The organism is Orrella marina (assembly GCF_003058465.1).
Lineage (GTDB): Bacteria > Pseudomonadota > Gammaproteobacteria > Burkholderiales > Burkholderiaceae_B > Algicoccus > Algicoccus marinus.
Genome location: NZ_CP028901.1, coordinates 3,975,201 through 4,205,886, shown reverse-complemented (window position 1 = coordinate 4,205,886; position 230,686 = coordinate 3,975,201). Strand labels below are relative to the sequence as shown.

Here is a 230,686-nt window from a genome sequence, read left to right as displayed (position 1 = left end):
GTCATGGCAATCACGGCAAATGCAATTTCTCGAGATCCCTGAAACGCAGCCTGTACGGGCTTCATTCCCTCTTCGATGTGACGGTAGACGTTTTCCAGCACCACGATAGCGTCATCGACCACCAGCCCAATGGCCAGCACCATGGCCAGCAGGGTCAGCGTATTGATCGAGAACCCGAACGCGTACATAAGGGTGAAAGCCCCGATCAATGACACCGGAATTGTCACGATCGGAATGAGACTCGCCCTGAAACTCCTCAAGAAAAAGAAAATCACCAGGATTACAAGCACAACCGCTTCAGCGATCGTCACATACACCGACTGAATCGACTTTTCAATAAAGACCGATGTGTCGTACGAGACAATCAACTCCATGCCCGAGGGCAGAGTCTCGTTGATCCGGGCCACTTCTTCGCGCACCGCCGCAGAAAGGTCCAGCGGATTGGCCGTCGACTGTTTGACAACACCCACGTTCAACGCCGTCTGGCCGTTGTATCGAGCAGTAATCCGTTCATTCAAAGGCAGGATGCTGACGTCGGCCACGTCACCCAGACGCACCGGATACCCCTGGGAAGAGGCAACAACCACCTCGCGAAACTGGTCAGCAGAAGACAGGTCGGTCGAGGACACAACCGAGAATTCCCTGGCATCAGACTCGATCCTTCCCGCCGGAATCTCGACGTTCTGCGAACGCAGCGCTGACTCGACGTCCTGCACCGTCAATCCGTACGCGGCAAGCCGGTCCCGATCGACATTTATCCGCATCGACGGCTCGCGCGCCCCAAAAATCCTGACCTCGGCCGCACCGGGCAAGACAGACAGCCTTGAGGTCACATACTTGTTCAGATAATCGGTCGCCTCCATGGCTGACATGTCGCCTGCATTGACCGCCATGTAGATGACAGGCCTGGAATCGGCTTCAACCTTGGCGATGATCGGCTCGTCAATTTCTTCAGGCAACGTTCGCCTTGCCCGGGAAACTTTGTCACGCACTTCTGCCGCGGCAGCATCCGGATCACGACTCAGGTCAAACGTGATGTTGATCTGGCTGCGTTCAGCCCGGCTGCGCGACGTCATCAGCCGGACGCCTTCAATGCCGGAGATCTGGTCTTCCAGGGGTTTGGTCACCCTCGACTCGATCACCTCGGGCGAGGCCCCCTTGTAGGTGGTATCAACCGAGACAACCGGCTCGTCAATATTCGGATACTCGCGAACCGTCAGGCGCGAATAGGACATCAGGCCGATCAAAACCACCGCAAGCGAGAGCACACTCGCAAAAACCGGACGCCGGATACAGATGTCAGACAGGATCATGATGCAGTCCCGCCCACAGACGCGGCTTTCTCTGCAGCATCTGTCGCGACTTGCGAGGCCGTTCGGGGTTCGCCAAGAATATTCACTGTGGCACCATCACGTATACGCTGCAACCCTGAGACAGTCACCTGATCGCCAGCCTGCAAGCCCGCGACAATCTCAACCAGTCCGCCACGACGCTCACCGATTTCCACCGGCACCTGCTCGGCAATACTGTCGGTGACTCTGTACACGAACTGTCTCTGCCCTGATGGAGACAGTGCGGTTTCCGGAACGACGATTGCGTCACCGGCCTGGGTAATCAATTGCACCCGGGCAAACATGCCGGGAAACAGCAATCCATCCTGATTGTCCACGTTGGCACGCACCATGACCGAGCGACCACCGGCTTCGACCAAGGGACTGACTGCATACACCTCCCCCAGGAACTGCCTCTGCGGGAGCGCGTCGACATTGATCTCCAGCGTCTGACCGACCTGAATATCAGAAACATAGCGCTCCGGCAGACGGAAGTCTGCCTTGAGCACTTCGATCGACTCCAGCGGTGCAATGTCCTGCCCAGGGCTCAGGTACTCACCGATTGAAACCTTGCGCAGACCGACCACTCCGTCAAATGGCGCAACGATCCGTGTTTTATCCAGTCGAGCCTTGGCAAGCTCGATGGCTGCCTGCTGGAGTTGCAAGGCAATGCTGGCGTCCTCTCTGGCCTCCTTGCTGACAAATCCGGCTGTCTGCAGGCGCTGGGAACGATCAAAGCGCGATTGTGCAAGCGCCAGATTGGCTTCGGCCTGGGCCAGCTCGGCGCGCGGAACCGAATCATCGAGCTCCACCAGCACGTCACCCTGACTCACCGGCTGACCTTCCTCAAAATTGATCTTCGCGATTCGCCCGGAAATTTCCGCACTGATGACAATCGACTCGGCCGATCGCAAATTCCCGATCGCACTCAGTCCTCGCGGGAAACTGACCTCTTCAACCACCGCGATTTCGACTGGCACGGCGGGCGCAGCGCGCGCTGGCGCGGCCGGCGCGGGTGAAGAGGCGGCAACACCTGACGTGGCTGCAGGACCACTCAGCCCAATCATCGGCAACCAGACAGGGGAATAATAGCCAGCTGCAAGGCCAGCACCAAGCAACACCACGGATGCAAGGATTCGATTTGAAGTTTTCATGGGAGGGGATTCTTTACAGACAGACGTGAGCCGGGGGACGGCACCCAGCGTTTTCTTATAGCACTAATACCCGGTTTGTTGATCAGCAATCCCGCACCCTCCACCTCCCCAACATTCTGTACACCCAGGAGATACTGCGCATCGGCCACACTATTTTGATGAACGGCAACACCAATTTGACACGCGTTAAAGACGGCGAGCCTTCTCGACGCCCTGATTGGCGAGTTCGTCAGCCCGCTCATTGCCAGGGTCGCCGTCGTGACCCCGCACCCATCGCCAGTCGATCGAATGCTGACCCGCCAGCACATCGAGCTCCTGCCAGAGGTCTGCGTTCTTGACCGGTTGCTTGCTGGCGGTTCGCCACTGACGCGCCTTCCATCCTGATATCCATTCGGTCATTCCTTTCTGGACATACTGAGAGTCCGTATGCAAGACGACCTGACATGGGCGCTTGAGCACTTTTAGAGCCTCGATGACCGCCTGAAGTTCCATCCGGTTGTTGGTTGTGTCACGTGCACCGCCAGACAACGTCTTTTCTTTCCCGCCACTTCGCAACAGCACCCCCCAGCCGCCAAGGCCCGGATTACCCTTGCAGGCACCGTCAGTCCAGATTTCTACTTTCGCCATAAATCAATATCAAAGGAATGAATGAGGAACAACCTGAGCGCCGACCAACCAGAAAAGAGAATGAGCGTCGTGAATCTCAGGATCGCAATGAAGGAGCACCAACATGGAACAGCCGGTCCTGAACCCATCGCAGGACGTGTTGTGGACGCGGGCAGTGAGCATAACCGCAATGTCTGGCGCGAGTCACTGGGCCGGCAAAACACATGGCACATGGCACATGGCACGTAGCACGTGGCACGTCGCACGTCGCCGTTCAGCCTTTGCGGGAGACGACGCCTGCTGCTGCACGTGCGGTCCGGCGCTGGGACTTGCGCTTCCATGCTGGCGTGATGAGTCGCATACCGGCAACCCGCTTGACTGCCGACACGAGGTAAACTGAACCGAAGATTGGCCACCACCGGTCACCCGCTTTTTCCATGAACGCAAACCGGTCCAGCCATTTCTGACTCCCGACTGCAGGCGCGTAGCATCCGAAGTGCCCTCGATCGATCTCGAACGACAGTAACCGCAACCAGTCCTTCAGTCGCGCAGGTGAAACGCCCCCCGCCTCCCCTGACGGAAACCAGGGTGAAAGTCCAGGCAGACAGTTTCTCAGCCCCCAGAGACTCCACGGATTGAATCCCACAATGACCAGTCGGCCTTCTGGCACGAGCACCCGCTGCGCCTCACGCAAGACCATGTGCTGATCCTCGGCACTGCTGAGTGTATGGGCCAGTACCAGCAGATCGATACTATTTCCGTCAAAGGGCAGCTGCTCGGCCTCGCACAACACACTGGCCTGCCAGCGATCGCTGACCTCCTTTCTCAATCGTGCCGGTCCGGCATAGACTTTGAAAGGCATCCGGTTGGCAGCCAGGTAGTCAAACTCGGGCAGTCCGTACTGGACCGCCCTGAACCCGAATACATCTGCAACCAGGTTGTCGATCCGTGCCTGCTCCCAATTCCGGACATAATGACCAACATCACTGTCAAACCAGCGCTGCAGTTCTACAATTGGAGGCTTGACTTCTGATTCCATGGATATCCTGACGTGACACGATCAAACGACACAATGGTTAACATCCGGCCTGTCCGCGCCTTCACCGACAACTACATCTGGCTTGTTGAAGACGGCAAGCACGCAGTCGTTGTCGACCCTGGACAAGCCGAACCGGTGCTTCATGCGCTCAGGCAGGACAATCTGATACTGACCGCCATTCTACTCACCCATCACCACCAGGATCATGTCGGCGGGGTTCTGGAACTCATCGAGCACACTCGTGTCCCAGTCTATGGTCCTGCCATGGAACAGCTCCCGGCCTGTGACGTGCCGTTATCCGAGGGCGACCGGATCGAGCTGACCGAGCCGGCGCTCTCGCTAGAGGTCATTGACGTACCCGGCCACACTGCCGGACACATCGCACTTTATGGTGACAGTGTCGGCGGCAAACCGGTCCTCTTCTGTGGTGACACCCTGTTTGTTGCGGGCTGTGGCCGACTGTTCGAGGGAACCCCCGAGCAGATGCTATCCTCGCTCGACAAACTGTGTGCCCTGCCCGGGGACACTCAGGTCTTCTGTGCGCACGAGTACACCCAATCCAATCTCAAATGGGCTCGCACCGTCGACCCTGACAACGAGTCGCTCATGGAAATGGAGCAACTGGTGCGGGCTGTGCGCGAGATCAACCAGCCATCGGTGCCTTCAAGGATCAGTGTTGAAAAACGCTGCAATCCATTCCTGCGCAGTCGTGATGCAACCATCGCGCAGGCAGCCCAGACATGGGCCGGGCAGGCACTGACCACACCTGTGGACGTCTTTGCCGCCCTCAGAGAATGGAAAAACAGGTTCTAATTGGACTGATGAACGTAATCAAACACACACTGCAAACACTACTGAAGTTGTCCCGCTGGGCTGGTCTGGTCATGGTGATCGCCGTCGCAGGATGCTCAACGATCGATCAACGCGAACCTGGTGCTGAACTGACCACCCGCAGCATCGACCTGACGCGCGAGCCGATTGATGTCTGGGATCGCATCAGACGAGGCTTCGCCGTTCCAAATCTCAACTCGGATCTGGTTGACAAGTGGACCGCATACTATGCCGCGCATCCCAAATCCCTCCAGCGCATGGCGGACCGCTCTGGGAAGTACCTCTATTACATCGTCGATGAAATCAACCGGCGTGGACTGCCGACCGAACTGGCGCTATTGCCGTTTGTAGAAAGCGCCTACAACCCGAATGCCTATTCAAGAGCCCACGCGTCGGGGCTGTGGCAATTCATCCCAAGCACCGGAACCGCATTCGAACTTGAGCAAACCTGGTGGCGCGACCAGCGACGTGACCCGGTCGCTTCCACCAACTCTGCACTGGACTACCTGGAGTATCTGTTCGAATACCAGGGCGACTGGTTCCTTGCTTTCGCGTCTTACAACTGGGGCGAAGGCTCAGTCAAACGCGCGATTGCCAAGAACGAAGCAGCCGGAAAACCCACTGACTACCTGTCTTTGAGAATGCCAAGCGAAACGGCCAACTACGTGCCCAAGCTGCAGGCAATCAAAAACATCATTGCAGACCCGGAAAGATACGCCGTCATTCTGCCTATTGTGGATAACGAACCCTATTTCGTAACACTCAAGAAGGATCAGGACATCGATGTAGTGATTGCCGCCCAGCTGGCCGAGATGCCACTCGAAGAGTTCAAGGAACTCAACCCATCGTACAACCAGGGGGTGATTCTCGCTGATTTGCAACCGGAAATCCTCCTGCCACGAGAAAAGTTAGCCACTTACCTGGCCAATCTGGCCCAGTATCAAGGCGATCTGAGCAGCTGGGAAAAGTACCTTGCCAGCGATGGCGAAAGTCTCTCTGCGATTGCCAGTCAGTTTAATGTGCCCCTCGAGACGCTTCGACGCGCCAACGATCTCAAACGTAACCAGTCCAGCATCGCGGGCACGCAGCTGCTCATCATTCCTGGTCCGACCGTGATCGAGTCGATTGCTGCGGCCGATGTACGCTCACCGGTACGCGTATATCGAGTCAAGCGAGGCGACACCCTGTCATCGATTGCGCGACGCAATCAGACAAGCGTCGCTTCGCTTCAGTCTTTCAATAACTTAAAATCTACCCGGTTGCGCGTTGGTCAGCGTCTGCGGATTCCAGGCTAGTGCCAGACCACACTTGTAATCAAGGCAGACATTCATCCAGGACTTCATCCGGGCCTTTCATGAGGCCCGGTCAGATACTCATCACTTTAACGGCAGCCGGTTGACGCCATTCATGCTTTGACCGGCTGCTCGCACCGACATTCAATCAGGAACAGAACATGGGATTTTTAAAAGGCAAACGAATTCTGGTAACCGGCGTACTATCTGACCGGTCAATCGCCTATGGCATTGCGCAGGCCTGCCATGCTCAGGGAGCGGAACTTGCCTTCACATACGTCGGCGATCGCTTCAAGGAACGCGTTCAGGGCTACGCCAGTCAGTTCAACAGTTCCATCGTCCTGCCTTGTGATGTATCCGAGGACGCCCAGATCGAAAGTACGTTTGAAACGCTTGGCCAGCAATGGGATGGTCTGGACGGACTGGTGCATTCGATCGGATTTGCACCGCGCGAGTCCATCGCTGGCGAATTCCTGGATGGTCTGTCACGCGAAGCGTTTCGTGTTGCCCATGACATTTCTGCCTACAGCTTTCCGGCGATGGCCAAGGCTGCACTACCCATGATGAAAGACCGCCGGGGTGCACTGCTGACCCTGACCTATCTGGGCGCCGAGCGGGTAGTCACCAACTACAACACCATGGGTCTGGCCAAAGCCTCGCTCGAAGCCAGTGTGCGTTACCTGGCCAGCAACCTCGGCCCGATCGGTATTCGTGTGAATGGCATCTCGGCTGGTCCCATCAAGACGCTTGCGGCCAGCGGCATCAAGGACTTCTCGTCAATTCTGAAGTTTGTTGAAAGCAATGCGCCGCTGCGTCGCAATGTGACCATTGAAGACGTGGGCAATGTGGCGGCTTTCCTGCTGTCAGATCTGGCAGGGGGTGTCACGGGCGAGATCACTCACGTTGATGCCGGGTTCTCCACGGTCGTGCCTGGCGGCTGACCTGCTTTGTGACGTAGTCTGTCTGGCTGGTTGCCAGGCAGACTACTCTCAAGACGCCAGCGCTGTGCACACAGTTGTTTGCGTCAGGCCGTCGATTTTCTGGACGGCCACACGTTTATCCCGACTGGTCTGCCCGGAAACCAGCGTCACCGTCGTACGTGGCACGTCAAGCTGCTCACCGAGCCAGTGCAGCAGTGCCTCATTTGCCTTTCCATCCACGGCGGGCGCGCGAACTGCAATCTTGAGTCGGTCACCGTGCTCGCCCACGACCCCGCTTCGTCGTGCACCGGGCTGTAGTCGAATTCTCAACAACCATGCCTGCGCGGACTCATCAAGCCAGACTGGCTTTTCCAATACCCCTGCTCCCCTTAAACACTCGCACCGGTCGGCCCGGCCTGCCAGTTACCAATCGTTTGCGTGCACATCCCGGACACCTCAGGACAGCCAGACGTTGAACAGGGCACCGGCACCGCCCACCCCTAGAATCACATAGACCGGATTCACGCGTGTCAGCAAAATGATCAGAAACGACACCACCGCCAGTGTGATGGTCAACGGACCCGAGATGGCCGCCTTGGCCACCGCATAGACGCCAGAACACATCAAACCGATCGAGATCGGCTCGAGCGCGCTTTGCACCGCGCGTCGCCATGGCGTGTCGCCAATTCGGGTCCAGATCCGGCCAACCCAGAAACACAAAAAACTCGACGGAAAGAAAAACGACAGACCAACAATCGCTGCTCCAAACAACCCGGCGATCTGGTAACCGAACACCAGCACCATGGTCATGTTGGGCCCAGGAGCGAGTTGTCCGACGCTATAGACGTGGACAAACATGTCCGAGCTGATCTGGTAACGCTGCAGCAGCACTTCCTGCATCTCGTGCAGGACGGCCGTGCCGCCCCCGACCGCGAGCACCGACAACATGCCGAAGGTCAGAGCAAGGTGAATCAAAGCTGCCATGATGACTATCCCTTGCGTGGGCGGTAAACAAAGATCGCGACCGGCGCCATGATCAGCAACACCATCGGCAGCGAGAGATTGACGATACTCATCAGTACAAAGGTAGCAATCACGATGATCAATGGCTTGACATGTGTGAGCTGGTTCTTGCCGATTCGGTAGGTGATCGCCGAAAGCAGGCCTGTGGCGGCAGCAGCAACCGCTGTCAGCAGCAGGTTCGCCATCGGGTGGTCGGCGTTTTTAATGTAGACCAGTCCGACCACCAGTACGAAGGTACAACCGGGCAGCAGCAAGCCCAGTACGGCAATCACAGAACCGATTACCCCGCGCAGTTTGTCACCGGCCAGCACCGCCAGGTTGACCGCATTCAGACCCGGCATGGTCTGGCTGATCGCCAGTGCTGCCATGAACTCGTCATCCGTGAGCCAGCGTTTTTTTTCAGTCAGGAGGATTTTTTCGTAGGCGATAATGCCACCCCCGAAGCTGACTGCACCGATAATCAGAAACTGCAGGAAGATCTCCCACAAGCCCGGACGGTTACGTTGATCCGGGTTTCTCGTTTCCTGGGCATCTGTCTTGCGGCCACCGGGTCCCGGTGGTGCCACTTGCGCCGATTGTTCTGGAGATGTCATCAGCTGATTCACTCAGGTTTGCCATAGACCATCGCGGTCTTGGTGGTTCCTGGCGCGAGCCAGTGGTGGATGGCCAGTTGCAGATCCCGAAAAAAGACGTTGGCACGCTTGTGAGCTTTCTTGTCCTCACGGTTCTGATCATTCACACGGTACGCAAACGCAAGCTCACCAATAATGGGTTCGCCCACTGAACGCATCCAGATCGCGAGATCACAGTGCGCCTGCACCCGGTCTCCGAATACCAGATTACCCAGCGGCAGGCTGGCCTCGAGAATCTTGTTGGCGGCCCCACCGACAATCCGTACCGGCAAGTTCTTGTCTAGCCCCACCCGTGCCAGATCCGGATAGATCTTGATGACACCTTCCCAGGTTCGCTCAAAAATACTCTCGATCGGAATCGAATCCAGAATCGAGTTATTGGAATAGATGCAGCGAGTGGTACCCAGCCCATCCCCGCGCAAGATCTCCTCCTTGAGCCGCAGGCGATGCTTGTGCGGGGTGTCCGGAACTGGCTGGAAGGACTGAGACGCCTTGAGCGTAGGTGCACGACACTTCAGTGTCACTTCACACCAGTCGTCAACCCATACATTCTGCCGCGATTCGCGCACCCGCAAGATCAGATGATTGTGTCGAAGCTCTTCGCCGGGCGTGTCAAAAAAGTAAACGTTACGCAGACCCGTGTCGGCGTTGTCCAGATGAAAGAACTCAACCCCTTCCTTGTCGCAGAAGGCGCGAACAAGCCCGATCAACTGATTGACCTTGCTGCGCCTGTCCAGACCTTCGGGATCGAGCAATAGCTTGAATTCCCGGTTGGTGATGCGTTTATCAAATTCGGTCGGCAGTTTATGCTCTTCAGACTGGCTCATGCTTGTTGGCTCTGTTAGCTTTGTTGTTTTGCAGGTGTCCATTATGCGGTATCACGGGACTTCTCAACAGTGTCTGAATTGCAATTTCAATGCATGCGCTGCCGATGCAAACGCCCATGGCCCATGGCCTGTCAGCAGCCATTGCAGACAGTACCGTGCCCATGGCGAACGAGTGCAGGTCAACATGAGAACCCATACCCATGATTTACGATAGCGAAAATCTTTCCAGTCAGGAATTGCCCAGAGAGAGTTGAGTATGAGCGAGACCCTTTTGTATAACGCCCGTCTGCCAGACGGCCGACAACAGATGTCGATCCTGATCAAGGATGGTCGGATCAAAGCCATTGAGCCGGACGCCACGCTGGCAGACACCATTGTCGCTTCGCGTGAGGATCTGCGAGGATATCTGGTGAGTCCTTCATTTGTGGATGCTCACTTTCACATGGACTCGACACTGCGATACGGGCAACCCAGAGTCAATCAGAGCGGCACCTTGTTCGAAGGTATCGAGATCTGGCGCGAACTCAAGCCTGCACTTGCCCGCGACCAGATTATCCAGACAGCGACCCGCTACTGCCAGTGGGCGGTTGCCAACGGATTGCTGGCCATCCGCAGCCACGTTGACATCAGCGATCCAAAACTGCTGGCAGTCGAGGCCCTGCTCGAAGTCCAGCAAGCCGTACGGCCCTATCTGGACCTTCAGCTTGTCGCATTTCCGCAAGACGGTCTGTTACGTCGGCCCGGGTCGCTTGAACAACTTGAGCGTGCACTCGACCTGGGCGTCAATGTGGTTGGTGGCATTCCACATTATGAGAGAACGAGCCAGGAAGGTGCACGCAGCATCGAGATCCTGTGCGAGCTCGCCGCCAGACGCGCCCTCATGATAGACATGCACTGCGACGAAACCGATGACCCATGGTCACGCCACATCGAGACACTTACCTTTCAGACCCAGCGCTTTGGCCTTCAGGGGCGTGTCACCGGTTCCCATCTGTGCTCCATGCACAGTATGGACAATGACTACGCACACAAATTAATCAGTCTCATGGCCGAGTCCAGGATGCGTGTGGTCTCCAACCCCCTGATCAACATGACCCTGCAGGGTCGCCGCGATACTTATCCCAAGCGACGCGGACTCACCCGGGTCCCCGAACTGCTTGGCGCCGGTGTGGAGGTCGCATTCGGTCAGGACTGTGTGATGGATCCCTGGTATGGCATGGGTTCGGCAGACATGCTCGAAGTCGCTCACATGGGGCTGCACGCCACTCAAATGACCAGTCGGGCTGCCATCGAGCAGTGCTTCGCGGCGGTGACCACTCGGGCCGCGACCGTGATTGGCATTCACGATCACGGTCTGGAACCGGGATGCAGAGCCAACCTGGTCGTCCTACAGGCCCATGATGTCGTCGATGCCATCCGGCTCAGAGCAACTCGCCTGGCGGTTTACCGTGACGGTCGCTGTGTCAGCCGGACACCGGCAAGACAGGCCACACTCGAGTGGGACGAGAAACCCGTTTTGATTGACTGGCTGAGAGATGCGGGTGAAGGCTGAAACCGAGCGCAGTGACAGCCGCTACCAGGCGGGCCCACCCTTCACCTCCCGAATCTGTGCGGCCTTGATCTTTGGATCAAGGCTACTGAGCTTGCTCAGATAACCACCGTCCCCAAGGGTTCTGAGGGTGCCATGCAGACGCAGTTTCTGCAGCACAATTTCATTGGCCTCTGCCAGAACCAGACGACACTGGCGCTCACGCAGTTCATCAATCACATCGTCAAGTGCCTGCAAGGCGGTTTCGTCCACAAACGGAACCCGGGACAGATCCAGCACCCATACACGTACCGGTTTCGGCAGGGTGCGCGAGGCATGCTCGATCATGCCCACCGCGGCAAAGAAAAGCGGACCTTCGACCCGGCTGACCCGGTAGCCATCTTCCTCGCGGATAGTCTGCATGCGAACGGTCTGCGCCATGCGTCGCATGAAGTGCAGAATGGCGAGAATCACACCGACATTGACAGCCACAACCAGATCGACGAACACCGTCAACAACAAGGTGACCAGCAGGATCACCCGGTCAGCGACTGGCGCACGCGCAAGCATCATCCGGATCCGATGCACCTCGCTCATGTTCCAGGCCACCACAAACAGAATGGCAGACAGGCAAGACAGCGGGATGTTGTATGCCAGCGGGGCGAGTGCGATCAACACGCCCACCAGCGTCAGTACATGAAACACACCAGCAACTGGACTGTTCCCACCGTTGCGGATGTTGGTCGCAGTGCGGGCAATCGCACCGGTTGCCGCAAATCCGCCAAAAAACGGGACCACCATGTTGGCAATCCCCTGCCCGATCAGCTCCTGGTTGGCATCGTGACGTGTGCTGGTCATCCGGTCCGCAACGACTGCCGACAGCAGTGACTCGATGGCGCCCAGCATGGCGATCGTGAACGCGGGCGCCACCAGCAGTGTCACCTTGTCAAAGCTCAGATCAGGAAGCCCGAAAGCAGGAAGCCCCTGCGGGATACCACCAAAAGCCGATCCGATTGTTGCCACGCCATCAAACTTCAGGCCTGACTGGATCAGGGTTGCCAGAACCAGCACGATCAGTGGACCGGGCACTCGTTTGAGCACATGAATTCGAGGGGTGACATACAGCAGTACCAGACTGAGCACACCAATGGCGAGTGTTGGCCAGTGCGTCAGGTGAACGCGTTGCAACACGTGCCAGATCTTCTGGTGAAACTGGCCCACTGGCGGGTGTGGAATCCCCAGGAAGTCCGCCCACTGACCCGTGAAAATGATGATCCCGATACCCGCGGTGAAACCAATAATGACCGGTGCCGGGATGAATCGGATGACGCCCCCCATGCGAAACAAGCCCATCGCCAGCAACATGGCACCCGCCAGCAAGGTGGCGATTTGCAGCCCCTCGATTCCGTACTGTGACGTGATGCCCGCGAGCACCGCGATGAAGGCACCTGTGGGCCCGGCGATCTGCAGACGACTGCCGCCAAAGAGTGTGACGAGCAGTCCGGCAATGATGGCAGTGTAAAGTCCTTGCTCGGGCCGGGCACCCGACGCAATCGCAAAAGCCATCGACAGCGGCAGGGCCACGACACCCACAACCAGACCAGCGATGATGTTGCGTGTCCAGTTCGAAGCCTTGTACAGCCCGGCTCGCCGAGCCTCCAGTAGGGCGATCATTCACGCCTCCAATCAAAAGCAAACGAAAGCAAAAGCCCGTCAGCTCATGTCCAGCCGATATCCTGGCTGCAGACTGGACCACGCAACTGGCGCCATGACAGAAAAAACTGTCTGCAAAACACCCGCTGGCCTGGCCACCCGGTCGGGCCAGCGCTAACCCTCTGATTCACCAGGATTGCCAGCAGTGACAGCAGACCAGACCAGAACCCTTCACGCACAAACACTCAAAAACCCGCAATGCAAGGCAGAAATCAAGCTGCGCAGATGCCATAATCAGAAAATCTTGGCATGGAGACCATCGAATCGCGCTCTGTCCTGGAGAGTGATTTCCAGATGTTTGATTGCCTGATGTGTGACTGAGTGTAACGCTGCCAGACACCTTCGCGTCAAGGTTAGCTTGTGCAGCCATCACCCTACCGGAGAAAAACATGAAACAAGCACTGGTATCGCTGAGTGCAACCGAGCAGCGTCAGCTGATTGGACGCAAGGACATATCCCCTGTGGAGCTAGTCAAAGCCCACATCGCCCATATCGAATCCTGCAACCCCGGGGTCAACGCCATTTGCGCCACTGACTTCGACCGGGCGTTAACCACTGCACAGGCAGCCGAGCAAGCCGTCATGAACGGCGAGCGACTTGGCCCTCTGCATGGACTGCCGGTCGGTATCAAGGATCTGACCGAAACAGCGGGTCTGCTCACAACTTATGGCAACACCGGTTACACCGCCAACGTCCCAACCCATGACAACTCGATGGTCGCAAGACTGAGAAATGCCGGTGCCATCATTCTGGCTAAAACCAATACGCCTGACATGGGAGCCGGCGCCAACACCCGAAATGCTGTCTGGGGAGCAACCGGCAACCCGTTCAATCCCAAACTGAATGCGGGTGGCTCGTCTGGTGGCTCCGCAGCCGCGCTTGCTACCGACATGTTGCCACTGGCTTCTGGCACAGATGTCGGGGGCTCGCTACGCATTCCAGCTGCCCTGTGTGGTGTGGTCGGCATGCGCCCGACACCGGGCATGATCGGGCAGGACGGTCGCAAGCTTGGCTGGGCCGTTCTCAACACCATAGGCCCCATGGCACGCAACGTGCGCGACACGGCACTGTTGTATGCGGCGAGCATGGGAGAGGATCGCCTTGATCCACTGGCATTTCCGGCGGATCCCTCCACGGTCTGGCCGGTCCAGCCAGTCGACCTGTCCACGCTCAGGGTCGGATATACCGAAGATTTCGGGTGCTGCGCAGTCGATCCGATGATCCGGCGCGTGTTCGGACACCGCATCAACGCCATCGCTCATCATGTGAAGTCATGCGAACCTGTCAGCCTGGATCTCGGGGACGTTCACCGTGCCTTCGACATTCTGCGCGCAGAAGGGTTTCTTGCACAAATGGCCGAGACCTATCAGAACAACCCTGATGCACTCAGTCCCAATGTACGCGCCAACATGGATATCGCCAGCAAGCTGACGCTGGCCGATCGCGCCTGGGCGCATATCGAGCAGACCAATCTGATGCAGCGCTTTGCCCGCGCGTTTCGCGAGTACGACATCATCATCTCGCCCACCACACCGGTCACCCCCTTCCCGTGGAGCCAGTTGTATGCCGACAGTATCGACGGCCAGACCATGGGCAACTATTACCAGTGGCTGGCACTGACCTACGTCGTGACCTTGAGCACCCATCCTGCGCTGTCGCTTCCGGTGGGACTGGACGAGGCAGGCATGCCATTCGGCATGCAGCTCATCGGACCGATGTACCAGGACGGACGTCTGCTGGCGAGCGCTCACGCGCTGGAGATGGCGTTTGGCCGCGATCCGAAACTCGCGCGTCCGCTTCCGGTCCTGAGTAGTCTCACCCAGGACCGGGCCAGCCTGAAATCAATTGTCACCCATCCTCCTGCAGTCTGACGAAAACGCGTCTGACCAGCGCTTGCCAGCGCTTGTCCAGCCTGGTCAGACGCTTGCCTCTTTGATCAGGACTCGCCTGCCCCCGTCTCCCAAACCCCGGGCCCGGTCACAATGTGACTTTTTCGATCCTCACGAAACTCAGCAGTCCCCGGTGGTTACGTGACCATTACGTGACCATCACGTGACCATCACGTGACCACCACATGAGCATCACGACACCCTGCGTGCGACTCTGTCATTCCCGTGTTGTCTGCGATCATCCGGTCAAACCCGAGGTTGAAAATGACAGAGCTTGTGTGTCACCCTTGCACAATGTTGTCTGTCGACTGACACCCGTCGGCACACAGAAAATCGCTCCTGATTCCTTGAAACTAAGTTTATTTTAGATTAAAATTCCGGCTTGCTTTTCTGAGCCTCTGGTTTCAAGCGAATTGATGGACTTCGTGCGAACTGATGGATGTCATGAGAAGCAATACGCAGCCAGGGCGTCCCCGACAAGGCAAGTGCGTGACCAGATATCAGGAAGGCCGGTCCCTCAAAGCCCGATCTTCAGATTTACAGTCAATCAGTCAAGCCCGGGAACACGGGTTCAGGTCTGCACATTGCTAATGCCGAGGATGCCTTTTTTTCATTCGCTTTGGTAGATCTTTGGTAGACATATGAGTCATACAAAACCCGCGCACTCCAGACCTCTGATGACAACTCTGGCCCTTGTGGCCATCGGAATAACCTCCTCCGCCCATGCCTTTTCTCCGCTGGCGACTGATGACACCGGCACCCAGGGAAAAGGCAACAATCAGGTCGAACTCGGGTACGTCTTCGAGCGAAGTACCAATCTGGACATGGAACTTGACGACCGTGTCGACATGAACGCTTACTCAGCAACGATTCCGTTCACCTACACCTATGGCGTGACGGATGAAATTGACGTCTCGCTCGGGCTCTCCCGTCAGTTGCGCAGCCCGACAGGATGGCAAAACTCCGAACTGGGTCTCAAATGGAACGTCTATGGTGACCAGACAAAAGGCTTCAGTGCTGCCATCAAACCGACCATTCTGATCCCTGTCTCAAAAAACATGCAGTCCAACGGCCTCGGAACTGCCCGGACAAACTGGGGACTGGCCATGATCGGGTCTTACCTCGCCGATAACTACGAGTTGCACGCCAACCTCAAGTACAACAGCAACTATCAATCGAACATGCCTGACTGGGAGTTCGAACGTAATCACATCTGGACGGCATCGGTCGCACCGGTGTGGATCATCAACGATCAATGGAAGGCAGGCCTGGATCTTGGCGTACAGACCAATCCTGGCTACAACAGCAGCTATGAAGCGTTCACGCAGCTCGCGTTTTCATATGCACCCGTGGACAACCTGCAGATCGGCTTCGGTGTTGGTACCAGCCATGCGCTGGGCTCAGAGGACAAGAGTCGGGGCCTGAACGTCACCACTACATTGTCTTACCAGTTTTAAAAGCTCGTAGCTTTATAAGTGCGTGATTGAAGCCTGTACCCGGTTGCATTGCCTGAGCACAGGCTTCAACCGGGATTTCCCATTAAAGAGTTGGAACAGGGCTGAAGATAGCTTTGACGGGCCACGGGATCTCAAAGGTTCTGGTCGCATCCCATAGGCCGGTGATCCACTCACGTCGTTGTCGGGTCGGGTCGAGTCGGGGCCAGTTTGAGCGTTCTGAGTCGGCCCGTCCTGGTGATGAATCCGGCATGAGTTAGCAGTTGCAATGCTTGCCCCGGAAAAGGTTTAACCTTCTTCGAGCCTACGCAGCAAACCCGCCATTTGTCCCCGCCGAGAACAGCAATCGCTGGCAATGGTGCTTGCCAGTTAATCCTGCTGGCAGCTACGCCGTCAGATACTGGTCGAGTAGATGACTGGGACGAAATGCAAGCCGTCGGGGCTGAGCTTTGACGTCTGGCCGTGGGGATATTGTGCACTTGCAGTTTGACCCGGCGACCGGCAAAGAAATGATCGGTAATCACTATTGCTTGATGGTGTCACCAAAGTCATTTAACGCGAAGTTCAAGCTTGCCATGGTGTGTCGAGTCTCTGGTGGCGCCGTGCCATGTGGCTAGAGAAGCCGGTTTTCTGGTTTCACTGACGGGTCAGAGGTTGCGCACCGATGGCTCAGTTCATGTGCATCAATTGAAAAGTCTGGATTGGGCGGCTCGTAAAACCAGGTTCGTGGAAAAAAGCGCCAGTGCCAGTTATGCAAGAGGTTCTGGACTGCCTGGTGGCTGTATTTGAAGATGACTGAAAGCCAGTAGGCATAGCTCTAGCCGCGAGTATTACAACTGAACCAGCCCATGGCTAAAGTCAGGTGCTTGCGCTCACAGTTGGTCAGTAGTAATCGTACGGGGGATCGAAACCGTCTGGCGTACGTTCGACCGGCGGATTCAGCCCACATCCACCAAGCGCGGTCACAATCGCAAGCAACGACAGCCACTTTAATGGTTTGAAAATCGCCTTGTTCACAATCGATCTGCCTCCGGGTCATGTCGAGATTTGGAATCTGTTCTCTTACATATGTTCCAGCGAAAGTATTATGGCACGTCCCGCTGGGTCCAGAACCGGGTATCACGCAAACGCAAACGCATCACGATCACCCCACCCGTTTACTGATGGGGCACGCGTCACCATCTGCGCTGTTCTTCAGGTGACAGGGCTGAAACCACCGTCCACGTTGATCGCAACACCTGTGACATAAGAAGCCTGATCCGAAACAAGGAAGCAGGCGACGTTTGCAAACTCTTCAGCCTCCCCGATCCGACCCATCGGAATCGGCTTGCCTCGCATGGCGATGTAGTCTTCAAATGACATGTCAGGATTGTCTTTCTTGTAATAGCCTACCCACTGTTCCGACATGATCTGACCCACGCACAACGCATTCACCAGAATGTTGTGCGGTGCGAACTCTTTGGACATGACCTTCGTCATGGCGATCCCTGACGCACGGTTCATGGTCGTCGGTGCTGTACCGCCTGCGGGTGCCTTTGCGCCAATGTTGACTACGTTGATGATACGGCCCCAGCGCTGCGCTTTCATGCCTGACGAGGCCAACTGGGCCAGTCGCAAAGCAGGCTTGACCTTCAGATCAAAGTCGGTCTGAAGCTTGTCCAGGCTCAGCGTATCAATCGGATGTCTTGCAGACGAACCAGCGTTGTTGATCAGAATGTCCACCTTCCCGAAATCTTTCTCCACCTGTTGCCATACCGCCTCGAGCTGATCGATCTGGCTGACGTCGCAGGAATATCCCTTGACTCGCTGTCCAGTTTCCTTTGCGATCTCACCCGACACCTCGTCAAGCAGTTCCTGCCGACGGGCAAGCATCACGACATCCGCACCGGAGGCCGCCAGCCGGTGTGCCATTGCGCGCCCGAGCCCCTGGCTTGCACCCGTGATCAACGCGACACGATTCTTTAACGAAATAAGCATAAGTATTCCCGAGTTGTTCTTTCTGAATCTTACAAAAAAAGCTTTTTAGTCATAGACTTAAAAAACACATCCACGACATTTACAGCATCTGCTGCGCGGCCTTTGCAGACTGAGCGCCCGCGATTATTCTGTCACACATGCAGAACCTTATCGCGCGCGATGGCTCGCGACAAGCCTGCTTCGCAAACCACCAGACTTTACTTAGAGAAAGGACGCAGACCGCCCATGACTCAGACCACTTACACCGGACGCGATGCCTTCATGGAATTGCTGGTCCAGGAAGGCGTAACCCACATGTTTGGCAACCCCGGCACCACAGAGCTTGCTCTGATGGAGGTCGTTCCCAACTATCCCCAGGTTCAGTACGTTCTGGGTCTTCAGGAAAGCATTGTGCTGGCGATGGCGGATGGCTACGGTCGTGCCAGTGGCCGACTCAGCGCTGTGAATCTGCACTGCACACCAGGACTCGGCCATGCGATGGGTGCACTCTATACCGCAAAGTTCTCCGGCTCACCCATCATCGTGACTGCCGGGCAATACGAAGCAGGCTACGGACTGACCGAACCCCTGCTGTACGAACCGCTTGTTCGCATCGCCGAACCGCTGGTCAAGTGGGCTGTCGAGGTCGAACGTGCAGAGGATCTGCCTCGCATCGTTCACCGTGCTGCCAAGATCGCCATGACACCCCAACGGGTCCTGTCTTCATCAGTCTGCCTGGCAGTATTCTGGACGAGTCTGCAGAGATGGTTCTGGGGCATCCCACCCGCGTACAAGGCACCGTGCAACCCGACACCCAGACCCTGCAAGCACTGATCAACCGGATCAGGCAGGCGAAACGTCCAGTCATTCTGGCCGGTCATGAACTGGCACGCCATGACTGTTTCAAGGAAGCCGGCGAGTTCGCCACCCGGATTGGCGCCGCCGTCTATCAAGAGTCGGTCCCATACAACAGCCGGTTTCCGACAGAGCACCCTGCCAACATGGGCGAAATCACCCGAAATCAGCACAAAGTACTCGAAACCTTATCGCAGCACGACCTCATGATCTGCCTGGGCGGCGACCTGCTTCGTATGTCTCCGAAGGCCGATGTCGAACCCCTGCCCGTGGGCATGCCGGTCATTCACATCAGTGAAAGGGACTGGGAACTCGGCAAGAACTACCCGACCGAAATGGCGATCCAGGCCAATGTAGCAAGCACGCTGCGCGCAATGCTACCCATGCTCGACACCATGCTGGATGATTCTGAGCGCACTGCTGCCAAAGCAAGAATCGATGAACTCAAACCCACCAACTGGCAAAGCCGCCGCGCCTCGCTGGTTGAGTCACTGGCGCAGCATGCCAACTCGGCTCCCGCACAGGCAGACTACGCGGTCCTGCAAGTGGTTGAGGCACTCACACCCGACACCATCGTGGTTGACGAGAATCCGACCTACAGTGCCATGCTGTTCAAGCTGATGCATGCCAACAGCCCAAGTTCTTACTACGGACTCACAAGTGGCGGTCTCGGGTTCGGGATGGCGGGTGCAATCGGTGCCAGTCTGGCTCACCCCGGGCGCCCAGTGGTCGCGACGATCGGTGATGGCAGCTCGCTCTACAGCATCCAGGCCATCTGGACAGCGGCGCACCTGAAGCTGCCCGTGACTTATGTCATTTTGAACAACCAGAGCTACCAGATCATCAAGGACCGTCTGATCGCAATGCGTGGCTCGAACCAGTTTGTCGGCATGGACATGAGCGATCCTGAGATTGATTTTCTTTCTGTCGCAAAGGGATTTGGCCTGAACGCTGTTCGCGTTGAGAAAGCATCAGACATCCAGGCTGCTGTCAGAGAGGCGATTGCCAGTGGCAAACCCTCTCTGGTGGACATTGCCATCGAACCGTCGGTTAAGTAAGGAAAGGATACCGGGTCGAGTCGAGAACTTGACCCGGCCCCAGCGATCACGCCATCGGTTTTGATCCTGAGTTTCTCTGGATCAAACGGGCAGTCCGACAGATATCAACGAACGGGCCAGGAGACCCGTCTACTCTATAAATACCCGGCACCATCAAGATAGGCCTTGCGCCACCGGACAATCCGGATGTCGGCAAACAGTTGCGCCTGATAGAAGGGGTCCTGTTCAATGAAAGCCTGAGCTTGCTCACGGGTTTCAACATCGACGATGTAGACTCCCCCGCCCAGATCTGTCCCGTCATCGTTGAGCTTGGCCCCGCAAGCCAGCAGTAGTGACTTGTGCGCATCAAGAAAAGCGAGGTGTGCCTCACGCGCATGCTTTCGTAGTGCCAGACTGTCTGGTTTGTCGGTCGTTTCGATCAAGTAAGGCATGGAATGCTACTCTCAACAAAGTGCGCGAAGGTGCGCACGGTTCTTTTCCTGCCCCGACGTGTCTTGCTGACCACCGTCGTATCTGACAGGCGTGACTTTCCCGGCTACGGCAGAGACGGTCTCTGCCGTAGCGCCGCCATTGCTGGACGGACTCGCCACGGGTAGGGCAGTTGCGGTTGCCAGCCGTTTCAGCTTGAGTCCCATTCTTTTTATACAGTCGCCACTGGGGTCGCTGGCGAGCCCGCAACACCTGGAGTGACCCACCTGGGTGAGCCACCTGGTTGAGAAGCTTTTCCAGAGGCAACGATCCTCGACACAAAGAACTATTGCCCCCGAGATTTTCTGAATGCTTCGCAAGGATCAGGACGATCGTGCGGCTGCACGAAACGGATGCGGTCAAACAAAGTCGCATCCAGTGCACCGGGCTCGACGTAGCCAGAGACCACAACCCGGCTGGCAATCTCGGGTGACAGCCATTGCAGCACACCTATGTCGCGTCGTACGTGCCCATTGCCAGCCACCAGCACCACGCCCTGTGGTGCATATTGCTCGATCAGTCGGGCAAAGTTGACATCACGTGCGATCTGCCCGCGCACCATGGCCTGGGTGGTTTGAGCGTCCAGCATGTTGCAGTGGCCTTCATCGATCGCCTGTGCCTGACCGGACAACAACTGTGCTGGCAAAGGACGATTCAGGCCAAACTTCTGGATCGTCTGCTCGTCAAACACCGAGCCATAACCCGTCTTCATGACTTCTCTGACCTGCTCACGCGAGAGATTCGCAGCCACGAGCGGCAGACGATACTCAAGTGCCAGGTTGATGAGAGGCTTGTACAAATCCCAGTTCCAGTTGGCGCCACCACCTGCGTCCCGGATAACACAGTCTGCATCCTTGCAGGTCTGCCAGGCCTGAGTCAGTGCATCCTGTCGATCAGTATCAAACTGCTCCATCAGAAGAGCGGGACGCCAGGTTCCACCCAGTGCACGCGAGAGATCCTGCAACCGGAAAAAATGCGCTTCCGGATTGTCATGCACTTCACCCATCATCCAGATGGCGTGATTCGCGTTCGGCGCTGCAGGGGTCGACGCAGATGCGTGCCCCGCCAGTCCCGCTCCAACTGCCAGTGCAGTCGCACCGGCTACGAACCAGTGTTTCAGTGATTTACCCAATTCAAGACTCCTTCATGCACTGCCATTGTTCCACGCCCTGGTGCGATCGACCATCCGGGGTGCACTGCCAAGATAGTTTGCCGGATCACACAGGGACTCGATCTGCTGAACAGTTAATTTAGCAGATACAGTTGCGTTTTCCTTTAGGACGGCAGCCAGGAGCCGTCGCTCCTGCGCGGCGACTCGGCACGCGTCATAAACAACGTCGTGTGCAACCTGCCTGCCAAGATGCGGCGCCATACCCATCATCACTGCTTCGGCCACGATCAGGCCACCGGACATGTCCAGATTGTGCGCCATTCTTGCAGTGTCGACTTCCAGTCCGGCCAGCATGAACTTCGCCTGATTCAGGGCACCCGCGGTCAGGATGAATGATTCCGGTATGGCACTCCATTCCAGATGCCACGGACCTGTTGCCCGCTCGAAGTCCTGGATGAGGGCATCCAGCATGAGGCCGCAGTGCTGGCGCACAGCACGAGCCGAATAGGTGATGAGCTCGCACGAGATTGGATTGCGCTTCTGTGGCATCGTGCTCGAGGCACCGCGACCTTTGACAAATGGCTCGAATGCTTCGCCAAGCTCATTGGTCATCATCAACATGATGTCGTAGGCAATCTTGCCCAGACTGCCGGTCACCAGCCCGAGAAACTGCACCGCCTCGGCGAGTCCGTCGCGCGCGACATGCCAGGTCACTGGTGACGACTCCAGTCCCAGATCTTCCATGAGCGCCTGATGAACAGCAAGCCCCTGCTCACCCAGTGAGGCGAGCGTGCCAGCCGCACCACCGAACTGTCCGACTTCAACCCGTGGTCGCAACTGCGCCAGACGCTCCCGATGACGTCTGACCATCAGTAGCCAGACTGCAGCCTTGTAGCCGAATGTCACGGGCAACGCATGTTGCAGATGGGTACGGCCTGCCATCGGTGTGTCACGATACTGAGCGGCCATCTGGTCAAGAATCGAATCGAGCTCAGCCAGATCGGCATCGACCAGAGCCAGGGCCTGCCTGACCTGCAGCACCGTCGCCATGTCCATGATGTCCTGGGTGGTCGCCCCCCAGTGCAGATAGCCACCGGCTTCACCACACATATCCGAGATCTGGTGCACGAGTGGCAAAATGGGATAACCGACGTTTTCGGTGTCGTGCTTGATGCGCTCCATGTCGAGCTTGCGCGCATCGGCCAGCTGCTCGATTTGTCGGGCAGCCTCGTGCGGGATGATGCCCAGTCTGGCCTGCACCCGCGCAAGCGCGACCTCCACTTCGACATACCTGGCCAGCGTGGCCTGGTCGTCAAAGACCGAGCGCATGGCACCCGTCCCGAACATATCCCTGAAAAGTGCTGAATCCAGCAATGAAACCGGCATGTCTCTCCCCCTGTCATCTGATCGAATGTTCGACTTATCTATGAAACACCAGGGCAGAGCGGGTAGCTCCGATAGACATGATAGGCCCGATAGACCCGATAGATCTGTCCGGACCACTGCGGCCCTGATGTTCTCTCGCATCAAATCGTATCTGAAAACCCCACTGACCGACAGTTCTGCACCCAGTGTGAATGACTGGATGACAGAAAAACAGACCGACTCCAGGGGGAGTCGGGATCAGGAAAGCTTTTGGAGTGCAGCCTGCAAAGCCCCCTCCCCGACCTGGATGTTCAGCTCCCGGAATGACCCTTCGACAGCCGCCAGACATCCGAGCACCATCGGTGCGCTCAGGTCGCCCAGGTGACCGATCCGAAAGACTCGGCCCGCGAAAGGCCCGAGTCCGCCAGCAATCGACACGTTGAACGTCTCCCGGGCCACTCGCCGGATCTCGTCCGGAACAACGCCTGGTGCAGTGTGGATCGCTGTCACTGACACCGAACGGGCCGCGGGCACCTGACACACAAAGCTCACAGCACCGGTACTGGCCCAGCACTCCACCGCTGCCTGCACAGCGCCCGACAGACGTATGTGGCGCGCCAGAACATTTTCATATCCTTCGCGCTGGATCAACCCCAGTGCAGCCCGCAGTCCCATCAGGTGATTCTGCGGAGCTGTGCCACAGAACTTGCGATAGACCGGCGCGTCCTGGCGCCGGACCCAGTCCCAGTAATATCGGTGCGAAGGATTACGACGCGCAATCTCCATGGCCCGCGCATCCGCAGCGCAGAATCCCACTCCAGGTGGAGACATCAGCCCTTTCTGGGAAGCCCCCATGGTGACGTTCACACCCCAGGCATCCATCTCGAACCGGGTGGCTCCGAGCGAAGCCACCACATCAACGACCAGCAGAGCCGGGTGTCCGGTACGGTCCATCGCCTGCCGGATCGCCGGCACGTCGCTGGTAATACTGCTCGCCGTATCGGTATGCACCACGAACACCGCCACGATTTCCTGCGCAGCATCGGCATTCAAAGCAGCTTCGATACTTGCCGGGTCAATGGGATAACCCTCCTGATACGGGGTGCGAACCACTTCCACGCCCATCGCTTCAGTCATTTCTGCCCACGAGTTAGAAAAGTGACCCGTGCTGGCAACCAGGACTTTCTGACCCGGGCTGGCCAGATTGACAATGACAGCCTCCCAGGCACCGTGTCCGTTGGTGGCGTACAGGAAAACGTCGGATTTCTCTGAGCCGAGCAGATTTCTCAAACCGGCCTCACAATCCGTCACAAGTTCTTCGAGCCGTGGATCACCCATATCCAGAGGTTGATCAGACATGGCGTCCATGACGTCTTTGGGGACATGGGTCGGGCCCGGTGCGTGCAACAGACGCAGTCCGGCGAAGTACTCGGTAGATGTTTGCATGCCAGCCTCAGGATCAAGCAACAGAAGAAAAAGAGATTCGCATCAAAGTGATCCGGGAATCACTTTGACGGGCAAATCCAAGAATCACTTTATCTTAGGACAGTCCACCCCTGAGCGGTCAAGCATGCCATAGATTTCCCGCAAAGTTCTGTTGCGACTGTTGCAGCGAGTCAACCAGACTAAGCAACCGGACTGAGACCATGCATGCAAACCGGGAGCCGGCGTCGCGCAAAACAGGGTCAATGCGTCTGCGCATACTCTCGCGCCATCTGTCGCAGCAGGAACTTCTGCACCTTGCCGGTTGATGTCTTGGGTAACTCAGCAAAAATGATCGTGTGCGGTACTTTGAAGCCTGCCAGACGCTTCCTGCAAAAAGCCACCAGATCTTCTTCTGTCGTGCTGCGACCAGGCTTGATGGTCACAAATGCGCAAGGCGTCTCACCCCACTTGTCATGGGGCATGGCCACCACAGCTGCCTCAAGCACCGCCTCGTGATGGTATAGCACACCCTCAACCTCGACTGTCGAGACATTCTCACCGCCTGAAATCACAATATCTTTCAGGCGATCTTTAACCTCGAAATATCCGTCGGGGTGCACGACAACGAGGTCCCCACTGTGGAACCACCCTCCCCTGAACGCCTGCCCGGTCGCTTCCGGGTTGTTGAGATACCCCTTCATGACCGTATTGCCGCGCATGACCAGTTCCCCTATCGTCTGCCCATCGTGCGGGACAGGCTCCATGGTCTGGGGGTCAACGACCTGTGCACCTTCAAGCGTGTGTTTGCGCACGCCAATCCGGCTCTTGATTCTTGCCTGCTCCTGCAAAGAATGTTCATTCCACTCATCGTGCCAGGAGCAGACAACCGAGGGTCCGAGTGTTTCCGTCAGGCCATACTGGTGATCCACTTCGATGTTCAGGTCTGCCATGGTTGCAATCAGCGCGGCTGGAGGTGCCGCCCCTCCGGTGATGGCCCGGACAGGCCAGTCCGGCTTGAAACGATCGGTTTCGGGTGCATTGGCCATCATGTTCAGGACCACGGGGGCGCCACAGAAATGCTGCACTCTGTACTGACCAATCGCCTCGAATATCGCCTTGGGCTCCACCTTGCGCAGACAGACATTGGTACCGGCTATCAGCGCCACCGTCCACGGAAAGCACCAGCCGTTGCAATGAAACATAGGTAGCGTCCAGAGATAGACCGCGTTCAGCCCGATACCCGAGGACACCATGTTGCCCATGGCATTCAGGTAGGCACTGCGATGAGAGTACAGGACACCTTTTGGGCGCCCGGTCGTGCCAGAGGTGTAGTTCAGGCTGATGCTGTCCCACTCGTCCAGAGGCTCCAGCGGTTCAAATGCAGGATCCGCTTGCTCCAGTAACGCTTCGTAGTGCAGTTCAGACACAGGCGCTTCGGATCCGTCGTACATCGGGTCATCAATGTCCACAACCACCAGCCCGGTCTTCACCTGCTCCAGCACCTCGCGCACCAGAGGCGCAAACGCCCGATCGCACAACAACACCCTGGCCTGGCTATGCTCAAGAATGTAAGCGGTGGAATCGACATCCAGACGAGTATTGAGTGTGAGCAAGACGCCACCCGCCATTGGCACGCCGAAGTGTGACTCATACAGCGCAGGAATGTTGGGCGCCATGATCGCTACCACATCACCTCGAGCGACACCGAGCCGGTTCAGCGCGCTGGCCAGCCGGTGGCAACGCTGCGCTGTCTCGCGCCAGCTGCGACGGATACTGCCGTGGATCATGGAGACGTGGTCTGGATAGACCGATGAAGCACGCTCCAGAAACCCGAGCGGAGTCAGCGGGACATGATTGGCAGAATCTTTGTACCCCTGATTGCGGGACTCGGGACTCGTGTCGGGTCTGGATGCCATGTAAATTACCTCTGAGCGTCGTACTGTTGAGCAAACTGCCAGCCAAGCGCGGCCAGTGGCTGAGCCCTGGCTGCCATCTCCATTGCGTCATCACTCGCCGCATTTCCTTTACGCGCACGCTGTCCGATGCCATGCAGGATGGCCGCGATCCTGAAAAAGTTATAGGCCAGATAGAAATCCCAGTGTTCTCTCGCCTGCGTCAGTCCGGTCGCTTTCACGTACAGGTCGATGTACTCGTCCTGTTCAGGAATGCCAAGCGCCTGGAGATCGAGGCCACCGATTCCTCGCCACAGTGAAGGCGGAATATGCCAGCTCATGCAGTGATAAGAAAAGTCCGCCAGGGGATGGCCAAGCGTAGAGAGTTCCCAGTCCAGCACGGCAATCACCCTGGGCGCGGCTGGATCCAGCATCACGTTGTCCAGCCGGTAGTCACCGTGCACGATGCGAGCGTCTTCACCTGCTGGAATACGCGAGCCCAGCCAGTCGATCAGCAACTCGATCTCCGGTATCCGGTCACCTGGATCTTCCTGGTACTGACGCGACCAGCGGCCGATCTGCCTTGCGAAATAGTTGCCAGCCTTGCCGTAATCCGCCAGCCCGATGGCGGCGGGGTCAACGCGATGCAATGCAGCCATGACGCGATTCATGTCAAGATAGAACGCCCTGCGGTCTGCCGGCGAGAGATCAGGAAGCGTCTGGTCAAAGTACACCCGCCCGTCGAGAAACGGCATCAGGTAGAAGGCCGTGCCAAGCACCGACTCGTCCTCACAGTAGGCGAGCATTTCTGGCACCGGAACCTCTGTGCCGGCGAGCGCCTTCATCACACGGTACTCCCGGTCGATCGCGTGTGCACCTGGCAGTAGCTTGCCAGGTGGTTTTTTACGCAAGACATAGGTATCGGATCCAGCCACGACCCGATACGTCGGATTGGACTGTCCTCCTGAGAGCACTGTGACCTGCAGTGGTCCATTCGTGGCCAGGCCCAGATCACCAAGGTAGGCAGCGAGTCGCTGCACGGCAGCGTCATTCATAATCCGCTCACCAGGTGTCCATGATCGACCTCGACCGTTGCACCTGTCATGGCGCGTCCGGCATCACTGGCCAGCAAGAGCAGCGGACCACCAAGTTCATCCAGTGTGCAGAAGGTTCGCTCTGGAACACGGCTACGAAGCTTTTCACCAGCCGGGCTGTCCAGAAACCCGGCGTTTAGCGGCGTGTGGACATATCCGGGCAGCAAGGCGTTGACCCGGATGCCATGACGAGCCCACTCCAGCGCGAGCGCCTTGGTCGCCTGGATCACCCCTGCCTTGGAGATAGCGTACGGTCCAACGGCTGCTGCAACACGTGCGCCCAGAATCGAGGCGATATTGATGATGCTGCCGCGTTTGCCGGCCGCAACCATCTGCCGCGCAGCCTCGGTATCAACCAGCCAGCACCCTTTGAGATTGGCGTCGATGACATCGTCCCAGTCCTGCTCTGTCTGATTCATCGCAGGTTTGGCAACCGTCACACCAGCGTTACTCACCACGATATCGGGCACTCCGGGTGACTGCGCCACGCCTCCAAAGCAGTCGGCAACGCTTTGCGGCCGGGTCACATCCAGTTCCGCTGCCGTGGCATTGAACCCTTGCTCCTGCAGTCGGGCCACCAACGCGTGCAGCCTGTCCAGACGCCTGGCAGCCACCACCACATGGGCCCCTGCCTGAGCCAGCACCCAGGCAAAGTGTTCACCCAGACCACTGGAGGCACCCGTCACGAGTGCGACTTTGCCCGTGAGATCAAACGAGGGCATGGCAATCGCCGTTGCATTTGAGTGCGTCATCAATGTGCCCCTTCTGCGCTCAGAAGCTTGCGCGCCAGGCTCCAGCGATGCACTTCGCTTGGACCGTCATAGATCCGGAAAGACCGCATATCCATAAAGATCTGCATGACTTCCTTCTCGGCAGTGACCCCCTGTCCACCCAGAATCTGCACACACCGATCCACCACGCGCCACTCGGCTTCCGAGCAAACGACCTTGGCCCGGCTCGACTCAAAGTTGCAGGGGTTGCCCTGATCGAGCAACCAGGCGGTGTGCCAGATGTGCAGGCGGGCAGTCTGCATGTCCATGTCATTGTCTGCCAGCATGAAGCCAACACCCTCGTGCTTGCCCAGTGCGCGTCCGAAGGCCTCGCGGGTACGCGCATAGTCAGTTGCCACATCATGCGCGCGCCGGGCCTGGCCCAGCCAGCGCATGCAGTGTGTCAGTCGGGCTGGCGCCAGACGCACCTGCGCGTAACGAAATCCTTTGCTGGCCTCGCCCAGGATCTGATTGCCGGGCACACGAAGATTCTCGAAACGCATCACAGCATGCCCACCCGTAAAGCAACTGTCCAGCGAATCCATGGCCCTTTCAAGTTTGATGCCAGGAGCATCCATATCCGAGAGAAACATCGTGGCTGACCCGTCTTCAAGCTTGGCCATGATGATCACGTACGATGCACCGAACGCGCCCGTAATGAACCATTTCTGACCGTTGATGACATAGTCATCACCGTCACGTACAGCTGTCGTCTGCAGCATCGAGGGATCCGCGCCGGCGCCCGGAGACGGTTCGGTCATGGCAAAGCAGGACCGTATCCTGCCCTGCACCTGCGGTCGCAGCCAGCGCTCTTTCTGTTCCTCGGTGGCCACTAGTTCCATCAGATGGATGTTGCCTTCGTCAGGGGCATGAATGTTCAGCGCGGTCGGCCCCAGTCTGGAATAGCCCGCCTCCTCAAAGACAATGGCCTTGTCCACGTGAGAGAGTCCCAGTCCACCCATTTCCTCTGAGGCATGAGGCGTGAGCAATCCCGCCTCCCGGGCCTTGCCAACCAACTCGTCACGCAAGGACTCGTCCGGACCGTGCGGCGTCTGTCTGGGGTCTTTTTCAAGGGGGATAATCTGTTCACGGATGAACTCGCGTGTGCGTTGCTGGAGCTGCGCCTGGCGCTCGCTCAGATTGAAATCCATGATTGTCCTTGTTGTCTCGAATACCGTTTCTTGATTCTTGTGTCGCTGGGTGGCATTGCAATCCCAAGAGGATTATCACTGCAAGCGGTCCTCTGTCCGGGGTACCCCCGCAGCAACTCAGCATCGACCGGGGCCTCGTGCAGCAGCCGGGAATCTCCCTCGGTCAAGCCTCTGGGAGAAGCCCTTTCGCTGGAAGTTTGCCCGACTCCAGCCTGTTTGTGCAACAGGTCACACCAACACATTGCTGAAACCTCGGGCAAACACCATGTTTGACTCTGTCCCGACCCGATCACCCGAATCGCGTATGCCAGGCTATTCTGGTTGCTCATTCTCTAGTTCGGCGAACACCTGCTGGGCCATCTTGAATGAGTCGATTGCCGCTGGTGCGCCGCAGTAGGCGCCGCAATGCAGAAAGACCTCGCGGATCTCTTCCCTGGTCACTCCGTTGTTCAAGGCGCCACGGATGTGCAACTTGAGCTCGTTCGGGCGGTTGCTTGCGGTCAGAATTGCAAGATTGAGCATGCTGCGGGTCTTGTGCGACAGACCGTCCCGAACCCAGACTGCGCCCCAGGCGTGCTCGACAATGTATTGCTGCAATGGCTCTGTGAATTCATCCACGTTGTTGATCGAGCGATTGACATGCTCTTCACCCAGCACTTTCTTGCGGACAGCCAGCCCCGCCTTGTAGGTTTCATTTTCGTTCATCGTTTCTGCTCCAAAAAACTTGCTCGAACTCGAGCATGAGACTTATCCGCACCTCGCGCACGCAGTTTGCGCCGCGAGGAACGCGACAGCAACCATAGCACCGCAATCAGGTACACCTGAACCACCCCATGACTAAAGTCCGGGCTTGCGCCCACAACTGGCCAAGTCAAGACGCCAGGTTCGCCAGAAGACAATAATGACGGATTGACTGCTCACTATTGACGAGGTCTGAAACACCATGTCCACAAGCCAGCCATCCCGCTCCAGGCAGTTTGCCCCCCGGAAAAGATTTACGACCCCACGCTCGAGGGTCCTCTGGCAGATATCAGAGTATTAGACTTGTCCAGACTGGTTGCCGGCAACATGCTGTCGGCCTGCCTGGCAGACTTCGGGGCGGACGTCATCAAGGTCGAGAGGCCGGGCCACGGCGACGATTTGCGCAACTGGCGCGAAGCCGGACACGATATTTACTGGAAGGTCTACGGGCGTAACAAGCGTTCCGTCGCCCTGGACCTGAAAGCCGGTGAGGACCTGCAGGCACTCAAGGACCTGGTGAAGCACACCCAGATCCTGGTGGAGAACTTCGTGCCCGGCGCCCTGGAAAAAATGGGACTGGGTCCCGATGTCCTGCACGCCATCAATCCGGCACTCGTGATTGTGCGGATATCCGGCTGGGGGCAGACTGGCCCCATGAGCCAGCACCCGGGTTTTGGGACACTGGTCGAGGGCATGTCGGGATTCGCGGAACTGAACGGATTCCCCGACAAGCCGCCTGCGCTGCCTCCTCTGGCGCTCGCCGACATGATTGCCGGCATGCAGGGTGCTGCCGGCACGCTCACTGCACTGCGAGTGGCCGAGCGCACGGGTCGCGGTCAGGTGGTCGACCTGTCCCTGTTCGAGCCCATTTTTTCGACCATCGCCTCCCAGGCCACCAAATACATGGCAACCGGTGAACTCACGAGCCGCACTGGCAATGAGTCTTCACACACTGCGCCACGCAATCTCTATCGTTGCAGTGACGGAAAATTTGTCTCGATGTCGGGATCGATGCAGGTGATGGCGATGCGCATTTTTGACACCATCGGCCGTCCAGAACTCAAAACGGACCCGAAGTTTGCCGACAACGATGCGCGGGTGCAGAACCGGGCTGAACTAGACGGGATTATCGGCAGCTTTATCGGTCAGCGCACACAGGATGAGAACCTCGCGATATTCGAGGCTGCCCAGGTAACAGTCGGCCCGGTGCTCACGGTCGCCGATCTGCTCGATCACCCGTATAGCACGGGCAGGGAGGTCATCGTCACGCTGCCCGATGACGCACTGGGTCGCGTTGCGATGCACAACATTTCGCCACGGCTTGACCAGACCCCGGGCCGGTTCAGACGCCCGGCACCCAGGCTCGGTGAACACACCCAGGAAGTACTTGACGAGCTGCGGGACAGACCCTCGGAGTGACTGACATCGCAGCGATACCACAGTGATACCGTGCTGAAATCACACTGACGACAGTACACCGGACCACATCTCACAGGAATCCCGTGTCCTGAGAGGCCTGTATCCTGTGATCTGAGCGACTTCACGCGCCAGCAGCCAGCCAAACCCTCAGGTACCGACTTTAAGACCTGCCTTCATTTTCTTGAGCATCGCGATCACGCTTTGGGCCACGATCCGTCCAGTCTTGGGATTCTCCGACGGAATGTTCTCGATTGTCATGGTGAACCGGGCTGAATCGGAATCAACATTGATGGAGTGCGTGTTGCGTGTGACGGTCGGATCAGCCCAGATCTCGAGCAGGGTTTTTTCCGGGCCTACACCGGCAAGCGCCAGCGCAACCACCACATTGAGGTTGGCCGGAAAGCCCTTGGCGGCGTCACGGGCATTGCCCTCAAACACCTTTAACGGCTCAGTAAGCCCATCCAGAGTGATCTGGTTCGCCTCCAGATGCGGGGCGCCTGCAAGCCCCTGAGGCGGCTTGCGGGTGATCATGCGCACCGAATGAATGTCGCCTTGTGCAGCAGCGATGACGGCATCCAGGCCAATCAGCGCGCCCGTTGGCACGTAGATGGACCCACCCGACCTGTTGGCCAGCTCTCGCAAGTGATCATTAAAGAGCAAGGCTCCAACGGACAGGACAATCGCCGACTTGCCAGCATTCAGAAACGGCGAAACGATGTCAGACAGCAAGGCAGCCGGGGCACACTCGATCACCATGTCGCAGACGGGTTCAAGCTCTTCAATTGTGAGTACAGGAACCTGGGTCTTGAGTGTCGATACAAACTCGCGCGCCTTGTCGTGATTACGTGCACTGACGGCTGTCAGGATCATGCCCGGCACCTCGCCCGCCGCAATGGTACGAGCGAGTGATTGCCCGATGGCTCCCAGACCCGCGATGGCAACCCGGGTGACTTCTGTTTGACTTTGCTGCTGCATGCTCATTCCTCACTGATGTTCTGATCTGATGCACTCTCATGCCTGCACTCTCATTCCATATCTTACGTTGATCGAACACCACAACACCAGTTAGATCCAGTTTTCTGACTGACACCGGGATTACCGAGCATTGGCTCAAAAGCAAGCCAGACTGTCATGTTGAGCGAATGGTGGACAAATGCTCAATGAACAGCACGCACACGCACATACAGAACGCACCAGACAGGTGCATGGACTACCCTTCGGCATGCGCCAGTGCTTTCACCGCCATCAAAACTAAAATAAATTATGCAACGTCGGCCAGAATCCACACAACCCTAGGGAATGCCCCACATCAAGTCCCTTGATCATGGACGTTCCGTCATCGACAATCAATCCGGTACGCACTGCAACATACGCTGATCAGATGCTGAGCTCAAAGAACAGAGATATCACAGTTACTGATGGCATGCGTTTTGCTTGCAGTCAGACCACCCTGGCCAGTCACCTTGCCGGACGCATCCAGAAACACAGCCGGCCGAAGCAATCCGGTCTTGCACAGAACCATGAACGGCGTGATGATGGTCCAGTCTGGTGCACAGGGAAAGCTTGAGCGGCCATCCGTAAAAAGCGCCCGAACAGATGATGACCGTTTGTACCCGTCTTGTACTCGTCTTATCCCCATCTGTTTCCTGCCTGCTTGCCTCGCAGATAGATGGATCTCTGACTGATTGCAGTATTCATCACAAACAAGGAGCCATACATGTTCAAAGCCCGACTCAAAGCAGCCGCCGCAGCAACCGCTGCGAGCCTGACTCTTCTGGCTGCACCTATTTCGGCCCAGGCGGCCGCCCCCTCTTGCTCGACCGCACAGCTCATCGTGCCCTGGGGCGCAGGCGGCGACACGGACATCGTGTTTCGCCAGTACGTCGACACCATCAACAAAAGTGGAATCAAGCCACAGTTGCAGGTCGTCAACGTTGGAGGCCAGGGCGGTATCCGTGGTGCGACACAGGTCAAGGATGCCAAGCCTGACGGCTGCATGATGATTGCCCTGCATGAAAGCGTGATCACCAGTTATCTGACGGGGCGCGCCGACTTTACGCACGACGCTTTTGAACCAGTCTCTCTGGTCAGCTACACCCCTTCCATCATCGCATCATCAAGCAAGGCGCCTTTCAAAGACCTGAAGTCGATGATCGAAATGTCAAAGAAGGACCCACGCTCGGTCACGGTCGGTGTGACGCTCGGCTCGACCAGCCACTTCATCTTCCTGCTCATTGAAGACGCAGCAGACATCCAGTTGCGTTATGTTTCCTATGACGGAACTCGCGAACGGAATACGGCGCTGCTCGCGGGCAATGTGATGATGGGCGAGAGCAACGTGCTGTCTGCCAAGCAGTATATTGCCGAGGGTTCACTGATCGGTCTGGGTATTGCCATGCCGGAACGTGATCCGATTGTCCCCGAGATCCCAACCCTCAAGGAAGAGGGCTATAACATCGAATACGGTCTGGCCCGTGGTGTGGCGCTTCCGAAAGGCACACCGGCAGAATATATCAAGTTCTGGGAAGATGCATTTGCCAAAGCTGCCAAGGATCCTGCTCTGGTCAAATCCATCGAGACCGTTGGCTCCATGGTGCTTTACAAGGACGCAGCCGGCTACAAGGCCTTCCTCGAAGAGGGCTACAAAGAGCATGAGCGTCTTGCCATCAAGATCGGTATGTTCAAAAAGCAGTGAGTGAGCAACACAAGGGGGGACCGGCTGACAGGTTTTTGTGTCAGTCTCTCCCCAGTCTTTGTGTGAACGGCCCGGGCCTTGCCCGGCGCAGTCCTGACCAGTCTGACGATCCAGGACTGCAGCCTTAGTGGCTGCCAACCCTCTCCCCAAGAGCACCAACCCGACGGTCACAACCGTTTTAAAACAGAGCAGGCCAAACCGCACCATGAAGCGCCTTCATCGAGACTCAGTCATCGCTGTTTTACTGCTGCTGCTATGCGGCATTTTTTTCTGGCAGACCTTCTACATCCGTGAAGTTCCGTTTTCCGAGATGGGATCGGAAGTCTGGCCAAGATTCGTACTGATCCTGCTCTTTGTCCTGAGCATCATCTACTTGCTCCAGTCGCTGGCCAATCCGCCTCCTGAGAGCGGGCCATTCAGTCTGGCCGCCTGGCTCAGAGCCTATCGCAACCCGATCATCTGCTTCGTGATGTTCGCGGTATTCCTGTTCACCCTGCCCTACCTGGGCATGCTGGCCGCTGGCATTCTGTTCGTGTTCGTCACCCAGACACTAATAGGAGGAGCGTCGCCTCGACGACTCGCCATGCATGCGGTCATTTCGGTCGTCTCTGTGGGCGGCATGTGGGCAATCTTCACCTTTGCACTTGGAGTCGTGCTTCCAAGAGGCGAGTTCTTTGGCTGAACACGAGGCATCTGGATCATGATTCTGAGCAATCTCGCAAGTGCATTTATAGAAGTCTTCGCGCTGAACAATCTGCTTCTGATGGCCCTGGGCGTGGCCGCAGGACTTATCGCAGGCTCCATTCCCGGCTTCACCATCACTATGGCAGTGGTGCTGGCACTGCCTTTCACCTTCGGCATGAACCCGATCGAAGGACTCTCGACCATGCTGGGTGTTTATGTCGGCGGCTTGACCGGGGGCATGTTCGCCTCGATCCTGATCGGCATCCCTGGCACACCGTCAGCCATTTCCACCACCTTTGACGGTTTTCCGATGGCCCGCAATGGGCGACCCGGACTGGCTCTGGGCCTGGGACTATGGGCTTCTTTTTTCGGGGGAATGATTTCAGCGGTCATCCTCGTGTTTCTGGCACCCACGCTCGCGGCAATCGGACTGGAGTTTGGCCCCTGGGATTACTTCATGCTGGTCTGCTTCGCCCTGACAATCGCAGCCAGCCTGTCTGAAGGTGCCATGATCAAGGGCCTGATTGCGGGCGCAGTCGGCCTGTTGATTGCATCGGTGGGCGAGGACCACATCAACGGCGCGGCGCGCTTTACCTTTGGTTTCGGCTCGCTCGGTGCCGGATTTGCGTTCCTGCCGGTTTTGATCGGTCTGTTCGCGTTCAGCCAGCTTCTGAGTGATCTGAGCGACAGCGACAGTGCGCGCAAGCCCATGATTTCCGGTCGCCACAAGGCGGTAAAACTGGAGCATCGAGAGGCCATCCGACTTAACTTCATGCACTGGGTAGTTGGTCTGCGTTCCTCGTTGATAGGTCTGTTTATCGGATTACTTCCCGCTGCTGGCAGTTCGATCTCGAACATCCTGGCCTACGACCAGAGCAAGAAGGCGTCCAGACACCCGGAGAAATTCGGCCAAGGCATTCCGGAAGGTGTCATCGCGTCGGAGACATCCAACAACGCCACCGCGGGTGGCGCGCTCATCATGATGATGGCACTGGGGATTCCAGGCGATGCCGTCACCGCGGTCATGCTCGGGGCCCTGACGATTCACAACATTGCACCAAGCCCGACTTTCATCAGTACCCAGGCGGTACTGGCCTACGGCATCATGGTGGCGTACTTCCTGGCAAACTTCATGACGCTTGCCATGACCTCGGGTGCACTGCGCGTCTTTTTGCTGGTGACACGGGTGCCGCTTTACATTCTCGGTGTCATCATTCTGGTTTACTGCGCGATCGGGGTCTTCACGCTTAACAACACCACGTTTGATATCTGGACCTTGCTGGGTTTCGGCGTCCTGGGCTTTATCATGGTCAAGAACGGGTTTCCGCTCACACCCATGGTGCTTGGTGTCGTGCTCGGTCCACTAGCCGAACTGAACCTTTCACGCGCCTTGTCCACGAGTGATGACATCAGCCTGTTCTTTGTGCGGCCGTGGGCGATGTTCTTTATCGTGTTAGCACTGTTCTCCGCTTTCTTCCCGCTCTTTCAGCGTGCAAGCAGGCTCGGCCACGGATGGGCAAAGTATTATGGCGCCGCCTTCTTTGCCTGTGCCGGCATCCCGATGTTCCTCATGGAAGGATGGGTCCGCTCGGTGCTTGGTGCAGCCTTGCTGCTACTGGCATTGCTGATTGCGATCAAGCGCATGCGCTCACCTGTAAAAGACGCAACCTCATAGTCACAGTATCGGCGGCGGATCAATAGGGCCATGCAGGTCAGGCACCAGCTGCCTGGCCTGCATGGCCCTATTGACGACGGATTACCCTCAAGGCGAACATCCTTGCACAGAAGAACCTGGTTAATTAACGTACACTGGACAAATGAGCCCTGTCTTGTCCCGAATCCGCCTGCTGATTCCGATCCTGCTGCTGCTTGTACTGGCAGCAGGTCATTTATCGGCCTGGTCAAGCGCACGTCAACCGCTGGTTTATGTTGCGCAAGTTGATGGCACCATTGATCTGGGACTCGCTCCGTACATCGAAAGGGTCCTGAGCGAAGCTCAGAACAATCAGGCCACGGCCGTGGTACTCCAGATCAATACGTTTGGAGGCCGGGTAGACGCCGCGGTGCAGATTCGTGACGCTCTGATTAAAAGTCCGGTCAATTCGATTGCCTTCATCGACAGCCGGGCGATCTCGGCTGGCGCCCTGATCAGTCTGGCCACCAACGCCATTGTCATGACACCTGGCGCCACGATTGGCGCCGCCACCCCGGTTCAAAGTAGCGGAACGCAAACCCAGCCCGTGTCCGAGAAGACGGTCTCCTACGTACGCAAGGAGTTTGGTGCCACTGCCGAAGCCCGAGACAGAGATCCACTGATCGCACAGGCGATGGTCGACTCCGATGTCGAGATACCGGGTCTGATCGAGAAAGGCAAGCTGCTCACGCTCACCACCCGCGAAGCACTCGAGGTCGGTCTGGCTGATGCGCAGGCCTCAACACTCACCGAGGCACTCGATGAACTGGGTATCCGCAATGCAGACATTGTTCAGACCCAGACCAACTGGGCCGAGGAGGTAGTCCGGTTTCTGACAGACCCCGTTGTCAGCTCACTGCTGGTGACCGTGGCCATGCTGGGCATCATCGTTGAGATTCGCACACCCGGATTTGGCGTTCCGGGCGCCCTCGGACTGAGCGCACTAGGACTCTTCATGTGGGGTCACTGGCTGGTCAGTCTGGCGGGCTGGGAAGAGCTGCTGCTAGCGGCGGCCGGTATCCTGCTTTTACTGGTCGAGGCTTTTGTGCTCCCGGGATTCGGGATCGCCGGCATACTCGGAATACTCGCATTTCTTGCGGCCATCATGCTCAGCACCGTCGGCGACGGGGCTTCTTTCGAAGCGCTGCTCAGCGCGGCCACCCGCCTGGGTATTTCGATGGTCGTTGCCATTCTGGCGAGCCTGCTACTGATCAGACTTCTGCCTCGCACCCGTTTTGGGCGTCACCTGATTCTACAAACCGAGCTGGAGGCAGGTAGCGGGTTCACCTCTGAGCCGGTCCGGGAACACGAGCTGGTCGGGCAGACCGGCATCACCACCACGACACTGCGTCCGGCCGGTATCGCCAGCATTCAGGGACAACGTATTGATGTTGTATCGGATGGTGAGTACATTGAGGCTGGCAGCGCGGTCCGTGTCGATCATGTTGACGGCAACCGTGTGGTTGTCAGACGAATTACAGTAGTGCAATCACCCACAGGAGAAGCTTGATGCTCGAATCGGTATTTGGTCTGTTTGGAGCCTTTGGCTTGCTGGTACCCGTGGTGGTCCTGCTGGCCATCGTGCTGTACCTCGTACCTATCCCGCTGTGGATTGCAGCCTGGGCATCGGGCGCCTATGTCGGACTGTTCACGCTGGTGGCCATGCGGCTGCGGCGAGTGCCACCTTCAGTCATCATCACGGCCCGCATCAGTGCCGTGAAGGCCGGACTCCAGATCCCGCTGGATGATCTCGAAGCCCACTTTCTGGCCGGAGGCGATGTTGTCAGGGTCGTTAACGCCATGATCTCGGCCGACAAGGCCAACATTCCGCTGACCTTCAAACGTGCTGCAGCTATCGATCTGGCCGGCCGGGATGTACTCGAAGCAGTCCAGATGTCTGTTCTTCCCAAGGTAATCGAAACCCCGAGAGTTGCCGCGGTTGCACGCGATGGCATCCAGCTGGTCGGGGTTGCGCGGGTCACTGTACGTACCAACATCGACCGCCTGGTTGGTGGCGCCGGGGCGGAGACCATCATGGCCCGGGTTGGTGAAGGGATGGTCAGCACCATCGGTTCGGCCGACAGCCACAAGACCGTACTCGAGAACCCGGACCACATTTCAAAACACATTCTGGCCAAGGGCCTGGACGCAGGCACCGCCTACGAGATTCTCTCGATCGATATTGCCGACGTGGATGTGGGCGAAAACATTGGCGCCAAACTCCAGATCGATCAAGCGAACGCCGACAAGCAGATTGCGCAGGCCAAGGCCGAAGAGCGACGCGCCATGGCGGTCGCCAAGGAACAGGAAATGCGAGCCAAGGTGGTCGAAGCCGAATCCGAGGTGCCACTGGCCATGGCCGAGGCCTTCCGCAGCGGAAAGCTCGGCATCATGGACTACTACCGTATGCGCAATCTCCAGGCAGATACAGACATGCGTGACAACATTGCCGGCAATCCGAATGACACAAGCACCCCGAGGGTCTGAAGGCGATGACGCAGTCTGCTGAGACCCCCCCGAAAAAGAAGAAATCCAAAGGACAGCCCTCTCCATACAGCCTGTTTTTTGCGGCATTTCTGGCGTATGTTTTCGGGGCTCCGTCCGGAATTGTCCTGTTTCTTATCGGACTGGGCATTATCTTCTGGCGCGTTCAGGCGGCTGCCAAGAATATGGCAAAGCTACCCCCTTTGCCTCCAAAAGAGACGGGGCCACCCGATCTTGCCAGCGCACAGGGCAGTCTGAATGCAGAGGACCGAAACGATCGGGACGTCAGCAGCGCACGAGAAGAATCCATCTGGCAAAAGACCGGCACTTCCAGCAACCCGTCACTGGAAGACACCGCCTGGGGAAGAAACCACGAGGATACGGACAGTTTCTCGCAAAGTGATCGGGATCGCTACACGTCTGACGACAGCCTGGCACGGCCCGAACAGTCCCGGGACATTTTTCAGTCAGATCTGCCTCAGACTCCGCCCCCGGTGCCACACCCGTTCACGGCACCTGAACCGGTCGCGCAGACCAGTCGGGTCATTTCGTCCACAACGCAGCCTCTGCCCCCCCCCAGCGACAGGCGGGCCTGGGCGTGAATCTCGCCACACAAGCCGGACTGCGTCAGGCCATTGTTGCGATGACGATTCTCGGCCCATGCCGTGCACTGGACGCTTACCAGGACCAGCCACTTGCCACCGGATTGCCGGACCGCTCAAGCGAGCCTTCCAAATACTCATCAACGCAGCCACCCGAACCTCGCCCGGATTCACGTCAACCTCCTCCCGCAACCTGATCGAGATGGCCAGAAACAGGACCAGATGAGTGACTTCATGATCAGTCCCTGCCATGACAAAAGCCCCTTCAAGGGGCTTTTGTCATGGCAGGATTGCGCCGTCAACTTGCGCCGTTAACTGACGCCGTTCTGTGACCGCTCAGTTCTTGGGTTTGTACCACTTGGGCTTGCGCTTTTCCAGGAACGACATGGTGCCCTCTGCCGCTTCATCTGAACGACGCGTATCGGCGTGCTTTTGCACCAGAAAATCAAAGTCTTCGTCCGACAGGAAAGCCTCGGCCACTTTCATCGTCAACTGTTTGGTGGTCGACACTGCGTTCGGCGCATTCATCACCAGCGCGTCCACGATTTTCTCTGCTGTCGCCTCAAGCTGGTCAAGCGGACAGATCTCGTGCACAAACCCTACGCGCTGGGCGACGTCTGCCCCAAATCGTTCGCAGGTCAGTGCATAGCGACGTACATTGCGCAGACCGATTGCCTGGACCAGTTGCGGAAAAATGATGCTGGCCATCAGGCCCCAGCGTGCCTCAGTGATCGCAAAGAACGCATCATCTGCAGCAACGACCACATCGCATGCCGCAATCACACCCGTGCCACCACCAAAGCAGCCACCCTGCACCATTGCAACGGTGGGGACTGGCAGCTCGTTGAGCCTGCGCACGGCTTCGCCTGTTGCTCGTGAAGCGTCGACGTTTGCCTGCGGTCCGAGCTTGCCCTGTGCGTTGATCCAGGCCAGGTCAGCGCCTGCCTGAAAATGTTTACCATTGCCGCACAAAACCACCACGCGCAGCCCTTCCATCCCGCCAAGCAGATCCATGGCCTCATGCAGTCCACCGATCATGTCGCCGTTGTAAGCGTTATTCACCTCTGGCCGGTTGAGTGTGACCGTCGAAACACCGCGATGATCAAATTCCCACAAGACAGTACCGTTACCCACTGCGCCTGACTTCGTTTCCATAAAAATGCTCCCGTCTAATCGTTGTTATATACGTTGCTGATTTGCGTTATTCAATCGCGCCGAAATTCGCGTGGCTGGGTGTTCAGGACATCTCGTGTTGCTCGATTGCACCATTGACCCATTGACCCATCTGCTTCGGGCAACATTCGCACCATCCACAATGCACACGCCTGACGCGTGCCAACCTTCTGCACGCAACCAGAAAGTTGGCCTAGTGTATCGAAGAAGATGACTGTCCGCGCTAGCAGATCAGTTATCCATCCCGACACACTGGTGGGTCAGATGGTCGAATCTGCAACCCGCCCTTATCGGGTAAATCGGCCGTCACCGTGAAACGGCCCGAAGATCATGTCCGGCGCGCTCAGGTTATGCCGCGATGGCACGCTTCTGCCCGCCCAGAGCTCGACCGCACGGCCTCCCTGAAATGCCATCACAGGCGACTCCTGCCAGCCAGCAGAATGCGGGGCACGCCAGGCGATCTCTGACACGTCTGCGTTGGTCCTGGTGACATACATGGAGCGCAGGGCCGCAAACGGTACGGACGTGTCAACCCCCTGGAGTTCAACATCCATCCTGAAATGTTGTCGATCAAGCTGGGCCATGCTGAGCGATCCCGCACCTCCCGCGGCGAATGCCATCGCAAAAGTTCGCGTCTTCGGATCAAACGTCACCGACTCAAGCACAGCCACAGGTCTACCCTTGTCCTGAACAGGCCCAACCAGAAATGAGGAGCCGTAGGCCGTCCATCGCATCTGCGCATATGACAACGGTCTGGCACGCCAGTAGCCGTCAGGCGGATACAGGACCAGCACCTCCTCTGGCCTCACACCATCACGGACCCAGACCTGCAGCATGTGCAGGCCCTCAAATGTGTTCACCTTGCCTGATCCGTCGTCTGACTGGACATGCACTGGCACGGAGGCGGGGCGCCAGAACGATTCGAAGGTGAACCCAGTGATCCAGAGATCCGGCGACTCATAGATCGTGTGCTGAGCCGGACCGCCGGATGCAAACACCGGATCCTGACTCATGTCACAACTGGTGAAGTCAGGAGCATCACTATCAACCGCAATCATGCCGATATACGCGGGATGCACTGCTTGTATCGCGAACGACCTGACGGACTGTTCCTGACCTGCATCCGAGAGCATCAATGCGACATTGTCCTTCTCCGCGCACAGGACCGGCTCACTCAGGTTGCTCACATCGACTGCGAGCAGCGACTCGGCCGACGCAGCATTGACCGGTAAAGTGAGCCCCGAAAACACGGTCATCACCAATATCCAGAGTCCTCGCCCCTTGTTGCGCCTTGTCCTGGCAGACGCTGACTGGTTCGCCATGGCGCCACGCTGTACCGGCCCTGGTCGCTTTGGGAAATGTTCGACAACACTTTTGAACCGCGGAAAGAACATCCGTAAACCAGACCAGCGCTGTCGTCGGGGCGGATGTTTGCAAGCCGCAGAAGACGAGTTGCTCAGGACGCACACAGTACTCTGCACCCCACTTTGCACCGGATTCTGATGTGATGTTTGGCGCCAGATGAGGGCCGATACCATATCGCGCATGATCTCGAATCTTGAAAGGGTTGTAATGACTGAAAGGCACGAACTGGAGCACAGGCATGCAAAGGTGCCTGCATGCTCGCCAGGACACTTAATGTCCCTGTGCACCGAAGGCTTCAGCCATTTCGTTACCTCCATGACTGCTCCGATTGCTACCGGCCAGAGCAATAGTTGCCGGGTGGAATTCGTGCCCACCAGAAAAGCACCGCCTTTGCACGGCGCACGCCGAACTCGGGTGCACCCACAACAACTGCACCATAGACTGCCGCTCAGTTTGGTGCAAGTGCCTCTCCGAATTAAGAGAAATCGACCAGATCGCCCTGGCCATCCAGAATGCCTGAGCAGGATATCCAAGATTTGAGACAGAAAGCCTCACAACAGGTTACACACAGAGTTCAGGAAAAACAGGGAAACCACAAAGCCCTGGCTACCATGGAAACAAGCGTGGACCTGGAAGGTCGGCTGACAAGACTGGCATCCCGGCTAAAGTTCATTTGTACATCCGTAGACCCTTTCCTGAGGTTCTTACACACTGTCATGGCGACCATGAAACAACACACCTGCAAACCAGGCTGGGCAGCGTCCCCGACCAGGCATACTCGGGCAAGACACTCACGAGGCTACACCGTGGCTCGTCTGCTCGCAGTCCGGCTGCTGCTGCCCTTTGTTCTGGCTTTAGTCATGGTATTTTTCACTGGAATCAGTGGACCTTCTGCCAGCACCGCGTGGGCGCAGGACACGCTGGGGCAATGCAACCGTCTGGCCGAGTCGGAACTGGACCCGTGGCGCACGGGTCAGGGCGTACCAGATCGTGCGCTTGATGCCGGTGCCGTCATGATGACTTGCGAGGCCGCGCTCGATGAGGCACCGCATGACGGAAAGCTCTGGTACCAGTATGGTCGAGGACTCCTGGCTGCCGATGAAACAGCAGCAGCGGCCGGGGCGTTTCAGCGCGCACAGAAGCTTAACTATCCGATGGGTGCTTTCGCACTGGGGCAACTCTACGCCAAAGGGCATGATGTGGTTCCCCAGAGTGGCGTCAAGGCGGTGGACTATTTTCTGCAGGCCGCCAGGACTGGTGTCCCCGCGGCCGCCTACGAGATGGGTATGGTTTTCTACGATGGCAAAGGTGTCGAGCGTGACTTTGCCGTCGCGGCTTACTGGATGGCACTGGGTGCCCAGTCCGGTTACACACCCGCCATGCGAATGCTTGGAGTTCTCTACTTCAATGGAGAAGGCGTCGAACGTGACCGTATCCAGGGCCAGCAATGGGTCAAGCAGGCTGCCATCATGGGTGATCCGCAGGCCCCGGACACCCTGGAGCAGATGTTGTCGGTTACCATGACAAAACAGCCTGTCTCGTCAGGTTCTGCTGATTTGACGATGATTGACGATTTCTCTGGAGAATTGATGGAACTGACCGAACTTGTTGCCAGCACCGGTGTGCTTGGGATCTTCCTGATCGTCGTCGTTCTGGTGGCCATCATTGCTTACCTGGTCCCTTTACGTCTGTGGATAACGGCCTGGGCCTCGGGGGCCTATGTCGGATTGCTGACGCTGGTTGCCATGCGGCTGCGACGAGTGCCTCCGCACAGCATCATCAAAGCACGCATCAGTGCGGTAAAAGCCGGACTGCAAATTCCTCTGGACGAACTGGAAAGCCACTTTCTGGCCGGTGGCAACGTCGTGAATGTGGTCAACGCCATCATCTCCGCCGACAAGGCCAACATCGAACTGACGTTCAAACGCGCCGCAGCCATTGATCTGGCAGGTCGAGACGTACTTGACGCGGTGCAGATGTCGGTCCTGCCCAAAGTCATCCAGACGCCGCGCAACGCCGCAGTTGCACAGGACGGCATCCAGCTCATCGCCATCGCACGCGTGACCGTGCGCACCAACCTGGATCGTCTGGTCGGTGGCGCCGGTGAAGACACGGTGCTCGCACGGGTCGGTGAAGGAATGGTCAGTGCGATCGGTTCTGCCGTCAATCACAAAGATGTTCTGGAAAAGCCTGACAGCATCTCCAAGCGGATTCTGAGTAATGGACTGGACTCAGGGACTGCTTACGAGATCCTGTCCATCGATATCGCCGATATCGATGTCGGCAAAAACATTGGCGCCGCGCTGCAGATTGAACAAGCCAACGCTGACAAGCAAATCGCTCAGGCCAAGGCCGAGGAACGGCGCGCCATGGCAGTTGCGCTCGAGCAGGAGATGCGTGCACGAGTCGTCGAATCCGAGGCGCAGGTTCCCAAAGCCATGGCCGACGCTTTCAGGGCTGGCATGATCTGACACCCCGGCACAGCTGACTGACACGCGTGACACCCGCATGCGGAACATCGCCCGGCAAGCAATGTCAGTCAGCTTGCACTCGTCCTGGCGACTTGCCTGGTGTTCCCCCCTGTCATCCCTGTCAGTAGAATCCAGTCAGAATACCCTGACAACACCGGAGACACACAACACATGACAACCAACCAGCAGATCCTTCTTGATCACCGTCCCCAGGGAGCAGTCACTGCAGACTGTTTCCGCATGATTGAAACCCCTATCGGGCAACCTGAGTCCGCAGAAATTCTGGTACGCAACCACTGGTTGTCACTTGACCCCTACATGCGAGGTCGCATCTCCGGTGAGAAGTCCTACGCTCAGGGCGTCGATCCTGGTCAGCTGATGGTCGGTGGCACAGTCGGGCAGGTTATTGCGAGCGCATCCGGGCGGTTCAAAGAAGGCGACTGGGTACTCAGCGCCTCGGGATGGCAGACCCATGCCCTGCTCCCGGAAAAGCAGGCACTCAAGCTCGATCCCGATGGCGGTGTACCGTTGAGCGCTTATCTGGGCGTGATTGGCATGCCTGGCATCACCGCCTGGGTCGGACTGATGACTATCTGTGAGCCCAAAGCCGGCGAAACGGTGGTTGTGGATGCCGCATCAGGTGCAGTCGGTTCGGTCGTGGGCCAACTCGCCAAAGGTGAAGGCTGCCGGGTTGTCGGAATCGCCGGAGGACCCGACAAATGTCGCTATGTGGTCGACGAACTCGGCTTCGACCTCTGCCTGGATCACCGGGCAGCAGATTTTGTGGAGCAACTCGATCGAGCAGTGCCTCAAGGAGTCGATTGCGTGTTCGAGAACGTAGGCGGCGCCATCTTCGAGGAGCTGCTTGCGCGCATGAATCCGTTTGGCCGGATCGCTCTCTGTGGCATGGTCTCGGAAATCAACGGCTCACTGCATACCTACACGCGCATGCGTTCGATTCTGGTCAACCGGCTCAAACTGCAGGGCTTCATCGTATCGGATCACATGAAGCTGTGGCCCGAGATTCGTGAACAGCTACGCACCCGGGTAGCCAGTGGTCAGATCCGGTACCGCGAATCAATCGTTGAAGGACTGACAAACGCCCCCCAGGCACTGGTGGGACTTTTTGAAGGCCGCAATTTCGGTAAACAGCTGGTCAAGCTTGTCTGAAGCATCCTGCATCGACACTAGAAGACAGCACACAGTACTACCCCACTACTACCCCACCACCGGGCCAGCATCGGGCACTAAAACGGAAACACCCACGGCACGATCAGCACGGTGGTGATCATCACCAGCAAAGTCAGCGGGACACCGACTCTGACGAAGTCCACAAACCGATAGCTCCCAGGCACGACCACCAGCGTGTTCACTGGCGAAGAAACCGGTGTCATGAAAGCGCTTGAAGCGGCAATCGCAACCGTCATGGCAAAAGGATAGACCGACATGCCCAGTGCGGTCGCCACAGCGACCGTGACTGGCGCCATCAGAACGGCCGTAGCCGTGTTCGAGATGAACAGCCCCAGCACGGCTGTCACCACAAACAGCACAGCCAGCACAACCATCGGGTGCGCCTCCCCGACCACGCCCAACAGCAGTTGCGCCGCCAGATCGATACCGCCCGTATTCTGCAATGCAACAGCAAATGGCAGCATCCCGACAATCAGGACCAGGCTCTGCCAGTGAATCGAGCGATATGCCGAAGGCATGTCAATACAGCCGAACAGTCCCAGTAACAGCGCGCCGATCAGGGCCGCCTGGACATTCGGCACGACCCCGGTGACCATGAGTGCCACGACCACGCCCAGGCTGGCCAGTGCAAAGGGTGCCTTGTCGGGGGCAGGCACTACGTCCTCGAGTTCTGCCGGCATGTTCAGCAGGATCAGGTCCGCTGTCTGCGACTGCAGGCGCCGGATCGCTCGCCACGGACCGGATACCAGCAGGGTGTCACCAAATCGCAAAGGCTCGTTCAGCACATCACCATCCATGGGCTTGCTGCCTCGTTTCAGGCCAATAACAGCCAGCTCATAGATCGTTCGAAACTTCAAGTCCAGCACGGTCTTTCCAATGAGCCTGGACCCCACCGGGACCATGATCTCGGCCATGCCGATTGCCTGAGTCTGATCAGAGAAGTAGTTCTTTGAAATCGGCAGCAGCACCAGTCTGAACTGATCACACATCCTGCGAACATCCGGGTCAGAGCTATGCACATCCAGAAACAGGACATCATCACGCCGCAGACGCGTGTTCGCATCGGGCGCAATAATCACACTGCCCAGCCCACGTCTGCGTTCGACCGCAATGACGTTGATGGCGTGCCTGGCACGCAAGGACAGTTCTTCGAGGCGACATCCCGCCCAAGGGGATTCGGCCTGCAGGCGAATCCGGTACTCCCGTCTGGACAACCCGTACTGCTCGATCCACTGTGCCAGTCGAGGGCGGTGCAGACCCTGAGTACCCGTACTGGTCTTGTCGATCAGCCAGCGCCTGGCTACCAGCATGTATAGCGTAGCGACAATCAGAACAGGTATTCCAAGCGGAGTGAAATCAAAAAACGAGAAGCTGGCATATCCCTGCCGGACGATCTCGGCGTTAATCACCAGATTGGGCGCGGTTGCCACCAGGGTCATCATCCCGCTGATCAACGCCGCCACGCTCAGCGGCATCATCAGTCGACTGGCTGCGATCCCGGCGTTTCTGGCTACGCGCAGTACAACCGGAATGAAGATGGCAACCACCCCGGTCGAGCTCATGAACGCACCGATACCAGCCACGATCGTCATCAGGAACGGAATCAGGCGCTTCTCCGAGCGTCCCGCCTTGCGAACGAGCAGATCACCAAGCCGCTGAGCCACCCCTGTTCTGACCAACCCTTCGCCCACCACAAACAGCGCTGCAATCAGAACGATATTCGGGTCGCTGAAACCTGCCAGCGCATCGTCCAGTGTGATGACCCCCGTCAACGGCAGCACGGTCACCATGATGATCGCAACCGCGTCCATTCTTGGACGATTCACAACAAAAAGCACCATGGTGATGCCCAGCAGGAGCAACACCAGCATCAGTTCGGAGTTCATCTCGGGTCTAATTCAGGCTGGAAACCGAAATGGTAACCCCTGAAACGGGCCTGGCACGCGGTCCGGTGCAAACCACCATGATCCTCAAGACAAACAAACCGGACTGAAAAATCCTGGGTGAGGGCGAGTACAGTGATTCACGTGTCAGACAGTGGTCCCGGTTGCTAAGATCGGTCACACTGATCAATCCAAAACAACTGCAGGTGACACTTGAACAGACTACAAGACAAGGTCGCGCTCATCATGGGCGCAGGGTCCGTCGGCACGGGCTGGGGCAACGGCCGCGCTATGGCCGTTCGGTTCGCACAGGAAGGCGCCAAAGTCTACGGCACCGATATCGACGCTGAGCGACTGAAAGAAACGATTGAACGTGTGCAGGCCGATGGCGGCATCATCGAGACCGGTTACTGCGATGTCATGAGCGCCGACAGTATCAAGGCCGCTGTTGATGCCTGCATGCAGACCTTCGGCCGCATCGACATTCTGGTCAACAACGTCGGCGGCTCTGCCGCCGGTGGCCCGGTCGAAATGAGCGAGGACGTATTCGACAGTCAGGTTGACTACAACCTCAAAAGTGTATTTCTGAGTTGTAAACATGTGCTGCCGATCATGGTGGAGCAAGGCAGCGGCGCCATTATCAACATGGCGTCCACCTCCGGTATCCGCTGGACCGGTGCAGCCCAGGTTGCGTATGCCGCGACCAAGGCAGGCGTGATCCAGCTCTCGCGTGTAGTCGCCATCCAGTATGCCAAACAGGGGATACGCGTAAACACCATCATCCCGGGACAGTTGCATACGCCCATGGTCGAGACCCGACTGGCAGGCCAGCGATCCGGAGGCGATGTCGATGCCCTGCTGGCCCAGCGCCAGGCAAGGATTCCGCTTCCGTTCATGGGCGATGGTCGCGATACGGCCAACGCTGCCGTATTCCTGGCATCTGATGAAGCCCGTTTCATCACCGGCACCGAGATTGTGGTCGATGGCGGCATGTCGGTACGCTGCGGCTAGCAAGCGGCTTGTTCCTGGTTTCGGTCTCGCGTGTATCGCCCGGTCATCCAGGCCGTGCACGCGCCCCCTGAAAACGTATCAGGGGATGTGCTTGCGCAAGACCGATCCCGTCGCAGCAATTGCGTGTGCGACGGGATCTGAAGGCAGGTCTTGAGATATCACCCAGTATAGTTTGTGCAGTGTGCGATTAACAGGGTGAAACCATTTTTTAGTGAGAAGGATTATCATTACAAATTCTGCTGTTTGACTCGCACTGATCTGCGACTCCCGGATGATGCCTTCACCTGTATCAATCGCGCCATTCATGAAACGTCACTGCCAGAGCTGGTTGCAACGGCTTGCGACTGGCCCCCGGTATGTGACGATTGAAGATCGGGCAATGAGTCGCATCCCGTCAGACTGGTCACGCCAGAGAGGTCGACGCGAGTTCGACCACCTGTGCGTACTATCCAGCGTCCGCGTGAGCGATCCACCAGCCACAACATCCTTGCCCTCCTTTCCTGATTCAGATGAGTCCATTGCAACCCCACCAGCCCCAGACGACCCATCGCGCCTATCGCGCCGACTGGCAGATCATACGCGACCTGCTTCCTTACTTGCTTGCCTACAAATGGCGGGTTGGCATTGCGCTCCTGTGCATGGTCGCCGGCAAGTTTGCGAATCTGGGCGTCCCGGTCGTTCTGAAAAACCTGATTAACTCACTTGACATCAACACCGTCGGTGCTGCTGCACTGGCCGTGCCCACTGGTCTGATACTCGGTTACGGGTTACTGCGCTTGTCCACATCGCTCTTCAATGAACTGCGCGAAGCGTTGTTTGCCAGAGTGACACAACACGCCGTGCGGCAGATTGCCCTCAATGTGTTTCAGCATCTGCACACCCTTTCCTTGCGATTTCATCTGGCCCGTCAGACCGGCGGAGTCAGTCGCGACATCGAACGCGGTACCCGGGCAATTCAGACCCTGGTGTCGTTCTCCCTGTACAGCATCTTTCCGACATTGATCGAGTTCCTGCTGGTGCTGGGCTACTTCGCCTATTTCTACGACATCTGGTACTCGCTCATCACACTCGGGGCACTCACGCTTTACATGGTCTACACCATTGTGGTGACCGAGTGGAGAACCGCCTTGCGGCGACGCATGAACGAACTCGACACACGCGCCAATCAGAAGGCAATCGACTCGTTACTGAACTTTGAGACTGTCAAATATTTTGGCAATGAGGCATTTGAAAGTCGTCGCTACGACGAGAACCTGCAGCATTACCAGAAGGCCGCCATCGTGTCGCAAAAGTCACTGGCTGCCCTGAACCTGGGCCAGCAGGTGATCATCTCGATCGGCCTGGTGCTGATCATCTGGCGGGCAGCCAGCGGTGTCGCCGCAGGCGAGATGTCGCTGGGCGACCTGGTCCTGATCAACACACTGATGATCCAGCTTTACATGCCACTGAATTTTCTGGGGGTCGTCTACCGGGAGCTCAAGCAATCCACGGCCGATATCGACCGGATGTTCTCCATCATGGATCAGAACCGGGAAATCCAGGACGCACCGGATGCGCGCACACTGCAAATTCTGGATCCCCGTGTCGGTCCGGCAGTTCACTTTGACCATGTGCGATTCGGATATGAACCCAACCGGATTATCTTGCATGATCTGAGCTTTACGATCCCTGCTGGCACAACCACCGCGATTGTCGGACGCAGTGGCGCCGGCAAGAGCACACTGTCGCGCCTGCTATTTCGTTTCTATGATGTGCAGTCCGGCCGGATCACGCTCGATGGCCAGGATGTTCGCGACGTCACCCAGGCGAGCCTGCGTCAGGCCATCGGCATCGTTCCGCAAGACACGGTGCTGTTTAACGACACGATCGCTTATAACATTCGCTATGGAAGACCAGACGCCAGTGACGAGGAGATCATGCAGGCGGCCCGGGCAGCCCAGATGGACGCATTCATTGAACAACTCCCGGAAGGCCTTGCGACCCAGGTGGGCGAGCGAGGGCTCAAGCTCTCAGGTGGCGAGAAGCAGCGACTGGCCATTGCAAGAACCTTGCTCAAGCGACCCGGCTTGCTGATCTTCGACGAAGCCACTTCAGCCCTGGACACCCGCACCGAAAGAGCATTGCAGCGCGAGATCTGGCAACTGGCACGCAACCGGACCACGCTCATCATTGCACACAGGCTATCCACCATTACCCATGCGGATCAGATTCTGGTCATGGATCATGGACGGATCGCTGAACAGGGAACTCACGCACAGTTACTCGCCGCAGGCGGTGTCTATGCATCGATGTGGGACATGCAAAAACGAGAAGTACCCGCACCCGATTTATCCGAGCCGTTAGCCTGATACCGGGAACATCTCCCGGAAACAGACGCGCAATCCGCCCGGGCATCATCGGGGTCTCCAAACTACCCGCATCCGATGGTCAGGCGATTGCCGCACCCCAGAAAAACAGGCGAGACGGTCCGATCGACCTGGCTCGCCTGTCCACAGGATGGAACCTGAGTCCCGCCCTTCAAATCTAGCCGCTTTCAATCCTTGGGATGAAGAACACTTCACACCCCGGTCGCAAGGGCTGGGTGTAAATGATGTCGTGAATGACCCCGTCAATCGCCACAGCCGTATCTTCTTCAAGCACATGACCAAGCCCCGGATAAAGACGATCAAGCTCACGCAGCACACCCCGGAGTGTGCCAACCTTGAACTCGAACGTCTCACCCCCTCGGTCCAGGGGCGTATCGCCCACCGAGGGTGACCTTGACGGGCAAGGTGTCCTCAGACACTGACCGACTCCGAGTCCAGTGCCTCGAGCACCACCGGAGGTGACATCGGCAGACTGGTCAGACGAACACCCGTGGCAGAACGAATCGCATTCGAGACAGCCGACATCACCGGCACAATATTGACCTCGCCAACGCCCTTGACCCCAAATGGATGGTTGGGGTTAGGGACTTCCACGATCAACGCCTCGATCATGGGCAGGTCAGAAGCCACCGGAATCCGGTAGTCGAGGAATCCTGCGTTCTCCAGATGCCCTTTATCGTTGTAGATATAGGCTTCGTTGAGTGCCCAGCCAATACCCTGGACCACACCACCCTGGATCTGTCCTTCAACGTAGCTCGGATGAATCGCCTTGCCAACATCCTGCGCGGCCACATAGCGAAGCACCTTGACTGCACCCGTTTCCGGATCGACTTCCACATCACAGAACTGTGTGGAGAAACCTGGTGCCTGACCACCCGCATTGATGGCCACTTCAGCGGCGATCGGACCACCAGTCACCGCACGCTTGGCCGCAATCTCGGCCAGTGTCAGAGGCTTGAAGTCACCAACGTCTGCATTCAGAGGCTTGGCACAACCGTCCTCCCAGATCACGCCCTCGACGTCAACATCCCATATCATGGCTGCGCGGGCACGCATGTCATCGACGATCTTGTTACAAGCCTGCACGACGGCCATGCCGGTGGCGTAGGTCACACGCGATCCGCCGGTCACGTGGTTATAGCCAATCGAGGCTGTATCCGTAACAGTCGAGCGCACACGCTCGTAGGGCACGCCCAGTGTTTCGGCCGCCATGATGGCCATCGATGCACGTGAACCGCCTACGTCCATGCTGCCCGACGCGATCGAGACCGACCCGTCCTCTGCAACGTGCACCGTAACAGCTGACTCACCGCCACCGTTGAACCAGAAACCGGAGGCGACGCCACGACCCTGATTCGGACCGAGCGGCTTCTTGTAGTCGGGGTGCTGCATCAGCGCCTCGATCGTTTCACGGAATCCGTCATGCCCGTGCCTGGGCCCCCAGATCGTGGGCGAACCAGCCTTGACCGCGTTTTTCAGGCGCAACTCCAGAGGATCCATGCCGATGCGACGTGCCAGTTCGTCAACCACGCATTCAACCGCAAATGCGGCGATTGGAGAGCCTGGCGCGCGGTAAGCAACCGACTTGGGTCGATTGCTGACAACGTCATACCCCACTGCCCGGGCGTTCTCAAGGTCATAGACCGAAAAAGCACACATGGCAGCGTTGATGACAGGCGATCCGGGGAAGGCACCGCCCTGAAGCTTGAACACGCCGTCGGCAGCGACGATCCTGCCGTCACGTGTCACGCCCATACGCACCGTCATGGACGAGCCGGAAGTCGGGCCGGTTGCCTTGAAGACGTCCTCACGAGACATGACGATCTTCACCGGATGTCCTGACTTTCTGGACAGCACAGCAGCGACCGGTTCCACGTAAACCACGGTCTTGCCACCAAATCCGCCACCAATCTCGGCAGGATGCACCGTCAAATCGTTGATCGGCAGGCCAAGCAGTTTGGATGTGTAAGCCCGGACCATGAAGTGCCCCTGGCTTGAGGACCAGATCTCGACCTGACCGTCAGATCCGTAACGCACCAGGCAGGCGTGCGGCTCGATGTAGCCTTGATGAACCGGCGCGGTCTTGAAATTCATCTCGACGATTTCATCAGCCTGCGCAAAACCTGCGTCCAGGTCACCCGCCTTGAATTCGGTGCGGCGTGCGACGTTCGATGGCCTGGTTGGTGCGGGATCGACGCCACGCGTAATCATGTCCTCAAAAAGCAAGGGCGCGTCATCGGCCATCGCCTCGTCGACGTCGATCACGTGAGGAAGGACCTCGTAATCGACTTCAATCAGCCCTGCCGCCTGCTCGGCGATCGCCTGGGTGGTCGCGGCCACTGCTGCAACCGGGTGTCCTTCAAACAGGACTTTCTCCCGCGCCATGACGTTACGGGTCATGTGCCAGAAGTTGACCTGTACGCGATCCGGCCCCTGATAACTGAACGGATGGTCCGGCATGTCCTCGCCGACCATGACCGCCTTGACACCTGGCAATGCGAGCGCTTTGGACGTATCGATCGAACGAATTCGGGCGTGTGCATGCGGAGAACGGACAATCTTGCCCCACAGCATGCCTGGCAAGGAGTAGTCAGCACCGTACTGGGCCAGGCCCGTCACCTTGGGCACGCCATCCGGGCGAACCGGCCGCGTCCCGACGACATGGAGATCTTTCTGAGGTGCTTCGGTCTTTTTAAGCATGGGAGGCTCCTCTCATTTCGCGGGCTGCGTCCAGCACAGCCTCGACAATCTTGTTGTAACCGGTGCAACGGCACAGGTTGCCCGCCAGCCAGTAGCGAACCTCCTCTTCGGTCGGATCCGGGTTGCGCTCCAGCAAGGCCTTGGCGGCAACCAGCACGCCCGGCGTACAGATACCGCACTGCAGGGCTGCGTGCTCCAGAAACTTTTGTTGCAAAGGGTGCAGGTGGTCGCCCTGCGCCATACCTTCGATTGTCTCGATCGACTTGCCTTGTGCTTCCACGCCCAGTACCAGACAGGAACACACCACGGCTCCATCGAGATTGACTGTACAAGCCCCACAATCACCCGTCGCACAACCTTCCTTGGTGCCGGTCATGTCGAGTTCGTTTCTCAGCACATCGAGCAGACTCTGGTTGGTGTCACACAGAAACTCGACTGCTTCGCCATTGATCTTGGTCGTTACATGATGCTTTGCCATCTTCTTACTGCTCCTTTGCGCGCGCCAATGCCTTGAGCGCAGCCCGGCGTGCGATCACGCCGGCAAGTTTGATCCGAAATACCTTGGTGCCACGTTTGTCGTCGATGGGCCGGGCGGCCTGACTGGCAGCTGCTGCGAGCTTGTCAAGCGCAGCCTCGTCAACAGGTGTGCCGACCAGAGCCTGCGCGGCTTCAGGCACCACCAGGACCCGCTCGGCCACGGCGCCCAGACTGACTTTTGCGTCGGTGCAGATACCCTTTTCATCGAGGGTCAGACAGACCCCTGCACCCACGACGGCGATGTCCATCTCTGTCCGTGGTGTGAATCGCAAATAAGCGGTACCGCTGCGGGCTGGAAGATTCGGAAAGAAAAAAGATACCAGTAATTCACCTGGCTTGAGCGAGGTCTTGCCCGGTCCGGCCGGAACCTCTTCGACCGGCACTTCACGTCGACCTTCAGGCCCTTCGATAGCCGCCAGCGCACCCGCCGCAATCATGGCAGGCACACTATCAGCGGCCGGCGACGCGTTGCAGAGGTTTCCACCCATGCTGGCACGGCCACGCACCTGGACTGATCCGACCAGGTTGGCGCCATCGATCACACCAGGAAATGCACTGGAAAACGCTTCGTGGTTAACCAGAGACATACAGGGGACAGCAGCCCCTACCCTGAAGCCGTCGGGCTCCTGCCGGACAGTCATGATCTCGTCAATCCCCTTGACGTTGACAATCAACTCTGGCTGCAATCTGCCAGAACGCATCTGAACCAGCAAGTCTGTCCCACCGGCGAGTATGCGCGCGCCACCCTGGGCTTGCGCCAGCAGTTTGGCGGCTTCCTGCGCCGTACCCGGCGACTCAAACCTCACACCCGTTGTCATTCATTTCCCCTTGGAGTTCACTCTCTTGAACAGCCGCTTTGTCCAGACAAAGCTGACTCTTGATTCTATGTCAGCGACTCACCCTGTGGTGACAAATCCCCGACAAGACTCACAGAAAATTCAAGATTTTTTTGATTTTGCTGCACAATTTAAGCACAATAGACCGCTGTTACTATGAAACATCTGATGTCTTCTCGCAACCCTTTCTTAACCTTTCATTTACTGGAGTATTCATAATGAGTCTCAAAGACAAAGTCGCCATGGTGACTGGTGCGGCCAGCGGAATTGGTCGTGAATGCGCCCTGCACATGGCCAAGGAAGGAGCGGCGATCGTGATCGCCGATCTGAATCTTGACGGTGCCAACTCTGTCGCCAGAGAAATTGAAGCGATGGGTGGCAAAGCCATCGGTGTCAGCATGGACGTGACCAACGAAGATCAGGTCAATGCAGGGATTGAAGAAGCCGTTGCCAAACTTGGCAGCATCGACGTTCTGGTCTCGAACGCCGGCATACAGATCGTGCACCCGATTGAAGAGTTCCCGTTTGCTGACTGGAAAAAAATGCTCTCCATCCACCTGGACGGCGCATTCCTGACCACACAGGCTGCGATCAAGCATATGTACGCAAGCGGTCGGGGCGGCTCGATCATCTACATGGGTTCGGTTCACTCTCACGAAGCATCCAAACTCAAGTCGGCATACGTGACCGCCAAGCACGGACTGCTGGGCCTGGCGCGCGTCGTGGCCAAGGAAGGTGCCGAGAGAAATGTGCGTTCGTACGTCGTATGCCCGGGTTTTGTCAAGACACCGCTCGTCGAGAAGCAGATTCCGGAACAAGCCAAGTCGCTCGGCATCAGCGAAGAGGAAGTGGTCAAGAATGTCATGCTGGGGCAAACGGCCGACGGCATCTTCACCACCACAGATGACGTCGCCTCTGTTGTAACCTTTCTCGCTGGGTTCCCGACGGCTGCCCTGACAGGCCAGTCCTTCATCGTCAGCCACGGGTGGTACATGCAGTAAATACAATGGGTCGGGCGCCAGGCCCGATATGCGATGGCTGATTATCACTGTTTCAAACCCGAGTCCCTGACCACTGCCATCAAGGCGCTGGTCAAGGGCTACGGAAGCGACCCGACCGAGGTCGATCTTGTCACGAACAATCTGATCCGGGCCAATCTGACTGGCCACGATTCACACGGTATCGGCATGCTGCCTAGATACACCGAGTCGTATCTCGAAGGCGGGCTTGTTGCGAATGCCCATGTCAGCAAACGACTGGATCAGGGGCCACTGGTTGCACTTGATGGCTGCAGCGGTTTCGGGCAAGTCGTGGGACACGAAGCCATGCTGGTTGCCATCGACCGAGCCAAGGAACAAGGCAGTTGCATCATGGCTCTGTCTAACGCCCACCATCTATGCCGAATCGGAGCGTGGGCAGAAATGGCAGTCGCACAGCAACTGATTTCCATTCACTTTGTGAATGTGCTGTCAGATCCTGCTGTTGCCGCATGGGATGGTAGCGATGCCCGCTTCGGCACCAACCCGTTCTGCGTCGGCATTCCGCTCAAGGACCGGGACCCGGTTGTGCTGGACTTTGCCACGAGCGTGATCGCCAAGGGCAAAGCCCGTGTGGCCTACAACAAGGGTGAGCAACTCAAGCCCGGTCAGCTTATCGACCATCATGGCAACCCGACCACCGACCCGGTTCATTCGATCAAGCCTCCGTTCGGTGCATTGCGTGCCTTTGGCGAACACAAGGGCTTCGGTCTGGCGCTGGTTTGTGAACTGCTCGGTGGTGCGCTTGCCGGCGGCATGACGCTGCACGAACATCCCAAAGGACGTCGCGTTGGCAATGGCATGCTGACCATTGTGATTGACCCCGCCCGCCTCTCCCCTGGCGATGCCTTCGCACGCGAAGCACTTGCGTTTGTCGACTGGGTCAGGCAGTCCCCGGCCGCACCTGGAACAGACGGTGTCAAGATCGCCGGTGAGCCTGAACGCAAGACGATGGCAGAACGCATGTCCCAGGGCATTCCGGTTGATGACACCACGTGGAAGGAAGTCCTGCATGCAGCCAGTCTGCTCAAGGTCGACCCCGAACTCGTGGACAAACTGGCCAGGCAATAGAAGCGTCAGTCTGCGCAGGGCTGCAGCAAGCCGGCTGCCCAATGCCTGCAACGCCTGCCTCTCGCAATCGCGCTACAAGGCAGCATCGCAACCACCCAGTCAAATGACCGCTATCGCCTCACACGGCAATGCGGTCATTTGACTGGTCACTCCACGGTCACTCTCTTGCTGCTTTTGCTACGCTTTTGTGCTCCCGCCTGGCAAGCCAGCGGGAGCACAGTGATCTGCCTGGTTTATCAGACCCGTCACTGAACAGCCTGAATTGCGCGGATATTGTCTGCGCCAAATTCCTTGGCGTAATCTGCATAGGCTGGCGTGATGGCCTGACGGAAGCTCTCACCGTCGACCTGCTCAACCACCTGCATGCCGTCCTTTCTCAGGATCGCAATACCATTGGCCTCATCGTCATTGACCTTCTTGCGTTGCGCAGTCGCTGCCTTCTGCGCAGCGGCCTTGAAGACTTTCTTGTCCGCATCGGACAGCTCATTCCAGACCTGTGGTGAAAGGATCAGGATGGCAGGCGAATACACGTGATTGGTCAGTGAAAGGTGGTCCTGCACCTGCGAGAACTTGGACGCCAGAATGACCGGGATCGGGTTCTCCTGACCATCAACTGTGCCTTGCTGCAAGGCTGTAAACAGCTCCGGGAACGCCATCGGGGTCGGCAAAATACCAAAGGTCTTGTAACCGTCCATGTGAACCTTGTTCTCCATGGTGCGCATCTTCAGGCCTTTGGCGTCATCGGCCTTGACGATCGGCCGTACGCTGTTAGTCATGTGACGAAAGCCATTCTCGGTCCAGGCCAGCCCGACCAACCCCCTTTCCTGCATATCATCCAGCAGTTTCTCCCCGATGTCGCCGTCCATCACCTTGCGAGCGTGATCGTAGTCACGAAACAGGAATGGAATATCCACGATCTTGACCGATGGAACAAAGTTGCCCAGCGGCCCGGTCGAGGTGTTCACCAGGTCCAGGGTGCCCAGTTGAACCGATTCAATCATCTCGCGCTCACCACCGAGTGCACTGTTCGGAAACTCTTCGCACACATAGCGACCTTCGGTACCACTCTTGATCTCTTCACAAAAAGTGCTCGAACCAACGCCGTAATGCGACTGTGGCGAGGTCGGATAGCCGATTTTGAGGACGGTCTGGGCCTGGACACCCATGGCCACTGCACTAAGCGTGGCGGCAGCCACGGGAACCATCATGCGACGCAAGGAACTCATATCATTTGTCTCCTGAAACCGGCACGGGTCTGACCCCGTGCATAAAGGTGGTCGTCCGGTCAGACCGTTCTGCGCCGATCTGTCACGGGCTATTATTATGAAACCAGGGTTGATTGTCTGTGGTGCAACTTCCCTGCTAAACATTACCGCAAATCTGTCCCGTACGGGCAGTCACCATGCATGGGGAATACCCGATGGGACCGACAGACCAGCTTCAGGAACTGACCGCCTTGAGACGGGCGATCTCGGCCTTGGCCTGATCCGCCTCCTGTCGAAGCCGTGCCAGCTCATTGGCCGGTGTGCGATCGGGATTGGAGTAATCAAGCTTCCAGTCAAAATCATCAGACCAGCGCTGCGGGGACTGCACCGTCGTTCTTGAGCCCGGCGCAGATTCAAGCACCCTGAGCGCGAGGGCCATCGTCTGGCGCTGCGAGGCCGGATCATGGGGTTTGCCAGCCGCATTGCCAAGCGGGAAGTCACTGAACAGAAACCGGGGAACACCGCAGTGTTCCGGTATGTCTTTGGCGCACCCAAGAAGAACCGTCGCGATACCGTTGGCTTCCAGGTAACGTGCTACCAGACTCAGTGTCTGATGACAGACCGGGCAATTTGCCACCAGGACCGCCACATCGGTGCCATCCTCCCGGCATCTCGCCAGGATCTCCGGGCAGTCTTTCTCAATGGTCTGACGCTGACTCCGGTTGGTTGGCGCACCGTGAAATCGCGGACCTAGACGAAACCGGCCCTCAGAGGCCAGGTCTCTGAGCAATGGCAAGGGAAACCAGCTGTTGGGATCGGTCATGGGCGAGTGCTTGCGATCGATCGCAACGTGCACGATCCGGACATCATGGTCCTGGTCACTCGAACCTGAGTAGACGTCATAGAACTTGGCCGCAGCGTTATACGGTGCCCGGGGCGCCTGATCGCCCTTGGCCGGATCAAACGGTGCTGCGGTCGTGATCAGCGTCAAGGTCAGATCGGACAGCTTGCATGCCAGCGGTTGAAACGGAACATCCAGATAATGCGCCCATCGATAGGGGTTGTCATATCCGAGCGCAAGATACCATGCACGTGTACGTGCCATGTAACCGACCGGCTGGTCCAGCTCTGGCGCAAAATCCATCGTATCCATCACTGCTCCACAGGATCGCTGTAGCCGGAGACAAATGCTTTGGCCGGCCCCCCTTCGGGCGGAAAGACATGACGATTCACCTTGCCGATGTTGGCTCCATACGCGTGAATGCTGATCGACACTCTGTCGTCGTACGCATTGGCGACCTTGTGAACGTCGCCAATGGTCGGCGAGACATACGCAATATCGCCCGGCTCCAGACGCTCGATCTCACCGTAGGGCTCAGGCGGGTTCTCGCCGTCAGCCCGATAACCTTGCCCGGTTTCCGCGCCACGAAGCTGACCGATGACACCCCAGACTGTGTGATCGTGAATAGGCGTTTGCTGGCCCGGACCCCACACAAAGCTCACCACGGAAAACCGGTCCTGTGGATCGACGTACAAACAGTACTGCTGGTAGAACTGCGGATGAGGGACAGCGACGCTGTCAGGAAGCCAGTCATCCTTTGCGACGAGCTCGCGCATCGCTTCACCCAGCCTTGGCATGAAGTCCGGCTCCTGCTCGGTACTGCTCTGAACGAGTTGCTCGACCTGCGCGACAAACTTCTTCAGTGCTGGAATATCCTGTTTAAGACCTGCCATGAAAATCTCCTCTCTACTTGTTTTACGGGCTGTGCATCCGCCTGGGAATCGCACCACCCGTCAGATCAACTCAACTGGACGCCTGATGGGGCATGAACATGCTCCGGTACGCCTCAATCTTCCAAAACCCAGTCCGAATACACGAACGACCTTGATCTTCAGGCACCTGCCCGGTAGGACTCAATACGCCGCTTCAAGCCTGGCCGCATGACCGAGCGCACCAGACTGGCCAGATCCCGGTCCGCGTCCCGGTCGTTCAGCACCTGGTACAAAGTGCCACGCACGTCCGCATCCAGTGCCAGCGCCGCTTCTCGCAACCTCTCTGTTGCCGCGTCCAGCTCATCTGGTGCAACGATGGCTGTGATCAGCATCTTCTCCAGGGCCTCAGTGGCACTCAAGGTCGCGGCGACCTCCTGCACGGTCCGGGCCGCATCGGCGCCGATTCTGGCTGCCAGGCGCCGGGTCCCCAGCACCAGCCCGAACTTCAGGCCTGGCATTCTGAAACTCGCGTCCTCGCTCGCCAGTCGTCGCTGACACGACACCAGCAAGTCGACACCCGCACCAAAATTCTTTCCATGTGCGTAGGCCAGGGTTGCCATCGGACTGGCATAGAGCTTGTCGAGCAGCTGCTCGATGCGTACAAAACGCCATAGCAAGTCGCCTTCACTGGCTGCCTCAAACCCGGCAAAATCAAAGCCAGCACAAAAGCTCCTGCCCTCACCCCGCAGTGTCAGGGAGTGCCCCTGACTCGCATGGGCTCGGTCAAGGGCATCATGAAGCGCTTCAACCAGTTCGGCGCTGAGCGCATTGCGCTTGTCCGGACGGTTCAGCACCAGCGTCCAGTGGCCACCCGAAACCGACTCCAGCAGCACTTCACTCATTTCCAGCATCCTTGGCGTTCAATCCGGAAAACACCTCGTCATTGTGCTCACCCAGCGCTGGCGGACGGCGACGAATGGGCGCAGCCTCTCCATCAAAACGTACCGGAGAGGCAAAGGTCCTGGTTTTGACACCATTGGGCAGTTCAATGGGTTGAACCCATTGCATGTGCTCGACCTGCTCGTCTGCGAGTACTTCGGAGTATGAATTGATTGGCGCGCAGGGCACGCCGGCTTCGCGGAATCGCCCCAGCCACACTTCAGCCGCTTCCTTGAGAAACTTCTCCTCCAGCAGTTCACGCAAGGCATCCTGATTCGCTGCGCGCAGTGACGTGGTCTCAAACCGCGGGTCCTGCGCGAGCGCCGGCATATCGACCACGCGGCAGACGGACAGCCACAGTGCGTTGTTACCGGCAGCCATGCCAAAGTAGCCATCCTTGCACTGAAACGCCTGATAGGGAGCGTTACGCGGATGGGCCGATCCCAGCGGCACCGGATCCTTTCCGCTACCAAAGAACTCGGATGTCTGCAACGCAGCGATGCCCAGCGTCGCACCCAGCATCGGGACATCGATGTGTGTGCCCTGTCCGGACCGTTCGACTTCGCGCAACGCACAGACAACCGAGTAAGCGGCGTAGAGTCCAGCCGAGAAGTCGGCTAAAGGCACCCCGCACTTGACTGGCGGACGACCGGGCTCTCCGGTAATGCTCATGATGCCGCTCATCGCCTGTACGGTGAGGTCAAACCCACCTTCGCGTGCACGCGGCCCTGTCTGCCCGTAAGCCGAGATCGACGCCATGACCAGCCTGGGGTTAATGCTTTTGAGAGTATCGAACCCGACGCCCAGGCGCTTCATCACACCAGGACGATTGTTCTCGATCAGCACATCGGCCGTGCGGACCAGTGAACGGAACTTCTCGACATCGTCAGGGTTTTTAAGATCCAGCGTCACGGAACGCTTGTTTCGGTTCAGCGAGGCAAAGTTCTCGCTGAACCCCTCGGAGATAGGCGGCCAGCTACGCAAGGTATCCCCCCCGGCGGGATTCTCCACCTTGATGACGTCAGCCCCCATGTCAGCAAGCAGCATCCCGCAAAATGGACCCGCTGCCACATTACATAATTCAATGACCCGAACGCCCTCCAGGGCCAGCTTGTTTGGCATAACGATTTTTCCTGTTACCAGACTTGAATTCACATGTTGTAGACCATTCTAGCAACTGGCGAACCCGACAAGAGAATCGCTATCCTGACGTCAGTTACGCCGGACCTGGGTCACCAGCCATACACCGGTCACAGTCACCGCCGTGCCTAAAACGACCCAGAAGGTGAGCGCCTCACCAAACAGAAACCAGGCCATGATGGCTGTGGTTGGCGGAGTCAGATACATGAGACTGCTCACGCGAGTCGCCTCGCCCCGGCGCAGCAGAACGAACCAGAGGCTCATGGCGCCAATCGATAGCGGGAGCACACTCCAGGCCCAGGCAGCAACAAGTTCAACATTCCAGTCCACCTGCATCGGCTCGAACAGGACCATCAGCAATCCGGTCACCAGCCCGCTCGCTCCGTACTGGATCATGCTGCCCGCCCGAAGGTCAAACATCGGACAAAAGCGTTTCTGGTACAGGGTGCCGGCTGTCATCGAAAGTAACGCCACAAAACAATAGAACGTGCTCAACCAGGTCACCCCGTCGAGCACAATCTTGTCCGACAGCACAATGGCAACGCCTGCGAGCCCGAACATCAAGCCCAGCCATTGACGTCTTGAGACATGCTCGGAGAGTCTGGCAGCGAGAATCGCCGTCAGAACAGGTTGCAATCCAACAATCAAGGCGGACAGGCCGGCAGGCATCCCCATCTTGATGGCTGTCCAGACACCCCCCAGGTAGCCGACATGCATGAGCAGCCCCGATACCGCGATGTGCCCAATCTGTCTTCTTGCAGGCCATTGCACCTTCCACCACATCGCAAGTGGAATCATGATGGCCAGCACGCCAGCAAACCGCATGGTCAGAAACGTCATCGGGTCGGTGTAGGGCATTCCGTAGCGGGCCACGATAAACCCGGTACTCCAGACCAGCACGAACACCGGGCCTGCCCAGACGATCATTGGTATCTGTCTGGCCGTTTTAGACCAGGAATGATTCTCACTCAATACAAAATTCCAGATATTACAAGTTAACTGACAGGGATGTCAGAAGATTATTTGACGTCCACTTGATGAACATCAAATCTTCAGACGCTTAAGCACAAAATAGAGTGTTTCAACGCCATCGGACTGGCCTAGAATGCACTGTGAGTCACGACATGGGTCTGATAACCGATTCGTGTGAATCTTTCAGGAGAAGTGCAAATGACAACCAACCGCCGCCAGTTCATGAAAGTCTCCGTTGCGAGTGTAGCTGCTCTGGCAACTGCCAAAGTGGCCTACGCCCAGCCAATGCTCGAGGAATCAAACCCTCAGGCCAAGGCACTGGGATACGTCGACGACGTCAATAAGGTAGACACCGGCAAGTTCCCCAAATACAAACAAGGCCAGCTCTGCAGTAACTGTCAGCTCTACACAGCCAAGAGCGACAACGCTGGCACCTGTACCGCCTTTCCAGGCAAACTCGTTGCAGGCAATGGATGGTGCAATCTGTGGGTCAAGAAGCCAGGCTAAGGTTTACCATCAAAGGGTAACTTTAAAACTTGCCTGAGTCCATTTTGCTTCCGATGTTCCTGCTGTTTTCGCAATCATGGCAACGCAGGTACCGCGATGACAGCCTGAAACAGGGCCGTTCAAGTTGCGTTTAGAAAGCCAGACATGATCCATGTCTGGCTTTCTGCTTCTTGTTCTCCGGAGTACCGGTTCACAACGTTGTCTGATCATCATCCAGTACCACACGCCATAGGCAAGTCCCTTCTGGCACCCCAAGAGTGCTTGTCTGTGCAAGCTCAGCCTTCTGTGCCCCATTTTCGCGTTCGATACATTTCTGAGGACCAGCCCTCTTCTTCAGAACGAAGAAAAGCCTGCACTCGCTGCCAGCACAAAGAAACCTGCACCGACACTGAAGTGGGACCCATACGCTCGATGCGTCCGGTGTAGACGAGTTTGAAATGGCAGCATGGCCGGGCTTTGTGGGTCCGGCAGAGATCCCGAAGCAATAGCGCCCAGCCAACATACACTGAGTCAAGGCCGATTCACCGCTGCGTGTCTGTTAGCCCGTTATTGTGCTATTACTGGAAACGCACTTAAGTCCCTTGACACGTCCCTTAATACTGTTGAAATTGCGGGAGAGCTCACATGTTGGCAGTTACATACGATCAAGCCGTCCAGAGCCGGTTTGCGCGCACGACCACAGACGGCAAGAACATTTGGCGTAGCGTTTACTTTGGCCCGCCTCCGTCACCGCCCAGTTCATCCTCTCTTCTGCCTGACCGATCCGACGTAACTTACATCGATCCGGCTCCCGGCGAAAAGCGTGCGCCGCAGGCGTTCCTGATCCAGCAGGAAGCCGGCGCAACCGTGCACCCACATTTTCACTTTGTCGATCAGTTTCAGGTCGTGGCAGCGGGAAGTGGTCTGCTGGGCCGACACGCGCTCGCCCCCTTGAGTGTCCATTTTTCTGCTGCCTGTACCGGGTACGGTCCAATTGAGCCCGGCGACCAGGGCCTGTCATACTTCACGTTTCGAGCCAGTGCGGACGAGACAGGCGCGCAGTATCTCCCGGCAGCCAAGGACCAGATGCGTCCTGGCAAGCGCCGTAATGTGATCGTCGATCAGATCGCAATCAGCGATGAAGACGAGCTGGCCAACCGCACTGAAACAAACAGTGAAACGTATCGCGATGACCCGGATGGGCTCGCTGTGATCCTCTACCGGATCGCTCCGGGTGGATCAGCACAATGCATGGATCCGGCTGCCGGAAAAGGCGTCACTCTGCTGGTCACTGCAGGCAGCATCGAAATCAATGACAAGGTGCTTCCCGGATGGTCCTGTTGCTTCCTGGATGCAGAGCAAGACCGTCCCGGGCTGACAGCTGGCAGTTCCGGTGCCGAGGTGCTCGCGCTGAGATACCCGCAAACGCCCGCGACAGTCTGACACGGTCAAACCGATTTCAAAGCACGTCTTGCCCTACGGCAGTCTACTTGCGAAAAGAAGGCATGAGGCGCCTGGATGTCAGGTTTGATGAGCATGATCATGTGATTCAAAAATGTTCTTCGCATCCAGATTGGATCTGTATAGAATCAGGAACGTCCACTTTGGAGACCCACATGAAGACTGCACTGATTGCTGCAAGCCTGGCCGCCTTGGCCATGAGCACTGTGAACGCACAAACAACGCCGACCGTGATCACGACAAAGGCCCTGGTTTCTGCTTGCCAGAATTCCGCCAGCACGGCAGACCAGGCTTTTTGTCATGGCTTTGCTCAAGGTGTCTTTGACACGTATTCCATGAGCCGCCACCCTTCACGCAATCCGGAGTTCATCTGTTTCAAAGGCCAGAGCCCATCTCGCAAACAGACCATGACAGACTTTCTGGCATGGACAGAAAAGCATCCCCAGTACGCAGACAGGTCTGCAGCTGACACTTTGCTGCGCTACCTCGCTAGTGCGTTTCCCTGCAAATCCTGAACCGGCCACGACTGAATCACATACGGACAGACATCATGACTACTCTTAAAAGATCTTTGATCGCGCTTTCTGTCGTTGCAGCAGTCGCCGTCAGCGGTTGCTCGAACATGACAACAGCCCAGCAGCGAGAGCTCTCTGGCGGTGCAATTGGTGCCGCAGCCGGCGCAGGTATCACAGCACTGGCAGGCGGTGATGCCATCTGGGGTGCTGTCGGCGGTGCCGCAGTGGGCGCACTAGGTGGATTTCTTTACAACAAGCACGAGCAGAACAACAGCAACTGAAGCCGCGCAATTAACAGTGTGACACCGTAGCGAAACGTACTTGCCGGATCCGGTGCAGCGCCATACAGGTATTCAGACTGCAGGCGCGTTCTTCCAGCGACGGTGCACCCACCACCATTGCTCGGGCTTGTACAGAATCATTCGCTCGAGCTCGCGGTTGTACATCTCTGTGTTTCGAGAGATTTCCTTACCCACGTCTTCGTCCTGAACAGGCTCGAGCGCCCCCCAGAACTTGAGTACATGCGAACCATCTGGCTCACGCCAGGAGGATCCGGATATCACCGGTGCGCCAGTAGCCATCGCCAGCACGGCCATACTCTTGTAGGTCCCGGTCGGCACACCAAAAAGTGGAACACTGATGCCATCTGGCTTGTGAGCGTACTGATCAAACGGAAAGACGATCGCTTCGCCTGACTCCAACCGGTTCACGATTTCTTCAAGCGACCCTCGCCTGCCAATCACTCCGAACCCGGCCCTGTTAAAGCGACGCGTCAGAAAGTCACTCAACCACCTGGGTTTGATTGGTCGACGCAAAAAATGAATCCTACCTTTCGCCAGAGGGAAATGCTCGATGCCTGATACCGTCGAGACCTCGAAATTACCGAAATGACCCGTCAGGATCAGCATGCCCTTGCCGGCCTCAAAGGCCTCGATGATCATCTGTTCGCCTTGCACGCGGACCTTGGCCGCACGCTCATCAACAGACTTGAACCGGAAAACCAGCAGCTCCCATAAAAGCGTTGCAAGATGGCTGTAATGGGCCAGCATGAGCTGATGCAGACGCTCAGAACTGACGCGTTCGCCATACACACGTCGCATGCCCTGCTCGATCACCTTTCTGCGGTACGGCAGGAATCGTCCAATGAATCGCCCTGCACGAGTGACCGGCAACGACATTTCTACGGGCACGACCACCAAAGTTTGGCCATCCTCCTCGATGCGAGCAGAAATACTCTCTAGAAGGTGATGATTTAAAGCTCGCCGCGCCCGACCGCTCAATCTCAGGTTGATCTGGTTACTTTGTAGCGATTCGACCAGAAAATCTGACTCACAGATACGCTCTGCGCGAGCGTCCGTTGCCATTACTTCCAGACAAAGCTTTTGCAGCGCAAGCTCGGCAGCAAGAAAACCCGCCGGGTCAGACGAATTGTTTGCCCTTGATCTCCGGTCAGCCCTGTCAGACTCACTGGAATCCAGGTACCTCAAGGCTTCTTCACGGTCCAATGGCAGCCTGTACTCGTTCTCAATCCCGGAGCAGGTTTGACGAGATGATATGAACTCTCCCACCGCTAAACTCCTTGCGTCGTTGACATGAGTCAACATACCAGCCCGTCACATCTACCATCGCAGGCGTACCATCCGGGTGAATCGAGGTGCCCTGAATCAGACAGCTCGTAACAGGACCGCCGAATTGGTACCCCCAAAACCGCGGGAAATCACCAGCACGATCCCGGACGCAGCTGAACGCGAAGCCGCACTGACATTGATTCCCTCGCACCCCGGCGCTATCTGCTCAAGGTTACCAATACCCGGCACTACTTGTCTGCGAGCACACTCCAGTCCGACTGCCAGGTCAAGCAATGCAGCCGCCCCAAAAAGGTGTCCGGCAGACCATTTGACTGATGTCACCGGGGGCATGGCATCCCCAAATATCGATCTCAATGCGACCGCCTCTGAACGATCTGACGCGGGCGTGCCATTACCGTGCGAAACGATGAGTCCAATGTCCTCAAACGCAACGCCAGCGTCATGGAGGGCACTCACTATGCTTCGACGCACACCGTCACCGTCTTCGCGCACATCAAAGAGACTCTCACCCTCAGTGCAGTCACCACCGCCCAGATACTCACCCAGGATCGTAGCCCCCGCTCAAGCGCAGAGGTTTCGGTTTCCAGCACCATCGATCCCGCACCCTCGCCGAGCAAACATCCCGCATGGCGACGATCAAACGGCGTGGCATGCTCACTGGCCAGCAAACCGACCCGGTGAAGATAGAGGAGTGTCTGGGGTTCGACCGGGGCATCGTGAGCAATCGCCACTACCCGCTCGGCCTCACCCTCGCGCAAGGCCCACGCAGACTCGATCAGCGCAAGCATGCCGCTGGTTGTGTGATTGGTGATACAACCGTTGACACCTTTGAGTTGGTGTCGAATGCTGATGTGACACAACACATTGTTAGGCAACGAGCGCAGAAGCCACATCGGATTGACCATACTGGACAGTTCCTGACCAAACGCCTGCATGTCCGCGCCAGTCTCTGCCATCAACGGAAAGTAATCGTAATTCACTTCGAATGCACCACCACCCGATCCGACGTAGCAACCAGTCGAATCGGCAAACTCCAGTGCTGCACGCTCCTCAAGCGTCTGGCGATACTCGCTCAGCCCGGCCTGGGAAATGGCCTGATCGCCCGCATAGATCCCAAATACGTCCGAGCGCCGCACGAGCTTCACAAGCTTGCGGTCACCGAGCAGCTTTCCGCCGTTGTAATGGTGTACCGTCGAGGCCACTGTGCATGGCCACCCCGCGGTGTCCCACGACTCAATCGGCGCAATCGCAGGTTTTCCTGTCAACAAGGAGTCGACAATCTCCGCAGGTGTCTGGCCTGCGCCACAAATGGCGGCCGATCCCGTAATCACTAGTCTGGTCATGTTTACAACCCCCGTGCGATCAAGGCCGCTGTCTCTTCAGGATGTCTGAAAGCAAGCGAACTGTTACTTCCACCGAAACCAAGAGAGTTGGACATCGCCATCCGTATTCTCGCGTGTCGGGGCTCATCACGAACGATGTTCACATCACAATCCGGATCAACTTGCTGAAGGTTCGCGTTGGGCGGCATGCACCCTTGCCTGATTGCCATGGCGCAAATGGCAGCCTCGACCGCGCCGGCCGCCGCGATCAGGTGCCCCATCACACTTTTGGTGGAACTGACAGAAATCTGGTCAGCGTAATCGCCAAACACAGCCCTGACCGCTGCGCATTCGCTGCGATCATTCATCGGTGTTGAAGTCCCGTGTGCATTCAGATAATCAAAATCCTCGATACTGGCACCGGCATCAGCCATCGCTCGCTGCATGGACTGGATCGGTCCATCCCCGGAAGGATGGGAGTCCGTGATCCGGTAGGACGACAGGGAGTTGCCATCCCCCGCAAGCTCGGCATAAATGGTTGCGCCACGCGCAACAGCACGCTCCCACGACTCCAGCACCAGAAAGCCGGCCCCCTCTCCAAGCACGAAACCGTTGCGTGTCACATCAAACGGCCGACTGGCTCGTTGCGGATTGTCATTGTCTGGCGAAACAGCTGACAGCAAGCAAAATCCGGACAGGCCAACCGGAGAAATCATCGAGTCAAATCCGCCTGTCAGCACACAATCCGCCACGCCTCTGCGGATCAGTCTCAACGCCGTGCCGACGGCCTGTCCACCGGACGCACATGCGGTATGAACGGTCGACGCGTAACCACGGATGCCGTAGCGACGCAGCAGCAGACTGATGCCAGCAGTCGACAGACTGCGACTGAACGCCATGACGTCGTTGGCCACCGGGACCTGAAGCAAGGCACTCGCATTGAGTTCTCCGTCAACGGCAGCATCTCGCTGAACCGCTGCGATCTCGTCGTGTGCCACCGACATCATGCCCGCACCCACCACACACCCCCAGCGACCGGCATCACCGGATGAGGGCCGGATACCGGCATCTGCCAGCGCCTGATCTGCAGCAGCCAGTGCAAAACGGTGCGCACGGCTCGCGTATTTGAGAAGCTTGCGGTCATCGATATCGGGCAGTTTGTCGATATCCGGGACCTCAGCTGCGATACGTGTCGAGAAGCCCGACGCGTCAAAGATGCTGATCGGTGCAGCGCAACTGCGAGCAGCCTTGAGCCGGCTCCAGGTCGATTGCACATCGTGTCCTGCAGGCGTCACCAGACCAATCCCGGTGATCGCTACCCTGGTTTTTGCTGTCATGGCAGACGGCCTCGGTAGTGGTTAAAGAGTCGATTGAAGTGTGGGTTGATCTGACGATCACGGTGAAGGCGATTTGGTCGCTGCCTTCGAAGCGGATCTGAAAAATATGCGTGCACCCGCGATCGTACGTCCAGCGTTGACTGCACCAACTTTGAATACCCACAGACCTGAATCATCATCGACAGCCTTCGGAGACTCTGCAAACAGCGTCAACTGTGTGCCCGGCTCCGTAAACGCGCGCACCTTGACATGGGTGATGCGTTGCACCTGCAAAGAGCCAGCCATCACATCTGCGGCAAGCAGACTGGCCTGCTGCATCATGGCGTTGAGCAGCAGGGTCGCAGGGTAGACAGGTTTGCGCGGAAAGTGATCTTCAAAAAAGTCCGCATGGTCCGGAACGCGAAGCTCGGACTCCACACGCACTCCCGGCTCGTGCACCGTTGTCTGCAAGGCTGGTGGCTCCACACCCTTGAACCGTCCGGACGCACACCCCTGGTCTGTCAGGACATCGAAGTCTGCAGCAAGCCTGGCAGGATCATCAAACTGATCGGTATCGAGCATCGATCCGAGCGTGTCGGACAGCGTGAGGACCGGCGTACCATCCACACTGGCACGACCTCGATAGACGATAGCATCCTCGTCGCAACTGTCGATGTCGACCTCAAGGTCAAGCCTTTGGCCTGCAACAGGAAGCGAATGCACTTCAGTCGCTCCGGCCAGTGCGGCGACAGGACGACGGGTGAAAGCCACGTGCGACATGGCCACCCAGGCAGCCAACTGGCCGATGGCTTCCGCCACCAGGCTGACGGGAAACACAGTCACATCCGCGGGGATCGTATATGTTCCCGTCACCCGCCTGAGACCATCGATCAGCGTAATGCGATCAACAAAAGAGAACGCGGCGAAGCGGCTCGGACCAGCACTGGCAGATTGCGTCATTCAACCTCTCAACATGAGCAAATCGGCAAATGCACCCACACGGGTGCCAGCCGAATTACCTGGCAGCCGCACGTTGTGCGCGGATGATCATCTTGCAGAATGTTTCTGGTGTGTACAGACGGGCGATCTGGTCGACGCGCATGGGCGAAGAGAATCGATCGTCCGGGATCTCGGAGAGATACTCTTTCAGACGAATCAGACCCTTTTCGGTCAGCACACCATTTTGCTCAAACTCTTCAACGGGCATGTCACCGCGGACATCCTCGATAATCTTGCCGCGCGGGACCTTGACCTTGAACGCGCGCTCAAGGCGAAACACCATATCCAGAAAATCGATGGATTCGGCATCCAGACCTTCGATGAGCGACACGTCAAGCTCAATGTCTTCCTCATCACAACCGAGGGCATCCGCCATGGTTTTCTGGACGGTCGGGAACACCGCCATGATTTCTTCTTTGGTAATGACTTCTTCAGCCATGAGCTACTCCATATCGGCGTGCGCGACGGCACGCTGGTTCCGTAATTAACGTCAAACCCGTGAGTTTACTCCAGAGAGCTCGCACTCAGGGGTTGGCTTCGGAATTCTAAGCCATCTTGAAGCCACCATCCACGTACAGGACCTGGCCTGTAATGTAGCTGGCAAGGTCACTGGCCAGAAACGTCACGGCCTGCGCAATTTCCTCAGGCTGCCCGTACCGTTTGAGCAGAATCCGGGATTTGACCTCGTCACCCGCGAGATCCCTGACCTGCTGCGACATGGCGGTTTCGATCACACCTGGTGCAACCGCATTCACACGAATCTTTCTGGGGGCAAGCTCGACCGCCAGTGCGCGCGTCACGGCCTCGACTGCGCCTTTACTGGCGGCATAGTTGGCCTGCCCACGCCCACCTTTGGTGGCAGCGACCGAGGACAGATTGACAATTTGTCCGCTGCGCTGCGACATCATGAAAGGAACCACAGCCCGGGTCACATGAAACACACTGAAGAGATTGGTCTGCAAGACCGATGTGATCTCTTCGTCTTCCATTGCGGCAAGCAGATTGTCACGAACGATCCCTGCGTTGTTCACCAGCACATCGATTCGCTCAGATTGATCCGCGATCTGCTCCACGGCCTGCTGGCAGGCCTGGGAATCGGTCACATCGACCATCCATGCCGTTGCCTGCCCACCTGCGGCGCTCACTGCGTCCACCACTTCCCTGGCTGCGTCAGCTTCCGATCGATAGAAAAAATGCACCTTCGCACCTTCTGCTGCGAGCGTCTGCACGATCGTGCGTCCGATCCCGCGCGAACCACCCGTCACGATCGCTACCTTTCCTGCCAGTCCTGTGTCCAAAGCCATCAAATCACCCTAAAAATTCCGAGAAACCTGCCCGTCAACCTGAAATTGCGAAGCCGCCATCGACCAGCAAAGTATGACCGTTGATCCACTGTGCTTCCGGCAAGCACAGCAGATACACTGCGTCAGCCACATCCTGCGGTGTGAGTCTGGGGCCTGCTGGCGTTCGCGCCGCAAACTCTTCCAGTACTTGTTCGCGGTTCGGGAAATGGCTCAAGGCATCTGTATCGACCACACCCGCCGACACGGTATTGACCCGGATACCTTGTGGCCCAAGCTCCTGGGCCAGCGTCCTGACCAGGGATTCCAGCGCAGCCTTGGATGCCCCCACAAAACCGTAGTGAGGCATGGCACGCTGCGAGCCCAGGCTCGACAGTGCAACAATTCGCCCACCCTGCTTCATCATGGGAGCAGCATGCTGCGCGAGTGTTACGAGTGCAAACGCGTTGGTCTCCATACACCATCTGAAATGTTTGAGCTTCATGTCCATCGCTGGTTTGAGGACCCCCGAGGCAGCGTTACTCACCAGGATATCAATCCGGTCAAACTCCTCCCTGATCGCATCAAACATTTCCTGAACACTGTCGGCCATGCCGACACTACCTTGAACCGGCAGCGCTTTACGGCCCATGCCGCGGATCTCTTCACAAAGTGACTGGGCCTCGTCATGGCTGTTGTAATAATTCACGATCACATCGCAACCGGCGCCTGCAAGCTTGAGTGCGCTCGCGCGCCCGATACCGCGGGCAGCTCCGGTGACAAGCGCAACCTTTCCGGAAAGAGTCTGAGTCATTGATTTTTGCCCCAACTGAATTGAATGAGTAAGAGTTTAGCGGCATGGGACCGCATTGGTCATCCGCAAGATACGCCTTCGAGCGCGCCAGGGCCTGTCTGAACGCGGCAGACAGGCCGGGATCAGTAACTTTTACCCCTCAAAACCCACTGCAAGGATGCGAAATCCCCAATCCTTCTTTAATATGAGAGGATCACGTCAGCGGTTCGAATTGCCAGGTCCGGTTTTTGTACGAGTGCTGTGTGCCTGGCTCGCCGGACAAAACGGCTGGACGATCCGACAACGACCCGGACCATGCAGGCGCAAGAAAGACTGCTGGCAGAATGCGCAGTACGAGACACGAATGCCTGGTCGAGAAGGCAGAGTTGCAAGTAAAAACCAGCGACTCACATGAGCTGACTTGCAGGCACGGCTGGCTTTTAACGACAGGTTTCTGAATACTACATCCCATTGGAGTCCACCCATGACAGCCCCATACACACTTGAAAACACCATCAGCCACTGGATCGGTGGCGAGATTTACCGGGACAGCGGCGGTCGCACCCAGGACGTATTCAATCCTGCAACAGGCGCCGTTGCTCGCAAGGTGGAGCTCGCAAGTGTGCAAACCGTCCAGAAGGCCATTGCCGCTGCGCGACAGGCGTTTCCAGCCTGGGCCAGCACACCCGCGATCCGTCGTGCACGCGTGCTCGACAAGTATCTGCAACTCCTGATCGAGCATCGTGATGCGCTGGCCGCCATCATCACACAAGAGCATGGCAAGGTGTTCTCGGATGCGCAGGGTGAGGTCACGCGAGGTATCGAGATTGTCGAGTTTGCCTGCGGCGCACCACAGCTTCTCAAAGGTGATTACACAGAGCAGGTCTCGACAGACATTGACAACTGGACCGTACGCCAGCCGCTCGGCGTGGTCGCGGGCATCACACCGTTTAACTTCCCCTGCATGGTCCCGATGTGGATGTTCCCGGTTGCACTGGCATGTGGCAACACCTTTATTCTCAAGCCCAGCGAGCGCGATCCATCAGCATCGCTCTTTCTGGCGACACTTCTCAAGGAAGCGGGACTGCCAGACGGGGTCTTTAACGTCGTCCAGGGCGACAAGCTTGCCGTTGACACCCTGCTGGAAGATCCTGAGGTCCGTGCTGTCAGTTTTGTGGGTTCGACCCCGATCGCCCAATATATCTATGAGCGTGGTGCTGCCAACGGCAAGCGCGTTCAGGCACTTGGCGGTGCAAAGAACCACATGGTCGTCATGCCTGACGCCAACCTTGACACCACCGTTGACGGCCTGATTGGCGCGGCCTATGGATCCGCCGGCGAGCGCTGCATGGCGATTTCCGTCGCTGTACTGATTGGCGATATTGGTGACAAGGTGGTGGAACGGCTTGAACAACGTGCCAAGGCGCTGGTAATTGGCGACGGCATGAAGCCTGACAGCGAGATGGGACCGGTCATCACGGCCGATGCTCTCAAGCGCATCGAAGGCTACATCGCAGTGGGTGTCGAGCAGGGTGCGAAGCTCGTGGTCGATGGACGCGACCTGAAAGTACCTGGCAACGAAGGCGGGTTCTTCGTGGGCGGCACACTCTTCGATCACGTCACCCCGGACATGACGATCTATCAGGAAGAAATATTCGGACCAGTGCTCGTTTGCGTACGTTGTGCATCGCTCGACGAAGCGATCGAGCTCGTCAACAACCACGCCTTTGGCAATGGCGTCTCGCTCTACACCAGCGACGGTCACGCTGCGCGCGAGTTTGGACGCCGGATCCAGGTCGGCATGGTCGGCATCAATGTGCCCATCCCGGTCCCGATGGCATGGCATGGATTTGGTGGCTGGAAGAAAAGTCTCTTTGGCGATATGCACGCCTATGGCGAGGAAGGCGTTCGCTTCTATACCAAACAGAAGTCAATCATGCAGCGCTGGCCCCAGACCATTGCAGCGGGTGCAGAGTTTTCAATGCCGGTCGCCAAGTAAGGACTGGACGGTGCCGGCCGGCATGAACAGTCGGCCCGCTCACGCACGCGCCAGGTGATTGCTGACGCGTGCTGTCGTGCCGCCGTGGTGTCGCTGTGGTGTCGCTGTGGTGTCGTTTAGCACGGGTGTTTCACCCAGTGGAGAGGTTGCATATGCAAAACCAGGATCTGATCGTTCTGAAGCGGCTCGCCGGCTGGCGTGCGGCCGGTGAGAAAGCCGTGCTGGTAACCGTGACACGTACCTGGGGATCATCACCCAGACCGATAGGCTCGATCATGGCCATGTCCGAAACCGGCCAGGTTGTCGGGTCGGTTTCCGGTGGTTGTATCGAGGACGACCTGATTGCGTCCTTCACCCGGCCGGATCCCGCGACCGGCCAGTGTGCCATGCAGCTGGAGGGTCTCCCGAAGAAGCTCCGTTATGGCATCACCGCCGATGAAGCGCACCGCTTCGGCCTGCCCTGTGGCGGCACCCTTGAGCTCATGCTCGAATTCAATCCACAGGCAGATCTGTTGCAGGAGCTGATCACATCCCTGGACGCAGGCAACCTGATGTTGCGCAGACTCGACCTCTCGAGCGGACAGGCTAGCCTGGAGTCCACTGAAAGTGTGAGCGTGCTCAAGATCAATGACACTGAACTTGTGAACTGCTTCGGACCGTCTTACAGGATGTTGCTGATCGGTGCTGGCCAGCTCGGCGAGTACATTGCAACCATGGCAATTTTCAATGGTTTCACGGTCACTGTCTGCGATCCGCGCCAGGAATACGCTGCCGGCTGGACCACCACCAATGTGCATCACATGACCGAATGGCCAGATGACGCGGTCCGTGCGTTCAAGCCCGATCGGCGCACCTGTGTTCTGGCACTGACCCACGATCCCAAACTCGACGATCTGGCCTTGCTTGAAGCCATCGAAACCGAAGCGTTCTACATCGGAGCCATTGGGTCACGTGCCAATTCGCAAGCCCGACGCAAACGCATGATGGAGCATTTTGACCAGACCCCGGAATCACTGGCACGCCTTCGCGGACCGATCGGGGTTTACATCGGTAGCAAAACGCCTGCCGAGATCGCTGTGAGTGTGATGGCCGAAGTACTTGCCGTCAAGAACGGCGTCGAGCTTCCACGCGACATGGAGGTCGCGCGAGCCAAGGCCCAGCAGGAGCAAGAAAGGCAGCAGGCCTGAGAACTAGCGACCTGACCACATCAACCTGAGCACGCGAAAGGTCATCCAGCACCACCCACCGGTCATTCACGCAGAATGATTTCACAGACTCAACACACACCAGACGCAGCAAGGGCGACCGCGAAGTCGCCCTTGCTGCGTCTGGTGTCACGTCACCTGGAAATCACATATTCATCATCTTCGGCAGCCAGGTGATGATCTCGGGGAAAGCAATCAGGACGGCAATCGTTGCCACGTCGGCAATAAAGAACGGGCCAACTCCCTTGAACACCTGGTTTAGCGGTATATCCGGCCTGACGCCATTAACCACAAAACAGTTCAGTCCAATTGGCGGTGTGATCAGGCAGATTTCCGCCATCTTCACCACGATGATGCCAAACCAGATCGGGTCGTATCCCAGACCGATCACAGCCGGATAGACAACCGGCAAGGTAAGCAGCAACATTCCGATGGCATCCATGAACATGCCCAGAATCGCATAAAACAGCAGGATTCCGATCAGGATGTAAAGTGGCTCGAATGGTAGCGAGACAACCCAGCGCGCAAATGCGTCAGGCAGCCCAGCGAAACCCAGAAACCTGACAAACACCAGCACACCCCAGATGATCGAGAAGATCATCACGGTCAGCTTTGCCGTTTCCATGAGCGCGTCGCGCAGCGTGCCGAGCTTCATGCCTTTGGCCATAGCCATCACGAACACAACGGATGCACCCAGTGCGCCAGCTTCTGTCGGAGTTGCCCATCCCTCGTACATGGCAGTGAAGATGATCGCCACCACGACAATGATCGGAAAGGTGCCCGGAACCGACTTGACCCGCTGGCTCCAGGTGAACCCCTTGAGCGGAGGCCCCATCTCCGGGCGAACCATCGAAATGCCGACAATCAGCAAAACGTAGATCAGTGCTGAGACGATACCTGGCAGAAACCCTGCCACCAGCAATGCACCAACCGATTGTTCGACGATGATCGCGTAAATCACCAGAATCGCACTCGGCGGAATCAGCGTTGCGAGGGTTCCGCCCGCGGCCACCACACCCGCGGCAAGCTGCCGGTTATAGCCATACTTGAGCATGTCAGGGATGGCTGTTCGGGCAAACACTGCTGCAGTGGCAGTACTGGCGCCTGAGACCGCTGCAAACCCGGTGGCAGCAACCACAGTTGCCACCGCCAGACCACCCGGTAACCAGCCAAGCCACTTTCTGCCGGCATCAAACAAGGCCTCGGTGATTCCGGCATGAAATGCCAGAAACCCGATCAGAATAAACATGGGCAACACACTTAGTGTGTAACTCACCGATTTGGAGTGAGGGATGGTGCCTGCCATACCCAGCCCCGATTCCCAGCCGATGATCGAAACCAGCCCCAGCGTACCGACCAGCGCTGCAGCCAGAAAGACACGCATGCCCATGAACACCATAAAAATCAGGGCGATCACACCGATAATGCCAATTGTGAAGCTATCCATTTACGCGCCCCCTTTCGAGTCTTCGATTTCTTTTCTGGCGATTTCTTCCTCGGTAAGGATCTGTGGCACGGCCACAGGTGTTGCATCCGGATGAAGAATCAGTCGCCAGTAGCCGAATGTCTCGATCAGCAGGCGAAGGAACAAGAGCGAGAATGACAGCGGCACGAGCAGTTTGGAAGGCCAGACAGGATATTCCATGTCAATGGTGCTGTCACCACTGTCGTACGCACGTACGAAGTGTTCCCAGCTGTAGTAAATCAGCACAGCAATGAGCAACAGCGGCAGCACGGTGGTGATGAGTTCCATCACCCAGCGAAGGCGACCTTTGGCCATTCGCACAAACAGATCCATACGGACATGTCCGCCCAGACGCTGGCAGTAGGCCACCGCCATGAAAGCGAAGGTTGCCATGGATAGCTCGACCAGGTCGATATAACCGGATATCGGGGCATTGAACAACTGGCGCCCGAGCACCTGCCAGATGCCCAGTATCATGAGCGCAAAAATGCAGAGGGAAGCCAGTAGCGCAAAGAAGTCTTCGAGCTTGCTAAGCCAGCGGTCTGCACCCACTAGCGCGGGTGGGCCATCAGACGACTGGGTGACGTGATGAGTTTGCATAGGACGCCTGAGAAATCGGATTTACAACCCCAATGTGACATTCGACACATTGAGTCTCTCCAGGCAGAGAGAGCCAGCACGGACCGTGCGTGGAAACGAACCGGGTGTGACGTGATGGGCCACACCCGGCATATGCTGCCTGTCTTTTGATTGTTATGAACGTGCCTGATTACTTTTTAGGTGCAGAATTAGCAATCTCCACAATCATGTCAATCAGTTCCTGGCCATCGAAGCGATCCTTGTTAGCTTCGACCCACTCATCCCAGACCGGTTTTGCGGCAATCTTGCGAAGCTCTTCAAGCTGCTCCGGGGTGTAGACAACTTCGAACAGTTTCTCTCTGAACTCCGGGAGGTTCTTGGCATCGATGTCCTTGTATGCCTGCACCTGAACCTCATAAACTTCCGGTCGGAGATCTTCCAGCAATTGCTTGTACTGAGGAGGCAACTTCTCGTAGGAAGTCTTGCTGAACACCGTCGGGCAGGCCGACGTGCCGGGTGACATGTTGGACGTAAACCAGGCGGAAACTTCCGGAATCTTGTAAGCAGCGTGCGAGTAGGTGTACGGGAAGGAAGCTGCATCCATACTGCCGCGCTGAAGCGATGTATACACTTCGGTTGCCGTTGTAGTGGTCTTTCTTGCGCCAAGCTTCTCCATGGCGTCACCAATTCCACCACCTGCTCTCACGCGCTTGCCTTTCCAGTCTTCAAGGTTTTTCGGTGGTTCACCATTGCCCATGAATTCATATTGCGGCATGACTGCACCGGCATACACAAAAGCGTTCCACTGGTCCATGTCCTTTTGCAGGGCAGGGTGAGCATACAGTTTCTGACGCGCAGCCACGTTCACGTCCCAGTCACCAAGCGGCAGAAACGGCAGAGAGAAAACCATGAAAGCCGGATTCTTGCCTGGATGGTAGAAGTTGCAGAATGAGGCACCGTCAATCGCACCGAGCTTGATGCTGTCCAGATTCTCCCGGTCCCTGGAAAACTGTTCACCATATCCGATATTGAAGGTGAATTTTCCGCCAGTTTTCTCTTTAAGTTGAGCCGCCAGATGCTCGATTCCAGCTGTAAAGGCACGGGGGTTACCCCATACTGAGTAACGCCAGTTGACTTCCGGGCCATCCACTTCTGCTGCGTGCGCTGGAATTGAGGCAAAAGCAAATCCCGCAGCCAGAATACCTGCCAGGAATTTGGGTGTGTGTTTCATCGTTCGTCTCCTACTTTGTTGTAGTGTCGTCAATCTGATTGATCAGCAAACAGATTCAGGTCAGGGAATCGATCAGGCTGCTGACGTTCCATTCGTGGTATCAGAAACAATCATCGCAGCAAAGCAAATTTGAGCGCTGGCATTTCTGTTGATACAGGCGAATCCTAGCACCCTCGATGGGTCGTTTTTAGTGGGGTATTCCCCTGTCCCTGCATCAAGTAACCTCGATGAATAAAGGCATCCGCAGGAAACATTGAATTAAAGATGCTTAATGTGCCGATCGCGTAACGATGAGCAGGCCATTCAGATCCGCCCGACTCCTGTCAAACCGGTCCAGGCACGCCTCGGGGTTACAAACAAACCATTATTCATCACTAGAACTGATGGATATATGCACAAAATCAGATAACAATCGCTTCACTCAAGACTACCTCACTCGCATTCAGATGCCAGAGAAGCAAAGAACGAGAGAAGCGCAGAACAAATCGCGTGTCAGACCGAACGCTGCCTCACCCCTGCGCCTTGCGCATGACTCGTTCAAACAGCGCGCTGTCCAGCCAGCCTTGTAACCAGGACTGAACGGACTGCGGCACGGATTTTTGAAACCATGCTGGTTCGACTCCGGAGAACTGGCGAACAAATGGAAAGATGGCAACATCCTCCAGGCACGGCGCCCCCCTCCTAACCAGCGCTCACTTTGCAAGGCATGTGAAAGCGGCCAAATCAGTGCCTGCATTGCCATCGCTCTGGCATGTGCCACATCAATACCCTCATCCGGATATCGGACAGGGTACTTGTACCGGTCAAGCCAGTGCTTGAAATCTGTGTCGTTTGCCTTGAGCAAAATGGCGGGCGGGTCTGATTCGCTCGTCTGTGCCAGATCCGACTGCAACTGCGATTGCCTGAGCCAGTTTTGCGGATCGGATTGCCCGAGCGCCCATCGCATAATGTCCAGACTTTCGTCGATCACCTTATCGCCGGGCAGAACGAGCACAGGTACGGTTGCCTTGGGAGACAACTCGATCAGTCGGGCTGGTTTGTTTCTGAGACTGACTTCGACCGTCTCGAAAGGGACTCCGGATGCGTACAAAGCCATGCGTGCCCTGATCGCATAAGGACAACGCCTGAAGGAATACAGAATCGGCAGCATGTGCGCATCACCGGGCGTACCGGACTGCACCTGGACTGTCGGATCACAGTAACTGTTCAAAGCTGCAAGCCTCCTGAATAGAAATCAGAACAAAAAATGGCAATCCTCATATCTGCTTGCCAGGCGTATCTCGAGGATTTCGGAAAAGGGTTTGCGGAAAGTATCCCCAGACAACCAGTCATGACATTTCCCGCTATTGCCTGACCCTTCCCGACGTACACCCACCACAGTCACCCCACAAACGTTTTTTGAGACTCCGTGGAAGACGATCCATTAATCGACCCAAGACACCCGAGCATCTCCGAACCCTCTTACATAACAGAAGAGGAAGAAGGAATCAATGTTTGCCCGGATTTCTCAATATAAAGAAATGTGGTTATTCTCTAGACTGTCAACGGCCACTTTGAAACCGTATTTTTCTCCGGTTCTGGCCGAGCGGGAGGACAACGTGGCGTGTCTGGAGCGACCATCGTCCGCCCTTTTGATAACTGCTCCTGCATGTTGCAGGGGTTTTCAAGCTGCTCATCGAGCAACTCATTGTCCCTGTACAGGGGCCTCGCGTCGTCGACTGCCGGCGGCTTTGATTCATGAGAGTCCGTGCACAACCCGCACTGGCTTGTCGGAACAGCCCGTAATCTGGAATTCTTTCCTTTTGTCCGGGCCCGACTCACGAAGGAGCCATACATGAGATCACTCAAGCATATCCAGACCGCAGCGCTTGCTGCAACACTTAGTACCATTGGCACAAGCGCTTTCGCTGCTGAATGCGGCAACGTTACTATTGCCGAGATGAACTGGGCCAGCGCCCAGGTCGCAGCCCGGGTGGACGAATTCATCCTTAAGAACGGTTATGGCTGTGACGCTGAAATCATTCCTGGCGACACCATGCCAACCGCCACCTCTATGTCGGAGAAAGGCCGGCCAGACATTGCTCCCGAACTCTGGATGAACAACGTCAAGGAGCCAATCAATCGTGCCGTCGGCGAAGGTCGCCTGGTCATCGTCGGCGACGTACTGGAGAATCCAGCCGAGAATGCAGGTGAAGGATGGTGGATCCCGCGTTACATGCTCGAGAAGAACCCCGAACTTGCCACGATCGACGGCATCAAGAAGCATCCCGAGTTGTTTAAAGATCCCGAAGACCCAAGCAAAGGACGTGTCCTTGGCTGCCCGTCTGGCTGGGCTTGCCAGATCACCACGGACAACCTGTACCGTGCTTATGATCTGGAAGATGCCGGATTCAACCTGGTTGATCCGGGATCAGGTGCCGCCATGGCGGGAGCCATCGGTCGCGCCTACAACCGTGGCGAAGGTCTCCTGACCTACTACTGGGCACCGACTTCTGTCCTTGCGCGCTATGACATGGTTCGAGTGGGACTGGAAGACTTCAACCAGGAAGAGTTTGATGCCTGTATCGCCATTGCAGACTGCCCGGACCCCAAGCCCAACAACTTCCCTGTGACTGAAATCAAGACCGTTGTTGCCACCACATTTGCCGAGAAAAATCCCGAGCCCATGGAGTACCTGAAGAACCGGCTCTGGACAGGCAAGGACTACGACGACATGCTCATCTACATGGATGAGAATCAGGCTGACGGCCAGACCGCAGCCGAACATTTCCTCAAGAACTACGAGAGCTCCTGGAGAGAGTGGGTTCCAGCGGATGTCGCCGAGAAAGTCAAGGCGGCACTCTGATTTCGTCTGATCATGACCACGCCGGGCAGGACAACTGGCCGGCGTGGTGACCCTTCCTCTTTTTCGGTAAACCATCATGTTCTGGTCCAACGAATTCCCACAACTCGACAACACCACCCTGCGTGAGCTCTCACGGGCCATTGACCGCGGTTACCTTTCGTTCTCCAGAGAATTCGGTCCGATGATCGAGACCGCATTCGAACCGCTACTCCATTTCCTGATCTGGTTTGAGCGACTGCTCCTTGAAAGCCCTTGGTGGCTGGTCATCCTCGCGACCGGTCTGATCAGTTTTCTGGCATCAAGAAGCTGGAAACTGATGACAGGCGTCGTGCTCGCACTGTGCGGGATCGGCATCCTTGGCATGTGGGAAGACACCATGCGGACCATGGCCATGATTCTGGTCTGTACCCTGCTATCTGTCATCGTCGGCATCCCGATTGGCATTCTGATGGCCCGCTCCGAACGCGCCAAGAACACCATTCTGCCTGTACTGGATGTCATGCAGACCATGCCCAGTTTCGTATATCTGATTCCGGTGGTCATGCTGCTGGGCATCGGACGCGTACCCGGCCTGATCGCCGTGGTGATCTATGCCATTTCACCCGTCATTCGACTGACCAACCTCGGCATACGACTGGTTGAGAAAGAAGCCCTTGAGGCGGCTGACGCCTTTGGCGCGAGTCGGATGCAGAAGCTTCTCAAGGTTCAGCTGCCCTTGGCGCTGCCAAACATCATGGCAGGAATCAACCAGACCATTATGATGGCGCTGGCCATGGTGGTGATAGCCTCGATGATTGGTGTACGAGGGCTAGGACAACCGGTTTTACAAGCGGTTACAAACCAGTATTTTGCGCTTGGCCTGTTCAACGGGGCTGCAGTCGTGATTCTGGCCATCATTTTTGACCGGATCACCCAGAGCTTCGGGATGCGTCTGCAGAAACACCAGCAAGGAGGACGCTGATGTCCACCGATATCGCAATCTCGATTCGCAATCTGTACAAAGTGTTCGGACGCAATCCTGCCAAGGCCATGGAAAAGGTGCACCAGGGCATGGGCAAGGATGAGCTACTGGAAAAAACCGGACATGTCATCGGTCTGAACAACGTCAACCTCGATATGGAACGGCATCGCATCCAGGTAGTAATGGGTCTTTCAGGCTCTGGCAAGTCAACACTGATCCGTCATATCAACCGGCTGATCGCACCAACCGAAGGAGAGATCCTGGTCGATGGTGAAGACGTCATCAAGCTCGACCAGCAGGCGTTGCGCGACCTCAGACGCTTCAAGATCTCGATGGTGTTCCAGAAGTTCGCCCTGTTTCCTCACCGCACGATTCTCGAGAACGTCGGCTACGGTCTTGAGAATCAAGGTATGGCCAGGGAAAAGATTCTCGAAACATCCAGACAGTGGATCGAGCGGGTCGGGCTAAACGGCTTCGAAGATCATTATCCGCAACAGCTCTCGGGCGGCATGCAGCAACGCGTCGGGCTCGCACGGGCATTGGCAACCGACGCCGAAATCCTGCTCATGGACGAAGCTTTTTCTGCACTCGATCCGCTGATCCGGACCGAGATGCAGAACGTGATGCTCGAACTTCAGAATGAACTGCAAAAGACCATCGTCTTCATCACCCATGATCTGGACGAAGCCCTGCGCATCGGCGACACCATCGCCATCTTGCGCGATGGTGTGATCGTGCAAAATGATGACCCGCAAAACATCCTGATGAGCCCGGCAGACACTTATGTTGCAAGCTTCATGAAAGACATCAACCGTGCACGGGTACTCCGGGTACGAGCGATCATGAACAAGCCTCAAGAAACTGACAGCGGGCCGGTCATCAAACCCAACACCACCATTGAAACGGCGTTGCAGATTTTTGCGGAAAGCAGCAGCGATCACCTCATCGTGGCTGACCGTTCAGGCACACGCGTTGGACGCCTGACCGTAGAGGACCTGATCAGAGGTATGAGAAGGCCTTCACAATCCGAAATTCAGGCGCAGCAGGCGGTCACCTGACGCCTGGAACAAGGACGCACGACAATAGCGCCAAGGGGCTGGTTCACCTGACGGTACGCCCCTGCTCTTCACACCTTCCCGCAAAAACGTCCGGATTGACTCACGTCAAATCAGGGAGAACCTTGTGAAGTTAATATTAGTTCTTGCAAATACAAATGCGAGACTGATGTGAACCGGATGAAATGGCTTTGGGGCGTCACACTCCTTGCTGTCACGCTGGCCTACTGGGTGAGTCTGACCCCATCCGAGCAAACCCTTGCGCCATGGGCACTGCGAAAGTCACTGCTCTACTATGCCGGCGTGATGGCCATGGTCATGATGTCAGTTGGCATGGTGCTGTCACTGAGAACACCCTGGCTTGAAAATCTCACCGGTGGACTCGATCGTAACTACCGCCTGCACAAATGGGTGGGTATCAGTGGCATGGTGTTTGCCCTGCTGCACTGGTTCATCAAGGTCGAGCCCAAGTCACTGGTTCAGCAGGGATGGGTGAGTGCACAGATATTCGAGACGCCCAGTGGTATCGCGGATTTTTTCGCGGACCCCAACCCGTTCGTTGCACTGAAGTCCGTTGCCAAGACAGCTGGCGAATGGTCAATCTACATCCTGGCAGCACTGGTGCTGATTGCCTTGCTCAAATGGATCCCCTACCGCCGGTTTTTCAAGACCCACCGGATCATGCCTGTTGTTTATCTGGTCCTGGTATTTCACAGCGTCGTCCTCTTTGGCAAGCTCGGCTGGGCAAGTCCGGTCGGGGTTTTGACGGGACTGCTTATGGCCATCGGCTCGGTGGCAGCCATCCTGTCTCTGACACGGCGCATCGGCGCCAGACGCCGCTTTCAGGGCGAGGTCGTCCAGCACGTCGAGCACCAGAGCGACGGCGTCACGCAAATCGATATCAAGATGCACGATGACTGGCCAGGACACCTGCCGGGCCAGTTTGCCTTTCTCACGCTTGACCCGAAAGAAGGCGGGCACCCATTCTCGATCGCATCCGAGCATTCACTGGGGGAGAACGTCGTACGGTTTTACATCAAACACCTCGGCGACTACACCAACACCCTGGCTCAAGCCGTACATACTGGCCAACTAGCAATCATCGAAGGACCGTATGGCAGGTTCTCCTTCAAGCCTGCCCAGGCACGACAGATCTGGATTGCAGGTGGTGTCGGCGTTACTCCGTTCATCAGTGAGCTCGAACACCTGGTTAATCAAAACGACGCTGTTCCAGAAATTGACCTTTATCTGTGCGTGCGCGATGACAGTGCATCCCTGACAAAACGCGCGCTGCAACTCGCAGCCAAAGTGGGCGTACGAGCGCATGTGATCGCTTCTGGCAGCGGCAATACATTGAATGCGCAACGCATTCTGGAGGCTCACCCAGACTGGAAGGACGCACACTTCTGGTTCTGCGGTCCATCAGGACTGGGGCAGGCAATACGACAACCACTGGTGAAGTTAGGTCTACCTGCCAGTCACTTTCATCAGGAACTCTTCGAGATGCGTTGAGCACCGGACTGTGCGTCCCCCTCACCTTTTCCACTCTCCTGCGCTGCGGAATAACTATCTGACGACATCAGCTCTCGTATACAGTGCGCAAGGTCAGTCAGCAAAATACATTCAACAAAATTCGGAGGGGCATCGGTCATGTTCAGTCTTGAAGGCAAGGTCGCACTCGTGACAGGTTGCGGCACACAGGAAGAGGGTTGGGGAAACGGAAAAGCCATAGCTGTCCTGCTAGCCAGGCAGGGCGCAAAGGTTTTTGGGGTGGATCTGCACCTCGGTGCGGCCGAAGTCACCCGTTCCATCATAGAAAACGAAGGTGGCGAGGCCGAAGTCATGGCCTGTGATGTGACGGATTCTGTACAGGTCCAGGAAATGGTCCAAGCCTGTATCCGGCGATTCGGCAGAATCGACATCCTTGTGAACAACGTCGGTCGTTCTGAACCAGGCGGACCAGTAGAGCTCAGCGAACAAGCCTGGCAAGACCAGCTCGATGTAAACGTCACGTCGGCCTATCTCACCTGCAAGTATGTATTGCCCATCATGGAAGAGCACAAACGTGGTGCAGTCGTCAACATTTCATCAGTCGCGGGATTGCGTTATATCGGCAAGCCGCAAGTCGGCTACGCAGCGGGAAAGGCCGCCCTGATGCAGTTCACCAAGACAACCGCTGTCATTTATGCGCAACGTGGCGTGCGTCTGAACTGCGTTGCACCCGGACTCATGTTTACGCCGCTTGTCGAACGACTGGCGAACAAGTACGCTAAGGGAAATTTTAAAGAATTTGTCGAACATCGACACCAGCAAGTTCCAATGGGTCACATGGGTGATGCTTGGGATGTTGCCCATGCAACGCTGTTTCTGGCCAGCGATGAAAGTCGCTACATCACGGGCCAGACTCTGGTTGTCGACGGCGGCATCGTAAGCGCAACACGCTAGGATTGCAGGCGTTCTGGATGTTCGGCGCAACACTGGCGAGAAAGAGATAGGCAATGACATCCAGAAAAATGACGCAGTTCATCATCGGCGCGATGATTCTTGGCATCATTGTGGGACACTTTGTATACGTGTGGGGAGGCGCTGACGGACTTGCCCAGAGTTACTCCAGGAACATCTCCCTTCTCACAGACATCTTCCTGCGACTGATCAAGATGATCATCGCGCCACTGGTCTTCACGACACTTGTCGTCGGCATGGCGCGAATTGGCGACGGTGGAACGATCGGGCGCATCACCGCCAAGACATTCGGCTGGTTTGTCATGATGTCCGTGATCTCACTGATCCTCGGGTTGATCACGGTCCAGATTCTGCAACCGGGTGAAGGGCTCAACTTGCCTCTGCCCCCGAAAATGCCAGTCATGGACTCAAAGTCGAGGGCGGTGGGTTGACTGGCTTCATCCAGCACATCTTTCCGACGAGCGTTATCGATGCCATGGCCAGGAACGAGATCCTCCAGATCGTCGTGTTTGCGTTGTTTTTCGGGGTAGCTGCGAGCTCCTTTGGAGAGCGAGCCAAAGCGTTCATTGAAGATCTGGACATGATCTCGCACATCATGCTCAAGGTCACCACAGCCGTCATGACGGTGGCCCCGATTGCTGTGTTTGCCGCAGTCTCATCTGAAATCGCGCTAAATGGCATCGGGATCATGAAAACCTATGCCTATTTCATGCTGTCGTTCTACCTTGGAATTTTTGTGCTGATCGGTGTGATCTTCGGGCTGGGATACCTGATCATCGGAAAGCGGATTGTGCATCTGTTCAAACTGTTACGCGAGCCCGCCCTGCTGGCATTCACGACCGCCAGCTCGGAAGCCGCCTACCCCAAGACACTGGAACAGATCGAGCGCTTTGGCTGCAGTAACCGGGTTGCGTCGTTTGTGCTGCCCATGGGCTACTCCTTCAACCTCGACGGTTCAATGATGTACTGCACTTTCGCGGCACTCTTCATTGCGCAGATCTATGGCATCGACCTGTCAATTGGTGAACAAATCGTAATGCTGGGCATGCTCCTTGTCACATCCAAAGGCATGGCCGGCGTACCGCGTGCGTCCCTGGTGGTACTGGCAGCGATTCTGCCATCGTTCAACATCCCGCCAGAAGGCATTTTATTAATTCTCGCAGTCGACCACTTCCTGGACATGGCTCGTTCGGCAACCAACGTGCTGGGCAACGGTGTCGCAGCGGCGGTCATCGCCAAGAGCGAGGGGCAGTTAAGTACACACCACCATCATACTTCCTGATTGAATAATCATAACCAAAAGTTATTTTGACGAGGTTCTATATCCCGATATAGTAGAGCCTTTCAAAATGACAAACGCGGGGACACCACATGAAAATTGAAACACTCGCCATACACGCGGGCTACTCACCCGAGCCGACGACCAAGGCAGTGGCCGTACCGCTCTACCAGACGGTTGCCTACTCATTTGACAGCGCCCAGCACGGTGCTGACCTCTTTGACCTCAAGGTTCCTGGCAACATCTACAGCCGGATCATGAACCCCACCAACGACGTGCTGGAAAAGCGCGTTGCAGCCCTGGAAGGAGGTATTGCCGCACTCGCCGTGTCTTCAGGCATGTCCGCCATTACTTACGCGATCCAGACAATTGCCGAGGCCGGTGACAACATCGTGTCGGCCAGCACCCTGTACGGCGGCACCTACAACCTCTTTGCACACACATTCCCGCAGCAAGGCATCGAAGTGCGCTTTGCCGATCCCAGAGATCCGGCCAGTTTTGCAAAGCACATCGACAGCCGGACCAAGGCGGTGTTCTGCGAGTCCATCGGTAACCCACTGGGCAACGTGACCGACATTGCAGCCCTGGCCAAGGTGGCACATGAGCATGGCATACCGCTAATCGTTGACAACACCGTTCCCAGCCCATACTTGCTGCGTCCGATCGAACACGGCGCAGACATCGTGGTGCACTCGCTGACCAAATACATGGGTGGACACGGCACAACCGTTGCAGGCATCATTGTTGACAGCGGCAACTTCCCCTGGGCCGAGCACAAGGAACGCTTCAAGCGTCTTAATGAACCCGACGTCAGTTACCACGGCGTGGTGTACACCGAGGCTCTGGGGCCTGCAGCGTTTATCGGTCGTGCGCGTGTGGTTCCCCTGCGCAACACCGGCGCTGCTCTGTCGCCTTTTAACGCCTTCATGATTCTGCAAGGCATCGAGACACTCGCACTGCGCATGGACCGCATCTGCGACAACACACTGACACTGGCCAAATTCCTGCAATCACACCCGAAGGTCGAGTGGGTTCGTTACGCCGGCCTGCCTGATCACCCCGACCACGAGATCGTCAAGCGCCAGATGAACGGCAAGGCGTCCGGCATTCTGGCATTTGGCCTCAAGAGTGATGGAGGTGACCCTCGCGCTGCAGGCGCACGTTTCCTGGACGCCTTGAACCTGTTCACTCGTCTGGTCAACATTGGGGACGCAAAATCGCTGGCCACCCACCCAGCTTCAACCACACACCGTCAACTCAATCCAGAAGAACTGGAACAAGCCGGTGTCTCGGAAGGCATGGTCAGACTGTCGATTGGTATCGAACACATCTCTGATCTGCAAGACGACCTGACCCAGGCACTCGATCAGGTCTGAGTCCTTCAGCGCCGGTGATCACGGGCCTGCAACACTGTTGCGGGCCCGTTGCCTTTACCTGATCAGGATTGCAGCCTCTCGCAGACCGCCGCGCTCACCATCTCGGTCGTGGCCTGACCTCCCAGATCGCGGGTGTGCAAGGCAGGATCAGCTGTGACCGACTCAATGGCATTCATGAGGCGACTGGCCATCGCTGGTTGTCCGAGATGCTCCAGCATCATGACAATTGACCAGAACGTCCCGATCGGATTCGCCAGTCCCTTGCCCATGATGTCAAAGGCGGAGCCATGAATCGGTTCGAACATGGACGGATAGCGACGTTCAGGATCCAGATTTGCAGTGGGTGCGATGCCCAGACTGCCCGCCAGCGCCGCTGCCAGGTCGCTGAGGATGTCAGCATGCAGGTTGCTTGCAACGATGGTGTCGAGAGAGTCTGGTCGCATGACCATGCGGGCGGTAGCCGCATCAACCAGTTCCTTGTCCCAGGTAACATCCGGATAGGATTGCGCCACTTCGGCTGCGATCTCGTCCCACATCACCATGGCATGACGTTGCGCATTGGACTTGGTGACCACGGTGAGCCGCTTTCTGGGGCGGGAGAGGGCCAGCTCGAATGCATATTTCAGAATCCGAGTGACCCCCGCCCGTGTCATCATGCTGACGTCAGTCGCCACTTCAATGGGTTGGCCCTGGTGTACGCGTCCACCCACACCGGCATATTCCCCTTCTGTATTCTCGCGTACGATCACCCAGTCCAGATCCTCGGGACGGCAGCGTTTGAGCGGTGCATCGATGCCGGGCAGGATACGAGCCGGACGAACGTTGGCGTACTGATCCAGTCCCTGGCAGATCTTGAGGCGCAGCCCCCACAATGTAATGTGATCAGGCACCTCAGGATCACCTGCTGATCCGAAAAGAATGGCGTCCTTGTGCCGGATCTGCTCCAGCCCGTCTTCGGGCATCATGATGCCGTGCTTTCGATAAAAGTCTGCGCCCCAGTCAAATGTCTCAAACTCAAAACTGACATCACGCTGGTCCCGCTTTCCCGCCAGCGCCTCAATCACTCGCCGGCCTTGCGGAATCACTTCCTTGCCGATTCCGTCACCTGGAATCAATGCAATCTGATACGTCTTGCTCATCTGGTCTGCCCCTTTCTGTGCTCATTTCGCAACAATTTTCCCTGACCCTCGCTCCGTTGATCACTACCCGATAACCAGGCCTGCCTCTATGAGGTGCCGCACAAGTGGCGCACAAGTGGCACACACGCGCCGCACTTGCAGCGCATACAGCACGTGCACATGACCAGTCATGGCGTAGAAAATCGGTAAAAATCGGGTCACCAACTTTACGTGATGCTCTATGATACGCATCGTCGTGACGTCAGAATACTTCTCTCCAACAACAATCAGAATTCGAATCGCGTGTGCGAGAATCTGCCCTCACCGTTCGTACGGTCCTTAGCAGCGCATCTCCAGTCGCTCCTTCCACTACCCACCGACCGACCCCAATGTCCACTCGAACTGCTCTCAGAAGTGTCGACCGCGCCCGGCGCAAGCACACCCGCGCCCTGACGAAATGGATTTTCAACCGGATCGGACACAGCCCATATCTGGAACCCGCCCGGCTTCCGGCAAGCGAGGTCAAGCGCATCCTGGTTGTTCGCAACAACAAGCGGATCGGCAACATGTATTTCATGTTGCCTTTTGTGCGCGAAGTACAGGCCACCTATCCCGACGCTCAGGTTGACCTGATGGTGCTCAGTGAAGGCCAGGCCAGTGTCTTTCAACATCTCGGGTTAAATAACGTACTGGTGTCGAAGTTTGCGTTCGCCAGCGCCTGGTCATTCCTCAGAACACTCTTCAGGACCAGGCAACAGGTCTACGACCTTCTGTACATGCCCCACAGTTCTTCCAGTGACACGCTGATCTGTGCATTCCTGAACGCGCGTAACAAAGTCGCCTTCTGGGGAGAAGAAACCGAGAGCGTCTTTCCTCATGCCGTGCGGGCCGAGCCAGAATCGCCGCACGCCGCACTGTCAGCCCTCACATTGCTGAGAGATCGGGGCCGCAACGCCCACCACGCCCACCACGTTGATCACACGATGGTGTTCAGTGAGGCAGAGATCCGGGCGGGTATGGAAGTTGTCCGCTCGCTGCGTGGTGACGCCAGGCGCTGCCTTGCTTACTTTCGAGGTGCTCGAGGAGCTAAAGTCATTAGCAACCCCGACTGGATAGAAATTCGCAGTCGTTTTGACGAGGCAGTGAAAGAGTCGGGTGAAGGACCTGTTCGCTGGGTCGAGATCCTGAGCCCGGACATCAGCGCGCCCCTGGTCGAAGGAACGCAGACCTATCAGAGTGCCGATCTGCGTCAACTCGGCACCGTGCTCAGATCCATGGATCTCTTCATTTGTGCCGACACCGGCCCCCTGCACTTGGCCGATGCAGCCAACGCGCGATGCGTTGGCCTATATAACATCACAAATCCCTTGCACTATGGTTGTCTTAACGCGCACAGTATCAATGTGACTGACATCGATAGCCTCGATGCATCAGCCATTGTTTCTGGACTCCTTATCGATTAACCACCCAACAATACTGTGCAATGAAGATTTTTTATGGCTGGAAAATGGTCGGTGCAGCCGCGACCCTGCAAATCCTGCAGGCAATGCTGCTTCATCAGGCTTTTGGTGCATACGTTGCTGTTCTGACAGTCGAACAAGGCTGGAGCAAAACATCCCTTTCCGCTGCGTCAGCGATGCTCTCGGTTGAAGCGGCCATCCTGGGGCCAGTTCTCGGTTACTTTCTGGACAAGTTCGGTTCACGAGGCGTAATCAAGACGGGAGTGACCATGTTTGGCGTCGGGTTCATGTTCCTGAGTCAAATCGACACCCTGCCGCAGTTCTACATGTCAATTGCGGTCATTGCCGTGGGCGCATCCATGGCGGGGTACTTCCCGCTAAACGTTGCCGTGATCCAGTGGTTCGAGAAGAAACGCGCCCGGGCGCTTTCCATGGTTGGACTGGGCTTTGCGCTTGGGGGGGTGTTCGTTCCAATCGTCGCTGGTGCGATCGAGATGTTCGGATGGCGCACGACCGCATTCGGCAGTGGTCTGAGCGTCATTCTGATCGGATTTCCGCTTGCCTGCATGTTCAGACGCAGACCGGAAGACTATGGAGAGGTGGTCGATGGTCACGCGTTTCACCGTACCCAGCCAGCATCCGACCCTGACAAACCACTCAAACCTGAACCGAACTTCACAGCCAGACAAGCCTTGCGTACCAAAGCGTTCTGGCTGCTCGCAGCAGGGCATGGTATCGCGCTGATCGTAGTGATGGCAGTTAATACGCACGCCATCAATCACATGCGAATTGAACTGGACTACAGCATCGCCACCGCATCGTATTTCATCATGCTCATGACGTTCTGTCAGGTTCTGGGAGTCCTGCTAGGAGGCTACCTCGGCGACAAGTACGAGAAGCGACTAGTAGCGGCAGCGTGCATGGTGCTGCACTCCTCGGCCATGTTCGCGCTGACCTTTGCAACAGGCGTCATTGAACTGGTGTACTTCGCGGTGGCACACGGACTGGCCTGGGGCTTGCGAGGTCCGTTCATGCAGGCGATCCGCGCTGACTATTTCGGGCGTAAAGCGATCGGTATGATTCTCGGACTGTCTGCGATGATCACCGCACTTGGTCAGTCGATTGGGCCGCTGCTGGCGGGTGTACTCGGAGACGCCACCGGAGACTACAAGCTGGGTTTCTCGGTTCTGGCGAGCATCGCGCTCGTTGGTGCCGTGGTGTTCTGGGCTGCCAAACGTCCACCGGACCCGAATGCGCCACCAGCTTCTGTGCCAGCCGCAGGAGAATCGACTTAACCCGCCTGCTGCCCACGCTGTGCCGTCTGATGGATTCCGTGGCGACCAGTCGCAACCCGGACAGTCATACTCTGTTGGAACAGGTTGTCTTTTGCTGTACAAAAAGCATGTTCAATCTCAGACAGGTGAGTCATGTCCCAAGACGATACCGCGGTAGCTGGCTGGAAAGATGCCATCTTCAACGCCCTCAAGGCTGCTGACATACAGCAGCTTTATTACGTACCCGACGCGGGTCACGCGCACGTGATTGAACGTGCGCACCAGGACCCTGACATGAAAGCCGTGGTACTGACCACGGAAGAGGAAGGCGTGGCGATGAGCTGCGGCGCCTGGCTCGGCGGCCAGCGCAGCGTCCTGCTGATGCAAAGTAGTGGCGTGGGAAACTGCGTCAACATGTTCTCGCTGTTGCAAAGCTGCCGTATTCCGTTTCTGACGTTCATCACGATGCGCGGTGAGTATGCGGAGTTCAACCCCTGGCAGGGCCCCATGAGCAAGGCAACTCAACCTGTGCTGGAAGCCATGGGTATCCGGGTGCTGCGCGTCACCGATCCAGACGAAGTGCAGGATGTTGTCGAAGCGGCGCTTGATGCGGCATTTGGTGCCGGTGAGCAGATCGCCGTGCTGATTTCGCAGCGGCTGATCGGACGCAAGAAATGGTCCCGCTAAGCCTGAACACGAACAACCGATACGGAGCAAACAACCCATGACGGACGTCAACAAAACCGACGCAGGCATCGACCGGCGCGCATTTGTGAAATCTCTGGTTCAAGCCTGCCCGGATGCATTGATTGTGGCCGGGCTTGGTTCTTCAACCTACGATCTCTATGCAGCGGGTGACCGGCCAAACAACTTCTACTTATGGGGCGCAATGGGTGGTGCAGCCGCCATCGGACTGGGCCTGGCGCTGGCACAACCAGAGCGCGACATCATTGTTCTGACCGGTGACGGTGAACAGCTGATGGGTCTGGGCATGCTTGCCACGACAGGCGCCCAGCAACCCGCCAACCTGACCATCGTAGTGCTGGATAACGGTCACTTCGGAGAGACCGGCATGCAGCATAGCCATACCAGTCTTGGCACCGATCTGGTTGCGCTTGCCAAGGCTACGTCGTTCAAACAGGCCTTGCTGATTGACAATGCTGCCGGGGTCAACCAGATCCAGAGCGCGGTTTCAGGCCGCACTGGACCTGCCCTGTTTCAAGTCAAGGTCAGGGCCGAGGAACTACCGCGAGCACTCCCCATGCGCGACGGCGTGCAGATCAAGAACCGGTTTCGTGCTGAACTGGGTTTTGAGCCAATCTGAACGAAAACAGAACGTCTGCATCAGTTTTGGTCCCGTCGCGGCACAAAGTGCCGGGCCGGGACTCGAGACACCCAACATACCGGGTCAGGATGGTTTCGGTTTACCCAGCATCGCCACAATCAGTGTCACGACAGTCAGTGGCAAGACGAAGCTGAACATGATGCTGGAAAACGCTGGCAGCGCACTGTGAGACTGTGCCGCCAGGATCAGATAGGCCACGTACACCACGTAATAGGCCAGAAACACAAACCCTTCCCAGCGCGCGATTTCCCGGCCGGAGAGAAACACTGGCAGACATGCCAGAAATGCTGCCAGCATCACCCACAAATCAAAGTTGACCAGTGATGGAGCCAGACTCAGGCCAGCCGTCCCGGATACGATCGCACCGAGCCCCACGCATCCCAGCGTATTGAAAACGCAGCTTCCCACCACATTGCCAACGGCCATGTCCCGTTCACCCTTGATCGCAGCGGTAACCGACGCGGCGACCTCAGGTAGCGATGTTCCCGCCGCAACAATCGTCAGACCAATGATCAGATCACTGACACCGAGCGATTTTGCGAAAGTGACTGCAGAGTCGACAAGCCAGTCAGAACCAGTCACCAGCAGTCCCAGCCCCACCGCTATCAGGAGAAGTTGCACAAACCAGTGACTGTCCCACTGCCCTTTACCGGCCGGCTTGATCTCCTCGTCATAATCTGCCGATGCCGCTCCACCAGCCTGAGACCTGGACTGGACGATCAGGAATATGGTGTACAAAACCAGCAAACCGAGTAACAGAGCGCCCTCATACCAGTCAATGCTGCCATCAATTCCCAGCAACATAAGCAAGACGGCGCCACCCAGCATGATCGGAATCTCCTGACGAATAACCTGAGTGTGCACACTCAGCGGCAAAATGACTGCGCTCATGCCCAGGATAAACAGCACGTTAAAGATGTTGCTGCCGACCACGTTGCCAACTGCAACGTCATTCTGACCAGACAGTACCGCGCCGGTCGAAACAGCCATCTCGGGCGCGCTGGTTCCGAACGCCACGACTGTCAGACCGACCACAAGTGGGGAAATGGAAAACGACAGAGCCAGTTTGGAAGCGCCATGCACCAGTGCGTTGGCACCAAAAACCAGCGCAACCAGACCCGCAACAAACATCAGTGCCGTCATCATCTCAGTGCAAACTCCAAGAAAGGGAACACATTGTCCATTCGACCTCCTGCAACCTGCTAAAAAACCCCACACTGCGGCCAGCATTGCCATCGAGCTTCACATCCGGTGACAGTGAGAAACCTGAAATCAACTGAAACATCTTATGCATGATACGAAACACTCTGGAAACAGCCTTGGCACCACAATACACCTGTCAACTGAGAAAGGAGTCCGACAAATGAAACGCTCTAACTACGTACGTCCCCTGATTGCTGGTCTGACACTCGCCATCGCTTCCAGCGCCGCATTTGCCCAGGCAAACCCGGGCCAAGGTAAAGGGCAAGGACAAGGAGATGGTCAACGCCAACAGTACAGCGAATGTGACCACTCAGGCAAAGGACAGCACGAACACGGCAAAGGTGGCAAACAGGGAAAGCACGGCAATCGCGCAATGTCCATGCAGCTTCCTGACCAGGTACTCAGCCAGCTGAATCTGAATGCAGTCCAGCAAGCCAAGTATGCGCAAGCCCAGAAAACAACCGAAACGATGAAGCAGTCCATGCGCGGCGGCAAAGAGCGTGGCAAAGGTAGCGCAAGATCCGGCGCAGAGTTTGACCCGCGCGCCATGTTTGAACGCCAGAACGAGCGTTTCGAGCAAATGCAGGCTGCACGCAAATCGGTTCAGCAAGAATGGCTAGGCTTCTGGGACAGCCTGAACAAAGAGCAACAATCCGTGCTGCAGGAGTTTGTCCAGTCCAGAGGCAAACAGGCAGGCATGTCGAGACACGGTCGCGGCTGATCCAGCGATCCTGCTCCTGAGGCCATGAACGTCACTGAAAGTCACTGAACGTCACTGAGCATCCAAAAAGCTACTACCCTGATGGGCCAGCAACATTGCTGGCCCATCCTTCTTGCGTCAGACGGATGTCGGGAATTGACCAGAAACGACACCTGGCCTGCTCCAGAAAACTCTTCTCACAACGGCGAAGCAAAGCAACAAGACAGCAACGCGGGGTCTGATTCAAGCGTGGCGTCAATGCAGTTTCAGGACCGTGGGGCGGCCGGGCTGCGGGACCATGAGGACAATGAGGACCGGAAGGACGGCGTCAAGGACCAGGCATCCCGGCGTTCCGGATACTACCTCGCCACAGGCAGGGTCACATCCACTCTCAGCCCCCCCTTGTTTCCTGTTTCAAGCACGACGCGCCCACCGTGGGCGATCACTATCGACTGCACCACGTTCAGACCCAGTCCGGCATTACCCGTGCGGGTTCGGGCCTGATCAAGCCGCGCGAACGGCTCCAGTGCTCGCTGTCTGTCAGCGGGTTCAATACCCTCTCCATGGTCTTGCACACTCAGCGTGACCCACTGCCCCTGCTTGTGCAAAGAGATCTCGACAGGTGGCCGGCCGTGCTCAAACGCGTTGTCGATCAGGTTCGCCAGCACACGATCCAGCGCGTCCGTGTCAGCCATGACATTGACGGGCTCCAGACTGCCTGAAACGTTCACCTGCTGGCGCAGTCGTTGCCGGTCCTGCACCTGATCGTCAAGCCACGTATCAAGCCGCAAGGGTGCCAGAGCCAGAGACCCGGTGTCCTGCCCTCGGATATAAGCCAGAAACTGTTCGACCATACGCTGCATGTCATCCAGATCCCGCTTCAATCCCGCCTTGAGTTCCGGATCGTCTGTCATCTCGATTCGAAGCGACATGCGCGACAACGGTCCTTTCAGGTCATGCGGCAATCCGGCAAGCAGCGTGCGCTGGGTGTTCTCGGCCTGGGCAAGCGAGGCAAGCATCGCGTTAAAGCCCTCTCCGAGGCGACGCGTTTCAACCGGTCCGGACGGTTTTACAGGTTCAGGATGCCCGGCCGCCAGCCCTTCGGTCGCCCGCAACAGTGCCGTCATGGGGCGCGTGATGTGCCAGGAAAACCACGCCGCCACCAGGAGCAGTGCGCCCAGGCTCGCCAGCCAGCCAATCAGCGTCGCCTGGGTGAGAGGAGGATCCACGCGATCCAGCGGAATCTGCAACCAGTCGACAGAGGCACGACTGCGTCCGCTGCGCGCACGGTCGGCCCGGCTTGCTCGCGGTGCACTCATCTCGCCCACGGCCTTCGCATCTTGCTGCGCGCGAGGAATCGACACATAGAGATAGGGCTGTTCACCGGCAGTCACCGCCACACGCGCATCCCGGCTGAGTGAGCGGTTAACCTCACGTGCCAGCATACGCAGGCTTCTGCGCAAGCCCGGGTCGTCCGCCGTGCGGGACTCTAGCCCTCTGTCGGACTGAAAACGCGCCTGTCCTGGAAGATCCTGCGTCAACAGTCGCCACTGCCCCTGCGACACCTGTTCAACCCACTGCGCCCGTCCTCCGGGCTCGACCGTTTCGATCGCTGCCTGCAAAGTCCGGATACTGGTGACCAGCAGATTCACCGCCGCGGTCTGTGCCTGACTATGCTGGTGCAATGCAATTGCGTAAAGCGTCAATGCCTGTGCAAGCAACACCGACCCCAGCACCAGCCAAAGCAGACGTGCCCGCAACGAACGCGGCCAGACAAAGGTCAACCACTTCACGGCGAGAACCTGTAGCCGACGCCCCAGACTGTCTGAATCCAGCGCGGACTCTTTGGGTCATCCTCAATGGCACGCCGTAACCGCAAGACTGCTATATCAATCGCCCGATCATTGCGCTCACCAGCATCGTCGTCCCTGGCCAGCGCCAGCAGGCGATCCCGGGATAACGGCTTGCCCGGGTTCTGAACCAGTGCTTCCAGCAAGTTGATCTCACCACCGGTGAGCCGGATGACTTCTCCATCTTTCAGAAGCTGCCGCATCACCGGATCAAACTCGAACGCACCAAATCTGACCGCGTGGGCGGTCTTGAACGATGAGGGTCCTGATTTTCTGCGCAGCACCGCCTGAATCCGGGCCAGCAACTCACGCGGGTCAAATGGCTTGCCCACGTAGTCATCCGCCCCCGTCTCAAGGCCCACGATGCGGTCGACAGACTCGTCCTTGGCTGTCAGCATGATGACGGGAACATCCTCCCCCTGGCTACGCAATGCCCGACACGCTTCCAGCCCGTCGCGTCCGGGCATCATGCGGTCAAGCACAACCAGATCCGGCTCATATCGCGCAATTCGGGACTCCAGGTCAGTTGCATCACCCGCCAGCACCGTGTCATAGCCATGCTTGTTCAGGTAGGTCGCTAGCAACTGTCTCAACTCCAGATCATCATCGACAACGAGAATCTTGCCCGCCTTGATAGCCGGGTTCGATCCCTGACCCATTGCGGCATTACCATCACGCATGCTGTTTCTCCCTCAGGAATAAGGTGTGTCTGCGCTTTACCGCACGCGGGGGCCCACCTCCCGCTCGACGTACTCGATTGTCTGCTGCGCATAGTCCGCAGCGTATGAGAACTTCTCGCTATCGTTGATCGCAACGACGTTGATGAAGACCAGAAATGCGGCCACAGCAAGAACAGGACGGGCCTCGCGCTGCGCTGACCGACCGAGATAACGCGTCACCCAGAAAATCACCGGAAACAGTGCAAATGGAAAAATCAGGGTCAGATGCCAGTAGTTGAACACAATCGGAGCCAGTCCCGCACTGATCAGCGCTGCGATGAACGCCGCGGTTGAGTACAGCAGCATCCAGTCCAGTGGCTCGACCGGTGTCCCCGCTGATCGCTTCAGGCGTGGGCGAATGTGACTAAGCGCAGTCAGATTCGCAACGGCCGCAATGATCACTGTTACCGCACCGATCAGCCCCATGAAAATCTTCCAGAGGTTCTCGAGAATCACCGGCAGAAACTGCACCCCCACCCACAGAAACTCCGTGTCATTGACGAGCTTGCTGGGAAACGCCCACGAACCGTAACGCAACCAGTACAGAACGGCCTTCAGAACCGGGTAAACATTCAGGGCTCCCCAGCCGATGAAGCGCTTGCGCGCATCCGGGTCCGGGTTATGAGCGAGGGACGGATCAGCCCATAACTGCATCAGGTAGGGCACCAGACTCACGACAATCAGTGCCGTCGCAATCAACACCCCGACCCAGCTGACCTTGAGTACGCCGCGATAAAACATCAGGGCTGACAGGAACACCAGCACCGGCCAGGAGAAGTGCAGCTGCATGGCGAGTCCGATCGACAGCACATGCAGCACCGTCATGAGCAAGCGCCTCTCGTGTTGCATGTGCCAGGCAGTCCAGCAATGCAATCCGGCGCAGAAGATCAGGTAGGCCGGGTTATACAGCAAGCTGTCGAACAGAAACCAGGGATTGAGCCAGCACAGCAGCAAGAAGCTCAATCTGGCCAGCCCCGACCCGGGAAACACACGCCGCACCACGGCATCGAGCATCAAAAACCCTGCCAGACGCAACAGCAGCAGAAATAACATCGGCGCATACGGTGAGTCCCAGACAAACAAGGGACCACCCACGACCCAGGCCAGCACAGATCCGGGCACATTCCCGACAACGCTCGCCGCGTTGCCAAAGCTCATCCAGACACCCTGGTAAGCACCCAGATAACCTTTGTGGATCATCTGGGTCTGATCCCCTTCCACTATCTGGTTTGTGGCATACCACCAGGACAGCCCGAGCCCGAGCACCAGTCCCGCCCAGAAGATACGGTCCGATTGTTCCCAGAACTTGCGAGTCCACTCTGTTGAATTCATCACCGGCCTTGGCTCCCTGCCATGTCCATTAATTGCTCATCCACTTGCATGGACAGCCTCGACAGTCGTGTCGTGGTGATCGCCTGACCAGAGATGTCTGTACGCGCCCGGATGCTTGCCACATTGTACGATCTGACCTGAACCGAACAATGTTACCGAAGGATGCTGATCATGACTGAAGTGGTTTCCCTGCCGCACGCGAGTGCAACCGTTGACAACAAGGGCGTTGCCTGCCTCTGGATTGTCTCAAACAATCATCTGAACATTCTCGGTACGCCTGTCATCAAGGACCTGATCACTGCGCTTGAGCATCTGGCCAGTCGCAAGGAGATCCGGGTGCTGGTGCTGCGCGGCCAGGGAGACAAAGCATTTGTTGCCGGCGCAAACATCAAGGAGATGGCCCATCTGGATCGCCAGTCAGCTGAGCGATTCATCTCCGGTCTGAGAGATCTTTGCGAAGCTGTCAGACAATTTCCGGCCCCCGTGATCGCGCGGATTCCCGGGTGGTGTCTGGGTGGCGGGCTGGAGCTAGCCATGGCATGCGACATTCGACTGGCCGCAGCCGGGGCGCAGTTCGGTATGCCGGAGGTCAAGGTGGGCATACCCTCGGTCATTCATGCCGTCCTGATGCCCGCATTGATTGGTCCCACCCAGGCAACATGGATGCTACTCAGTGGTGAACTAGTCGGGACCGAGCAGGCCCTGGCCTGGGGACTGGTCACCGAAGTCGTGCAGCCCGAAGCGCTCGATGACAGACTTGCGCAGATGTCTGAACTATTTGCGGGTCTGGCACCTGCAGCCCTGACCCAGCAAAAGCGGCTGCTGCGTCGCTGGGAGAAACTCTCCACAACGGACGCCATCAATGACACGGTCGCCGAGTTTGGCAAAGCTTTTGAAACGGGGGAACCCAGGCACTACATGGGGCAGTGGATGAAGGACAACACTTGATCTGGCCAGCGCTGAAACACGTATCAGCAGGTACCGGAGGCCTTGATGTGGAGTCGGCATCATCTACCTGACTCCACATCAACCGATACCGCAACAACCGACACCGCCTGCATCAACCCGATCGTTCAGCTTGTCAAGAACGTCGGAACGCGCGGGCATCTGCTGCCATGAACTGACCATCGACCAGCATGAGTGGATTGATGTCCATTTCTTCAAGCGCTTCATCCTGGCATGCAAGCTGACTTGTCGCGACAATCAACTCGGCCAGCGCTGCCAGATCGGCTGGCCGTGATCCGCGCCAGCCTTTGAGCAACGGAAAACACTTGAGCTGCTCGATCATGGCAAGCGCCTGAACAGCATGTACCGGCGCAGGCATCATCTGCACATCATGCAGCAGTTCCACTAGCGTTCCTCCTGCACCAATCACCACCATCGGTCCAAAATCCGGATCACGCTTGATTCCAAGAATCAGTTCGGCGTCAGCCTTCACCATCCTGGTCACCAGGTAGCCATCAAGCGAGTGCTGTGCACTGCCAAGTGCCTGTGCAATCTCGCGACATGCCTGACGTGCTGAATGACCATCCTGGATATTGAGCTTGACCGCACCGATATCACTCTTGTGAATCAGTGTTGGACTGACGGCCTTGATCACCCAGGCACCACCCTGCCGTTCAACATGCTCAACTACCTCCTCGATCTCCTTGAGCATCACCCAGGGTGTGGTCGGAATCGAGGCAGCTTCCAGCATCCGCCTGGCATCTGGTTCACTCAGGAATCCGCCCGCAAGCCGGGGCAGCTCGAAAGTCACTGGCGTGGCGGTCACGCCTGATGGCATCCGTGTCTGCTGCCATAGTGCATCAAAGACCTTCAGTGCATCGTTCTGACTCTCGACAAAGCCGTAGCCTTGCTCGCGCATCACCTGCCTTGCCGAATCACCAATCGAGCCGGCGACGTGAACATACAGCAAGGGCTTGTCAGTTTTGCGACCGACCTTCTGCGTGGCATAGGCAACCTTGTGCATGGTTGGCTGGCTGGTCAGCAGCACGATGCCAGCACCAACATTCTCATCGGCCATGGTTTCACCCAACGCGTACTCAAACGGATCCTCATAGAGCGGATGCGCATCACCCATTGGCTTGAGCGTCCCGAAATCAATTGGCGACTGCAGATTGGACTCCGGCAAAACCCGTCGCAATGACGCTTTGGTGGACTCGGTCAGCTCGGCGATCGTAAAGCCTTGTGCGGACAACGCATCGACCAGCAGCGCACCTGCACCGCCCGAGCCGGAGAATACGGCAATGCTGGGTTTTATGAGTCGTGCACCGTGAGACAGCAACATCGCCGCATCGAGCATGTCAGACACGTTCTCGAAGAGAAACGCGCCCTCTGCCCGACAGACTGCCTCAAATGTCGCATACGCACCGGTCATACTGGCAGTGTGCGACTGGATTGCCTTTTCTCCGGCCTCGCTGCGTCCGGACTTGCACACCAGAACAGGTTTTCCTGCTTCACGGGCTCGAGCAAGAAGAGATCGAAACGTTGCCGGACCTCGCAGTGCTTCCACGTACAGGCATATCGTCCTGGTCTGCGGATCTTCGATCAGATATTCGAACGTTTCGTTGATATCAATGTCGCACTGGTTGCCAAGCGAAATGAGTGAGCTGAAGCCTGCACCGACGTCAAACCCGCGCGCGAGCATCGATCCCATGAGCGCACCACTTTGTGAGGTGAAACCAATGGTCCCGCCTGGTGCACGATCAATCTCGACCAGTGCAACGGCTGTGCTGGCCAGCATGTTGGAATACGCATTCAGAATGCCGATACAGTTGGGCCCGATCACCCGCATACCACCTGATCGCGCAATCTCACGCATCCTGGCCTCAATCTCGTGGCCATCTCCTCCTACTTCGGCGAACCCGGACGTGATGACAATGGCACAACCAACGCCAGCCTTCGCACACTGTTCCAAAGTGTCCAGGATCATCGCCTGAGGTACCAGCACCATGGCAATATCCACTGGCCTGGGACAATCTGCGATCGACTTGTAAGCAGGCAACCCCATGAGCTCGCTTGCCTTGGGGTTGACCGGATAGACCTCGGAGCTCACGGTGTGGCGACGCAGGATTGCCAGCGCACGCCCACCCCACTTGGATTCGTCCTCAGACGCACCGATCACAGCAACACTTCGCGCGTGCATGATCTCGCGTATCGTCAGTCGGGGCTCTGGATAAGTCATCTGCTGCATATCACTTCCCCGCAAAAACGGGAGCACGTTTTTGCTCGTAAGCCTTGAGGCCCTCCTGAAAATCTTCGCTGTCAGCAACAATCTCGAGCTGACGTTTGGCGCGCGCCATCTGCTCGGACGGGCTGATCGGCAAAACAGTGTCAATCACAAACCGCTTGAGCGTCTTGAGTACAAGGGGTGCGGACCGGGCGAGTTCACGCGCCATCTCGAGCGCAGCTTCAACTTGCTGGCCCTGTGGAACCACACGGTTGACCAGGCCAATCTCGTAAGCACGCTGTGCCTCGATGGTCGTGCCAAGCAGAATGATCTCCATGGCGATCTTGTGTGGCAGACGCCCCGCGAGGGTCGCAATCATGCCGTGTGTGAGCCCCAGGCGCGCTTCGGGATAGGAGAACCTGGCGTTCTCAGCAGCGACCATGAGGTCACACATGGCGGCCAGTACCACCCCGCCCCCGACACACCAGCCACCGACCGCCGCAATGATCGGCTTCTCGGTTGAAATTCCTGCAGTCGGAATGCAGCGCCAGAGCTCAGGCACATCGTTGACGTCTGCGCCAGACGTGAAGGCTTTGTCACCGCGTCCGGTGATGACGGCCACCCGTTGCTCTGACGCATCAAACTCGGCAAAGGCGCGCTGCAGTTCAATGGCTGTTTTAGAGCAGATGGCATTTCGTCGTGCCTCTCGCTCGATCGTGAATAGCGATACACCGTCTGGGAAATGCTCAACACTGATATTACTCACTCAAAGTCTCCTCGTTCTATGTGTGTTTTTTGATGTGGTTCTTGATATGGGTCTTGCATTAGCCTCCTGACTATAGGCCCTGGCATGACTGCACACAACTTGAGGAGACTCCGGATACGCCACACACGTTTTCTGTGGGTCACACATCACAATCCGGACGTGTCGAATGGCCGCCCTTCAACCACAGCAAGAGGACAAGGAACGGCAAAAAGAGAGGAAGAAAGAATGAGAAAAACAAGAAGCTGGGAGATGGCCAGGCGCAAAGTACGAGACACAAAGGACCAGGCCTACAGGGGGGATCCGAGCAGGCACAATTCCGAAAGTGCCGCGGAACATATCAAGCCCGCGCGAGCGCCGTGCGCATCTGTCAGGTAAACGTACCCATCTTGACGCGATGACTGAGCCACCATAGCACCACACAGAGCACCACTGCAGAGATCAATCCAATGCGCAGACCAGTCTCGATCGACAGTTCTGCGATCAGGGCACCAACGAGTGCTGTTCCCACCGCACTGCCCAGTGCGCGTGTAGTCTGGATCAGGGCCGACGCGATGCCGACATCCTCGCGCCTGGCGATCATCTGCATGAACAGCGTGAAGTTCGGAATCAGAAAACCCAGTCCGAACCCTGCGATGCCCATAACCACCAACGAAAACCATACTGGTGAGTGCTCGGAAAGTGTCAGGGTCAGAACGCATCCTACCCCCAGCATGATGCTGCCAAACTTCATCAGGCGTTGCGGATTGGGTTCACGCTGAAACAGCTTGCCATTGAGCACGCTGCCCACCGGTAATCCGGCCACCAGTGGCGATATCATGAGACCGGCCAGAGTCGGTGAATACCCGAAAACATCCTGCGCCTGCAGCGGGATGTAATAAATCAGCATGAACATGATGGCGCCCGCAATCAGGGCGGCAATATTGAGCAGCCTGGCCTGCGTCGTCTGGAGAATTCTCAATGGGAATATTGGTGTTCTGACACGCCCCTCCAGCTTGAGCAGCAAGTAGCCACAGACCAACGCTGCCAGAACCAGCGCGCCACCCACCCATAAGGGCACATCCATGTGACTAGAAACCAGTAACTCCAATGCCACCAGGGGTGCTGCCACTGTGACAGCCAGCAGCAAGGTTCCCATCCAGTCGAAAGAGAATCTCGCGGTATGCCTGGGCTTCATCTTCGGGAAAAACTTCCAGATGATGGGCATGGCAATACACCCGATCAGCGGAATCAGAAAGAATGATGCACGCCACCCAAATGCCTGTGTCACAGCACCACCTAATATCGGACCCACGCCACTGGAAACCGCAAATGTCGAGGACATCAAGACCATCCAGCGAACCCGCTCCTTGGGGTCCGGAAACAGGTCAGCCGGTGCGGCGAACGCCGTCGCAATCATCATCCCGCCGCCCATACCCTGCAGGACTCTGAATCCGATGAGCTGCTCCATAGTCTGGGATAGTCCGGAGAACGCCGAACCGAGAGAAACCAGCACCAGCGACAACAGCAGTAGTGGCTTTCTGCCAAACAGATCGCCCAGGCGACCAAATATCAGGATGCTGAGCGAGCACGCCAGAAAATACCCGGTCCCCACCCATGCATAGAGGGCCATGCCGTCAAGTGCCTGTGCCACCTGCGGAAGAATGGTACTGATGATCGTCGCGTCAAACGCAGCAATCACTGCAGCGAACGCAATACCGGACAGCGCCAGCAACAGCTCCTTCTTGCTGGGTCTGCTCTGTGCATCCGCAGCAACCGGCTTTCTGGCTTCTTTTCTGGCCTGGTCTGGTTTAGGAGAAGGTGACACCAATCACTCTTGTTGTTTAAAAAACCCGGCGCGCATGCTGGAAACGAGTCACATGAAGCACCTCTTGTAAAAGATCGAATCACATGACCTGCCACATATACTGCAATAGGGCACCGACATCGAACCGAGTATAAACCCTAGGACAACCTTGAAACCAAGGGCCCCGGCCCGACGGGCCAATTACACCTGCGGACCACTCATTCTGGCTTTGATCGGCCGGGAGCCGGCTCAAAGCACCGGTCGCGCATTATCCGCGCAGAAACGCACCATCTCATTGAAACTCGCTGTCTGCTTTCTGACGTCGGGCAGCATGCGCAGCAGCAACTCGGCGGTCGCAAACATGTCAGCGCTGGCCTGATGACGCTCAAAGCATTCCAGTCCGAACTCACGCAACCGATCGTCCAGTGACACCGACACCGTATCGCGCCGGATCCAGGACGCCATCGCCGCGACATCCACCCAGGTATTGCGCATCGCAGGCAAATCCTGGGACTTGAACGCCCTGGCAATCATGGCCCGATCGAAGGGCGCGTGAAACGCAAACACTGGCGCATCCCCCATCCAGACCGCGAACCGGCCCAGCGATTCGACGGGATCCTGTCCCGTACGCTGGGCATCTACACCAATGTGATGAATCAGAATGTTGTCCTTGCGACGAGTGGGTCTGGCCTGATGGAGAATGACCTCAAAGCGGTCAGCCAGCACAATCCTTGCTCGCCGAAACCCGGGCTCACTAACCACCGCAACCGCCGCAATCGAGATGAGATGATCCTTCCACAGACTCAAGCCCGATGTTTCAGTATCCAGCACAATCCACCGTAGCGGCGCCGGGACAGGCTGCGCGCTGACCTTTCGACCATGAAGCACTTCCAGCAACTTATCGAACATAATCCAGACTCAGTCTCTGTTGCATGCTTCGCGTCACGTTCAGACTCGCTTTGAGAATGACCTTGTCGACTTTGGTGAGCGTGCCGACATCCAGCGCATTGCGATTCCCGCCAGGCGGACTGGCCTGCAGCTGCGCCCGCAGTCGCAATGTCTGCAGAAACTCCAGACTACCGACCCAGTCAGCCAGTTTCTGGTCATCGTAGCCAAGCGCGCGCGCAACAGCCTCGAGTCGCAATGCCGTATTCCGTACTTCAATGTGGTGCGCCAGAGCATATATCCGCGCAAAATCCACAATCAGTGCAATACCGTTCTTCTTGAGGTCGATCACCTCGCGCCCATCGACTTTCTCTGTGTCGAGACCCCCGAACAGGGTAAGCGGGACTTTCCAGTTCATAGCGTTGACGGCCATCTGGCTGATGAACCGCGACGTCGCACTCGCTTCACGCAGAAAGTCCGCCAGGGGAGTGACAAGCGCCTGATTTCCGTAGAGGGCCCGGAAATCAAAGAAAATGCTTGACTGCAGCAACGCCTGCGCAGAGCCGGTATCGATCCATCTGTCTGCCTGCTGCACCCAGTCGCTCTGTGTGCGGCAATACGCTGGATTGCTGGCCATGACGTTACCTTTGCACAGCGGAAATCCGCAGGAAGCGAGGGCCTCGTTCACCGCCCTGGCAAATTTGAGATAGTTCTCCTTTCGGGCATCATCGACACCATCAACGAGCACCAGTGCATTGTCCTGATCGGTTGCAACCGTCTGCTCTTCGCGCCCTTCGGATCCCAGGGCTAGCCAGCAATAGTCCTTGCTGTTGACGTCATGATGATGTGCAACCAGCTCAATGATCCGCTGCGTTAGCAGGTCGTTGAGATAGCTCACCAGACTGGTAAATCGACGCCCGGTGACACCCTGCCCCAACAGGCTGCGAGAATAAGCCTCGATATGCATGGCAACGTTGCGCAAGTCCGGCATGTCATGCGCGGCTTTGATGGCAGCACTGATGTTACCCACCGAGAAACGCTGAAGCGTAAACAGATCCCGCTCAGACACCAGTCCAGCCACCTTGCCGTGATCCGTCACCGGAATGTGGCGGATGCCAGCGTGCACCATCAGTTGCGCAGCCTCCTCGACCGAACTTTGCGCGTCCAGTGTTTTTGGGTCCGGTGTCATCACTGCGTGCATCGGCGTGTCTAGCGGCGTCTGAGGCAAGACTACCCGCTTGAGCAGATCGTGACGGGTCAGGATGCCTCGCAAACGATCATCCTGATCAACGATCAGAATCGACCCGACACCGAGCTCGTCCATTTGTCTGAGCGCCTCGCCGAGCGCAGTGTCAGGTGACACCGTGAAGGGTTTGCGTTGCACCAGATTGCCAATCTGCTTCTGGTGCATTTGCGCTTCGGCTGCACGTGCCGCGAAATGCTGCTGCAGGTCCTTGTGGGACTGCTCCAGAATGGCGCGAAAGTGGTTTTGCAGAAAAGACATGAACGAGGGTGACCGTATGCCGAACTCATGCAGACGGTCCGCCGGGAACTGCAGGCAGAAACAATCGCCCAGCGCACGATAAGTCGTACTGACCGCGCGCCGGGTCAGCACTGCGCCCACCGAGAACATGTCGCCCGCCTCGAGTTCAAAGTGAACCACCTCCCCACTCTGCCCGACCCGTTCGCCCGCAACAATGCCCTGTCGAATCAGAAAAAGAAAGCGTGGCACACCCGAGTCCGGATCCAGAATCACCTCGTCTGGCTCGTAGTAGTACTCCTCGGACAAATCCAGGAACTGCTGCACATCGGCTACGGGCATCTCTGAGAAGGGCAGCACTGTCATCAGCTGCCGGGCCAGCCCGGTCACCAGACTGTCCGATACAACACGGCCCGACTCCTGAAAATCATCCTGACCCCGATTCTCCGGCGTGCCTTGTTCAGTCATTTTTATCTCCAGGACGTATTTTAATTTTTACCCAGATAATAACCGTAAGTTTCAAGAAAGATAATATCTTTTAATTTGTAAGATTCATGAAAGAAATTGTAAGCAACAGGTCAGAAAACACCTTCAAATCAGTAAGTTCCAAGTCAGAAACAATAAAAAGTTGATCAATCTAGTTATTACCCTAATACGATTCGAAATTGATTCTGATTAAATAACTTTCGTAGTTGAAAACCAACCTGGTTACATATTAAAAATGATGAGGAGGCTGTATGTCAGACCAACATGACTCGCATGCCTATTGGCGGGCAACCCTGGGTCTGCTGACCAAGGTGCTGATCATCTGGGCCGTGGTGTCCTACGGTGCAGGGATCCTGTTCGCTGATTGGCTTAACACAATCCATCTTGGCGGATATCCGCTCGGGTTCTGGTTCGCCCAGCAAGGCTCCATCTACGTGTTCATCGCACTGATCTTCTGGTATCGCAAGAAGATGGGTGAGATCGACCGTCGCTTTAACGTTCACGAAGAATAAGGGGCACGGAATGGAACTTCAAACAACCATCTACCTTGTCGTGGGTGCCACCTTCGCGCTGTATATCGGAATCGCGATCTGGGCACGTGCCGGATCAACTAGCGAGTTTTATGTGGCGGGCAGCGGAGTATCTCCCGTGATGAACGGCATGGCAACGGCTGCCGACTGGATGTCAGCGGCCTCGTTCATTTCCATGGCTGGTCTGATTGCCTACATGGGATACGGCGGCAGCCTGTTTCTGATGGGCTGGACCGGCGGCTATGTGTTGCTGGCGTGTCTGCTTGCCCCGTACCTCAGAAAGTTCGGCAAGTTCACCGTACCGCAGTTCATTGGCGATCGCTACTATTCCAAGAGTGCATCCACCATCGCCGTGATCTGCCTGCTGGTCGCGTCTATCACCTACATCATCGGACAGATGACAGGTGTAGGCGTGGCATTCTCGCGGTTTCTGGGCGTCAGCAACGACACCGGGATCTACGTTGGTATGGCGATCGTGTTCGCCTACGCAGTATTCGGTGGCATGAAAGGCATCACCTACACGCAGGTCGCTCAGTACATCGTGCTGATCCTCGCCTACATCGTGCCGGCCGTCTTCATCTCGCTGGCTTTGACAGGCAATGCCATTCCACAGCTGGGTCTGGGCTCGGACATGCGCGGCACGGACACGACCCTGTTGAACAAGCTCAACGAAGTGGTGACCGAACTCGGATTTTCCGAGTACACCACCTCGTTGCCGGGCAGCAAGCTCAACATGTTCATGTACACGCTCTCCCTGATGATCGGTACGGCGGGTCTGCCACATGTGATCGTGCGTTTTTTCACCGTCAAAACCGTCGCTGACGCGCGAACGTCTGCTGGCTGGTCGCTGGTGTTCATTGCACTGCTGTACACCACGGCACCCGCTGTGGGCGCCATGGCTCGCATGAACCTGCACGCCACGATCACCCCGTCGGTCATGACCACCGGCAACGTGTTCCAGGAAGATGGCTCGCTTGTTTATGCCGATCGTCCCGACTGGATGAAACGCTGGGAAACCACCGGGCTGCTCAAGTGGGAAGACAAGAACGGTGACGGCCGCATCCAGTACTACAACGACAAGTCAGGTGACAAGGAATTCCTGCAAAACGCCGACGCAGCCGGCTGGAAAGGTAACGAGCTATCCGTGAACCAGGACATCATCGTGATGGCCAACCCGGAGATTGCCTTGCTGCCAAACTGGGTGATTGCACTGGTTGCTGCAGGGGGTCTGGCGGCTGCGCTGTCAACTGCAGCGGGTCTGCTGATGGCAATTTCCTCAGCCATCTCGCACGATCTGGTCAAGAACGTCTTCGTACCAGACATCAGTGAGAAGGGGGAACTGCTAACCGGCAAGATCGCGATGGCACTGTCCATTGTGCTGGCAGGTTATCTGGGGCTCAATCCACCCGGATTCGCTGCGGGAACAGTGGCGCTCGCGTTCGGTATTGCGGCATCGTCACTATTCCCGGCCATCATGATGGGCATCTTCTCCAAGAAGATGAACCGTGAAGGCGCGATGGCGGGTATGGTTTCGGGTCTGTTGATCACGCTCTTCTACGTGTTCGCACACAAGGGCATCTTCTTCATCCCGGGCACCGCGTACGTCAACCTGATCGGTGGACCAAACAGCTTCTTCGGCATCACCCCGGAGGCCTTTGGTGCGGTCGGTGCAATGGTCAACTTTGCTGTCGCATTTCTGGTTGATCGTGTGACCAAGGCGCCACCAGAGCACATCCAGGCCATGGTCGAAAGTGTGCGGATTCCACGCGGATCCAAGGCTGTATCAGGTGGTCATCACTAAGCAGCAAACTCAGTGATCGCTAAACGTATGATCACTGAGCGTAGCAACCAAGTAGTCACAGTGGATCATCAGGCTTGTCGCCTGGTGATCCCAAAGAAAAGCCGGACCTGCGTCGGCTCTCGCGGGCGCAGGATACCGACAAAGCTTCAGTCAACAGTACGGTCAGCCGGGCAAATATCCGTCCGCTGACGCAATTTTTCTGATCGACCTACTTCACAACCTCGCGCACCCTGGCGTAAGCTCGTTCAGGAGCGTTCATTCATAAGGAGCCGGTTACATGGTGTTCGATACAAGTGTTGCCCTGACCTGGATCCTCTTCATTGCGATGTTTCCCATTTCGTTCATCTGGCTTCGCAGAGCCTGGCGAATATTTGTCAACAAGGATTACAGTGAGGTCGCGATCTCGCGCGGCATCACGCCCCCCAATGCAGCCCGCTACGCGCCGTTTACTGGTGCACTGAATTTCGTGGCTGGGCTGATCATGGTCTATACGATTGGTTCAATCATCATTGGCGGGATGGCCTATGAAACCTGGTCGGCGATGGCCGGCTCCACCATCTGGATGAAGATTATTCTGGATTTCGTCATCGGCCGTCAGGCCAGGCTGAGCGCAGAATTCGCCAGCAAGGCAAAGGCGAAAGAACAAGCCAAAGCTCAGACCAGTGCCCAGGCGCAGACCTGAGACGGCGCAACTCCCTATGCATCCATGGCTGCTGCTGGTTCTGGCAATTATCGGGGAGGTGGTTGCCACCACTGCCCTGAAGCTCTCCGATGGTTTTACGCGTCCCTTACCCTCCTTCACGGTGGTTGCCGGATACGGCATCGCCTTTTATTTTTTATCGCTAACCATGCGACAACTACCCATGGGGCTGATCTATGCGGTATGGTCAGGTGCTGGCATCGTGCTGATCACGATGATTGGCCGGATTTTCTTTTCTCAGGCTTTGCAACCTGCAACCTTGATCGGTATTGCACTGATCGTCGCAGGCATCGTGATCCTGAATCTGGGCACTCACGGGCAGAGCCACTGACACATCCAAACCCAAAAAGACCATTGAGAGCCACCCACCATGCAGCAAGACGTCTACTGGATCGTGAGATTTCAGCAACGGATCCTGATCGACACGTTCAATCCTGAAGGACCGAGTTTTCTGAATCACACTGCGTTCTTGCAGTACGAACACACACCGCCCATCATGGTGGGCCACTGGAACGGGGTCCCTTGCTACGCTACCGATCTCTCGGAGTTACCCGAAGGGTTTCCAGTTGAAGCGGTACACCTGCGTCAGCTTTTTTCTGTTGCGGGACCGGAGGCGTTTGCACTGGCTGGACGCGCCACCCAGTTGATCGACTGGCAGTCCACACACCAGTTCTGTGGGCGATGCGGTTCACCCACCCAGTTGATGCATCACGAGTACGTCATGCACTGCAATGCATGCGGACTGAACTCCTATCCCAGAATCTCTCCCGCCGTCATGGTGCTTGTGCGCCGAGGGTTTCAGCTATTGCTCGCGCGCAGTCCGCATTTCAGACCAGGTGTATTCAGTGCATTGGCCGGGTTCGTGGAGGCTGGCGAGACACTTGAAGAATGCGCACGCCGCGAAGTCATGGAAGAAGTCGGCATTGAAATCGGCCACATGCGTTATTTCGAAAGCCAGTCCTGGCCGTTTCCAAACTCACTCATGATCGCCTTTGTGGCCGAATACGCGGGCGGTGAGATCACCCCGGATCCATCAGAGATCGAGGCAGCGGACTGGTTCGACATCGACAACCTGCCCAGACTACCAGACCAGGTCAGTATCGCGCGCAGGTTGATCGATTCGGCGGTCCGGGAGCTGTTGCCTTGAATATCCCGACCCATCCGGCACCTCCAGCCTGGCAGCCCTGTCCGTCAGCTCGGCTCGCTCAGGTCTGCATCCGCGTCTGGACGTGCTGAGCGATCATGTGCTCCTCGTTGGTCGGGATTCGCAGGCACAACACCCTAGAACGCGGACTTGAGATGATGGTCTGACTCTCCCTGTTGGCGCGATCGTCGAGTTCGACCCCCAGCCATCCGAGGCCTGCCAGAATGCGTTCACGCACCATGACCGAGTTCTCGCCGATACCGCCTGTGAAGACAATCGCATCCAGACCTTCGATTGCTGCGGCCAGCGCACCCAGTTCACGTTTGGCCCGGTAAACGAAGTATTCGATGGCATCACGGGCAGACTGCTCATCAGACGCTTCGAGCGTGCGCATGTCATTCGAGATGCCGGATATGCCTTTTAGGCCGGAGTCCTTGTAAAGCATGTTTGAAATGGCATTGACATCCATTTTCCTCGTCTGCATCAAGTAAAGCATTACGCCCGGATCAAGCTGACCGCACCTTGATCCCATGGGTAATCCATCCAGGGCGGAAAACCCCATCGTTGATGCAGCCGAATGACCATTGACCATGGCGCACATCGATGCACCATTGCCCAGATGTGCAATCACGACACGCCCCGAAGCGTGTAGCGGAAAATCCCTCTCAAGGTGATGGGCAATGTACTCGTAAGACAGCCCATGAAAACCGTAGCGTCGCACACCTTCATCGTACAGATCCCGTGGCAACGCAAAACAATCCTTGACAAACGGCTGATGGCTGTGAAATGCCGTATCAAAACACGCGATCTGGGCAACACCGTGAAACACGGACTGTGCCGCACGGATGCCCGCCAGATTGTGAGGTTGATGCAAGGGAGCCAGGGGCTCGAGCGTTGCGAGCTTGCTCATAATTGCTTCATCCACAACGACTGGCCTGTCGTAGGAGAGTCCGCCGTGAACAACCCGATGCCCGACTGCCAGGATCTGCAAGCCATCCAGACGCGCAACCAGCCAGTCGATCAGAAATGCAAGCGCGCCGGCGTGGGTGTCGGGTGCTTTGCCCGAATCCCACTCATGACGAATCGTTCCATCGTCAGCACTCTTTGCAACCAGCACAGTACTGGCTCCGATCGCATCCAGTTCCCCGCCCAGCAGGCGATTCAGAGAAGGTGCATCAAATACCGCAAACTTGATCGACGAAGACCCGACATTGAGTGTCAGATAACCTTTGGACTGACTGGGCATGGGCAAACCTTCCTGAGTTCTGAGGACCTGTCATGGTAACCGCAAGCCATGACAGTGCACAGTCTGCCTGCATCCCGTGCGCATCAGCCTTGAATCGCCTCATGACCTGTCTCAACCCAGAACCCGGCCTGACACACAAGCCACGACTCACGTGGCCACCTGATCAAGCCTGTCCTCCCCGTACCTTTGTTAAAAAGGCCCGCCTCGATCATGAAGCGGGCCATTCATACTAGCCAGGGCCTGAAGGAGGTTGCATTGTTCAGGCAAGCTCACCCAGGCAACACGAATCAGGCCGCCTGATTCAGACACTCACCCAGTGCGTTGACCATCTGGTCGATCTGCTCGGGCGTGCTGATGAATGGCGGCGCAAGCTGGATGGTGTCACCACCGTAGCGGACATAGAAGCCCTTATCGAACATGGCCATCGCCACTTCATAGGGACGCAGGGTGGGATCCTGGTTCCTGGGAGCGATCGTCAGTCCCGCCGCCAGACCGATGTTGCGAATATCGGTCACATTGGCTGCACCACGAAGGCTGTGCACTTTCTCTTCAAATACGGGAGCAAGTGCCCTGACCTGGGCCATGGCATCCGTACTCTCCAGTAAATCGAGACTTGCCAGACCCGCAGCGCAGGCAACCGGGTGTGCCGAATAGGTATACCCATGCGGGAACTCCAGCATGTGTTCGGCGCCACCGTTTTGCATGAAGGTGTCGTATATCTCGCGCCTGGCTACAACGGCGCCAAGTGGCTGCACACCGTTTGTCACCTGTTTGGCAATATTGATGATGTCCGGTGTCACGCCGAAATGACTTGAACCAGTCCAGTCACCGGTACGTCCGAATCCCGTAATGACCTCATCAAAAATCAGCAGAATGTTGTGCTGGGTACAAATCTCGCGCAGACGCTGCAGATAGCCCACCGGCGGCACGATCACACCAGCCGAGCCGCTAAAGGGCTCCACGATGACTGCAGCAATGGTCGAAGCGTCATGCAGGGCGATCAGCTGCAGCAGCTCGTCAGCCAGTGCAGCACCGTACTCTGGCATGCCCTTGAAAAAACTGCCCGCCGGAGGCTGGGTGTGTGGAATATGATCGGCTTCGATCGCCTGACCGAACATCTTGCGGTTGCCCACGATACCACCGACAGAGATCCCGCCAAAGTTCACACCGTGATAACCGCGCATCCGGCCAATCAGGCGGGTCTTGCTGGCCTGACCCTTCAGGCGCCAGTAAGCACGGGCCATTTTGAGAGAGGTATCAGCGGCCTCCGATCCCGATCCGGTAAAGAACACCCGGTCCAGCCCTTCAGGCATTTTCTGTGCAATGCGCTCGGCCAGCTGAAATGACAAGGGATGGCCAAACTGGAAGGCAGGCGAGTAGTCGAGCGTCGCGACCTGTTTCTGCACCGCCTGGACAATTTCATCTCGTCCATGGCCCAGACCCGTGCACCATAACCCCGACAGGCCATCAAAGATGTCACGGCCATCGGCATCACGGTAGTAGCATCCCTTGGCGCTCACGATCATGCGAGGGTTCGCCTTGAACTGTCGGTTCCCTGTATAGGGCATCCAGTGGGCGTCCAGAGACAGGTCGCTGATGGAATCAGTCGCAATAAGCTGGTCGGTGGTTGGAATCATGTTCATCGTTGTTCTCCGGTCAAGCGGGTTCGCAATTCTGTTGTCAATTCAACTGGCCAGCATCTGGCCAGGCTCGGTGAAAGTCATGTTCAAGGATTCGGCGACCGCCCTGTGGGTAATCTGCCCGTTACACACGTTCAGTCCTGCCAGCAGGTGCGGATCATGTCGCATAGCTTGTTGCCAGCCGTGATCGGCCAGAGAAATCGCGTAGGGCAAGGTGGCATTGTTCAGTGCAAGGGTTGAGGTTCGTGCAACCGCACCAGGCATGTTGGCCACACAGTAGTGAATAACCCCATCGACCACGTAGGTTGGCTCATCATGAGTCGTCGGATGCGAGGTCTCAAAGCAGCCACCCTGGTCAATGGCCACGTCAACGACAACGCTACCCGCGCGCATGCTGCGAATCATGTCGTGAGTCACCAGTTTCGGTGCTGCGGAGCCTGGCAACAGAACAGACCCGATCACCACGTCAGCGTTTGCAACCGACTCAGCCACGCTTTCGCGGGTGGACATCAGTGTCTGGATCCGGTTCCCGAATACCATGTCCAGTGCACGCAGCCGATCAATCTGACGATCCAGCACAGTGACCCGCGCACCCATGCCGACTGCGACCTGCACAGCCTGGCTGCCAACCATGCCGGCTCCCAGCACCACTACATGGGCAGGGGTACTCCCGGCACCCCTCCCAGCAGAACGCCCAGACCACCTCGTGACTTCTCAAGATGGGTTGCGGCCGCCTGGATTGACATGCGTCCGGCCACCTCGCTCATGGGTGCCAACAAGGGCAATCCACCGCTTGCAGATGTGATGGTTTCATAGGCGATACCCACAACGCCGGCTTCGAGCAGCCGCGTCGTGAGCGCAGCATCAGCGGCCAGATGCAGGTAAGTCAGCAGAATCTGGTCTGCACGCAGCAAGCTGCACTCCGGCTCCAGCGGCTCCTTGACCTTGACGATCATGTCAGCCTGCTCAAAGATGGCCTGGACCTGGATCTCCAGTCGTGCGCCGGCGGCCAGATATTGCTCATCGAGCATGCCGATGGCCTGTCCGGCCCCGGACTGCACAATTACCTCGTGTCCGCGCGCGCAAAGCTCATGCACGCTCGCGGGACTGAGTCCAACGCGATACTCGTGGTTCTTGATTTCCCGAGGCACGCCGATACGCATAGATTCTCCCTTGTCGCGTGTACAGAACACCTTTGCGGTCGGTACAACGCTTTATGGTTCCACAAACCAGCCAGTAGTAATATGAACAAATATCCCTGTTTACTTGGCACATCATGCAACTAAAGAACCGGGCTTTGCTGGGCCAGCTCAGCGACATGGATCTGCGACTCCTGCACGTCTTCAAGTCGGTTGTAGACTGCGGGGGATTCTCCGCGGCAGAGCTCGAGCTGAACATCGATGTATCCACAATCAGCCGCCATATCCGGGGCCTGGAAACCCGTCTCGGTCTGACCCTCTGTCAGCGTGGGCGCGCCGGTTTCATGCTCACCAGCGAAGGCAAGCTGGTCCATGAGCAAACGATCAAGCTGCTCAATGCCGTCGGGGGCTTTCGGGCTGCGATCGATGATATTCACCAACGCATGGGGGAGAACTCAACATCGCCCTGTTCGAGAAAACAGCCAGCAACCCGGCATCACGTATCCACCAGGCGCTTGCCCTGTTCTCGGAGCAGGCGCCCGAGGTTCATCTGAACCTGAGTGTGCGCCCGATCAACGAGATCGAGCGAGGCCTCATGAACGATCAGTACCATCTGGGCATCATTCCCGCGCATCGATCCTCGCAGAGCCTGCACTACGACTACCTGTTTGACGAACAGATGCACCTTTACTGCGCCCGCAACCATCCATTGTTCAATCATGAGGATCAGAGTCTGGACTGGCCCAACATCCGCCAGCATGCACTCGCCGGACTCGGATATCACTCGCCTAACATGCAGATGAGCCATCGCTCAAATCTGCCCAGACAGGCCAGCGCGTCCGATCAGGAGGGCGTGGCATTGCTGGTACTGTCCGGACGTTTTCTGGGGTTTCTGCCGACCCATTACGCGCGCCCGTTTGAACAAGAGGGTCTGATTCGCGCAATCAACCCGGCCAGATTTTTCTATCAGGTCCAGTTTTTCAGCATCATCAGAAAATCCCCGATCGCTGCCCGCTCAACCCAGCTGTTCCAGCAATGCCTGATTCAGGCACACAAGTCCTGATCAGCCCGAACGATCAATCTGGACGACCTAGGATATACCCGAATTCGGGCAATCGGCGTGTGTTCAAGCTAAGCAAATTTCTGTATAACAACTTCGATTGATGCGTGAACGGATGCACCACAGCAGATTCTCGAAATCGTTGTGACTCGCATCCGGGCCTGCTCCTCACTGACTGTTCACTCGCTGGTCAGGTCGGTGGCACGCTATTTGCTTGATTTTTCTGAGGAGATGTGAAGAGGTCAGTCATGCCACATCGCCGTGCGCTCAGTGGCCCCCATACACCGCTGCGGCCCGGCGCGATGCGACTGAACCGGATCAGCGACTGAACGGGCAAACATGGTCAGATTCAACCAACCGGCCAGCGGACCCGGCCGGGTAACCAAACCAATTGCAAATCGGGATGCAAGTGTCTGAAACAAACACCATCGAACCATACCTGAAGTTTGACCAGGTCAAGAAGACTTATGACCAGAAAACGCTTGTCGTCAAGGACTTCAGTCTGGACGTCGCCAAGGGCGAATTCATCACGTTGCTCGGCCCTTCCGGATCAGGCAAGAGCACGGTCCTGATGATGCTGGCCGGATTTGAGGACGTCACCAGCGGTGATATCTCGATCGCTGGAACGAGCATCACCCGCACCGCCCCCTACCACCGCAACATCGGCATGGTGTTTCAGAACTACGCCTTGTTTCCGCACATGACCATCGCGGAGAATCTGGCTTACCCGCTGTCTTTGCGCAAGTACAGCAAAGATGCCATGAGAACACGGGTTCGGGAATACCTGGAACTGATCGAGATGGGAAGTTTTGGAGGGCGATATCCCGCTCAGCTCTCGGGGGCCAGCGGCAGCGGGTCGCGCTCGCCCGGGCACTCATCTTCGAGCCATCACTGGTCCTGATGGATGAGCCACTGGGTGCACTCGACAAGAAGTTGCGCGAGCAGATGCAGTACGAAATCACCCGTTTGCACAAGTCGATCGGATTCACCGTGATCTACGTGACCCATGACCAGACCGAAGCCCTGTCGATGTCAGACCGGATTGCCGTGTTCAACGGCGGGATGGTGCAGCAATGCGCCAAGCCTGCCGAACTGTACGAGAGACCTCGCAACGCTTTCGTTGCTGACTTCATCGGTGAAAACAACTTCATCGAAGGCGAGGTTGTTTCGAGTGACGAGTCCCTGGTGACAGTCAGGCTGCCTGGCGGCGAAACGGCCCGGGCCAATGCCGCAGATGGCGTGCAGAACGTCAAACGGGCAAGGATTTCCATCCGGCCGGAGAAGTTCTTCTTTCTGCCAACGGATCACCCGTACGACAACGAAGTCACGGCCGAGTTTGTCACTCGTCACTACGTCGGTGACTTCATCCGCTACTACTTCCGGCTACCGGACGAATCCGAGATCAACGTCAAGATCCTTAACGACAGCGCGGCACCGGATTTCTCCGACGGACACAAGGCCAGACTGGTTTGGCAGACAAAAGACTGCTTTGCCTACCCGCTGGCCTCCGAGTAAGCGGGCAGCACTGGCTGCTCATCCGTTTGACTTCAAGGAAACAGGGAGGTGATGGCAAGATCAGAAATTCAAGAATACCGGCTGGCATGCATGCGCCTGAACCACTCGCAACACATTTCGACACAGGCAGATCGTTCCCGCCAGCCATAGCACTTCATCGTGCGCGTATTTGGCGAGACCCTTGTCGGGATGCGTACGTTTGACCGGACGTCTGAAGTTCGCCCATGCCTGTCATGCGCGGTCTACAGACGCAGTGAATCAACCCCAGTTACAGGAGAAGGTGCCGACGTTCGAAACTCCCGGGTAATCCATCAGGCAGGCACGCCTGCCCATCCTTTCCCGACGACAGATCGAATCAGGTAACCCAACACATGATGAAACCAATCGCAAAAATCCTGACAGGCACGGCCCTGTCGCTATCGCTGGCTGCTGCTGCCAGCTCACAGGTTCTGACCTTCGTATCCTTTGGAGGTTCCTACGGTGCCGCGCAAGAGCAGCACATGGTCAGCACCTTCGTAGAACAAACCGGAAAGCAGGTTCTTGTTGAAGACTACTCTGGCGGTGTCGCCGAGATGAAAGCCCAGGTCGAATCAGGCAATATCCAGTGGGACGTCGTCGACATCGAAGTGATCGACCTTGAGCGTGCGTGTTCAGAAGGACTGCTTGAAGAGATTCCTCGCGACATTCTGCCTCCCGGGGTCGATGGCACACCAGCCATCAAGGACTTCGTGCCGGCTGCTCTGGCCAGCGAATGCGGCGTCGGCGTGATTGTGTGGACCGTGATCTACGCCTACAATAACGACACCATCGGCGCCAACAAGCCAACGACCGTGGCCGACCTGTTTGACACCAAGAACTTCCCCGGCAAGCGTGCACTGCGCAAGCGTCCCCAGGTCAACCTCGAATGGGCCCTCATTGCCGACGGCGTCAGCCCCGACAAGGTCTATGAAGTCCTTGCCACGGATGACGGCCAGAAGCGTGCATTTGCCAAACTTGACACGATCAAGGACGACATCGTGTGGTTTGACAGCTGGTCTCAAGCTCCTCAACTGCTCAACGATGGCGGTGCAGCCTTCGTGCAGTCGGCCAACGGCCGGATCTTCGCTGCGATCAACGAAGAAAAGCGCCCGTTTACCATTGTCTGGGACAGTCATCTGTATGACCTGGACGTGATGTCGATCGTCAGGGGTTCCAAGAACAAAGAGCTTGGACTGGAGTTCATCGCACATGCCACCGGGTCGGTTCCACTGGCCGGCATGGCTGATGTTGCGTACGGCCCGACCCGCAAATCGTCCATGCAGTTTGTCGACAAGGCAGTCACCCCCCATCTGCCCACTTCGCATATGGAGAAAGGCGTCAAAGCCGACGGTGTGTTCTGGGCTGACTACGGTGAAACACTCGGCGAGAAGTTTAACGAGTGGCTGTTGAAATAACACGTCTACTGACTGGTTCAATCCAGTTGACCGGAAACGCTGGACAATCAGCCCTGCGTTTCCGGTCCCGGCAGCCAGTCTCCACCTGATGGAATAATGTGATGAGCGCTCAATCGAGTCTTTCCCCCCAGGATCGGCGCGCAGCACTTCGTGCACTGCGCCAGCGCAAGCTGGTCGCATTTCTTTTTGTTGCACCCTTGCTGGTGTTTCTGTTCCTCTCGTTCGTAGCGCCAATCGCCTCGATGCTGTTTCGTAGCGTGTACGAACCGACCGTGGCTGAACTCATCCCTGAAACACTCGACGCCATGTCAGACTGGGATGGAGAAGAATTGCCAGATGAGCGGATCATGAACCAGTTTGCACTGGAGCTCAAGAAACTCGCCAATGACAGAACGTCAGGCAGGCTTGCAGGCGAAGTCAATCGCAGCCTGCCCGGCACGAGTAGTGTGATCCAGTCCACTGCCCGAAGGCTACGCGCAGTCGACGACGCAGAGCTTTCGCAAAGCGGGGCCGAGCTGCTCATGAAAGCCAACAAGCGCTGGGGTGACGTCGAAATCTGGCGCACCATAGAAAGTACCGGACAACCTTACAGTTTCACCAACTATCTAACCGCCCTGGATCTCGAGCAAGCCAGAGACGGTTCCATCCAGGCACGCGACGGGCCCAAGATTTACGTCGACCTCTACACAAAGACACTGAGAATCGCACTGACCATCACCCTGCTAACGTTGCTGCTGGGGTACCCGCTGTCCTACTTTCTGGCGAGTCTGCGCGACAGTACGGCCAACCTGCTGCTGGTGTTTGTACTGCTTCCTTTCTGGACCTCATTGCTGGTTCGAACCACGTCCTGGATCGCCATGCTGCAGTCCGGAGGGGTCGTCAACAGCATCCTGATCGGGTTGGGGGTGATCAATGAACCACTGGAGTTGCTATACACCGAGTTTGCGACCGTCATCGCGATGACTCATATTCTGTTGCCATTCATGATCCTGCCACTCTACAGCGTCATGAAAGGGATCGACCCGAGCTTCATGCGAGCAGCCATGTCCATGGGTGCCAAGCCCTGGGCAGCCTTTCTCAGGATCTACCTGCCCATGAGTCTGCCAGGACTGTCAGCCGGCGCCTTGCTGGTGTTCATCATTTCGGTCGGCTACTACATCACTCCGGCTCTCGTGGGGGGCACCGACGGCCAGATGATCTCGAATCTGATCGCATTTCACATGCAGCAATCCAATAACTGGGGGCTGGCGGCTGCACTCGGTTCCATTCTGCTGGCAGTCATTCTCCTGCTGTACTGGACCTACGACCGGTTCGTCGGCACCAAGAGCCTGTCGTTTGGTTGAGGTCACCCCATGAAAAGCAAACTACCCGCGTATTACACCGTCTGGCACTACCTTAATCACTACGGATTGAGACTGACCGCACTACTGGTGCTGATGTTTCTGATGTTACCGATTCTGGTGATCATTCCGCTGTCGTTTAACGCAGAGCCGTTTTTTTCGTTCTCGTCCGGCATGCTGGCACTGGACCCGCAAGCTTATTCAATCCGTTGGTACCAGGAGATTTTCACGGACTTGCGCTGGACGCTTGCGATCCAGAACAGCTTCATGATCGGAATCGCCGCAGCACTGCTCGCAACAGTGCTGGGAACTGTTGCTGCAGTCGGACTGGCCTCAGACGTCATGCCGTGCAAGCGACTGATCACGGCCTTGCTGATCTCACCCATGATCGTGCCGCTGATCATCGTTGCCGCCGGGATGTTCTTCTTCTACACACGCTTCAATCTGGTGGCAACCTACACCGGCCTGATCATTGCCCACGCGGCGCTGGGGGTTCCGTTTGTCATCATCACAGTCACGGCCACATTAAGCGGCTTTGACCGGTCCCTGTATAACGCCGCTGTCGGCATGGGTGCTTCACCCGTGCGCGCGTTCTGGCAAATCGTCGTCCCGCTGATCCGGCCAGGTGTCATTTCGGGTGGGCTATTCGCATTCGTCACATCGTTTGACGAGGTCGTGGTAGTGCTGTTCCTGGCGGGTCCGCTGCAAAGAACCATTCCACGCCAGATGTTCTCCGGTCTGCGCGAACAGATCAATCCCAGCATTCTGGCCGTAGCGACCTTGCTGATACTGGTGTCAATTGCCCTGCTTGTCACGGTTGAGTTACTCAGACGGCGCAGTGAACGGATCAGGGGGGAGCAGTTCTAGTCGAATCACTCAAAATCTCGCGCAGCGACGAAATCACATGGCGGGTTGCACGATGGCCCGCATCAATTGTCTCTGCAGCCCGGTGAAACTCCATCAGGCCGATTTGGCCAAGTCGGGGCTCCACCTTCACGTCAGGCGGATCTCCTGCCATGCGGCTACGCGTGATCCGGACCTGCATGATACTCAGGCTTGAGGCGACCACACCGAACACAGACGGGATGGCTGGACCTTTTTGTCGGAACAGCTGAGAGAACCTGGATGAAATGCGCTGCGAGATATCTTCGTGCCTGTCCGGATCATCAGCCGCAGACTCAGACAATGAAGCGTCATTTTGCTCTGGGCGCAAGTGTCGGCCAAGAATATCCGAACTCAGATCGACCGCGAGCACCACATCAGCGCCCATCGCCCTTGCCAGGGAGACGGGAACCGGATTGACAAGTACCCCGTCGACAAGCGTGCGCCCTTGCAGGATCACTGGTGCCAGCAGGCCGGGCAAGGCAATCGACGCCCGGACCGCCTCCAGGACGTACTCATCTCGCAACCAGACCTCTGAGCCTGTTCGCAGATCAGTTGCCACAGCGCCAAACGGCAGTCCAAGCTCTGCAATAGGCCGGTCAGTAAACCGCTTGTTAAAAAAATTCATCAGCCGGTCGCCCTTGAGCAGCCCCCCGGAAAATCGGACGTCCATCAGACCCACTACGTCCATGAGCCTCAGACTACGCACCCAGGACTCGAACCGGTCCAGCTCTCCGGCAGCCAGTGCAGCACCGACCAGCGCACCGATGGAGGTCCCTGCGACCACATCAGGCTCAAGGCCCGCCTCCTGTAGTGCGCGCAGAACGCCCACATGCGCCCATCCCCTTGCGGCCCCACCGCCCAGGGCCACACCAAACTTCAGCTGACGACCATTCATACATAGCCCCTACTCTGAAATTGATCACACGCACGGTGTCTTGCGTCGTGTCGTCAAGCTGCGACATGTCTGCCACAGCCAGTTGATGTCTGATTGATGTTGCTTGTCAGCCGGTGATGATCTGAACGGACGCACTGAGGCGATAGCCCTCGCCTCGCACCGACTGCAAGGCCAGATCATCTGCACACGCATCCTGGATTTTCTTTCTCAACCGGGTCATGGCGGCTTCAAGCGAGTGCTTCTGGTAGGACTCCGGATCCTTGCCAATCGCCTGAATGATCTGTTCGGTTCTGAGCTGGCGCCCACCCGCACGTGCCAGCGCTGCGAGCACGAGCGCCTCGGTCGTGGTCAGCATGACCTCGCTTTGTGTTCCACACAGCTTGCGACGCTCCAGACGTGGAATACTTTCCCCTGTCGTGGTGCCACCAAGCCTTCTGCGCATAACCCGAGCGCTGCACGTAGTTGCGCAGCACTGGCGGGTTTGTTCAGATAGATGTCGGCCCCATTCTGGTATCCACGCGTCACGTCCTCAGGATAGCCTCGTGCAGTCAGCATGATGATGCCCACCGCAGGCATGCTTTCTCGCAGACGCTTGGCCAGTACCAGCCCGTCCTCTCCAGGCAGATTGAGATCGATCATAAAGAGATCAACGCTCTCCGGTAGCGCCCCATGCATCAGGGTCTCTGCCGAATCAAAATCCATGACTCGATGACCTTCACGCTGAAGGAATTCCACTAGCGCCTCACGATACTCGTCGTGATCCTCAACAACCACAATACTGAACAAACTTTCCACGGCAATCTGCTGACGAATGATGAGCTGATATAACCGGCGATCAGTCCTCGCCAGCACAAACCCGGACCCTGGTATCTGGGCGCTGGCACGCCACAGCCACTGTCCGGAGCACTTCACTTTAACGCATATCCTGCATCTTGGCGCATAGGTAACCGTAGTACCGCAAATAGGTTAGCCGTCAGGCACAATAATCGCAATCTGACTACAAATGACTACTCATACTCAGGAGATCTCAATGGATGTACTTGCAGCAATGGCCGAGCGTCGAAGCGTACGGGGCTTTAAATCCACCCCTGTCCCGAAAGAAACATTGCAGAAGATTCTTGCGCTTGCGGGCCGTAGCGCATCCTTCACGAACACCCAGCCCTGGGAAGTCGCAGTAGTCACTGGCCAGACGCGTGATTTGCTGAGCCAGAAACTGATGGATGCAGCAGTGGGTGGTGTACGGGGCCATTCGGAAGTGCCTTATCCCAAACACTGGCCCGAAGCGGCGGCCGAGCGGTCAAAGACGCACAACATCAACCGGTTTGCGGCACTGGGGATTGCGCGAGACGATACAGAAAAGCGAGAGACGCTACGTCTGCGAAACTTCGAGTTTTTTGGGGCACCCTGTGCGATGTTCATCTTCATGGATCAAGAGTACGGCCCCTGGTCAACCATGGACATCGGCATCTTTTTGCAGTCAATCGCACTGGCAGCGGTGGGCCATGGCCTTGGAACATGCTTTCAGGCATCTCTGTCGAACTACCCGGAGATCGTAAAAGAAGCGCTCGGAGTGCCTGAACACAAGAAACTCCTGGTCGGGCTGTCAATCGGACACCCCGACCCTGACGCCCCTCTGAACGCATACCACAGCTCACGCATGGCGCTCGACGAGTTCACCTCCTGGCATGACTGAAGCGACAGTTCAGTCTACATTATCAAAAAAACACCACGCTACAGCAGCAGATTGACAACACTCTCTGGAGGACGCATGCAGGACAACTTTTCTCAGACTCAGGTGGTGCGCAAACCAGCGGTTCAGTCTCGCCACGGGATCGTGGCCTCCCAGCACATCGCGGCCGCCAATGTCGGTGCCGGGATTCTCGCACAGGGTGGAGACGCCATCGACGCTGCAGTGGCCACATCGATGGCACTGGGCGTGATTGAGCCCTGGATGAGCGGATTGGCGGCCGGCGGCTGCATGATCGTGTGGCGAGCACGGGAGCAAAAGGCCTACGTCGTGAACTTCGGCATGCGTTCACCAGCCGGACTCAATCCGGCAGACTTTCCGCTTAGCGGTCAGGGCGTAGCATCCGATCTGTTTCCCTGGCAACACGTGGTCGATGATCGCAACGTCAAAGGCGCGACAGCAGTTGCCGTACCGGGGCTGGTTGCAGGCATGGAGTTGGCACACAAGACCTTCGGTACCCTGCCCTGGGAGCAACTGGTCATGCCCGCTGCGGACCTTGCCGAGCAAGGCATGCTGACAGATTGGTACAGCGCCCTGCTGACTGGTGCCAATGCCAGAGAGCTCACAGAAGATCCCGACACTGCCGCCTATTTTCTGGAAGACGGAAAGTGGCCGATTCTTGGCGGCTGGACCAGCGTTGAACAGAAGCGCCTGAACCAGAAGACGCTCGCCGAGACCTTGAGAACTCTCGCCAGGCTGGGGCCACGCGCATTTTATGAAGGCAGTATCGGTCAGGCACTGGTTCGCGACATTCAGGCCAAAGGCGGATATCTGAGCATGGACGATCTCCGGTCCTATGAGGCACAGATCGTCGAACCACTGACCTACGAGTACGCGCAGGGAACGGTTTACGCCGGACCTGAACTCACGGGTGGGCCGACCTATTTGCAAGCTTTGAAATGGCTGGTTGAAAACCCACAGTCGACGCCTGGCGTCAACGCCCAGACGTACACCGGATTTGCGCAAGCGCTCGCGAGCGCTTTCGAACACCGGCTCAATGCCATGGGAGATCACGAATCACCGAAGGCACCCGGTAGCACCACGCATTTCAGCGTGGTAGATCGCGAGGGCAATATGTGTGCCGTCACCCAGACGCTGCTATCGATCTTCGGATCCCGCGTCACCTCCGCGAGCACCGGACTACTGCTGAACAACGGCATCATGTGGTTTGATCCGGAACCTGGCAAGCCGAACTCGCTCGCACCCGGCAAGCGCTGCCTGACAAACTACTGCCCGGTCATCGGACAGTCAGCCAATGGCCTCTCATTTGCGATCGGCGCATCAGGGGGACGCAAGATCCTCGGGTCGGTGCTGCAGCTGAGCCGCTTCATGATGGAGCATGGTCTGAGTCTGGAGGCTGCATTTGAACAACCGAGAATCGATGTCAGTGGCACCGCAAAAATTGTTGCCGACCCCAAACTTGGGAACGAGATACTGAGCGCCCTCGAGACAGTCCTGCCCGTGAGCACGGCAAGGCGCAACATCTACCCTTACGCGTATGCCTGCCCGGCCGGAGTCGCCAGACAAGGGGAACTGAATTTCGGGTGTACCGAAACGTTCACGCCATGGGGTGATGCGGTGGCGGCAGACAATTTGCAGTGACGCCGTAAAAAATCGCTCCGAAATCTACAGTCACCTCGGCTGGAGTTGCCAAACGGCCATTGAAAACGGGGAGATCAGAATCACGCTGATCTCCCCGTTTTCTCTGTCATACCATCAACGGAACATCAAGTGTCCGAAGCAGGACGTGAATCAGCTGGTGGTACGAATGGCTCTGGTACATCCTTAGGCAACTGCTCGACGTAGACCTGCTGACTTGGCAGCGCGAACTTCGCACCAGCTCCCTCGACGATCTCCTTGACTTTGTAAGCCAGTCGCTCCTTGTGCTCCAGCCACTCTCCCCAGACCGTGGTCGTGGTGAACGTGTAGAGCATGATGTCGATCGAAGACGAATTGAAAGAATCAATTCTCACAAACAACGAGGCGCTTGGAGGTTGCACAAATGAGCCTTCTGTTTGCAGATAGTTTTCGATCTGTTCACGGATGATACGCAGCTGATCAATCGTCGTACGATACTCGAGCGCAATCTTCCAGGAAATACGACGATACGTCATCCTGGAGAAATTGGTCACTGCCGCGTCAGACAACTTCATGTTCGGAACAGAAACCGGTGCGGCATCAAAACGCCTGATTTGCGTTGATCGAAACCCGATATGTTCGACCGTCCCTTCCACAACGCCTTCGACCAGAATCCAGTCACCCTTTCTGTACTGCTTCTCGATGAGAATGCACAGACCGCCGATCAGGTTTCGAAACAGTTCCTGCGCACCCAGTGCAACAGCCACACCAAACAGACCAAGACCAGCAAGAATCGGTGCAACCTGGATGCCCCAGAGCTGAAGGATCGTTGCCGCCGCGATAAACAAGACTGCCCAGCGAATCCCTTTAATCAGCCAGTCGATCATCTCGCGAGTGAGCACCCGGTCAAGTTTCTCGAGCATTGTGCTCAACGGAACGACCAGACTATAGAGCGACCAGAAAATCGCGATTGAAATCAGTGTGCGTACGACCCGGTCGCCAAGCTCGCTCAGATCCCCTCTCAACCCGACGTACTGGAGCGCAAAAAAGACACCGAACGTGACAAAAGCCAGCTGCAAGGGTCCGGAAAGCGCATTGGTCAGAATCTCATAAGTGCGGCTACCGCGACTGCGCTTCTCGAACCAGCGGCCCATCAAGGAAAAAACAAATCGCCTGAAAAAACCTTTCAGTGCGTAAAACACCAGAAAGATGCCGAGTGCAACCAATGCATCGCTGATTGAATAGCCGAGTACACCGCTATTCCATACATCCAGGACGATTCTCCAAAACTCTGCGAACTGCGTGCTCAGATTCTCCATGCGTGAGAAAGCCCTCTGTTTTGCTTAAAAGTGGCACTAGTGTAAAAGACCCGGTCGGGTTATGCCAACCAAATGAAAGTAATATTTAGTTGTAGGTCTGAAATTCTCACTGGCGCTCAGCTCCTCGTCATGACAGATTCTGTCTGGATTGCATGGCTGCACTGGTGGGTCCGATCATGGTTTTGATCTCCCGCAGCTCCTGATGCAAGGCTTCCAGCTGCCGCAGGAGCGCCTGCTCTTTCTCATCCTGGACGGCCTGCTGTTGCGCCCTTTCGTCTGCATGATCCTGTTCTGCAAAGGTCTGCATTGCGTTGACAATGATGGCGATGAACAAGTTCAGTATCGTGAAGGTGGCAATCAGGATGAACGGTACAAAGAACAGCCAGGCATACGGGAAGGACTCCATCACTGGCCTGGAAATCCCCATGGACCAGCTCTCGAGAGTCATGACCTGGAACAACGTGTAGAAGGACTCACCCAGGCTGCCGAACCAGTCCGGGAACTGCTCACCAAACAGATCGGTCGCTATCACGGCAAATACGTAGTAAATCAGCATCAACAACATGACAATGGCACCGAGTCCCGGCAAGGCCCCCAGCAGCGCACTGACCACACGCCGCATGGACGGCACAATGGTGAGCACCCTGAGCACCCGCAACACACGCAAGGCGCGCAGCACGGCCAGCGGACCACTGGCCGGAATCAAGGCAATTGCAATCACGGCCAGGTCAAACACGCTCCAGGGATCCGCGAAGAACCGTCCCCGCCAGGCGTGCAACCTCAGCACAATCTCCGCAATGAAAATACCCAGACAGATCCTGTCTGCCCCCACCAGCACAGCATGAAGCGTGGTACCAGGTTCGACGGCCGTCAACGCCCCCAGAATCAGCGCGTTGAAAAGAATCACGCCGAGAATGGCGTTGGCGAACCAGGGCCTTTGAACCAGTTGCCTGGTTGTGCGCTGCATACCGGTGACCTGTGAATCAGTCATTTTCTTCTTAAGTCCTGTCAGAAAGGCGTTGAATATGAGAGTAGATTTTGCAACCTGAAAATCAGGCATTGCGAGGCAGTATGAGAAAATTTGCCGGACACCCTGCGGGCCGGGGTCAGTCAATGTCACACCCGCCGTCACGGGGTGCAATCGCTGCGTTCGGTGCGGAAATGAGTGTGTTCATGACAGAACATGACAAAAAATCCAGCCCGCGGAAATCCATCTCAAGCGCCCCGTCCATGCGCTTTAACTTCTTTAAAAAACAGTAGATTACATCGAAAAAAAAGTTCCTTCACTGCGCGTATTTCATGTCACCTGTGTCACAAAACTGTCATCTGACAGTTATATAAATCGGGCTGGAGTTGCACTGCAACACACTTTCCAAAACCAATTTATGGTGTCGATATGAAAGCTCAAGTGTCTAAAATTCTCGCGGTAACCATGGCTGTTGCAGGACTGGGTGCCATGGGTGCTGCTCACGCCCGCGACCAGGTTCGCGTGGTGGGTTCTTCCACAGTGTTTCCTTACAGCCAGGCTGTTGCCGAATCGTTTGCCTCAAAATCGGGTGGCGCCTCTCCCGTTGTCGAGTCGACTGGAACCGGCGGCGGCATGAAAATCTTCTGTCAGGGTATCGGCGAAGGTCACCCTGACGTCACTGGCGCATCGCGTGCCATGAAGAAGTCAGAATACGACGTCTGCGTCACCAATGGCGTGACCGACATCACCGAAGCCCTGATCGGCTACGACGGCCTGACCATCGCGATTTCACGCAAATCACCCGCTGACTGGGATTTGAACGAAGAACAGATCTTCCGTGCCCTGGCCGCTGAAGTCCCTGCCAAGAAATCCGACGGCACCATTGTATGGGCTGCCAACCCGAACAAGAAGTGGTCTGACATCGACAGCTCGCTGCCCGACACCGCAATTCTGGCGTACGGCCCCCCACCCACATCAGGCACCCGTGACGCGTTCGTGGAGCTGGCCATGCACGACGGCTGCAAAGCCATCGTTGGTGATGCAGGCTACGACAAGGACAAGTGCTCACGCATGCGCCAGGATGGTCCTTTCGTTGAAGCCGGTGAAAACGACAACCTGATCGTGCAGCGTCTTGAAGCTGACCCTAACGCTATGGGCATCTTCGGCTACTCGTTCCTCTACGAAAACGAAGACAAGCTCAAGGCTGTTGCAGTCGACGGCGTGACACCTGACGCTGATACCATTGCATCCTTCGAGTATGGCATTGCTCGTCCGATCTATGTGTACTTCAAGAACGCTCACCGTGGTGTGATTCCCGGGTTAAACGAGTTCATCGAAGAATACATCTCCGAGGATTCGCTTGCACAGGGTGGCTACAACAACGAGCGTGGCCTGACCCCACTGCCAACCGATCGCCTCAAGCAGGTTCAGGCTGACGTCAAGGCTGGCAAGAAGTTCGCAGCTCAGTAAATTGTCATTGAAGACAGGAACGGTCGCGCAGCTTGACCGTTCACATCTGTCCTGACGCGAGACCGACAAGGCGAACATTGCTGCGTCGGTCTTGCAACTTGAGAAGACCTCATCATGGTTGCATACCTTTTGATCGCCACGTTGCTGATTGCAACAGCCGGTTACTGGCTGAATTACCAGGCATCCCGTCGGATGCGTCTAGCCGGCAAGAAGCCCATCTCCATGGACACCGCTTACGGCATGTACGCGCTCTTGATGATCGCCTTGCCCAGTCTGCTGTTCATCCTGGCGTGGCTACTGTTCGGAAACGTCATCGCTCAGGCGATCATGATGGCGTCATTGCCCGAAGGTGCATTTACGCCCGGTGATGTGGGCGCACACTCACTGATCAGAGCCGAAATCATCTCGATTTCCCGTGGTCAGATTTTCGGGACCCCAGAACCTTACAAACTCGAGGCAGCCGAGTATCTCAACCGATTGATGAGTCTCAGCACCACCATTGCCTGGGCCGGTCTGATTGCCATCGCGCTGGGTGCACTGGTCTACAGTCGCAAGCAGGTCCGTCAACGTTTCTCGGCACGGACATCGGTCGAAACAATCGTGCGGTCCTTGATGATTCTGTGCTCGCTGGTTGCCATCCTCACTACCATCGGCATCGTCTTTTCGCTGGTGTTCGAGTCGTTGCGCTTCTTCGCAAAAGTCCCCTTCTGGGAGTTCTTCCTCGGAACGAACTGGGAGCCGCAGATTGCGATCCGGGCTGACCAGGTTGGTGGATCCGGATCCTTTGGCTGGCTTCCCGTCCTGATGGGCACGCTGGTCATCACCGTCATTGCCAGCATCTTTGCGATTCCTGTCGGAATCGCCACGGGCATTTATCTTAAAGAATTTGCCAGCAGCCGTGCACGAACTGTCATCAAGCCAATTCTCGAGATTCTGGCAGGCGTGCCCACCGTCGTTTACGGCTTTTTTGCCATTCTTGTGATCGCACCCGCACTCAGATCGACCGCTGCCATGCTCGGCATCGGCGCAGCTCCCAACATGGCACTGGCAGCTGGCATGGTGATGGGTGTCATGCTGATCCCCTTCATTTCATCGTTCACTGACGACGCTCTGAATGCCGTACCGCGCGGTTTGCGCGACGGGTCTCTGGCACTGGGTGCCACCCAGTCGGAAACCGTGCTCAAGGTTCTGTTCCCGGCTGCCATCCCTGGCATCGTCGGCGGCATCCTGCTGGCCATCAGTCGGGCCATCGGTGAAACCATGATCGTGGTGATGGCCGCGGGTCTGATTGCAACCATGACAATCAACCCGCTTGACTCAGTCACGACTATCACAGTGCAGATTGTCACCATGCTGATCGGTGACACCGAGTTCGACAACCCCAAGACACTGTCTGCCTTTGCGCTGGGTCTCATGCTGTTTGTCGTCACCCTGATCCTGAATGTGCTGGCACTGCGGATTGTGCGCAAGTACCGCGAAATGTATGACTGAGGACCGGACACCATCATGACCGCAAAACTGAAAAAACCCGACTGGAAAGAGCTGATGTCCGGACCGCGCTATGCTCGGCGCAAGCGTGGCGACATGACGCTGCGGGCCATTGGCCTGAGCGCGCTGTTTGTGGCAATCGGCATCCTGGTGCTGCTAGTCGGCAGTCTGACCATGTCAGGCTATCCAGCTTTCACCCAGACCTATCTCACGCTGAACTTTGATATCAGCGAAAAATATGTCTCGAGAGAAGATCCTTTCAAGGGCCGGTTTCGCAACGTCGTGAACGATGCGATCGAGGCAGAGTTTCCGCAAGTCACCAACCGGGCAGAACGACGCAGGCTCACCTCGATGCCCAGTGCCGCCTCGCAGTTTCTGTTACGAGACTATGTTGTGGCCAATCCGCACGTCATTGGCACGACCATCCCGTTTTCTGTTCCCGTATCTGACCCGTACGACCAGCTCAACAAAGCCTTGATTGATCGGGATACGCCAGAAGAATTCCGACGTCTCAAGCAGGACGAGATCCAGTGGTTTGACGAACTGAAGGCAAGGGGCCAGATCAGTTCGAAAATCAACTGGGGCCTGATCACCAACGCAGACTCAAGGTTTCCGGAAATTGCAGGACTTGCCGGTGCACTCACCGGGTCGTTCTACGCGCTGATGGTGTGTTTTCTGATCAGTTTCCCGGTCGGCATTGGCGCGGCAATCTATCTCGAACTGTTTGCACCGCGCAACAAGTTCACAGACCTGATCGAGATCAACATCAACAACCTTGCAGCAGTTCCGTCGGTGGTGTTCGGCCTGCTTGCTCTGGCGGTGTTCCTGAACTGGTTTGGCATGCCCCGTTCTGCGCCGGTGGTGGGTGGCTTGACGCTTGCCCTGATGACGCTACCAACGATCATCATTGCGACCCGTTCGGCTATCAAGGCTGTACCACCCTCGATTGGCGAGGCCGCCATGGGGATCGGTGCGTCCAGACAGCAAGCCGTGTTTCACCATATCCTGCCCTCGGCCATGCCTGGCATCCTGACTGGAACGATCATCGGACTGGCCCAGGCACTTGGCGAAACTGCACCGCTGCTGCTCATCGGCATGAACGCATTTATCACCGCGGTGCCTGCTTCCCCGATGGATGCGGCCACCGCATTGCCGACGCAGATCTTTATCTGGGCCGACAGTCCCGAGCGAGGATTTGCATCGCGCACCAGTGCAGCGATTCTGGTGCTGCTGGGCTTTCTGGTCACCATGAACATGATCGCGGTCTACCTGCGCAGCAAGTTCGAAAAAACCAATTAATGTATTGTCGACCCCCTGATGACTCAGACTCTCAGGGACCTACATTCACGCAAAAGGAACCAAGGCATGGCAACCACGCCGAGCGGCCCGCTGGATAACAGCAACTACGAAGACGACAGCTTCAAGACACTGGGCAATACCACCGCAAAGAACCCGCGAATCGTTGCCCGTGACGTGAACGTGTTCTACGGCACCAAGCAAGCGATCAACAATGTCAATCTGGAAGTCGGACGCGAAGAACTGGTCGCGTTCATTGGCCCATCCGGATGCGGAAAATCCACTTTCCTGCGTACGCTTAACCGCATGAACGACACCATCGACAACTGTCGGATCACCGGCTTGATCGAACTCGATGGCACTGACATCTACTCGCCCGATCTGGATGTGGTCGAACTGCGCGCGCGTGTGGGCATGGTGTTTCAAAAGCCCAATCCCTTCCCGAAATCCATTTACGACAACATCGCCTATGGCCCCAAGATTCACGGACTGGCCAACAGCAAGGCCGAGATGGACGAGATCGTCGAAGCCGCGCTGACCAAGGCCGGCCTCTGGAAGGAAGTAAAGGACCGGCTGGACAACCCGGGAACCGGACTTTCCGGCGGTCAGCAGCAACGCCTTTGCATTGCGCGGGCGATTGCCGTCAGCCCTGAAGTCATCCTGATGGATGAGCCCTGCTCAGCGCTCGACCCGATTGCAACGGCAACAGTGGAAGAGCTCATGCATGAGCTTAAACGTGACTACACCATCGTGGTCGTCACCCACTCGATGCAGCAGGCTGCCCGGGTCTCAGACAGGACTGCCTACTTTCACCTGGGCAAGCTGATCGAGGTTGGCAAGACCGAGGATATCTTTGTCAATCCCAGGCATCAATTGACACAAAACTACCTGACCGGACGTTTTGGCTGATCCCGACCTCCCCATGCCAATGATTCATCCCGGCATGGGGGCAAACTTCTTCGCAGGCATCCTGTCTGCACAGCACCTCTCTTTACGCACACCACAAAAACTGGTTACAACACTTGTTTCTGACGATGCAAGTCTTTGAAGAAGCGAGTTTCAACCATGCAAGTTCCCATTCGTGCCACCTACATGCGAGGAGGTACCAGCAAAGGTGTGTTTTTCCTGGCTGAGGATCTTCCCGAAGATCCTGTCATACGTGACCAGGTTCTGATGCGGGTGATCGGCAGTCCGGACCCTTATGGTCAGCACATTGATGGCATGGGAGCAGCGACCAGCAGCACCAGCAAGATTGTGATCATCTCGGCCAGCGACCGGCCTGACAGTGACATCGACTATCTGTTTGGCCAGGTATCAATCGACAAGCCTCTGATCGACTGGAGTGGCAACTGTGGCAACCTGACTGCTGCAGTCGGACCCTTTGCAATCCATCGTGGCCTGATATCACCTGGTGAGGCTTGCGGGATAACCATCAGAATCTGGCAGGCCAACATCCGGAAGCGGATACTGGCACACGTACCAGTCCGCGAGGGCCAGGTTCTCGAGACGGGCGAGTTCAAGCTCGATGGCGTGGCTTTTCCTGCCGCTGAGATCAGGATTGAGTTTCTGGACCCTGGCGCCAGCAACAGCGAGGCTGGTGAAGATGGCCAGGCTGGTGTCTCGGGCATGTTCCCGACCGGCAATCGCATCGACGAACTCGAGGTCCCGGGCTTTGGCACCTTATCTGCAACCATGATCATGGCTGGCAATCCGGCTGTCTTTGTCAGTGCGGCATCGCTCGGGCTAACTGGCAAGGAACTGCAAGTCGATCTGAACAGCAACCACGATCTCCTCGATCGGCTCGAGCAGATTCGCGCCCACGCCGCGGTCCGGATGGGTCTTGGACTCTCTGTCGAAGAAGTGTCCCGATCCCGTCAGCACACACCCAAGCTGGCGTTTTTTGCGAAACCGGATACCTACACGGCGTCCGATGGCAAGACCGTCAGTGCGGACAACATTGATCTGCTGGCGCGGATTCTCTCCATGGGCAAGCTACACCACGCGATGACGGGCACCGGTGCGGTTGGCATCGCAGCGGCAGCGGCCATCGAAGGAACCGTAGTGAGCCAGATTCTCGGACACGCCCGCAATGACATCGTCTTCGGTCACCCCTCTGGTGTCTTGCGCATTGGTGCGGATGTGCATACAGACGCATCCGGACAGGCTGTGGTAAACGCTGTAAAAGTCAGTCGCAGCGCACGCAGACTGATGGACGGGCAGGTGTTTGTGCCGTCCTCCTGCCTGCAACCCCTCGATCAGGCGAGCAACACGTAAACAATCAGCAAAACACCCAGGGTCAGGTTGACCGCGACAAGATTGCGAATCTGCCCCAGGGCCTGCCCTGCCTTGTCCCACGCCGTAAATTTGATGGCATCACCTAGCCGCCTGAACGGGGCGAACCGGATGTGCATGAAAATAGCCACCATCAGGGTACCTACAACGGCCATGACCCACCAGGCGATCGGCATGTCAAAGGACCCACCCGCCTGAACAGTGCTTTTAGCGACGCGACCAATCATCCAGAAGCCCGTCACCAGAACCAGCACACAGGCAATCAGAACCCCTCGGAAGAACCGGGTCAGCACCTCGTGCATCAATACCAGTCTTTGCTCGCTTGCAAGATGCAGCAGGGCGGGCCTGAGAAACCACTGCACAAACATCATGCCCCGATCCAGAGGACAAGTGACAGAATGTGAACAGTTTTAAGCAGGTCGTATAGCATCCGGGCTCCAGAAAGATTTGATAGGCATTCGAGGCGGGCAACCTTTGCCGGCTGGCAGGGGCAACAAACGTCAAAGTCTGACTCATGGTATGCGAGTTGGTTCACGATCTGCGAGAAACCTTCTGTTTCCGACAAGATTGTCTGGTTTTGTGTGGTTTTGTGTGGCTTTGCGTGGTTTATCATGCGTGAGCAGTGCGACACATCACCCGAAAGCGCCCAGACTATTTGAATAGCCCATACAGCTGGCGTGATGTCATCCTGTCAGTCACGTCGGCGCGCTATCATCTGCCGTTTCACTGTCTACTCGTCGATCGCTTTGCGATTCACCCCTGGGTTTGAGATGAGTACGCAAACAGACAATGAGAGATATCACCGATGTTCCGACATCAGAATTCGCACCACGGAGCAAGCATTTGAAGATCGAACAACAGATTGTGCTGGTCACTGGGGGAGCACGAGGCCTTGGCGAGTCGATTGTGCGGGCCCTTCATCGTGAAGGCGCCAGAGTCGCCGTCAATTACCTCGGCAGTCAGTCCAGCGCAGAACGCCTGCAGTCAGAACTCGGAAGCCGTGTCTGCACAGTCCAGGCCGATGTAACCGATCCTGCGGCTGTGGGCCAGATGGTCTCACAGATCGAAGCCCAGTTCGGGAGCCCGGTCACCAGCGTCATCAACAATGCCCTGGTCTCATTCACGTTCAACGGAGATGACCGCCCCAGACTCGACACCATTACCTTGCAACATTTCGAGCAGCAGGCACGAGGGGCCGTCGGGGGAGCCTTGAACACGATCCAGGCGACACTACCGGGCATGCGCTCTGCAAGGTTTGGCAGAATCGTCAATGTTGGAACCAATCTGTTTCAGAATCCGGTCGTCCCCTACCACGACTACACCGCGGCCAAGGCAGGCCTGCTTTCGCTGACCCGCACAGCAGCGCACGAACTCGGTCCCGATGGCATCACGGTCAACATGGTGTCAGGTGGGCTGCTCAGAACCACCGATGCAAGTGCTGCCACACCGGATTTTGTATTTGACCTGATCGCCCGGAACACACCGCTGCAATCGGTCACCACGCCCGAAGAATTCGCCGATGCCGTGCTGTTTTTTCTGTCGCCCTGGTCTCGCGCAGTCACCGGACAGAATCTGGTTGTCGATGGGGGACTGGTCAAAGATTAAGGCGTGCCACCTCGCTGACTGAGTGCACTACGCCGCTTTGCCACCGTGCGAACTATTCATCGCTCAGTGACTCATAATGTGTGCCTTTGGGAGCATGGCCAAATGCCATGCAGTACTCATGCACAGCCCTGACAGGGTCGGAAACAGTTCCGCCATGTCAGCCAGACCATCATCCTTTTCTGGCAGACGAGTCTTTCGCGTCTGCTGTTGCGATTCGAGATCATCAAACCTGACTCATGGACAGCCTTACACAGATCACATTAGGTTCCGCAGTTGCCGTTGCCGTCATGGGACGCAAAGTCCCGGTCTGGCAGTCTGCGCTCTGGGGAGCTTTTGCTGGAACCGCACCCGACCTCGATGTGGTGATGGACTTCGGAGACGCCATCCTCAACATGACTCGCCATCGTGCCGAAACGCACGCAATCGCCTATCTCACTGCAGCCTCAGCGGTTTTTGCGGCGGTGGCACACTTGATTCACCGCCAGGCAGCCACCTTCTCCCGCTGGTGGATGGCCTTCTGGCTGGTGCTGATCACGCACGTCGGCATCGACTATATGACGGTCTACGGCACTCAACTCGCCCTGCCCTGGAGCAACTATCCTTTCGGGCAGGGAAGTATCTTCATCATTGACCCGTTATACACAGCGCCACTACTGATCGGCTTGCTCGCCTGCCTCTGGAGCCGATCCCGGTTCAGGTGGACCTGGAACGCCCTGGGGCTGCTTGTCAGCAGTACCTACATGGTCTGGACCGTCATTGCTCAGGAGCACGTCACGACCGTGGCCAAGGCATCGCCGCCTGGGGACCGCATCGATGAATGGCTCATCACCCCTTCACCGCTGAACACTTTTCTCTGGCGCATGGTCGCTGTGTCCCCCACACACTACTACGAGGGCTGGTACTCGGTGTTTGATGACTCGCCAAAGATTGAATGGCGTCAATATGACCGCCGCGCTGACTTGATCGAGCAGCACTGGGATCACCCGGGTGTACGTGAGGTTGCGCGCTTCTCAAAGGGGTTCTACCGGATGCACGAACGTGATGACAATGTGTACGTCACCGATATCCGGATGGGATTCGAGCCCAATTACTTCTTTGTTTTCAATCTCGGATCCGTTGGGCCCGACAACCAGCTCGACGTTAACCGGCCGGCAATTCAGGAAGGCAGCCGTCCGGAACTGGGTCCGACCTGGAACTGGCTGATCGCCCGCATTCTGGCACCTGTCGGCCCTCAGCCAGGGCTCGACGAAACAGGCCCCTCCCTGCCCGCAGCGCTACCACCGAGCATCGAGCCGGACGTGGATATTGCCAGATAACACAGAGCAAACATCCATCACGCCCTGGGCGACATTGCGCCCCGGGCAGATTACTCACCAGGTACGAAACTTACCGGTGTCAACGTGCACAAAATTATCACGCGGATAATACCCAACTCCGCCCCGCTCAAGCGCAATCGCCGCCTCACGCAAATCCTTCAACGGCACACCGGGCAGGCGCACATCGATTGCCTTGCCATCCATGTGCAGACTGCGTTTGGCCACACCCCCACCACGGGTGGTACGCAGTCGCTCGTTGGTTTTGGGACTGCGATACCCTGAAATGATCTCGTAGTGCCCCCGCGCACCGAGCGCGTTGCGGATGTCGTGAAGAATGTCGTACAGCCCGGGATCCATACTCCCCACTTCGTGAGTGTAGTGGTCCCGCAAAAAGACATTGAGTTTATCCAGGGCTGGATCAAGATAGACAGGCCCCCTGGCATACACGAGTCCGATTCTCTCTGATGTATGAAGGTGATTCATGCCAATCTGACGTCCCGGTATCTTGACCGGTGTGGTCACCTTCGCCAGCGCAGGCGCGCCGACCAGCAGCAATCCGAAACCGGACGCTTTCAGCAAGGATCTTCTAGTGTTGATTACCATGTCTGCTCGCTTTACTTGACGCATGCTTTTACTTCTCCGTGCTGATTTACAGACGCTGCTCAAGCGCCAGCCCGAGACGCTCGTCATGCCCATAAATATCTGAATAAAAGTAGATTTTCCCGTTATCGCGAGCCATAACCGTGCTGTAGGCAATCACCACTGGCACCGGCTGCTGCAAGCGGGTCGTGTTCGAGCGGCCCAGCCCCATCGCCTGGCGGATCCGGTTCTCGTCCCAGGCCGGATCGTTGGCCAGCACAAACCGGGCCAGATCGACAGGCGCTTCGACGCGGATGCAACCATGACTGAAATCTCGCCGGCTTCTGGAGAAGAGTTGAGTCGCCGGAGTGTGATGCATGAATATGTTCATGTTGTTGGGGAACACAAACTTGACATCGCCCAACGCATTCCTCGGCCCTGGGCGTTGCCGGATCCGAAGCTGGCCTGCCCGCACCGCATCAAGTCGCTGGGGCGTGACCTCTTGAAAAACATTCCCGGCACCATCAACAAACTCAAGCTGCTGGCGAGAAAAATAGCCCGGATCTCGCTTGATCGCAGGAATCGTCTCGCTGCGTGCAATCGATGGCGGGATGTTCCAGTACGGACTGAACTCGATATACCGCATCGATTCGTCAAACAAGGGTGTGCGATGGTTCAGGGCCCGCCCAATGACCACCCGCATCTCGAGTTGAACATCGATATTGCCCAGGCCATCAGTCTCGTATCCATACAGCATGAAGCCCGGGATATTGACCACCAGCAACCGGTCAGCATGCTGCAATGGTGTCCATCGAACACGCTCCATAGACAACTCGATCTGACGGATCCGGTCAGCCGGTTTCACATTCAGGGCCTCGATCGTCTGTTTACCGACAACGCCATCGACCGTCAGGCCATGTCGCTCCTGAAACGAGCGGACAGCACGCTTAAGATCTGCATCGTAGACAGCATCTTGCGGCTCCTGCACGCCCGGCATGACCACATAATCACCGAGCAGCTTCAGACGGCCACGCATTCTCTGCGCGTCAGGATAGGTCTGACCGGCCTCAAGCTTGCCACCCGCCGGCAAGGCCAGGTCACCTTCCCAGGCGGGATCCCCCTGGATCTGCCGGTAACGTGCCAGCCACTGCTTGAGAAGGGGATAAAGCGGAAACTTTGGTGCAGCCTGCGCGACTGCATTCGTCAGATCCCCTTGGGCAAGTGCCTGACGCAAGTAGGCTGATGCATCAAACTCGTGAGCAGGTGCGTCATCAAAATCCTGGTGCACGTCTTTCGGGCTAACTCGCCCCAGAACCAGATCGGACAGGAATCGCTCCATGGCCGCCGTGAGCATCGCGTCGAGTTCGGCGACCCGCGCCGGATCGACCTGCCCGGATGGGGTCTGTGTCAGCGCCAGAATCTCTGCCTGAAGCAGGTCGGGGCGGTAGTCCTGAACGCGAAGTCCATCCAGATCAGCTCGCCGCATGACCTCAAGCGCTTGCTCGACCTGGGGCTTTGGCACCGACCCGTCGAACCAGAGCGCGGTCTGAGGAACCATCGCATCTGGCGACAGAACAGGTGTGATGGGCTGCAAAGATGGCTGCATTGCTGGTTGCACCGCTGTCTGCGCCTGCGCGGGAGCCGTCAGAACCAGGCTTGCCTGTGTCAGCACGATCGTCAGCGCGCACAACCAGGTCTTGAATAGACCGGCTCGACATATCTGACGGGGATTACAGGACTCAGGAGACCGAAGGGATGCTGGCAGAACCGGAGAACAGGCGGACTTCTCGAATCCAGAGGGGTACAGGTCGCCTACACGTGGAGTGCTGACAGTTAAGTCGATCGCTGAGGACATATCTGAAGCGCTTGGCATTCTACCTTCCGAATTGGTTGGAAGATTTTCTGGATCGCTGGCGCGATCGTGAACCTGAGCACGGGCTTCACTTCTGGCAAAGGTCGCAAAGGTGGTACTGGTGGGCAAAGATGCAGCAAGTGGCCGGACCCGCTCTGCACAGGGCGCATATCCCCTCCTGGAACCGGTGCGATGTGGTCCATAGAACAACAGAATCCCTGCTGCCCGTGTAACCACTCGCTCGATTCAGAAAATCCAGAAAATCGGTGACTTCGAAGATAACACGGTATCCAGTTGAAATTCTTCCTGATTATCGTTGCAGGCATCGTTGTCAACGCGTGACTTGAACCAGATCAATCCACGTCCGCACTCCAAAAGGAGGAACCTGGACCCCGGCCCCCCCATCCCACACTGCGACCATCAATCGCCGAGCACAATCAACCCGTCAACCGCTGTCACACCCTCTGCGGTCACAAACAAGGGATTGATTTCAGCTTCCAGTACCTGCGGCGTTTCAAGCGCAGCAAGTCTTGAAAATGCGACGATGGATCTGGCCAGTGCCTCGCAATCGCCTTTGGGCAGGCCACGGTAGCCGCGCACCAGCTGGGTCGCCTTGACTTGCTCGATCATCTCCCAGGCCTGCTCCAGACTCACAGGCGCCAGTCTGAGCGCCACATCCGGATTGAGCTCGGCTGTGATACCGCCTGCGCCCAGCAGCACGGTTGCACCGACCAGTGGGTCGCGCCTGTAACCCAGAATCAATTCCAGCAGTTTTGGCGACATGGATTGAACCAGCAGCCCGTCGATCTGCGCTTCAGGCTTGTAGGCTTTGACATTGCGCATGATCTCGTGTGCCGCCTGCCTGAGCTCTTCATCGCTCCGGATATTGACCTGCACACCGCCAGCCTCTGTCTTGTGCGGCAGATCAGGCGACGAAATCTTCACCACGACCGGATAAGCGATGTTGTGGGCGAGATTGTCAGGTTGCACCAGTGTGCTGCTAGCCACCGACACACCAAGCCCGGCAAACACCTGACTAGACTGGTACTCCGTGAGATTGCCCTGGGTCGGGAGGGTATCAGGCCAGATCGGCGCTTGAACCGCCTCGGGTGCCGGTCCTGCTCCCTCCAGAAATACTGCGAAAGCATCTGCGCAGGCTTCTGGTGTACGGAATGCAGCAATGCCTGCTTGCTGCAGGAGCTGCAAGGACTCTGTCGCGTCAGGCGCAAGGAACACTGCAAGCGGCTTGTTGCGTGGCTTGTCAGACAAGATCAGGGGCTTGACGGCGAGTTCGGGATGGAACTGCGCAGACGAGCCAACCACACTCAATACACCATCACACCAGTCAGACACCAGCAACTGTTCAAGCAGATCCTTGTACTGTTCACTAGTTCCCGCGAGCGTCAGATCAATCACTGGCGTCTGGCGAATCGCCAGCCCTCTGCCTGCCATGTGTTCCACAAACTCGGCTGTCGGGGCGACCGCCTCGATCCCGTACAGACCAAGATTGTCGACAACTGTCGCCGCGCCGCCACCCGTGGTAGTGATCACTGCCACACGGCGTGCCCGACCCTTTACCGGTGCGGGACGCTCATACTGCATTGCCAGCGGTGCAACCTCGAACAACGTTTCCAGATGATGGACTCGCATCACGCCATGCGCCTTCAGAAACACGTCAACTGCCTCGTCATTGCCTGCCAGAGCGCCAGTATGCGACTGCGCCAGCGCATCACCCTGCTCCGAGCGACCCAGCTTGTAGGCAATCACTGGCTTGCCCGCCTGTCTGGCCCGCTCGAGTGCACGTGCGAGCAAGGGCGCATCACGTATCGTCTCCAGAAACAGCAGAATGCAGCGGGTTGCGGCATCATCAACCAGCACATCGACAACCTCGCCGACCGTGATGTCGCTCTCGTTGCCAACGGAAATCGATTTGCTGAATCCGAAACCTCGTGCGGCTGCCCGTGCGAGCAAAGAACCCATCATTGATCCGCTCTGGGATACCAGACTGAGCGGTCCGGGTATCAATGAGTCGGCCTCAAACACGGCGTTGACTGACAGGATCATCCCGCTATCAAGGTTGGCCAGACCAATGCTGTTGGGCCCCACGATGCGCACACCGAGCTCTCTAGCCATCGCCACCAGCTCGTGCTGCCTGGCCATACCCTCTTCGCCAATCTCGCCAAAGCCATCCGAGTACACGGTCACAACTTTCGCGCCGGCCTTGGCGCAAGCCCTGACCTGGTCGAAGACGTGTTCATGACTCACCATCACGAACGCGTGATCAATCGGACCAGGCAGTGCATCCACAGACGGGTACGCCACTTCGCCCATCACCTCGGTCTGGGTTTTGTTGACCGGGTAGAGTTGCACCTCGCACCCGTGCTTGCGCATGAAGCGCATCGGGCGAGCGGTGTTCTTCTTTGGGTTGCCAGACGCACCGATCAGCGCAACTGCGCCTGGGTGAAACAATGCGTGGGCGAGAGTGACTGAATTCTGCGGTTGGTCCATGGGCTTCTCTGTTCAAGTGGTTGAGTCGAAAAATACGGGGTCCCGGGTCAGAAAGGGACGGATGGTCACACCGGTTGGGTCAACGTACTACTCGCGCGAGCATTCCACACTCAAGCTGCGTTCGGACTGCACTCATCCTGACAGCTGCGACTGACATGCGCTCTGTGCCTGATCACGCACACACAAACGGTGCAAAGGCCTGGCATGAACACTGCACAAAAGACATTGCACAGAAGGCATGAGAAGACTTCACGCGCGGACGTCACGTACAGGCATCAGGCTGTCAGAAGCCTGTACAACGCTCAGTGCAGGTGATCCGACACAGAATCTGCAATGAAAGAATGATCCAGACAACGTTGTCGTCCCCCGGAAGCTGCGCCGCAACCAGACGGGCGTCTGGTTCAGACGTAGCCTCTCGCAACAACCTGGCGTTCTGATTTGGTTTGCCCCCATTTTAAACATGCGGCAGACCTGCGCAAGCGCGCCCCACCCTTTTGACACCCACTTGACCTTGCACCCGGGGAGTCCTTAGTTTGCGAGGAGCACGCCAGATGCTATCGTAAATGGAACAAAGCATCATCATCGGCTTTGTGATCAGCCCGGACGGATACGCTCCGCTCCCTGAGACATGCAGGTGATGCTCTGTTCACACAATAACCAGTCGGCGCCTCGAGAGCCGATACCAAGCTCTAATCTGGAGACCTATATGAGTCAATTTCTCAAAAAGAGCAGCCGTACGCTGGCGGCAGCGGCAATCGCAGCAGCAACTTCCATGATCCCGCTGAGCGCATCAGCCCAGTCAGCCGACAGTTATCCGGACAAGCCCATCCGGATGATCGTAGCCTATAGCCCCGGTGGTGCAACTGACATCGTGGGTCGCCTTATCGGATCCAAACTTCAGGATCGTCTGGGACAGCCGATCGTGATCGACAACAAGCCTGGTGGTGGCTCCAACATCGGGACCGCCGAGGCAGCCCGTGCCAAGCCTGATGGCTACACCATGCTGCTGGGTACGATTGCGCAAGCGATCAACCCGGCTGTGTACTCGACGATTCCCTACCAGACACTGGAAGATTTCGATTTCGTGACACTGACCATGACTTCGCCCAGCATCCTGGTCGTGAACAAGGACGTACCTGCCAACACGGTCGGTGAACTGATCGAATGGGCCAAGGCCAATCCTGGCAAGTTAACGCTCGCATCATCTGGAGCAGGTGGCTCGCCACACATGGCAGCCGAACTGCTCAAGCTTCGTACTGGCGTGGACTACCTCCACGTTCCTTACAAGGGTGCCAGTCCGGCCATGAACGATGTGCTCTCCGGTGTTGTTATGGGTGGCTTCAAAACGGCCACAGCAGCACTCCCGCAGATTCAGGCGGGCTCGGTCAAGGCACTGGCAGTCGCAGCACCTAATCGTCTGAAGAACCTGCCTGACGTTCCGACCATGGCTGAAGCCGGTATCGCAGATTTCAACGTTGCGTCATGGAACGGCATCATGGTTCCGAAGGGAACGCCGCAAGCCATTATCGACAAGCTCGCTGCTGAAACAGCTGCTGTGCTGCAAGACCCCGAAGTCATTGCGCAGTTCGAGAAGCGTGCGGCAGAGGCAGGCGGCAACTCGCCCGCCGAATTCAAGGCATTCGTCGAGAAAGAGATGGCAACCTGGAAGGAAGTGGCTGACGCAGCCAACGTTCGGGTGAACTGATTCACCTGAGAATCTGGGCCATCACGACTGCCTGGGCAACCATCCGGTCAGAGGGACCAGTCAAACCGCCTGGGTTGCACCAGGCGGTTTTTTTTGACTCGCACTGATCCGTCCTTGTCCCTTGCCGACTCGTTGATGGCGCCTTGCGCACCAGGGTGACCGCCTGCAATCTGGCTGGGCCACCTGAGATCATTCTCCTATCACCGACTGGAATACGTTCACCATGACAGACAAACTTGAAAAGTGGCGCGGATACGTGTCCGATGAAGAACTTGAAACCTACCGCAAAGCGGGGTTTGGCCGGCGCATCGCACTTGGCAGAAAAGCGGCATTACTGAACATTGACACCACCTACATGTTCGTCGATCCGAAGTACGCCATGTGCGGCAGGGAGATGAGTCGGCTGATCGCCGCACTTGAGCGCCTCACCCAGGTGTTTCGCGATCTGGAGCTGCCGATTTACTACAGTCGCCGCGGTGATCGCAGCCACCCTGTCTACAGAGGAAGCTGGAACTTCAAACTGAGCGAACCCGACGCGTTTCAGTACGTCAGCGATCCGGTTGCAGACCAGTGGCCACCCTCCTACGGCCCACGACCGGAAGACAGAATTGTCCAGAAAGGCAAGCCGTCGTCATTTTTTGCGACCCCCCTCGAATCATTCCTGCGTTATGACGACGTGGATACTGTGATCATCTGCGGGGTGACCACCTCCGGGTGCGTCAGGGCCAGTGCGGTTGACGCGTTCTCGCACAACTTTCGCACGATCGTCGTCGAAGACGCCTGCGATGATCGCAGCCTGCAGGCCCACAAAGCCAACCTCTTTGATCTGGACATGAAAGTCTGTGACGTGCAGAGCCTGGACGAACTCATCCCTCTGCTTCAGGACACCTACGGCAAATGAGGATCAACCGGCCTGCTCGACCGTCGCAACGATGATGTCGCGTAACCTGAGCAGTTCGGGAGCCAGATCCGCCCGAACTGCCTCGATACTTCTTTGCGTGAACAGGCTCATATTGAGCACATGCGTGGGATCGTTACTGAACACCAGCGGGGCCGAGATCGCAATGACCTGAGGTTGCCAACTGGCTATGCAGCAACCGGACTCGTGAACTTCCGCAATACAGCGGTCAATGTCTGGACGGATTTCCGCCCAGTCGCGCTCGTGCCGTTCTTTTAACTGCTTCATCAGGATTCGACGTTCCTGACCTCGCAAGGTACTGATATATGCCCGGCCAAGCGACGTCAGGGCGATCGGCACGCGCTGCCCTGATACCACCTTGCGCAAAGAGGCATTCGGGCCAAATCGCAATGTGTCGAGATAAATCATGTCATCCTGATCCGGAATCGCCAGCCCAACGTTGACACGCAACTGCTTGCCTGCATTCTGCATGGCATCGAGGGCATGATTCAGGATGTAGGATCCACTACGCATCGCATGGGCCAGACCGAGCACAGTCGCGTGCAGACGGTAGCCTCCGTGTCGTGCATCGTGTTGCAGGAATCCGGCGCGCACCAGCGTTCCAGTCAAACGACTCACCGTCGAGCGAGGCAGCCTGGTTCTCTCGGCGAGCTCGCTGTTGGTCAGTACGTCGATTCCTGGACGAAACGCACGAAGGATCTCAAGCCCCCGCACCAGCGACCGGTTGTCTGTAGCCTGACTGGGCATTGAACGTTGGTAACTCAAGATGGGTATCCACGACAAAACAATGACTATCTGGAAAATAGTTCCAGTGTGTGGAATTTTGCCACAAGTCTCACCTTCATACTGATGAAGCGTCGCGCACCGCTTGCCAGGCAAAAAAAAAGAACTCCCTGAGTACGCCACCTGAAAACGTGGTTGCGAGGTGGCGCGGGGTGATTGCTGTTGTAGTTGTTGTAACTATCCGGTTGTGGCTATCAAACAACAATTCGAGAAAAATTCTCGATATTGCATGAAATTATCGAAAGGAAACCATTGCGTACACCAACACCGCAAACACCATAGCCGCCCTGATTCGTGCTCTGCCTTGCAGCCGTCTGATGACGCTCCGGATTCAAACCCGAAGAACCTGACTTGCGGTCGTGCCAATCTGCATATCAAAGCAGAGCGAGATCGACGGCACCGGCACTTTGCTCTGACTCCAGAGGAATTCTTTCAATAGCTCAGCGACTTAAACAGTCGCCCAACATCCCTTCACCTGATGGCCGTTCCTCTGAACCAGCTTTGTAATCAAGCGATGCGAGCCCTCGTTTTCAGAATCCGACTGCACTCGCTGACACACGTTTGAAACATCTTGCAACAGACTACGCCAAGTCACATAGTTCATGCGTCAAACTTGGCTCAAACTGGAACTTGTGACTTTATCCGGACAAACCCTGACTGGACAACGTGACATTGAACTCTACACTGTTCAAGTTTCCAGAACTGACTTTATTGGTGCCTTGCAGCGTATCGACAGCAGTTGAGCACCAGGTCAATTCGTCAAGTCTGACCTGACACCACCAAAAATGGTCTGTCAGCGTTCGGATGAGGAAGCCGGACCAAAGATCCATAACGCAGGAACCAGAACTGCAACAGAAAGGACACGTCCGGGAACATGATGGAGACAGTCGAGCCTCTATGGCCGAGGATCCCTGATCCATCATTGCCGCAGCAATAAACAAACAGCCAGACAACACTGGCAATATTCGGGGAAATCATGAGCAACAGAGATTTACGAGACATATTAGGCGGGCTGGTGATGATCGCCGCGGGCGTGTTTGCCGCGGTATACGCACAGCGCTATGACATAGGAACCCTGCAGAGAATGGGACCGGGCTTTTTTCCGGTGATGCTGGGGATCGCGCTGGCCATACTGGGCGTGTTCATCACAGTCCCGGCACTGTTTCGTCCCGGCACCAGGATCGTGGTTCACTGGAACAGCCTGATCTGGGTAACGGCCGGCATCGTCATGTTCGCAGCCTTGCTGAACCTGCTTGGTCTTGTGTTGACGTCAGCCCTCATGATCATCCTGACCAGCATGCCTGGCGTGGACATGAACTGGAAATCCAGGATCATCCTCGCAATTGTCGTTTCCGTTATTACTTACCTCATCTTCTCCTACGGATTGGGAATGGTGATCCCCGTCTGGCCATGGTCGTACTGACACCAGATACATACCCACCTTTTTCCAGCTTGATGACGGTAGAAACAAATGGAACTTTTAGATAGCCTTATCGTAGGTTTTTATTCAGCAATACGTCCGGAAATCCTGATGTTCTGCTTTTTCGGGGTGTTCCTCGGAACGGTGGTCGGTGTACTTCCAGGTATCGGACCCCTGGCGGCGATTTCCCTGTTGCTGCCAATCACGTACCACATTGAACCCACTGCAGCGATCGTGATGCTGGCGGGCGTGTATTACGGAGCGGAGTATGGGGGCTCCACTGCCTCGATTCTGCTGAACCTGCCCGGCACGGCCGCCAACGCGGTCACGTGTCTGGACGGCCACCCCATGGCCAAGCAGGGACGTGCCGGCGTGGCGCTTTTCATGACCACAATTGCATCCCTTGCCGGTGGTATCACTGGCGTGGTTGCCATGATCCTGTTCTCACCCGCGATCGTGGAGATCGGACTGAGCTTCGGTCCGGCTGAGTATTTCTCGCTCATGGTTCTGGGCCTGATTGCTGCTTCCACCCTCACCTCTGGCTCACCAGCCAAAGGTCTGGCAATGGTGGTCCTGGGTTTGCTGCTAGGCACGGTCGGCACGGACATCAACTCCGGCATTCCGCGTTTTGATTTCAACATCCCGGAGATGATGGACGGCATCAGCCTGGTCGCGCTCGCCATGGGTCTGTTCGGGATTTCCGAGATCGTGAGTAGCATCACCGTCTCGCGTGGATCCAAGATCACAGAGAAGATCACCATGCGGACCATGATGCCGAAAAAGAAGGACTTCAAGGACAGCGCCATGCCGATCGTGCGTGGTGCAGGCCTTGGGGGCTTTTTCGGTGCCTTGCCTGGTACCGGTGCAGCCATCGCTTCTTTCGTCTCTTACGCTGTTGAGAAGAAAGTCGCCAAGGATCCTTCCATCTTCGGTAAAGGTGCCATCCAGGGTATCGCCGCACCGGAAGCCGCCAACAACGCGGCTGCCCAGACTGCGTTCATCCCGACACTGACTCTCGGCATCCCGGGCAGCGCGACGATGGCAATGATGCTCGGCGCGCTGATCATTCACGGCATTCAGCCTGGTCCGATGCTGATGGCCGAGCAGCCTGATCTCTTCTGGGGGCTGATCATCAGCTTCCTGATCGGTAACTTCCTGCTGGTCATACTGAACATTCCACTGATCGGCTTGTGGGTGTCGTTGCTGAACATTCCGTACCGTCTGCTCTACCCGGCGATTCTGGTGTTCATCATGATGGGTGTTTACAGTGTTCACAACAACGTATTCGACATCTACCTGGTCGCCTTGATCGGTATAGTAGGATACGGTTTGCTGATCCTGCGATTTGAGCCCGCGCCGCTGCTGCTTGGCTTCATTCTCGGGCCATTGATGGAAGAGAACATGCGGCGAGCACTACTGCTGTCTCGCGGGGATCTTGCCACATTCATCGACCGCCCGATCAGCATGTGGTTGCTGATTATCTCGGCTGCAATTCTGGGTTGGTCCCTGATCAGCGCCATCCGTAAAATGGCACAGCGTAAGACACTGGAGCGCGAACGCGCAGAGGCTTAACACCCACTTGGCATTCTTTGACAAGCCAGCCCGGACGGTCAGGATACTGACCGTCACCATGAACCCGACGCTCGACGTGGCCACCCGCGTCGAGCGTCTTGTCAATCATGAGAAGCTTCGCTGCGACTCCGAAGCCGAACAGGTCGGCGGCGGGGGCATCAATGTGGCCCAGGTCGCCTATTCTCTGGGCGCGCGCAGCACAGCGGCGTTCACCGCAGGTGGCTGGCGCGGCAACGAAATCGAGCGCCGTCTCAAAGACGACGGTATTGATTGTCTGGCCATGCACATCGCCGGCGAAAGCAGGCAGTGCTTTACGGTATACGAAACATCAACTGCGCAGGAGTTCCGTTTCATTCTGCCCGGACCTAGCTTGTCAGAAAACGAATGGCAGGGATGCCTGACCCAGATCGTCGAAGCGGCGCAATCCATGCACTGGCTGGTGCTCAGTGGCAGCTTGCCACCCGGCGTGCCGTCGACCTTCTACAAGCAGGTCATCGACCGGGTACGGCACAAGGGGAACAATTCGGTCCGGATCGCCGTCGACACCTCCGGGCAGGCACTCAAGGACGCACTGACATGCGAACTCGACCTGATCAAACCCAGCCGGGAGGAGCTAGAACAGATCACGGGTCAGTCACTTACTGACCTCGATTCGTGTCTACGCGCAGGCAGACAACTCCAGCGGCAGAACCATATCGACACCCTTGCCGTTTCTCTGGGCAGCAAGGGGCGCTGGTCGGCCAGGGCTCAAACTGGGTGCACGTGGATCCCCTGCCTGTCAACGTCACCAGCACGGTCGGGGCCGGTGACAGTTTTGTGGGGGGGTTTGTCTGGGCGCTCGCTCATGAGGCAGATCTGGCCGAATGTGCCAGCGTGGCCACCGCAGCAGCCGCGGCTGCCCTGCAGACTCAAGGCAAGCTCCAATTTGACGCCAGACAGATTCTTGAACAGGCTGCGCGTGTAAAAATCAGACCGCTCTAGCAAGCTCCACGGTTGTTTCTGTCGCGCCCATCATACCGGCTGCACTGCGCCCAGTCCTGCCCTGCGCACCGCCTCTTCCCACTGGAGTCACTCGCGGCTCAGGAAGGCTATACTTTCCGGGCATCGTCTCAGGCACATCGGTCATCACTGCTATTTCGAGGATCTGCAGGACCGCGTCAGCCTGAGCTCATCAATTCAACGTCCGGACATCGCTGTGTTTCGTCCTTTTTCTGCTAACGCTGATCCCAGGCACCAGACTCTTGCACTTATTGTGCTCGGTCTGGTGATCCATGCCGGATTCGCCGGATTGCTGACACTGTCTGTTGATGAAGCGCACTATGCACTCTACGGGCATCACCTGGCTCTGAGTTATTTTGACCATCCTCCCATGGTCGGCTGGGTTCAGTGGCCTCTGGTCGCCTTGAATGCACCCGACTGGGCCCTCAGACTCATTCCCCAGGTGCTCTGGCTCGTGAGCGTAGTGCTCGCCTGGCGGCTGGCAGAAGCGCTACGCGAGTCTGTCGCCGCCTGGAAGATGGCCAGTGAACCGGGCGAGCCGGGTCGCTGGGCGGTGTTGATGATATTGCTCGCACCCGTGCTCCACGTTCTGGCTGTGGGCCTGCTGCCAGACACACTCGTGATGGCACTGGTTCTCGGCCTGATGCTCGTCACATTGCGAATTTGCCACGATCAGGGCGCCAGCACGGGAAGCTGGATCTGGCTTGGTGTCTTGCTGGGACTGGCAGGGCTGAGCAAGTACACAGCGATACTGTTTGCGCTGGCTGTTGCAGGCATGCTCTGGATAAACGTGGGACTGCGAGTGCTGACACGCAAAGGCCCGTGGGTTGCAATGCTGATTGCAGTAGTTCTGGTCAGCCCGGTCTTTTACTGGAACGCCACCCATGACTGGATCTCGTTTCAGTACCAGGTCGCCCATAGCAGTGGTGGCCATTGGCGCGCGTACCGGCTCTTGGCATTTGTCGGGCTGCAGATTGTTGCGTTTGGCCCCCTGGTGATTGCCTGTGTAGTCGGTACCATCCGGTTTCTAAGAGCACACCCCGATCGGCTGATTATAGGACTGTGGCTCTTTTTTCTGATTCCGTTCGCGGTAACGGCTTACATGTCGGGTGGCGGCAGAACGCTGCCCCACTGGATGGCACCAGCCTGGCTGGTCGCCATCGTCATCGGCGCCAACCCGGTCAGCGCACACTGGAACCTGGGCCGCAGGAAGCTGCTAGTCTGGCTCGCCCGGGTTCAGGCGGCCATGTGCACGATTGCATTTGCCGCACTGTTTTTTATCGGCATCCCGTTCACCAGTCCTGATCATCCCTTGAACCAGAAAAACCCGCTGGCTGACCTCTGGGGCTGGGACAAGGCGGGCGAGATCGCAAAAGACCTCTCCCTTGAGCACCAGATCGATACACTGAGCGTGGGCAACTGGACCCTGGCCAGCCGTCTTGCCTGGTACTCACGCCCCCTGCCCGTTGTGGTGCTCGACGAGCGATTTGATCAGTTTGATATCTGGTTCGGTGACTTCAAGGCAGGCCAGGACACGATCTTCGTGAACTGGTCACAGGCACCTTATGATCCGCCTGTCGGCGAGACTCGGTTCGAGCAATGCGACCTTGTCGGACATTTCAATGCCGAGCGTTTCGGGCGAGTGGTTTCAAGTTTTGATTTTCTGCTTTGCAGGAACTGGCAGGAGAGTTGATGGGCTGGAAATCACGCATCTGGTTTGCAATCAGACTCGGCTTCTCTGTGATGCTGTTGTGGTTTGCGTTCGAACCGATAGACTGGCGAGCGCTGCTGGACTCAGGCCAGCAACTGTCGCCTATATGGCTCATCATCGCGTTCGGCCTCATTCTGGTCTCCAATACGGTGGCCGGACTACGCTGGGGCTGGATCGGCCGGCACAGTGGCCTGTTGCAATCATGGCGGCGTTACGTTGTGGTGTATTTCGCGGGGGACTGATCAATCAGGGACTGCCCTCCACGCTGGGCGGTGACACCTATCGTGCCGTGCAGTCTGCCCGTCATCAAAGGATTGGCGAGGGACCTGCGCTTCGATATGGAACATTGTGTGTGGTGCTCGATCGAGGCATCGGATTACTGAGCAATGTCATGCTAGGCACCCTGGGGCTGATACTAGGGGGCCTGTATCTCACGCCATGGGCACCATCAGCTGGATGGGCTCTCGGACTGGCGATCGTTTCAGCCCTGCTTCTGGTGGGTGCGCTGTTCAGGACCGCTATGGTGCAAGCGCTTTTGCTCAAACTGCTCAAGTTACTCAGACTTCCGCATGGTGAACCTGCCATCCGCAGCGTATTTGCCTGGCCTGGCAACATCGGGCAGATCCTGACGGGGTTGTCCATCCACTTGCTGACGCTTGGCTGCTTTGCCGCATGCCTCAAAGCCTACGGTGCAACGGTTCCGTTTGAAGCCATCATGATCGGCATGCCTGCCTTGACTTTACTGATGATGCTGCCCATCAGTATCTCTGGGTGGGGACTGCGCGAGACCACCCTCTCTGCGGTATTGCTGCTCTGGGATGTTCCTGCTTCGACGACCGTGCTGGCATCCATCAGCTACGGGCTGATCGTAGCCTTGTGCTACCTGCCAGCAGCCTGGTTCCTGGTCCGCAATCGTCCACCCTCTGTAACTTCGGTTACAAATCCATCGCACTGACGCCTTCTCCCCGCCTATAATGCGCCGACTATGAGCTTAAGTGTTGACACCATGCGCAAGGTTGATCGCATGGCGGGTATACCGCTGTGCGCCCTTGCTACGCCCCTTATCAAACTGGCCGACCGACTTCGTGCGTCCCGGCGAAAGACTGCTCGCCCCAGACGGGTACTGTTCATCGAACTCTCGGAGATGGGCAGTGCAATACTGGTCGATCCGGCCATGCGTCTGGCGATGGACAAGGGTGTGCAGATCTACTTCCTTATCTTCAAGAGTAATGCACAGAGCCTTAGCCTTCTGAAAACAGTCCCGAAGGCCAACATCCTGACCATTGATGCCAGCAGTCTGTACACACTTGCCCGCGACACACTGAAATTTCTCGCGGCAGCCAGACGGCTTCAGATCGACACCGTCATTGATCTCGAGTTGTTCTCACGATTCACAGCGCTGCTGACCGGACTCAGTGGCGCCCAGCGCAGGGTCGGCTATCACATCTTTCATGGCGAAGGCCTCTGGCGTGGGGACATGCTCACCCGCAAGGTCCACTACAACCCGCACATCCACATCGCCAAGAATTTCGTGTCGCTAGTCCATGCCACCTTCAGTGAAACCGTTGAGGTTCCGTTTAGCAAGGTACACATCGCTGGCCAGAGCACAGAACTGGCCCAGGCTGAAGTTTCAGAAGACGAGAAACTTCAGATGCAGCAAAAGATCACCGGCTGGGCACAACAGAACAATCAGTCATTTTTAGCTGGCAAGACCCCTTTATTGCTGGTCAATCCGAATGCAAGTGAGCTCCTCGTCCAGCGACGCTGGCCCAAGTACCTGTTTGCTGAACTGATCGACCGGCTGGCAGAGCGCTGGCCAGACGCCTTGATCCTCATCACCGGGTCTCCAGCCGAGTTTGACTATGCCGACGATGTCAGGCTGATGAGCAAGACACCCAGGGCGCTCAACTTCGCAGGACAGGTCACGTTTGCCGAACTTCCGGCGCTTTACAGTGTCTCGGATGTCATGGTCACCAATGACTCTGGTCCGGGTCACTTTGCTGCTGTCACACCGCTTAAAACCGTGGTGCTGTTCGGCCCTGAAACGCCTGCACTCTATGGCGCACTCGGCGGGCGCTCCATTGCAGTCACTGCAGAACTAGCCTGTTCACCTTGTGTCAGTGCGGCCAATCACCGCAAGACAGCCTGCACAGACAACGTCTGCATGCGCGCGATTACGGTTGAGCAGGTCATGACTGCCGTTCAAACCCATCTGAAGGATATTTAATGAACCGATCTTCGGTTTCATGGAAGGCCTGGCTGCTTCCAGTGCTTCCGCTTCTCCTGTGGCTGCTTTCCCGGCTCACGATTGCAGACACGGAACTCTTCTACGCGCTGAACCGGTTCTCGACTGGGTGGTCTGACGGCACCTGGGCGTTTTTTGTTTATCTGGGTAACGGCTGGGGCATCTTCTCTCTTGCGTTTCCACTCATTCTGTTCATGCCCCGTGCGCTCATGGCTGCGGCCGCTGCGGGCCTGACTGCTGGGCTGTTTGCACGATTTTTCAAAGTCACGCTCGACATCCCGCGTCCGGCTGCCGTACTGGATCGGGAAAGCTTCAGAATTGTGGGTGACGCGCTTGAAGCGCTTTCCATGCCTTCCGGTCACGCCCTGACGGTTTTTGCTGTCGCAACTGCCATCTATTTCAGCCTGCCTGCCGAAACACGAATGCGCGGCATCTGGCTGTTTGCTGTGGCCATTCTGGCCGGCGTTGCCCGTGTGGCGGTTGGTGCCCACTGGCCAGCGGATGTCTATGCTGGCGCTTCAATCGGTCTGTTTTTCGGGATTGGCGCTGTGGTCCTGTTTAACCGGATGCCCGACAACTGGTTTACGCCGGAAAGCTGGGTGATGCGCTTTGCAGCGGCAATGGGTGCCATCTGCTTTTACATCCTTGCCACGTCGCAACTTGATCTAGCGATCAGCCGACCGCTGCAGGCACTTGGTATGGTGGTGATTGCGGGCTCACTGTTTCATTTTCTGCCATCGAGCCTCGGCAGAAGGCGCTAGACGAGACAAACGCAAAGAAACAAACGCCAACAAACCATCAGGACTCATCAGGACCTGTCAGGGTCCCTGACAGGTCCTGATGAGTCCTGATGGCTCTTGGCGCGACTACTTGACTGAAAGAATACGCTACCCCGGCCTCATCGCCTCTCAGTGTCTGAGTTGCTCCAATCTGTACATGGCCTTTTCCTGCTCGTCCATCTGGGCAACCAAATTGATCTCCCATTCGAGATACTGCCTTGCCGCCTGTTTGTTGCCGTCATGCCGGTCATGAACAAAGAAGAGGTAATCGATACACTCTGCATCTGAGGGCTCATCGGGAGTCTCAACAACTGACATCCCTGATTCAACCCAGCGGTCCGGGGTTTCAAGGCAGCAAAACACCTTCTGAACGCCTGCCTCTAGCAAGTCGTTCGCGACAAGCCCGGCAACCGGTCTTTCACCAGCCATCAAGATCACTCGATCCGGAACATTGTCAAAGGACTCTGTCAAACGTCCAACGTTTGGCCTGATCAACCAGCGAGCGCCGGCGACATGCCCCTTTCTGAACTGCATCCCTGACCGGACATCAAACAGTAAAACACCCTCACCGATCAACCGAGCGACTTCGCTGGAACGAATTTCCTCACAAGAAAGTCCTGGCTGCGGATCGAAGTCCACCTGAACTTCTGCCAGCCTGTCAACGTCACTCGGCTCCAGAACTGCAACATCCCATCCAAGCATGTGTAGCCAGGTCGCGACAACTGGTGCACGGACGCCATCGTCATCAACCAGCACGATCCTCGCGCCTCGCACGCCAACGTACTGATCAGTTGCCTGAATCAACTGACCGCCGGGCGCAGGTTGCGCTCCCGGCAAGGGCTTTGACTGACTTTCTTCCGGTGTGCGCACATCACACAGAAAAGTCGTTCTGTCCGGTTCAGATTGCCACAGTTTTAATTTCGCAATATCAATGACTGGAATTGCGAAGCGATCGGCCAGACGCCTGGCACGCTCAACTCGCGAACGCAGACTGACTTGCCCGGATAGGTCTCCATAGCGCCGGGTCTGACCATGCTCGAGCTCAAGGTCATCCAGGAACCAGCCCTGGGTGCCATTCTCTAAAGCGTAAACCTGATTCGAGATACCCAGATTGATCAATGTCTGAGCACCGATAATGCTGCGCGTCCTGCCTGCACAGTTCATAACGACGGTCACATCCGGATCGCCCACCAGATCATCAATGCGCAGGGCCAACTCCCCATTCGGGCAGCAAATCGCCTCGGGAATACTCATCTTCTGGTATTCAGCAAAGGGGCGACCATCCAGCACGATCACCTTTTCCTTGTTTGCAAGCTTCTGGTTCAGCTCTCTGGCACTGATATGTGGTGTCTCAAACACATGCTCTGCCAGTTCTCCGAAGGCTTTGCTCGGAACATTCACGCCCGCAAAGACTTCCAGTCCGGCATCTTTCCAGGCGACCAGGCCACCCTGCAAGACGAAGATATTCAGATATCCCAGCCTGCCAAGCCTCTGTGCAGACAGCCTGGCCGCGCCTGTTCCGTCATCATCGACCAGAACCACGCGAACTGACTTTCGGGGAACCAGTCGCTGAACATCGACCTCCAGACGACTATAGGGCAACGGAATTGCCAGGAACAGGTGTCCCTCACCAAACTGCCCGGCCTCCCTGACGTCAAGCAATGCGATTTCATGACCGTCATGGAGCCACTGCTTGAGCGCACGGGCCTGGACCTGACCGACCGGTGGTGCCCCGACCGCATCTATCTGCATTCTGATTCTCCGCTAATTACTGCATCAACTGGCTCAGACTCACCGCTCCAGGCCTGCTAACTCCTGGTCTTGACACCGATATCCATGATCGTCGAGGTGCCAGATTCAAGATCAAACGTTATTCGTTCAGTCAACGTCTCGAGAGCGCGTCCATAAAGATGCAAGTGACGAATCGGCTGCTCACCCTCTATCTGCACGGCGTGAATGTCCTCTGCAAGCAATCCGATTGAATGCCCCGGCGAGACTTCGATCGTATCGACCTTTCTGAGTGTAGAGGCACCAGGCGCAGTGCGCTCATACACGTAGTTGTATTCGGTACCCTCAACTGCTGCGATACAGGCCCAGGTCGTATGGTTGTGCGGCATGATCTTCTTGCCAGGCCGCATCACGTTCAAATAGAGTGCGCATGTCTGGTCTGGCTCTTGCGAAATCAGGTAACGGGCCTGAAGCTCACCATTTTCAGGAGCGGGATATTGCTCTTCCGCCCACCACGACTTGTGGCTCGCGAGGTCCCGCACGACGGCCTCGATCTGATCGAGCTTGCTCCGCGTCATTTCGCCGTTCTGTGCAATTTTCCTGATTGATTCGATGCGTTTACGGATCTCATTCTTGATATCATCAGACACTTTTTTTCCCTCTGAATGACAGTTTTCATCCATTCTAAGAAGCCAACAACTCAAAAACAATTTATATTGTTTGAACTGATTGATTAGAAACGCTAATATTTCATAGATCGAACATGATGAACGGGAGACCAGCGGGAGATGAATGCGCTCGCTTGAAATTGACCTTCTCAGGACACTACTGGCCATTTCCAGATACCAGACCTTCGCCAGAGCCGCGCAGCATCTTCACAAAACACAGTCTGCCGTAACCCAGCAGATGCAAAGGCTGCAAGAAACCGTCGGCACGCCTCTCTTTGTGCGGCAAGGACGACAGAAGCGGCTCACCGAGGCCGGCATGAAACTTGTCGGTTACGCCCGACAAGTCATCGCACTCAATGACGAGGCTATCCATACGCTCACTTCCTTGCCTCATCAAGGGACCATCCGGCTAGGCGCACCACACGACATTGCTGACACCATATTGCCGCCCGTGCTGCGGAACATCGTCCGAACAGCCCCTCAGGTTCAGCTTGAGATCCGTGTGGACCGCAGCCCCTTTCTCATGCAGGCGTTACACCTGGGCGAGATCGACATGACCATCTCGACCCGGCATGATCAGGCACTGGACGGATTTGTACTGCGTCACTCCCCCACGGCCTGGATCTGTGCAGCAGATTATGTGCATGATCCAGAACAGCCAGTGCCACTGATACTCGCAGATGAACCAAGCATTTTCAGGAAGATTGGCCTGGAAGCGCTCGAACGCCAGAACAAGGTACGCTGGCACATTCGCTACGTTGCGCCCAATCTGGTCGGAATCAAGGCAGCGGTTCGCGCGGGGTTAGGCGTAACAGCAAGAAGCATAGAGTTGTTGAGCCAGGACATGCGGGCACTCGGCGAGGCAGATGCCATGCCAGGCCTGCCGGATGCAACTTTCTACCTCTGGATCCGGCCCGATCCCAACGCCACGACGCAGCGTGTTTTTGACATGCTGCGTTCGACGCTCGGTCACACCTTGCACCCTGGCCCTTCGAGCAGGAAGCCTCCTGCGACTCATCCATTCTGATCAGATCAGGGACTCGCCACGTTTACAAGGGGTTCTGCCTGGACATACCGCTTCAGATTGTCCAGGAACATCTGCTCCATACGGGCATACATGCCATGCGAGAAACTGGCCGTATGGGCGGTGGCGATCACATTGGGCATATCCCAGAGCACCGAGTCTGCTGGTAGTGGTTCTGCCGCGAATACATCAAGGTAAGCCCCCGCAAGGTGGCCAGACTGAAGTTTCTCAATCATTGCGGGCTCATCAACAACCGCACCTCTCGATACATTTGCAATCATGGCGCCACGCTTGATTCGCTCGAATGCCTCCCGGCTCATGAGATTGGTCGTCTGTTTCGTGAGTGGACACGCCAGGACCATCCAGTCCGCCTCGGGCAGGACGTCATGGAAACCGTCCCACGACACCACTTTGTCCGCAATATCAATCGGTGAAGCTGTGTTGCGAACCACCACGATCCGCACATCGAGCGCGTGCAACACCTTGCCGATGGTCTGGCCGATCGGACCCCAACCAACGATTACCGCGGTCTGGCCCTCCAGGTCCGGCGGAACACCGAGTGCAAGCAAGGTCTGCCAGCGGTGTTCCTTCTGAGCCTGCATCAGTGCCGGCAGGTTTCTGGCCAGCGCCAGTATGGCTGCCAGCGTTGTCTGGGCGACACCGCTGGCATTGGCGCCAGGCGATGTCGTCAGTGAGACACCGCGCTTCATCAAGTCAATGTAGACGAACCGGTCAGCACCCGCGGAATGGACATGCACCCACTTCAGGGCGTCGGACTTCAGCAACGCATCGTAATACCGCTGGGTATCCGGTTTGATGTCGTACTTGGTTGAAGCGCCAGTCACATCCCGCGAGATAAAAGCGACCTCGGGATTGGCTCGATCTGACAATACATCATCAACACTGACTCGAACAAAGGAACGCTCACCCATTATCTGAGTGATGTCTGCCTCGCGGACTTTCCAGACCGGATCGGCCACAAGAATCTGAAGCGGGTTCTGGCTCATATGATTTACTGTTTTCCGATTCCTGCTGATTTGATAGCCTCAGCCCATTTGTCGTGCTCGGCTGCGATGAACTTGCGGAAGTCATCCGGACTGCCGCCCACTGGGTCTGCGCCAGCGGAAACAAAGCGACCCTCGAGGTTCGGGAGAATCTGGTTGATCTTCGAGTTAAGCTCGACAATGACAGGCTCTGGCGTACCAGTCGGGGCCAGCAGGCCAAACCATGATCCAGCCGCGAATCCTGGATAGCCCATCTCTGCAACTGTCGGCACGTCAGGCAGTGAACGTGAGCGATTGGGGCTTGAAACAGCAATTGGAACCAGTTTGCCGGCCTTGATCTGCCCGATGACCGACGGAATAGTCGCGAACATGAAGTCCGTGCGCCCTGCCATCAGATCATTGAGTGCTTCAGCGCCTTTATACGGTACGTGCGTTGCATCAATGCCCATACGGTCGGACAGCATGTGACTTGAAAGGTGCGCCGAGGTACCCGTTCCCGTGGAGGCATAATTCAGTTTGCCGACGTTTTCCTTGGCCCATTTCTGAAACGCTTCAAACGTGCTGATGTTGCGGTCCGGATGAACTACCAGCACGTTCGGCACATCGGCCACCAGGATCACGGGTGCCAGATCCTTCTGAGGATCGTGCTTGAGCTTTTTGAGGCTCGGGTTGATTGCGATAGGCCCGACCGAGGCCATCAGCAGCGTATATCCATCAGCAGGGCTTCGGATCGCTTCGGCCGACCCGATGTCACCGCCTGCTCCAGGCTTGTTCTCCACCACGAACGTTGCGCCCGGCATCACACCAGTAAGTTCTCCGGCCATCGCTCGGGCGATGATATCCGTAGTACCACCGGCGGTGAATCCAACAAGGATCTTGACAGGACGCTCGGGATAGGCGCCTGCAGACTGCGCATGAGCGCTCAGCGCTGCGCCAGCAATACATGCGCCCAGAGCCATCTGGCTGGCGATGCGACGGATTGAGAAAGTTTTCACGGGGGAACTCCGGTTCTTGTTATTGAAATTTATGCAAACTGCGTCAGTCAGTAGTCGAAACAACTCGACATGAGACTACGAAAGGTTGAAACAACCTCACAGGTCGAAATTTAAATAGCCCTTGATTATGAACAGGCGCAAACCTGTTTGCGGGCGGATTGACAGCGTTTGTTCTATCCAGTGGAACTTAAGCCTGACACATCGGTGCGCACCTTGCAGTAACAACGTGCAGCAGTCGCTACAGTCAGTTAGGTGCAACACGCTTACACGACGCAGACGGCCAAAGACCTGAAAGTCAGCGAGGGACAAAAAGGGAAAGAATGGGCAGAGCACACCCACGCGCAATCAACCGCGTGTATGCACCTGCTTTCGAGGATCATTAACCGCCCGTTTCGCGCTCGCGAACGGCTGGCATCGAAGCATCTTTGCACAGACACGATCTTTCAGCAGACACGCCTTGCAATTCGCGTACAGACCCAGGCAGACACCACCAGTGCACTGAACGATGACCCTGCACCAATCCAGGCATCCCAGCTGCCACTGATCGAAACACCTCTGAAAAACACAACCGCCACCCAGAAAATACTGGCTGCCACCACGGCCACACGCGCAGAAAGGCCTTGACGCCCGCGTGCACTGCGGCGTTCCCACCAAAGCACTGCAAGACCTACCGCCAGCGCCGGTACCAGACCCAGCACATAACCAAGCGGCAGCGTAAACAGCACACCAAAGGAAACGGCAAATGCCACCATTTCAAGCCCTTGCGCCCACTGGCCCGTCAGCATCGCAGTCAACGCCTGCGAGACCCCGATCCAGGCATAGACAACGATCGAACCCACCAGTGGCCCTACGCCAGCAAAAATTACCAGTACGCCAAACGAACGCATCCACCCTCTCTGTTCGGGTTCTGTCATGTGACCTCTTTGACCGGATTTACCGGTACGAGCAGTATGCGGCTCAGTAAAGGACTCAGACATGCCTGTCCTCGCATCGCGTGCGTCAAAAGTTTGACGCTAAAGCCGTCACAATTGGCAACCTTGCAGCAGAACGCTGCAGTTTGATCCAGTGTACATAGAAACTGTCGAACACGGTCTGCGCGCCTCCTACTGAAGAAAGCCCTGAACCACCCCATGCTTGAGCACATCGCGGCGATACTCTGGACACCAAATGACGTGGTAGTTACAGGAATACACCACCTTAATGCTGGACTTGTAGCGGATGCGATATTCAGGCATGCAGCGATGATACTCAACCAGTCTCGAATAACACTATAGCCATTCGCTCACCCCATGACTAAAGTCAGAGGCTTGCGCTCACAGTTGGTCAACTGATTCCTGCTCTACACACGACTGACCCGCATCCATACCGCTTCACAAGCATCTCGGCCAGCACGCGCACGGCCAGCATGAAGTCGCCGTGATCCATATGCTCCTGTGGATGGTGGCTTCCATTGTCATTTCGTACAAACAGGAATCCGTACGGAATGCCAGCGGCATTGAACGCCGCTGCGTCGTGCGAGGCCGGACTCAGAAGATCTGTTGCTTCGATTTCCAGACGTTCGGCGGCCTCGCGCAGGTCGGCTGACAACTGGGGATCGGCCAGCGCGACCGGTGCACTGCTGCGCGGTCCGAGTTCAAATCGAACCCCATGCCTGGCCTCGATCTGCCGCACAGTCTCCAGAAACTTCGCTTCGATTGCAGCGAGATGATCGCTGTCATATGCCCGCATGTCGATACTGAACTGGAACTCACCGGCCACGATAGTCAATCCATGGCGAGTTGAATCAGTGTGAAACTCTCCGATCGTAAATGCCATCGGACGCCCGGCAGCATCCTCTTGCTCCCAGAACGTCTGCATCGCAACAAATAGCTCGGCTCCCGCCAGCGCCGCATCGTGCCTGAATCGTTTTGGAAGTCCGACATGACCATACTCGCCGACGATACGCGCATGTGCATAGCGAACATTCCCTGGAATCGCCGTACCTACCGCGACTGGATAGCCATCGGCGGCAAGACTCGGGGCTTGTTCAATGTGCACCTCGAAAAAAGCCTCGACGTTCGAGGAGCTGAGAACCGCCCGACGCTCACGCACTGCCTGGGGATCTCCACCTGCTTCCATAAGATATGTCTCTAGCGTACGACCCGTGTCCACTCGCCGGTGGTTGAGTGCTTCAGGGTCCAGGGTTCCAAGTGCGCCGCGACTGCCAATGTAGGAGTGCTGGAACCACATGCTTTCTTCTGCCCGGACCCCCATCACCGTGAGATTGCGCTCAAGACGGATTCCTTGCATGTCCAGCATCTTCGCCGCAACCAGACCGGCCACCACGCCGGCAGCACCGTCATAGTTCCCACCGGAATGAACCGAATCCAGATGCGAACCGATCACAATCGCTGGCAACCCGGTATTCGCTCCCTTAAGACTCATGTAGGTATTGAGCAGATGATCATGCCAGACAGACAGTCCCATGGACTGTGCATGCTGCCGGACCAGATCGTGTGCGAACTGCTCTCCCGCCCCATATGTGTCGCGACACACCCCAGAACTCACCGGATCAAAACTGCCTGCCTTGAGCTCCTCAAACAGTCGATCAGTCATTGCAGCAGCCTGCTGCAGCACGGATTGGTCAAATATGGACATCAAACAGAACTCCCGCGGGTTTCAGAAATGGGCATCGACAAAGCTGGCGCGCCAGCATCCTGATTCTAAGCATCTGGCTGGCGTGCCGTGCAATAAAATCTGACAGCGGTTGTGCCACGCAGAGCACGCAACCCTTTGCTCAGTAAACGGCCCTGCCGGTCAAGCAAATTTTGTGCCAGACTTTCCAGCGCTGACGCGACTGCCATTACGCGAGTTGACGCTCATGTAAGACTCACATATCGGGGTGTCTGCGATGAATGATGCGATGATAAAAGAGGTGGCCAAAACAAGCGGGAGCAGGTAGTGCAGGACGCGAGAAACCGCGAAAGCCAGCGAAAACCGGTTCGTCAGGCAGATGACTCAAAAGTCGCTATTCTGATCTGCAGGCGCACAGTGCCAGAAGAGGTGAATATGGCACGGATCAGGCAGAACGGGACCAATCAGGCTTTGGGTCAGAAGTTAACCTGATGAGACTGTCTGTACATGAGTTAGTTCCAAAGGTTTATCGGTGTAAAAGGTCTTTTATGACGCAACCTCAGCCAGCTTTCTAGACTCGGCATTTGTTTTCTGACCGAATAGTTTCTTTTCAGTAACCCGCTACACGAGATGGTCAGTCAACGTTCTACACATGAGCAGATCAGGATTGACCGCAAAGCGGTTGTTCTGATCTGATACGTAGTGATCATTCATCAGGAGACCTCCATGCTGCACACCTTGCTCGGTTCCTTAACTGTATCCATCGCGTTATTTGGTACTGGTGCTGTCTTTGCCAACGACAGCAAGCTCGGCGATGACGTTTACGAACCCAGCGTAGGGCAAGGGGGAAAGGACGTGATCTGGGTCCCGACACCAGACAGCCTGATCAAGCAAATGCTCGATCGCGCCGATGTCCAGCCAACGGACATCGTGTATGACCTGGGTGCGGGTGACGGCAAAATCGCCATCGCGGCCGCGCGCGACTACGGTGCCAGATCCTACGGTATCGAGTTCAATCCCGACATGGCCGCGCTGGCCACTCGCAACGCCCAGCGCCAGGGTCTGGCTGACAAAGTCACCATCATCAATGGTGACATTTTTCAGGAAGACTTTTCCGAAGCAACCGTCGTCACCCTCTATCTCCTGCCGAGTCTCAACCTCAAGCTTCGCCCGACACTGCTGGACATGAAGCCGGGCACCCGGATCGTTTCCAACAGTTTCGACATGGCTGACTGGGAGCCGGATGACACACTCGGCAAAGACTACACACAAGGCTACTTCTGGATCGTGCCAGCAAAGGTGCAAGGCACATGGGCGATTGAAGGAGGGGTCGAACTCGACAAGGCTGAGCTAAACCTGACCCAGCAGTTCCAGAATGTCGGTGGCTCGATCACCATTCATGGTGAAACGACTCCGCTTCTCTCAGCGAAGCTCTCAGGTGACAACCTGGTGTTTCGCTTCACCAACCCTGCAGGCAAGCACCGTGTCGCTGAACTAAAGGTGGCGGGAGACCGCATGGTCGGCAACCTGCTCGAGAACACCAGTCTCGAAGAAATCAGCGCATCGCGTGTGAAGTAAGGCTGGCCGACTGATCGTGACAAAACTCACCCAATCTGCAGGCACCCCGGATCGCAATCTGGGGATCGTCGGCGCAGTCACCATCGTGATCGGCATTGTCGTCGGTGCCGGTATTTTTAAAACCCCCTCGCTTGTCGCCAGTGTCACGGGAGACTGGGGGTGGGCACTGTTTGCCTGGATTCTGGGCGGCGTGATCTCAATGATCGGCGCGCTCTGCTATGCGGAACTTGCAACAACCTACCCCAGCACCGGTGGCGACTACCACTTTTTGTCGCGAGCGTATGGGCGCTCCGTATCGTTTCTCTACGCGTGGGCCAAGGCAACTGTCATCAATACGGGCTCGATCGCCTTGCTGGCTTTTGTGTTCGGCGACTACGTTTCAGGAATCGTTAACCTGGGCACCCATTCCTCTGCCATCTGGGCCGTGCTGATCGTTCTCGTTTTGACGGGCACGAATCTCGCAGGACTCAGGATGGCAGCAAGCGTACAGTCCTTGCTGACGGCCGTGGTATTCCTGGGTTTGCTGATTGTCGCCGTCAGTGCATTCTGGATTCAGGCGCCGGCTTCCGAATCCCCTCCCGCTTTCTCTTCGACACCGCCTCTAGGCATGCTGGGTCTCGCAATGGTGTTTGTGCTGCTGACCTTTGGTGGCTGGAACGAGTCTGCATATATTTCTGCCGAGGTAAAAGGTGGCGTTCGCGCCATGCTTCCAGTCATCGTGATCAGTCTGCTGCTCATTACCGCCCTGTATGTGCTGTTCAATATCGCGCTGCTATCCGGGCTCGGGCTCTCGGCGCTGGCATCGAGTCCGGCCGCAGCCTCTGAACTGGTAGCTCTGAGTCTGGGCAACTGGGCCAACTGGCTGATCAGTGCACTGGTCGCACTGGCGGCTCTCACCAGTATCAACGCCACCATGATTGTTGGGGCCCGTTCCAACTATGCCCTGGGCAACGACTGGCATGGACTACGTTTTCTCGGGGCGTGGAAGGGAAACAACACCCCGGTGATGGGGCACATCATCCAGTCCTCGATCACCCTCGGACTCATCGGTCTGGGTTCGGCCTACGTAGACGGATTCGAAGCCATGGTGGAGTTCACGGCACCCGTGTTCTGGGGGTTTCTGTTCCTGGTTGGACTGGCCCTCATGCGACTGCGAAAGATCGATCCGAACGCCAGCAGGCCGTTCAAGGTTCCGTTCTACCCGGTCCTGCCCATCATTTTCTGTATGGTCTGTGCCTACCTGACCTATTCCAGCATCATCTATGCACACAGTCAGCAGGCGGTCCACGTGTCGTTGATCGTGATGGCGATTGGAGTGGTGGCACTACTTGCCATCACTCGCAGCGAACGGTCTGCTCCAGTTCAGTCCGAGTCGGACTGAACTCATTGGCAGCGTGAATGCGGTGGCGACCTGCCACCGCGTTCTCTCTGGCACTCACCCGGCACTCACCCCCGTTTGCACCGACTGGCAGCGTCACGCTACTGAGGCATTCGGTTCGCTCTCTGAAGCCATTCCCAATCGAGCACGTCGTCCCCGGAAAAGTCCTTTCTCCAGGACCAGCACGCCTGAATCAATCACACAGACAGGCTCAAGATCCCAGGAAAAAAAGACATTGTATGCAGCGATACTTTTTCCTATAGTGGGTTCACAGGTCGCCCACGGTGCATAAAAATCCGCAAGAGAAGCGACACGAACATGATCCGGCAACCGGACATCGCATCGTAATCGGTGCCCAGAAAACAACAGGAGACAGACATGCTTCAAGCCAGAAACGTGGTCAGCAAACTCATTATCGGCTCCGTTCTCGCCGCCGCAGCATCAAGCGTACTGGCCCAGACAGTCATCAGGGCGTCCTCATGGCATCCCCCCAAGCACCCAGGCGTGATTGGGGGGTACGACCCGTTCATGAACTACGTCAAGAAGGAATCCAACGGCGAACTGGATTTCAAGTTCTGGAGCGGCGGATCACTTTCCAACGCCAAAAGCACGTTACCAACCGTTCGGAATGGCATCGCTGACATCGGTGTGCTGGCCCTTACATACTTTCCGGCAGAGTTTCCTTACGCACAACTGGTCTCCAACATGGCTATGTTCTCCGAGAACCCCCCAGCCATTGCTGCGGCAGTCACGGAACTGGTCGTACTTGACTGCAAACCATGCAGGGACGAGTTCACCTCAAAGGGTCTGGTCTTCACCTCATCCTATTCCACGACTCCCTACACTTTGATATCCAAAACGCCGATCGAAAGCCCGGCTGACCTCAAGGGCAAGAAGTTCCGCTCTGCTGGCACGCTCTGGGATCGCTGGGCCAATTATGTCGGCGGCACTGCGGTCAACGTTTCATCTGCCGAGATGTTTGAGGCACTGGATCGTGGTGGAGTGGACGTAGCCGTTTTCTCGCCGTCAGCGCTCAAGTCATTCAGTCTGTGGGATATCGCAAAGTATGACGTCATGCTAGGTCTGGGCACCTACGCAGCAATGTCACTATTCACAATGAACCAGTCTTTCTGGCGTGATCTCACACCAGAACAGCGCAAGATTCTGCTTGATGGCTCAGCCCTCGGTGTAATGGGCGTGACGTTTGCATACATGGATAGCGATGACGATGTCCTCAAACAAGCCAAACAGCACAACGTCAACATCGTCAAACCAGGCGAGTCACTCGTCAAACAGCGCGACGCATTCGTGGAAGAAGACTCCAAGAAACTCCAGCAACTTGCAAAGGATCAATACGGTATTCAGGATGCCGAGCCGATCATCACACGTTACCGCGAACTGCTCAAGAAATGGGAAGGTATCGTCAACGAAGTAGGGCCCGATCGCAACAAGCTCGCAGAGCGTATGCAGCAGGAGATCTACTCCAAGGTCGATCCAAAAACCTACGGTATGTAAACCCGTCCACAAGGCCTGGCATTGGATACGACCGACTCCGACCACACACACAGCCGCTGGCTCGACAAGGTCTCCCGGATTCCATTGATTCTGGGAGGCCTGTGTCTGCTTGCGATGATGATACAGGTCACGCTGGACGTGGCTGGAAAGTATCTTTTCAGCTCGCCCGTTCCAGTTACCGCCGAGATGGTGACCTACTACTACATGGTCGGAGTGGCCATGTTCCCGCTCTACGCGCTCGAGCGTGGCAGCAGTCTGGTTCACGTCGAAATTGTGTACGCCCACCTGCCGCGCCTTCTCAAACATATCGTCAGACTACTCAGCCTGGCTCTGGCTGCAGCCTACTGCTTCGCAGTTGCTTACGCGGCAGTCAAGCCAGCGTTGCAGGCCTATGACATCGGTACATATTCAGGCACTCTCTATACCGTGATTACCTGGCCAACCCGATTCTTTCCAATTGTGGGCTTCGGATTGCTCGGGCTCTTTCTGACAATCAAAGCCATCGCGTTACTGACAGGCAGACCACCTGCTGAAGATCGGGAAGATGAGCCGCCTGAAACGGGAGCATCGTCCGGATGAGTGACATTCAGGTTGGACTCACTGGGCTGGGGCTAGTTGTCGTTTTACTGATGCTGAGGGTGCCGATTGGTGTCGCACTGGGAGGCGTGGCTTTCGGCGGGATCTGGGTCCTGTTTGGCCCCCGGGCGGCATGGGGCATCCTGTCTGATATTCCTTATGATTTCTCGGCGCACTGGACATTAAGCTCCATCCCCATGTTCTTGCTCATGGGGTACGTCAGCTACTACTCAAAAATCACCGAAGGCCTGTTCAAGGCGGCACAGGTCTGGCTGGGCAGATTACCTGGCGGCCTGGGCATCGCAACCGTCGCAGGTGCGGCGGGATTCTCTGCTGTGACTGGATCGAGCCTGGCTGCCTCCGCAGCGATGGGGCGCATTGCTGTACCGGCGATGCAGGAACATGGCTATCGACCCGGGTTTGCTGCTGGTATCGTGGCCGCTGCCGGAACGATCGGCTCCATGATTCCGCCGAGCATCATCATGATCATTTATGGTGTTTTCGCTGAAGTCTCGATCGGACAACTCTTCATCGGGGGTGTTATTCCAGGCATTCTCACGGCTCTCTTCTACAGCGGGACGATTGCAGTACGCGTCAAATTGAATCCCGCCCTGGCTCCAAAAGTGACCAGTCAGATCACATGGTCGCACAGACTCCGTTGCCTGAAGGACGTATGGCCATTCATGCTTCTCGTGGTGGGTGTGTTTGGTGGTTTGTTCTCAGGTATTTTTACACCAACGGAAGCCGGCGCTGTGGGGGCATTTCTGGCATTTGTCATTGCAGGGTTCATGGGTGCGCTCAACCTGCAAGTCACCAAAGATGCGATCGTTGAGACCATCAAAGGCACATCCTCGATCTTCTTCATCGCTATCGGTGCCGCGCTACTGACCAGCTTTCTGGCAATCAGCGGAGTTCCTGCATTTTTATCTTCGCTGATCAGTGAACTCGAGCTCTCTCAGCTTGAACTGATGCTGCTGATCTCTCTTCTGTTCGTCTTTCTTGGCATGTTTCTGGATCCACTCGGATGCATGCTGCTCACATTACCTGTGTTGTTGCCAGTTCTTGAAGCTCAGGACGCCAATCTGATCTGGTTTGGCATTCTGCTGGTGAAGTTCCTGGAGATCGGACTGATCACTCCACCGGTTGGTCTGAATGTATTTGTGATCAAGGAAATCGTTGGTAACAAAGTTCCGATCACACAGATCTTCGCCGGTGTCAGCTGGTTCATCATTTCAGACCTCTTCCTTCTGGCTCTGCTGATCCTTGTTCCGTCACTGGTGCTCTGGCTGCCGGGACTGGTCAGCTGACAAGTCATTCACGCTCCCGAGGGAGGGGACAACACCGAGATGAGGGCAAGCATCCTCCCGGGGCATGAAACCTTCTGTCTCAAAGAGGCATTCCACTAGACAACGAGTCAAAAGCATTATCGGCAACTACCTTTGAAGCTCTGTCTGGACTGAGCGACCCCATGGCTAAAGCCAGGGGCTTGCGCTCACAGTTGGTCACCCGTCACCGCGCCACCTCGCCACCTACAGCTATCCCATCCCGGGTGAAATTCTTTGCCCCCATTATCGACTGAACAAAGACCGCTCCCTACGCTTTGGCACGAGACTTCCTGATTCGCGCGATCACGTAAGGGGCGATGAGCGATCCGATCAGCAAAGCCAGAAGCCCAAGCGTGATCGGCCGTCCCAGAACGTAGGAGAAGTTTCCACCGCTAATCTGGTAGCTTCGCAACAGCTCCGATTCAGCCATACCGCCCAGCATCATGCCGATCACAGCTGCGGCAACAGAATAGCGATATTTGCGCAAGACCCATCCGATTGCAGAGAAGACCACCAGTGTGATCGGACCTGTGAGGTCACCCGTGATACCAAAACATCCAAACGTGGCAACTACCAGCACTGACGGACCCAGTATGCTTCTAGGAACACGGACAATCGTTGCAAGCACGGGCAGGAGCAGCAAACCCACAAACAGCAACAGAAATGCCTGCGCGATGTTGGCCAGAATGATCGCGTAGATCACATCGGCCTGGTCAGCCATGAACCGGGGTCCTCCAGTCACATTGTGAACGTTGAACGCAGCCAGTAGAACGGCGGTTCCGGCCCCACCGGGAATCCCGAGCGCGAACAGACTCACCATGCTTCCGCCTTCAGAGCTGCTGTTTGCTGCCTCGGAAGCTACCACACCGTTTGGATTGCCTTTACCGAAAGAGTCAGGATCCTTGCTGCGGCGCTTGGCACTACCGTAAGAAACAAGATTGGCCACAGAAGATCCGATTCCTGGAACTGCGCCGATCACGGTGCCCATAATGCCACCGCGAACGATGGTGCCCGGGTACTTAATCGAATGAATCGCCCCTCGGAAAACGCCTCCCATGTTGATCGCCTGCAGAGCGTTGCTGGCTTTCGCCGCTGCTTTGGGAAGTGAAAACAGTTCGGACGCTGCAAACATACCGATCATTGCAGGAATAATGGCCACACCGTCCAGCAGATTGGGATTGCCAAACGTACCCCGGATAACCCCGTTCGAGCTCATTCCGATCGTTCCAACCAGTAATCCGACAACACCAATCAGCAGACTGCGAATCATGTACCCGCCACTGAGGGTGGAGATAAGCGTCAATCCCCAGAGAATAATGACAAACATTTCTGTCGGCCCCATGCTGAGAACCACGCCTGTCAATGGCTTGATGAGTAGCAGCAAAATGGTGTAACCGATCACGGCACCAATGCAAGACGCTCCAAGCGAAAGTCCGAGTGCTTCATTGTGAAGCCCTTTGCGAGTCATCGGATAGCCATCGAAAGTGGTGGCTACAGCCGATGATGTCCCGGGAATATTCATCAGAATGGCAGTGATACCACCTCCGAACATGCCTCCGGTGAAGATTGATGTCAGAAAAAGAATCGCCGACAGAAAGTCCATCGTGAATGTGATGGGCAGGAACATGGCCATCGCCATGCTGGTCTGCAGGCCAGGAATGACGCCAAATACCAGTCCGATCACCAGACCAGGAACGATCAGCGCCCACGGTCCCCAGGCCGAGAACAAAAGCGCGAATCCATCGGCAATCGAAGAAAAATCAAACATGGTCTGGCCCGCCGAGATCAGATGAACAGAGTATGCAGGGGATAAGGGAGAATCGACTTGAAGATATAGGTCGCAACTGCGGCAAAAATGATCGAGTAACCCAGGATGAAGATCAACCGGCGCTCGCCATTAACAATCAGTGCAGCGGCCAGAAACAGAGCCGAGCTGCCATCCATGCCTAGATAGGGAATCATCAGGACATACACAGCAAACAGCGCCAGCATGACCAGGGGGCGCGCACGCTCAAACACAGTTGAGTGTTCATCCGGCGAGTCAACACTCGAATCAACGCCCCGCTGGTCAGATTCACCTGCCACCGGCGTAGAAACTTTGACGTCCTCGGAAGGGCCTCGAATCGCCTCCCGGACAATGCCTGCCAGCGTGAGCAGACACAGTCCGAGCCCCAGGATAGAAGCCGGCAAAATCAGCACCAGATTCCCCACCCGGGATGAGGCATTGATGGAGTCAACAAGGTACAGGCAGATGGCGGCGGAGATGACCAGTATGACAATCACATGCCACCAGTCCATGCGTTTAAGCCAGTCTTTGTTATCCATAAGTCTCACGAATCAGCCGTTTCCGATACAACCAGTTACTTCATTACATCCTTGTACTTGTTGATGATCTCATAGTTGCCCTTGATGATCTCCGTGGTTTTCTCGGGACCAATCCAGTCCGAGCCAATTTTCATTGACTTGAGTTTGGCAAGGAACTCCTCGTTTTGCAAAGCGCGTTCGTATGCGCTCACCAGTTTGTTAAATGCCTCAGGATTGTTCTCCTTGAACTTAGCGGATGCCGCAATGCCACGAATCGAACCATCCAGCAACGGGATCTCGATACCCATCGGTTTAAGTGCCTCGTTCACGGGCATCGCCTCTTCCCAGTTTTCGAGTGGCTTGTCACGCACGATCGCGAGCGGACGGATCTTGTCGCGAATGCCATCGCTGCCCTCTGCGGAGATGATGGTGAAGTCGACCTGACCACCAGCAACGGCAGATCTTGCCTGACCACCACTATCGTAGGTCACCACGTTGACATCCTTGGCAGGAATGCCCGCAGCGTCCATCAGCAGGTAAGTCGTGACCTGGCCGGCAGAACTCGGCACCACGCTGACGCTGTGCTTACCCGGATTGGCCTTGATCGACTCGAGCAACTCAGGCAACGTTTTGATAGGCAGTTCGGCGTTGACAGCAATCAGGTCGTAGTCAGACCACTGACCGTTAACAAACGCAAAATCGTCCATGGTGTAGGTAGCACCGGTGTGTACGATCGAGTTGGCAAGATAAGGAGACATCGATGTCGACAACAGCGAATGGCCACTGTCACCTTGCGCCAGAACATACGTAGCCGCCAACTGTCCCCCTGCTCCCGGTCGGTTCACCACCACAACTGGCTTGCCGAGTTCGGGCTCCAGGTACTGCGCAAGCAGGCGGGAGAAGCGATCAGCGCTGCCGCCAACCCCAAAACCGACCACCAGGTTGACTGGCTGAGTAGGCCAGTCTTGTGCTGCCATGACAGGCAGTTGAAATGATACCGCCGACAGGGCAACTGCACACGAAGCACCCAGCAACACGGCACGACGTGAAACTGAAATCTTTTGCGACATATCTCTCTCCAGGTAATTCTCTGTTGTACCGAAAACTTGTTTCAGGGGAAATATTAAACCAACATTGTCAACAATATCTCAGGACAATTTTGGATTCGCCTGTGGTAAACCCTAGGGCATTAACTGTTTCTTGCGTTTAAGATGTCGACAATCTCTACCTGAACGAAGGCCAGTTCGGATTTTCTCAATCACTTCATTCAGCGACGTCTATCAGGAAATGCGCAACGCCCGTTCAGTCGACCACGAGAACCAGGACAAGGCCACGCTGTCGGACAGGGTCTACGACAAGATGGCGAACGCTATCATTCAGGGCGAATTTGCGCCAGGTGCGCGGTTGATCGAGACCGAACTGGCTCGTCGATTCAAAGTCAGTCGTGGTCCGCTAAGAGAGGCCATGCGCCGACTTGACGAGCATCGGCTTATTGTGCGGACAGCACGTCAAGGCGCCCGCATCACTGATCTCTCGGCAGAAGTGCTGCAGGAAATCGCGACCGTGAGGGAACTGCTCGAGAGTGCCGCCTGTCGGTTTGCGGCTCTGAACATGACCGACCAGGAGATAGCTGAACTCCAGGCGATTGTTGATGCTGATTCAGAACTGGTGGCTACTGGTCAGACCTATTACAGGCAGGAACACAGGCTAGACCTGCATTTCTGCATCGTTCGAGGCGCCCGTAACTCAATCATCGAGAGCATCCTGGGTAAACAGCTCTACCCGCTCATCCGGATGTATCGCTACCAGCACAGAATGGTCGAGGGCCGGGCCGAGAATGCACTGAAGGAGCACAAGGCAATTGTCGATGCCATCAGTCATCGTGACGGTGAGCTTGCTGAATTGCTGATGACACGCCATCTCGCCAATTCGCGCAAATTACTGTTACAGGCGATTTCGGCGCATCCTGGCGACAGGTCAGGATATCTGACCCACGACAATCAGGACATTTCGCAATCCGGCACAGATGAGGTGAAAGTCTGACCCGAGCAGTCACGTCGCCTCCAGACAGAACCGGACTGGTCTGCAATCTAAGTACACACCAAAACAGGATAGGCAATGAAATCAACAACAATGCTACGCAAATTGATTGAGCGGCCGCAAGGCGTCGTTGCGCCAGGCGCTTATGATGGTCTCGGAGCAAAACTGATCGAGCAGGCCGGATTCGAAGCGGCCTATGCCAGCGGAGGCGCTATCGCACGGAGTACCGGAATTCCGGACCTCGGATTACTGAGCCTGGCCGAGATCACGCAACGTCTGGAAACCATGGTAGACGCCATCGAGATTCCCCTGATCGCCGACGCAGACACCGGGTACGGCAATGCACTGAATGCCCAGCGTACTGCCCGGGCCTTTGAACGTACAGGCGTTGCAGGACTGCACCTCGAAGACCAGCAGTTTCCGAAGCGCTGTGGACACTATGAAGACAAGTCCATCGTTCCGACGCTGGAAATGGTGCAAAAACTGCGGGCTGTGCGTGACGCGCTGAGCGACGACGACTTCCTGGTCATTGCACGCACGGATGGTCTGGCAGTTGAAGGTTACGAGCGAACAATAGAGCGTTCACACAAGTACATGGAAGCGGGTGCAGACGTGATATTTGTGGAAGCCCCAACCTCCATCGAACAGATCGAGGCGATTGCACGAGATCTTCCCTACACAAAACTGATCAATATGTTCAAAGGCGGCAAAACACCGTTCATGGCGGCCGACCGCCTGGCCGAACTTGGCTACCGGATCATCATCGTGCCAAGCGACCTTCAGCGAGCGGCCATCAAAGCTATGCAAAATGCCCTTGCCGCGATCCGCTCAGGAGACGAGAATCATGTCGCCTATGAAAGCATGGTTAGTTTCAAGGAGCGCGAAGTCCTCGTTGGCACAGTCGAGTTTCTTGAACGAGAAGCACGCTACGCGAGTTGATGTGACTCTTCATCAAAGGGGAAGTCCTCTCCATAAAGCGATCACCATATAGCCACCACATAGCCACCACAGAATACAGTCACAGGAGTCAGTAATGGGCCAGTCTAAGGACAGTTTGAAAGCGCTGCGTGAATTTGAGCACCAAGGTAGGCCATATCGCTACTACAGCCTTCAGGCCGCTCAGGACAACGGTGCCGGACATGTAATGAGACTTCCCCGTTCATTGAAGGTGCTTTACGAGAACATGTTGCGTCACGAAGACGGACTGGCGGTCACACATGAGCACCTGACCACTTTCTGCGAGGCGGTTGCTTCCCGCCAGTTTGACAAGGAAGTGTTCTTTCATCCGACTCGGATTCTGCTGAACGACTCGGCGGGCATTCCACTGATGGCAGATCTCGCGGCGCTTCGAGCCGCCGTCACACGCAACGGTGGCGATCCAGACCGCATTAACCCGCAGATTCCAGCTGACATGGTCGTGGATCACTCGGTCATGGTGGACGCCTTCGGCACTCCGCGAGCGTTCGATGAGAACCTGGCCATCGAATTCGAGCGAAATCAGGAGCGTTACAAGTTCCTGCGTTGGGCGCAGCAATCATTCCGGAACTTTCGGGTTGTTCCACCCGGCACAGGGATCTGTCACCAGGTCAATGTCGAATATCTCGCTCGTGCCATCTGGTCTGAACCTTCGGGTGGCAAAACACTTGTCTATCCGGAAACGCTCCTGGGCACCGACAGCCACACCCCAATGGTCAACTCACTGGGCGTACTAGGCTGGGGGGTTGGTGGTATCGAAGGCGGTGCTGCAATGCTCGGTCAGCCAATTACCATGGCCTTGCCGCGTGTAGTCGGGTGCAGGTTGACCGGACAGCTGCAGTCCGGCGTGACCGCGACCGATCTTGTGTTGACGCTCACACAACGACTGCGAGAGTACAAAGTCGTCGCTGCATTTGTGGAGTATTTTGGGCCCGGCCTGGCCAGTCTCGCGTTCTCGGACCGGGCCACTGTTTCCAACATGGCTCCCGAGTACGGCGCGACCATGGGCTTTTTTCCGGTTGACGCACAGACGTTGCAGTACCTGGAGCAAACTGCCAGAGGCCAATCCAATCAACTGATCGAGCACTATGCGCGTCTGCAGAATCTCTGGCACGACCCGGCTGAGGCCCAGCCAGATTATGACGAAGTACTGGAGATCGATCTATCCCAGATCGTTCCAAGCATTGCGGGCCCGCGCAGACCGCAGGATCGCATCCCGCTCAGTGAGTCCGCTCAGCGATTCACGACCGACGTTGAGCAGGGAGCGCCCAGGCTGCCCACAGACGGCGTATCCGTTAAAGAGAAACCATGGAAACTCACCCATGGCGCGGTGGTCATTGCAGCCATCACCAGTTGCACGAATACATCCAACCCATCCAACATGATGGCAGCCGGACTGCTGGCGAGAAACGCCGTACGGGCCGGGCTGGTCAGCAAGCCCTGGGTCAAAACGTCGCTTGCACCTGGCTCGCGCGTGGTGATGGACTACCTGTCACGTGCAGGCCTGCAGGACAGCCTTGACCAGTTGGGGTTCAATCTGGTGGGCTTCGGGTGTCTGACCTGTATGGGCAATTCCGGACCACTTGATCCGGCCATCGCCGAGACGATCGAGACATCTGGCCTGGTCGCTGCCGCCGTCCTGTCTGGCAACAGGAATTTCGAAGGACGAATCCATCCGCTGGCCAAAGCCAACTATATTTGCTCTCCCCCGCTGGTCGTGGCGTACGCTATCGCAGGCAACGCAGGCATTGACTTTGAGAGGGATCCCCTTGGTCTGTCGGCAGACGGCCAGCCAGTGTTTCTTGCCGACATCTGGCCAGACGCCACGGAAGTTGCGACGCTGGTCAATTCTGCACTTGACCCTGAGCGATTCCGTGCCCGTTACGCCGATGTATTCGAAGGCGACTCACACTGGCAACGATTGCCGGTGGCCCGCACAGACACCTTCGAATGGGACCCAGATAGTCTTTACATGCGGCAACCTCCATTTTTTGATGATCTGTCCCCGGCGATGCCGCAGAAAAAGGCATTGCTGGGTGCCCGCGCATTGCTCGTACTTGGAGACTCCATCACAACCGATCACATCTCTCCGGTCGGAACCATCACGCCCAGTTCCTCGGCGGGTCAGTATCTGAGCAACCTCAACATTGAGCCGGCAGACTTCAACTCTTTCGCGGCCAGGCGTGTCAATCACGATGTCATGTTGCGCGGGGCATTTGCCAACATCCGTATCCGAAATCTGATGGCAAACGGGCGCGAGGGAGGATGGACACGGCATATGCCTGATGGCGTAATCATGCCAGTTCACACAGCAGCCGAATGCTACAAGCACGAAAACGTGCCGTTGATTGTGGTCGCTGGCAAGGACTACGGAGCAGGCTCCTCACGTGACTGGGCGGCCAAGGGAACCCAGCTACTGGGCATTCGCGCTATTGTTGCCGAGGGGTTCGAGCGGATTCACCGTTCGAACCTCATCGGAATGGGGGTGCTGCCGTTGCAACTGCCCCCGGGCATCACCCGCGATACCCTTGGCATTGATGGAACAGAAGTCTTCGATATCGCGGATATAGACCAGATCGAACCTCGCAGCATCAAACACTGCACGATCACCCGTGCAGACGGCTCGAGCACAACGGTCGAGCTTTTATGCCGACTCGACACTCCACTGGAAGCAGCCTACTACGAAAATGGTGGGATTCTGCACTACATCGCACGACAGATGCTGAAGACAACATAAGTGTTCTGACACCATCCCTGACGGGATGGGCGTGAGAGTCGTCGTCAGCCCAGTTAAGTAACAATGGCAATTGAGGGTAGAGAAGAGACCGCTAGAGGTCGAATTAGCAAGGGTGCTCGCCGGGGCCCCCTTGGCCTGATTTCTGTAACAAAGCATTCCGGGCTGACTGGCGCATCAGCGGGATCTCCACGGGCTTCACCGTCTGCATTCGCTGGCGAGGTGTCGCGCGCAGGGTCAAGCGTTACAAGCAACCGAACCCTTGCATCTTCGCCATACGACGACAGCGACTACTGTTCAGGATCTTTGGGCTTGCCCAGACCAGCAAGTAGCACACCGACCGATGCAACTCGCCTGATCGATGCATCTGCGTCATCTTTGGCAGAGGCCGGTTTCGGTTTTACCGGCGCTGGCGGTGGCTCGTAAGGCTTTAAGAAGAAATCATCGACTGGCTTTGTGTAACGGCCAGTCGATCCACTTGAACGGGAGGCGCCCGAATAATCAGGTTTTCTTGCCCTGGGAGCGGGACGCGGCAAGTCAAGCTGACCTCGCTCGATCGGCTTTCTGGTGAGCTTCTCGATTTCGACGAGAAGCTTCTCTTCCTGAGGTGTGTAAAAAGAAATTGCGTCGCCCGACGCACCAGCACGACCGGTGCGCCCGATACGGTGCACATAATCTTCTGCATTGAAGGGCAGATCGTAATTGATCACGCATGGCACGCCCGCCACGTCCAGACCTCGGGCAGCCACATCCGTAGCCACCAGAACTTCAAGCTCTCCCGCTTTGAAAGCGTCCAGTGCCTTCATTCGGTCTGCCTGGGATTTGTCACCGTGGATAGACTCGGCCTTGACGCCGTCTCTAACCAGTTCACGGGCCAGACGGCCCGTACCAATCTTGGTGTTGGAAAAAACGATGACCTGATTAAGCCCGCGGGACTTCACGACGTGGGCAACCGCAGCCCGTTTATTCTCGCTGGCGACCGGGTAAGCGATCTGACTGACTGTGTCTGCGGTTGCGTTGCGCTTGGCAACTTCAAGCTCGACCGGGCTGTTCAGATAGGTACGACCCAACTTGCGGATCTCGTTACTGAACGTCGCTGAAAACAGCAAGGTTTGTCGCTTCTCAGGGAGCGCGCGGATGATCTTGTCGAGGTCCGGCAAGAACCCCATGTCAAGCATTCTGTCAGCTTCGTCAAGAACCAGTATGGCAACCTGAGACAGGTTGACCGTTTTCTGGGTCAGGTGATCCAGAAGCCGGCCTGGCGTCGCCACAAGAATCTCGCACCCGTTGCGAAGCGCCTCTTTCTGGGCCCCGATGTCCACACCCCCAAAAACGACTGTACTTCGCAAAGGCGTGTTCTTGCCATATCGACAAACACTCTCGTAGACCTGATCGGCCAGTTCACGAGTAGGCGTGAGAATGACAGCGCGAACCGGATGGCGCGCTGGTGAGGCACTGGCACTGGCCAGCGGCATCAGGCGGTGCAGGATAGGGAGTGTGAATGCAGCAGTCTTACCTGTTCCAGTCTGGGCCGCCCCCATGACATCCTGCCCAGCCATCACGACCGGCAAGGCCTGTGCCTGAATCGGTGTCGGGTTCGTGTACCCTGTCTCGATTACTGCACTCAATATCGAGGGATGCAGTCCCAATTGCGCAAAAGTCAGATCCTGCGCCGAGGAAACGCCTGTTGTGTCTTCAGTGTTGTGTGTGGAATTCATCAATATCTTTGAAATAACCACTCAACAGTTTAACGCATGACCACGATATTTTTATCGGACATCACTCAGTGATGATCAGATATATTGCAATGCAGCCCGCAGAATCCAGAAAAACACCATCCCGCCCGCAATCATGACGAGGCTATTGCGAGTTTTATGGAACAGCCAGATAGCCACCAGAGCCGCCAGCAGGCGCTCGTCGACAACGGCGCCCCCACTTTGCGCCCGCCATGGAAGGAGTTCCGGAACAATGATCGCCGTCAATGCCGCCGCAGGCGCGTAACGAAGCGCACGTCTGACCTCTTCACTAAGCGGCATTCTGTGACCAAACAACATAAACGTGGTTCGGGTCAGCAAAGTACACACCGCCAGCAGGCCGATTGCACTGTAAACATAAAAGTCATGATCATTCATCAGCGCCGCTTCCTGTATCGCCTCTCAGCCCATATGCCACTCACAATGCCGACGATGACAGACACTAGCAGACCAAGACGCAAAGGCAGTCCCTGAGACAACCAGGCAGCCACCCCGGTAAACATCATTGAGACCAGCATGGGACGACTGTTGGCAAGCGGGATGGTAATCGCCATCAACGCCAGTACGGCAGCAAACTCCAGTGACCAGGAAGTCGGCACGATTGAACCCAGAACAATTCCCAGCATGGAAGAGGCCTGCCAGACAATCCAGCCGGGTGCAATCGTCCCCAGAAAAAACCAGCGCTGCTCGGGTGTTCCACGTGTTTTGGCGTCACCAAATCGCGGCATGAAGAGCACAAACGACATGTCAGTTGTAAAAAAACCATAGGCAAGTCGCTTATACCATTTCAGCCCTTGAAAGTATGGTGCAAGCGCCGCGCTGAAAATCACAAATCGCAGGTTGACGATACAGCCTGCCGCAAAAATCAGCCAGAGTGGCGCGCCGGTGGCGATCAGCGGTAGTGATGTGAGCTGGGCAGAGCCCGCATAGACGAGCAGCGTCATCATCGCTGCTGCGCTCTCTGTCAGGCCGGACTTGACCATGGCCACGCCGCTGACAAGACCCCAGGTAAAAGTCGCAATAAGCGCTGGCCGGACCGCGGTCAGGCCCTCCAGCATCGCAGCCCTGCGGGCTGAGTTCACATTCGCTTTCGGTTCTGCTTGCAAAGTCATTCCAGAAATCAATCAAGACGAATTCAGACAGTCTGCACGCGATTCGCCAATCGGGTTTCCAGCCTGTTGCTGGTGAAGTAGTCCGCACAGGACTGCTGCAAGCGAATTCGACACATGCGGCAATCAACGTCCGCAACGCCTGATGGCACACCGACACCAAGCCTACCTGAGTCAACATCAACCCGCAAGCTGTGGATTGTAGTCGGTCGCTTGGTACAATAGAGAGCTTGGAACCGAACCCACCAGCGTAGACGGAAACCGATATGACACAGACAGCTTCTGCACCCGAGAACAACGGCAAGGATCAGAACGACGAGGCAGGGCAGACCGACCTGAGCGCCCAGTCTGTCACGATCACAAGCGAGGACCTCCCATTGCACTGCCCTTCGGACAAGGCGCCCTTGTGGAGCATGCATCCGCGCGTTTACCTGGATATCGCCGACACCGGGTCAGTCAAATGCCCCTACTGTGGTACGGTCTATCAGCTTGCACCAGGAACCAAGATTCATGGGCACGGGCACTAGACCAGTCGACGCCGTGTTCCCGACCGCCCAGGAGGCAGAGCAGGCCTTCTATGATGCGCTCGGCAAGGCGGACATCGATGCGTTGATGCGTGTCTGGGGTGATGACGAAGACATCGTCTGTATTCATCCAGGCGATGTCAGACTGGTTGGCCACCATCAGATCAGGCAGTCGTGGGACGAGATTTTGCAACAAGGCGCGCTCGTCATCCATCTGGTACGTAAAGTCACCCTGCAAACTGTCATGAGTGCCACCCACTGCAGTATCGAGTGTGTCACGGTTCAAACCCAAAAAGGATTGCAACAGGCTTACTGCGATGTCACCAACATCTTTCACAAAGGCCCTTCAGGCTGGCGACTGGTTGTCCATCACGCGTCACCTGCCGATCCACAAGTGGGTCAGCATGACATCCAGGAATCCCCTGGACTGCTGCACTGACGGACGGCCATGACTGCCCTTCTCGACACCTCTGCCTGCCCCTCTCCAGTCTGGCTCCCTGGTGGACACATCCAGACGCTTTACGGCGCCCTGTTTGTTCCGACCAACCGGTTACGGTTTATCCGCGACAGGGTCGACACACCTGATGGGGACTTCCTGGATTTTGACTGGAGCGCCCCAGGACTGGTTGCACAACCACCTGGCGAGACCGTCGACCGTAGCGACCTGCCCCGAAGAGGTGCCGCGTTGCGCTGGATCACCGAGGGTGACCGGGGCATCCTGCAAGGACTTAGCGACACACCTGCACTGGTTCTGCTGCATGGCCTGGAGGGCGATAGCGACAGTCGATACGCCCAATCCGTTCTTCAGTATTTTCGGGCACGTGGATGGCTGGTGGTTCTGGCCCATTTCAGAGGATGCTCGGGCACCCCGAACAGGCTGGCTCGCGCCTACTATTCCGGCGACTCGGACGAAATCGGTTTCATATTGCGTACTGTCAAGGAGAAAGCCCCAGGTGCCCGCTGGCACGTCGCTGGCGTGTCGCTCGGTGGCAATGCCCTGTTGAAGTTTCTTGGTGAGCACGCCCATCAGACAAGGGAGTTGTGCGGGGCAGCCGCGATCTGCGCCCCCGTTGACCTGGTGGCAGCGGGCGAACACCTTAGCCGTGACTGGCTCGGCCGTAATCTTTACACCCGCCACTTTCTGCGGACCATGAAACCCAAGACCATCGAGAAAGCCACTCGTTTCCCGGGAGCAATCGATGTAGCGCGGGTGTCCAGATCCAGAACCTTGCGTGATTTTGATGATGCATACACCGCACCCATGCACGGATTTTCAGACGCGCAGGAATACTGGGAAAAGTCCGCAAGCAAGCCATGGCTGCGTTTGATTGAAACGCCCACGCTGGTGCTGAACGCGAGAAACGATCCGTTCATGCCACAAGCGGCATTGCCCGGCCCGGATCAGGCCAGCGCCAAAGTCACCCTGCACCAGCCAGCCGAAGGTGGTCATGCCGGATTTACAACCGGAGCATTCCCAGGCAATGCAAACTGGCTTCCTGCAAGGCTGGCACGTTTTTTTCAGACGGGGCACTGAAGCCGCCAAACCGCGCCACAAGAAGCCAGACATGCCTGACAGTCATGCAGGTGACATAACCGACGCATTTGTCTGGCGAAAGGGTTTGCTGGCACCGGCTGGCGTCACACCTTCAAGATGCTGGAAGACTGCTGAAGAACGGCAGCCGAAGAAGTCATCTGAGCAAATCGCCAAGTTCGGCTTAAACTGTTCACTCTGATCAGACGCAACGCTCAAGCGCGCCTGATCCCGGATCGACTGACAGTCCGCAAGGCCCGCTACCCGGGTAACAGGACTGGTGTTCGGACTTATGACAGCCATTTTCGGGCCGCGTTTCAATCCCTATAGACGGCAATCTTCTTTCGCCCAGACAATCTGCAGACTTTAATTCAATGACCAATCTTCGGACCTTGACTGTGTTGCTCGCCATGCTGGCGATGCTTGGACCGTTTGCAACGGATGCCTACCTGCCATCCTTCTACGCAATCGGCGACGAGTTCAATGTCGATCAACCGCTGGTTCAGCAGACCCTGAGTGCCTACCTCCTGGCATTTGCCTGCATGAGCCTGTTCTGGGGAACGCTATCGGACAGTTTTGGTCGACGCCCTGTCATCATTGCCTCGCTGGTGATGTTCACCGTCGGCTCAGTCGGCGTGGCACTGGCACCTAGCCTGGGGTGGCTTCTGTTCTTTCGGGTTATCCAGGGTTGCTCGGCAGGCGCTGGCCGTGTCGTTGGACAGGCGCTGGTACGCGACAAATTCCATGGCGCCGATGCACAACGGCTTTTTGCCAACATCACTATGGTGTTCAGTCTTGCGCCCGCCATTGCACCCATCATTGGTGGCTATCTGAGCGAACAGGTCGGGTGGCGCTCTGTATTCTGGTCGCTCACCGTGATTGCATTGCTACTCGGCGCATTCTGCTGGCGCTCTTTGCCCGAAACCCTCTCGGAAGAAAACCGCCATCCATTCAGGCTTGGCAGCATCCTGACCAACTACTTCACAGCAGTACGCAACCCCTACTTCCTGCTTGCAGTCATCGGTGTGGCATTTGCGTTTGCGGGCTTTGCCCTTTACATATCCTCAGCTGCACACTTCATCATGGAGATCCTCAAGCTGCCCCAGACAGCCTTTGGGTGGCTATTCATACCTTTCATTGGAGGCATGTTCTGCGGATCAATGATCAACTCCCGGTTTGCCGGGCGATTCCGTCTGGAGATCATGACAACCGTCGGACTCGGTGTGCTATATGCCGGATCGCTCATCAACGTTGCCTACAACCTCTTTTTTGTTCCGGTCATCCCATGGGCCGTGTTACCCATCTTTGTCTATGCTTTTGGCATGTCACTGGCCCTGCCCGGCATGACCATCATGACGCTTAACTATTTTCCACGCATGCGAGGCACGGCATCCTCACTGCAAAGCAGCTTTCAGATGCTGATCTTTGCCCTGATTTCCGGGCTGGTTGCCCCTTTGCTGTTCCAGAGCGCCTTGCGTCTTTCTCTCGGGATGCTGACGACGTCCACACTTTGCATCACACTATGGACTCTGAGCCGCTGGCTCACCAGGCGAGCGCAGGCGAGCGGGAAATTGCAGAATTTTTAAACAAACGTGGGAAATCCCCCGGCTATGCCGGGGTGGCAGTAGAAGTTTGACATTTACGGGAGTCCATCGATGAAACTATCCGAGTGAGCCGCCAAGCACACTCGAGAAAAGGAGTTTCACGATGGACGAGTATGAAAGCCTAAGCCATAGCCGTTGGGAGTGCAAATACCATGTGGTGTTTATTCCCAAGTGTCGAAGAAAGACGTTGTATGTCAGTTTGAGAAGGCACCTGGGCGAGGTGTTCAGGCAGTTAGCTCTTCGCAGGGAGAGCGAGATTTTGGAGGAACACCTGATGCCGGACCATGTGCATATGTTGATCGCGATCCCGCCGAAGTACGCTGTCTCTCAGGTAGTTGGGTACATAAAAGGCAAAAGTGCGATTCACATTGCCCGGGTGTATGGAGAGAGGAGGCGAAACTTTGTCGGGCAGCACTTTTGGGCCAGGGGGTATTTTGTTTCAACGGTTGGGCGTGACGAAGAAGTCATTAGACGTTACATCCAGGACCAGGAGAAAGAGGACTCTCGATTGGAGCAATTGAGTCTGCTCTGAGCCTAGCCTCCGAATGGTGGCACAAGACACGGAGCCGCGTTCGCGTCTCCGGATAGCCGCTTTGAGCGGCTCACAAATGAAGGCCCCCGGCTTTGCCGGGGGATTGTTACTGACTGACTCTTCAGGAAACGAGGACAAAAATCAAATACAGCTATTCCCGGCGTGGAAGCCGAAACGCATCACCTGCCGCAACATGGAGTCAGGCTCCAAACTGTTCAAGCAACGACCTCTCCCGATCCATTAACACCTTGATTTCCCGTACTTTGACATCAAGCGTGGACTGGACCCTGAAATCATTTGTCATGCTGCGAGCCTGTTCGAGCTGAGCGATCGCCGCGACAAAAGCACCTGTCATCACGTAATACTCCGCCATTGCCATCCGGCTCTGTATTGAATCTCCAGCCCGGTTCAGTGCATTGGCCCGCATCTGATACAGATTCGGATAGTCTCTTGGCCACTTTTTCAGGACCCGCTCCAGCACATCCGCTGCCTGTCTGTAATCACCTGTTTGTTGCAAAGCGTGTGCCTGAACCTCCGACAAGGCCACATGGTCCGGCCACTTGCGCAAGGCACTCTGCGTGAGATTCACAACAGTCTTTGGCTGTCCTCGCAACAACTCTATCCAGGCCTGTTGTCGGGCCAGATAGGGGGAGTCCGGCACACCCTGGCGCGCCTTGGCCAGGAAATCAAGTGCCTCGTCAAACCGGCCCTGCCTGCTGGCCATCTCGGCCAGGGCCAGAAACGCCGCCGAGCGCCTGACACCACTGGCCCGGGCAGACTCATCCAGAAGGCGGTCTCGAACCCGAAGCATCGTCGCCCGGTCATGACTCTGTGACGTCAGCGCACGGGCGCGAACATACCAGTAGTCGTCCGAATCCCGGTGTGCCCGCATTCCCATGGAGCGCGTCCGGTTCTGCATGTCACCCATCCGGTCAATACTGAGCGGGTGCGTGCTCAAATAGGTGCCGCCACCAGTTGTTCCCTGATTAAGGTTGGATGCCTGCATGAGTTTGGCAAACATGTCCTGCATGCCGTTCGGGTTGTATCCAGCTTTGCCAAGCATCTGCAGTCCGACCCGGTCCGCCTCCTTCTCCGCCTCACGCGAGAATCCTAGTTGCCTGTCAATCGCTGCAGCCTGGCCAAATGCCGCGATACCCGCTCCCAGACCGACACCGCCAGTCAAACCAGCCAGAAGTGCACCTGCAATTGACGCCAGCATGACAGCGTTGTTCTGTTTCTGTTGAGTAACGCCGCGCGCAATGTGCCGCTGGGTGACGTGAGAAATTTCATGAGCTACCACACCCGCCAGTTCAGACTCATTGTCGGTGACCGCAATCACCCCGGTGTTGATTCCGATGAAGCCGCCGGGCATCGCAAAAGCATTAAATCCGGGATCTCTGACTGCAAAGAGTTCAATGTTGGTTGCCCCTCCGGGCGCATACCGGACAAGCTTGCTGGCCATCCGGTTCAGATACTGGTTGATCTCCGCGTCATGCACATACGAAGGGTCACGGCGGCCCTGAGTCATGATGAGCTCGCCAATCTGCCTTTCTACCGCTGGCGAAAGATCGAAACCCGATGCTGAGCCCATCGAGGGCAGTCCCATTGGCTGTGCAAACGCGGGAGCCATCACCCATTGCGGAAGCGCCAGGCTCAGGCTCAGGATCACGGCTCGAGAAAGTGCTGCGGGTCTGTGGCGGATCATCGCGTTATCATATACCCAGAAAATTTAGCAATCTCTTCAGTTTGAAGTGTAAACCTCCCATTAGTTCCAGCCAAATTCCCTAAAAGAGGGTCCAGATGCGTCCTATCAGAAAAGCCGTGTTTCCTGTTGCAGGTCTCGGCACCCGATTCCTTCCTGCCACCAAGGCGATGCCCAAGGAAATGCTACCTGTTGTTGACAAGCCATTGATTCAGTACGCAGTCGAAGAGGCCGTCAATGCGGGCGTGACAGATCTCGTCTTTGTCACTGGACGTAGCAAGCGTTCGATTGAAGATCACTTCGACTCAGCACCGGAACTCGAGGCAGAACTTGAACGCAAGCACAAGACTGATCTGCTGGAAATTGTGCGCAACATCATCAGCCCGAAAACAAACTGTATCTATATCCGCCAGTCTGCACCACTGGGCCTCGGTCATGCTGTGCTGACAGCAGCACCCATCGTGGGAGACGAACCGTTTGCCGTACTGCTGGCTGACGATCTGATCGATGCCGACCGTCCGGTCCTGTCTCAACTGGTCGACTGCGCGCTGACCCACCAGGCCAGCGTGCTGGGCGTGGAAAACGTCCCGAGAGAGCACACCAACCGCTATGGCATCGTCTCGACCGACCCCATTGACGAGCGCACATCAAAAGTCCACGGTATTGTCGAGAAGCCTGACCCATCGGTCGCACCGTCCACACTGGCTGTAGTTGGGCGCTATGTGCTGGATCCGACCATTTTTGAGCATCTACGCAAGACCCAACCCGGAGCAGGCGGCGAGATCCAGCTCACCGACGGGATTGCGGCCATGATTAACGAGCGCTCGGTCTGCGCGTATCGCTATGAGGGCAATCGCTATGACTGTGGAAGCAAGGCTGGCATGTTTGCTGCGACGGTGGCCTATGGACGCAAGTACCACGGTCTGATTCCCTGATTCCTGCTCCAGATCTCAGGATCGTCCTTTGACTTGCACACGCCGCCTGCCCAAGGCGGCGTGTCCGCATCCGTGCAGCGAAAAGCGCACCGGCAAACAACTCGCCTTTCCGACTGCGACACGACATGGGCCTGATCAAAGCAAGCGCAGATCAAGCAAACGCACTCTGCTCAACCCGTTGACGAAGGCGCGACCACCTTCTCAGGAACTGGTCCGCGCCCCCAGCGACCTAGGGCAGAGAGTCGCATGAGATTACGCAACGCAATCATCAATCCGGCCACCTCGGCCATGGCCGCCGGAATCCACATAGTCAGTCCACCAATACTCTGGTCAGTCGTGGCAGACATGTCCAGCGCGCGTCCGCAAAGATTAAAGAGGGGGTAAAGGTCTCTTTCAGTGAAGGCGATGATAGCGCCTGCGAGCATCTGTGGCGCCATCGTGAGGACCGGGGAAATGACCCGCCCACCCGGGGTCATCGCCGCTGGCGGCGCCGGACGACGATCGAGAATCAGATTCCAGTACATGAACCCACTGATCACGACTGACCAGTTCATCAGCCGATACAGACGCCAGTCGAGCATCGAATAGAACTGAACCGACGGAATCAGCCAGACGATCACCAGAAACACGAACAGCGCAGGCACAAAGATGGGGTTGGTCAGACAGGCGATTATCGCCTTGCCGGTTCGCGTATGGTTGAACCTGCGCAGCCTGGCACGCCAGGCAAGCGGCAGACCGGCCCGCATAACAGACCCGGGATATGCCAGCATCAGAACCAGTGGCCCGACATGGTGCAGAAACAGGTGCTGGATCCGGTGAATGAAAAACATGCGCTCGGCGTAATAATCAACCAGCGTATGCATGGGCAGGTAAATCAGCACGATGCCCGACCAGAACAGGATCTTTCTGGCCATGCTCACCTTGTGTACCCTCTGGCCGCGCACGAACAGATAAATCCCCACTGCAAAACACGCAAGCAGCGCAGGTGAAAACTCCCAAGGAGTCAGCCAGGAAAACCAGTCCATATCAGAAACACGTCCAGTCAGGGAAAACCATAGGTCAGTCAGGGATTGTAGTATGGTCTGAGCATCACTTCACCAATGGAGTTCCCGAGTTCATGAGCCTGGTCAAACCTGCCCACACCATTTCCACCTATCAACACCGTAGGAAGCGCCTTGCCGACTGGATGCGTAGCCAGGGCGGTGGCATCGCCGTTATTCCGACTGGCCACTCTCCCCTTCGATCGGGACACACGCCCTACCCATTCCGGTTTGACAGCCAGTTCTACTACCTGACAGGCTTCACCGAGCCTGAGGCCTGGCTAGTGCTGGTCGCGACAGACACGGTCACCCACAGTGTTTTGTTCTGCCGGGAAAAAGACCCTCAGACCGAGATATGGGAGGGTCTGTGCTGGGGCCCCAACGCAGCCCGGGAAGCATTCGGACTCGACGAGGCACAGGACATCGCATCACTCGACACATGGATCTCGAAACATTTGACCGGCAAGGGCAATTTGTTCCTGCCCTTGAGTCGCTGTGCGATTGCGGACCTGCCAGCTCAGGCCACCCGGTGGCTGGCATCGGCACGTCAGCAGGCGCGTGGCAAGCAGGACGTTCCTCTTCGATGGATCGACCTGACAACAGAACTGAGCCATCACCGGTTGATCAAGGATGCCGAGGAGATCGGCACCATGCGTGAAGCTGCGAGGATTGCGGCGATCGGGCACTGTCAGGCAATGCGGGCCACCCGTCCCGGTCTGACCGAAAGGGCCCTGGAAGCGGAACTGCTCGCCGTATTCCTGCGCGCGGGCGCGCAGTCAGTCGCCTACGAAACAATTGTTGCGACCGGCGCCAACGCCTGCATTCTGCATCACCGCGCGGGCCACAGTGTCATCGGCGACCAGGATCTGATCCTGATCGATGCGGGTTGCGAGCTCGATGGCTACGCATCTGACATTACGCGCACGTTCCCGGCCAGTGGACAGTTCACGGGGTTTCAAGCCACCCTGTACGACATAGTCCTGGCCGCCCAGCAAGCGGCAATCGAACAGACCCGACCGGGAATGACGTTTAACGACGGGCATGATGCGGCGATAAAGGTGCTGACCCAGGGGCTGATTGACGTCGGATTTCTCAGTGGCGATCTCGATGGCAACATCGAACAAGGTTCCTACCAACGGTTTTACATGCATCGAACAGGGCACTGGCTGGGCCTGGACGTTCACGACGTCGGACCCTACCGGCACATTGACGGCGGTAACGTCGCTGACAAAGAGGAAGATCCACCCTGGCGACTGCTGGAGCCAGGCATGGTATTGACCATCGAACCCGGGCTATACGTGCGCCCGGCCGATGACATCGACCCTCGGGCATGGGATATCGGCATCCGGATCGAGGACGATGCACTGATTACTCCGTCAGGATGCGAACTGCTGACCCGTGACGTGCCGGTTGATCGGCAGAGTATTGAACAGATCATGCGTGATGGCGGACCGGGGTTCACGCAGGCACCCGGACCCTGAAAACCTTGGCTCAAAATGGCTGGTTGTCAGAAATTCAGACCATCCAGCCAGCCAAGGCGAGTCCAGATGTGCAGGACAACGTGCGCAATCGAGAACATCAGCCCAATGATTCCAAGCAAAAGGCTGGTGCTCGCCACGATTACCGGCCCCCATCCCGTCGAGGTTTCACGAACAAAGCCCGGGTTGTACCGGGCGTCAAACTTCTCGTCGGACATCAGGCACAGCACAATCGCTTCGATGAAGCCCGCAACCGCCGGAATGAACAGCAAGAAAAACACAGGTGTATCCCACCAGACCTGCGCCTGACTTGCCAGGCCGAGCAGTACACAGGCCAGGACCGGAAACACCCAGGCATGACGACGTCCAAGGTAAAACCAGTGCGCACCGAACCAGCCGCCATAAAATGACAGCAGACCTGCAACCACTTTGCTACGAGCGGGTGTGGTAAGTCCCTGTTCTACCGTTTCTTGCATTTCCATTTTCCGAATAAACCAGCCGTATAGAGGCCCGCAATGAGCCCACCCAGATTTGACATCGCGATTGTAGGCGGAGGACCGACAGGTTGCGCCCTGGCCATTCTTCTGAGCAGGCTGTCATCTGACCCGTCATCGCTATTATTGTTCCAGTCTGGCGAACGCACCCGCTATGGTGTGCAGGCCAGTCAGGACCAGCGTGTGATCGCGGTCAACGAAGGCACGCGGGTCCTGCTGGACGACCTGGGCGCCTGGCCAGACGACGCAGCCCCGATTCACACGATTCATGTTTCCCAGGCTGGCCGCCTGGGTAGAACCCTGATTCGCGACCAGGACATGCAGGTTCCCGCGCTGGGATATGTAGTCCGGTACGCCAGCCTGCATGCAGGTCTGCTAGAAGCCGCCCAGCGCTGCGGGATCACCTTGCGTACAGGTGGGCCCGCTCAAATGAGCCAGGACAGTCAAGCGAACCCGCAAGGCCAGGACAAGCCGGCTGTGCAGATTGAACAAGACGGTCAGACCTATCAAGCACGCATTGGCGTCAAGGCAGACGGTATGCGCAAACACCTCAGACGTGAGTCCTACGATCAGGTTGCCCTGATCGGCCAGGTCACGGTCAGCCATCCAATGGCCGGCTGGGCCTACGAGCGATTCACGCGTAATGGACCCTTTGCGATCCTTCCGCATCCCGACGGACCTCAGACACAATCCGTAGTCTGGTGTTGCAAACCCGATCAGGGCAAGGCACTGCTGGCGCTCGATGCCCAGGCGTTCGCCAGAACCATGCAGAGTACGTTTGGAGACAGGCTCGGCACCCTGACACCGGTCGCCCCTTTTGTTTCCTTCGCACTTTACAAAAGCTTTGACGAGGAGCCGGTACAGGGGGAAATGGTTTCAATCGGCAACGCCGCACAGACATTGCACCCTGTGGCTGGTCAAGGCTTGAACCTCGGCTTGCGCGATGCGGCCACGCTGGCGCATTGCCTGCGTGACTGGATTGCACGCACGGAGCAGCCCAGCGCGCGTGCGCTCGAGATCTTTGCAAAGCTGCGAGAACAGGATCGCCGCTCGACCAGCGGACTAACAGATCTGATGTCCCGGATCTTCACCACAGGCCTGCCGCCTGTCGAACATGCGGCAGGCCTGACACTGCTCGGACTCGACCTGGTCGGACCAGCAAGATCTGTCCTGGCGCGCCACCTGATGCAGGGAATCCGGGCCTGATCTGTAATCGCGTCAGGTGAGGTCCTGACGCGGGTGCAGATGGACGCAGGTCAACCGGAGCCTGCCCCGTCCTATACAATAACCCCATGCAGATCGGTTCCTGGCAACTCCCCAACCCCGTATTTGTCGCGCCCATGGCAGGCGTGACGGATCGTCCTTTCCGTCAGTTATGCAAACGGCTAGGCGCAGGACACGCCATATCAGAAATGGCTGCCAGTAATCCTGCTCTCTGGGACAGCGTCAAGTCATCGAGACGCCTGAACCATGAGGGCGAAATTGATCCGGTTACTGTACAAATTGCAGGCGCAGATCCCGCCATGATGGCACAGGCTGCACGCTTCAATATCGACAAAGGCGCCCGAATCATCGACATCAACATGGGTTGCCCCGTCAAGAAAGTGTGCAAGGTGGCCTCTGGGTCAGCTTTACTCAGAAATGAACCGCTGGTCCAGCAAATTCTGGAGTCGGTTGTCTCGGTTTGCGCCCCTCTTGGCGTACCCGTCACCCTCAAGACCCGGACCGGCTGGGATCGTGAAAGCCGGAATGCCCTGCGGATCGCCCGACTGGCTGAACAGGCCGGCATTGCAGCGCTGACGTTACACGGAAGAACTCGAGCCGATCGCTACGAAGGACAGGCCGAGTACGATACGATCAAGGCTGTCAAGGCACAATCACGTATCCCTGTCATTGCCAACGGCGACATCGACAGCCCGGAAAAAGCACGGGCGGTCCTCGCATGGACTGGCGCTGATGCTGTCATGATTGGCCGGGCCGCCATGGGTCGCCCCTGGATTTTCAGGGAAGTCGACCATTTCCTGAGAACAGGAAAAAAACTTGAACCACCCTCCCTGCAGGAACTGACCGAACTGCTGCTGACGCACCTGGATGATCACTACCGATTTTACGGTGAGTACACCGGAGTGCGAACAGCGCGCAAGCACATAGGCTGGTACCTGTCAGATATGCCCGCAAGCCAGACGCTGATTGATCAGATCAACGTACTGGAAACCACCTCGGAACAATATCAGACTATCGAATCCTGGCTCAGGCATCAGGCCACTCAAACGGACGCACTTGCACCGCTTGAGCTGGCTGCCTGACCGGAACACCTGCCTGACTGACCTTTTGAACACGACATGAAAACCATTCCATCCCTTGATGAGTCTGTCCGACTCAATCTAAAAGCTTACTTCGAAGATCTCGGTGACATTGAGCCTCGCGGCATGTGGGACATGGTTATCTCCTGTGTCGAGAAGCCGTTGCTTGAAGCCGCCATGGAACGAGCACAAGGCAACCAGTCACGCGCAGCGGTGTATCTCGGCATCACGCGCAACACGTTGCGCAAGAAGCTTCTTGCACACAAACTGATCGACGACTGAGCCCAGCCCCTTACGATTCCCTGATTGAACGAGCCGACCATCATGAAAATCCAGACCGCACTGATCTCTGTTTCCGATAAAACCGGTGTCATCGACTTCGCCCGGGCTCTGCATGCGCGAAATGTCCGACTTCTCTCAACAGGGGGAACAGCCAGACAGCTTGCCCAAGCCGGTTTGCCTGTGACCGAAGTAGCTGACCATACCGGCTCGCCAGAGATTCTCGATGGCCGCGTCAAAACCCTGCATCCCCGGATTCATGCCGGCCTGCTGGCCAGACGCGACACCACCGAGCATATGGACACGCTGGCGCAACACGGCATCGACCGGATCGACCTGCTAGTTGTGAATCTCTATCCGTTTCGCGAAACGATTGCCAGACCTGACTGCACGTTCGACGACGCGATCGAGAACATTGACATCGGCGGACCAGCGATGCTGCGCGCAGCTGCGAAGAACCATGGCAATAAAGCTGGCGGCGTCACCGTCGTCATTGATCCGGCAGATTACACCCGGGTGCTCCAGGAGATGGACCAGCATCACGGACAAACCAGCTTCGCATTGCGCCTGTCTCTGGCGACCAAGGTGTATGCGCACACGGCAGCCTACGATGGTGCCATTGCAAGCTATCTGAGCAGCCTCACGGCGCAGGAACCCGATGCCCAGACATGTGCCGAACGCGAGAGCTGGCCTCGTACGCTGACCATGCAGGTCCAGCGCGAACAGACACTGCGCTACGGCGAGAATCCCCAGCAGTCGGCTGCTTTCTATCGCGACCCGGTCTCCGGCAGTGGGCTGCTCGCCAATTTCCGGCAATTGCAGGGCAAGGAACTCTCATACAACAACATTGCCGATGCCGACGCCGCCTGGGAGTGTGTACGCAGCTTCGAGGGTCCCGCATGCGTCATCATCAAGCATGCCAATCCGTGCGGAGTTGCAACTGGAGAAACCATCTACGAGGCCTATCAGAAAGCACTCCGGACTGATCCGACCTCGGCCTTTGGCGGCATCATTGCCTTTAACAGGCCTGTCGACGCATCCACGGCGGAAGCGGTATCAGGCCAGTTTCTTGAAGTTCTTCTCGCCCCTGCCTACGAAGGCTCGGCATTGTCGGTCCTGGGACACAAGAAGAACGTCCGGGTACTTGAAGTACCACTAGGCACCGCGCAGAACACCTTTGACATCAAGCGCGTGGGCGGCGGCTGGCTAGTCCAGACACCAGACAGCGAAACGCTGGACATGAGCGCTCTCAAGGTGGTGAGTGACCTCAAACCCACGCAAGAACAAATGCAGGATATGCTGTTTGCCTGGAAGGTGGCCAAGTTCGTCAAATCCAACGCAATTGTGTATGCAGGTCAGGGCATGACGCTAGGGGTCGGTGCAGGCCAGATGAGTCGGGTTGATTCCGCCCGCATCGCAAGCATCAAGGCCCAGAATGCAGGTTTGTCTCTGCAGGGCAGCGCAGTGGCCTCAGACGCATTTTTTCCGTTCCGTGACGGTCTGGACGTCGTGGTTGATGCAGGCGCAAAGTGTGTCATTCAACCAGGCGGCAGCATGCGCGACGAAGAGGTCATTTCCGCTGCCAACGAGCGTGGAGTCGTCATGGTACTGACTGGCATGCGACATTTCCGTCACTAAGGCGGCGTGATGCGGATACTGGGCGTTGACCCCGGACTCAGGCGCACAGGCTTCGGGGTGATCGACGTACAAGGTGCAAACATGCAGTATGTCGCAAGTGGCACCATTTTGATTGACGCCCAGGCGACCCTGCCTGCCCGACTGAAAATCATTCTGGACAACCTGCGTGAAGTGGTGCGTGATACGCGTCCTGATGTGGCTGCACTCGAAATTGTGTTCGTCAACACCAACCCGCAAACCACCTTGCTGCTTGGTCAGGCCCGTGGTGCGGCGTTGTGTGCGCTGGCTGACAGTGATCTTCTGGTCCACGAGTACACGGCATTACAGATCAAGAAATCCGTCGTGGGACACGGTAAAGCGGCCAAGCAGCAGGTGCAAGACATGGTGCAGCGATTGCTCAACCTCAACGCAACACCCGGATCGGATCCAGCTGATGCCCTCGCCTGCGCCATCTGTCATGCGCATATGGCGCCACTGGCGGTTCAACTAGAAAAAATGGGGTGGAGTGTGGGAGCTGGGCGGTCGACCCGGTCAGGGTCTCGTCGAGGCCGGCTTCGTTTGAAAGAACTTCCTGGAGAATCGTCACGATGATTGGTCGACTGACTGGCAAGCTATACGAGAAGTCCCCTCCCAGAGTCGGACTGGATGTCCACGGTGTCGGTTACGAAATCGATGTATCCATGGCGACCTTCTACAATCTGCCCGATCTCGGAGCAGAAGTCACCTTGCTGATTCATCACGTCGTGCGCGAAGATGCCCAGTTGCTCTATGGATTCGCCAGCCCGCAGGAGCGGGCTGCGTTTCGCGAATTGATCAAAGTCACCGGTATCGGCGCAAGAATTGCACTGGCCGTGCTCTCAGGCCTGTCGGTCGACGATCTGGCACACGCCATCAGCACCCAGGAGACCGCAAGACTTGTGCGTGTCCCCGGTATCGGAAAGAAAACTGCCGAGCGACTGCTGCTCGAAATGAAAGGTAAACTTGGCGCAGACCTTACGCTTGGCACGCAGGCGTTTGTCTCGAACCATGCCGACATTCTGGCAGCGCTGACCGCACTGGGTTACTCGGAGAAGGAATGTGCCGCAGCGGTCAAATCCCTGCCCGAAGGCGTTGAGGTATCTGAAGGTATCCGGCTTGCGCTCAAGCATCTGGCGCGGTAGCGACCCCGCTTCTGCGCTTCTGTGAGTTGATCTTTTCGCAACAGGATCGTCGTAAATCCCCTGCATACTTGCGCTTGAATGTCCTTTACATTATGGATATGTCATCGATGCATATTTCTCGACGTGGCCATCCAGGCCTGAGACTAACGCGTTTCATCGGCCTGCTCTTCCTGTTAGCCTTGTTCACGCTGTCCATGTCCGGCACATTATCCGCCGCGCACGCAACAACCTCTCTGACGCCCGCACACAGTGCGCTTGCGCCGGTCAACCGTTACAGTCCTGGCGGGACCTACGCATCACTTGTTGCGGGCATTCATCAGCTTGAAGAGCAGCATGCGCAGTACAAAGACCAGAAGACATTCGAGAACCTCGCAGAAATCAGATATACCTTCAGCCGATTGCGCAGCCTGCTCGATCTGAGCGAAATACCGCCGGCCAACCGAGTCAAGGCCGGAAACGCGGCGATTACCTATCTCGCCGACATTCTGGCAAGACTATCTGCCGTTGACATCGACACAATCCCGGGTGCCCTTCCCGGAGAGTCCGATCTCCCGCCTCGATGGACTATTCCGGGAACCGACATCCAGATCGCCAGAGTGCAATCCGGTCCGCATGCTGGCGAATATCTGTTCACTGCGCAGAGCATTCATCACTTGCAAGAATATATGCTGCGTCTGGTCGATCATGCACCGATTCAGCCGCGCCGTTACCCCCGCATGCGCCTCGAACATATCCACGCAACCGGCCCTCTTTTCCCGGACGCGATTGTCGACCGCATTCCTGAATCACTTAAAGCCATCCACCTCAACACGCCAATCTGGAAAATGATCGCGATTACCCTGGTTGGCCTGTTTGTCATTCTTATGGCATACGGGTGGAGTCGACTGATTGCAAGGCGAAGCCGGCACGGGTCAGCGCTGCAGCGACTTGCCTGGCGATTCACGATGCCGATGTGTTTGCTGGTGCTTTATTTTGTCAGCGTCTGGTTCGTGATCGACCATATCAATCCGTCAGGCGTGTTTGCGCAAGCGGAGGTGTTACTGACCACAGCCTTCCTCTACGGCGTTTCTGCCTGGGCAGCCTGGATCGCATCCTTTTTGTTGGTGGAAGTCATCATCCACTCGCCCAAGGTTGCTAGCAACAGCTTCGATGCACATCTGCTTCGGCTGACGGCCAGAATCTTTGCGATTGGGTCGTCTGGTGGCATCCTCATTTACGGTGCGAACGAAATGGGGATTCCGGCCCTCGGCCTGGTTGCAGGGGTCGGTGCCGGTGGCTTCGCCTTGGCGCTTGCGTCCCAGTCTACGATCGAGAATCTGTTCGGGGGGCTCTCACTGTTTGCTGATCGTCCGTTCAGGATTGGGGAAACCATCAGCTTCGGATCCGAACGAGGAACAGTCGAAATGGTCGGCAGTCGCTCAAGTAGAATACGCGCCCTTGACGGGACGCTTGTGACAGTTCCAAACAGTGATCTAGCCAAGATGCAGATCATCAACCTGACGCGCCGCAACAGATGTCTGATGCAACAGACGATCTGCCTGCGAAACAACACGCCAATCGACAAGGTTGATACCTTGCTCGCAACCATCAGATCACTGGTGGCGTCACACGCCATGGTGGAACAAGGCAAGGGAACACCTCGCGTGCGCCTGATCGGCATGGCGCCAGGCCAGCTTGATATCGAGGTGCGTGCCCAGGTGCCAACCGACGACTACTCCCGGTTTCTGGCTGTGCAAGAAGAACTGCTGCTGGACATCCTGCGCTCGATCGAAACCATGGGAATTGAGCTGGCCCGACCACAGCCAGCCGTCAATTGACGGCTGGCTCCTTTCGTTTCAAGTAACAGTCAGGCGGCCGTATCATCATCGGAATGGATTGCCATCGCTTCCAGAAAGCGGGAAACCATGTTGTAGGCAGCAATTGTCGCCGTCAGTTCGACCAGTGTCCGGTGATCAAACTCTTCGCGCACGGCTGCAGCGATCTCCTCAGGCACATGAATGTCGCGTGTCATGGCATCGGTATAGGCGAGTACGGCACGCTGCATCTCGTCAAACAAGTCTCGATGCTCGGACCAGTCCTGAAGAGCATCGAGCTGTTTTTCAGATACGCCTTCACGCAATGCATACGGACGATGCTGGTCTGCCTCGTATGGAGCACCGTTGATCTGAGCCACTCGCATGATCACAAGTTCACGCAAGGCACCAGATAGCTGACACTGCTGACGAATAGCCGTCAGATATTTGAGCCAGCCTTCTGCGACCGGAGGGCTATGCAGGAGCATCTGGTATAGATGGAGCACCTCGCCGCGTTCGGCGACAATGCGCTCGACCAGTGGTTTGGCCTCGGGATTGGTGAGATCAGCGTATGGAATGCGAGCCATATAGTCTCCAGAAAGTTTTATGTTTTGTAGAAGAAAGCAGCAGCTTACGCCCTAAAAGCACCGTACACAAACGTCGTCGCCGTGGCAGATCACCTGACCCCCCGTCCAGGATTGTCCCGGGGTCCGTTTCTTCTGATGCAGATCCTGACATTGACGACACAAGCGGATTGGAGAAACTCCCGGAGCTAACAGCGCAACCAGGAACGCCCAACGGCACAGTTGATCTACAAGGACAGCGAAACAAGCATACACATGGATATATCAGACAGGAGGCATAGGTTCGCTGCCCAGTCCTGACGGACCTCGAGCCCACTAACCTCAGCGATCAGGTGACCGCTGGCCGACGCAGATAGGCTGGCGCGACCTCCTCGAGCGGTGTTGGTACGATGCCCAGCACGGACTGTTGAGAGTCTGATGACAGAACATTGTCCGTCAGCAATGAATCGAGATTGTCACGGCTCATCAAGGGCTCTCCAGGCAGAATCTCAAAAAACCTGGCCTGCAGTCGACCAATCGACATGGGTAGCGCAATAATCTTTCGGGGATGCCCACTCCATTTCGCAGCAAGTTCGACCAGTTCGCCCAGCGTATAGACCTTCGGACCGGCGAGTTCATACACCTGCGCGCAGGCATCACTCCTGTCAAGGGAGCGGACAATCGCCTGAGCAACATCGCCCACAAACACAGGCTGCATCCGGGCGGTGCTACCTGCAAGAGGCAGCACTGGAAAGAATCTGGCCAAACCGGCAAACATATTCATGAAGTGATCGCCTGGCCCAAATACGACCGACGGCCGGAAAATCGTGACATGAAACGAATCAGAACTGGCACAGACCTCTTGCAAGGCCGCCTCACCCGCTCCCTTTGAACGCAGGTACTGGCTGCTACCCTGGAGGCTGGCGCCAAGCGCGCTGACATGGAGCAGTCGGGGCACGCCATTTCGAACGCATGCCTGCGCAAGTCGCCGCGGCAGCTCCACATGCGCTTTCTCGAAATCAGGACCGTAAGGGTCGCCCGGGCGGCTGTGCAAAATACCGACCAGATTGATGACCCCATCCATTCCGCGTACGATCGAATCGAGTTGCGCATCGTCGTGAACGTCACGCTCCATGACCGTAACAGTCGGGTATACGAGCAACTCCCGGGCACTGGGCTGGCGCCGGGTCGGCACATAGACCCTGTGCTCGGCCTTGACGAGTCGGCCAATCAGGTACTGACCAATAAAACCTGAACCACCAACCACCAGAATCTTCATGCCAGTTCACTCCAGTCACACTCCGATCTAACCCGGTCGGAGCATCATTTCTTCACCGCACCCACTCAACCTGCCAGCAGATGACCGTATGCGCTCAAGTCTACATTACCACCACTGAGTATGACACCGATGCGGGTACCCGGCTGAACGGGATAAACACCTTGCATCACTGCCGCCGCAGCCAGACACCCTGTAGGCTCAACAACCAGCTTCATGCGCTGGGCAAACCAGCGCATCGTCTGCACCAGTTGTTCATCACTGACGGTCAGAATATCGGTGACTTTGTCCTGAATGATTGCAAACGGCAAACGGCCAACAGAAGGTGTCAAAGCTCCATCGGCAATCGATTTGGGCGGTGTGATGGTAACGATCTCGCCAGACCTGAACGAACGCTGACCATCGTTGCCAAGCTCCGGCTCAACGCCGTAGACTTCGCAACCAGGAGAAAGTGCGGACGCAGAAAGTGCACTGCCGGACAGCAAGCCGCCCCCACCCAGGCATACCAGCAACACATCCAGCGGTCCGACATCCTCAAACAGTTCCTTTGCAGCCGTACCCTGACCCGCGATCACATGCGGATAATCATATGGCGGGATAATCACCGCCCCTGTTTCTCTGGCGATCTCGCTGGCAATTCCCTCACGATCCGCGGTGTATCGATCATAGGTGACGATGTTGGCACCATACCCCTGGGTCGCCGCCTTCTTGGCGGCCGGTGCGTCCTGCGGCATGACAATGGTTGTCTTGACCCCCAGCAAGCTTCCAGCCAGTGCGATGGCCTGGGCATGGTTGCCAGACGAGTAGGTCAGCACCCCGGCCTTGCGTGCGTTCCCGTCCAGATTGGCAATAGAGTTGTAAGCCCCCTGAACTTGAACGCACCGGTCCTTTGCAAGGGTTCTGCCTTGAAAAACACTTCTGCCCCCAGTCGTCCGTTTAGTGTGCGACTGTGCAGCACGGGGGTGCGGGTGGCAACGCCGGCCAGCGTACGTGCTGCGTGTTCAACGTCCGCAAAAGTGGGCACTTCAAACTTTGTATGTGATGGTGTCTGCATGGATCTGTCCATAATGGCAACTCTGGCCCGCAAATGAATCGTGTACTGACTCGCTTAGTGTACGATTGAATTCGAATCTACGTGTAGCGGTAACCATGGCCATCCAGTCAGACAATCTATCAAGTCAGCAACAAGCCTCACGGGTTGTGAGTCCGGCACCCACCTCTTCCAATGAAGAGTCTGTCGAACGAGCCCTTCGCCCCAAAGCACTGCAAGAGTATGTCGGCCAACAGGCCGTGCGTGAACAGTTGCAGATCTTCATCGAAGCTGCGCGAGCACGCGCAGAATCACTCGACCACGTCTTGCTGTTCGGTCCCCCCGGACTTGGCAAAACGACACTGGCCCACATTGTGGCGTACGAGATGGGGGTGAATCTGCGCCAGACATCAGGCCCGGTACTGGAGCGTCCGGGAGACCTCGCCGCCCTGCTGACCAATCTGGAACGCAATGATGTGTTGTTCATTGACGAGATCCACCGGTTGTCTCCCGTCGTCGAGGAAATTCTTTATCCAGCGCTGGAGGACTTTCAGATTGACATTCTGATTGGCGAAGGTCCAGCCGCTCGCAGTGTCAAGCTCGACCTGCAACCATTCACGCTGGTTGGCGCCACCACCCGTGCGGGCATGCTGACCAACCCGCTCAGAGACCGGTTCGGGATTGTGTCTCGTCTCGATTTCTACACCCATGACGAACTCGCAAGCATCGTGACACGCAGTGCCAGCCTGCTCAAGGCCGGGATCAGCGAAGACGGCGCCATGGAGATCGCCCGACGCTCACGTGGAACCCCCCGCATTGCCAATCGATTGCTGCGTCGTGTGCGCGATTATGCGCAAGTGAGAGCCGATGGACGCATCACGGCAGATGTTGCGAATCTGGCGCTCAGCATGCTTGACGTTGATCCGCTCGGGCTTGATCTCATGGATCGCAAGTTGCTCGAAGCAATCATCTACAAGTTTGACGGCGGCCCTGTCGGTGTCGAAAGCCTGGCCGCCGCGATCGGCGAAGAGCGCGATACGATTGAAGACGTCATTGAACCCTATCTGATCCAGAACGGATTCCTGCAACGAACTCCTCGTGGTCGCATTGCAACCAGGACAACCTGGCTGCACCTCGGACTGCCCCCCCAAAGGGAGCATCCCCTGCCGAAGAGTCCTAGCCCCTCTGAAGGCTACCGTCGCTCCCACCCTCAAGACGCACCCGTAAGCCGCTCGCTTTTCAGGCAACAGAACTCCATGCAGTCCCGACACCGCTGGCTCATCCTCGCAATCATCTCGAGTGCACTGTTTCTCATTGTTGTCGATGTCACGGTGCTGTACCTTGCGTTGCCACATCTGACGCAGGATCTGGGCGCATCAGCCACGCAGAAACTCTGGATCGTCAACGCCTACGCACTGACCGTTGCAGGGCTGCTGCCCGGCGCTGGCGCACTGGCAGATCGATACGGTTACAAGCGCATGTTCATGAGCGGGCTGGTGGTGTTCGGAACGGCCTCGCTCATTGCCGCCTTCTCTCCCGCACCACAGGCTCTGATCGCCGCCCGTGTGCTGCTGGCTGTGGGTGCTGCCATGATGATGCCCGCTACGCTGGCCATCATCCGGCATGTATTCGAAGACCCGCACGAGCGTGGAGTGGCCATCGGGATCTGGGCAGCAATTGCGTCTGGAGGTGCCGCGCTGGGACCCATCGTAGGCGGGCTCATGCTCGAGTATTTCTGGTGGGGTTCTGTGTTCCTGCTCAATGTACCTGTAATCGTCCTGGCCATCGTGTTTGCAGCTATCTGGATCCCGAAGGGCCAGTCCAATCCGGACCGACCTTTTGATCTGCTGTCATCCATCCTGATCATGGTTGCCCTGGTCGGACTCACATTCGCCATCAAGGAACTCAGTACAGCCAGCCGTTCACTCTGGCAGGCGCTGGTTGCACTTATCGCCAGCGCTACGGCAGCCAGACTGTTTGTGCTGCGGCAATCGCTCACAGGAGTGGTACTAATCGATTTCAGGCTGTTTCACAACCGGGTCTTTAGCGCGGGCGCGATGACAGCGCTGGTGGCCTGCGCCACTCTCATGGGGCTGGAGCTTGCGATCAGCCAGCGATTCCAGCTGGTTGCCGGACTCTCCCCCTTGTACGCAGGGTTGGCAATCCTGCCTATTCCACTGGCAGCCTTCTTTGCCGGCCCTCTCAGCGGTCACTTCCTGCAACGGATAGGCGTGCACAGAATGCTCTGGCTTTCTCTCGCATTGACAGGGATCGGATTCTGGGGATACTTGCTGGTGATGACGTCCACACTCTGGCTGCAGCTTCCGACGTTTATCATGATCGGTGTCGGGATCGGTGCGGCCATGACCGCTGCATCCAGTGCGATGCTATTGAACGCACCCGCTAGTCAGGCTGGCATGGCCGCCTCGATCGAGGAAGTGTCGTACGAATTCGGCGCCGCGCTCGGCATTGCCACACTGGGTAGCCTGCTCAATTCTGTCTACTCAAGCTCGCTCTCGATACCGCATCATGCCGAACTCGACGACACCTTGATCCGGTCCGCCCGCGACAGCATAGACCTCGCCACAGCTGTTTCCACCAGTCTGCCTGACGCCCTGGGAGGCGCGGTCCTGTCTGCAGCCCATCGGGCGTTTGACCAGGGGTTTGTCGTGATCATGGCACTGTGTTCTGCGATCCTGCTGCTGAGCGCAGTAATGATTGCGCGATGCATGCGTGCTGAACGAAATGACAACTGAAATCATTCTGACCAAGTGACCTGATCGGTCTGCTAGCCGCCAAGATCTGCAGCACGCATGAAAATTCTACGTTGAGATTTCAGCACGGGCACGCTGGCATCAGTCAGGGCGAGCGTGCGGTAGCCTTCGTCATCCATCACCAGAAACCGCTCGGCCACCAGTTGCAGCAGCAAGCGTCGCCACTGTCGCACACTCCAGTCGCAACCGATACCAAAGACGCTAAGCGTGCGATGATCGAACTCCTCGACCCGCCGCGTCTTGCGCCCACGCAGGATGTCGATGAGATGACTCGCACCAAATCGCTGGCCGCGCTCACGCCATAGCCGATAGACAGCTGAAAGCAGCTTCTGGGCGGCGATCGTGACGTCCATGTCTGGCGATCCAGCGAGACAGTTGTCACAGTGGCCACAGGGTGCAATAGCCTCGCCAAAGTGTGCCAGTAGCGTCTGGCGCCTGCAGGTACTGCTGGCACAGAACGCCAGCATCTCTTCATAAGCCTGCTGCTGGACGAGTAGCCGCTGCTGACTTTGCTGCTGATCGGACGGGCGACTGGCCCTTGCCACATCGTCAAGCCCCCAGCACATCCAGGCGACTGCGGCCTGCCCGTCACGCCCTGCGCGCCCTGTTTCCTGGAAATACCCCTCCATCGAACGCGGAACATCGACGTGCGCCACGAACCGTACATCAGGCTTGTCGATGCCCATTCCAAACGCGATGGTCGCCACCATCACACATCCTGGCTGAGATATGAACTGGCGCTGGCGGGTCTGTCGGTCTGCGTTGTCCAGCCCCGCATGGTAGGCCAGGGCAGTCAGTCCTGAATCCCGTAACCAGCTTGCTATCTGTTCGGTGCGGGCACGCGAGGCGCAGTAGACAATCCCGCTGGCCGGATCGTGCCCGGTGTGGTTGATCTCCTGAATGAAGCGAACCAGCTGACGACGCACGTCGTCCTTGGCGACAATCCGGTAATCCAGATTGGGACGATCAAAGCTGGTCCTGAATACCCTTGCTTCAGGCAAACCGAGACGCGCGATGATCTCCTGTGCTGTCGCCTCGGTTGCACTTGCCGTGAGTGCCAGACGCGGCACATCAGGCCAGCGCCGACCCAGCATCGACAGCGTCATGTACTCTGGCCTGAAGTCATGCCCCCATTGCGACACACAGTGCGCCTCATCAATGGCAAACAGTGACAACTGTACCCTATCCAGCAAGCCGGGCAGCCGCTGACCGGAAAGCCGCTCTGGCGACACATACAGAATCTTGACATCTCCTCTCAGGAGTGCCTGCTCTGTCTGGAAATTGTCCTGACCTGACTGGGACGAATCCAGACTCGCCGCTGGCACCCCAAGTCGAAGCAAATGTTCGACTTGCTGGTGCATAAGTGCAATCAGCGGGCTGACAACAACCGCCACCCCGTCGAGCACCAGGGCCGGGACCTGATAGCAAAGCGACTTGCCACCACCTGTCGGCATCAGCACGAGTGCGTCAAACCCCGCAATCACGTGTTCAATGACAGTCTGTTGCGGACCTCTGAAAGACACGTGTCCGAACACCTGCGATAGAACGCGGCTGGCGGGATCCTCAATATTCTGATCAACGACCGGCGCAGTCATCAATCGAACCGCACGGGCTTGAACCGGAAAAGACGCCAGTACCCCAGCACGTTGAAGACGAGCAAGATCGGTGCACAAACCACAACCCCGGCCATCACCCAGCGTAGAGACTCTCTAGAGGCAGCAGCATCCCAGACGGTCAGGTTGTCGAGAACCAGGAACGGAAAATAACTGTAGGCCAGACCACCAAGCATGAGCAGATTCAGACATGCTGCAATCACCAGCGGACTCCACCAGATTTTCGCCTGGGGACTGGTCGCCACGCCTCTTAACTGCCGGTCGAGCACAACAAACCCGGTCAACATCAACACCCAGGCGACAGATGCGATGTGCAGGGTTTCAACATGGGTCCAGCGGTAATAGATGGCCGGATTGGTCAGGGCCAGCACCAACGAGACCGCCACCATGCCTGCGGCAACCCACCTGACTGTCGCAACGCCGACACGCGCTGAAAAATGTCTGATGACACCATTGGACCAGGTCAGCATCCAGCTCGTTGCCAGCACAATGGCGTTTGCAGCCACTGCGATCACCACCAACACAACAAACGCCCAGTCACTCATATCCTGATCCGGACCGTTCACATACTTCGCCAGCCACAAGCCCAGCCCCGCGACGCTGCAGTGTGCCCCAAAGCTAAACAGCATGTTCCAGAATTCCTGCTGACCCATCGATGCACGTGCGCGAAATTCGAATGCCAGGCTTCGCAGTGCCGACCCCGTCACCAGCAACATCACCGGCACGAACATCTCGGACAGCATCGGCTCCCAGCCTATAGGAAACGCTGACATGAAAACCGCGAACAGCAGTAACACCCAGGATTCGTTGGCACCCCGCCAGGCAGTCAGCGCATCGAGCACACGGCTGCGCGCGACCGGTTTGATCCAGGGCATCAGCAGCCCACACCCCATGTCAAACCCATCGAGCACGACCAGTCCAGCCAGAAGAAACAGAACCAGTACGTACAGTGCCAGAGGCATCCAGAACATCGGATCACTGGCGAGCAGACCGGTCGAGGCAGATAAGGACTCGATCATGAGAGCACCGCCTTTGGCCTGTGCACCGTCACCACCCCTGAGGCCAGCGCCTGATAAGTCAGACGCATCCATCCGTACATGACCACCACGACCAGCACACTACTCATCAGAAGCCCCAGAAAGAGATACTGGGTCTGAACCGGGGTGACGAGATCGGCGAACAACAGCTGTCCCACCACCATATCTGCCCCTTTGCCGAGATACAGAAGCAGCCAGAGCCCCAGACACATCAGGGGGCCTGAGATCGCACCAAGCAGTGTCACTCGCCCAAGTCCGGTGGGCTGTGGCTGCGGGCGCCCGGCGTACATCTGGGACAGCGCAACCAGAAGCGCCAGCAGGTGTAACGGCCAGATGATCAGCAAGGCTCGGCCGACCTGGACAAACGCGCTTTCGTGTGGCTCGACATCGGTTTCACCTGCCAGTAATCTGATCACGTTCGACAAATCCCCTGAAGGTCCGGAAAGAATATATTCCCAAAGCGGCAGCACGGCCAGCGTGCACAGCAACCCGATCCAGACCGACAGCCGGATCGCACCAGCAGGCTTGCCAGCCTCGCCGGCCGTGTTCATTTGCAGGGCCCAGCTTGAAACAACCACACTGGAAAGCATCAGCACTGTCGTCAGGCCGACTACGACCAGCTGCAAAGGCAATTGCGGATTGGATATCACCTCGAACCAATCCAGAATCCGGAACTGCCCATCAAGCAATGCCGCACCGGCAGGCGCCCGCATCCAGCTCTCCAGCACCGAGATACCCATCACCACGACACTCAGCCCGATGGCCGTGACGAACAAACTGACTCTGAACACCCCCTGCGTGACACGATGCCGGCTGTAGAGCATCACGCCAAATGTAGTGGAACGGATGGCAAAGGTCACAAGAACGACGCCCAGCAGCAGCGGACCCAGTACATTTCCCATGCGCTCGATCGCCAGCGGCAGGACCAGCCCACTCTGAACCAGCGTCACCAGGCCCAGGGCCAGTGCGCTGTAGGCTGTCAAGGCGAACACGCGCAACCAGAACCGGAACGCATCAGAGTCTTTCCCTCTTGCATAGAGGTCCCAGAAGAACAGCATCCAGATCAGGCCGAGTGCCAGCACTGCAAACGCGTGCAGAAATCCGCTCAGCAGACCCAGCTGGGTCTGGGCAAAGAATAGGCGCATACTTTCCATATAGGCGTAAGTGTAGACGTGTCATGGCAAAATGTGACTTTATGTTTCATGTTCACTTGACACAAGAGAAAGCAAACCTTCCATGACTGTTCCTGAAGTGGCACCTTCCACATCCAATTTTTTGCGTCAAGCCATCGATGCAGACCTGCGAAACAACAAGTTTGCAGGCAAACGCTGGCAGCGTCCGCCCGCAACTGCGCAATCGCTACTTGAAGCCCCACCTGATGGCGCCAGGATTCGGACGCGGTTTCCGCCAGAACCGAACGGATTTTTACATATCGGCCACGCTAAAAGCATCTGGCTGAATTTCGGACTCGCAAAAGAGTACGATGGCATCTGTCACCTGAGGTTCGATGACACCAACCCGGAGAAAGAGGAGCAGGCCTACGTCGATGCCATCATCGACGCCGTTCACTGGCTGGGCTACGACTGGAATGTTGACGGACAGTCCCACCTGTTCTTTGCCAGCGACTACTTCGATGTCATGTTTGAATTCGCCTGCAAGTTGATTGAAGCCGGACACGCCTACGTCGATGAACAGTCACCAGAGCAGATGCGCGAGAGCCGTGGCACCCTGACATCACCAGGCAGGAACAGTCCCTGGCGGGACCGGCCTGCAGCAGAATCACTTGAGCGATTCACCCAGATGCGGGCGGGGCAGCACCCCAATGGCAGTCTGGCCTTGCGCGCACGAATCGACATGCAGTCTCCCAACATGAACATGCGCGATCCCGTCATTTACAGGATCCGGCATGCGCCACACCATCGCACTGCCGACAAATGGTGTATCTACCCGATGTACGCCTGGGCACACCCAATCGAAGATGCGCTCGAAGGCATTACCCATAGCATCTGCACGCTGGAGTTTGAAGACCAGCGTCCTTTCTATGACTGGACACTCGAAACGCTCGCAGACATTGGCTGCCTGAGTCGCCCCCTGCCCCGCCAGTACGAGTTTGCCCGGCTGAATGTAAGCTATGTGGTCACCAGCAAGCGCAAGCTGCTGCAACTGGTCAAGGAAGGCCACGTATCAGGCTGGGACGATCCACGGATGCCGACACTGGCTGGACTGAGAAGGCGAGGATACACTCCACAGGCACTTAAACTCTTTTGTGAGAGGACCGGGGTCTCGAAATCCAACTCCCGGATTGACTACAGTCTGCTGGATCAGGCCCTGCGTGACAGCCAGGACCCTGTCGCGCCCCGCGCAGTGGCCATTCTGGACCCGGTCAAACTGGTCATCACCAACTGGCCCGAACACGAGGAGATACTTTGCACCGCGCCTCGTCATCCGCATATACCTGAAGCAGGACAGCGTGAGTTCCCGTTCGCGCGTGAGGTCTGGATCGAGCGCGAGGACTTCGAGGAAGTTCCACCTAAAAAGTATTTCCGCCTCTTTCCCGGCAACATGGTACGTCTGAAGTATGCCTATGTGGTCAAGTGCACCGGATGCGTGAAGGATGAGCAAGGCAATGTGACCGAAGTCCACGCAGAGTATCTGCCAGACACACGCAGTGGCACACCTGGCGCTGATAGCGTCAAGGTCAAAGGGACTGTGACCTGGGTCAGCGCTCGACATGCCACGCCAGTGAAGCTTCAACTATATGACCGTCTTTTCCGGGAAGCCTATCCGGATGCGGGCGACGCAGACTTTCTGGAACATCTGAATCCTGACTCGGTTCGCACCGTCCAGGGATGGCTCGAGCCGGGAACAGACCTGAAGGCAGGTATCTGGCAATTTGAGCGACTGGGATACTTCGCCTATGACAGCATCGACAGCACCCCGGAGAACCCCGTGATCAATCGTGTGACGACACTCAGAGACACCTGGGCAACCCGTTCGGCATGACTATGACTGACTCAACTCCTTCACTTGAATTCAAAAGCGCAACCCTTTACGCCATTCGCGCGGTCATTCGTGACAGCGATCTTTCCAGGGTGATAGCCGAGCTGAACCAGCGCATGCAGGAAGCAGGAAGCTTCTTCATGGGTGAATCGGTGGTGATCGATGCGTCTGGCCTCGACGAACCCATTCATTGGGAGCCCTTGCTCGAGGCTTTCTCTTCGCACAAGCTTCCCGTGATCGGGATCGTTGCCAGCGAGACGGTGGCAGCTGCGGCCCAGGAGTTCGGCCTGACACGAGTCGAGCTATCAGCCAGCACACAGAGAACCACCACAACGCCACAGCCTGCCTCCTCAGTTGCCGAGCCCGTCCAGGTCGCAACGCCAGTACCTAAAGCCAACGCCGCCCGGCCCGAGGCGGTCACGACATCCGCCGAACCATTACAGCCCGTACCGACGCAGGTGATTCAGGGGCCGCTAAGGTCAGGACAGCGGGTGTACGCCCGCGACACCGACCTGATCGTCATGGGTGTGGTCAGCCAGGGGGCAGAAGTGATTGCTGACGGCAATATTCACATTTATGGTCCACTGCGGGGCAAGGCCATGGCCGGCGCCCGGGGGGATATTCATGCACGGATTTTCACGACTGCGCTGGATGCCGAGCTCGTAGCTGTGGCAGGCGTTTATCGCGTCATCGAAGGCCCGCTTGGTACCGAGATTCGGCGCAAACCTGCAATGGTCTACCTTCAGGAGCAAACCCTCAGGATGGAGCCACTTCGGGACTAAAATGCAGCACCTCTGTGCAGACACGATCTATGTCTGTCATCATGTCACACTGACATTGCACATAACTGTTTTGTAAAAACCGATTTTCAAGTGAGGATACGCACGTCATGACTCGAATTGTGGTGGTGACTTCAGGCAAAGGAGGCGTTGGCAAGACAACGACCAGCGCCAGTTTTTCGTCGGGCCTGGCCATGCGAGGATTCAAGACCGCGGTCGTCGACTTTGATGTCGGCCTGCGTAATCTGGATCTGATCATGGGGTGTGAGCGGCGCGTGGTCTACGACTTTGTGAACGTCATCCAGGGCGAAGCGACTCTGAATCAGGCACTGATCAAGGACAAACACCTTGAGAACCTGTACATCCTGCCAGCATCCCAGACTCGGGACAAAGATGCCTTGTCTACAGAAGGTGTCGAGAAAGTCCTGAATGACCTCAAGGAAATGGGCTTCGACTACATCGTTTGCGACTCGCCGGCTGGTATTGAAACCGGTGCACTCCTGGCCGCCTACTTTGCTGATGATGCACTGGTTGTGACCAATCCGGAAGTATCCTCCGTACGTGACTCGGATCGAGTGCTGGGTATTCTTTCGTCAAAGTCCCGGCGCGCAGTCAAGGGCGAGGAGCCTATTAAGGAATTTTTGTTGCTGACTCGTTATAACCCAAAACGGGTCGAGGGTGGCGAGATGCTATCTCTACAGGACATTGAAGACATTCTTCGCATCAAGCTGATCGGTGTCGTTCCGGAATCAGAGGCCGTACTACAGGCCTCCAACCAGGGCATGCCGTCTATTCACCTGAAAGGCTCTGACGTCTCGGAAGCCTATCAGGATGTTGTGGCCCGCTATCTGGGCGAAGAAAAACCCCTGCGCTTTACGGAGTACGTCAAGCCCAGTCTGTTCAAGCGTCTGCTAGGAGGCAAGTGATGTCTTTTCTGTCCTTTCTTCTTGGCCAGAAGAAGACTTCAGCCAGTGTCGCCAAGGAACGACTGCAGATCATCCTCGCTCATGAGCGCAGTGATGGTGATACATTAGCCCCGGATTACTTGCCGCAACTCCAGAAAGAATTGATGGACGTCATCTCAAAATACGTCAAGGTCAACGTAGATGACATCAAGGTCAACGTTGAGCGACAAGGTTCTCTGGAGGTTCTTGAGGTCAAAATTGAAATGCAGCAGCCGGACAAACCGTGACGCTGCCCAACGCATGCAGCCACTGACTTCTGACAACAAGTGATAGAACAGCCCCCTGTTGCAAGTCTTGCAACAGGGGGCATCGTATGGTGCCCATCATACGTTTAAAAAACAAAGCGATTTAGCAGAGAGCTGCCAGCGCCTGACCCAGACTTGTTCCAGATCTTATGCCGAGCACGTGAAGTTCAATGGGGAATAAACCGCTTCACGAGGTGCTCGCACTCACTCAACGCCTCAATCTAAAGTGGCCCTAGTGGCCCTTTCGAATCCCGGTACATCGCTAAAGCGAGTCTGCTCGAGGTTGCCTCGCAAACAGCTTGGGTGATCCATTGGCGCCTTAAAAGCGACATGGACTTCTGTGGTCGCAGTCCTGAGTCTGGCTTTGTTTCACAGCGTCTTGCGATGCCTTGCTGACAGGCTTGCTTCGGCAATATGTCCGGGTAGAAACAGACGCACTGGTAGGCGCCTGCTGCATCCGCTCTCTCAACCCCGGAGGTTAGTCCAGGGTTGACCATCTATCGAGTGACTGAATGACACGTATGACCGTGCGACAAAAATAAAACGCAGGAAACCATCACTTCAGAGCCTTGTAACGGATGCGTTTGGGTGCTGCACCTGCTTCGCCCAGACGCTTGCGCTTGTCAGCTTCGTACTCCTGATAATTGCCATCAAAAAAGACAACCTGAGAATCCCCTTCAAACGCCAGAATGTGGGTCGCAATCCTGTCCAGAAACCAACGATCGTGGCTGATGACCATCACTGAGCCGGCAAACTCCAGCAAAGCATCTTCAAGCGCACGCAAGGTTTCGACGTCAAGATCGTTGGAGGGCTCGTCAAGCAGCAACAAGTTGCCGCCCTGCAAAAGCGTCTTGGCCAGATGCAAACGTCCCCGCTCACCACCCGAGAGCAAGCCAACCTGCTTGTTCTGATCACTGCCCTTGAAGTTGAAACGTCCAAGATAAGCACGAGCTGGCATTTCGAAGCGCCCGACGGTCAGAAGATCGGCTCCGTCAGAGATCGCCTCAAACGCTGTCTTCTTGTCCTCAAGCGAGTCACGCGACTGATCAACCGAAGCGACCTTGACGGTCTGCCCGACAATCACCTCACCGGAATCAGGCGTTTCCTTACCCGTGATCATCCGGAACAAGGTTGACTTACCCGCCCCGTTGGGGCCAATGATACCGACAATGGCGCCTGGCGGGACTTTGAAACTCAGGTCATCTATCAGCAGCCTGTCACCGAACCCCTTGGAAACATGCTTGAACTCAACCACTTCATTACCGAGCCGCTCGGCGACTGGAATAAAGATTTCCGAGGTCTCGTTACGCTTCTGGTATTCGTGCGAAGCCAGTTCTTCAAACCGGGACATACGCGCCTTGGCCTTGGCCTGCCGTCCTTTGGGGTTCTGGCGCACCCACTCCAGCTCTTTACGAATTGTGCGCTGACGAGCCGATTCCGAAGCCTCTTCCTGCTTGAGACGGTCATCCTTTTGCTCGAGCCACGAGCTGTAGTTGCCCTTCCAGGGAATACCATGTCCGCGGTCGAGTTCCAGAATCCACTCTGCGGCATTATCCAGAAAATAACGATCGTGAGTGACCGCCACAACTGTACCTGGAAACTTGGCCAGATACTGCTCGAGCCAGTCCACACTCTCGGCATCAAGGTGGTTGGTGGGTTCGTCAAGCAACAGCATGTCTGGCTTGGAAAGCAGCAGGCGGCAAAGCGCAACCCGTCTCTTTTCACCCCCGGACAGATGTTCGATCGTCGCATCCCATGGAGGCAGGCGCAGGGCATCTGCCGCGATTTCCATCTGCGCTTCAATATCGTCTGAGCCGCTTGAAGCCGCAGCGGCAATGATTGCCTCCAGCTCGGCCTGTTCTGCGGCCAGCTTGTCAAAGTCTGCATCCGGGTCAGCGTATTCAGCATAGACCTCGTCCAGACGCTTGCGGGCAGCAGATACTGCACCGAGCCCCTCTTCAACCGACTCGCGAACAGTATGCTCTGGATTGAGTTGCGGCTCCTGAGACAGGTAACCGATGTTCAAACCTGGCATCGGTAACGCTTCGCCCTCAATCTCCTTGTCAATGCCAGCCATGATCTTGAGTAACGTGGACTTACCTGCACCGTTGAGTCCGAGCACGCCAATCTTGGCTCCGGGAAAGAAAGACAAGGAAATGTCGCGCAGAATCTGTTTCTTGGGGGAACAATTTTCCCAACCCGGTTCATGGTGTAAACGTATTGAGCCATCTAAAGATACCTGTAACTGGAATAGCGGTTAAGCAATCCATCATTGTAGGCCGACAGGCGTCAATTCCCCAGAAGACCGGATGACTGGACGATACTTAATCGATAACAACCTTTCTGCACGGCCAGTTTGTTTACACTGTCGGTCATATCCTTTGTCCTCCCCCTTTTGTTCTTCCCGAGGCCCCCGAATGAGCAACTCCCCCAACCCTGCAGACTACATCTTGAAATTCTCCGACTCTGAACTGGAGATGCTTGGCCGGACCGCCGATGCTCTGAGCGCATACATGGGCTGTGTTGTTCTGGCCGAGATCGGTGTCAGCGAGGACACAGAATGGGTAATCTTCGGTCGGGCAATCGGCCTGGACGAAGAGTCCTCCGAGGATCTTCTGCACGTCCAGATGGGAGGATCCGGATCGCGCATTCTGGGCCAGAAGGGTGGGATTGAGACCACGGCAGAAACACTGGACTGCGAGTTCCTGTGGGCGATCGAGATCACCGACGACCCGGATGAGCGTTATGTCAGACTCGACCAGGAAGGTGAAGTGTTTGACTCGGCAAGTGAACTCGTCACATTGCTGCCCTTTTCGTTGCAGGAGCCAGTGCAAGCGGCTGCAATGTCGGACGACGAAGATCCCGAAGACGACCCAGGAAACAGCGATGAAGACCGTGACGTCGAAGGTCCTGATGAAAGTCAACGGGATGGCAAGGACGGCACGAATGGCACGACTGGCATGCCTCCTACACTTCACTGAGTTCCTGATACCCGAACGCCCGATCCAAAGAGACTGGTCTGTCCAGCTTGCCTGGACATAGTGTGGCAGGGCGCTGCAGGTGAGATCTACATAGACGTGGGGCTGGGCGCATCAACCTGACTGTCGAATTACCCCAAAATCACCTGACCAACCATTCGGCAACGCAAGAGGCTAGCATCTGGTTCAGAGGAAATCCTTGAACATCGCCTGAGCCCAAGCCAGATCGGCTTCCCACAATTCGAAGCGACGGTCGTTGTCGTCGACCAGTGTCTGGTGAATCTCGTCGTCAACCCCGTACTCGTAACTGAAGCGAACCGCGATCGCCTCCTTGGGATCATTGTTCACCAACATGAAACACAAGTTGTCGATCATTTCGAATGCGAGCTCCTGACCTGCAGCCTGAGCTGCAATGTATTGCGCAACCAGACGTCCCTGCCGGTGTGCCACGTGGCCACTCTTGGGGTAGTGCTTGAAATAAATGGATACCTCTCCGACCGAGTCTCCCACGACAAATACCTGGGGTCATCACGACGATTCAGGTAAAGAGGATCCACATCGGCCCAACCGGTCGGTCTTCCTTGCTCATTCTGACCGATGACATCCGCTTTCCACGCTACGTCGGCGGCCTGATGCGGTGTCATCAGAATAGCGTCATCAAACTTGAAGTCCCCCGCACTGGTACGGATCTGCTTGTTGTAGGGATCCACTTCCTGAACCACTGCGTTGGGAACACGCGTGATGATGTCACTGTAAAGCTCTGCAAATGCCTGTTGGTACCCGATGGTGATGGGCGCAATATTCGGCTTTGGATCGAGAATGACAATCCTGGCCGGTATCTTGTTGTGCTTGAACCACCACGCCATCAGGCATGCGCGCTCATAGGGCGAAGGTGGACAGCGGTGAGGCGGTGGGGGCAACGTCATGACGATCGTGCCTGCCTTGAAACTCTGGATTTTTTTCTTCAGGTACGCATGTTCGGCACTTGGAATGTAAGCACTGGCGTAACGCTCTCTGGTGTATCTGGCCGTTTGAACATCATCTCCGAACCAAGGCTCAAACGCGTAACGGATCCCGCCCGCAACAATGAGCCAATCGTAGTCCAGCCAGCCATCTGCGGTGTGCACTTTCTTTCCGGGCCGGTCAATATCGATGATCTCGGTCTGCACAAACTGATAGCCATACTTCTGAGCAGCCAGAAGATAGGAGTGAGCGAGCATATCCGTCGACACCGCATCGACCAGCCACTTGTTACTCAACGGACACGACCAGAAAAAGGATTGCGATCCAGCACAATCACTTCCAGTTCAGGCACCAGCCGACGGAGGTGGCGCGCGGCGCTCAAACCACCCCAACCGCCACCCGCAATCACCACCCTGCGCTTTCCGTTTCGACGAATCAACTCTCCGACTGGGAAGCTCAGCATCGGGGCCGCGGCAAGCGATCCGGAACCCATCAATGCAGATGCGGCCAGCCCGCGTGTGACAAATGCTCTTCTAGATAATCTGACGGACATGGCTTTGCCGAAAACTCTCGGTCCTGAAAAATTTAAAGGCAGAACGATAACTCAAAATGGAAAACTGGAGACTGGACTCCAGACAGCATCTTCGCTCACTTATCGAGATTATCCTAATTGAAGCCTTGAGCAGGATACGTCCTTGCGTTAACCGACATGCAGGAGCGGGATTAAACCGATTGATCAGTGACAGATTTCGGAGGATCGCCAACATCAAAGAGCCTATCCACCAGGAAGTCGAGGCAAGGTCCGGTCTGTACTGACATATCGGACTCGCTGTCGACTAGACCCATGTGTCGTTACGATCTTATGAGCCTCACCACAAAACACGGATTCTTGTTGGGACAGATACCACTGCGTTCATCGACGAAACACATCCTCAATATGTGAAGCATTCAGGACATTCAAGGCCCATTGCTCGATTGTCTCGCGATTGGCTTGTTCTATCCGGTTCTGGACGGCCTCATCAACCGGACCGAATTTTTGAACCAGCATGGCCCGAAGCATACGTCGCTGGCCTTGCTCCTGACCTTGCTCCAGGCCTTGCTCCAGGCCTTGCTCCAGGCCTTGCTCCAGGCCTTGTTCCCGACCTTTTTCCAGACCTTGTTCCAGACCTTGTTCCAGACCCTTCTGCAGTCCTTGCTCGATCCCTTTCTCCATACCCTCACGCATCCACTTGTGATGCCATCCGTGTGATCTCTCTGCCAACATGTCAATCATCTCCTTGAAACCCGCTTTTGCAAGACTTTCCTGATCTTCATTCGCTGTCGCCACCTGGCGCAGCAATACCGTGCGGACCCAGCAACCAAATGCCTTGCGCACTTCCTCGTATCGAGGTTGCGCAGTCACCCGGTCCACCTGGCGCAACAACTCGAGTGCATCCTCGACACCGTTGTTGTGTTCCAGACGAAACAGCAACCACGCCAGATTGTTCGAAAGATCCGGTGAGTCGACAGCCAGTGCGACCTCACTACACTGGGCTTGTCCGTCGCGCTGGTCTGTCCTGACTTCAGGCGCGCCACCCGGCGCTTTGTCGCGCGCCCAGCGCTCGACCAGTCGCTTCTGATCCACCAAGCAATACTTTAATTTAGGCTGAAACGGCTCGAGCTGATTACCCACAGGAACAACCAGGTCTCTGACCTCCGTGTCCACTTTCCATGGCTCCTCGCCGCTATAGAGCACGAGCGGTATCAGCGCTGGCAGCCACTGAGCGCCGGCCTTGCCCAGCGTCCCTTCGTAGATCAAGCCACGGTAGGTCAGCATTCGCAACGCCATCTGCGGATCACCGCTGGACTGGTGCTCGATATGGACGTAGACATGGGGATGCGCCCGGGCATGCGGCCCATCCATGGCGCGCGCCTGCCACACCAGATCGGCACGACGCTGGGTGCCAGTGTTAGAGACCATGTCCGACGGGACCTGGATCAGGGAGTCAAGATCCATCGTCGCTGAGAGAAACGCCAGCTCAGGCAGCGCCAGCAAGTCCCGAACCATCACTTCGTTTGCCAATAACAGGCGATAACTGGAATCAATATGCATACAGCCGTTTCAATCCACTCACGTTGAGTCGATCCTCCCGTGTTCCGGTACTGCCGCATCCCATGTCTCGGCATTGCATGCCATGCCTGGATGCCCTTGGCGCCGGAGCACGGTCGGAGGTGAACCAACAGAATAGGGGGCTGGAAGAAATGGCAATACCCGTACGGTACTCGTTTGTCCGTGAGGAATGGCACCTGCCGATGTGGTGGCTGGAAAATGAGATGGTGTCGATGCCACTGACCATAAGGACTAACGCCGGCTCAACATTCACGATTGAATCTGTCCATATGCCGAGTTCTGGCTGTTCCTGGGTGGCAAGGAATTGATAGAAGATTACAAACTGACGAGAGGCGATCTCGAGAACACCGGGTCCCATCGCGCGCTGTTAAACAAAGGCCTCCTGCCGCGAGTAACGACAGGAGGCCTTTTCGTGCAACTGAAGCAGAAATGTACTTGCTACATCTGTTCCGCGAGCCTGGAGTCAGCCACGTTATCTGGCTTTCTGAACCGCCTGCTTCCAGGCCTCGATCACAACCGGGTAATCAGCAGCTGCCTTGATCGGATCAGGAGCAACCACTCGGATACTGCTCAGGTTTGGCAGTTCTGTCAGGGCTGCCACATCGATATCCGTGCGGGTCGGACGACGGAAGTTCTGCACCAACTCCGCTTCCTGCACTTCCTTTGAGATCAGGATGTTGTACAGTTGCTCGGCCGAAGCAGCACCATTCTTTGGATTCTTGATGATGGCAACTGCCTCAGGTGCAACGAACGCGCCTTCCTCTGGGTAGACAATCTTGATATCTTTCTGTCCACCCGCGATATAGGAATAGGCCGCGTACTCCATCGTGATACCGAGCGGGTACTCGCCGCTGGCAACGCTTTTATAGACCTGACCCGAGCTTCTGGAGATGACTACATTTGCTGCAAGCTTTTCCAGACCTTCAGCCCCGTAGAGCTGATAGATACCGTATACCTGGTCATACGCGCTACCGGATGTGTTCGGATCACCCATGATGATACGGTCCTTCCACTTCGGATCGAACAGGTCTTGCCAGGTTTCTGGTGGTGAGTCACCCTTAAGCTGCCCCTCGTTGGTCATGACAATCATGACGTGCGCGTTGGCACCGACCCAAAGGTTGTCCGGCCCACGGAACTCCGCCATGATCTTGTCGATCTCTGGTGACTGGTAAGGCTGGAAGTTCTGCTTGAACGCCACCATCGTGCCGAACCCGGCACCCCAGACCACGTCACCAAGCGGATTGGCAGACTCGGCTTCTATCCGCTTCATCAATGCGCCAGTTCCCGCTGTCACTTTCTGGATGGTCAGGTCGGGGGCCATTTTCTGTGCGACATCGGTCGCCGTATCCATGACGTGAACATTGTTCGATGTGTACATGACCGCCTCGTTGGCAACGGCCTGTGAAGCGACCGTAAATGTGAATGCGGTCGCGATCACCGCAGCGACTCCTTTGGGTTTGATGTGATGCATGACTCACTCCTTGATTGACTACGAGGTTAAAGACTCAGTGACCGCGCACCGAGAACAAATCGAGCTTGAGGAACCGGATAGCCAGGTAGACCGGTACCAGAATGATGAACATCAAAATCACGCCATAGGCCGACGCACGTGCGAGGTAACCGGCATCAATCTGGCGATACATCTCGATCGGCATGGTTTCCATCCCGCCAAAATACAGCACGATCGTGGCGGAAATCTCGGACAGCGACGTCACCCACATCAGAATGGCAGCCGCAAGAATGGCGGGCTTCATGATAGGCAGAATCACTTTGAAGAAACTCATCAGGGGTGACACCCCCAGGTTGATCGACGCCTCCTCGATTGAGTCCGGGATGCTATAGAGCGAACCCGATGCAGACCGGATCGAAAACGGCACCTTGCGAACAAAGTAGGCCGCCGCCATGATCAACCAGGTACCCGTCAGAACGATGAATCCCGAGTTGTACGTCTGGATCAGCGCAATACCCAGAACCGTTCCGGAGATGGCCAGTGGCAACATGACCACGTAGTCCAGGATCGACACCACAAACATACGTTTCTTGACTATCAGATAGCTGACGAAGGATGCAAAAGCCGTACCGGCAACCGCTGCAATGCTGGCCAGCGTCAGCGAGTTCAGAATCGGTCCAGGCGCCTGTCGAATAGCCCGATCCAGATTGTCGAGCGTGAAGGTGCCGTAGTTCATCACGGGGCCATTCGACTCAGTGAAAGCACCGACGAGCACAACCATCGCAGGAATCATCGAAATGGCGACAAACAGTAACACCAGCGTAGTCAGAATGACCGCCATGGTGCCCTGCGCCCGGATCGGCCCCGGTGCACGTCCTTGTTGCATCTGGTAAGTCTTGCGTTCGACAATCACCTTCTGCACAAACAGCACCACACCGACCAACACCACTGACACCACGGCGAGCACACTCTGCATCTTGGGGTCACCTCCCATCTCGGACAGGAATGTGATGTATGTCAGGGATGACAGCACGTCGACACGCCCCCCCAGGATCATCGGGATAGAGAAGTTATCAACCGCCAGCGTGAAGACCACCATGGTATTGATCAGGATGGCCGGTGCAAGCACAGGCAGCGTGACAGTCAGCAAACGTCTGAAATCACTCGCGCCCAGATTGGTCGCTGCTTCCTCGATGGTTCCATCAATCGCCTTGAGTGCTGCCAGCATGCCAATATAGGCATAGGTGTAGTCGTTCAGGATCATGGTGTAGGTCATACCGAACCATCCATAGAAGGATGGCAGCTCTATACCGACAAATGACAGTGCGTTCCTGAGCAATCCATTGTTGCCCAGCATCATCAGCCAGGCCTGAGAGACAACAATATCGGGTACAACGATGGTGGCCAGAGGAAGAATGGCAACCACGCCCTTGCCCGGGAACTCATAGCGCGTGACCACATACGCCAGTGGTGCACCGATCAGCATGCTGCCAATCGACGCCATCACACCCAGCTTGACGGTATTGAAAAACGCGTCCAGATAGAGTGGATCGTCAAAGAATGTCCTGAACCCGTCAAGCGAGAAGGCACCGGTATAGAAATCCGTGACACTACGAAACATCAGCGAGGCCAGTGGCCACACCACAAAAAACACAAGTACAACCAACGCCAGCAGGGCAGGAACAACCCAGGGCGCACGGTCTGGCGGCAACCTTCCGATCATGCCGACTGCTCCATGGCAGTCACCAGACGCGCGCTCCCCCCAAAACTCACCTGCACGTCGCGACCCGACTCACACCGGGGATCCTGCGATGCTGGCAGGTCCGCATTGATGGTCGATCCGTCAGCAAGCCGCAGACAGTACGTCACTTTGAACCCAAGATAGCGGCGAAACACGACTGTCGCCGCCACGCTACCAGCGTCAGCAGCAAGCTGATCATCATTACCGGATGTCATCCGTACATGCTCCGGACGAACCGCCAGACAGACCTTGTCCTGCCGGAAAGGCCCACTGACTCGCACCGTCCCTCCTGGAATCGTCACTCGACAGGCATCACCATCTGACTCGATGGTCTGGATATTGATCAGATTGGCTGCACCAATGAAATCAGCGGCATAAGCTGAAAGCGGTTCGCCATAAAGCACCTCGGGGACATCGAGCTGATCGATCCGTCCTCCTTTGAGCAGCGCGATCCGGTCAGACATCGACAATGCTTCTTCCTGGTCGTGCGTCACAAAAACTGTCGTGATCTGAAGTTCCTGTTGCAACTCGCGGATGACGTCGCGCATCTGGATCCGGAGTTTGGCGTCCAGGTTCGACAGCGGCTCATCCATCAGCAAGATGCGCGGTTCGATCACCAGTGCCCGGGCGAGTGCCACCCGCTGACGCTGCCCGCCAGAAAGCTCTCCCGGATAGCGTTTCGGCAGATGACCAAGCTCAACGCGGTCCAGAATACGCGCCACACGCTCCTCAATCTGCTGGCGAGACACACGTCGAACTCTGAGGCCATACGCGACATTGTCAAACACGGTCTTGTCCGGAAACAGGGCGTAGTCCTGGAACACCATACCCGTCTCCCGCTTATGGGCAGGAAGATGCGTGACATCCTCGTCACCGATCAGCACCCTGCCCGCAGTTGGCTGGATAAAGCCGGCGATCATGCGCAACAGCGTGGTCTTGCCACAGCCACTAGGCCCGAGAAGTGTGAAAAATTCTCCGTGCTGAACTTTGAGCGAGAGGTCGTCGATAATCGTGACGCTGCCATATTGCTTGCGCACACGATCCAGAGTGATATCGGCCATGAGAGATGCGAGGGTGGAATGGAGTTGAAGCGATCCGAAACGGTATGACACATTTGTTACGTGTCATAAAGTACCATTATTCCACCTGCACGACTTGTTGCCCGGCACATCACCAATATCTACTTAGTTACCGGCATTAGCCCTTTGCCTTCAGGTCCCGCAAAACGTTACAAATGGCTCTTCTCGTGCACCGGGCTCAGCGTAGGCTTCGCACCCTTCGTGCTCTGTGTAAGGATCCTGCAAAACGGCGAGAAACGCCAGCAAGGGCTCGAAGTCCCGCTTGCGTGTAGCCTGCTCAAGTACATCCTCCACCAGATGATTCCTGGGAATGTAAAGCGGATTGGCCTTCTGCATGCGTGGCAGTGCGCTGCCATATCCGCCAGGCTGAGATTCAAGCCGGGCCTGCCAGCGATCCGCCCAATCCGACATGGCCGGACTCGGACGCTCAAAGTCGCTCAGAATACTATCCGTCGTTGCTGTTCGCTCTTGAACAGGAGTCTGCTCCTTGTTACGTACCGCGCTCGTGAGGCGCGCAAACGTCAGTGTGTAGTCGACCTTGTCTGCGAGCATGACCTCCAGCAGGTCATCTGCAATTGACTCATTCTCACCGAGCGACGCCAGACCGAGCTTGGCTGCCATCACCTCGCGCAAGGCATCCAGATAAAGTGGCTTGAACCCGTGAACGACTTTCTCGGCCTTGCTGACCGCCTTGTCTGGATCCGCATCAATTTGCGACAACAAGGCTTCGGCCAGTCGGGCCAGATTCCACTGTGCCATCGCTGGCTGGTTCTGGTAGGAATAACGCCCTGCGTGATCGATCGAACTGAACACGGTCTTGGGGTCAAACACATCCATGAAGGCACAAGGCCCGTAGTCGATGGTTTCGCCAGAAATGGTCATGTTGTCAGTGTTCATTACCCCATGAACAAAGCCAACTCGCATCCATTGTGCGATCAGTCTGGCCTGACGGCGAGTCACCGACTCGAGCAGCGCCAAAGCGGGATTATCGGCTTGAGCCAACTCCGGATCGTGTCGGGACAGAGCATACTGAATGAGTGCAGCAAGTGCCTCTGGGTCCTGTCTTGCCGCCGCGTACTGGAAAGTTCCCACGCGTAAATGGCTAGACGCCACACGGGTCAGGATCGCACCGTCCAGGACCTCTTCTCGCCAGACCCGGTCACCCGTTGCCACAACTGCCAGAGCCCGGGTCGTGGGCACACCAAGGCCATGCATGGCCTCGCTCACCAGATACTCCCGCAGCATGGGCCCGACAGCTGCCAGTCCATCACCTCGTCTGGAAAACGGCGTAGGGCCCGAACCCTTGAACTGGATGTCGAATCGCCTGCCATCGGGCGCCAGATGTTCACCCAGCAGAAGCGCCCGACCATCCCCAAGCATCGTGAAATGGCCAAACTGATGTCCCGCGTAAGCCTGCGCGATAGGTCTGGCATCCGGCGGCAGATCCTGACCACTGAATATTCTGGCCAGTGATTCTTCATCCAGTGCGCCAGTCTCCAGACCAAGACATTTCGCCAGTGACCGATTCAAGACAAGCAGACGCGGGTGATGCACCTGTTTTGGTGACTGCCCGACATGGAAGATGTCAGGCAGTTGTGCATAGCTGTGATCAAACCGCCAGTTCAGATGAGTCATGCCGGCAATGTCCTTTGCAATTCGAGGAGAGTCCGCTTATTGTGCATGACCGGCTGTACACGTGGCCGAAAAACCGGAGCGGTGTCAATGGCTTCTGAACCACCCCATGGCTAAATCCACGGGTTCTGAAGACATGCGTGCGAGGGGTATCCGGGCTCTCCGTCTGGCGACGTACAGCATCCCGGCCGGGACCTTGCACAAACCTTCTTTCCCGCGCGTTCTGGTAGCGGTTGCGCAACCGCCCAGCCCTTTGCGAGCCGGGACGGACTGTGCCCGTCTTGCGTGGCGTGCTTTGCCAGTAAGGCGCTATAGCAATCCCGCTGCACGAACCAGCGACGCTGTCCGTTCTCGATGCGCCAAACCAGGCGGCAGTACCTGGTGCTCGACCTCATGGCTTCGTGCAGGTAAGAATCCTGCTGTTTTGAAGGCAGTCGAGCCGGCAGCACCAGCTTGCCCCAGGTGACGCAACCAGTATCTCGATTCCAGCGGTTGCCAGCGACGTTATTCTTGCCTTCGACGAAATGCAGCGGGCGGTTCTGGTCCCTGAAGCGCGAACGGCCGTCAGTGCCAAAGGCGTATTCGGAGACCGCTTTCCAGACCCGCGTGCCGATCTTCCGGGTTTCGTGGGCACCGAGGCGATCACTGAACGCGGCGATACTCTGGACACCAAACGACGTGGTAGTTACAGGAATACACCACCTTATTGCTGGACTAGTAGCGGATGCAATACTCAGACATGCAGCGATGATACTCAACCAGTCTCAAATAACAATAAAACCATCCGCTCACCCCATGACTACAGTCAGGGGCTTGCGCTCACAGTTGGTCACATCGCCGGGTCTAACGGTCTGCGACTGCTCTCAAACCGGATCAAGCGAAATGTTCAACCGCGTTCCCTGCACCACAATCCCACCCCGGTTGCCTGGCTCGACACTGCCGTAGCGTTGCGCAAACTCGGGAGGCAGCGGTCTGCCGTCGCCTGGGGCAAGCCAGAGACGGAACAGATGGCGTTTGCGTTCCGGCTCTGGCCAGTCCTCGAAATCAGACCGCGCGTGAAGAATCTGATGATTATGAATGAACTGGATGTCGCCAGGCCGGAAAGCCATCGACATGTTCAGGGCAGGATCATTAGCCAGTGTATCCATGTAGGCCAGCGCCTCGCGCTCTAGCGCAGTCAGACGTCGGGCTTGCGGGAAGTTCTCCTGCGCGCTACGGATGTACTGACCGGAGTAAATGGTTGTAAGCAACCCGCCGTACCAGTTAAAAACAGGCAACTCGAACCAGGGCAGCATCCCTGGCGGAACCTCGCCACGGCGATCGGTCGGAAAAGCATTGAACAGCACCTGTGCCAAATCCGGACGGGTACGCATCATTTCGTTATAGATCGAAACCGAGCTGACCAGGCGACTGTCGCCGCCCGCGCGCGCTGTGCGCAGTGACAGCAACCCAACGATGTCACACGAATCCGTATGATATTCAAGCGCCCGATTGGTCTGGTAGTAACGCGTGTTGGCGTCCCGGATGTCTCGTCCGATGTCACGTACGTGGCCAAGCAAATGGCCCTTTGCATTCTGTGACCGGAATGCACCCAGATAGGAACCCATGCCAAGGTAACCGATTGCACAGCCCTCCTGATCCAGCTGATCGACCGGAAACCCACGGATCAGGACAAATCCGCGCCCATGCTGCACCTCATTCAGAATCCGTCGAAGCTTGTCTCCGAGTGAGTCCAGCACAAAGGTTTGCGGGCTGATTTCGTCAAACGCGTGCTCACCCGCCCGAAACACCTGAATCGCTGACAGGATCTCCTGCACATCTGCCGCATCAAGTTCATGAATCCAGTCTGTCTGGTCGGTCATCTGCGGGCCGAGCCAGGCACTTGGTCCGGCGATCTGCTCTGGTCTGGTAGCGCTGGTGGATGATTCAGCCATCGGTTACTCCTGTTCGCGAATAATTTGACAAACCATTACGCACTCAGTATGACCGATCTGCCCCGATCCGATCCAGTCAGATTTGACAGCCACAACGGGACAGTCGATCGAGTCTGGACGTATAAGAGACACCCAGGGCACTGAGTCGGCGAGCGATCCGCAACTGCCGTGCAAAGGCGTGGCCAGAACGACACGCTATCAGGAAGCCTGGGAACAGCGGCTGAAACGGACCCTCGGTCGATCAGGGTTACTACGGCTGTTTGAGGTCGACGTAATGAACAATGCGTTCTGATACTTTGCAGCGCCCCACTCTCAAGCATGCCACGCAACGACACCCCGAAACTTTACGTCGCACCGCGGGCGCCGTACACGGCCGAGGTAATCGGACCAGAACGCCCCCACCAAAGAAATTGCCGACTCGTCATGCCACAAAGCAGCAAAATGAGTCGGCAACAAAGATTGGCGCCACGCCTGGAATCAACGTTAGATGGAACACGACACTGTTACTACCAAGTGCGCAACACCGGTTGTTCACTCGGCGCATTCTATCCCGCTAAATCCTGGCGTTTGTGCCAGAGCTGGCTTTCGCATGAAAGAATCACATCAGATACCTGTGCTCACACAGGTCCTGGATGCCAGATCCCATGCCCAGCGAAGATCAACGCACGATCAGGCGCGCTTGACCTTCTCCAGCATCTTGAACACACCCTTGGGCGAGTTGACAAAAAGACGCTTGAAAGCCTTGCCCAGACAACGGCGCTCGAGCGTATTGCGACGCACACGTTTACGTTCAGCCATTTGAATTCTCCAATCAGAAGACCGCTATAGTACTTCATTTCGTCCCACCTCTGCGACTTGTACCTTTTTATGAAACCATCGATTGACCTGTTCGGCGTCCGACAGAACAACCTGAAGAACCTTGATGTCAGCATCAAAACCGGGGAGCTGACGGTCATCACGGGCGTTTCCGGCTCCGGCAAGAGCTCGCTGGCGTTTGACACACTCTACGCCGAAGGCCAGCGACGCTACGTCGAGACCTTTTCTCCTTACGCACGCCAGTTCCTGGATCGTATGGACAAGCCTCAGGTCGATCGTATCGAGGGCATCCTGCCGGCTATTGCCATCGACCAGACCAATCCGGTACGTAATTCGCGCAGCACCGTCGGCACCATGACCGAGGTCAACGATCACCTCAAGCTCTTGTTTGCGCGCGCCGCCACGCTCTATTGCCGCGGATGCGGCAAACCTGTTCACAGGGACAATCCTTCATCGATCCTGGACAAGCTTGGGGCACGCTGTCAGGCGCTGCAAGACCCGCGGCTGGTGCTCACGTTCAGAATCGAGGTGCCGGCCAACTTCACGGAAGAAGAAGTCGAGTCATTCCTGCAGGCACAGGGGTATACGAGAATTCACGCATCGACTCCAGTACCTGTCACGCCTGAAGCCAAAGTCAAGACCCACAAGACCCGGCAAGACGCCCGAAAAATCCTGGATGTCGTGCAGGACCGGTTCCGGCTGGCAAACGCCGAGCCATCGCGAGTCACGGAAGCGATCGAAACAGCTCTGCGCATGGGCCAGGGTCTGATGAGCGTGCATGCCATGGGGGAGGAAGGTCAGGACCAGGCGGTCTGGCGCTTTAGCAGCCGCCTGCATTGCGCGGACTGCGACATGTCCTATTCAACTGCGGTACCCAGCAGCTTCTCGTTCAACTCGCCGCTTGGCGCATGCAACACCTGTCGCGGGTTCGGTCGCGTCATTGGCATCGACCTGGGGCTGGTGATTCCCGATGAATCCAGGACATTGGGCGAGGGAGCAATCAAGCCCTGGCAGACACCGAGCTTCAAGGAATGCCAGCAAGATCTGGAGAAGTTTGCCAGAAGGCAAGGCGTAAGCCTGAACACACGCTGGTGCGACTTGCCGCACGAGCACCGTCACTGGGTCCTTGCAGGAGATCCTCGATGGAGTGGTGGCAACAAAGCGTGGCAGACACAATGGTATGGCGTTAACCGGTTCTTCGAATGGCTGGAAACCAGGGCGTACAAGATGCACGTCCGGGTGTTGCTCTCGAAGTACCGCAGCTACACGCCCTGCCCGGACTGTCAGGGTGCCCGTCTCAAGCCTGACGCCTTGCTATGGCGCCTGGGACAAGTGAGTCACACAGGGACCCGTCTACCCGGCTACAACATTCACGATCTCATGGGCATGCCGATTGGCGATCTGAGATCATGGTTTGGAACCCTCACCTTTCCTGATCAGATCATGGACGCTGCCATGGACCTGGTCCTGAAGGAGGTCTCGACCCGATTGAAGTTTCTTTGCGACGTCGGACTGGGATACCTGACACTGGACCGCCAGAGCCGCACATTGTCAGGCGGTGAGGTCCAGCGAATCAATCTGACCACCGCCCTGGGAACCTCGCTGGTCAACACACTGTTTGTCCTGGATGAACCGTCAATCGGGCTGCACCCCAGAGATATGCATCGCGTTGTCGAAGTCATGCATCGCCTGCGGGATGCGGGAAACACACTGGTGGTAGTCGAACACGACCCACAAGTGATGGTGGCAGCAGACAGGATCATGGACATGGGGCCAGGACCCGGCGAGCGTGGCGGCCAGATCGTGTTTGATGGCACTGCGCAGGCACTGCGGCAAGCTGACACACTCACCGGCAACTATCTCGGCGCACGTCTGCACATCGAGGCACCCAGACCACTGGCAGTTACCGACCGCACGCCGCGTTTGCTGCTTGAGGGGGTCAACGCCCACAATCTTAAGAACGTCGATGTTCATATTCCGCTCGCACGTCTGGTGTGCGTCACAGGCGTCTCCGGGTCGGGCAAGTCGACGTTGATCGAGAATGTTCTGTACCCGGCGCTATTGAAGCACTTTGGGAAACCCACCGAGTCCCCTGGTTCATACCGGCATCTGCTGGGCGCAGACCAGATCGCTGACGTGGTGATGGTGGATCAGTCTCCCATCGGCAAGACGGCCCGATCCAACCCGGCCAGTTATGTTGGCGCATTTGATGCCATCCGCAAGCTGTTTGCTCAAGCCCCGATGGCACGCGAGCGCCAGTACACGGCCGGCACCTTCAGTTTCAACAGTGGCGATGGACGCTGCCCGACCTGCTTAGGAACCGGATTTGAACACGTCGAGATGCAGTTCCTGTCAGACGTCTATCTGCGCTGCCCGGATTGCGATGGCAAACGGTTCCGTCCCGAGATCCGGGAGGTGCGTATCGAGCACCTGCAGCGCAGTGCCTCGATTGACGAAGTACTGGACATGACCGTGAGCCAGGCGATCGAATTTTTCAAGGGACTACGAGATGTGCAGGTCTCTCTTGCGCCGCTAGCTGATGTCGGACTGGAGTACGTCAAGCTCGGCCAACCCATCCCCACCCTGTCCGGTGGCGAGGCGCAGCGCCTGAAGCTTGCGGGCCATCTGGCCCAGGCTTCGCGCAAGGGCAGCAAACAGCCACTGGCACAAAAAGCCAATCTTTTCCTGTTTGACGAACCCACAACCGGGCTGCATTTTGATGATGTGGCGCGACTGATGCGCGCATTCAGAAAGCTTCTGGGTGCAGGCCACTCACTGCTGATCATCGAGCACAATCTGGATGTGATCGCGGCATCGGACTGGATCATTGATCTGGGCCCGGAGGCAGGTGCAGCGGGCGGTGAGATCGTGGCGCAAGGCTCTGCGGATGAACTCGCCACACACGCATCGTCCCACACCGCACGCGCTTTGCGCGAGTACCGACAGCAGATCGTGACCGGGCAGCCGAGCACCATGCTCAATCCATCATCTGGCAGATCTGCATCTGACAGCAACGCATGTGGCACACCACTGCAGAACCTTGTCAGGCGCGACCGTGCGGGAGTTTCCAGCATCGATATCCTGCACGCACGCGAGCACAATCTGCGCAACATCAGTGTCAGCATTCCGCACGGCAAGTTCACCGTGATCACTGGTGTCTCAGGCTCAGGCAAGTCCACACTGGCTTTCGACATCCTGTTCAACGAAGGCCAGCGACGCTATCTGGAATCCATCAATGCCTACGCGCGGGCCATCGTGCAGCCAGCAGGCAAGCCGGACGTCGATGCCATTTACGGCATCGCACCGACCGTGGCCATCGAGCAGCGGACCAGTCGCGGCGGCAGAAAATCCACCGTTGCAACCATGACAGAAATCCACCACTTTCTGCGGCTGCTATACATGAAGCTCGGCACCCAGTATTGCCCGCAGTGCCAAGTCCCGGTTGAGCCCCAGAGTGCCGACCAGATCGCAGCGCAGGTCCTGCGTGAACATCACGGCGAACACATTGGCGTGATCGCCCCGCTGGTCACTGCGCGCAAAGGCTACTACACCGATCTGGCCAAATGGGCACAGGGAAAAGGGCACACTCACCTGCGGGTGGACAACGAGTTCATTGCAACGGATCCATGGCCCCGGCTCGACCGGTACAAGGAACACACAATCGAGTTGCCAGTCGCTGACCTGATCGTGGACAAGAACAACGAAGCCGCTTTGCGGGACGCCCTCGACACCGCGCTACATCACGGACAAGGCACAGTCTCGATCCTGTGGCCGCTAGATCGAATCAAG

Annotated in this window: 200 protein-coding genes and 8 pseudogenes (2 of these 208 only partly in view); 104 read left to right on the top strand and 104 right to left on the bottom strand. The window is 56.8% G+C overall.

What is annotated here, in order from left to right; genetic code table 11:
- From DBV39_RS19140 to rnhA, 3 genes are all read right to left on the bottom strand, one after another.
- Positions 1-1,313, bottom strand: partial view of an efflux RND transporter permease subunit gene (locus tag DBV39_RS19140; RefSeq protein WP_108622965.1) — the beginning only. 1,774 nt of this gene lie to the left of the window's left edge; only the first 1,313 of its 3,087 coding nucleotides appear in the window; its start codon is at positions 1,311-1,313; its stop codon lies off the left edge, out of view.
- Positions 1,310-2,485 carry an efflux RND transporter periplasmic adaptor subunit gene (locus DBV39_RS19135; RefSeq protein ID WP_108622964.1) on the bottom strand — a complete coding sequence of 392 codons (1,176 nt, stop codon included), beginning with the start codon at positions 2,483-2,485 and terminating at the stop codon, positions 1,310-1,312. Before DBV39_RS19135 ends, DBV39_RS19140 begins: the two co-directional genes overlap by 4 nt.
- A 186-nt stretch (positions 2,486-2,671) precedes the next feature.
- Positions 2,672-3,112 carry a ribonuclease HI gene (rnhA, locus tag DBV39_RS19130; RefSeq protein ID WP_108622963.1) on the bottom strand — a complete coding sequence of 147 codons (441 nt, stop codon included), beginning with the start codon at positions 3,110-3,112 and terminating at the stop codon, positions 2,672-2,674.
- A 60-nt stretch (positions 3,113-3,172) separates the two neighbouring features.
- Here rnhA and DBV39_RS19125 point away from each other — a divergent pair, with 60 nt between their 5' ends.
- Positions 3,173-3,340, top strand: coding sequence for a hypothetical protein (locus DBV39_RS19125; protein WP_159079047.1), 168 nt, complete (start codon positions 3,173-3,175; stop codon positions 3,338-3,340).
- A gap of 25 nt (positions 3,341-3,365) precedes the next feature.
- On the opposite strand, the gene DBV39_RS19120 is transcribed toward DBV39_RS19125, so the two are convergent.
- Positions 3,366-4,130, bottom strand: a complete 765-nt coding sequence (locus DBV39_RS19120; protein ID WP_108622961.1) for a class I SAM-dependent methyltransferase — start codon at positions 4,128-4,130, stop codon at positions 3,366-3,368.
- 33 nt (positions 4,131-4,163) lie between these two features.
- Here DBV39_RS19120 and gloB point away from each other — a divergent pair, with 33 nt between their 5' ends.
- From gloB to fabI, 3 genes are all read left to right on the top strand, one after another.
- Positions 4,164-4,943, top strand: a complete 780-nt coding sequence (gene gloB, locus DBV39_RS19115; protein WP_108622960.1) for a hydroxyacylglutathione hydrolase — start codon at positions 4,164-4,166, stop codon at positions 4,941-4,943.
- A 41-nt stretch (positions 4,944-4,984) separates the two neighbouring features.
- Positions 4,985-6,256, top strand: coding sequence for a LysM peptidoglycan-binding domain-containing protein (locus DBV39_RS19110; protein ID WP_407669298.1), 1,272 nt, complete (start codon positions 4,985-4,987; stop codon positions 6,254-6,256).
- A 158-nt stretch (positions 6,257-6,414) separates the two neighbouring features.
- On the top strand, positions 6,415-7,194 hold the full coding sequence (fabI, locus tag DBV39_RS19105; RefSeq protein ID WP_108622959.1) for an enoyl-ACP reductase FabI: 780 nt from the start codon (positions 6,415-6,417) through the stop codon (positions 7,192-7,194).
- Between the two features lie 48 nt (positions 7,195-7,242).
- Here the strand turns inward: fabI and DBV39_RS19100 are convergent, their stop codons facing one another.
- The 4 genes from DBV39_RS19100 to DBV39_RS19085 all read right to left on the bottom strand — a co-directional run bounded on the left by DBV39_RS19100 (position 7,243) and on the right by DBV39_RS19085 (position 9,655).
- Entirely contained in the window at positions 7,243-7,548 is a 306-nt protein-coding gene (locus tag DBV39_RS19100) for a DUF167 domain-containing protein (protein WP_108622958.1), read from the bottom strand.
- 81 nt (positions 7,549-7,629) lie between these two features.
- Positions 7,630-8,157 carry a chromate transporter gene (locus DBV39_RS19095; RefSeq protein ID WP_108622957.1) on the bottom strand — a complete coding sequence of 176 codons (528 nt, stop codon included), beginning with the start codon at positions 8,155-8,157 and terminating at the stop codon, positions 7,630-7,632.
- 5 nt (positions 8,158-8,162) lie between these two features.
- Positions 8,163-8,789, bottom strand: coding sequence for a chromate transporter (locus DBV39_RS19090; protein ID WP_159079046.1), 627 nt, complete (start codon positions 8,787-8,789; stop codon positions 8,163-8,165).
- 8 nt (positions 8,790-8,797) lie between these two features.
- Positions 8,798-9,655 carry a CYTH domain-containing protein gene (locus DBV39_RS19085; RefSeq protein WP_108622955.1) on the bottom strand — a complete coding sequence of 286 codons (858 nt, stop codon included), beginning with the start codon at positions 9,653-9,655 and terminating at the stop codon, positions 8,798-8,800.
- 256 nt (positions 9,656-9,911) lie between these two features.
- Between DBV39_RS19085 and DBV39_RS19075 the strand changes: the two genes are divergently transcribed.
- Positions 9,912-11,207 carry a cytosine deaminase gene (locus tag DBV39_RS19075; protein ID WP_108622953.1) on the top strand — a complete coding sequence of 432 codons (1,296 nt, stop codon included), beginning with the start codon at positions 9,912-9,914 and terminating at the stop codon, positions 11,205-11,207.
- Between the two features lie 21 nt (positions 11,208-11,228).
- Here DBV39_RS19075 and DBV39_RS19070 read toward each other — a convergent pair whose 3' ends face one another.
- Complete coding sequence (locus DBV39_RS19070; protein ID WP_108622952.1) at positions 11,229-12,857, bottom strand: SulP family inorganic anion transporter; 1,629 nt, start codon at positions 12,855-12,857, stop codon at positions 11,229-11,231.
- Between the two features lie 428 nt (positions 12,858-13,285).
- On the opposite strand from DBV39_RS19070, the gene DBV39_RS19060 reads away from it, so the two are divergent.
- From DBV39_RS19060 to DBV39_RS20165, 3 genes are all read left to right on the top strand, one after another.
- On the top strand, positions 13,286-14,767 hold the full coding sequence (locus DBV39_RS19060; protein ID WP_108622950.1) for an amidase: 1,482 nt from the start codon (positions 13,286-13,288) through the stop codon (positions 14,765-14,767).
- A 695-nt stretch (positions 14,768-15,462) separates the two neighbouring features.
- Positions 15,463-16,242: a transporter gene (locus DBV39_RS19055; protein WP_159079045.1), complete on the top strand. Its 780-nt coding sequence runs from the start codon at positions 15,463-15,465 to the stop codon at positions 16,240-16,242.
- A 506-nt stretch (positions 16,243-16,748) separates the two neighbouring features.
- A complete protein-coding gene (locus DBV39_RS20165; RefSeq protein WP_265416070.1) occupies positions 16,749-16,856 on the top strand; it encodes a hypothetical protein in 108 nt (35 codons plus the stop codon).
- 265 nt (positions 16,857-17,121) lie between these two features.
- Here the strand turns inward: DBV39_RS20165 and DBV39_RS20370 are convergent, their stop codons facing one another.
- Complete coding sequence (locus DBV39_RS20370; protein WP_265416020.1) at positions 17,122-17,256, bottom strand: gluzincin family metallopeptidase; 135 nt, start codon at positions 17,254-17,256, stop codon at positions 17,122-17,124.
- Between the two features lie 177 nt (positions 17,257-17,433).
- Positions 17,434-18,216 (bottom strand): SDR family NAD(P)-dependent oxidoreductase, encoded by a 783-nt coding sequence (locus tag DBV39_RS19045; RefSeq protein ID WP_108622948.1) that lies wholly within the window; start codon positions 18,214-18,216, stop codon positions 17,434-17,436.
- A gap of 225 nt (positions 18,217-18,441) precedes the next feature.
- On the opposite strand from DBV39_RS19045, the gene DBV39_RS20160 reads away from it, so the two are divergent.
- Complete coding sequence (locus DBV39_RS20160) at positions 18,442-19,029, top strand: thiamine pyrophosphate-binding protein (RefSeq protein WP_227870731.1); 588 nt, start codon at positions 18,442-18,444, stop codon at positions 19,027-19,029.
- Positions 18,960-20,108 carry a thiamine pyrophosphate-binding protein gene (locus tag DBV39_RS19040; RefSeq protein ID WP_227870730.1) on the top strand — a complete coding sequence of 383 codons (1,149 nt, stop codon included), beginning with the start codon at positions 18,960-18,962 and terminating at the stop codon, positions 20,106-20,108. Before DBV39_RS20160 ends, DBV39_RS19040 begins: the two co-directional genes overlap by 70 nt.
- A 134-nt stretch (positions 20,109-20,242) precedes the next feature.
- Here the strand turns inward: DBV39_RS19040 and DBV39_RS19035 are convergent, their stop codons facing one another.
- From DBV39_RS19035 to DBV39_RS18990, 9 genes are all read right to left on the bottom strand, one after another.
- Positions 20,243-20,539: a YciI family protein gene (locus DBV39_RS19035; protein WP_108622947.1), complete on the bottom strand. Its 297-nt coding sequence runs from the start codon at positions 20,537-20,539 to the stop codon at positions 20,243-20,245.
- A gap of 323 nt (positions 20,540-20,862) precedes the next feature.
- Entirely contained in the window at positions 20,863-21,708 is an 846-nt protein-coding gene (locus DBV39_RS19025) for a ChaN family lipoprotein (protein ID WP_108622946.1), read from the bottom strand.
- Between the two features lie 12 nt (positions 21,709-21,720).
- Positions 21,721-23,073: a 3-carboxy-cis,cis-muconate cycloisomerase gene (pcaB, locus tag DBV39_RS19020; protein WP_108622945.1), complete on the bottom strand. Its 1,353-nt coding sequence runs from the start codon at positions 23,071-23,073 to the stop codon at positions 21,721-21,723.
- 237 nt (positions 23,074-23,310) lie between these two features.
- Positions 23,311-24,498, bottom strand: coding sequence for a pyridoxal-phosphate-dependent aminotransferase family protein (locus DBV39_RS19015; RefSeq protein WP_108622944.1), 1,188 nt, complete (start codon positions 24,496-24,498; stop codon positions 23,311-23,313).
- Positions 24,499-24,737: 239 nt separating this feature from the next.
- Positions 24,738-26,393: an acyl-CoA synthetase gene (locus DBV39_RS19010; RefSeq protein ID WP_108622943.1), complete on the bottom strand. Its 1,656-nt coding sequence runs from the start codon at positions 26,391-26,393 to the stop codon at positions 24,738-24,740.
- Between the two features lie 5 nt (positions 26,394-26,398).
- Positions 26,399-27,424 (bottom strand): phosphotransferase family protein, encoded by a 1,026-nt coding sequence (locus DBV39_RS19005; protein ID WP_108622942.1) that lies wholly within the window; start codon positions 27,422-27,424, stop codon positions 26,399-26,401.
- The gene (locus DBV39_RS19000; RefSeq protein ID WP_108622941.1) at positions 27,421-28,215 is read right to left on the bottom strand and encodes an SDR family NAD(P)-dependent oxidoreductase; all 795 of its coding nucleotides are present in this window, start codon (positions 28,213-28,215) and stop codon (positions 27,421-27,423) included. Before DBV39_RS19000 ends, DBV39_RS19005 begins: the two co-directional genes overlap by 4 nt.
- Positions 28,215-29,384 carry an acyl-CoA dehydrogenase family protein gene (locus DBV39_RS18995; RefSeq protein WP_108622940.1) on the bottom strand — a complete coding sequence of 390 codons (1,170 nt, stop codon included), beginning with the start codon at positions 29,382-29,384 and terminating at the stop codon, positions 28,215-28,217. Before DBV39_RS18995 ends, DBV39_RS19000 begins: the two co-directional genes overlap by 1 nt.
- A gap of 312 nt (positions 29,385-29,696) precedes the next feature.
- Positions 29,697-30,089 carry a carboxymuconolactone decarboxylase family protein gene (locus DBV39_RS18990; protein ID WP_108622939.1) on the bottom strand — a complete coding sequence of 131 codons (393 nt, stop codon included), beginning with the start codon at positions 30,087-30,089 and terminating at the stop codon, positions 29,697-29,699.
- A 339-nt stretch (positions 30,090-30,428) separates the two neighbouring features.
- Between DBV39_RS18990 and DBV39_RS18985 the strand changes: the two genes are divergently transcribed.
- Complete coding sequence (locus DBV39_RS18985; protein ID WP_265416019.1) at positions 30,429-31,544, top strand: CaiB/BaiF CoA transferase family protein; 1,116 nt, start codon at positions 30,429-30,431, stop codon at positions 31,542-31,544.
- A gap of 147 nt (positions 31,545-31,691) precedes the next feature.
- Here the strand turns inward: DBV39_RS18985 and DBV39_RS18980 are convergent, their stop codons facing one another.
- Together DBV39_RS18980 and DBV39_RS19630 are read right to left on the bottom strand one after the other, a co-directional pair.
- Positions 31,692-32,519, bottom strand: a complete 828-nt coding sequence (locus DBV39_RS18980; RefSeq protein ID WP_108623390.1) for an aspartate dehydrogenase — start codon at positions 32,517-32,519, stop codon at positions 31,692-31,694.
- A gap of 415 nt (positions 32,520-32,934) precedes the next feature.
- On the bottom strand, positions 32,935-33,183 hold the full coding sequence (locus tag DBV39_RS19630) for a hypothetical protein (protein WP_159079044.1): 249 nt from the start codon (positions 33,181-33,183) through the stop codon (positions 32,935-32,937).
- Between the two features lie 78 nt (positions 33,184-33,261).
- Here DBV39_RS19630 and DBV39_RS18970 point away from each other — a divergent pair, with 78 nt between their 5' ends.
- From DBV39_RS18970 to DBV39_RS19625, 7 genes are all read left to right on the top strand, one after another.
- Positions 33,262-34,239 (top strand): tripartite tricarboxylate transporter substrate binding protein, encoded by a 978-nt coding sequence (locus tag DBV39_RS18970; RefSeq protein ID WP_108622936.1) that lies wholly within the window; start codon positions 33,262-33,264, stop codon positions 34,237-34,239.
- Between the two features lie 205 nt (positions 34,240-34,444).
- Complete coding sequence (locus DBV39_RS18965) at positions 34,445-34,921, top strand: tripartite tricarboxylate transporter TctB family protein (RefSeq protein ID WP_108622935.1); 477 nt, start codon at positions 34,445-34,447, stop codon at positions 34,919-34,921.
- 18 nt (positions 34,922-34,939) lie between these two features.
- Positions 34,940-36,598, top strand: coding sequence for a tripartite tricarboxylate transporter permease (locus DBV39_RS18960; RefSeq protein WP_108622934.1), 1,659 nt, complete (start codon positions 34,940-34,942; stop codon positions 36,596-36,598).
- 154 nt (positions 36,599-36,752) lie between these two features.
- Positions 36,753-38,126 carry an NfeD family protein gene (locus DBV39_RS18955; RefSeq protein WP_159079043.1) on the top strand — a complete coding sequence of 458 codons (1,374 nt, stop codon included), beginning with the start codon at positions 36,753-36,755 and terminating at the stop codon, positions 38,124-38,126.
- Positions 38,126-39,103 carry a flotillin-like protein FloA gene (gene floA / locus DBV39_RS18950; protein WP_108622932.1) on the top strand — a complete coding sequence of 326 codons (978 nt, stop codon included), beginning with the start codon at positions 38,126-38,128 and terminating at the stop codon, positions 39,101-39,103. The genes DBV39_RS18955 and floA (DBV39_RS18950) overlap by 1 nt, the downstream gene beginning before the upstream one ends.
- A gap of 5 nt (positions 39,104-39,108) precedes the next feature.
- Complete coding sequence (locus tag DBV39_RS18945; protein WP_108622931.1) at positions 39,109-39,702, top strand: hypothetical protein; 594 nt, start codon at positions 39,109-39,111, stop codon at positions 39,700-39,702.
- Positions 39,699-39,899 (top strand): hypothetical protein, encoded by a 201-nt coding sequence (locus DBV39_RS19625; protein ID WP_159079042.1) that lies wholly within the window; start codon positions 39,699-39,701, stop codon positions 39,897-39,899. The genes DBV39_RS18945 and DBV39_RS19625 overlap by 4 nt, the downstream gene beginning before the upstream one ends.
- Positions 39,900-40,038: 139 nt before the next feature.
- Here the strand turns inward: DBV39_RS19625 and DBV39_RS18940 are convergent, their stop codons facing one another.
- Together DBV39_RS18940 and DBV39_RS18935 are read right to left on the bottom strand one after the other, a co-directional pair.
- Positions 40,039-40,857, bottom strand: coding sequence for an enoyl-CoA hydratase-related protein (locus tag DBV39_RS18940; protein ID WP_108622930.1), 819 nt, complete (start codon positions 40,855-40,857; stop codon positions 40,039-40,041).
- Positions 40,858-41,162: 305 nt separating this feature from the next.
- Entirely contained in the window at positions 41,163-42,131 is a 969-nt protein-coding gene (locus tag DBV39_RS18935) for a hypothetical protein (RefSeq protein WP_159079041.1), read from the bottom strand.
- A gap of 915 nt (positions 42,132-43,046) precedes the next feature.
- Between DBV39_RS18935 and floA (DBV39_RS20495) the strand changes: the two genes are divergently transcribed.
- Complete coding sequence (gene floA, locus DBV39_RS20495; RefSeq protein WP_159079040.1) at positions 43,047-44,711, top strand: flotillin-like protein FloA; 1,665 nt, start codon at positions 43,047-43,049, stop codon at positions 44,709-44,711.
- 171 nt (positions 44,712-44,882) lie between these two features.
- On the top strand, positions 44,883-45,881 hold the full coding sequence (locus tag DBV39_RS18925; protein ID WP_108622927.1) for an NADP-dependent oxidoreductase: 999 nt from the start codon (positions 44,883-44,885) through the stop codon (positions 45,879-45,881).
- 77 nt (positions 45,882-45,958) lie between these two features.
- On the opposite strand, the gene DBV39_RS18920 is transcribed toward DBV39_RS18925, so the two are convergent.
- Complete coding sequence (locus DBV39_RS18920) at positions 45,959-47,788, bottom strand: SLC13 family permease (RefSeq protein WP_108622926.1); 1,830 nt, start codon at positions 47,786-47,788, stop codon at positions 45,959-45,961.
- 243 nt (positions 47,789-48,031) lie between these two features.
- Between DBV39_RS18920 and DBV39_RS18915 the strand changes: the two genes are divergently transcribed.
- Positions 48,032-48,796 (top strand): SDR family NAD(P)-dependent oxidoreductase, encoded by a 765-nt coding sequence (locus tag DBV39_RS18915; protein ID WP_108623389.1) that lies wholly within the window; start codon positions 48,032-48,034, stop codon positions 48,794-48,796.
- A 509-nt stretch (positions 48,797-49,305) separates the two neighbouring features.
- Positions 49,306-51,144, top strand: coding sequence for an ABCB family ABC transporter ATP-binding protein/permease (locus DBV39_RS18900; protein WP_108622923.1), 1,839 nt, complete (start codon positions 49,306-49,308; stop codon positions 51,142-51,144).
- A gap of 175 nt (positions 51,145-51,319) precedes the next feature.
- Here the strand turns inward: DBV39_RS18900 and DBV39_RS18895 are convergent, their stop codons facing one another.
- Genes DBV39_RS18895 through DBV39_RS18880 form a run of 4 tightly spaced genes read right to left on the bottom strand, consistent with a single transcriptional unit; the run spans position 51,320 to position 55,217 of the window.
- Positions 51,320-51,544, bottom strand: coding sequence for a ubiquitin family protein (locus tag DBV39_RS18895; RefSeq protein WP_108622922.1), 225 nt, complete (start codon positions 51,542-51,544; stop codon positions 51,320-51,322).
- A 29-nt stretch (positions 51,545-51,573) separates the two neighbouring features.
- Positions 51,574-53,862 (bottom strand): xanthine dehydrogenase family protein molybdopterin-binding subunit, encoded by a 2,289-nt coding sequence (locus tag DBV39_RS18890; RefSeq protein WP_108622921.1) that lies wholly within the window; start codon positions 53,860-53,862, stop codon positions 51,574-51,576.
- The gene (locus tag DBV39_RS18885) at positions 53,855-54,340 is read right to left on the bottom strand and encodes a (2Fe-2S)-binding protein (protein WP_108622920.1); all 486 of its coding nucleotides are present in this window, start codon (positions 54,338-54,340) and stop codon (positions 53,855-53,857) included. Before DBV39_RS18885 ends, DBV39_RS18890 begins: the two co-directional genes overlap by 8 nt.
- A gap of 4 nt (positions 54,341-54,344) precedes the next feature.
- The gene (locus tag DBV39_RS18880) at positions 54,345-55,217 is read right to left on the bottom strand and encodes an FAD binding domain-containing protein (protein ID WP_227870728.1); all 873 of its coding nucleotides are present in this window, start codon (positions 55,215-55,217) and stop codon (positions 54,345-54,347) included.
- Positions 55,218-55,453: 236 nt separating this feature from the next.
- On the opposite strand from DBV39_RS18880, the gene DBV39_RS18875 reads away from it, so the two are divergent.
- The gene (locus DBV39_RS18875; protein ID WP_108622919.1) at positions 55,454-56,236 is read left to right on the top strand and encodes a 3-hydroxybutyrate dehydrogenase; all 783 of its coding nucleotides are present in this window, start codon (positions 55,454-55,456) and stop codon (positions 56,234-56,236) included.
- A 33-nt stretch (positions 56,237-56,269) separates the two neighbouring features.
- Positions 56,270-57,343 (top strand): malate/lactate/ureidoglycolate dehydrogenase, encoded by a 1,074-nt coding sequence (locus DBV39_RS18870; RefSeq protein WP_108622918.1) that lies wholly within the window; start codon positions 56,270-56,272, stop codon positions 57,341-57,343.
- Positions 57,344-57,588: 245 nt separating this feature from the next.
- Here DBV39_RS18870 and DBV39_RS18865 read toward each other — a convergent pair whose 3' ends face one another.
- The 6 genes from DBV39_RS18865 to DBV39_RS18840 form a co-directional block, all read right to left on the bottom strand.
- Positions 57,589-58,551: a TRAP transporter substrate-binding protein gene (locus DBV39_RS18865; protein WP_108623387.1), complete on the bottom strand. Its 963-nt coding sequence runs from the start codon at positions 58,549-58,551 to the stop codon at positions 57,589-57,591.
- A 232-nt stretch (positions 58,552-58,783) separates the two neighbouring features.
- Positions 58,784-59,701 carry a glycine reductase gene (locus tag DBV39_RS18860; protein WP_108622917.1) on the bottom strand — a complete coding sequence of 306 codons (918 nt, stop codon included), beginning with the start codon at positions 59,699-59,701 and terminating at the stop codon, positions 58,784-58,786.
- Positions 59,701-60,282: a cysteine dioxygenase family protein gene (locus DBV39_RS18855; protein ID WP_108622916.1), complete on the bottom strand. Its 582-nt coding sequence runs from the start codon at positions 60,280-60,282 to the stop codon at positions 59,701-59,703. Before DBV39_RS18855 ends, DBV39_RS18860 begins: the two co-directional genes overlap by 1 nt.
- A gap of 158 nt (positions 60,283-60,440) precedes the next feature.
- Positions 60,441-61,163: an enoyl-CoA hydratase/isomerase family protein gene (locus tag DBV39_RS18850; protein WP_227870727.1), complete on the bottom strand. Its 723-nt coding sequence runs from the start codon at positions 61,161-61,163 to the stop codon at positions 60,441-60,443.
- Positions 61,156-62,322, bottom strand: coding sequence for a CaiB/BaiF CoA transferase family protein (locus DBV39_RS18845; RefSeq protein WP_108622914.1), 1,167 nt, complete (start codon positions 62,320-62,322; stop codon positions 61,156-61,158). Before DBV39_RS18845 ends, DBV39_RS18850 begins: the two co-directional genes overlap by 8 nt.
- 90 nt (positions 62,323-62,412) lie before the next feature.
- Positions 62,413-63,312: a DMT family transporter gene (locus DBV39_RS18840; RefSeq protein WP_227870726.1), complete on the bottom strand. Its 900-nt coding sequence runs from the start codon at positions 63,310-63,312 to the stop codon at positions 62,413-62,415.
- Between the two features lie 198 nt (positions 63,313-63,510).
- Between DBV39_RS18840 and DBV39_RS18835 the strand changes: the two genes are divergently transcribed.
- The 4 genes from DBV39_RS18835 to DBV39_RS18820 all read left to right on the top strand — a co-directional run bounded on the left by DBV39_RS18835 (position 63,511) and on the right by DBV39_RS18820 (position 66,055).
- A complete protein-coding gene (locus DBV39_RS18835; RefSeq protein WP_108622912.1) occupies positions 63,511-63,819 on the top strand; it encodes a high-potential iron-sulfur protein in 309 nt (102 codons plus the stop codon).
- 624 nt (positions 63,820-64,443) lie between these two features.
- A complete protein-coding gene (locus DBV39_RS18830) occupies positions 64,444-65,241 on the top strand; it encodes a hypothetical protein (protein WP_108622911.1) in 798 nt (265 codons plus the stop codon).
- 173 nt (positions 65,242-65,414) lie between these two features.
- Positions 65,415-65,774, top strand: a complete 360-nt coding sequence (locus tag DBV39_RS18825; RefSeq protein ID WP_108622910.1) for a Rap1a/Tai family immunity protein — start codon at positions 65,415-65,417, stop codon at positions 65,772-65,774.
- Positions 65,775-65,809: 35 nt separating this feature from the next.
- On the top strand, positions 65,810-66,055 hold the full coding sequence (locus DBV39_RS18820; protein ID WP_108622909.1) for a glycine zipper domain-containing protein: 246 nt from the start codon (positions 65,810-65,812) through the stop codon (positions 66,053-66,055).
- Positions 66,056-66,127: 72 nt separating this feature from the next.
- On the opposite strand, the gene DBV39_RS18815 is transcribed toward DBV39_RS18820, so the two are convergent.
- The 8 genes from DBV39_RS18815 to fabL form a co-directional block, all read right to left on the bottom strand.
- Positions 66,128-67,342 carry a lysophospholipid acyltransferase family protein gene (locus tag DBV39_RS18815; protein WP_159079039.1) on the bottom strand — a complete coding sequence of 405 codons (1,215 nt, stop codon included), beginning with the start codon at positions 67,340-67,342 and terminating at the stop codon, positions 66,128-66,130.
- A gap of 96 nt (positions 67,343-67,438) precedes the next feature.
- Positions 67,439-67,819: a hypothetical protein gene (locus tag DBV39_RS18810; RefSeq protein ID WP_265416018.1), complete on the bottom strand. Its 381-nt coding sequence runs from the start codon at positions 67,817-67,819 to the stop codon at positions 67,439-67,441.
- Positions 67,819-68,706: a beta-ketoacyl synthase N-terminal-like domain-containing protein gene (locus DBV39_RS18805; protein WP_108622906.1), complete on the bottom strand. Its 888-nt coding sequence runs from the start codon at positions 68,704-68,706 to the stop codon at positions 67,819-67,821. The genes DBV39_RS18810 and DBV39_RS18805 overlap by 1 nt, the downstream gene beginning before the upstream one ends.
- A 2-nt stretch (positions 68,707-68,708) precedes the next feature.
- Positions 68,709-70,022 (bottom strand): beta-ketoacyl-[acyl-carrier-protein] synthase family protein, encoded by a 1,314-nt coding sequence (locus tag DBV39_RS18800; protein ID WP_108622905.1) that lies wholly within the window; start codon positions 70,020-70,022, stop codon positions 68,709-68,711.
- A 57-nt stretch (positions 70,023-70,079) separates the two neighbouring features.
- On the bottom strand, positions 70,080-70,961 hold the full coding sequence (locus tag DBV39_RS18795) for a hypothetical protein (RefSeq protein ID WP_108622904.1): 882 nt from the start codon (positions 70,959-70,961) through the stop codon (positions 70,080-70,082).
- Between the two features lie 55 nt (positions 70,962-71,016).
- Positions 71,017-71,439, bottom strand: coding sequence for an acyl carrier protein (locus DBV39_RS18790; RefSeq protein ID WP_227870724.1), 423 nt, complete (start codon positions 71,437-71,439; stop codon positions 71,017-71,019).
- 106 nt (positions 71,440-71,545) lie between these two features.
- A complete protein-coding gene (locus DBV39_RS18785; RefSeq protein ID WP_227870723.1) occupies positions 71,546-72,304 on the bottom strand; it encodes a 3-oxoacyl-ACP reductase family protein in 759 nt (252 codons plus the stop codon).
- 34 nt (positions 72,305-72,338) lie between these two features.
- Complete coding sequence (gene fabL, locus DBV39_RS18780; RefSeq protein WP_108622903.1) at positions 72,339-73,094, bottom strand: enoyl-[acyl-carrier-protein] reductase FabL; 756 nt, start codon at positions 73,092-73,094, stop codon at positions 72,339-72,341.
- Positions 73,095-73,557: 463 nt separating this feature from the next.
- On the opposite strand from fabL, the gene DBV39_RS18775 reads away from it, so the two are divergent.
- The gene (locus DBV39_RS18775; protein WP_108622902.1) at positions 73,558-75,072 is read left to right on the top strand and encodes a CoA-acylating methylmalonate-semialdehyde dehydrogenase; all 1,515 of its coding nucleotides are present in this window, start codon (positions 73,558-73,560) and stop codon (positions 75,070-75,072) included.
- Positions 75,073-75,224: 152 nt separating this feature from the next.
- Positions 75,225-76,259 carry an XdhC family protein gene (locus tag DBV39_RS18770; protein ID WP_108622901.1) on the top strand — a complete coding sequence of 345 codons (1,035 nt, stop codon included), beginning with the start codon at positions 75,225-75,227 and terminating at the stop codon, positions 76,257-76,259.
- A 163-nt stretch (positions 76,260-76,422) separates the two neighbouring features.
- Here DBV39_RS18770 and DBV39_RS18765 read toward each other — a convergent pair whose 3' ends face one another.
- The 4 genes from DBV39_RS18765 to DBV39_RS18750 form a co-directional block, all read right to left on the bottom strand.
- Positions 76,423-77,724, bottom strand: coding sequence for a TRAP transporter large permease (locus DBV39_RS18765; RefSeq protein ID WP_108622900.1), 1,302 nt, complete (start codon positions 77,722-77,724; stop codon positions 76,423-76,425).
- Positions 77,725-78,342, bottom strand: coding sequence for a TRAP transporter small permease subunit (locus DBV39_RS18760; RefSeq protein WP_108622899.1), 618 nt, complete (start codon positions 78,340-78,342; stop codon positions 77,725-77,727).
- A 169-nt stretch (positions 78,343-78,511) separates the two neighbouring features.
- Positions 78,512-79,552, bottom strand: a complete 1,041-nt coding sequence (dctP, locus tag DBV39_RS18755) for a TRAP transporter substrate-binding protein DctP (RefSeq protein ID WP_108622898.1) — start codon at positions 79,550-79,552, stop codon at positions 78,512-78,514.
- Between the two features lie 442 nt (positions 79,553-79,994).
- Entirely contained in the window at positions 79,995-80,762 is a 768-nt protein-coding gene (locus DBV39_RS18750; protein WP_227870722.1) for a glutathione S-transferase N-terminal domain-containing protein, read from the bottom strand.
- Positions 80,763-81,386: 624 nt separating this feature from the next.
- On the opposite strand from DBV39_RS18750, the gene DBV39_RS18745 reads away from it, so the two are divergent.
- The 8 genes from DBV39_RS18745 to DBV39_RS18715 all read left to right on the top strand — a co-directional run bounded on the left by DBV39_RS18745 (position 81,387) and on the right by DBV39_RS18715 (position 89,531).
- Entirely contained in the window at positions 81,387-82,397 is a 1,011-nt protein-coding gene (locus DBV39_RS18745; RefSeq protein ID WP_108622897.1) for an ABC transporter substrate-binding protein, read from the top strand.
- 76 nt (positions 82,398-82,473) lie between these two features.
- Complete coding sequence (locus DBV39_RS18740) at positions 82,474-83,358, top strand: ABC transporter permease (RefSeq protein WP_108622896.1); 885 nt, start codon at positions 82,474-82,476, stop codon at positions 83,356-83,358.
- On the top strand, positions 83,358-84,416 hold the full coding sequence (locus DBV39_RS18735; RefSeq protein ID WP_108622895.1) for a quaternary amine ABC transporter ATP-binding protein: 1,059 nt from the start codon (positions 83,358-83,360) through the stop codon (positions 84,414-84,416). Before DBV39_RS18740 ends, DBV39_RS18735 begins: the two co-directional genes overlap by 1 nt.
- A gap of 177 nt (positions 84,417-84,593) precedes the next feature.
- Positions 84,594-85,925: a ferredoxin reductase family protein gene (locus DBV39_RS18730; protein ID WP_108622894.1), complete on the top strand. Its 1,332-nt coding sequence runs from the start codon at positions 84,594-84,596 to the stop codon at positions 85,923-85,925.
- 138 nt (positions 85,926-86,063) lie between these two features.
- Complete coding sequence (locus DBV39_RS18725; protein WP_108622893.1) at positions 86,064-86,858, top strand: SDR family NAD(P)-dependent oxidoreductase; 795 nt, start codon at positions 86,064-86,066, stop codon at positions 86,856-86,858.
- A 53-nt stretch (positions 86,859-86,911) separates the two neighbouring features.
- Entirely contained in the window at positions 86,912-87,307 is a 396-nt protein-coding gene (locus tag DBV39_RS20490) for a cation:dicarboxylate symporter family transporter (RefSeq protein WP_322348728.1), read from the top strand.
- On the top strand, positions 87,304-88,158 hold the full coding sequence (locus tag DBV39_RS18720) for a dicarboxylate/amino acid:cation symporter (protein WP_322348727.1): 855 nt from the start codon (positions 87,304-87,306) through the stop codon (positions 88,156-88,158). Before DBV39_RS20490 ends, DBV39_RS18720 begins: the two co-directional genes overlap by 4 nt.
- An 89-nt stretch (positions 88,159-88,247) precedes the next feature.
- Positions 88,248-89,531 (top strand): O-acetylhomoserine aminocarboxypropyltransferase/cysteine synthase family protein, encoded by a 1,284-nt coding sequence (locus DBV39_RS18715; protein ID WP_108622892.1) that lies wholly within the window; start codon positions 88,248-88,250, stop codon positions 89,529-89,531.
- Positions 89,532-89,593: 62 nt separating this feature from the next.
- On the opposite strand, the gene DBV39_RS18710 is transcribed toward DBV39_RS18715, so the two are convergent.
- Complete coding sequence (locus DBV39_RS18710) at positions 89,594-90,670, bottom strand: tartrate dehydrogenase (RefSeq protein WP_108622891.1); 1,077 nt, start codon at positions 90,668-90,670, stop codon at positions 89,594-89,596.
- 368 nt (positions 90,671-91,038) lie between these two features.
- Here DBV39_RS18710 and DBV39_RS18705 point away from each other — a divergent pair, with 368 nt between their 5' ends.
- The 4 genes from DBV39_RS18705 to DBV39_RS18690 all read left to right on the top strand — a co-directional run bounded on the left by DBV39_RS18705 (position 91,039) and on the right by DBV39_RS18690 (position 94,707).
- Positions 91,039-92,112 carry a glycosyltransferase family 9 protein gene (locus DBV39_RS18705; RefSeq protein ID WP_108622890.1) on the top strand — a complete coding sequence of 358 codons (1,074 nt, stop codon included), beginning with the start codon at positions 91,039-91,041 and terminating at the stop codon, positions 92,110-92,112.
- Positions 92,113-92,132: 20 nt separating this feature from the next.
- A complete protein-coding gene (locus tag DBV39_RS18700) occupies positions 92,133-93,404 on the top strand; it encodes an MFS transporter (RefSeq protein ID WP_108622889.1) in 1,272 nt (423 codons plus the stop codon).
- 132 nt (positions 93,405-93,536) lie between these two features.
- Complete coding sequence (locus DBV39_RS18695; RefSeq protein WP_108622888.1) at positions 93,537-94,070, top strand: thiamine pyrophosphate-binding protein; 534 nt, start codon at positions 93,537-93,539, stop codon at positions 94,068-94,070.
- Between the two features lie 37 nt (positions 94,071-94,107).
- Positions 94,108-94,707 (top strand): thiamine pyrophosphate-dependent enzyme, encoded by a 600-nt coding sequence (locus DBV39_RS18690; RefSeq protein WP_108622887.1) that lies wholly within the window; start codon positions 94,108-94,110, stop codon positions 94,705-94,707.
- Between the two features lie 84 nt (positions 94,708-94,791).
- Here the strand turns inward: DBV39_RS18690 and DBV39_RS18685 are convergent, their stop codons facing one another.
- Positions 94,792-95,874, bottom strand: coding sequence for a calcium/sodium antiporter (locus tag DBV39_RS18685; RefSeq protein WP_227870721.1), 1,083 nt, complete (start codon positions 95,872-95,874; stop codon positions 94,792-94,794).
- Positions 95,875-96,091: 217 nt separating this feature from the next.
- Between DBV39_RS18685 and DBV39_RS18680 the strand changes: the two genes are divergently transcribed.
- On the top strand, positions 96,092-96,652 hold the full coding sequence (locus DBV39_RS18680; RefSeq protein WP_108622886.1) for a hypothetical protein: 561 nt from the start codon (positions 96,092-96,094) through the stop codon (positions 96,650-96,652).
- Between the two features lie 338 nt (positions 96,653-96,990).
- On the opposite strand, the gene DBV39_RS18675 is transcribed toward DBV39_RS18680, so the two are convergent.
- Genes DBV39_RS18675 through DBV39_RS18665 form a run of 3 tightly spaced genes read right to left on the bottom strand, consistent with a single transcriptional unit; the run spans position 96,991 to position 100,532 of the window.
- A complete protein-coding gene (locus tag DBV39_RS18675) occupies positions 96,991-98,424 on the bottom strand; it encodes an ATP-binding protein (protein WP_108622885.1) in 1,434 nt (477 codons plus the stop codon).
- Positions 98,421-99,161, bottom strand: coding sequence for a response regulator (locus DBV39_RS18670; RefSeq protein WP_227870720.1), 741 nt, complete (start codon positions 99,159-99,161; stop codon positions 98,421-98,423). The genes DBV39_RS18675 and DBV39_RS18670 overlap by 4 nt, the downstream gene beginning before the upstream one ends.
- Positions 99,162-99,197: 36 nt before the next feature.
- Entirely contained in the window at positions 99,198-100,532 is a 1,335-nt protein-coding gene (locus DBV39_RS18665) for a hypothetical protein (RefSeq protein ID WP_227870719.1), read from the bottom strand.
- A 171-nt stretch (positions 100,533-100,703) separates the two neighbouring features.
- Here DBV39_RS18665 and DBV39_RS18660 point away from each other — a divergent pair, with 171 nt between their 5' ends.
- A complete protein-coding gene (locus tag DBV39_RS18660) occupies positions 100,704-101,480 on the top strand; it encodes an enoyl-CoA hydratase (protein ID WP_108623381.1) in 777 nt (258 codons plus the stop codon).
- Positions 101,481-101,613: 133 nt separating this feature from the next.
- Here DBV39_RS18660 and DBV39_RS18655 read toward each other — a convergent pair whose 3' ends face one another.
- The 5 genes from DBV39_RS18655 to DBV39_RS18635 form a co-directional block, all read right to left on the bottom strand.
- Positions 101,614-103,725 (bottom strand): acetate--CoA ligase family protein, encoded by a 2,112-nt coding sequence (locus DBV39_RS18655; RefSeq protein WP_108622884.1) that lies wholly within the window; start codon positions 103,723-103,725, stop codon positions 101,614-101,616.
- Position 103,726: 1 nt separating this feature from the next.
- Positions 103,727-104,467 carry an enoyl-CoA hydratase/isomerase family protein gene (locus DBV39_RS18650; RefSeq protein ID WP_108622883.1) on the bottom strand — a complete coding sequence of 247 codons (741 nt, stop codon included), beginning with the start codon at positions 104,465-104,467 and terminating at the stop codon, positions 103,727-103,729.
- 367 nt (positions 104,468-104,834) lie between these two features.
- On the bottom strand, positions 104,835-106,175 hold the full coding sequence (locus DBV39_RS18645; RefSeq protein WP_108623380.1) for an MFS transporter: 1,341 nt from the start codon (positions 106,173-106,175) through the stop codon (positions 104,835-104,837).
- 324 nt (positions 106,176-106,499) lie between these two features.
- Positions 106,500-107,159, bottom strand: coding sequence for a 3'-5' exonuclease (locus DBV39_RS18640; RefSeq protein WP_108622882.1), 660 nt, complete (start codon positions 107,157-107,159; stop codon positions 106,500-106,502).
- Positions 107,149-109,083 (bottom strand): DUF294 nucleotidyltransferase-like domain-containing protein, encoded by a 1,935-nt coding sequence (locus DBV39_RS18635; RefSeq protein ID WP_108622881.1) that lies wholly within the window; start codon positions 109,081-109,083, stop codon positions 107,149-107,151. The genes DBV39_RS18640 and DBV39_RS18635 overlap by 11 nt, the downstream gene beginning before the upstream one ends.
- Before the next feature lie 269 nt (positions 109,084-109,352).
- On the opposite strand from DBV39_RS18635, the gene DBV39_RS18630 reads away from it, so the two are divergent.
- The 5 genes from DBV39_RS18630 to nudC all read left to right on the top strand — a co-directional run bounded on the left by DBV39_RS18630 (position 109,353) and on the right by nudC (position 113,279).
- Positions 109,353-109,613 carry a DUF4212 domain-containing protein gene (locus tag DBV39_RS18630; protein WP_108622880.1) on the top strand — a complete coding sequence of 87 codons (261 nt, stop codon included), beginning with the start codon at positions 109,353-109,355 and terminating at the stop codon, positions 109,611-109,613.
- A 10-nt stretch (positions 109,614-109,623) separates the two neighbouring features.
- On the top strand, positions 109,624-111,432 hold the full coding sequence (locus tag DBV39_RS18625) for a sodium:solute symporter family protein (RefSeq protein ID WP_108622879.1): 1,809 nt from the start codon (positions 109,624-109,626) through the stop codon (positions 111,430-111,432).
- A gap of 277 nt (positions 111,433-111,709) precedes the next feature.
- Positions 111,710-112,114, top strand: a complete 405-nt coding sequence (locus tag DBV39_RS18620) for a hypothetical protein (RefSeq protein WP_227870718.1) — start codon at positions 111,710-111,712, stop codon at positions 112,112-112,114.
- Positions 112,115-112,130: 16 nt separating this feature from the next.
- Positions 112,131-112,463, top strand: coding sequence for a DMT family transporter (locus DBV39_RS18615; protein WP_108622878.1), 333 nt, complete (start codon positions 112,131-112,133; stop codon positions 112,461-112,463).
- A 39-nt stretch (positions 112,464-112,502) separates the two neighbouring features.
- On the top strand, positions 112,503-113,279 hold the full coding sequence (gene nudC, locus DBV39_RS18610; protein WP_108622877.1) for an NAD(+) diphosphatase: 777 nt from the start codon (positions 112,503-112,505) through the stop codon (positions 113,277-113,279).
- Between the two features lie 58 nt (positions 113,280-113,337).
- On the opposite strand, the gene DBV39_RS18605 is transcribed toward nudC, so the two are convergent.
- The 3 genes and pseudogenes from DBV39_RS18605 to ald all read right to left on the bottom strand — a co-directional run bounded on the left by DBV39_RS18605 (position 113,338) and on the right by ald (position 117,325).
- Positions 113,338-114,522 carry an acetate/propionate family kinase gene (locus DBV39_RS18605; protein ID WP_108622876.1) on the bottom strand — a complete coding sequence of 395 codons (1,185 nt, stop codon included), beginning with the start codon at positions 114,520-114,522 and terminating at the stop codon, positions 113,338-113,340.
- A 287-nt stretch (positions 114,523-114,809) separates the two neighbouring features.
- Positions 114,810-116,159 carry an aspartate aminotransferase family protein gene (locus tag DBV39_RS18600; RefSeq protein ID WP_407669297.1) on the bottom strand — a complete coding sequence of 450 codons (1,350 nt, stop codon included), beginning with the start codon at positions 116,157-116,159 and terminating at the stop codon, positions 114,810-114,812.
- A 48-nt stretch (positions 116,160-116,207) separates the two neighbouring features.
- Positions 116,208-117,325 (bottom strand): annotated as a pseudogene (ald, locus tag DBV39_RS18595) (alanine dehydrogenase).
- A 113-nt stretch (positions 117,326-117,438) separates the two neighbouring features.
- Between ald and DBV39_RS18590 the strand changes: the two are divergent.
- The 6 genes and pseudogenes from DBV39_RS18590 to DBV39_RS18570 all read left to right on the top strand — a co-directional run bounded on the left by DBV39_RS18590 (position 117,439) and on the right by DBV39_RS18570 (position 123,516).
- Positions 117,439-118,364: pseudogene (locus DBV39_RS18590) on the top strand (LysR family transcriptional regulator).
- 400 nt (positions 118,365-118,764) lie between these two features.
- A pseudogene (locus tag DBV39_RS20700) lies at positions 118,765-119,216 on the top strand (ABC transporter ATP-binding protein); the annotation flags it as partial.
- 45 nt (positions 119,217-119,261) lie between these two features.
- The gene (locus DBV39_RS20695; protein ID WP_407669296.1) at positions 119,262-119,876 is read left to right on the top strand and encodes an ABC transporter ATP-binding protein; all 615 of its coding nucleotides are present in this window, start codon (positions 119,262-119,264) and stop codon (positions 119,874-119,876) included.
- A 371-nt stretch (positions 119,877-120,247) separates the two neighbouring features.
- Positions 120,248-121,309, top strand: a complete 1,062-nt coding sequence (locus tag DBV39_RS18580) for an ABC transporter substrate-binding protein (RefSeq protein ID WP_108622874.1) — start codon at positions 120,248-120,250, stop codon at positions 121,307-121,309.
- Positions 121,310-121,410: 101 nt separating this feature from the next.
- A complete protein-coding gene (locus DBV39_RS18575) occupies positions 121,411-122,652 on the top strand; it encodes an ABC transporter permease (RefSeq protein ID WP_108622873.1) in 1,242 nt (413 codons plus the stop codon).
- 9 nt (positions 122,653-122,661) lie between these two features.
- Complete coding sequence (locus DBV39_RS18570) at positions 122,662-123,516, top strand: ABC transporter permease (RefSeq protein WP_108622872.1); 855 nt, start codon at positions 122,662-122,664, stop codon at positions 123,514-123,516.
- Here DBV39_RS18570 and rssA read toward each other — a convergent pair.
- From rssA to DBV39_RS18555, 3 genes are all read right to left on the bottom strand, one after another.
- The gene (rssA, locus tag DBV39_RS18565) at positions 123,497-124,429 is read right to left on the bottom strand and encodes a patatin-like phospholipase RssA (RefSeq protein ID WP_108622871.1); all 933 of its coding nucleotides are present in this window, start codon (positions 124,427-124,429) and stop codon (positions 123,497-123,499) included. The genes DBV39_RS18570 and rssA overlap by 20 nt on opposite strands.
- Positions 124,430-124,535: 106 nt before the next feature.
- Positions 124,536-124,784 carry a helix-turn-helix domain-containing protein gene (locus DBV39_RS18560; RefSeq protein WP_159079037.1) on the bottom strand — a complete coding sequence of 83 codons (249 nt, stop codon included), beginning with the start codon at positions 124,782-124,784 and terminating at the stop codon, positions 124,536-124,538.
- Positions 124,778-125,341 (bottom strand): response regulator transcription factor, encoded by a 564-nt coding sequence (locus DBV39_RS18555; protein WP_159079036.1) that lies wholly within the window; start codon positions 125,339-125,341, stop codon positions 124,778-124,780. The genes DBV39_RS18560 and DBV39_RS18555 overlap by 7 nt, the downstream gene beginning before the upstream one ends.
- Before the next feature lie 118 nt (positions 125,342-125,459).
- Here DBV39_RS18555 and DBV39_RS18550 point away from each other — a divergent pair, with 118 nt between their 5' ends.
- Together DBV39_RS18550 and DBV39_RS18545 are read left to right on the top strand one after the other, a co-directional pair.
- Entirely contained in the window at positions 125,460-126,122 is a 663-nt protein-coding gene (locus DBV39_RS18550; protein ID WP_159079035.1) for a nitroreductase, read from the top strand.
- Positions 126,123-126,197: 75 nt separating this feature from the next.
- Positions 126,198-127,778 (top strand): gamma-glutamyltransferase family protein, encoded by a 1,581-nt coding sequence (locus DBV39_RS18545; RefSeq protein WP_108622867.1) that lies wholly within the window; start codon positions 126,198-126,200, stop codon positions 127,776-127,778.
- A gap of 125 nt (positions 127,779-127,903) precedes the next feature.
- Here DBV39_RS18545 and DBV39_RS18540 read toward each other — a convergent pair whose 3' ends face one another.
- Both DBV39_RS18540 and DBV39_RS18535 read right to left on the bottom strand, forming a co-directional pair.
- Positions 127,904-129,073, bottom strand: coding sequence for a mechanosensitive ion channel family protein (locus DBV39_RS18540; protein ID WP_108622866.1), 1,170 nt, complete (start codon positions 129,071-129,073; stop codon positions 127,904-127,906).
- Positions 129,074-129,200: 127 nt separating this feature from the next.
- Positions 129,201-130,064 carry an ion transporter gene (locus tag DBV39_RS18535; RefSeq protein ID WP_108623379.1) on the bottom strand — a complete coding sequence of 288 codons (864 nt, stop codon included), beginning with the start codon at positions 130,062-130,064 and terminating at the stop codon, positions 129,201-129,203.
- Between the two features lie 417 nt (positions 130,065-130,481).
- Here DBV39_RS18535 and DBV39_RS18530 point away from each other — a divergent pair, with 417 nt between their 5' ends.
- The 5 genes from DBV39_RS18530 to prpF all read left to right on the top strand — a co-directional run bounded on the left by DBV39_RS18530 (position 130,482) and on the right by prpF (position 136,568).
- On the top strand, positions 130,482-131,510 hold the full coding sequence (locus DBV39_RS18530; protein ID WP_227870717.1) for a substrate-binding domain-containing protein: 1,029 nt from the start codon (positions 130,482-130,484) through the stop codon (positions 131,508-131,510).
- A 114-nt stretch (positions 131,511-131,624) separates the two neighbouring features.
- Positions 131,625-133,001, top strand: coding sequence for a phosphate ABC transporter permease subunit PstC (gene pstC, locus DBV39_RS18525; protein WP_227870716.1), 1,377 nt, complete (start codon positions 131,625-131,627; stop codon positions 132,999-133,001).
- Positions 133,002-133,016: 15 nt separating this feature from the next.
- Complete coding sequence (gene pstA / locus DBV39_RS18520; protein WP_108622863.1) at positions 133,017-134,297, top strand: phosphate ABC transporter permease PstA; 1,281 nt, start codon at positions 133,017-133,019, stop codon at positions 134,295-134,297.
- A gap of 66 nt (positions 134,298-134,363) precedes the next feature.
- Complete coding sequence (gene pstB / locus DBV39_RS18515) at positions 134,364-135,203, top strand: phosphate ABC transporter ATP-binding protein PstB (RefSeq protein WP_227870715.1); 840 nt, start codon at positions 134,364-134,366, stop codon at positions 135,201-135,203.
- Positions 135,204-135,359: 156 nt separating this feature from the next.
- On the top strand, positions 135,360-136,568 hold the full coding sequence (gene prpF, locus DBV39_RS18510) for a 2-methylaconitate cis-trans isomerase PrpF (protein ID WP_108622861.1): 1,209 nt from the start codon (positions 135,360-135,362) through the stop codon (positions 136,566-136,568).
- Here prpF and DBV39_RS18505 read toward each other — a convergent pair.
- Positions 136,550-136,957: a CopD family protein gene (locus tag DBV39_RS18505; RefSeq protein WP_227870714.1), complete on the bottom strand. Its 408-nt coding sequence runs from the start codon at positions 136,955-136,957 to the stop codon at positions 136,550-136,552. The two genes, prpF and DBV39_RS18505, sit on opposite strands and share 19 nt — an antisense overlap.
- 472 nt (positions 136,958-137,429) lie before the next feature.
- Here DBV39_RS18505 and DBV39_RS18500 point away from each other — a divergent pair, with 472 nt between their 5' ends.
- Together DBV39_RS18500 and DBV39_RS18495 are read left to right on the top strand one after the other, a co-directional pair.
- Positions 137,430-138,191 carry a 3-oxoacyl-ACP reductase gene (locus DBV39_RS18500; RefSeq protein ID WP_227870713.1) on the top strand — a complete coding sequence of 254 codons (762 nt, stop codon included), beginning with the start codon at positions 137,430-137,432 and terminating at the stop codon, positions 138,189-138,191.
- A gap of 236 nt (positions 138,192-138,427) precedes the next feature.
- Positions 138,428-139,507, top strand: coding sequence for a metal-dependent hydrolase (locus DBV39_RS18495; protein WP_108622859.1), 1,080 nt, complete (start codon positions 138,428-138,430; stop codon positions 139,505-139,507).
- A 54-nt stretch (positions 139,508-139,561) separates the two neighbouring features.
- Here the strand turns inward: DBV39_RS18495 and DBV39_RS18490 are convergent, their stop codons facing one another.
- The 3 genes from DBV39_RS18490 to DBV39_RS18480 all read right to left on the bottom strand — a co-directional run bounded on the left by DBV39_RS18490 (position 139,562) and on the right by DBV39_RS18480 (position 144,446).
- A complete protein-coding gene (locus DBV39_RS18490; RefSeq protein ID WP_108622858.1) occupies positions 139,562-140,134 on the bottom strand; it encodes a YcbK family protein in 573 nt (190 codons plus the stop codon).
- Between the two features lie 22 nt (positions 140,135-140,156).
- The gene (locus DBV39_RS18485) at positions 140,157-141,959 is read right to left on the bottom strand and encodes a L,D-transpeptidase family protein (RefSeq protein WP_159079034.1); all 1,803 of its coding nucleotides are present in this window, start codon (positions 141,957-141,959) and stop codon (positions 140,157-140,159) included.
- Positions 141,960-142,358: 399 nt separating this feature from the next.
- Positions 142,359-144,446 (bottom strand): acetate--CoA ligase family protein, encoded by a 2,088-nt coding sequence (locus DBV39_RS18480; RefSeq protein ID WP_108622856.1) that lies wholly within the window; start codon positions 144,444-144,446, stop codon positions 142,359-142,361.
- Between the two features lie 706 nt (positions 144,447-145,152).
- Here DBV39_RS18480 and DBV39_RS18475 point away from each other — a divergent pair.
- A complete protein-coding gene (locus tag DBV39_RS18475) occupies positions 145,153-146,151 on the top strand; it encodes a Bug family tripartite tricarboxylate transporter substrate binding protein (protein ID WP_159079033.1) in 999 nt (332 codons plus the stop codon).
- Positions 146,152-146,374: 223 nt separating this feature from the next.
- A complete protein-coding gene (locus tag DBV39_RS18465) occupies positions 146,375-147,052 on the top strand; it encodes an isochorismatase family protein (RefSeq protein WP_108622853.1) in 678 nt (225 codons plus the stop codon).
- Between the two features lie 3 nt (positions 147,053-147,055).
- On the opposite strand, the gene DBV39_RS18460 is transcribed toward DBV39_RS18465, so the two are convergent.
- Positions 147,056-147,835: an IclR family transcriptional regulator gene (locus DBV39_RS18460; protein WP_227870712.1), complete on the bottom strand. Its 780-nt coding sequence runs from the start codon at positions 147,833-147,835 to the stop codon at positions 147,056-147,058.
- Between the two features lie 994 nt (positions 147,836-148,829).
- Here DBV39_RS18460 and DBV39_RS18450 point away from each other — a divergent pair.
- From DBV39_RS18450 to DBV39_RS18420, 7 genes and pseudogenes are all read left to right on the top strand, one after another.
- Positions 148,830-149,276, top strand: coding sequence for a tripartite tricarboxylate transporter TctB family protein (locus tag DBV39_RS18450; protein WP_108622850.1), 447 nt, complete (start codon positions 148,830-148,832; stop codon positions 149,274-149,276).
- Between the two features lie 48 nt (positions 149,277-149,324).
- Positions 149,325-150,845 carry a tripartite tricarboxylate transporter permease gene (locus DBV39_RS18445; protein ID WP_108622849.1) on the top strand — a complete coding sequence of 507 codons (1,521 nt, stop codon included), beginning with the start codon at positions 149,325-149,327 and terminating at the stop codon, positions 150,843-150,845.
- 58 nt (positions 150,846-150,903) lie between these two features.
- Positions 150,904-151,826: pseudogene (locus DBV39_RS18440) on the top strand (1-phosphofructokinase family hexose kinase).
- 214 nt (positions 151,827-152,040) lie between these two features.
- A complete protein-coding gene (locus DBV39_RS18435) occupies positions 152,041-153,537 on the top strand; it encodes a glycosyltransferase family 39 protein (RefSeq protein ID WP_108622847.1) in 1,497 nt (498 codons plus the stop codon).
- Positions 153,537-154,510 (top strand): annotated as a pseudogene (locus DBV39_RS18430) (lysylphosphatidylglycerol synthase transmembrane domain-containing protein). Before DBV39_RS18435 ends, DBV39_RS18430 begins: the two are co-directional and overlap by 1 nt.
- Before the next feature lie 30 nt (positions 154,511-154,540).
- Positions 154,541-155,782: a glycosyltransferase family 9 protein gene (locus DBV39_RS18425; RefSeq protein WP_108622846.1), complete on the top strand. Its 1,242-nt coding sequence runs from the start codon at positions 154,541-154,543 to the stop codon at positions 155,780-155,782.
- Positions 155,782-156,561 (top strand): phosphatase PAP2 family protein, encoded by a 780-nt coding sequence (locus tag DBV39_RS18420; protein ID WP_108622845.1) that lies wholly within the window; start codon positions 155,782-155,784, stop codon positions 156,559-156,561. The genes DBV39_RS18425 and DBV39_RS18420 overlap by 1 nt, the downstream gene beginning before the upstream one ends.
- 147 nt (positions 156,562-156,708) lie before the next feature.
- Here the strand turns inward: DBV39_RS18420 and DBV39_RS18415 are convergent, their stop codons facing one another.
- Together DBV39_RS18415 and DBV39_RS18410 are read right to left on the bottom strand one after the other, a co-directional pair.
- On the bottom strand, positions 156,709-158,331 hold the full coding sequence (locus tag DBV39_RS18415; RefSeq protein ID WP_108622844.1) for a rhodanese-like domain-containing protein: 1,623 nt from the start codon (positions 158,329-158,331) through the stop codon (positions 156,709-156,711).
- Positions 158,332-158,387: 56 nt separating this feature from the next.
- Positions 158,388-158,957 carry a cysteine dioxygenase family protein gene (locus tag DBV39_RS18410; RefSeq protein WP_407669215.1) on the bottom strand — a complete coding sequence of 190 codons (570 nt, stop codon included), beginning with the start codon at positions 158,955-158,957 and terminating at the stop codon, positions 158,388-158,390.
- Between the two features lie 142 nt (positions 158,958-159,099).
- Here DBV39_RS18410 and DBV39_RS18405 point away from each other — a divergent pair, with 142 nt between their 5' ends.
- Positions 159,100-160,002, top strand: a complete 903-nt coding sequence (locus DBV39_RS18405) for a LysR substrate-binding domain-containing protein (protein WP_108622842.1) — start codon at positions 159,100-159,102, stop codon at positions 160,000-160,002.
- A 5-nt stretch (positions 160,003-160,007) separates the two neighbouring features.
- Here DBV39_RS18405 and DBV39_RS18400 read toward each other — a convergent pair whose 3' ends face one another.
- The 5 genes from DBV39_RS18400 to DBV39_RS18380 form a co-directional block, all read right to left on the bottom strand.
- Positions 160,008-161,006, bottom strand: coding sequence for a D-2-hydroxyacid dehydrogenase (locus DBV39_RS18400; protein ID WP_108622841.1), 999 nt, complete (start codon positions 161,004-161,006; stop codon positions 160,008-160,010).
- 5 nt (positions 161,007-161,011) lie between these two features.
- The gene (locus tag DBV39_RS18395; protein ID WP_227870711.1) at positions 161,012-161,998 is read right to left on the bottom strand and encodes a Bug family tripartite tricarboxylate transporter substrate binding protein; all 987 of its coding nucleotides are present in this window, start codon (positions 161,996-161,998) and stop codon (positions 161,012-161,014) included.
- A gap of 443 nt (positions 161,999-162,441) precedes the next feature.
- On the bottom strand, positions 162,442-162,912 hold the full coding sequence (locus DBV39_RS18390; protein WP_108622840.1) for a hypothetical protein: 471 nt from the start codon (positions 162,910-162,912) through the stop codon (positions 162,442-162,444).
- Positions 162,913-163,101: 189 nt separating this feature from the next.
- Positions 163,102-163,233, bottom strand: coding sequence for a transposase (locus DBV39_RS20690; protein ID WP_227870710.1), 132 nt, complete (start codon positions 163,231-163,233; stop codon positions 163,102-163,104).
- An 88-nt stretch (positions 163,234-163,321) separates the two neighbouring features.
- Positions 163,322-164,635, bottom strand: coding sequence for a hydantoinase/carbamoylase family amidase (locus DBV39_RS18380; RefSeq protein ID WP_108622839.1), 1,314 nt, complete (start codon positions 164,633-164,635; stop codon positions 163,322-163,324).
- A gap of 702 nt (positions 164,636-165,337) precedes the next feature.
- On the opposite strand from DBV39_RS18380, the gene DBV39_RS18375 reads away from it, so the two are divergent.
- From DBV39_RS18375 to DBV39_RS18355, 5 genes are all read left to right on the top strand, one after another.
- On the top strand, positions 165,338-166,189 hold the full coding sequence (locus tag DBV39_RS18375) for a methyltransferase domain-containing protein (RefSeq protein ID WP_108622838.1): 852 nt from the start codon (positions 165,338-165,340) through the stop codon (positions 166,187-166,189).
- 16 nt (positions 166,190-166,205) lie between these two features.
- Positions 166,206-167,570 (top strand): APC family permease, encoded by a 1,365-nt coding sequence (locus DBV39_RS18370; protein WP_108622837.1) that lies wholly within the window; start codon positions 166,206-166,208, stop codon positions 167,568-167,570.
- A gap of 375 nt (positions 167,571-167,945) precedes the next feature.
- Positions 167,946-169,082: a C4-dicarboxylate TRAP transporter substrate-binding protein gene (locus tag DBV39_RS18365; protein WP_108622836.1), complete on the top strand. Its 1,137-nt coding sequence runs from the start codon at positions 167,946-167,948 to the stop codon at positions 169,080-169,082.
- Positions 169,083-169,103: 21 nt separating this feature from the next.
- On the top strand, positions 169,104-169,661 hold the full coding sequence (locus tag DBV39_RS18360; protein ID WP_108622835.1) for a TRAP transporter small permease subunit: 558 nt from the start codon (positions 169,104-169,106) through the stop codon (positions 169,659-169,661).
- Positions 169,658-170,965 (top strand): TRAP transporter large permease, encoded by a 1,308-nt coding sequence (locus DBV39_RS18355; protein ID WP_108622834.1) that lies wholly within the window; start codon positions 169,658-169,660, stop codon positions 170,963-170,965. The genes DBV39_RS18360 and DBV39_RS18355 overlap by 4 nt, the downstream gene beginning before the upstream one ends.
- Before the next feature lie 286 nt (positions 170,966-171,251).
- Here DBV39_RS18355 and DBV39_RS18350 read toward each other — a convergent pair whose 3' ends face one another.
- The 3 genes from DBV39_RS18350 to DBV39_RS18340 are packed head-to-tail and all read right to left on the bottom strand — an operon-like array spanning position 171,252 to position 174,357.
- A complete protein-coding gene (locus DBV39_RS18350; RefSeq protein ID WP_108622833.1) occupies positions 171,252-172,751 on the bottom strand; it encodes a tripartite tricarboxylate transporter permease in 1,500 nt (499 codons plus the stop codon).
- Positions 172,752-172,768: 17 nt separating this feature from the next.
- Complete coding sequence (locus DBV39_RS18345; protein ID WP_108622832.1) at positions 172,769-173,308, bottom strand: tripartite tricarboxylate transporter TctB family protein; 540 nt, start codon at positions 173,306-173,308, stop codon at positions 172,769-172,771.
- 35 nt (positions 173,309-173,343) lie between these two features.
- Positions 173,344-174,357, bottom strand: coding sequence for a Bug family tripartite tricarboxylate transporter substrate binding protein (locus DBV39_RS18340; RefSeq protein ID WP_227870709.1), 1,014 nt, complete (start codon positions 174,355-174,357; stop codon positions 173,344-173,346).
- 217 nt (positions 174,358-174,574) lie between these two features.
- On the opposite strand from DBV39_RS18340, the gene DBV39_RS18335 reads away from it, so the two are divergent.
- The 3 genes from DBV39_RS18335 to acnA all read left to right on the top strand — a co-directional run bounded on the left by DBV39_RS18335 (position 174,575) and on the right by acnA (position 179,039).
- Positions 174,575-175,330: a GntR family transcriptional regulator gene (locus tag DBV39_RS18335; protein WP_108622831.1), complete on the top strand. Its 756-nt coding sequence runs from the start codon at positions 174,575-174,577 to the stop codon at positions 175,328-175,330.
- Between the two features lie 75 nt (positions 175,331-175,405).
- Entirely contained in the window at positions 175,406-176,266 is an 861-nt protein-coding gene (locus tag DBV39_RS18330; RefSeq protein ID WP_108622830.1) for an isocitrate lyase/PEP mutase family protein, read from the top strand.
- 94 nt (positions 176,267-176,360) lie between these two features.
- Positions 176,361-179,039: an aconitate hydratase AcnA gene (gene acnA, locus DBV39_RS18325; RefSeq protein ID WP_108622829.1), complete on the top strand. Its 2,679-nt coding sequence runs from the start codon at positions 176,361-176,363 to the stop codon at positions 179,037-179,039.
- A 287-nt stretch (positions 179,040-179,326) separates the two neighbouring features.
- Here acnA and DBV39_RS18320 read toward each other — a convergent pair whose 3' ends face one another.
- The 3 genes from DBV39_RS18320 to DBV39_RS18310 all read right to left on the bottom strand — a co-directional run bounded on the left by DBV39_RS18320 (position 179,327) and on the right by DBV39_RS18310 (position 181,848).
- Positions 179,327-180,754 (bottom strand): DEAD/DEAH box helicase, encoded by a 1,428-nt coding sequence (locus tag DBV39_RS18320; protein ID WP_108622828.1) that lies wholly within the window; start codon positions 180,752-180,754, stop codon positions 179,327-179,329.
- A gap of 75 nt (positions 180,755-180,829) precedes the next feature.
- Complete coding sequence (locus DBV39_RS18315) at positions 180,830-181,168, bottom strand: AzlD domain-containing protein (protein ID WP_108622827.1); 339 nt, start codon at positions 181,166-181,168, stop codon at positions 180,830-180,832.
- On the bottom strand, positions 181,168-181,848 hold the full coding sequence (locus DBV39_RS18310; protein WP_227870945.1) for an AzlC family ABC transporter permease: 681 nt from the start codon (positions 181,846-181,848) through the stop codon (positions 181,168-181,170). Before DBV39_RS18310 ends, DBV39_RS18315 begins: the two co-directional genes overlap by 1 nt.
- Positions 181,849-182,234: 386 nt before the next feature.
- Between DBV39_RS18310 and DBV39_RS18305 the strand changes: the two genes are divergently transcribed.
- The 5 genes from DBV39_RS18305 (at position 182,235) to tnpA (ending at position 186,090) form a co-directional block, all read left to right on the top strand.
- Positions 182,235-182,426 carry a zinc-finger domain-containing protein gene (locus DBV39_RS18305; protein ID WP_227870944.1) on the top strand — a complete coding sequence of 64 codons (192 nt, stop codon included), beginning with the start codon at positions 182,235-182,237 and terminating at the stop codon, positions 182,424-182,426.
- A complete protein-coding gene (locus DBV39_RS18300; protein ID WP_227870708.1) occupies positions 182,410-182,862 on the top strand; it encodes a YybH family protein in 453 nt (150 codons plus the stop codon). Before DBV39_RS18305 ends, DBV39_RS18300 begins: the two co-directional genes overlap by 17 nt.
- A gap of 9 nt (positions 182,863-182,871) precedes the next feature.
- Entirely contained in the window at positions 182,872-183,957 is a 1,086-nt protein-coding gene (locus DBV39_RS18295) for a YheT family hydrolase (protein WP_108622824.1), read from the top strand.
- A gap of 371 nt (positions 183,958-184,328) precedes the next feature.
- On the top strand, positions 184,329-185,540 hold the full coding sequence (locus DBV39_RS18285; RefSeq protein WP_108622822.1) for a multidrug effflux MFS transporter: 1,212 nt from the start codon (positions 184,329-184,331) through the stop codon (positions 185,538-185,540).
- 121 nt (positions 185,541-185,661) lie between these two features.
- Positions 185,662-186,090 carry an IS200/IS605 family transposase gene (gene tnpA / locus DBV39_RS18280; RefSeq protein ID WP_108622821.1) on the top strand — a complete coding sequence of 143 codons (429 nt, stop codon included), beginning with the start codon at positions 185,662-185,664 and terminating at the stop codon, positions 186,088-186,090.
- 199 nt (positions 186,091-186,289) lie between these two features.
- On the opposite strand, the gene DBV39_RS18275 is transcribed toward tnpA, so the two are convergent.
- Positions 186,290-187,795: a M48 family metalloprotease gene (locus tag DBV39_RS18275; RefSeq protein ID WP_108622820.1), complete on the bottom strand. Its 1,506-nt coding sequence runs from the start codon at positions 187,793-187,795 to the stop codon at positions 186,290-186,292.
- A 95-nt stretch (positions 187,796-187,890) separates the two neighbouring features.
- On the opposite strand from DBV39_RS18275, the gene galU reads away from it, so the two are divergent.
- Positions 187,891-188,727, top strand: a complete 837-nt coding sequence (galU, locus tag DBV39_RS18270) for a UTP--glucose-1-phosphate uridylyltransferase GalU (protein ID WP_108622819.1) — start codon at positions 187,891-187,893, stop codon at positions 188,725-188,727.
- Between the two features lie 170 nt (positions 188,728-188,897).
- Here galU and DBV39_RS18265 read toward each other — a convergent pair whose 3' ends face one another.
- A complete protein-coding gene (locus DBV39_RS18265; RefSeq protein ID WP_108622818.1) occupies positions 188,898-189,752 on the bottom strand; it encodes a cytochrome c oxidase assembly protein in 855 nt (284 codons plus the stop codon).
- A 92-nt stretch (positions 189,753-189,844) separates the two neighbouring features.
- Between DBV39_RS18265 and DBV39_RS18260 the strand changes: the two genes are divergently transcribed.
- Complete coding sequence (locus tag DBV39_RS18260) at positions 189,845-191,248, top strand: aminopeptidase P N-terminal domain-containing protein (RefSeq protein WP_108622817.1); 1,404 nt, start codon at positions 189,845-189,847, stop codon at positions 191,246-191,248.
- Positions 191,249-191,274: 26 nt separating this feature from the next.
- Here the strand turns inward: DBV39_RS18260 and DBV39_RS18255 are convergent, their stop codons facing one another.
- The gene (locus tag DBV39_RS18255; protein WP_108622816.1) at positions 191,275-191,721 is read right to left on the bottom strand and encodes a TM2 domain-containing protein; all 447 of its coding nucleotides are present in this window, start codon (positions 191,719-191,721) and stop codon (positions 191,275-191,277) included.
- 39 nt (positions 191,722-191,760) lie between these two features.
- Between DBV39_RS18255 and DBV39_RS18250 the strand changes: the two genes are divergently transcribed.
- The 7 genes from DBV39_RS18250 to DBV39_RS18220 all read left to right on the top strand — a co-directional run bounded on the left by DBV39_RS18250 (position 191,761) and on the right by DBV39_RS18220 (position 198,936).
- Positions 191,761-192,945 (top strand): FAD-dependent monooxygenase, encoded by a 1,185-nt coding sequence (locus tag DBV39_RS18250; RefSeq protein WP_108622815.1) that lies wholly within the window; start codon positions 191,761-191,763, stop codon positions 192,943-192,945.
- Between the two features lie 86 nt (positions 192,946-193,031).
- Positions 193,032-194,045 carry a tRNA dihydrouridine synthase DusB gene (gene dusB, locus DBV39_RS18245; protein WP_108622814.1) on the top strand — a complete coding sequence of 338 codons (1,014 nt, stop codon included), beginning with the start codon at positions 193,032-193,034 and terminating at the stop codon, positions 194,043-194,045.
- Between the two features lie 36 nt (positions 194,046-194,081).
- A complete protein-coding gene (locus DBV39_RS18240) occupies positions 194,082-194,324 on the top strand; it encodes a helix-turn-helix domain-containing protein (protein ID WP_108622813.1) in 243 nt (80 codons plus the stop codon).
- A 42-nt stretch (positions 194,325-194,366) separates the two neighbouring features.
- A complete protein-coding gene (gene purH / locus DBV39_RS18235; RefSeq protein ID WP_108622812.1) occupies positions 194,367-195,959 on the top strand; it encodes a bifunctional phosphoribosylaminoimidazolecarboxamide formyltransferase/IMP cyclohydrolase in 1,593 nt (530 codons plus the stop codon).
- A gap of 9 nt (positions 195,960-195,968) precedes the next feature.
- Complete coding sequence (gene ruvC / locus DBV39_RS18230; protein WP_108622811.1) at positions 195,969-196,550, top strand: crossover junction endodeoxyribonuclease RuvC; 582 nt, start codon at positions 195,969-195,971, stop codon at positions 196,548-196,550.
- On the top strand, positions 196,547-197,119 hold the full coding sequence (gene ruvA, locus DBV39_RS18225; protein WP_108622810.1) for a Holliday junction branch migration protein RuvA: 573 nt from the start codon (positions 196,547-196,549) through the stop codon (positions 197,117-197,119). Before ruvC ends, ruvA begins: the two co-directional genes overlap by 4 nt.
- A 107-nt stretch (positions 197,120-197,226) precedes the next feature.
- Positions 197,227-198,936, top strand: a complete 1,710-nt coding sequence (locus DBV39_RS18220; protein ID WP_159079032.1) for a mechanosensitive ion channel family protein — start codon at positions 197,227-197,229, stop codon at positions 198,934-198,936.
- A gap of 29 nt (positions 198,937-198,965) precedes the next feature.
- Here the strand turns inward: DBV39_RS18220 and DBV39_RS18215 are convergent, their stop codons facing one another.
- The 3 genes and pseudogenes from DBV39_RS18215 to DBV39_RS18205 form a co-directional block, all read right to left on the bottom strand.
- The gene (locus tag DBV39_RS18215; RefSeq protein WP_108622808.1) at positions 198,966-199,499 is read right to left on the bottom strand and encodes a carboxymuconolactone decarboxylase family protein; all 534 of its coding nucleotides are present in this window, start codon (positions 199,497-199,499) and stop codon (positions 198,966-198,968) included.
- Positions 199,500-199,824: 325 nt separating this feature from the next.
- Positions 199,825-200,754: a complex I NDUFA9 subunit family protein gene (locus DBV39_RS18210; RefSeq protein WP_108622807.1), complete on the bottom strand. Its 930-nt coding sequence runs from the start codon at positions 200,752-200,754 to the stop codon at positions 199,825-199,827.
- Between the two features lie 65 nt (positions 200,755-200,819).
- Positions 200,820-201,805: pseudogene (locus tag DBV39_RS18205) on the bottom strand (threo-3-hydroxy-L-aspartate ammonia-lyase).
- 95 nt (positions 201,806-201,900) lie between these two features.
- Between DBV39_RS18205 and ruvB the strand changes: the two are divergent.
- Both ruvB and DBV39_RS18195 read left to right on the top strand, forming a co-directional pair.
- Positions 201,901-202,929, top strand: a pseudogene (ruvB, locus tag DBV39_RS18200) (Holliday junction branch migration DNA helicase RuvB); the annotation flags it as partial.
- 108 nt (positions 202,930-203,037) lie between these two features.
- Complete coding sequence (locus DBV39_RS18195; protein WP_108623375.1) at positions 203,038-204,537, top strand: MFS transporter; 1,500 nt, start codon at positions 203,038-203,040, stop codon at positions 204,535-204,537.
- Between the two features lie 32 nt (positions 204,538-204,569).
- On the opposite strand, the gene DBV39_RS18190 is transcribed toward DBV39_RS18195, so the two are convergent.
- Genes DBV39_RS18190 through DBV39_RS18180 form a run of 3 tightly spaced genes read right to left on the bottom strand, consistent with a single transcriptional unit; the run spans position 204,570 to position 208,350 of the window.
- A complete protein-coding gene (locus DBV39_RS18190; RefSeq protein WP_108622806.1) occupies positions 204,570-206,150 on the bottom strand; it encodes a RecQ family ATP-dependent DNA helicase in 1,581 nt (526 codons plus the stop codon).
- Positions 206,150-207,187 carry a cytochrome d ubiquinol oxidase subunit II gene (locus tag DBV39_RS18185; protein ID WP_159079031.1) on the bottom strand — a complete coding sequence of 346 codons (1,038 nt, stop codon included), beginning with the start codon at positions 207,185-207,187 and terminating at the stop codon, positions 206,150-206,152. Before DBV39_RS18185 ends, DBV39_RS18190 begins: the two co-directional genes overlap by 1 nt.
- Positions 207,184-208,350 (bottom strand): cytochrome ubiquinol oxidase subunit I, encoded by a 1,167-nt coding sequence (locus tag DBV39_RS18180; protein ID WP_159079030.1) that lies wholly within the window; start codon positions 208,348-208,350, stop codon positions 207,184-207,186. The genes DBV39_RS18185 and DBV39_RS18180 overlap by 4 nt, the downstream gene beginning before the upstream one ends.
- A 91-nt stretch (positions 208,351-208,441) precedes the next feature.
- Here DBV39_RS18180 and DBV39_RS18175 point away from each other — a divergent pair, with 91 nt between their 5' ends.
- The 4 genes from DBV39_RS18175 to minE all read left to right on the top strand — a co-directional run bounded on the left by DBV39_RS18175 (position 208,442) and on the right by minE (position 212,176).
- The gene (locus tag DBV39_RS18175) at positions 208,442-210,208 is read left to right on the top strand and encodes a glutamine--tRNA ligase/YqeY domain fusion protein (RefSeq protein WP_108622803.1); all 1,767 of its coding nucleotides are present in this window, start codon (positions 208,442-208,444) and stop codon (positions 210,206-210,208) included.
- Positions 210,209-210,210: 2 nt separating this feature from the next.
- Positions 210,211-210,987 carry a septum site-determining protein MinC gene (minC, locus tag DBV39_RS18170; RefSeq protein WP_108622802.1) on the top strand — a complete coding sequence of 259 codons (777 nt, stop codon included), beginning with the start codon at positions 210,211-210,213 and terminating at the stop codon, positions 210,985-210,987.
- Positions 210,988-211,094: 107 nt separating this feature from the next.
- A complete protein-coding gene (minD, locus tag DBV39_RS18165) occupies positions 211,095-211,910 on the top strand; it encodes a septum site-determining protein MinD (protein WP_108622801.1) in 816 nt (271 codons plus the stop codon).
- The gene (minE, locus tag DBV39_RS18160; RefSeq protein WP_108622800.1) at positions 211,910-212,176 is read left to right on the top strand and encodes a cell division topological specificity factor MinE; all 267 of its coding nucleotides are present in this window, start codon (positions 211,910-211,912) and stop codon (positions 212,174-212,176) included. The genes minD and minE overlap by 1 nt, the downstream gene beginning before the upstream one ends.
- A gap of 574 nt (positions 212,177-212,750) precedes the next feature.
- On the opposite strand, the pseudogene ettA reads toward minE, so the two are convergent.
- Positions 212,751-214,423 (bottom strand): annotated as a pseudogene (gene ettA, locus DBV39_RS18155) (energy-dependent translational throttle protein EttA).
- 188 nt (positions 214,424-214,611) lie between these two features.
- On the opposite strand from ettA, the gene DBV39_RS18150 reads away from it, so the two are divergent.
- Entirely contained in the window at positions 214,612-215,175 is a 564-nt protein-coding gene (locus tag DBV39_RS18150) for a hypothetical protein (RefSeq protein ID WP_108622799.1), read from the top strand.
- A gap of 183 nt (positions 215,176-215,358) precedes the next feature.
- Here the strand turns inward: DBV39_RS18150 and DBV39_RS20145 are convergent, their stop codons facing one another.
- The 11 genes from DBV39_RS20145 to DBV39_RS20360 all read right to left on the bottom strand — a co-directional run bounded on the left by DBV39_RS20145 (position 215,359) and on the right by DBV39_RS20360 (position 226,879).
- Positions 215,359-215,547 carry a hypothetical protein gene (locus DBV39_RS20145; RefSeq protein WP_227870707.1) on the bottom strand — a complete coding sequence of 63 codons (189 nt, stop codon included), beginning with the start codon at positions 215,545-215,547 and terminating at the stop codon, positions 215,359-215,361.
- Positions 215,544-216,431: an NAD(P)/FAD-dependent oxidoreductase gene (locus tag DBV39_RS18145; RefSeq protein ID WP_227870706.1), complete on the bottom strand. Its 888-nt coding sequence runs from the start codon at positions 216,429-216,431 to the stop codon at positions 215,544-215,546. The genes DBV39_RS20145 and DBV39_RS18145 overlap by 4 nt, the downstream gene beginning before the upstream one ends.
- Entirely contained in the window at positions 216,428-216,688 is a 261-nt protein-coding gene (locus DBV39_RS20140) for a hypothetical protein (protein WP_227870705.1), read from the bottom strand. Before DBV39_RS20140 ends, DBV39_RS18145 begins: the two co-directional genes overlap by 4 nt.
- Positions 216,689-217,048: 360 nt before the next feature.
- Positions 217,049-218,227, bottom strand: a complete 1,179-nt coding sequence (locus tag DBV39_RS18140; RefSeq protein ID WP_108622798.1) for an Rpn family recombination-promoting nuclease/putative transposase — start codon at positions 218,225-218,227, stop codon at positions 217,049-217,051.
- A 490-nt stretch (positions 218,228-218,717) separates the two neighbouring features.
- Positions 218,718-219,716 (bottom strand): extracellular solute-binding protein, encoded by a 999-nt coding sequence (locus tag DBV39_RS18130; RefSeq protein ID WP_108622796.1) that lies wholly within the window; start codon positions 219,714-219,716, stop codon positions 218,718-218,720.
- A 34-nt stretch (positions 219,717-219,750) separates the two neighbouring features.
- A complete protein-coding gene (locus tag DBV39_RS18125; protein ID WP_108622795.1) occupies positions 219,751-221,418 on the bottom strand; it encodes an ABC transporter permease in 1,668 nt (555 codons plus the stop codon).
- On the bottom strand, positions 221,415-222,497 hold the full coding sequence (locus tag DBV39_RS18120) for an ABC transporter ATP-binding protein (RefSeq protein WP_108622794.1): 1,083 nt from the start codon (positions 222,495-222,497) through the stop codon (positions 221,415-221,417). The genes DBV39_RS18125 and DBV39_RS18120 overlap by 4 nt, the downstream gene beginning before the upstream one ends.
- A 150-nt stretch (positions 222,498-222,647) precedes the next feature.
- The gene (locus DBV39_RS18115) at positions 222,648-224,150 is read right to left on the bottom strand and encodes a protein adenylyltransferase SelO (protein ID WP_108622793.1); all 1,503 of its coding nucleotides are present in this window, start codon (positions 224,148-224,150) and stop codon (positions 222,648-222,650) included.
- A 110-nt stretch (positions 224,151-224,260) separates the two neighbouring features.
- A complete protein-coding gene (locus tag DBV39_RS19620; protein WP_159079029.1) occupies positions 224,261-224,905 on the bottom strand; it encodes a hypothetical protein in 645 nt (214 codons plus the stop codon).
- A gap of 105 nt (positions 224,906-225,010) precedes the next feature.
- Positions 225,011-226,081, bottom strand: coding sequence for a TauD/TfdA family dioxygenase (locus tag DBV39_RS18110; RefSeq protein WP_108622792.1), 1,071 nt, complete (start codon positions 226,079-226,081; stop codon positions 225,011-225,013).
- A 669-nt stretch (positions 226,082-226,750) separates the two neighbouring features.
- On the bottom strand, positions 226,751-226,879 hold the full coding sequence (locus DBV39_RS20360; RefSeq protein ID WP_265416015.1) for a hypothetical protein: 129 nt from the start codon (positions 226,877-226,879) through the stop codon (positions 226,751-226,753).
- A 69-nt stretch (positions 226,880-226,948) separates the two neighbouring features.
- Here DBV39_RS20360 and uvrA point away from each other — a divergent pair, with 69 nt between their 5' ends.
- A protein-coding gene (gene uvrA / locus DBV39_RS18105) for an excinuclease ABC subunit UvrA (protein ID WP_108622791.1) crosses the window boundary here: on the top strand, positions 226,949-230,686 show its 5' portion. Its footprint extends 1,893 nt past the window's final position; the window shows 3,738 of its 5,631 coding nt (coding positions 1-3,738); the start codon lies at positions 226,949-226,951; its stop codon lies beyond the right edge, outside the window.

Excerpts from the sequence above, each read along its gene's own strand:
- DBV39_RS19135 (WP_108622964.1), bottom strand. The coding sequence starts at position 2,485 with ATGAAAACTTCAAATCGAATCCTTGCATCCGTGGTGTTGCTTGGTGCT.
- rnhA (WP_108622963.1), bottom strand. The coding sequence starts at position 3,112 with ATGGCGAAAGTAGAAATCTGGACTGACGGTGCCTGCAAGGGTAATCCG.
- DBV39_RS19125 (WP_159079047.1), top strand. The coding sequence starts at position 3,173 with ATGAGCGTCGTGAATCTCAGGATCGCAATGAAGGAGCACCAACATGGA.
- DBV39_RS19120 (WP_108622961.1), bottom strand. The coding sequence starts at position 4,130 with ATGGAATCAGAAGTCAAGCCTCCAATTGTAGAACTGCAGCGCTGGTTT.
- gloB (WP_108622960.1), top strand. The coding sequence starts at position 4,164 with ATGGTTAACATCCGGCCTGTCCGCGCCTTCACCGACAACTACATCTGG.
- fabI (WP_108622959.1), top strand. The coding sequence starts at position 6,415 with ATGGGATTTTTAAAAGGCAAACGAATTCTGGTAACCGGCGTACTATCT.
- DBV39_RS19095 (WP_108622957.1), bottom strand. The coding sequence starts at position 8,157 with ATGGCAGCTTTGATTCACCTTGCTCTGACCTTCGGCATGTTGTCGGTG.
- DBV39_RS19090 (WP_159079046.1), bottom strand. The coding sequence starts at position 8,789 with ATGACATCTCCAGAACAATCGGCGCAAGTGGCACCACCGGGACCCGGT.
- DBV39_RS19085 (WP_108622955.1), bottom strand. The coding sequence starts at position 9,655 with ATGAGCCAGTCTGAAGAGCATAAACTGCCGACCGAATTTGATAAACGC.
- DBV39_RS19075 (WP_108622953.1), top strand. The coding sequence starts at position 9,912 with ATGAGCGAGACCCTTTTGTATAACGCCCGTCTGCCAGACGGCCGACAA.
- DBV39_RS19070 (WP_108622952.1), bottom strand. The coding sequence starts at position 12,857 with ATGATCGCCCTACTGGAGGCTCGGCGAGCCGGGCTGTACAAGGCTTCG.
- DBV39_RS19060 (WP_108622950.1), top strand. The coding sequence starts at position 13,286 with ATGAAACAAGCACTGGTATCGCTGAGTGCAACCGAGCAGCGTCAGCTG.
- DBV39_RS19055 (WP_159079045.1), top strand. The coding sequence starts at position 15,463 with ATGACAACTCTGGCCCTTGTGGCCATCGGAATAACCTCCTCCGCCCAT.
- DBV39_RS20165 (WP_265416070.1), top strand. The coding sequence starts at position 16,749 with ATGATCGGTAATCACTATTGCTTGATGGTGTCACCAAAGTCATTTAAC.
- DBV39_RS19045 (WP_108622948.1), bottom strand. The coding sequence starts at position 18,216 with ATGCTTATTTCGTTAAAGAATCGTGTCGCGTTGATCACGGGTGCAAGC.
- DBV39_RS20160 (WP_227870731.1), top strand. The coding sequence starts at position 18,442 with ATGACTCAGACCACTTACACCGGACGCGATGCCTTCATGGAATTGCTG.
- DBV39_RS19040 (WP_227870730.1), top strand. The coding sequence starts at position 18,960 with ATGGTTCTGGGGCATCCCACCCGCGTACAAGGCACCGTGCAACCCGAC.
- DBV39_RS19035 (WP_108622947.1), bottom strand. The coding sequence starts at position 20,539 with ATGCCTTACTTGATCGAAACGACCGACAAACCAGACAGTCTGGCACTA.
- pcaB (WP_108622945.1), bottom strand. The coding sequence starts at position 23,073 with ATGCCGGTTTCATTGCTGGATTCAGCACTTTTCAGGGATATGTTCGGG.
- DBV39_RS19015 (WP_108622944.1), bottom strand. The coding sequence starts at position 24,498 with ATGCAAACATCTACCGAGTACTTCGCCGGACTGCGTCTGTTGCACGCA.
- DBV39_RS19010 (WP_108622943.1), bottom strand. The coding sequence starts at position 26,393 with ATGGCATCCAGACCCGACACGAGTCCCGAGTCCCGCAATCAGGGGTAC.
- DBV39_RS19005 (WP_108622942.1), bottom strand. The coding sequence starts at position 27,424 with ATGAATGACGCTGCCGTGCAGCGACTCGCTGCCTACCTTGGTGATCTG.
- DBV39_RS19000 (WP_108622941.1), bottom strand. The coding sequence starts at position 28,215 with ATGACGCACTCAAATGCAACGGCGATTGCCATGCCCTCGTTTGATCTC.
- DBV39_RS18995 (WP_108622940.1), bottom strand. The coding sequence starts at position 29,384 with ATGGATTTCAATCTGAGCGAGCGCCAGGCGCAGCTCCAGCAACGCACA.
- DBV39_RS18990 (WP_108622939.1), bottom strand. The coding sequence starts at position 30,089 with ATGAACGAAAATGAAACCTACAAGGCGGGGCTGGCTGTCCGCAAGAAA.
- DBV39_RS18980 (WP_108623390.1), bottom strand. The coding sequence starts at position 32,519 with ATGCAGCAGCAAAGTCAAACAGAAGTCACCCGGGTTGCCATCGCGGGT.
- DBV39_RS19630 (WP_159079044.1), bottom strand. The coding sequence starts at position 33,183 with ATGGGGATAAGACGAGTACAAGACGGGTACAAACGGTCATCATCTGTT.
- DBV39_RS18970 (WP_108622936.1), top strand. The coding sequence starts at position 33,262 with ATGTTCAAAGCCCGACTCAAAGCAGCCGCCGCAGCAACCGCTGCGAGC.
- DBV39_RS18965 (WP_108622935.1), top strand. The coding sequence starts at position 34,445 with ATGAAGCGCCTTCATCGAGACTCAGTCATCGCTGTTTTACTGCTGCTG.
- DBV39_RS18960 (WP_108622934.1), top strand. The coding sequence starts at position 34,940 with ATGATTCTGAGCAATCTCGCAAGTGCATTTATAGAAGTCTTCGCGCTG.
- floA (WP_108622932.1), top strand. The coding sequence starts at position 38,126 with ATGCTCGAATCGGTATTTGGTCTGTTTGGAGCCTTTGGCTTGCTGGTA.
- DBV39_RS18945 (WP_108622931.1), top strand. The coding sequence starts at position 39,109 with ATGACGCAGTCTGCTGAGACCCCCCCGAAAAAGAAGAAATCCAAAGGA.
- DBV39_RS18940 (WP_108622930.1), bottom strand. The coding sequence starts at position 40,857 with ATGGAAACGAAGTCAGGCGCAGTGGGTAACGGTACTGTCTTGTGGGAA.
- DBV39_RS18935 (WP_159079041.1), bottom strand. The coding sequence starts at position 42,131 with ATGACCGTGTTTTCGGGGCTCACTTTACCGGTCAATGCTGCGTCGGCC.
- DBV39_RS18925 (WP_108622927.1), top strand. The coding sequence starts at position 44,883 with ATGACAACCAACCAGCAGATCCTTCTTGATCACCGTCCCCAGGGAGCA.
- DBV39_RS18920 (WP_108622926.1), bottom strand. The coding sequence starts at position 47,788 with ATGAACTCCGAACTGATGCTGGTGTTGCTCCTGCTGGGCATCACCATG.
- DBV39_RS18915 (WP_108623389.1), top strand. The coding sequence starts at position 48,032 with ATGGGCGCAGGGTCCGTCGGCACGGGCTGGGGCAACGGCCGCGCTATG.
- DBV39_RS18900 (WP_108622923.1), top strand. The coding sequence starts at position 49,306 with ATGAGTCCATTGCAACCCCACCAGCCCCAGACGACCCATCGCGCCTAT.
- DBV39_RS18890 (WP_108622921.1), bottom strand. The coding sequence starts at position 53,862 with ATGCTTAAAAAGACCGAAGCACCTCAGAAAGATCTCCATGTCGTCGGG.
- DBV39_RS18885 (WP_108622920.1), bottom strand. The coding sequence starts at position 54,340 with ATGGCAAAGCATCATGTAACGACCAAGATCAATGGCGAAGCAGTCGAG.
- DBV39_RS18880 (WP_227870728.1), bottom strand. The coding sequence starts at position 55,217 with ATGACAACGGGTGTGAGGTTTGAGTCGCCGGGTACGGCGCAGGAAGCC.
- DBV39_RS18875 (WP_108622919.1), top strand. The coding sequence starts at position 55,454 with ATGAGTCTCAAAGACAAAGTCGCCATGGTGACTGGTGCGGCCAGCGGA.
- DBV39_RS18870 (WP_108622918.1), top strand. The coding sequence starts at position 56,270 with ATGGCTGATTATCACTGTTTCAAACCCGAGTCCCTGACCACTGCCATC.
- DBV39_RS18865 (WP_108623387.1), bottom strand. The coding sequence starts at position 58,551 with ATGATGGTTCCCGTGGCTGCCGCCACGCTTAGTGCAGTGGCCATGGGT.
- DBV39_RS18860 (WP_108622917.1), bottom strand. The coding sequence starts at position 59,701 with ATGGATACGATGGATTTTGCGCCAGAGCTGGACCAGCCGGTCGGTTAC.
- DBV39_RS18855 (WP_108622916.1), bottom strand. The coding sequence starts at position 60,282 with ATGGCAGGTCTTAAACAGGATATTCCAGCACTGAAGAAGTTTGTCGCG.
- DBV39_RS18850 (WP_227870727.1), bottom strand. The coding sequence starts at position 61,163 with ATGAGTGAAGTGCTGCTGGAGTCGGTTTCGGGTGGCCACTGGACGCTG.
- DBV39_RS18845 (WP_108622914.1), bottom strand. The coding sequence starts at position 62,322 with ATGCCAAACAAGCTGGCCCTGGAGGGCGTTCGGGTCATTGAATTATGT.
- DBV39_RS18835 (WP_108622912.1), top strand. The coding sequence starts at position 63,511 with ATGACAACCAACCGCCGCCAGTTCATGAAAGTCTCCGTTGCGAGTGTA.
- DBV39_RS18830 (WP_108622911.1), top strand. The coding sequence starts at position 64,444 with ATGTTGGCAGTTACATACGATCAAGCCGTCCAGAGCCGGTTTGCGCGC.
- DBV39_RS18825 (WP_108622910.1), top strand. The coding sequence starts at position 65,415 with ATGAAGACTGCACTGATTGCTGCAAGCCTGGCCGCCTTGGCCATGAGC.
- DBV39_RS18820 (WP_108622909.1), top strand. The coding sequence starts at position 65,810 with ATGACTACTCTTAAAAGATCTTTGATCGCGCTTTCTGTCGTTGCAGCA.
- DBV39_RS18805 (WP_108622906.1), bottom strand. The coding sequence starts at position 68,706 with ATGACCAGACTAGTGATTACGGGATCGGCCGCCATTTGTGGCGCAGGC.
- DBV39_RS18800 (WP_108622905.1), bottom strand. The coding sequence starts at position 70,022 with ATGACAGCAAAAACCAGGGTAGCGATCACCGGGATTGGTCTGGTGACG.
- DBV39_RS18795 (WP_108622904.1), bottom strand. The coding sequence starts at position 70,961 with ATGACGCAATCTGCCAGTGCTGGTCCGAGCCGCTTCGCCGCGTTCTCT.
- DBV39_RS18790 (WP_227870724.1), bottom strand. The coding sequence starts at position 71,439 with ATGGCTGAAGAAGTCATTACCAAAGAAGAAATCATGGCGGTGTTCCCG.
- DBV39_RS18785 (WP_227870723.1), bottom strand. The coding sequence starts at position 72,304 with ATGGCTTTGGACACAGGACTGGCAGGAAAGGTAGCGATCGTGACGGGT.
- fabL (WP_108622903.1), bottom strand. The coding sequence starts at position 73,094 with ATGACTCAGACTCTTTCCGGAAAGGTTGCGCTTGTCACCGGAGCTGCC.
- DBV39_RS18775 (WP_108622902.1), top strand. The coding sequence starts at position 73,558 with ATGACAGCCCCATACACACTTGAAAACACCATCAGCCACTGGATCGGT.
- DBV39_RS18770 (WP_108622901.1), top strand. The coding sequence starts at position 75,225 with ATGCAAAACCAGGATCTGATCGTTCTGAAGCGGCTCGCCGGCTGGCGT.
- DBV39_RS18765 (WP_108622900.1), bottom strand. The coding sequence starts at position 77,724 with ATGGATAGCTTCACAATTGGCATTATCGGTGTGATCGCCCTGATTTTT.
- DBV39_RS18760 (WP_108622899.1), bottom strand. The coding sequence starts at position 78,342 with ATGCAAACTCATCACGTCACCCAGTCGTCTGATGGCCCACCCGCGCTA.
- dctP (WP_108622898.1), bottom strand. The coding sequence starts at position 79,552 with ATGAAACACACACCCAAATTCCTGGCAGGTATTCTGGCTGCGGGATTT.
- DBV39_RS18745 (WP_108622897.1), top strand. The coding sequence starts at position 81,387 with ATGAGATCACTCAAGCATATCCAGACCGCAGCGCTTGCTGCAACACTT.
- DBV39_RS18740 (WP_108622896.1), top strand. The coding sequence starts at position 82,474 with ATGTTCTGGTCCAACGAATTCCCACAACTCGACAACACCACCCTGCGT.
- DBV39_RS18735 (WP_108622895.1), top strand. The coding sequence starts at position 83,358 with ATGTCCACCGATATCGCAATCTCGATTCGCAATCTGTACAAAGTGTTC.
- DBV39_RS18730 (WP_108622894.1), top strand. The coding sequence starts at position 84,594 with ATGAAATGGCTTTGGGGCGTCACACTCCTTGCTGTCACGCTGGCCTAC.
- DBV39_RS18725 (WP_108622893.1), top strand. The coding sequence starts at position 86,064 with ATGTTCAGTCTTGAAGGCAAGGTCGCACTCGTGACAGGTTGCGGCACA.
- DBV39_RS20490 (WP_322348728.1), top strand. The coding sequence starts at position 86,912 with ATGACATCCAGAAAAATGACGCAGTTCATCATCGGCGCGATGATTCTT.
- DBV39_RS18715 (WP_108622892.1), top strand. The coding sequence starts at position 88,248 with ATGAAAATTGAAACACTCGCCATACACGCGGGCTACTCACCCGAGCCG.
- DBV39_RS18710 (WP_108622891.1), bottom strand. The coding sequence starts at position 90,670 with ATGAGCAAGACGTATCAGATTGCATTGATTCCAGGTGACGGAATCGGC.
- DBV39_RS18705 (WP_108622890.1), top strand. The coding sequence starts at position 91,039 with ATGTCCACTCGAACTGCTCTCAGAAGTGTCGACCGCGCCCGGCGCAAG.
- DBV39_RS18700 (WP_108622889.1), top strand. The coding sequence starts at position 92,133 with ATGAAGATTTTTTATGGCTGGAAAATGGTCGGTGCAGCCGCGACCCTG.
- DBV39_RS18695 (WP_108622888.1), top strand. The coding sequence starts at position 93,537 with ATGTCCCAAGACGATACCGCGGTAGCTGGCTGGAAAGATGCCATCTTC.
- DBV39_RS18690 (WP_108622887.1), top strand. The coding sequence starts at position 94,108 with ATGACGGACGTCAACAAAACCGACGCAGGCATCGACCGGCGCGCATTT.
- DBV39_RS18685 (WP_227870721.1), bottom strand. The coding sequence starts at position 95,874 with ATGATGACGGCACTGATGTTTGTTGCGGGTCTGGTTGCGCTGGTTTTT.
- DBV39_RS18680 (WP_108622886.1), top strand. The coding sequence starts at position 96,092 with ATGAAACGCTCTAACTACGTACGTCCCCTGATTGCTGGTCTGACACTC.
- DBV39_RS18670 (WP_227870720.1), bottom strand. The coding sequence starts at position 99,161 with ATGCGTGATGGTAATGCCGCAATGGGTCAGGGATCGAACCCGGCTATC.
- DBV39_RS18665 (WP_227870719.1), bottom strand. The coding sequence starts at position 100,532 with ATGAATTCAACAGAGTGGACTCGCAAGTTCTGGGAACAATCGGACCGT.
- DBV39_RS18660 (WP_108623381.1), top strand. The coding sequence starts at position 100,704 with ATGACTGAAGTGGTTTCCCTGCCGCACGCGAGTGCAACCGTTGACAAC.
- DBV39_RS18655 (WP_108622884.1), bottom strand. The coding sequence starts at position 103,725 with ATGCAGCAGATGACTTATCCAGAGCCCCGACTGACGATACGCGAGATC.
- DBV39_RS18640 (WP_108622882.1), bottom strand. The coding sequence starts at position 107,159 with ATGTTCGATAAGTTGCTGGAAGTGCTTCATGGTCGAAAGGTCAGCGCG.
- DBV39_RS18635 (WP_108622881.1), bottom strand. The coding sequence starts at position 109,083 with ATGACTGAACAAGGCACGCCGGAGAATCGGGGTCAGGATGATTTTCAG.
- DBV39_RS18630 (WP_108622880.1), top strand. The coding sequence starts at position 109,353 with ATGTCAGACCAACATGACTCGCATGCCTATTGGCGGGCAACCCTGGGT.
- DBV39_RS18625 (WP_108622879.1), top strand. The coding sequence starts at position 109,624 with ATGGAACTTCAAACAACCATCTACCTTGTCGTGGGTGCCACCTTCGCG.
- DBV39_RS18620 (WP_227870718.1), top strand. The coding sequence starts at position 111,710 with ATGGTGTTCGATACAAGTGTTGCCCTGACCTGGATCCTCTTCATTGCG.
- DBV39_RS18615 (WP_108622878.1), top strand. The coding sequence starts at position 112,131 with ATGCATCCATGGCTGCTGCTGGTTCTGGCAATTATCGGGGAGGTGGTT.
- nudC (WP_108622877.1), top strand. The coding sequence starts at position 112,503 with ATGCAGCAAGACGTCTACTGGATCGTGAGATTTCAGCAACGGATCCTG.
- DBV39_RS18605 (WP_108622876.1), bottom strand. The coding sequence starts at position 114,522 with ATGCCCAGTCAGTCCAAAGGTTATCTGACACTCAATGTCGGGTCTTCG.
- DBV39_RS18600 (WP_407669297.1), bottom strand. The coding sequence starts at position 116,159 with ATGATTCCAACCACCGACCAGCTTATTGCGACTGATTCCATCAGCGAC.
- DBV39_RS20695 (WP_407669296.1), top strand. The coding sequence starts at position 119,262 with ATGGATGAGCCACTGGGTGCACTCGACAAGAAGTTGCGCGAGCAGATG.
- DBV39_RS18580 (WP_108622874.1), top strand. The coding sequence starts at position 120,248 with ATGATGAAACCAATCGCAAAAATCCTGACAGGCACGGCCCTGTCGCTA.
- DBV39_RS18575 (WP_108622873.1), top strand. The coding sequence starts at position 121,411 with ATGAGCGCTCAATCGAGTCTTTCCCCCCAGGATCGGCGCGCAGCACTT.
- DBV39_RS18570 (WP_108622872.1), top strand. The coding sequence starts at position 122,662 with ATGAAAAGCAAACTACCCGCGTATTACACCGTCTGGCACTACCTTAAT.
- rssA (WP_108622871.1), bottom strand. The coding sequence starts at position 124,429 with ATGAATGGTCGTCAGCTGAAGTTTGGTGTGGCCCTGGGCGGTGGGGCC.
- DBV39_RS18560 (WP_159079037.1), bottom strand. The coding sequence starts at position 124,784 with ATGCTGACCACGACCGAGGCGCTCGTGCTCGCAGCGCTGGCACGTGCG.
- DBV39_RS18550 (WP_159079035.1), top strand. The coding sequence starts at position 125,460 with ATGGATGTACTTGCAGCAATGGCCGAGCGTCGAAGCGTACGGGGCTTT.
- DBV39_RS18545 (WP_108622867.1), top strand. The coding sequence starts at position 126,198 with ATGCAGGACAACTTTTCTCAGACTCAGGTGGTGCGCAAACCAGCGGTT.
- DBV39_RS18540 (WP_108622866.1), bottom strand. The coding sequence starts at position 129,073 with ATGGAGAATCTGAGCACGCAGTTCGCAGAGTTTTGGAGAATCGTCCTG.
- DBV39_RS18535 (WP_108623379.1), bottom strand. The coding sequence starts at position 130,064 with ATGACTGATTCACAGGTCACCGGTATGCAGCGCACAACCAGGCAACTG.
- pstC (WP_227870716.1), top strand. The coding sequence starts at position 131,625 with ATGGTTGCATACCTTTTGATCGCCACGTTGCTGATTGCAACAGCCGGT.
- pstA (WP_108622863.1), top strand. The coding sequence starts at position 133,017 with ATGACCGCAAAACTGAAAAAACCCGACTGGAAAGAGCTGATGTCCGGA.
- pstB (WP_227870715.1), top strand. The coding sequence starts at position 134,364 with ATGGCAACCACGCCGAGCGGCCCGCTGGATAACAGCAACTACGAAGAC.
- prpF (WP_108622861.1), top strand. The coding sequence starts at position 135,360 with ATGCAAGTTCCCATTCGTGCCACCTACATGCGAGGAGGTACCAGCAAA.
- DBV39_RS18505 (WP_227870714.1), bottom strand. The coding sequence starts at position 136,957 with ATGATGTTTGTGCAGTGGTTTCTCAGGCCCGCCCTGCTGCATCTTGCA.
- DBV39_RS18495 (WP_108622859.1), top strand. The coding sequence starts at position 138,428 with ATGGACAGCCTTACACAGATCACATTAGGTTCCGCAGTTGCCGTTGCC.
- DBV39_RS18490 (WP_108622858.1), bottom strand. The coding sequence starts at position 140,134 with ATGCGTCAAGTAAAGCGAGCAGACATGGTAATCAACACTAGAAGATCC.
- DBV39_RS18485 (WP_159079034.1), bottom strand. The coding sequence starts at position 141,959 with ATGCCAAGCGCTTCAGATATGTCCTCAGCGATCGACTTAACTGTCAGC.
- DBV39_RS18480 (WP_108622856.1), bottom strand. The coding sequence starts at position 144,446 with ATGGACCAACCGCAGAATTCAGTCACTCTCGCCCACGCATTGTTTCAC.
- DBV39_RS18475 (WP_159079033.1), top strand. The coding sequence starts at position 145,153 with ATGAGTCAATTTCTCAAAAAGAGCAGCCGTACGCTGGCGGCAGCGGCA.
- DBV39_RS18465 (WP_108622853.1), top strand. The coding sequence starts at position 146,375 with ATGACAGACAAACTTGAAAAGTGGCGCGGATACGTGTCCGATGAAGAA.
- DBV39_RS18450 (WP_108622850.1), top strand. The coding sequence starts at position 148,830 with ATGAGCAACAGAGATTTACGAGACATATTAGGCGGGCTGGTGATGATC.
- DBV39_RS18445 (WP_108622849.1), top strand. The coding sequence starts at position 149,325 with ATGGAACTTTTAGATAGCCTTATCGTAGGTTTTTATTCAGCAATACGT.
- DBV39_RS18425 (WP_108622846.1), top strand. The coding sequence starts at position 154,541 with ATGAGCTTAAGTGTTGACACCATGCGCAAGGTTGATCGCATGGCGGGT.
- DBV39_RS18420 (WP_108622845.1), top strand. The coding sequence starts at position 155,782 with ATGAACCGATCTTCGGTTTCATGGAAGGCCTGGCTGCTTCCAGTGCTT.
- DBV39_RS18415 (WP_108622844.1), bottom strand. The coding sequence starts at position 158,331 with ATGCAGATAGATGCGGTCGGGGCACCACCGGTCGGTCAGGTCCAGGCC.
- DBV39_RS18405 (WP_108622842.1), top strand. The coding sequence starts at position 159,100 with ATGCGCTCGCTTGAAATTGACCTTCTCAGGACACTACTGGCCATTTCC.
- DBV39_RS18400 (WP_108622841.1), bottom strand. The coding sequence starts at position 161,006 with ATGAGCCAGAACCCGCTTCAGATTCTTGTGGCCGATCCGGTCTGGAAA.
- DBV39_RS18390 (WP_108622840.1), bottom strand. The coding sequence starts at position 162,912 with ATGACAGAACCCGAACAGAGAGGGTGGATGCGTTCGTTTGGCGTACTG.
- DBV39_RS20690 (WP_227870710.1), bottom strand. The coding sequence starts at position 163,233 with ATGCCTGAATATCGCATCCGCTACAAGTCCAGCATTAAGGTGGTGTAT.
- DBV39_RS18380 (WP_108622839.1), bottom strand. The coding sequence starts at position 164,635 with ATGTCCATATTTGACCAATCCGTGCTGCAGCAGGCTGCTGCAATGACT.
- DBV39_RS18375 (WP_108622838.1), top strand. The coding sequence starts at position 165,338 with ATGCTGCACACCTTGCTCGGTTCCTTAACTGTATCCATCGCGTTATTT.
- DBV39_RS18365 (WP_108622836.1), top strand. The coding sequence starts at position 167,946 with ATGCTTCAAGCCAGAAACGTGGTCAGCAAACTCATTATCGGCTCCGTT.
- DBV39_RS18355 (WP_108622834.1), top strand. The coding sequence starts at position 169,658 with ATGAGTGACATTCAGGTTGGACTCACTGGGCTGGGGCTAGTTGTCGTT.
- DBV39_RS18350 (WP_108622833.1), bottom strand. The coding sequence starts at position 172,751 with ATGTTTGATTTTTCTTCGATTGCCGATGGATTCGCGCTTTTGTTCTCG.
- DBV39_RS18345 (WP_108622832.1), bottom strand. The coding sequence starts at position 173,308 with ATGGATAACAAAGACTGGCTTAAACGCATGGACTGGTGGCATGTGATT.
- DBV39_RS18340 (WP_227870709.1), bottom strand. The coding sequence starts at position 174,357 with ATGTCGCAAAAGATTTCAGTTTCACGTCGTGCCGTGTTGCTGGGTGCT.
- DBV39_RS18335 (WP_108622831.1), top strand. The coding sequence starts at position 174,575 with ATGCGCAACGCCCGTTCAGTCGACCACGAGAACCAGGACAAGGCCACG.
- DBV39_RS18330 (WP_108622830.1), top strand. The coding sequence starts at position 175,406 with ATGAAATCAACAACAATGCTACGCAAATTGATTGAGCGGCCGCAAGGC.
- acnA (WP_108622829.1), top strand. The coding sequence starts at position 176,361 with ATGGGCCAGTCTAAGGACAGTTTGAAAGCGCTGCGTGAATTTGAGCAC.
- DBV39_RS18320 (WP_108622828.1), bottom strand. The coding sequence starts at position 180,754 with ATGAATTCCACACACAACACTGAAGACACAACAGGCGTTTCCTCGGCG.
- DBV39_RS18315 (WP_108622827.1), bottom strand. The coding sequence starts at position 181,168 with ATGAATGATCATGACTTTTATGTTTACAGTGCAATCGGCCTGCTGGCG.
- DBV39_RS18310 (WP_227870945.1), bottom strand. The coding sequence starts at position 181,848 with ATGCTGGAGGGCCTGACCGCGGTCCGGCCAGCGCTTATTGCGACTTTT.
- DBV39_RS18300 (WP_227870708.1), top strand. The coding sequence starts at position 182,410 with ATGGGCACGGGCACTAGACCAGTCGACGCCGTGTTCCCGACCGCCCAG.
- DBV39_RS18295 (WP_108622824.1), top strand. The coding sequence starts at position 182,872 with ATGACTGCCCTTCTCGACACCTCTGCCTGCCCCTCTCCAGTCTGGCTC.
- DBV39_RS18285 (WP_108622822.1), top strand. The coding sequence starts at position 184,329 with ATGACCAATCTTCGGACCTTGACTGTGTTGCTCGCCATGCTGGCGATG.
- tnpA (WP_108622821.1), top strand. The coding sequence starts at position 185,662 with ATGGACGAGTATGAAAGCCTAAGCCATAGCCGTTGGGAGTGCAAATAC.
- DBV39_RS18275 (WP_108622820.1), bottom strand. The coding sequence starts at position 187,795 with ATGATCCGCCACAGACCCGCAGCACTTTCTCGAGCCGTGATCCTGAGC.
- galU (WP_108622819.1), top strand. The coding sequence starts at position 187,891 with ATGCGTCCTATCAGAAAAGCCGTGTTTCCTGTTGCAGGTCTCGGCACC.
- DBV39_RS18265 (WP_108622818.1), bottom strand. The coding sequence starts at position 189,752 with ATGGACTGGTTTTCCTGGCTGACTCCTTGGGAGTTTTCACCTGCGCTG.
- DBV39_RS18260 (WP_108622817.1), top strand. The coding sequence starts at position 189,845 with ATGAGCCTGGTCAAACCTGCCCACACCATTTCCACCTATCAACACCGT.
- DBV39_RS18255 (WP_108622816.1), bottom strand. The coding sequence starts at position 191,721 with ATGCAAGAAACGGTAGAACAGGGACTTACCACACCCGCTCGTAGCAAA.
- DBV39_RS18250 (WP_108622815.1), top strand. The coding sequence starts at position 191,761 with ATGAGCCCACCCAGATTTGACATCGCGATTGTAGGCGGAGGACCGACA.
- dusB (WP_108622814.1), top strand. The coding sequence starts at position 193,032 with ATGCAGATCGGTTCCTGGCAACTCCCCAACCCCGTATTTGTCGCGCCC.
- DBV39_RS18240 (WP_108622813.1), top strand. The coding sequence starts at position 194,082 with ATGAAAACCATTCCATCCCTTGATGAGTCTGTCCGACTCAATCTAAAA.
- purH (WP_108622812.1), top strand. The coding sequence starts at position 194,367 with ATGAAAATCCAGACCGCACTGATCTCTGTTTCCGATAAAACCGGTGTC.
- ruvC (WP_108622811.1), top strand. The coding sequence starts at position 195,969 with ATGCGGATACTGGGCGTTGACCCCGGACTCAGGCGCACAGGCTTCGGG.
- ruvA (WP_108622810.1), top strand. The coding sequence starts at position 196,547 with ATGATTGGTCGACTGACTGGCAAGCTATACGAGAAGTCCCCTCCCAGA.
- DBV39_RS18220 (WP_159079032.1), top strand. The coding sequence starts at position 197,227 with ATGCATATTTCTCGACGTGGCCATCCAGGCCTGAGACTAACGCGTTTC.
- DBV39_RS18215 (WP_108622808.1), bottom strand. The coding sequence starts at position 199,499 with ATGGCTCGCATTCCATACGCTGATCTCACCAATCCCGAGGCCAAACCA.
- DBV39_RS18210 (WP_108622807.1), bottom strand. The coding sequence starts at position 200,754 with ATGAAGATTCTGGTGGTTGGTGGTTCAGGTTTTATTGGTCAGTACCTG.
- DBV39_RS18195 (WP_108623375.1), top strand. The coding sequence starts at position 203,038 with ATGCAGTCCCGACACCGCTGGCTCATCCTCGCAATCATCTCGAGTGCA.
- DBV39_RS18190 (WP_108622806.1), bottom strand. The coding sequence starts at position 206,150 with ATGACTGCGCCGGTCGTTGATCAGAATATTGAGGATCCCGCCAGCCGC.
- DBV39_RS18185 (WP_159079031.1), bottom strand. The coding sequence starts at position 207,187 with ATGATCGAGTCCTTATCTGCCTCGACCGGTCTGCTCGCCAGTGATCCG.
- DBV39_RS18180 (WP_159079030.1), bottom strand. The coding sequence starts at position 208,350 with ATGCGCCTATTCTTTGCCCAGACCCAGCTGGGTCTGCTGAGCGGATTT.
- DBV39_RS18175 (WP_108622803.1), top strand. The coding sequence starts at position 208,442 with ATGACTGTTCCTGAAGTGGCACCTTCCACATCCAATTTTTTGCGTCAA.
- minC (WP_108622802.1), top strand. The coding sequence starts at position 210,211 with ATGACTGACTCAACTCCTTCACTTGAATTCAAAAGCGCAACCCTTTAC.
- minD (WP_108622801.1), top strand. The coding sequence starts at position 211,095 with ATGACTCGAATTGTGGTGGTGACTTCAGGCAAAGGAGGCGTTGGCAAG.
- minE (WP_108622800.1), top strand. The coding sequence starts at position 211,910 with ATGTCTTTTCTGTCCTTTCTTCTTGGCCAGAAGAAGACTTCAGCCAGT.
- DBV39_RS18150 (WP_108622799.1), top strand. The coding sequence starts at position 214,612 with ATGAGCAACTCCCCCAACCCTGCAGACTACATCTTGAAATTCTCCGAC.
- DBV39_RS20145 (WP_227870707.1), bottom strand. The coding sequence starts at position 215,547 with ATGATCGACAACTTGTGTTTCATGTTGGTGAACAATGATCCCAAGGAG.
- DBV39_RS20140 (WP_227870705.1), bottom strand. The coding sequence starts at position 216,688 with ATGTCCGTCAGATTATCTAGAAGAGCATTTGTCACACGCGGGCTGGCC.
- DBV39_RS18140 (WP_108622798.1), bottom strand. The coding sequence starts at position 218,227 with ATGCATATTGATTCCAGTTATCGCCTGTTATTGGCAAACGAAGTGATG.
- DBV39_RS18130 (WP_108622796.1), bottom strand. The coding sequence starts at position 219,716 with ATGCATCACATCAAACCCAAAGGAGTCGCTGCGGTGATCGCGACCGCA.
- DBV39_RS18125 (WP_108622795.1), bottom strand. The coding sequence starts at position 221,418 with ATGATCGGAAGGTTGCCGCCAGACCGTGCGCCCTGGGTTGTTCCTGCC.
- DBV39_RS18120 (WP_108622794.1), bottom strand. The coding sequence starts at position 222,497 with ATGGCCGATATCACTCTGGATCGTGTGCGCAAGCAATATGGCAGCGTC.
- DBV39_RS18115 (WP_108622793.1), bottom strand. The coding sequence starts at position 224,150 with ATGACTCATCTGAACTGGCGGTTTGATCACAGCTATGCACAACTGCCT.
- DBV39_RS18110 (WP_108622792.1), bottom strand. The coding sequence starts at position 226,081 with ATGGCTGAATCATCCACCAGCGCTACCAGACCAGAGCAGATCGCCGGA.
- DBV39_RS20360 (WP_265416015.1), bottom strand. The coding sequence starts at position 226,879 with ATGGCTGAACGTAAACGTGTGCGTCGCAATACGCTCGAGCGCCGTTGT.